Origin of the sequence: Schlesneria paludicola DSM 18645 (genome assembly GCF_000255655.1) — a bacterium.
GTDB classification, from domain to species: domain Bacteria; phylum Planctomycetota; class Planctomycetia; order Planctomycetales; family Planctomycetaceae; genus Schlesneria; species Schlesneria paludicola.
Genome location: NZ_JH636434.1, coordinates 3,225,730 through 3,456,415, shown reverse-complemented (window position 1 = coordinate 3,456,415; position 230,686 = coordinate 3,225,730). Strand labels below are relative to the sequence as shown.

General features: G+C 56.4%; 166 protein-coding genes and 1 tRNA gene (2 of these 167 running past the window's edge). 84 read left to right on the top strand and 83 right to left on the bottom strand.

What is annotated here, in order from left to right; translation table 11 throughout:
- Nucleotides 1-1,246 carry the 5' portion of an efflux RND transporter periplasmic adaptor subunit gene (locus tag OSO_RS0116865; RefSeq protein ID WP_010584404.1) on the bottom strand. Its footprint begins 194 nt before the window's first position, so only the first 1,246 of its 1,440 coding nucleotides appear in the window; it begins with the start codon at nucleotides 1,244-1,246; its stop codon lies beyond the left edge, outside the window.
- A 494-nt stretch (nucleotides 1,247-1,740) separates the two neighbouring features.
- On the opposite strand from OSO_RS0116865, the gene OSO_RS0116855 reads away from it, so the two are divergent.
- Complete coding sequence (locus OSO_RS0116855) at nucleotides 1,741-2,187, top strand: PEGA domain-containing protein (RefSeq protein WP_010584402.1); 447 nt, start codon at nucleotides 1,741-1,743, stop codon at nucleotides 2,185-2,187.
- Between the two features lie 136 nt (nucleotides 2,188-2,323).
- Here OSO_RS0116855 and aroC read toward each other — a convergent pair whose 3' ends face one another.
- From aroC to OSO_RS0116815, 7 genes are all read right to left on the bottom strand, one after another.
- On the bottom strand, nucleotides 2,324-3,451 hold the full coding sequence (aroC, locus tag OSO_RS0116850; RefSeq protein WP_010584401.1) for a chorismate synthase: 1,128 nt from the start codon (nucleotides 3,449-3,451) through the stop codon (nucleotides 2,324-2,326).
- A gap of 310 nt (nucleotides 3,452-3,761) precedes the next feature.
- On the bottom strand, nucleotides 3,762-4,925 hold the full coding sequence (gene solA / locus OSO_RS43865; RefSeq protein WP_010584400.1) for an N-methyl-L-tryptophan oxidase: 1,164 nt from the start codon (nucleotides 4,923-4,925) through the stop codon (nucleotides 3,762-3,764).
- A 29-nt stretch (nucleotides 4,926-4,954) separates the two neighbouring features.
- Nucleotides 4,955-6,226 (bottom strand): diaminopimelate decarboxylase, encoded by a 1,272-nt coding sequence (gene lysA, locus OSO_RS0116840; protein ID WP_010584399.1) that lies wholly within the window; start codon nucleotides 6,224-6,226, stop codon nucleotides 4,955-4,957.
- A 245-nt stretch (nucleotides 6,227-6,471) separates the two neighbouring features.
- Nucleotides 6,472-7,482 (bottom strand): aspartate-semialdehyde dehydrogenase, encoded by a 1,011-nt coding sequence (locus tag OSO_RS0116830; protein ID WP_010584398.1) that lies wholly within the window; start codon nucleotides 7,480-7,482, stop codon nucleotides 6,472-6,474.
- 120 nt (nucleotides 7,483-7,602) lie between these two features.
- Entirely contained in the window at nucleotides 7,603-7,791 is a 189-nt protein-coding gene (locus tag OSO_RS0116825) for a hypothetical protein (RefSeq protein ID WP_010584397.1), read from the bottom strand.
- Between the two features lie 38 nt (nucleotides 7,792-7,829).
- Nucleotides 7,830-8,396 carry a hypothetical protein gene (locus OSO_RS0116820; protein WP_010584396.1) on the bottom strand — a complete coding sequence of 189 codons (567 nt, stop codon included), beginning with the start codon at nucleotides 8,394-8,396 and terminating at the stop codon, nucleotides 7,830-7,832.
- An 8-nt stretch (nucleotides 8,397-8,404) separates the two neighbouring features.
- Nucleotides 8,405-12,388, bottom strand: a complete 3,984-nt coding sequence (locus tag OSO_RS0116815) for an autotransporter outer membrane beta-barrel domain-containing protein (protein WP_010584395.1) — start codon at nucleotides 12,386-12,388, stop codon at nucleotides 8,405-8,407.
- A gap of 362 nt (nucleotides 12,389-12,750) precedes the next feature.
- Between OSO_RS0116815 and murG the strand changes: the two genes are divergently transcribed.
- The gene (gene murG, locus OSO_RS0116810; RefSeq protein ID WP_010584394.1) at nucleotides 12,751-13,932 is read left to right on the top strand and encodes an undecaprenyldiphospho-muramoylpentapeptide beta-N-acetylglucosaminyltransferase; all 1,182 of its coding nucleotides are present in this window, start codon (nucleotides 12,751-12,753) and stop codon (nucleotides 13,930-13,932) included.
- A 91-nt stretch (nucleotides 13,933-14,023) separates the two neighbouring features.
- Here murG and OSO_RS0116805 read toward each other — a convergent pair whose 3' ends face one another.
- Nucleotides 14,024-14,857, bottom strand: coding sequence for an amidohydrolase family protein (locus tag OSO_RS0116805; protein WP_010584393.1), 834 nt, complete (start codon nucleotides 14,855-14,857; stop codon nucleotides 14,024-14,026).
- A gap of 136 nt (nucleotides 14,858-14,993) precedes the next feature.
- Nucleotides 14,994-15,599, bottom strand: coding sequence for a hypothetical protein (locus tag OSO_RS0116800; protein ID WP_010584392.1), 606 nt, complete (start codon nucleotides 15,597-15,599; stop codon nucleotides 14,994-14,996).
- Between the two features lie 156 nt (nucleotides 15,600-15,755).
- On the opposite strand from OSO_RS0116800, the gene eutB reads away from it, so the two are divergent.
- Complete coding sequence (gene eutB, locus OSO_RS0116795; protein WP_010584391.1) at nucleotides 15,756-18,038, top strand: ethanolamine ammonia-lyase subunit EutB; 2,283 nt, start codon at nucleotides 15,756-15,758, stop codon at nucleotides 18,036-18,038.
- A 52-nt stretch (nucleotides 18,039-18,090) separates the two neighbouring features.
- On the opposite strand, the gene OSO_RS43860 is transcribed toward eutB, so the two are convergent.
- The 6 genes from OSO_RS43860 to OSO_RS0116760 all read right to left on the bottom strand — a co-directional run bounded on the left by OSO_RS43860 (nucleotide 18,091) and on the right by OSO_RS0116760 (nucleotide 25,183).
- On the bottom strand, nucleotides 18,091-19,401 hold the full coding sequence (locus OSO_RS43860; RefSeq protein WP_010584390.1) for a prepilin peptidase: 1,311 nt from the start codon (nucleotides 19,399-19,401) through the stop codon (nucleotides 18,091-18,093).
- The gene (locus tag OSO_RS0116785; protein WP_010584389.1) at nucleotides 19,398-19,937 is read right to left on the bottom strand and encodes a shikimate kinase; all 540 of its coding nucleotides are present in this window, start codon (nucleotides 19,935-19,937) and stop codon (nucleotides 19,398-19,400) included. Before OSO_RS0116785 ends, OSO_RS43860 begins: the two co-directional genes overlap by 4 nt.
- A gap of 345 nt (nucleotides 19,938-20,282) precedes the next feature.
- Nucleotides 20,283-21,149 (bottom strand): alpha/beta hydrolase, encoded by an 867-nt coding sequence (locus tag OSO_RS0116780; RefSeq protein ID WP_010584387.1) that lies wholly within the window; start codon nucleotides 21,147-21,149, stop codon nucleotides 20,283-20,285.
- Entirely contained in the window at nucleotides 21,146-21,763 is a 618-nt protein-coding gene (locus OSO_RS48125; RefSeq protein ID WP_237729294.1) for a peptidoglycan recognition protein family protein, read from the bottom strand. The genes OSO_RS0116780 and OSO_RS48125 overlap by 4 nt, the downstream gene beginning before the upstream one ends.
- 642 nt (nucleotides 21,764-22,405) lie before the next feature.
- Nucleotides 22,406-23,857, bottom strand: coding sequence for a DUF1501 domain-containing protein (locus tag OSO_RS0116765; protein ID WP_010584385.1), 1,452 nt, complete (start codon nucleotides 23,855-23,857; stop codon nucleotides 22,406-22,408).
- A 138-nt stretch (nucleotides 23,858-23,995) separates the two neighbouring features.
- A complete protein-coding gene (locus tag OSO_RS0116760) occupies nucleotides 23,996-25,183 on the bottom strand; it encodes a hypothetical protein (RefSeq protein WP_157605222.1) in 1,188 nt (395 codons plus the stop codon).
- Nucleotides 25,184-25,585: 402 nt separating this feature from the next.
- Here OSO_RS0116760 and OSO_RS0116755 point away from each other — a divergent pair, with 402 nt between their 5' ends.
- On the top strand, nucleotides 25,586-27,685 hold the full coding sequence (locus tag OSO_RS0116755; protein ID WP_010584383.1) for an Hsp70 family protein: 2,100 nt from the start codon (nucleotides 25,586-25,588) through the stop codon (nucleotides 27,683-27,685).
- Between the two features lie 116 nt (nucleotides 27,686-27,801).
- On the opposite strand, the gene OSO_RS0116750 is transcribed toward OSO_RS0116755, so the two are convergent.
- Nucleotides 27,802-28,092: a ferredoxin family protein gene (locus OSO_RS0116750; protein ID WP_010584382.1), complete on the bottom strand. Its 291-nt coding sequence runs from the start codon at nucleotides 28,090-28,092 to the stop codon at nucleotides 27,802-27,804.
- A 379-nt stretch (nucleotides 28,093-28,471) separates the two neighbouring features.
- Here OSO_RS0116750 and OSO_RS0116745 point away from each other — a divergent pair, with 379 nt between their 5' ends.
- Nucleotides 28,472-29,056, top strand: a complete 585-nt coding sequence (locus OSO_RS0116745) for an RNA polymerase sigma factor (protein ID WP_029247112.1) — start codon at nucleotides 28,472-28,474, stop codon at nucleotides 29,054-29,056.
- 37 nt (nucleotides 29,057-29,093) lie between these two features.
- Here OSO_RS0116745 and pepT read toward each other — a convergent pair whose 3' ends face one another.
- Nucleotides 29,094-30,332: a peptidase T gene (pepT, locus tag OSO_RS0116740; RefSeq protein ID WP_010584380.1), complete on the bottom strand. Its 1,239-nt coding sequence runs from the start codon at nucleotides 30,330-30,332 to the stop codon at nucleotides 29,094-29,096.
- Between the two features lie 490 nt (nucleotides 30,333-30,822).
- Here pepT and OSO_RS0116730 point away from each other — a divergent pair, with 490 nt between their 5' ends.
- Nucleotides 30,823-31,974, top strand: a complete 1,152-nt coding sequence (locus tag OSO_RS0116730; RefSeq protein ID WP_010584378.1) for a hypothetical protein — start codon at nucleotides 30,823-30,825, stop codon at nucleotides 31,972-31,974.
- Nucleotides 31,975-32,106: 132 nt separating this feature from the next.
- On the opposite strand, the gene OSO_RS0116725 is transcribed toward OSO_RS0116730, so the two are convergent.
- Nucleotides 32,107-32,751, bottom strand: coding sequence for a hypothetical protein (locus OSO_RS0116725; protein WP_010584377.1), 645 nt, complete (start codon nucleotides 32,749-32,751; stop codon nucleotides 32,107-32,109).
- Nucleotides 32,752-32,987: 236 nt separating this feature from the next.
- Between OSO_RS0116725 and OSO_RS0116715 the strand changes: the two genes are divergently transcribed.
- The 3 genes from OSO_RS0116715 (at nucleotide 32,988) to OSO_RS0116705 (ending at nucleotide 35,959) form a co-directional block, all read left to right on the top strand.
- A complete protein-coding gene (locus tag OSO_RS0116715; protein WP_040591708.1) occupies nucleotides 32,988-34,040 on the top strand; it encodes a S1 family peptidase in 1,053 nt (350 codons plus the stop codon).
- Between the two features lie 157 nt (nucleotides 34,041-34,197).
- On the top strand, nucleotides 34,198-34,665 hold the full coding sequence (locus OSO_RS0116710) for a thiol-disulfide oxidoreductase DCC family protein (RefSeq protein ID WP_010584375.1): 468 nt from the start codon (nucleotides 34,198-34,200) through the stop codon (nucleotides 34,663-34,665).
- Nucleotides 34,666-34,678: 13 nt separating this feature from the next.
- Nucleotides 34,679-35,959 carry a valine--pyruvate transaminase gene (locus tag OSO_RS0116705; protein WP_010584374.1) on the top strand — a complete coding sequence of 427 codons (1,281 nt, stop codon included), beginning with the start codon at nucleotides 34,679-34,681 and terminating at the stop codon, nucleotides 35,957-35,959.
- A 60-nt stretch (nucleotides 35,960-36,019) separates the two neighbouring features.
- Here the strand turns inward: OSO_RS0116705 and OSO_RS0116700 are convergent, their stop codons facing one another.
- Together OSO_RS0116700 and OSO_RS0116695 are read right to left on the bottom strand one after the other, a co-directional pair.
- Nucleotides 36,020-38,461, bottom strand: coding sequence for an ArnT family glycosyltransferase (locus OSO_RS0116700; protein ID WP_010584373.1), 2,442 nt, complete (start codon nucleotides 38,459-38,461; stop codon nucleotides 36,020-36,022).
- Between the two features lie 220 nt (nucleotides 38,462-38,681).
- Complete coding sequence (locus OSO_RS0116695; RefSeq protein WP_010584372.1) at nucleotides 38,682-40,727, bottom strand: sigma-54-dependent Fis family transcriptional regulator; 2,046 nt, start codon at nucleotides 40,725-40,727, stop codon at nucleotides 38,682-38,684.
- An 886-nt stretch (nucleotides 40,728-41,613) separates the two neighbouring features.
- Here OSO_RS0116695 and OSO_RS0116685 point away from each other — a divergent pair.
- The 3 genes from OSO_RS0116685 (at nucleotide 41,614) to OSO_RS0116675 (ending at nucleotide 44,451) form a co-directional block, all read left to right on the top strand.
- Nucleotides 41,614-42,507, top strand: a complete 894-nt coding sequence (locus OSO_RS0116685) for a hypothetical protein (RefSeq protein WP_010584370.1) — start codon at nucleotides 41,614-41,616, stop codon at nucleotides 42,505-42,507.
- A gap of 8 nt (nucleotides 42,508-42,515) precedes the next feature.
- Nucleotides 42,516-43,247: an SMC-Scp complex subunit ScpB gene (gene scpB / locus OSO_RS0116680; protein WP_157605221.1), complete on the top strand. Its 732-nt coding sequence runs from the start codon at nucleotides 42,516-42,518 to the stop codon at nucleotides 43,245-43,247.
- Nucleotides 43,248-43,443: 196 nt separating this feature from the next.
- On the top strand, nucleotides 43,444-44,451 hold the full coding sequence (locus OSO_RS0116675; protein WP_010584368.1) for an NAD-dependent epimerase: 1,008 nt from the start codon (nucleotides 43,444-43,446) through the stop codon (nucleotides 44,449-44,451).
- A 1,051-nt stretch (nucleotides 44,452-45,502) separates the two neighbouring features.
- Here the strand turns inward: OSO_RS0116675 and OSO_RS52025 are convergent.
- Nucleotides 45,503-46,072 (bottom strand): hypothetical protein, encoded by a 570-nt coding sequence (locus OSO_RS52025; protein ID WP_162130499.1) that lies wholly within the window; start codon nucleotides 46,070-46,072, stop codon nucleotides 45,503-45,505.
- 106 nt (nucleotides 46,073-46,178) lie between these two features.
- Between OSO_RS52025 and OSO_RS52020 the strand changes: the two genes are divergently transcribed.
- From OSO_RS52020 to argF, 5 genes are all read left to right on the top strand, one after another.
- Nucleotides 46,179-46,568 (top strand): HEAT repeat domain-containing protein, encoded by a 390-nt coding sequence (locus tag OSO_RS52020; RefSeq protein WP_010584365.1) that lies wholly within the window; start codon nucleotides 46,179-46,181, stop codon nucleotides 46,566-46,568.
- 243 nt (nucleotides 46,569-46,811) lie between these two features.
- On the top strand, nucleotides 46,812-48,203 hold the full coding sequence (asnS, locus tag OSO_RS0116645; RefSeq protein WP_010584364.1) for an asparagine--tRNA ligase: 1,392 nt from the start codon (nucleotides 46,812-46,814) through the stop codon (nucleotides 48,201-48,203).
- Between the two features lie 187 nt (nucleotides 48,204-48,390).
- A complete protein-coding gene (argB, locus tag OSO_RS0116640; protein ID WP_010584363.1) occupies nucleotides 48,391-49,278 on the top strand; it encodes an acetylglutamate kinase in 888 nt (295 codons plus the stop codon).
- 20 nt (nucleotides 49,279-49,298) lie between these two features.
- Entirely contained in the window at nucleotides 49,299-50,534 is a 1,236-nt protein-coding gene (locus OSO_RS0116635; protein WP_010584362.1) for an aspartate aminotransferase family protein, read from the top strand.
- Nucleotides 50,535-50,653: 119 nt separating this feature from the next.
- Nucleotides 50,654-51,619 (top strand): ornithine carbamoyltransferase, encoded by a 966-nt coding sequence (argF, locus tag OSO_RS0116630; protein WP_010584361.1) that lies wholly within the window; start codon nucleotides 50,654-50,656, stop codon nucleotides 51,617-51,619.
- Between the two features lie 207 nt (nucleotides 51,620-51,826).
- Here the strand turns inward: argF and OSO_RS0116625 are convergent, their stop codons facing one another.
- The 4 genes from OSO_RS0116625 to OSO_RS0116610 form a co-directional block, all read right to left on the bottom strand.
- Nucleotides 51,827-54,976, bottom strand: a complete 3,150-nt coding sequence (locus OSO_RS0116625; RefSeq protein WP_010584360.1) for an efflux RND transporter permease subunit — start codon at nucleotides 54,974-54,976, stop codon at nucleotides 51,827-51,829.
- Entirely contained in the window at nucleotides 54,973-56,451 is a 1,479-nt protein-coding gene (locus tag OSO_RS43845; protein ID WP_010584359.1) for an efflux RND transporter periplasmic adaptor subunit, read from the bottom strand. Before OSO_RS43845 ends, OSO_RS0116625 begins: the two co-directional genes overlap by 4 nt.
- Nucleotides 56,452-56,693: 242 nt before the next feature.
- Nucleotides 56,694-58,157 carry an efflux RND transporter periplasmic adaptor subunit gene (locus tag OSO_RS0116615; RefSeq protein WP_010584358.1) on the bottom strand — a complete coding sequence of 488 codons (1,464 nt, stop codon included), beginning with the start codon at nucleotides 58,155-58,157 and terminating at the stop codon, nucleotides 56,694-56,696.
- 139 nt (nucleotides 58,158-58,296) lie between these two features.
- The gene (locus OSO_RS0116610; RefSeq protein WP_010584357.1) at nucleotides 58,297-58,776 is read right to left on the bottom strand and encodes a hypothetical protein; all 480 of its coding nucleotides are present in this window, start codon (nucleotides 58,774-58,776) and stop codon (nucleotides 58,297-58,299) included.
- 267 nt (nucleotides 58,777-59,043) lie between these two features.
- Here OSO_RS0116610 and tsaB point away from each other — a divergent pair, with 267 nt between their 5' ends.
- Nucleotides 59,044-59,772: a tRNA (adenosine(37)-N6)-threonylcarbamoyltransferase complex dimerization subunit type 1 TsaB gene (tsaB, locus tag OSO_RS0116605; RefSeq protein ID WP_010584356.1), complete on the top strand. Its 729-nt coding sequence runs from the start codon at nucleotides 59,044-59,046 to the stop codon at nucleotides 59,770-59,772.
- A 222-nt stretch (nucleotides 59,773-59,994) separates the two neighbouring features.
- On the opposite strand, the gene OSO_RS0116600 is transcribed toward tsaB, so the two are convergent.
- The gene (locus tag OSO_RS0116600; protein ID WP_010584355.1) at nucleotides 59,995-60,534 is read right to left on the bottom strand and encodes a GlcG/HbpS family heme-binding protein; all 540 of its coding nucleotides are present in this window, start codon (nucleotides 60,532-60,534) and stop codon (nucleotides 59,995-59,997) included.
- Between the two features lie 300 nt (nucleotides 60,535-60,834).
- On the opposite strand from OSO_RS0116600, the gene OSO_RS48120 reads away from it, so the two are divergent.
- From OSO_RS48120 to OSO_RS0116580, 3 genes are all read left to right on the top strand, one after another.
- Complete coding sequence (locus OSO_RS48120; protein ID WP_010584354.1) at nucleotides 60,835-64,389, top strand: PVC-type heme-binding CxxCH protein; 3,555 nt, start codon at nucleotides 60,835-60,837, stop codon at nucleotides 64,387-64,389.
- Between the two features lie 28 nt (nucleotides 64,390-64,417).
- Nucleotides 64,418-65,449, top strand: coding sequence for an aldo/keto reductase (locus tag OSO_RS0116590; RefSeq protein WP_010584353.1), 1,032 nt, complete (start codon nucleotides 64,418-64,420; stop codon nucleotides 65,447-65,449).
- 374 nt (nucleotides 65,450-65,823) lie between these two features.
- Nucleotides 65,824-66,900 carry a DUF1559 domain-containing protein gene (locus OSO_RS0116580; RefSeq protein WP_010584351.1) on the top strand — a complete coding sequence of 359 codons (1,077 nt, stop codon included), beginning with the start codon at nucleotides 65,824-65,826 and terminating at the stop codon, nucleotides 66,898-66,900.
- 45 nt (nucleotides 66,901-66,945) lie between these two features.
- Here OSO_RS0116580 and OSO_RS43835 read toward each other — a convergent pair whose 3' ends face one another.
- The 5 genes from OSO_RS43835 to OSO_RS43830 form a co-directional block, all read right to left on the bottom strand.
- Entirely contained in the window at nucleotides 66,946-68,058 is a 1,113-nt protein-coding gene (locus tag OSO_RS43835) for an alkaline phosphatase family protein (protein ID WP_010584350.1), read from the bottom strand.
- Nucleotides 68,059-68,252: 194 nt separating this feature from the next.
- On the bottom strand, nucleotides 68,253-69,335 hold the full coding sequence (locus tag OSO_RS0116565) for a prenyltransferase/squalene oxidase repeat-containing protein (protein WP_237729293.1): 1,083 nt from the start codon (nucleotides 69,333-69,335) through the stop codon (nucleotides 68,253-68,255).
- Nucleotides 69,336-69,776: 441 nt separating this feature from the next.
- Nucleotides 69,777-70,583, bottom strand: coding sequence for a DUF1559 family PulG-like putative transporter (locus OSO_RS0116555; protein WP_010584348.1), 807 nt, complete (start codon nucleotides 70,581-70,583; stop codon nucleotides 69,777-69,779).
- Between the two features lie 57 nt (nucleotides 70,584-70,640).
- Nucleotides 70,641-71,630, bottom strand: coding sequence for a hypothetical protein (locus OSO_RS0116550; protein ID WP_010584347.1), 990 nt, complete (start codon nucleotides 71,628-71,630; stop codon nucleotides 70,641-70,643).
- Nucleotides 71,631-71,661: 31 nt separating this feature from the next.
- Nucleotides 71,662-72,276, bottom strand: coding sequence for a HupE/UreJ family protein (locus OSO_RS43830; protein ID WP_010584346.1), 615 nt, complete (start codon nucleotides 72,274-72,276; stop codon nucleotides 71,662-71,664).
- 416 nt (nucleotides 72,277-72,692) lie between these two features.
- On the opposite strand from OSO_RS43830, the gene OSO_RS0116535 reads away from it, so the two are divergent.
- Nucleotides 72,693-73,748: a DUF1559 domain-containing protein gene (locus tag OSO_RS0116535; RefSeq protein WP_050986156.1), complete on the top strand. Its 1,056-nt coding sequence runs from the start codon at nucleotides 72,693-72,695 to the stop codon at nucleotides 73,746-73,748.
- Between the two features lie 196 nt (nucleotides 73,749-73,944).
- Here the strand turns inward: OSO_RS0116535 and OSO_RS0116525 are convergent, their stop codons facing one another.
- The 3 genes from OSO_RS0116525 to OSO_RS0116515 form a co-directional block, all read right to left on the bottom strand.
- Complete coding sequence (locus OSO_RS0116525; protein WP_010584344.1) at nucleotides 73,945-75,009, bottom strand: sialidase family protein; 1,065 nt, start codon at nucleotides 75,007-75,009, stop codon at nucleotides 73,945-73,947.
- A 43-nt stretch (nucleotides 75,010-75,052) separates the two neighbouring features.
- The gene (locus tag OSO_RS0116520; RefSeq protein WP_010584343.1) at nucleotides 75,053-76,576 is read right to left on the bottom strand and encodes a hypothetical protein; all 1,524 of its coding nucleotides are present in this window, start codon (nucleotides 76,574-76,576) and stop codon (nucleotides 75,053-75,055) included.
- 123 nt (nucleotides 76,577-76,699) lie between these two features.
- On the bottom strand, nucleotides 76,700-77,737 hold the full coding sequence (locus OSO_RS0116515; protein WP_010584342.1) for a Gfo/Idh/MocA family protein: 1,038 nt from the start codon (nucleotides 77,735-77,737) through the stop codon (nucleotides 76,700-76,702).
- 275 nt (nucleotides 77,738-78,012) lie between these two features.
- Between OSO_RS0116515 and OSO_RS0116510 the strand changes: the two genes are divergently transcribed.
- The 13 genes from OSO_RS0116510 to OSO_RS0116440 all read left to right on the top strand — a co-directional run bounded on the left by OSO_RS0116510 (nucleotide 78,013) and on the right by OSO_RS0116440 (nucleotide 95,832).
- A complete protein-coding gene (locus OSO_RS0116510) occupies nucleotides 78,013-78,906 on the top strand; it encodes a hypothetical protein (RefSeq protein ID WP_010584341.1) in 894 nt (297 codons plus the stop codon).
- 92 nt (nucleotides 78,907-78,998) lie between these two features.
- Nucleotides 78,999-80,465, top strand: coding sequence for a BamB-related PQQ repeat family beta-propellar protein (locus OSO_RS0116505; RefSeq protein WP_157605219.1), 1,467 nt, complete (start codon nucleotides 78,999-79,001; stop codon nucleotides 80,463-80,465).
- 1,094 nt (nucleotides 80,466-81,559) lie between these two features.
- Nucleotides 81,560-83,743 carry a BamB-related PQQ repeat family beta-propellar protein gene (locus OSO_RS48115; protein ID WP_010584339.1) on the top strand — a complete coding sequence of 728 codons (2,184 nt, stop codon included), beginning with the start codon at nucleotides 81,560-81,562 and terminating at the stop codon, nucleotides 83,741-83,743.
- A gap of 502 nt (nucleotides 83,744-84,245) precedes the next feature.
- Nucleotides 84,246-85,385: a DUF1559 family PulG-like putative transporter gene (locus OSO_RS0116490; RefSeq protein WP_449329009.1), complete on the top strand. Its 1,140-nt coding sequence runs from the start codon at nucleotides 84,246-84,248 to the stop codon at nucleotides 85,383-85,385.
- A gap of 158 nt (nucleotides 85,386-85,543) precedes the next feature.
- A complete protein-coding gene (locus OSO_RS48110; protein WP_010584337.1) occupies nucleotides 85,544-85,978 on the top strand; it encodes a hypothetical protein in 435 nt (144 codons plus the stop codon).
- Nucleotides 85,979-86,266: 288 nt separating this feature from the next.
- Nucleotides 86,267-87,232, top strand: coding sequence for a formylglycine-generating enzyme family protein (locus OSO_RS43815; RefSeq protein WP_157605218.1), 966 nt, complete (start codon nucleotides 86,267-86,269; stop codon nucleotides 87,230-87,232).
- A gap of 395 nt (nucleotides 87,233-87,627) precedes the next feature.
- A complete protein-coding gene (locus OSO_RS0116475; RefSeq protein ID WP_010584335.1) occupies nucleotides 87,628-88,404 on the top strand; it encodes an HpcH/HpaI aldolase family protein in 777 nt (258 codons plus the stop codon).
- On the top strand, nucleotides 88,401-89,219 hold the full coding sequence (locus OSO_RS0116470; protein WP_010584334.1) for an SDR family NAD(P)-dependent oxidoreductase: 819 nt from the start codon (nucleotides 88,401-88,403) through the stop codon (nucleotides 89,217-89,219). The genes OSO_RS0116475 and OSO_RS0116470 overlap by 4 nt, the downstream gene beginning before the upstream one ends.
- Nucleotides 89,216-90,130, top strand: a complete 915-nt coding sequence (locus tag OSO_RS0116465; protein ID WP_010584333.1) for a succinylglutamate desuccinylase/aspartoacylase family protein — start codon at nucleotides 89,216-89,218, stop codon at nucleotides 90,128-90,130. Before OSO_RS0116470 ends, OSO_RS0116465 begins: the two co-directional genes overlap by 4 nt.
- A 77-nt stretch (nucleotides 90,131-90,207) precedes the next feature.
- Nucleotides 90,208-91,134 (top strand): aminotransferase class IV, encoded by a 927-nt coding sequence (locus tag OSO_RS0116460; RefSeq protein ID WP_010584332.1) that lies wholly within the window; start codon nucleotides 90,208-90,210, stop codon nucleotides 91,132-91,134.
- Between the two features lie 58 nt (nucleotides 91,135-91,192).
- The gene (locus tag OSO_RS0116455; RefSeq protein WP_010584331.1) at nucleotides 91,193-91,987 is read left to right on the top strand and encodes an SDR family oxidoreductase; all 795 of its coding nucleotides are present in this window, start codon (nucleotides 91,193-91,195) and stop codon (nucleotides 91,985-91,987) included.
- A 206-nt stretch (nucleotides 91,988-92,193) separates the two neighbouring features.
- Complete coding sequence (locus OSO_RS49920; RefSeq protein ID WP_010584329.1) at nucleotides 92,194-94,215, top strand: HEAT repeat domain-containing protein; 2,022 nt, start codon at nucleotides 92,194-92,196, stop codon at nucleotides 94,213-94,215.
- 258 nt (nucleotides 94,216-94,473) lie between these two features.
- Nucleotides 94,474-95,832 (top strand): MFS transporter, encoded by a 1,359-nt coding sequence (locus tag OSO_RS0116440; protein WP_010584328.1) that lies wholly within the window; start codon nucleotides 94,474-94,476, stop codon nucleotides 95,830-95,832.
- A 33-nt stretch (nucleotides 95,833-95,865) separates the two neighbouring features.
- Here the strand turns inward: OSO_RS0116440 and OSO_RS0116435 are convergent, their stop codons facing one another.
- From OSO_RS0116435 to OSO_RS0116420, 3 genes are all read right to left on the bottom strand, one after another.
- On the bottom strand, nucleotides 95,866-96,957 hold the full coding sequence (locus OSO_RS0116435; RefSeq protein WP_040591704.1) for an alpha/beta hydrolase family protein: 1,092 nt from the start codon (nucleotides 96,955-96,957) through the stop codon (nucleotides 95,866-95,868).
- Nucleotides 96,958-97,017: 60 nt separating this feature from the next.
- The gene (locus tag OSO_RS0116430; protein ID WP_010584326.1) at nucleotides 97,018-97,416 is read right to left on the bottom strand and encodes a VOC family protein; all 399 of its coding nucleotides are present in this window, start codon (nucleotides 97,414-97,416) and stop codon (nucleotides 97,018-97,020) included.
- 171 nt (nucleotides 97,417-97,587) lie between these two features.
- A complete protein-coding gene (locus tag OSO_RS0116420) occupies nucleotides 97,588-98,496 on the bottom strand; it encodes a DUF58 domain-containing protein (protein ID WP_040592474.1) in 909 nt (302 codons plus the stop codon).
- A 423-nt stretch (nucleotides 98,497-98,919) separates the two neighbouring features.
- Between OSO_RS0116420 and ggt the strand changes: the two genes are divergently transcribed.
- Nucleotides 98,920-100,521 (top strand): gamma-glutamyltransferase, encoded by a 1,602-nt coding sequence (gene ggt, locus OSO_RS0116410; protein ID WP_010584324.1) that lies wholly within the window; start codon nucleotides 98,920-98,922, stop codon nucleotides 100,519-100,521.
- 480 nt (nucleotides 100,522-101,001) lie between these two features.
- The gene (locus tag OSO_RS0116405; protein ID WP_010584323.1) at nucleotides 101,002-102,063 is read left to right on the top strand and encodes a metallophosphoesterase; all 1,062 of its coding nucleotides are present in this window, start codon (nucleotides 101,002-101,004) and stop codon (nucleotides 102,061-102,063) included.
- A gap of 98 nt (nucleotides 102,064-102,161) precedes the next feature.
- Here the strand turns inward: OSO_RS0116405 and OSO_RS0116400 are convergent, their stop codons facing one another.
- From OSO_RS0116400 to OSO_RS43800, 6 genes are all read right to left on the bottom strand, one after another.
- On the bottom strand, nucleotides 102,162-103,454 hold the full coding sequence (locus OSO_RS0116400; RefSeq protein WP_010584322.1) for a phenylacetate--CoA ligase family protein: 1,293 nt from the start codon (nucleotides 103,452-103,454) through the stop codon (nucleotides 102,162-102,164).
- A 12-nt stretch (nucleotides 103,455-103,466) separates the two neighbouring features.
- Nucleotides 103,467-103,784 carry an exodeoxyribonuclease VII small subunit gene (locus OSO_RS43805; RefSeq protein ID WP_010584321.1) on the bottom strand — a complete coding sequence of 106 codons (318 nt, stop codon included), beginning with the start codon at nucleotides 103,782-103,784 and terminating at the stop codon, nucleotides 103,467-103,469.
- 199 nt (nucleotides 103,785-103,983) lie between these two features.
- Complete coding sequence (locus OSO_RS0116390) at nucleotides 103,984-105,276, bottom strand: Gfo/Idh/MocA family protein (protein WP_040591703.1); 1,293 nt, start codon at nucleotides 105,274-105,276, stop codon at nucleotides 103,984-103,986.
- Nucleotides 105,277-105,541: 265 nt separating this feature from the next.
- Entirely contained in the window at nucleotides 105,542-107,764 is a 2,223-nt protein-coding gene (locus tag OSO_RS0116380) for a hypothetical protein (protein WP_010584319.1), read from the bottom strand.
- A gap of 45 nt (nucleotides 107,765-107,809) precedes the next feature.
- A complete protein-coding gene (locus OSO_RS0116375) occupies nucleotides 107,810-109,297 on the bottom strand; it encodes a DUF1501 domain-containing protein (RefSeq protein WP_010584318.1) in 1,488 nt (495 codons plus the stop codon).
- A gap of 264 nt (nucleotides 109,298-109,561) precedes the next feature.
- The gene (locus OSO_RS43800; RefSeq protein ID WP_010584317.1) at nucleotides 109,562-110,470 is read right to left on the bottom strand and encodes a TIGR01777 family oxidoreductase; all 909 of its coding nucleotides are present in this window, start codon (nucleotides 110,468-110,470) and stop codon (nucleotides 109,562-109,564) included.
- 313 nt (nucleotides 110,471-110,783) lie between these two features.
- Between OSO_RS43800 and OSO_RS0116355 the strand changes: the two genes are divergently transcribed.
- Nucleotides 110,784-112,076 (top strand): formylmethanofuran dehydrogenase subunit B, encoded by a 1,293-nt coding sequence (locus OSO_RS0116355; RefSeq protein WP_010584316.1) that lies wholly within the window; start codon nucleotides 110,784-110,786, stop codon nucleotides 112,074-112,076.
- Nucleotides 112,077-112,123: 47 nt separating this feature from the next.
- On the top strand, nucleotides 112,124-112,810 hold the full coding sequence (locus OSO_RS0116350) for a class I SAM-dependent methyltransferase (protein WP_010584315.1): 687 nt from the start codon (nucleotides 112,124-112,126) through the stop codon (nucleotides 112,808-112,810).
- A gap of 211 nt (nucleotides 112,811-113,021) precedes the next feature.
- Here OSO_RS0116350 and OSO_RS0116345 read toward each other — a convergent pair whose 3' ends face one another.
- The 3 genes from OSO_RS0116345 to metG form a co-directional block, all read right to left on the bottom strand.
- A complete protein-coding gene (locus OSO_RS0116345; RefSeq protein ID WP_010584314.1) occupies nucleotides 113,022-113,936 on the bottom strand; it encodes a DUF58 domain-containing protein in 915 nt (304 codons plus the stop codon).
- Between the two features lie 157 nt (nucleotides 113,937-114,093).
- On the bottom strand, nucleotides 114,094-114,978 hold the full coding sequence (locus tag OSO_RS0116340) for an RAD55 family ATPase (RefSeq protein WP_040591702.1): 885 nt from the start codon (nucleotides 114,976-114,978) through the stop codon (nucleotides 114,094-114,096).
- A gap of 150 nt (nucleotides 114,979-115,128) precedes the next feature.
- Nucleotides 115,129-117,195, bottom strand: a complete 2,067-nt coding sequence (gene metG / locus OSO_RS0116335) for a methionine--tRNA ligase (protein WP_010584312.1) — start codon at nucleotides 117,193-117,195, stop codon at nucleotides 115,129-115,131.
- 449 nt (nucleotides 117,196-117,644) lie between these two features.
- Between metG and OSO_RS0116325 the strand changes: the two genes are divergently transcribed.
- Nucleotides 117,645-118,907 (top strand): hypothetical protein, encoded by a 1,263-nt coding sequence (locus OSO_RS0116325; RefSeq protein WP_010584310.1) that lies wholly within the window; start codon nucleotides 117,645-117,647, stop codon nucleotides 118,905-118,907.
- Between the two features lie 100 nt (nucleotides 118,908-119,007).
- On the opposite strand, the gene OSO_RS0116320 is transcribed toward OSO_RS0116325, so the two are convergent.
- On the bottom strand, nucleotides 119,008-121,206 hold the full coding sequence (locus tag OSO_RS0116320) for a serine/threonine-protein kinase (RefSeq protein ID WP_010584309.1): 2,199 nt from the start codon (nucleotides 121,204-121,206) through the stop codon (nucleotides 119,008-119,010).
- A 455-nt stretch (nucleotides 121,207-121,661) separates the two neighbouring features.
- On the opposite strand from OSO_RS0116320, the gene OSO_RS0116315 reads away from it, so the two are divergent.
- Nucleotides 121,662-122,264 (top strand): sigma-70 family RNA polymerase sigma factor, encoded by a 603-nt coding sequence (locus OSO_RS0116315; RefSeq protein WP_010584308.1) that lies wholly within the window; start codon nucleotides 121,662-121,664, stop codon nucleotides 122,262-122,264.
- A gap of 46 nt (nucleotides 122,265-122,310) precedes the next feature.
- Here OSO_RS0116315 and OSO_RS0116310 read toward each other — a convergent pair whose 3' ends face one another.
- The gene (locus OSO_RS0116310) at nucleotides 122,311-123,459 is read right to left on the bottom strand and encodes a prenyltransferase/squalene oxidase repeat-containing protein (protein WP_157605216.1); all 1,149 of its coding nucleotides are present in this window, start codon (nucleotides 123,457-123,459) and stop codon (nucleotides 122,311-122,313) included.
- Between the two features lie 499 nt (nucleotides 123,460-123,958).
- On the opposite strand from OSO_RS0116310, the gene OSO_RS0116305 reads away from it, so the two are divergent.
- The 14 genes from OSO_RS0116305 (at nucleotide 123,959) to OSO_RS43795 (ending at nucleotide 146,284) form a co-directional block, all read left to right on the top strand.
- On the top strand, nucleotides 123,959-125,020 hold the full coding sequence (locus OSO_RS0116305; protein ID WP_010584306.1) for an AAA family ATPase: 1,062 nt from the start codon (nucleotides 123,959-123,961) through the stop codon (nucleotides 125,018-125,020).
- A gap of 181 nt (nucleotides 125,021-125,201) precedes the next feature.
- Nucleotides 125,202-126,116: a DUF58 domain-containing protein gene (locus tag OSO_RS0116300; RefSeq protein WP_040591701.1), complete on the top strand. Its 915-nt coding sequence runs from the start codon at nucleotides 125,202-125,204 to the stop codon at nucleotides 126,114-126,116.
- A gap of 132 nt (nucleotides 126,117-126,248) precedes the next feature.
- Nucleotides 126,249-128,486, top strand: a complete 2,238-nt coding sequence (locus OSO_RS0116295) for an N-terminal double-transmembrane domain-containing protein (RefSeq protein ID WP_083842881.1) — start codon at nucleotides 126,249-126,251, stop codon at nucleotides 128,484-128,486.
- Between the two features lie 303 nt (nucleotides 128,487-128,789).
- Nucleotides 128,790-131,648 carry a hypothetical protein gene (locus OSO_RS0116290; RefSeq protein WP_157605215.1) on the top strand — a complete coding sequence of 953 codons (2,859 nt, stop codon included), beginning with the start codon at nucleotides 128,790-128,792 and terminating at the stop codon, nucleotides 131,646-131,648.
- Nucleotides 131,649-131,725: 77 nt separating this feature from the next.
- The gene (locus OSO_RS0116285; protein ID WP_010584302.1) at nucleotides 131,726-135,664 is read left to right on the top strand and encodes a hypothetical protein; all 3,939 of its coding nucleotides are present in this window, start codon (nucleotides 131,726-131,728) and stop codon (nucleotides 135,662-135,664) included.
- A 70-nt stretch (nucleotides 135,665-135,734) separates the two neighbouring features.
- Nucleotides 135,735-136,901, top strand: a complete 1,167-nt coding sequence (locus OSO_RS0116280; RefSeq protein ID WP_010584301.1) for a prenyltransferase/squalene oxidase repeat-containing protein — start codon at nucleotides 135,735-135,737, stop codon at nucleotides 136,899-136,901.
- A gap of 34 nt (nucleotides 136,902-136,935) precedes the next feature.
- Nucleotides 136,936-138,087 carry a prenyltransferase/squalene oxidase repeat-containing protein gene (locus OSO_RS0116275; RefSeq protein ID WP_157605214.1) on the top strand — a complete coding sequence of 384 codons (1,152 nt, stop codon included), beginning with the start codon at nucleotides 136,936-136,938 and terminating at the stop codon, nucleotides 138,085-138,087.
- A 325-nt stretch (nucleotides 138,088-138,412) separates the two neighbouring features.
- Entirely contained in the window at nucleotides 138,413-138,913 is a 501-nt protein-coding gene (purE, locus tag OSO_RS0116260; RefSeq protein ID WP_010584299.1) for a 5-(carboxyamino)imidazole ribonucleotide mutase, read from the top strand.
- The gene (locus OSO_RS0116255) at nucleotides 138,910-140,049 is read left to right on the top strand and encodes a 5-(carboxyamino)imidazole ribonucleotide synthase (protein ID WP_010584298.1); all 1,140 of its coding nucleotides are present in this window, start codon (nucleotides 138,910-138,912) and stop codon (nucleotides 140,047-140,049) included. Before purE ends, OSO_RS0116255 begins: the two co-directional genes overlap by 4 nt.
- A gap of 223 nt (nucleotides 140,050-140,272) precedes the next feature.
- The gene (locus OSO_RS0116250; protein ID WP_237729292.1) at nucleotides 140,273-141,793 is read left to right on the top strand and encodes a glycoside hydrolase family protein; all 1,521 of its coding nucleotides are present in this window, start codon (nucleotides 140,273-140,275) and stop codon (nucleotides 141,791-141,793) included.
- Between the two features lie 28 nt (nucleotides 141,794-141,821).
- Nucleotides 141,822-143,294, top strand: a complete 1,473-nt coding sequence (locus OSO_RS0116245) for an aldehyde dehydrogenase family protein (RefSeq protein ID WP_010584296.1) — start codon at nucleotides 141,822-141,824, stop codon at nucleotides 143,292-143,294.
- Nucleotides 143,282-144,394, top strand: a complete 1,113-nt coding sequence (locus OSO_RS0116240; protein WP_010584295.1) for a DSD1 family PLP-dependent enzyme — start codon at nucleotides 143,282-143,284, stop codon at nucleotides 144,392-144,394. The genes OSO_RS0116245 and OSO_RS0116240 overlap by 13 nt, the downstream gene beginning before the upstream one ends.
- Nucleotides 144,395-144,560: 166 nt before the next feature.
- Complete coding sequence (locus OSO_RS0116235) at nucleotides 144,561-145,499, top strand: aldo/keto reductase (protein ID WP_010584294.1); 939 nt, start codon at nucleotides 144,561-144,563, stop codon at nucleotides 145,497-145,499.
- Nucleotides 145,500-145,531: 32 nt separating this feature from the next.
- Nucleotides 145,532-146,284, top strand: coding sequence for a phytanoyl-CoA dioxygenase family protein (locus OSO_RS43795; RefSeq protein ID WP_063710413.1), 753 nt, complete (start codon nucleotides 145,532-145,534; stop codon nucleotides 146,282-146,284).
- 127 nt (nucleotides 146,285-146,411) lie between these two features.
- On the opposite strand, the gene OSO_RS0116220 is transcribed toward OSO_RS43795, so the two are convergent.
- Nucleotides 146,412-147,662 carry a mandelate racemase/muconate lactonizing enzyme family protein gene (locus OSO_RS0116220; RefSeq protein ID WP_010584292.1) on the bottom strand — a complete coding sequence of 417 codons (1,251 nt, stop codon included), beginning with the start codon at nucleotides 147,660-147,662 and terminating at the stop codon, nucleotides 146,412-146,414.
- Nucleotides 147,663-148,209: 547 nt separating this feature from the next.
- On the opposite strand from OSO_RS0116220, the gene OSO_RS0116210 reads away from it, so the two are divergent.
- The 6 genes from OSO_RS0116210 (at nucleotide 148,210) to OSO_RS49910 (ending at nucleotide 156,777) form a co-directional block, all read left to right on the top strand.
- The gene (locus OSO_RS0116210; RefSeq protein WP_157605213.1) at nucleotides 148,210-149,373 is read left to right on the top strand and encodes a tetratricopeptide repeat protein; all 1,164 of its coding nucleotides are present in this window, start codon (nucleotides 148,210-148,212) and stop codon (nucleotides 149,371-149,373) included.
- 444 nt (nucleotides 149,374-149,817) lie between these two features.
- Nucleotides 149,818-150,576: a FadR/GntR family transcriptional regulator gene (locus tag OSO_RS0116205; RefSeq protein ID WP_010584290.1), complete on the top strand. Its 759-nt coding sequence runs from the start codon at nucleotides 149,818-149,820 to the stop codon at nucleotides 150,574-150,576.
- A 67-nt stretch (nucleotides 150,577-150,643) separates the two neighbouring features.
- Nucleotides 150,644-151,477 (top strand): HpcH/HpaI aldolase family protein, encoded by an 834-nt coding sequence (locus OSO_RS0116200; RefSeq protein ID WP_010584289.1) that lies wholly within the window; start codon nucleotides 150,644-150,646, stop codon nucleotides 151,475-151,477.
- Nucleotides 151,478-151,887: 410 nt separating this feature from the next.
- Nucleotides 151,888-153,438 (top strand): hypothetical protein, encoded by a 1,551-nt coding sequence (locus tag OSO_RS0116190; RefSeq protein WP_157605212.1) that lies wholly within the window; start codon nucleotides 151,888-151,890, stop codon nucleotides 153,436-153,438.
- 20 nt (nucleotides 153,439-153,458) lie between these two features.
- Complete coding sequence (locus OSO_RS0116185) at nucleotides 153,459-154,331, top strand: alpha/beta hydrolase family protein (protein WP_157605211.1); 873 nt, start codon at nucleotides 153,459-153,461, stop codon at nucleotides 154,329-154,331.
- An 85-nt stretch (nucleotides 154,332-154,416) separates the two neighbouring features.
- Nucleotides 154,417-156,777: an aminotransferase class III-fold pyridoxal phosphate-dependent enzyme gene (locus OSO_RS49910; protein ID WP_010584286.1), complete on the top strand. Its 2,361-nt coding sequence runs from the start codon at nucleotides 154,417-154,419 to the stop codon at nucleotides 156,775-156,777.
- A gap of 79 nt (nucleotides 156,778-156,856) precedes the next feature.
- Here the strand turns inward: OSO_RS49910 and OSO_RS0116170 are convergent, their stop codons facing one another.
- On the bottom strand, nucleotides 156,857-158,965 hold the full coding sequence (locus OSO_RS0116170) for a S9 family peptidase (protein ID WP_010584285.1): 2,109 nt from the start codon (nucleotides 158,963-158,965) through the stop codon (nucleotides 156,857-156,859).
- 228 nt (nucleotides 158,966-159,193) lie between these two features.
- On the opposite strand from OSO_RS0116170, the gene OSO_RS48100 reads away from it, so the two are divergent.
- Entirely contained in the window at nucleotides 159,194-159,808 is a 615-nt protein-coding gene (locus OSO_RS48100; protein ID WP_010584283.1) for an HAD-IA family hydrolase, read from the top strand.
- A gap of 97 nt (nucleotides 159,809-159,905) precedes the next feature.
- On the opposite strand, the gene OSO_RS0116155 is transcribed toward OSO_RS48100, so the two are convergent.
- A complete protein-coding gene (locus tag OSO_RS0116155; protein ID WP_010584282.1) occupies nucleotides 159,906-161,060 on the bottom strand; it encodes a sialidase family protein in 1,155 nt (384 codons plus the stop codon).
- Between the two features lie 613 nt (nucleotides 161,061-161,673).
- Nucleotides 161,674-162,129: a hypothetical protein gene (locus tag OSO_RS0116145; RefSeq protein ID WP_010584280.1), complete on the bottom strand. Its 456-nt coding sequence runs from the start codon at nucleotides 162,127-162,129 to the stop codon at nucleotides 161,674-161,676.
- 385 nt (nucleotides 162,130-162,514) lie between these two features.
- On the opposite strand from OSO_RS0116145, the gene OSO_RS0116135 reads away from it, so the two are divergent.
- Genes OSO_RS0116135 through OSO_RS0116120 form a run of 4 tightly spaced genes read left to right on the top strand, consistent with a single transcriptional unit; the run spans nucleotide 162,515 to nucleotide 169,615 of the window.
- The gene (locus OSO_RS0116135) at nucleotides 162,515-162,892 is read left to right on the top strand and encodes a BlaI/MecI/CopY family transcriptional regulator (protein ID WP_010584278.1); all 378 of its coding nucleotides are present in this window, start codon (nucleotides 162,515-162,517) and stop codon (nucleotides 162,890-162,892) included.
- Nucleotides 162,893-162,896: 4 nt separating this feature from the next.
- Complete coding sequence (locus OSO_RS0116130) at nucleotides 162,897-165,812, top strand: M56 family metallopeptidase (protein ID WP_010584277.1); 2,916 nt, start codon at nucleotides 162,897-162,899, stop codon at nucleotides 165,810-165,812.
- A gap of 33 nt (nucleotides 165,813-165,845) precedes the next feature.
- Nucleotides 165,846-168,257: a DUF1549 and DUF1553 domain-containing protein gene (locus OSO_RS0116125; RefSeq protein ID WP_010584276.1), complete on the top strand. Its 2,412-nt coding sequence runs from the start codon at nucleotides 165,846-165,848 to the stop codon at nucleotides 168,255-168,257.
- Between the two features lie 44 nt (nucleotides 168,258-168,301).
- Nucleotides 168,302-169,615, top strand: coding sequence for a DUF1501 domain-containing protein (locus tag OSO_RS0116120; RefSeq protein WP_050986122.1), 1,314 nt, complete (start codon nucleotides 168,302-168,304; stop codon nucleotides 169,613-169,615).
- A 64-nt stretch (nucleotides 169,616-169,679) separates the two neighbouring features.
- Here OSO_RS0116120 and OSO_RS0116115 read toward each other — a convergent pair.
- Nucleotides 169,680-169,750: transfer RNA gene (locus OSO_RS0116115), tRNA-Gly, on the bottom strand.
- Nucleotides 169,751-170,139: 389 nt separating this feature from the next.
- Here OSO_RS0116115 and OSO_RS0116110 point away from each other — a divergent pair.
- The gene (locus OSO_RS0116110; protein ID WP_010584274.1) at nucleotides 170,140-171,633 is read left to right on the top strand and encodes a rhamnulokinase; all 1,494 of its coding nucleotides are present in this window, start codon (nucleotides 170,140-170,142) and stop codon (nucleotides 171,631-171,633) included.
- A 196-nt stretch (nucleotides 171,634-171,829) separates the two neighbouring features.
- Here OSO_RS0116110 and OSO_RS0116105 read toward each other — a convergent pair whose 3' ends face one another.
- Nucleotides 171,830-173,185, bottom strand: a complete 1,356-nt coding sequence (locus OSO_RS0116105; RefSeq protein WP_010584273.1) for a HEAT repeat domain-containing protein — start codon at nucleotides 173,183-173,185, stop codon at nucleotides 171,830-171,832.
- A gap of 479 nt (nucleotides 173,186-173,664) precedes the next feature.
- Between OSO_RS0116105 and OSO_RS0116100 the strand changes: the two genes are divergently transcribed.
- Nucleotides 173,665-174,549, top strand: a complete 885-nt coding sequence (locus OSO_RS0116100; RefSeq protein ID WP_010584271.1) for a 1-phosphofructokinase family hexose kinase — start codon at nucleotides 173,665-173,667, stop codon at nucleotides 174,547-174,549.
- Nucleotides 174,546-175,727, top strand: coding sequence for a radical SAM family heme chaperone HemW (gene hemW / locus OSO_RS0116095; protein ID WP_010584270.1), 1,182 nt, complete (start codon nucleotides 174,546-174,548; stop codon nucleotides 175,725-175,727). The genes OSO_RS0116100 and hemW overlap by 4 nt, the downstream gene beginning before the upstream one ends.
- Nucleotides 175,728-175,770: 43 nt before the next feature.
- Here the strand turns inward: hemW and OSO_RS48095 are convergent, their stop codons facing one another.
- Nucleotides 175,771-176,529 carry a plasmid pRiA4b ORF-3 family protein gene (locus OSO_RS48095; RefSeq protein WP_157605210.1) on the bottom strand — a complete coding sequence of 253 codons (759 nt, stop codon included), beginning with the start codon at nucleotides 176,527-176,529 and terminating at the stop codon, nucleotides 175,771-175,773.
- Between the two features lie 337 nt (nucleotides 176,530-176,866).
- On the bottom strand, nucleotides 176,867-177,916 hold the full coding sequence (locus OSO_RS0116085) for a HEAT repeat domain-containing protein (protein ID WP_010584268.1): 1,050 nt from the start codon (nucleotides 177,914-177,916) through the stop codon (nucleotides 176,867-176,869).
- Nucleotides 177,917-178,189: 273 nt separating this feature from the next.
- On the opposite strand from OSO_RS0116085, the gene OSO_RS0116075 reads away from it, so the two are divergent.
- The 3 genes from OSO_RS0116075 to OSO_RS0116065 all read left to right on the top strand — a co-directional run bounded on the left by OSO_RS0116075 (nucleotide 178,190) and on the right by OSO_RS0116065 (nucleotide 181,115).
- Nucleotides 178,190-179,155, top strand: coding sequence for a 3'-5' exoribonuclease YhaM family protein (locus OSO_RS0116075; RefSeq protein ID WP_010584266.1), 966 nt, complete (start codon nucleotides 178,190-178,192; stop codon nucleotides 179,153-179,155).
- Between the two features lie 5 nt (nucleotides 179,156-179,160).
- Nucleotides 179,161-180,516 (top strand): metal ABC transporter permease, encoded by a 1,356-nt coding sequence (locus tag OSO_RS0116070; protein WP_010584265.1) that lies wholly within the window; start codon nucleotides 179,161-179,163, stop codon nucleotides 180,514-180,516.
- A gap of 86 nt (nucleotides 180,517-180,602) precedes the next feature.
- Nucleotides 180,603-181,115 carry a hypothetical protein gene (locus OSO_RS0116065; protein WP_010584264.1) on the top strand — a complete coding sequence of 171 codons (513 nt, stop codon included), beginning with the start codon at nucleotides 180,603-180,605 and terminating at the stop codon, nucleotides 181,113-181,115.
- Between the two features lie 844 nt (nucleotides 181,116-181,959).
- Here the strand turns inward: OSO_RS0116065 and OSO_RS0116055 are convergent.
- Complete coding sequence (locus OSO_RS0116055; RefSeq protein ID WP_010584262.1) at nucleotides 181,960-183,144, bottom strand: DegT/DnrJ/EryC1/StrS family aminotransferase; 1,185 nt, start codon at nucleotides 183,142-183,144, stop codon at nucleotides 181,960-181,962.
- Nucleotides 183,145-183,484: 340 nt separating this feature from the next.
- A complete protein-coding gene (locus OSO_RS0116045; protein WP_010584261.1) occupies nucleotides 183,485-184,906 on the bottom strand; it encodes a BBP7 family outer membrane beta-barrel protein in 1,422 nt (473 codons plus the stop codon).
- A 660-nt stretch (nucleotides 184,907-185,566) separates the two neighbouring features.
- Here OSO_RS0116045 and OSO_RS0116040 point away from each other — a divergent pair.
- Nucleotides 185,567-186,493, top strand: coding sequence for a sugar nucleotide-binding protein (locus OSO_RS0116040; RefSeq protein WP_010584260.1), 927 nt, complete (start codon nucleotides 185,567-185,569; stop codon nucleotides 186,491-186,493).
- Nucleotides 186,494-186,692: 199 nt separating this feature from the next.
- On the opposite strand, the gene lipA is transcribed toward OSO_RS0116040, so the two are convergent.
- From lipA to OSO_RS0116010, 3 genes are all read right to left on the bottom strand, one after another.
- Nucleotides 186,693-187,601 (bottom strand): lipoyl synthase, encoded by a 909-nt coding sequence (lipA, locus tag OSO_RS0116030; RefSeq protein ID WP_029247079.1) that lies wholly within the window; start codon nucleotides 187,599-187,601, stop codon nucleotides 186,693-186,695.
- A gap of 97 nt (nucleotides 187,602-187,698) precedes the next feature.
- The gene (locus OSO_RS48090; protein WP_157605209.1) at nucleotides 187,699-188,406 is read right to left on the bottom strand and encodes a lipoyl protein ligase domain-containing protein; all 708 of its coding nucleotides are present in this window, start codon (nucleotides 188,404-188,406) and stop codon (nucleotides 187,699-187,701) included.
- Between the two features lie 497 nt (nucleotides 188,407-188,903).
- On the bottom strand, nucleotides 188,904-190,547 hold the full coding sequence (locus OSO_RS0116010; RefSeq protein WP_010584256.1) for a DUF8809 domain-containing protein: 1,644 nt from the start codon (nucleotides 190,545-190,547) through the stop codon (nucleotides 188,904-188,906).
- Nucleotides 190,548-191,065: 518 nt separating this feature from the next.
- Between OSO_RS0116010 and folE the strand changes: the two genes are divergently transcribed.
- A complete protein-coding gene (gene folE / locus OSO_RS0116005) occupies nucleotides 191,066-191,731 on the top strand; it encodes a GTP cyclohydrolase I FolE (RefSeq protein WP_010584255.1) in 666 nt (221 codons plus the stop codon).
- Nucleotides 191,732-191,862: 131 nt separating this feature from the next.
- Here the strand turns inward: folE and OSO_RS0116000 are convergent, their stop codons facing one another.
- From OSO_RS0116000 to OSO_RS0115990, 3 genes are all read right to left on the bottom strand, one after another.
- A complete protein-coding gene (locus OSO_RS0116000; protein WP_010584254.1) occupies nucleotides 191,863-192,288 on the bottom strand; it encodes a DoxX family protein in 426 nt (141 codons plus the stop codon).
- Between the two features lie 162 nt (nucleotides 192,289-192,450).
- Nucleotides 192,451-193,149 (bottom strand): pirin family protein, encoded by a 699-nt coding sequence (locus tag OSO_RS0115995; protein ID WP_010584253.1) that lies wholly within the window; start codon nucleotides 193,147-193,149, stop codon nucleotides 192,451-192,453.
- 143 nt (nucleotides 193,150-193,292) lie between these two features.
- The gene (locus OSO_RS0115990; protein ID WP_010584252.1) at nucleotides 193,293-193,775 is read right to left on the bottom strand and encodes a MarR family winged helix-turn-helix transcriptional regulator; all 483 of its coding nucleotides are present in this window, start codon (nucleotides 193,773-193,775) and stop codon (nucleotides 193,293-193,295) included.
- A gap of 166 nt (nucleotides 193,776-193,941) precedes the next feature.
- Here OSO_RS0115990 and OSO_RS0115985 point away from each other — a divergent pair, with 166 nt between their 5' ends.
- A complete protein-coding gene (locus tag OSO_RS0115985) occupies nucleotides 193,942-194,553 on the top strand; it encodes a DNA-3-methyladenine glycosylase I (protein ID WP_040592461.1) in 612 nt (203 codons plus the stop codon).
- 311 nt (nucleotides 194,554-194,864) lie between these two features.
- Nucleotides 194,865-196,226 carry a diadenylate cyclase gene (locus OSO_RS49905; RefSeq protein WP_010584250.1) on the top strand — a complete coding sequence of 454 codons (1,362 nt, stop codon included), beginning with the start codon at nucleotides 194,865-194,867 and terminating at the stop codon, nucleotides 196,224-196,226.
- A 98-nt stretch (nucleotides 196,227-196,324) separates the two neighbouring features.
- On the opposite strand, the gene OSO_RS0115975 is transcribed toward OSO_RS49905, so the two are convergent.
- On the bottom strand, nucleotides 196,325-197,437 hold the full coding sequence (locus OSO_RS0115975; protein ID WP_010584249.1) for a saccharopine dehydrogenase family protein: 1,113 nt from the start codon (nucleotides 197,435-197,437) through the stop codon (nucleotides 196,325-196,327).
- 469 nt (nucleotides 197,438-197,906) lie between these two features.
- Here OSO_RS0115975 and OSO_RS0115965 point away from each other — a divergent pair, with 469 nt between their 5' ends.
- The 3 genes from OSO_RS0115965 (at nucleotide 197,907) to OSO_RS48080 (ending at nucleotide 201,295) form a co-directional block, all read left to right on the top strand.
- The gene (locus tag OSO_RS0115965; RefSeq protein WP_010584247.1) at nucleotides 197,907-198,965 is read left to right on the top strand and encodes a DUF1559 domain-containing protein; all 1,059 of its coding nucleotides are present in this window, start codon (nucleotides 197,907-197,909) and stop codon (nucleotides 198,963-198,965) included.
- Nucleotides 198,966-199,238: 273 nt separating this feature from the next.
- The gene (locus tag OSO_RS0115955; RefSeq protein ID WP_010584246.1) at nucleotides 199,239-200,378 is read left to right on the top strand and encodes a DUF1559 domain-containing protein; all 1,140 of its coding nucleotides are present in this window, start codon (nucleotides 199,239-199,241) and stop codon (nucleotides 200,376-200,378) included.
- A gap of 137 nt (nucleotides 200,379-200,515) precedes the next feature.
- A complete protein-coding gene (locus OSO_RS48080; protein ID WP_157605208.1) occupies nucleotides 200,516-201,295 on the top strand; it encodes a peptidase associated/transthyretin-like domain-containing protein in 780 nt (259 codons plus the stop codon).
- A gap of 28 nt (nucleotides 201,296-201,323) precedes the next feature.
- Here OSO_RS48080 and OSO_RS0115945 read toward each other — a convergent pair whose 3' ends face one another.
- The 6 genes from OSO_RS0115945 to OSO_RS0115920 all read right to left on the bottom strand — a co-directional run bounded on the left by OSO_RS0115945 (nucleotide 201,324) and on the right by OSO_RS0115920 (nucleotide 209,716).
- Nucleotides 201,324-203,069, bottom strand: a complete 1,746-nt coding sequence (locus tag OSO_RS0115945; RefSeq protein ID WP_010584244.1) for a cyclase family protein — start codon at nucleotides 203,067-203,069, stop codon at nucleotides 201,324-201,326.
- A 245-nt stretch (nucleotides 203,070-203,314) separates the two neighbouring features.
- A complete protein-coding gene (gene moaA / locus OSO_RS0115940; RefSeq protein WP_010584243.1) occupies nucleotides 203,315-204,352 on the bottom strand; it encodes a GTP 3',8-cyclase MoaA in 1,038 nt (345 codons plus the stop codon).
- A gap of 114 nt (nucleotides 204,353-204,466) precedes the next feature.
- Nucleotides 204,467-204,928 (bottom strand): molybdenum cofactor biosynthesis protein MoaE, encoded by a 462-nt coding sequence (locus OSO_RS43755; protein WP_010584242.1) that lies wholly within the window; start codon nucleotides 204,926-204,928, stop codon nucleotides 204,467-204,469.
- A 229-nt stretch (nucleotides 204,929-205,157) separates the two neighbouring features.
- Nucleotides 205,158-205,400 carry a MoaD/ThiS family protein gene (locus OSO_RS0115930; protein ID WP_010584241.1) on the bottom strand — a complete coding sequence of 81 codons (243 nt, stop codon included), beginning with the start codon at nucleotides 205,398-205,400 and terminating at the stop codon, nucleotides 205,158-205,160.
- 106 nt (nucleotides 205,401-205,506) lie between these two features.
- Nucleotides 205,507-208,449 carry an Hsp70 family protein gene (locus tag OSO_RS0115925; protein WP_029247074.1) on the bottom strand — a complete coding sequence of 981 codons (2,943 nt, stop codon included), beginning with the start codon at nucleotides 208,447-208,449 and terminating at the stop codon, nucleotides 205,507-205,509.
- A gap of 142 nt (nucleotides 208,450-208,591) precedes the next feature.
- The gene (locus OSO_RS0115920; protein ID WP_010584239.1) at nucleotides 208,592-209,716 is read right to left on the bottom strand and encodes a mandelate racemase/muconate lactonizing enzyme family protein; all 1,125 of its coding nucleotides are present in this window, start codon (nucleotides 209,714-209,716) and stop codon (nucleotides 208,592-208,594) included.
- A gap of 274 nt (nucleotides 209,717-209,990) precedes the next feature.
- On the opposite strand from OSO_RS0115920, the gene OSO_RS0115910 reads away from it, so the two are divergent.
- Both OSO_RS0115910 and OSO_RS0115905 read left to right on the top strand, forming a co-directional pair.
- Nucleotides 209,991-211,151: a mandelate racemase/muconate lactonizing enzyme family protein gene (locus tag OSO_RS0115910; RefSeq protein WP_010584238.1), complete on the top strand. Its 1,161-nt coding sequence runs from the start codon at nucleotides 209,991-209,993 to the stop codon at nucleotides 211,149-211,151.
- A gap of 78 nt (nucleotides 211,152-211,229) precedes the next feature.
- Nucleotides 211,230-212,387, top strand: coding sequence for a M24 family metallopeptidase (locus OSO_RS0115905; protein ID WP_010584237.1), 1,158 nt, complete (start codon nucleotides 211,230-211,232; stop codon nucleotides 212,385-212,387).
- Between the two features lie 27 nt (nucleotides 212,388-212,414).
- Here the strand turns inward: OSO_RS0115905 and OSO_RS0115900 are convergent, their stop codons facing one another.
- The gene (locus tag OSO_RS0115900) at nucleotides 212,415-213,329 is read right to left on the bottom strand and encodes an alpha/beta hydrolase (RefSeq protein ID WP_010584236.1); all 915 of its coding nucleotides are present in this window, start codon (nucleotides 213,327-213,329) and stop codon (nucleotides 212,415-212,417) included.
- Nucleotides 213,330-213,575: 246 nt separating this feature from the next.
- Between OSO_RS0115900 and OSO_RS0115895 the strand changes: the two genes are divergently transcribed.
- The gene (locus OSO_RS0115895) at nucleotides 213,576-214,445 is read left to right on the top strand and encodes a DUF389 domain-containing protein (RefSeq protein ID WP_040591694.1); all 870 of its coding nucleotides are present in this window, start codon (nucleotides 213,576-213,578) and stop codon (nucleotides 214,443-214,445) included.
- Nucleotides 214,446-214,597: 152 nt separating this feature from the next.
- On the opposite strand, the gene OSO_RS0115890 is transcribed toward OSO_RS0115895, so the two are convergent.
- The 4 genes from OSO_RS0115890 to OSO_RS0115875 form a co-directional block, all read right to left on the bottom strand.
- Nucleotides 214,598-215,995, bottom strand: a complete 1,398-nt coding sequence (locus tag OSO_RS0115890; RefSeq protein ID WP_010584234.1) for a M56 family metallopeptidase — start codon at nucleotides 215,993-215,995, stop codon at nucleotides 214,598-214,600.
- Nucleotides 215,992-216,390 (bottom strand): BlaI/MecI/CopY family transcriptional regulator, encoded by a 399-nt coding sequence (locus tag OSO_RS0115885; RefSeq protein WP_010584233.1) that lies wholly within the window; start codon nucleotides 216,388-216,390, stop codon nucleotides 215,992-215,994. Before OSO_RS0115885 ends, OSO_RS0115890 begins: the two co-directional genes overlap by 4 nt.
- Before the next feature lie 381 nt (nucleotides 216,391-216,771).
- Entirely contained in the window at nucleotides 216,772-217,851 is a 1,080-nt protein-coding gene (gene lpxK, locus OSO_RS43750) for a tetraacyldisaccharide 4'-kinase (protein WP_010584232.1), read from the bottom strand.
- Nucleotides 217,852-217,914: 63 nt separating this feature from the next.
- Nucleotides 217,915-219,087 carry an isocitrate/isopropylmalate dehydrogenase family protein gene (locus OSO_RS0115875; protein ID WP_010584231.1) on the bottom strand — a complete coding sequence of 391 codons (1,173 nt, stop codon included), beginning with the start codon at nucleotides 219,085-219,087 and terminating at the stop codon, nucleotides 217,915-217,917.
- A 452-nt stretch (nucleotides 219,088-219,539) separates the two neighbouring features.
- On the opposite strand from OSO_RS0115875, the gene ccsA reads away from it, so the two are divergent.
- Nucleotides 219,540-220,415: a cytochrome c biogenesis protein CcsA gene (gene ccsA / locus OSO_RS0115870; protein WP_010584230.1), complete on the top strand. Its 876-nt coding sequence runs from the start codon at nucleotides 219,540-219,542 to the stop codon at nucleotides 220,413-220,415.
- 122 nt (nucleotides 220,416-220,537) lie between these two features.
- Nucleotides 220,538-221,815, top strand: coding sequence for a glutamyl-tRNA reductase (gene hemA, locus OSO_RS0115865; RefSeq protein WP_010584229.1), 1,278 nt, complete (start codon nucleotides 220,538-220,540; stop codon nucleotides 221,813-221,815).
- Nucleotides 221,816-221,832: 17 nt separating this feature from the next.
- Here hemA and OSO_RS48075 read toward each other — a convergent pair whose 3' ends face one another.
- From OSO_RS48075 to OSO_RS0115820, 6 genes are all read right to left on the bottom strand, one after another.
- Nucleotides 221,833-223,599: a tetratricopeptide repeat protein gene (locus tag OSO_RS48075; RefSeq protein ID WP_237729291.1), complete on the bottom strand. Its 1,767-nt coding sequence runs from the start codon at nucleotides 223,597-223,599 to the stop codon at nucleotides 221,833-221,835.
- Between the two features lie 98 nt (nucleotides 223,600-223,697).
- Nucleotides 223,698-224,720 carry a YybH family protein gene (locus OSO_RS43740; protein ID WP_010584226.1) on the bottom strand — a complete coding sequence of 341 codons (1,023 nt, stop codon included), beginning with the start codon at nucleotides 224,718-224,720 and terminating at the stop codon, nucleotides 223,698-223,700.
- Between the two features lie 437 nt (nucleotides 224,721-225,157).
- Nucleotides 225,158-226,201: a polysaccharide deacetylase family protein gene (locus OSO_RS0115840; protein WP_010584224.1), complete on the bottom strand. Its 1,044-nt coding sequence runs from the start codon at nucleotides 226,199-226,201 to the stop codon at nucleotides 225,158-225,160.
- Nucleotides 226,198-227,265: an isochorismatase family protein gene (locus tag OSO_RS0115835; protein ID WP_010584223.1), complete on the bottom strand. Its 1,068-nt coding sequence runs from the start codon at nucleotides 227,263-227,265 to the stop codon at nucleotides 226,198-226,200. The genes OSO_RS0115840 and OSO_RS0115835 overlap by 4 nt, the downstream gene beginning before the upstream one ends.
- Nucleotides 227,266-227,394: 129 nt before the next feature.
- Entirely contained in the window at nucleotides 227,395-230,364 is a 2,970-nt protein-coding gene (locus OSO_RS0115825; protein WP_010584222.1) for a PVC-type heme-binding CxxCH protein, read from the bottom strand.
- 16 nt (nucleotides 230,365-230,380) lie between these two features.
- A protein-coding gene (locus OSO_RS0115820; RefSeq protein ID WP_010584221.1) for a type 1 glutamine amidotransferase domain-containing protein crosses the window boundary here: on the bottom strand, nucleotides 230,381-230,686 show its 3' portion. The gene runs 231 nt beyond the window's last position; the window shows 306 of its 537 coding nt (coding positions 232-537); the start codon falls outside the window, past its right edge — the gene reads right to left on this strand; its stop codon occupies nucleotides 230,381-230,383.

The window sequence follows — 230,686 nt, the reverse complement described above, 5'->3', positions numbered from 1 at the left end:
CGTTACGTGCCCGGACATCGCGCATGCTGGCATCGGCAGAAATCAGAACCGTGGCTTTGGTGCCCTCATCAATGACGGCGGAGTTGGGGATCACGACGGCATCCGTGGGGCCAGGAATATCGACTGTCGCCGTGATGAATTGCCCTGTTCGCAGGCGATGCCCAGGGTTTTCGATCCATCCGACGACAGCGGCCGTGTGCACACTGGGATCGACGACGTGACCGATGACTTCAAACCGGCCTTCGATGGGCATCGATTCGGGCTCCGCCTTCAGCCGAACTCTCCACGATCGTTGCTCCGGAAGCAGGTTTGCCACCTTGTGGATATCTTCTTCGTAGATATTGGCCAAGACGCCCATTCGGCTGAGATCGGCGATCGTGAACAGATCCGTCCCAATTGCAATAATTTCCCCCACGGTTCCATTGCGTTCCATCACAGTGCCGCTCAAGGGAGCGCGGATTTCGACGTTCGCCCACGTTTGTCGGACCTTGGAATCCGCATATGTCACTCCACTGACGATTCGCGCGGATTCCGCGTAGACTTCTTTGATTTCCTCGTCAGTCTCACGCCAGGAGCGAAGGGTTCGCTCGGCACGTTCGACCGCGATCACATCGGACTGATATTTTTGCTGTGCCTCTCGAACGACTTGGCCCGAAACGCTGCCCTTTTCGAGCCCTTCGAGACGTTCCACCGTCGCTTTAGTGGCTGCTTTGCGAGACAAGGCTTCCACGAGATCGCTTTTGGTTTCGCCAATTTCTTTGCTCCACACGACGGCGATGAGCTGCCCCTTCGTGACATGGTCACCCGCCCGTAGTTGACGCATGGAAGGGACCCCCTGAGTCATTACGAGGTTTCCATGGGCATCGGTTTCGGGAACCTGTCCCACTTCGACGATCTCGCCAGGAAACCGCGTATGCACAACCGCCAGATGGCTCGAGTCCAGAAAGAGCGACCCGGTAAGCACCAGCGGTTCAGTCAACGGGGCCCGCCGGACCGCCGCCACTCGGACTTTCAGCGACTCGATCACTTTCGGATTCAATCGAAGATGCGCTGAATCGCCTGAGACCGATTCAACACCAGGCATTTTTTCGGGACGATGTTCAAACCTGGCGGTGTTCGTACGTGATCGTTCGTCGAATTCACGCAGCCGTTCGCGCGTCTGACCAATCCACAAGCCAACACCGAATGCGATGCCGAGAGCGACTAAACCCATCAGAACGACTTTGATTGTCGATGTCTTTTGCATATACGATCACGATCAGGAGTAGTTGTGACGAGGCACCGCGACCGGTTCGAGCTTGATCCCGCTTCGCAGACGACCTGTTGAAATCACGATTGCAGGCGCGGCCAGGCAAAAAAACACCAAGGCAATGACCGTCCCTTTGTCGAGGTGTCGCCCCTTCCCGATTTCAACAGGATGTGATTCGGATACCCACAAAAGTACGGGGGAGGTTGCAAGATAGTCATACGTGACGATTCGAGAGACAGCAAAACGCTGACAACTTCGAGAGGTCGCATGAAACTGACGCACCGGCCCTAAGATTCTAACAGAGGAGGCTGCCCCCTCGATTGTGGCGACGAGATTGATTGTAACACAAAACTTTGAAAGCAGTTACATGCCAAATGCAACTGCTCTAGGTGGGTTTTGAAGGGAGATCTATACTGCGGGCGTTCACTCAGAGTGTTTTTGGCAAGACTTCGCTTTGGGTGGCCACGTGAATCGATTCGACAGGTGTCACGATGTCCTCATTTCTCCGATTTCAGACGCAGCCGCGGAAATATCTCCGAAGGGAAATGTTCGCGCTGGTCCTGTTGGTTTTGAGCACTTCAGCCACCGGCTGCGTCAGTCGCCGCATGACATTCGTTTCGAATCCACCGGGAGCGATGGTGTTGCTGGAAGGACGCGAAATTGGCTACTCGCCGGCGTCGGCCGACTTCCTGTACTACGGAACACGACAAGTCACGATGATCAAGGACGGATACGAGACCAAAACGGAACTCGTCACCGTTCCCGCTCCCTGGTACCAGTGGCCGGTCATCGAGTTCTTCGCCGACAACTTCTCACCACGTCGAGTCACTGATCGTCGTGTGTTTTCGTTTGACCTTGCGCCAAAGAAGATCGTTCCCGACGAAGAACTTCGTGCCCGGGCACGGCAACTTCGTAGCGAGAATCAGATCGGTCAGTGACTTTGCTGAATCCCTGTGACGACGATTATGGCTCCCCACACATTGACGCGAGGGGAGGCACGAAGACACAGAGTTCGCGGAGGACTGACGATCTTGGGGCATTTGAGATGCCCAGAGGCACCGACCATGCGTTCTTTCAGCAAATTGTCTGGCTGCGCCAGCGCAGCCAGTGATCGGCGAGAACAATCGCGACCATGGCTTCGGCCATTGGAATGAACCGTGGCAGCAGGCACGGATCGTGACGGCCTTTCGTGCGGATGGTCGTGGCTTCACCTTGATTGGTGACTGTCGGCTGTTCAATCGGCAAGCTGCTGGTCGGTTTTACCGCGGCACGGAGAATGATCGGTTGCCCGGTCGTGATTCCTCCCAGCATTCCGCCGTGCCGATTCGTCTGGGTCGTGATTCCCGGATGTCCGTGGACGGGATGTTCAGGATCGGGCAGGAAGTGATCATTGTGCTCACTACCGCGCATCGCGACACAGCCGAATCCAATCCCGTATTCGACGGCTAGTACGGCCGGCAGACTGAACAGGGCCTTTGCCAGATCGGCTTTGATTTTGTCGAAGACCGGTTCACCCAGCCCGGCGGGAATATTGATCGCAACAATCTCGGCCGCTCCGCCGATCGAATCGCCTTCTTTTCGAATCGTTTCGATCAGTTCGATCATCTTCGCCGCTGCAACAAGATCAGGACAGCGAACGATGTTTGGTTCGCCGCTGGGCAATTTTTCCACTTGATCCAGTGTGACACTCGCAGGATTCGTGACAGTGGCCTTCACGTCGCCCACCTGTGTGACATATCCGACGACCCGACCGTCAAATGCCTGCTGCAGGATCTTTTTGGCGACGACCCCCGCCGCGACGCGTACAGTGGTTTCACGGGCGCTCGAGCGTCCCCCACCGCGATAGTCACGAAAGCCATACTTTGCGTCGAAACTGTAGTCGGCGTGACCGGGGCGATACACGTGCTGAATATTGCCGTAGTCTTTGCTGCGCTGATCCTGATTGCGAATCAGAATGGCGAGACTCGTCCCGGTTGTCCGTCCGTCGAACACACCGGACAGAATCTCGGGCGTGTCGGATTCGTCACGCTGAGTCACGATGTGACTTTGGCCGGGCCGACGGCGATTGAGATCGACCTGTAAATCGTCGACCGTCAGCGGGATGCCGGGGGGAACGCCATCGAGAATAACCACATTCGCGGGCCCGTGGCTTTCGCCCGCCGTCGTGATTCGAAACGCCTGTCCAAATGAATTTCCTGCCATGATGAGAGGATTGTACCGAACTTTTTGGGTTTGGTCAGCCGAGACAGGCGTGTGGGATTACGCCGCGTATCTACCCGCTTTTCTTCCATCTTCTCCGGTTACCAAACGGAAGTTTTTCCCTCGTTTCCAAGCTCCCGCTTGGTAACGCCCCTTGCGATTTCAGTTTCTACTGAGCGGGAATGCGACTTGGAGAATTCCAAGACGCTTGCATCGTTGCCAAGCAGGAGTTTGGTAACCATGCAATATGCCGAGGAGCTTGGTAACGAGGGAAGTCAGAGGAAATCAAAGGCAGGGGAATCCCAAGACGAGGCTATTTCGGGCGAAACTCGAGGCCCGGTCGCGCCAGCGATAAGAACTCGATTGGCAGTGAGGCCCGCCCTTCGGTGACCAGATCGGCCAGAATTTCGCCAATCACCGAGCAGAATTTGAATCCGTGTCCCGAAAAGCCGGCTGCGAATGCGACGTTTTTCCAACGCGGATGCCGGTCGACCACAAAATGCTGATCGGACGTCATCGTGTATAGGCAAGCGGAGTGCTTGACGGGTTTGAGGCCAATTCCCGGTAGTTGTGCACTTAAAAACGACTGCAATCGATCCAGGTCCGCAGGATGGCATTCCCGATCGACTCGGCTCCGATCGGCAACGGGTTCACCACCCGAATGTTCGGCCATCTTGAGAGAAGTACCGTCGAAACTGGGGAAGCCATAGAACGTATGCTGCCCCAACTCGAAGAAATAGGTGGGAGTTCCCGTGGCGGCTGAGTACTCGCCCGCACGTTGAATGGGAAACCAGCCCACGAACTTGCGAAGGACCGTGAGCGCGACCCCGACATCGACAAGGCACTCGTTCGCCCATGCGCCAGCGGTGATCACCAGGTGATTTGCCCGGTATTCACCGACGCTGGTGCGGACTCGAATCGTCTGTCCGTCAGAAGACCAGTTCAGAACCTGTTCCTGCTCATGCAGGACTGCACCATGCCGCACCGCCTCGTCGAGATGCGCACGGACGCATTGTTCGACGAACAGTGTTCCGGCTCCTGGTTCGAAGGCGACGGCGTGGTCCGCGGGAAATTGCATGCCGGGGAAACGCTGGCATGCTTCGGCTGGAGTCAGGTCGATCAGGTCCAGTCCGTGCAGATTCGCGGAATGCCGGGCTCCTTGAATCGTTTCGCCGTCAGGCGGTCCCGACAGGACGAGTCCCGTCGGGCTGAAGAGTTCTTGTCCTGTCGCGTGTTCCAGTGCGTGCCAGCGTTCGTAGGCACGATGCAAGAGCGGCACATAGTCCGGGTGCTCAAAGTACGCTTTTCGGATGATCCGCGATTCGCCGTGGGAACTGCCATGATCATGAACCAGCGAGAACTGCTCCAAGCCCAAGACACGCTGCCCGCGCCGTGCAAGCTCGAAGCAGGCAGCGGAACCCATCCCGCCAACGCCGAGCACGATCGTGTCGAACTCTGACCTGTTCGCTGCCTGCATGCCGGACCTTTTCGTGGAATGGTCTGTGATCAGCCCAGTTCGTGCGCGACCAGATCTTCGTAGGTCTCACGACGGCGAATGACTTTGACCGTCGATCCGTCGACCAGCAATTCCGTCGCACGTGGCCGCGAGTTGTAGTTGCTACTCATCGCCGTTCCATACGCCCCGGCGCTGAACGTTGCTAGCAAGTCGTCCCGCTTCATCGCAGGAAGATACCGGTCCTTGGCAAAGTAATCACTTGATTCACAGATCGGCCCCACGACGTCGGTTTTCTCGCAGCCGGGGATTTCCCCTTCGACGTCATCTGGCATGGCCACGGCCGGCTTGACTGGCCAGACGCGATGGAACGAGTCGTACATTGCCGGACGGATCAGGTCGTTCATGGCACCGTCTTGAATCACGAACAGTTTTCCGCCTTCTCGCTTGGTGTAGACCACGCGGCTGACGAGCACGCACGAGTTCCCGACGACGAATCGGCCGGGTTCCAGCGCCAAGCGGCACTTGGCTTCCTTCACGGACGGAACAATGACTTCGGCATACGCTGACGCTGGCAATCCTTCGTTGCCGCGATAACTGATTCCGAAACCACCGCCGAGGTTGATCCAGTTGATATCGTGTCCATCGCGGCGCAGTGCTTCGACGACTTCGACCGCTTTGCGTCCGGCGGCCGCATAAGGATCCGTCGTGAGGATCGGCGAACCAAGGTGCATATGAATGCCCTTCAGTGCCAGCCGCTTGTCTCGCAAGACTTTCGCGGCCAGTTCGCGGAACCGTTCGATATCCATGCCGAACTTGTTCCCCTTCTTCCCGGTTGTTGTCTTCGAATGCGTCTTGGCATCGATATCCGGGTTCAGTCGCAGCACCACGCGACCGACCAGACCCATGCTGCCGGCGACGGCGGCGATCGCATCGAGTTCCTGTTCGCTTTCGACGTCGAACATCAGAATATCGCTCTCGAGAGCGAATCGAATTTCTTCGTCGGTCTTGCCAACCCCTGCGAAAACGACCTTTGTTGTTTCGGCCCCGGCAGCTTTCACGCGATAGAGTTCGCCGCCCGATACGACGTCAAAACTGCAGCCCGCATCGCGAATCACTTGCAGGATGCCCAGCGTGGAATTCGCTTTGACCGAGTAGCAAATGACCGGGTCCACTTCGGCGAACGCGGTTTGAATCTGCTTCAGTTGTCCGAGGATGAACGCTTTGGAATACACCCAAAGCGGCGTGCCGTATTGTTCGGCCAACTTCGAAACCGAAACATCTTCGCAATAGAGGTCACCGTTGCGATAAGAAAATGACTGCATTGTCGATTCTTCTAGAGTTTCTGCCGAACAAGCTCTTCGGCACTCAGTTGCGGAGGAATGAAATTCGCGCATCCGAGTTGGACAGACGTCGTCTCGGATTTCGCCCCAATGTCATTTCTTGTGTGCCACTGGCAGTGCCAGCGCTCTTCAGGGTTTCAGTATAAATGACGACTTCGATGGTAAACCCGGTCGTCATTCCGTTGTGACTGACACAACACCTGCTTGATTCAGCTCGAACGCCAGAATCAAGCCTTGTGATGCTTGGCCAGCAGTTCCGCGATCTGTACGGCGTTTGTGGCGGCTCCCTTGCGAAGGTTGTCGCTGACACACCAGAAATTCAGCCCGTTAGGATTGGTCAGGTCTTTGCGAATTCGGCCGACATACACCAGATCGCTGCCGGTGCAGGTGTTGGGCATTGGATAGCCGCCCTGCGTTTCGTCATCGACAACCTTTATTCCGGGGAAGGCGGCGAACAGCTTCTTGGCTTCTTCGACCGAGACGGGTCGTTCGGTCTCGACGAGAATCGTTTCGCTGTGGCAGTTGGCGACAGGGATGCGGACGCAGGTCGCCGAGACCAGAATGGATTGATCTCCGAGAATCTTGCGAGTCTCGTAGACCATCTTCATTTCTTCGCTGGTGTAACCCTGTTCCTTGAATCCGCCGATCTGGGGGATGGCATTGAAGGCGATCGGCGACTTGAACACTTTGTGTTCGTAAGCCGTGCCCGCCAGGTTAGCTCGCGTTCCTTCGATCAAGTCTTCCGTCCCTTGCAGGCCAGCGCCGCTGACCGCCTGATAGGTACTGACGATCACGCGTTTGACTTTGGCGGCGTCGTGCAGCGGCTTCAGCGCCATAACCATCTGGGTCGTCGAGCAATTGGGGCTGGCGATGATCCCTTTGGCATTCAGGGCGTCTTGCGGATTGATTTCCGGAATGACCAGAGCGACATCCGGCTTCATACGGAAAAAGCCCGATTCGTCGATGACTTTACATCCGGCGGCAACGGCATGCGGCAGAAACTCGGCCGCAACTTCATCTGGCGTGCTGGCGATGACCAGATCGACGCCTTTGAAGGCGGCTGGTTCGAGCAGCTCGACGGTGTACTCGCGGTCTTTGAATTTCAGTTTGGAACCGGCGCTACGGGATGAAGCGAGAAACCGATACGTTTTGGCGAGCATCGGCCTTTCTTCCAGAAGCTGCAACATGATGCGACCCACCGCGCCGGTCGCTCCCACCATCGCCATTGTTCCAAACACAGTACGTTTTCCTCTCAACCGCCGTTCGAACCTGGAATTTTCTGGCGAGAACCTGCCCAAATCGGGGCAAATCACCAGCCCCGTATGATACTCGCTTCGCTCTGACACCCGCAATCATCGTCAGGTTCTGGGACGCGGCAGATTCGTTGTGATTGGTGCAAAACAGTGGATTTTTCCGGCGGCGAGACGCACGGGATCGGGCCCCGAAAGATTTGGCGGCCCCATCCGCTTGGTTGCCCGGCGAACGGCAGGCAAGCATCCGATTTGCGACAATGTGAAACCGGTAATGAACTTAGATTCGACGGCCATGGGAACTCGACCTTGCCAAATTCACTCTGGCCCGATGTTCATTCGGAATCGCAGGTGTCGCATTTTTCGAGGGACGATTTCGGCGGAACTCGGAATATCAGCCAAAGGGACGTCAGCGCCAGCGGCCAGACGAATATCCAATAGGGTGCAATCCAGACCCGAATTTCGCTGACTTCGAGGGGCGCAGGGGGAGTTGTCCGACATTCCCAAGTCCCGGAGCGAAAGCCAAGGAATTGCGAACCCCAATTGTGCGTCCCATCGCGGTTCCAATTGAATGGACGCACCATGGAGTTGGATGTCAAAGTGAATGAACCTGACTGCAGCGATCGAAATCCAAATGGCGGTACGAAGTCGGAGGCGGACACCGTTTTGTGCAATTTGCTCCAGCCGATTCCGACTCGGCAGGTGTAGATCGCGTGCAGCTTGTCACGATCAGTCACGCAGAGAAGTTCGTCGACAACCCAGGTGCTTCTCATCCAGCCGCACATACACAGGCAGGCCAGGACCAGCGTGACCAGCCCGGTTTTTCGCCGCCAGCCGTGACAAAAGCCGCGCATGATTTCGTTCACAATGAGAATGGCGTTGGTGGCAAACGCCGACGCCATTCATGCGTCTACCACGCGTACTGCACCCCGCCTGATCCGATCACCGCAAAATAATTTGATGCCACCTGCGCATCGACCAGGCCATAGACGCTTAAATTGTCGGTTAAGAACGCGGTTCCGCCCAGCGTGAACAGTCCGAAATCGCGACCCACTTTGGTTCCGGCCGTGGTGAACTGGACGGTCGGTGCACCGGCCAGCGATGACGTGACCAACTGAGTCCCATTGCCCCATTCGTGCTGATAACTGGCCGAGATCGATGGAATCACGAGTGTGTTGCCCCAGGTTGCCTCCTGATACGCCCTGACACCAAAATTGTTTCGGACGCTGCTGATGCTTTGGTGGTCGGTACTCAAGTTCAAGGTCCCGGCGCCTGATTCCGTCATGCCCCCTTGGTCGAGATACATGTACTGGAGGCCGATAAAAGGTTGAATGCGGATTTCGTCGGCCTCAAACGTCATGCCTGCTTCGGTGTAGTGCGACCAGCGGTTTCCGTTCATGCTTCCCGTCGCGGTTTGAGAAACGTTTCCGAAATTGATCGGGCGGGTCACGTCGTACTGATTGTTTCCGAAGGCATCAATGTTCGACAGGTACAGTGATTCGGCTCGGTGCAGTTCATACAGGCCGACCTGGAAGCCGTTGATGTTGGCGTTCGAACTGTCCTGGCGATCGTGGAGCGATGTGTACGAGTATCCTCCCAGCACACCGACCAGGGTCCTCTCGCCGAGCCAGCGTTCGATTCCGAACAAGGTCCCACCCAGGCGATAGTTGACGCCGCTTCCATTGCCATCGCCGTTGAGGCTACCGCCCAAGCCGAAACCTTGTCCCCAGGTGGTCCAGCCCGAGCCCTGTGCGGCCACTCGCCCGTCACCCGGAATGAGGGTGGGGTCACTCTCCATCTGTCGTGAGACTAGTCTTACGTTTGTCGGTCGCTGTGCGACATTCACCGGGGGAATACCGGGACCGGACAATCCCGCCAGACGGTTGCTAAGAAGCTGCATTTCCACGGTTGTCGTCTGACGTTCGATCGTGCCCAAGTTGGGGTAGATCCCGCCGGACAGTTGATTGAGGGCTCCTGTCAGCGCTCCGCCGTTCAGCAAGGTGAGTTGGGTGACAGCATTGGCATAGTCGCCCGTTGCAACGCCACTGCTTTGATCGATGGCCCTCGCGATCGCCAACTGATTGGCGGAAGTGGCCGACCCCGCCAGCGTGGAATTGACCACCAGGGTCAGGTCGTTCTGGCTGTAGACCTGTACGAACTCAATGTGTTGATTGAACGAAGAAAACGCGACCGTCGAATATTTGCCGCTAATTCCATCGCCCGCCGTCAAAATGTCATATTTTTTGCCAACGGTGTAAGTTCCTGAATCGACAACGACGTTGAGGCGGGCGCCATCTTGGATCTCGGCCGCGCCGGTGACCTTAATTTGATCATTCCCCTGGGCACTCAATGCGGTTGTGTAGGTACTGCCTGTCCCCTGAGTAAAGTGACCATCGATCTTCAAACTGTAGGCCGTTGGATCGGAAGTCGTCGGAAGTGGATAACTGATATAGATGGGGGCGAATGTGACTTGAGGTTCGTTCAAAATATTGGGAGCGATCGTCCCACCGGCATGCACGAAGGTACTTCCAACCGCGCCATAACCACGCAGCGTGCCGCCATTATTGACATCGAGTGAACCACTCGTCGTGCCGCCGATGTAAAGGGTCGCGCCATTGTTAATCGATGTGCCGCCAGTGTAGGTGTTGGTCCCAAAGAATCCGACCGTGCCCGATCCATTGATGTCGACATGACCGGTTCCAGTCATGTTTCCCAGATAAGCCCCGCTTGCCGATTGGCTGAAACGAACGGTTCCATTGTTCGTGATCGCACCTTGCAGGCTGTTCGTGGTGCCGATCAAGATGCTGCCGGTGTTGATCGTCGTCCCGCCGCTGTAGCCGTTTGTTCCCGAAAACGTTACCGGTCCTGTTCCGCTGATTTCGACCTTCCCGGCTCCATTCATTGCGCCAGCAAACGTGCCGCTTGTGGTCTGATCGAATCGAACCGTGCCGTCATTCAGAATAGGGCCCTGCAGGCTGTTGGTTGTTCCGATCAACGTCGTCAGGCTGCCGAGCGTCGTGCCGCCGAGATACGTGTTTGTTCCGGACAACGTGAACGTACCACCGCCACCAATCCCCACCCCACCCGTTCCCGACATATTGCCTGCATAAGTTCCATTTGTTCCTTGGCTGATTTCCACCAGGCCGTTGTTGACGATGTTTCCCTGAATGCTATTCGTGTTGCCATACAGGAGTGCGTTGGCATCCACGGTTGTTCCGCCGGTGTAGGTATTCGTCCCGAAGAACGAGTACGGACCGCCCGCCGTCAGGTGGACAGATCCGGTTCCCGACATGTTCCCAGAATAGGTATTGGTGAATGACGTCATGCCCGGAATCACGATGGCCGGCGTGACGACACCTCCGCCGCCACCAGGAATCAACGCGTTCATATTCTGGAAGGTCACCGACCCGTTATTGACGATGTTGCCTTGGACGGCGAGGCTGGTCCCTGTCAGCGATCCTCCCGCGTCGACCGTGGTTCCTCCCAAGTAGGAATTGTGACCCGTCATGGAAATTGCACCATTGATTTCGACGCTGCCGTTCCCGCTAATGTTGCTCGACAACGTACCGCTCGCAACCTGTGAAACTTTCAAGAGACCGTTGACGTCGATGTTCCCTTGAAGACTGCTCGTCGATCCAATCAGCGTCGTGCCGCTACCAATGGACGTGCCTCCGGTGTAACTGTTGACTCCTGTGAATGTGATGGTCCCTCCACCGGTCAGTGTCATTGACCCGGCGCCAGACATGTTTCCTCGGTAGGTCCCTACGGCATTCTGATCGATGGTCACGGAGCCATTGTTCACGAAATTGCCCTGAATACCGTCAGTATTCCCAATCACCGTCGTACCGCTGGTGAGCGTGGTTCCCCCGCTGTAGAAATTCGCTCCGATCAGGTTGACGGTTCCACCACCACCGATCACGACACTTCCCGTCCCGATCACATTGCCGGCAAGTGTGCCTGTGGTGGCCTGATCGATTTTCAACGTTCCGCCGTTTGTGATGACTCCCAACAGGCTGTCGGTCGATCCAATGAGTGTGCTGCCTTGGGAGATCGTTGTTCCGCCGTAATAGTTATTGGCGCCGGTGAATGTGACTGCTCCCGTTCCGGAGATCACGACGCTTCCAGCACCAGAGATCGCACCCGCGTATGTTCCAGCGGTCGACTGATTGAATGTGACAACACCATTGTCGACGATATTTCCTTGGATACTGTCCGTTGTCCCCACCAGGGTCGTATAGGCATCGACCGTTGTGCCGCCGGTGTAGCTGTTCGAGCCATTGAAGGTGATCGTTCCGGTTCCCGTGACAAGCACGCTACCGGTTCCTGACATGTCGCCCGTGTAGGTAAAGCTGTCGGACGTGTTGAACGCGACAGCACCATTGTTGATGACGTCTCCTTGTAGGCTACCCGTTTTATCGACCAGTGTGCCCCCATTGACCATGGTGGGTTGTCCGGTGTTGGTAATGCTTAGGTTTTGCAGTGTGACGGTTCCACTATCGATGATCAGCGGCTGGTAAGATCCTGCCCCATCGATCGTGTTCGTATTGCCCGTCAGCGTGATATTCGAATTGCTGGCGAAGTCGGGGGACTGCTGCCCCATGGTGAATCCGCTCGTCAAGTTGAGCGTGTAGGCCGTCGTCGGATTGCTGTTGATCGTTTGAATGGCGGCATTGAAGTCGACAGAGGTTCCCACATTGATGGACTGCCCCATGGCTGCTGCCGTGGACATCCACGAGAGAATCGCGAGACAGACTGTTCGGGCACAGGCTCGCGCCAGACGTCGCCCTCGAGCGTCTGCAAGGTGTCGCCCCGGCACGATGGCGGATGCGCGATCTGGCTTCAAGAGTGTATTGTGCAACAGGTTCACATGGCTTTTTGCGCGAATGTTGGCCATCTTTGACTCGATTTGAGGGCTGTGCACGACGGGGAGTTTGACGGCGCCGAAGACTGTGGGCCGTAGGTCTGCGGGTTCTACGTGAGATTGCGCAGGTGAATCAATGTGAATATCAATCGATTAAGGCTGATTGTCCTTTTGTGACTTAAGTCGTAAGTTGTTTTAAGTGATTTATATGCATCGCAATTCAATGAGCGATTAAGTCATTTTGGCTGACTCAGCCTGACGCAAAATTCAGGACCACTGCTTGTGATCGGCAAAAACCGCTCAAGAGCGGCTGGCATGTTGCAAAAACTTCGCTCAGACTGAAGGTCTCACGAATTTCGTTTTCAGATTGTGTTGCGAGCCATGATTCTCGTTCGATGAAAACCGTCTCGAGCTCAACCGACGAAAGCCGAGTTCACCAGTCGATGACGTCCGCAGCAACCTATATTTTCGCTGGTGGCGGTACGGGAGGCCATCTGTTCCCAGGCATCGCCGTCGCGCATCAATTGCTTGCGGATGATCCTGGGTCGCGCATTGTCTTTGTGGGGTCCACACGCGCCATTGAATCGATGATTGTCAGCGAACATCACTTTGAGCATCAGGTGCTTCCGGTCGAACCCTCGACCACACTGAAGCGGAACCCGTTTCGTTTCCTCTGGCAGAATGGACGAGCCTGCCGACAGGCCTCGCGTCTGCTATTGGAACTGCAACCGACGGCCGTCATCGGTCTGGGTGGGTTCGCGAGCGCTCCGCTGGTCTGGGCCGCGAGTCGACTTAAAATTCCTGTCGTCCTACTGGAACAAAATGTCATCCCGGGGCGTACGACACGTTGGCTTTGTCGGTTCGCCAATCGAGTTTGTATTTCGTTCGAACAATCCAGATTGCGATTGCGGGCAACCAGTGACGTGGTCATGACGGGAAACGCCGTTCGTGAACAGATCGCTGTGCTCTACGATCGGGCAGCGCCGCTTTCTGCAGACCTGACCAGCCGGACAATCCGACTATTGATTCTTGGCGGCAGTCAGGGGGCCGAATCGCTGAATGACGCAGTCGTATCTGCGATCCGTCAGTTGAAAGGCGATCGCATCCTCTGGAAAATCGCGCACCAATCGGGGCCACGACAGGCCGCTCAGATCGCCGAGGCCTATCGTGAGCTGGGGATCTCCGCCGTCGTCGAGCCATTCTTTCGTGATATGCCAGGTGAATACGCAAACGCTGATTGGATTATCTCACGAGCGGGGGCCACTACTTTGGCCGAACTTGCGTGTGCCGGACTTCCGATGATCCTGCTTCCCTATCCGCAGTCCGCCGACGACCACCAACGGGCGAACGCTCAGGTCTTCGTCGACCAGGGGGCGGCGATGATGGTCGAACATGTCGAGCCGAAAGAAGACACCGCAGCGAATCTGGCTCGAGCCATGGCCGCGTTGGCAGCCGATCCTGATCGACGCCGCAAGATGGGTTGGGCCGCGCGCGCGCTTGCGCGGCCCAAAGCCGCGCGGAACATCGCCGATGCCATTCTTCAGACGGTCAACGACACGCATCGGAGCAAGCGTTGACGGCCTATTGAAACACGCGGGATTGAATGTGACGAGAGTTCTGTCGGCGACGTGAAGCTCGATCCTCGCACAGGGCGAAGCTCAAATACAATTAGCGGAAAAAAACGCGTTCCGCGGTCTTCCTCAATAGAAACTCCAGGTCATTTGGTTTCAGGAAATCGAGAGACGACTGAATCAGATCGATCGACGCTTTATAGGTATGCCCGTTGACGACCTGGAACGGGCTGTCGGACGCCCACATTAAATGATCCGTCCCAAACTCGTGGCACAATCGACGGATGAGCGGCACCAGATCCTGGTAGGGGGACTTCTTGTGTCCTAGCGCATAGAATGCCGACACCTTGACTGAGAGTTGCTTGTGCCTTGCCATATTACACAGTGCCTGAATTTCCTGCGGGTTCAGACGGCCGCTGGCCCCAATCAGGCACATGTGGTCAATGACGACCGGCGTATTGGGAAACTCGTCACACATCTTATCGAGCGCGGGCAGTCCGTCGGGGCCCATCAAGCAGCACATTGCCAGATTCTCTTCGCTGCCACACTTCCACATGGCACGCATTCCGTCCGTAGACAACCATCGATCGATCGCTTGGTCTTTCGGATAAATACGGAATCCCCGCACACCCTTTTTCTTCAGGTCTCGCATCGTCGTGGCCACATTGGGCCGATCCGAATCAATGACCGCCACTCCGCGGTATCGTGCGGGTTGTTTGGCGATGGCATCCAGCATGTAGGAATTGTCGACACCGTAAAACGACATCTGGATCAGCACGACGCGATCGACTCCGACAGGAACGGCCTGCTCACTCAATTCCTCCGTGGTGAAACTGGGGGGATCCATGTTTTCAATTCGAAACCCGGCTGCCAGTGGATAGCGTTCGGTGTCGGGTGTCCAAACATGCACATGGGCATCAATGAAGTTCATGGTGGACCCTAATCCAGAGAAGGAGTCGTGACACGGTTCATTCAAGTCACGGAGGGCGTGACAACCTTTAAGTCCTTGCGATCGTCGTCGTGACGTTGCGGTGTCTGCGAAGCACTGGACCACCATCTCAACGATGTCAGGAGGCTCCATTTCCTGCGTGGGGGAGTGCGCCCTCGCCACGGTGCATGGAAGTGATTCTCGCGGGCCAATTCAAGAGCAGCACGGCGACGAAACCGAATGTCAGGCCGACCAGATTGATCTTTTTCGAGGCGTCGTGATAGCGGGCGAAGCTGGATGGTTTCGTTTGGCCCGGTGGCTCGACCAGTTGCAACAGTGGTTGATAGATCCAAAGATAGTCGACCACCATCAGCAGCAGAACCGCCGCCAACAGCAGCAGGGCCACTCGTCGGCGACCGGCTGGCAATTCCTTGTTTCCGGTGACCAATGTTCCCAGCCAGCCCAGGCCAATCAGGCTTGAACCGAACAGGTAGAACATGGGGAATCGCAGTGCGACGAGCATGTCTTTTGTCGTCGCGTCAAATCCCGGATTGGTGACTTCCAAGATGCTCACCACGACGAACAGCGATGCGGCGCCGATCCAAGCGGATGTCGAAAACCGCGCAACACAAAGCGCCAATTGACTTACAAAACCAGGAGAACTTTCGTTCGCGGAAACCTCCATCTGCCATCTCTCCAACTCGCGCCCGATTTCGCCGTCGCGCTGCGTTCCAGGTTGATTCATCGTTTCCAAAGATCGAATTTGGTTCGATCTGCATTCCGCCCTGCGAGCATACCCGATCTTTCTTCGGATTTCGCAGTTCTCCAAACCCGCGCTGGTCGAAGATCGTCGTTTTCAGGTATCATTTCGGAACTTCTCTACTGGGGATCCGACCAGATCATGTTCAACCGGCGTCAATTCCTCGCGGCTGTTTCAGTTCCACTCGCATTCGGGCGCGGGCTAGTTCCCACTCTCGCTTGGGCCGAACCGCCCAGCCAGGGGGTGGACATTGCCACCATTCGTTTCGAGGAAGACATTTTCTCGTATCTCCAGCGACAGTGCGGTAAGTTCGAGATTCGCGATTATCAGCAGATCCTGGGGGCCGCAAACGAGTTCAAAGAAGGCGATGCCTTGATCGGTGTGGCAGCCGCAAATGATGTCGGCCGCAGCCGGGCACGCGAGCTTTTGGCAAACACGGTTGTCTCGGATCTTATGGCTCATCCACCTTGGAAAGACCAACTTTCCCAATGGAACGACAGTTTCGCGTCGCGCGATGCACTCGGAATCTGGGCCCAGCGGACGGTTGGGGCGTTGAAGCAGTGCTTGCTGACATCCAGCGCCGCCGAACTGAAGTCGATCCTGCCAGGATTGACGAGCGACGTCATTGCGTGCCTCGTGCGGTTGATGAGCAACGACGAGCTGATCGCAATCGGCCGGACGATCTTCCATCCGCTGCACGGTTCGAATATTGGAAGTCAAGGATATCTGGGCGCGCGTGTGCAACCAAATTCGCCGACGGACAATGTCGACGATATCCGTTTTCAAGTCTTCGATGCCTTCGCGTACGCTGTCGGCGATGTCCTGCTCGGAACCAATCCTGTCTCGAGTGACCCCCGTTCCGTCGCGGCGGTGGAACTGGCCCTGCAGGACGTGCTCAAGACCTTTCAGATTGACCACGTGATTCCCCATTGCGTGCTCGCCCATATCGACGTGCAGGCGGAAGTCGAACGCGTACATCCAGGTTCAACGGAGTTCTGGTTTCAGAGTATCGCAGGCAACGACGATGCCAATGCGACGTTCGACATCAGTCTCGAGAAGATGGCCCAGTACGCCCGAAGTCGAACGGGGCGGTTTGGATTGTATTTAGAATCGGGGCAAGGGGCCGATTTCACGAATGGCCACGGGCATGGCTGCGACATGGTGTTGCTCGAATCTCGCAAGTATGGATTTGCACGCGGGATGGCTCACGAAATTGCGAAGGCCAAGAATATTCCCGTCAATCAGGCTTGGCTGCACATCAATGACGTTGCTGGATTCATCGGCCCCGAGGTGTTTCGCACGCGCGAACAACTCGTCCGTTGCTGTCTGGAAGATATCGTGATGGGCAAGCTGCACGGCCTAACCATCGGACTTGATGTCTGCTCGACTCTCCACATGGATATTTCTCTCGATGACTTGGACTGGTGCCTGGAACATATTGCTCCCGCGAACCCGGCATACTTGATGGCGCTTCCGACCAAGATTGATCCGATGCTGGGGTATCTGACAACCGGGTTTCAGGACCATGTTCGTCTTCGAGAAAAATTCGGATATCGTGTCGACGATCGCATGTGGTCCTTCTTCCAGCAGATTGGCGTCATCAGCGCGGACGGAAAACCGACAGAGCACTTTGGCGATCCGACCTGGGTCTACTTGCAGTACTGCCGCCGAAAAAACGACGTTCGTACCGACGCCGAAATTGTGGCCGAGTCCAATCGGATCATCGCCGAAATCCGGCAACGCGGCGTCTTTCTCGCACAAGGCTTTGGTGAGCGTCCGTCGGAATTGGCGCCAAAGATTCGAGCTGAAATTCAAACCGTTTACGAAGACGCGAAACGCTGTATTTGGAAAGAGTGGGACCCCACTTTCGTCAAACGCATCCCGAATGCCATCCCCCTTGCGACACGTTCGTCCAATCGCAACGACTACATCCTGCATCCAACCTCGGGTGAGCATCTTTCTGACGAATCATGTCGGTTGTTGGAGCAGTGGAAGGTCGCACAGACACAGCGGTGGGATACGGTCATCGTCGTTTCGGAAGGTCTGAATGCGCTGGCGATGATGGACGAAGGAAACCTGTTACCATTGCTCGACGAACTTCGCCCGTTGCTGACACAGTCAGGCTTGCGCGTTGCTCCTCAGATCTTCGTCGTGAATAGTGGACGCGTTCGTGCGGGTTACAGAATCGGCGAGATTCTGTTCGGCGGACTTCCTGATTCGCGGACGATCATTCATCTGATCGGCGAACGCCCTGGAAGCGGGCATCATACGCTGTCTGCCTATCTGACGGCCGCCAATGGGACCGCGTGGAAAGTGCCGGATCAGGTTGATCACAATATCACTCGCGTCGTTTCGGGAATTGCGGACACGGCGCTGGTTCCAACGAGGGCCGCGCGAGACATCCTGACCGCATTGGCGCGATAGCCGGCGTCAAAGATTCAACAGACTCTTGAGCAAGTCCACGCAGAATTCGTTGTCACCGAATTCCACGCCAACGATTTGAGTACGACGTCGCTTGTCCCGCGGAAGATCCAGGCCACCAGGTCTTGGGGGTCAGTGACTCTTGAGTCGTTCGCTCGTCCTTGTTGGCATAGAACGCCAACTGATCACCGGACGTCCATTCGCCCTCTTGATACGTGCCCTCGCCAAAATCGTCCTTGAACCCCAGCCATTGCTTGATACCACGAATGAGGACCAGCAATGGGAAAAAGATCATCCCCATCAGCGCAAAGATGATAAGCAGAAACGGTCCGCGCCCGAAGAAGACTTCCAAGCCAGAAAAATAGGATCGCCACAGGAACACGATCAGCAGGGCCCCCGCACTCAGGTAGGGGCCAAACGGGATTTCGCGGTTGAAACGCAACGAGAATGTGATGGCGACTGCCGCCAATGCGGTAAGAGGCGCCAGCATGAAAAAGACGATGAGTGACGGTTGCCAGCCGATAAAGCTGCCAATCATCGCCATCAGCGTCACATCACCCAGTCCCATCGCCTCACGGCCGAACGCCCAGTTCCCCATGATCCGGACCATCCAGACCGTTCCCGCGCCCACGATCATTCCCAAGAGGCTGTTGACGAATCCGTGCCAGTGCGGATGCGCATTGAACCAGACGATCTGTTCGGGAATGGTCAACATCCACTGCAATGCGTCGGGCAAGACGGTTTGCAGGCCGTTGAGTTCACGCTGTGCAAAAAACCAGGTCGGCCAGAGTGTCGGAGTTCCCAAAATGGTTCCCCCAATCAGGCCCAGAATCGTTCCCGGTACGGTCACGCCGTCCGGAATGATCATCAAGTCGAAGTCAATAAACGTCGCAACCAGAAGAGCTTCGGCCAGAATGAGGTAGTAGATGAACTCCGCATTCACGAGCCAGATCAGTTGTGGATAACCGATGCCCGGCTGTCCCAAGGCCCCGAGTGTGGAATAGAGCGAGCTCGTTTCGACCTTCGCATGAAAGCCCGCCGGTACGATGGCGACATAGAGCGCCACCCACAGCAAGCCGTTAAAGAACTCGATCAAAGCATATCGAATCGGGATCGAATGTCGGCAGAAGCGACAGCGACCGCGTAGCCACAGCCAGCCGAAGATCGGAATATTGTCGATGGCCAGAATTCGCTTCTTGCAAAACGGGCACGTTGATGGTGGATGATTCAATCCGCTCAACTGATCCCACAACCGATCGTGTTGTGGAATCCGGTAGATGCAAACGTTGAGAAAGCTTCCCACGACCGATCCAAACACGAACAGCCAGAACAGGACGATCGGCTGAGGGATATCACCAGGAATCACGCGTTCGTCTCCTGGCGATAGTTCGCAGGCAGTTGATTCAGAATCTGCTCGACGACCGAATCAATCGGCAGGCTGTCCGTCGGCACCGAGATTGTTGCACATTCTTGATAGAGTGGCTCGCGCTGAGCGACCAGAGTACGAATCTCGTCGATTCCGCCCCCCGTCGTCAGATTGGGTCGATTTGCAAAAGCTCCGCCGTCGACCAAGATCCGTTTGGAAATCGCTTCCACGCTTGCTTTCAGCCAGACCACGGGCCCTGCCCCTCGAAGATCGAGGCGGGTCGCGTCGTTCAAGATCGCTCCCCCGCCTGTTGCGAGTACGAGTCGATTCCGCTTTAGCAGCCGAACAAGGTTCTCGCGTTCGAGTCGTCGAAACTCGGGCTCACCATCCGTCGCGAAAATGTCGCGAATCGAACGGCCTGCAATCCGTTCGAGTTCGATGTCTGCATCGATCCAGTCGAACTTCAGTCGCTGCGCAAGGCGGGGCGCTATAGTTGTCTTCCCCGTGCCGCGATAACCGATCAAGGTGATGAGCATGAATCAGTGAAATGATGACGGAAGTCGGGTTCTTCGCATCCTTGGCGCGAAGACAGAGTTCTCACAACGAGTCCTGTCGTGAGATTAAAGACCATCAGCGGGGGCGATGGAAGTGGCCATGCGAAGAATTGAAGGGGGATTTCTCGAATCCACGATCCATGGCAAGCCAGATCCGTGGAATGCCGCCACTCGCTTGAGGCGACGCTCAACGCCCTAATCGATTTTTCGCAGGACTGGAGGTGCTGCGACTTGCCAGTACGCCCTTCGACGGAAGGCCCTGGCGGCGAAGCCGGCGCCAGGGGAGTCATGAAACTTGACTGAACTCTCGATTCACATGGTTGCCACTTAGGGCGTCATCGAGCAAACATCGTCCATGAACCACAGATTCAGGTCTTGCAGCATCTTCTTAGTCGGGCTTGTTCCGGCGTCTTGATAAACTCGAGTACCGATCTGCATGCCAGACGCATAGAGCATTTGGCCAACTGTCACGACATCGCGAACGCCACTCAGTCGATCGCAGACCGACGTCGCCAGCATCATTCGCTTGTTTTGCAGTTCGCCGTACTGAGATTCTGGAACCTGCAGGTCCGTGTACTTCCCGCACAGGCAGGCGGCACCACCGAACCATTCGGGCCGGTGAAGCATCAGCGACATCGCGGCCGACGCTCCGCTGCCATAGCCCGCCAGAAAGATTCGCTCGCTATGAATGTGGTACGTACGGCGCAAACCCCGAACCAGCGATTCCACGTCGTCCGATAGTGTCTCGAGTTGTCCGGCAGAGATTGACCAGCCGAATTTCGAGTCACAGTTCACGTTACCGCGAATTGCCAAACCGATGAAATTGCGTTCGCTGATCCCCGACATGATCGAATGGATTTCGGCTTCCGAGCTTCCCTCACCGTGAAACCAGACGACCAACGGGTAGGCGTAGCGTGCTTCGTAGTGTTCGGGCAGATGGACCTGGTGAGCTCGCTCGGTCGCCGCGCGTTCGATGAACGGGCTCGATTCGCCCGCATGCATGGTTTCAATCAATTCGATGATTTCGCCATGGGTCGGTAGAGTGTCTTCATCGAAAGTCGCTTCGATCACGTTCTCGTCGACCGAATCGACCGAGCCCGCCAGATCCTGAAAGCGCATCACCCAGGGCGCCGACTCAAGTCGCTCAAAATCGCCTGATCGCGAACCGAAATCGAAAAAGGAGCGTTCGGTCATTTCCGTGATTCTCCAGACAGGTTGATCAATCTAATGGCGTCGCGGTGTGTGGTTCCATTTGTGGCATGTTCATCCCTGAATGCGATGGTGTCTCGCACTTCGCTCAGAGGAAACAACTTGCCCGGACATTCCGTGGCTTTGACGTCGCCGTGTCCCATGACCTTGCCACTCGCGATGCCGAATTCTCGTTTTAGAACCCCGACCAATTGTTTCACGGCATTCATTTGTGCCGTGCTGGGCGCGGTGTTCTCAAAATTTCCAATCAGGACGATCCCAATCCCGTGCTGGTTGTAGTCTGCGATGCCGGCATGAGCCCCTTGAAGTTGCTGCCGCCAGCGGAACGTTGGTTCGATTGAACCGTCGTCCATTCCATCTCCGTTTCCGATCACGAAGTGGTAACCAATTCCTAACCAATGCACGCCATTCTTGTCCTTTCGCTTCAAATGCTCTTCGTGAATACTTTCCACATTTCCACGTTCAGATGCCGTGTGATGCAGAACGATATAATTCCATTCACGCAGATCCGCTTCGGGTTTCCAGGGATTGGTCGATCGAATCGGATCAATCGGGTAAGAACTGGGGGGATTGACCGGCTCGGTTGGGCCGGGAATCATCGGTTGTGGTTCGGGGTTCGATTTTATGGGTGGCGTGATTGACGTCATGGGCGGAACAACTGTGGATTGATAACATCCAGAACAGCCGATCCCACAAACGATCAAATGCACCAACAGAACGACATGCCAGGCTAGACCTTCTACGTGTCGGGAGTTTCGATAACGCGATTCCTGCGTCCTGCGAAGCATCATGCCCAGTCCATTGGGTCTTGGTTGGCTTGTCCTGACCGGGGGTCAAGACGGCCAGGACTGTAATTTTGCTCTAAATTTGTGTCAACGTAGATCGTTTTGGGGATGGGGTTTCAGGCGGCGGAAGGCCACGCGAAGCTGTTAAACTTGCGCGAGATTGACGGCTTTAGGCCCTGTTTTTGCGCCCCGAAAGTCTACGCAGTCTTCGTGAACTTCGCAGTTATTGCCGTGAACGCGAATTTCAGTCGTTTTCACAACAACCTCAAGTTTCGGTTCAGAATTGGCGGAGTTTGCCGAGAGAGGGCCGTGCAGCTCGTGTGGAATGTGGATTCAAAAACGGCGCATTGCGGCAGAAACGTTTGCCCGATTGAGTATCGAAGCGACTTGAGAGTGGAAGATCGATCGGAGGAATTTGCTAGATCTGGCCGCAGCTGTGCGATCAGGTTCGTCGGATTAGAACAGACCAGCGATCGGAGCACCTTCGAAGATGTGGTGCGGGCGCTGGGTGTCGTCGTGCCACGCGGCCGTCTCGGGAAGTCCCAACGCCGAGTAGATTGTGGCGGCGAGGTTCTCGGGGCGTTGCGCATCGGTGGCCGGATAGCCACCGGTCTTGTCTGTCGAACCGACGACTCGCCCCCCCTGAGTACCGCCGCCGGCGAAGAAAACTGACTGCACCGGGCCCCAGTGGTCACGTCCCGGCAGCTTATAGTGCTGGGGCAGATGAGAGACCTTTGGCGTCCGACCAAACTCGCCCGCCATCACGATCAGCGTGTCATCGAGCATTCCGCGGCTGACCAGATCGTCGAGAAGTGCGGACAGGGCCTGATCCGTCGGAGGAAGCAACTGGTTCTTCAGGTGTGGGAACATCTCTCCGTGAGTGTCCCAGGTCTCGTTATTGCCGAGATTTACCTGGACCAGATTCACACCGGCCTCAACGAGGTTCAGAGCCATCAGCAGCGACCAGCCAAACGAGTTTCGTCCGTATCGGTCGAGCGTTTCTGCGGGCTCACCCGTGACATCCAGGCATCGCTTGATTTTGGGATCGGTCAGCAGCGAGATGGCACGTTGCCGTGATCGGTCGAACGGTTCAGTGATCGCGGCGCGATCCAGGTCGATTCGCTGCTGTTCGATCGAATTCAACAGTGACAGGCGCCGGTCGAATCGATCGACCGAAAAACCTTGGGGCAATGATAGATCGGGAATTTGGAACTTACGATTCGGGTCAACCGTAATCGGTTTGTCCTGATGGTCGAACGCATACTGCGGATACGCGCCATATACGTTTGGATCAAAGGATGAGGCCTCGATGAACCAGGGATCGCGATGCGAGCCCATCAGTCCGCCAAATTGGCCCGGGATCACTCGTCGGCTGCGGTGAATCAGCTTTTCCGGGATGACCGCGGCGGGGGGGAGATTATTTCGCGGTTTGGTGACAGCCCGGGCGACAGACGCGATCGACGGCCAGTCAGAGGGCATGGGCTTCGTCGCGTCGAACCCCGGCGGCATGATCGACTTGCCGCTGAGCATCACCAGATGGCCAAAGGAATGGTCGTTCGTTGAGTGTGTCAACGAACGGCAGAGTGACCACAGGTGGCTACGCTGTGCAAGCAGCGGCAGATGTTCGCAAATGTTCAAACCGGGGGTGCTGGTTGCAATCGGCTGAAAGTCGCCGCGGATGTCGGCCGGCGCATCGGGCTTCATGTCGAAGCTCTCGTGCTGTGCCAGACCGCCCGAAAGGAAGATGTAAATCACCGACTTCGCGGTCGATTTTCCTTTGAACGTCGCCATGTCGGCGGCCTGCAGCGCGCTGACGTGGTTCATTCCCAGCCCCAACAACCCGATCCCTCCCGCCTGCAAGGCGGTGCGTCGAGCAAAGGTCGGATGGAGGAAAGGCGAACCCGACATGACTTGTCGCTCCCGTACTGAACCGGCCGCACCTGTCGCAAGCAGATCAAACTGCCGAACGGATCAAAATTCACTTGTTAGTCATATCGGAATGCGCGATCTGTCGCAACAGTTTTGATCCGATTGAATCGATGGGGTTTACTTTTGCGGCTCGTTCTTCGGAGGACGGGAAGATTGTGGTTTGAGTTTGACGGTTCTGCGGTCTAGCTCAAAATCGACTCGGGCCGGTTCGAAGACCTTTCGAAAAAAGAGTTCGGCCGAGGCGTTCACGACGTTGACGTCGACCAACTGCTGTAGATCGATTCCGGCTGCTGCAAAGGCATCAGGATCGTATTCAAACCGAATGTCCGATTCTTCCAGCTTTTGCATCACCACGGCGAGAGGCACCGGTTGCGGGACGCTGAATGTGAACAATCGCTGTTTGACATCTTTGAGCGGTTCCTTCTTCACCCGGCGCGCTTGCTGAGGATTTCCAACCAACCATTTGGAAATCGCCTCGTGCTCTTCGACAGTGCCTGTTACGACGAGTTCTGAGTTTGCCGGACTGATCGTGGCGTTTGGAAACTGCTGTCGCAATTGTTCCATTGCGTCGAGTGGCGACTGGTGCGGCCGGATTTTTCGTTGAATTGAGACAACGTCCGGGACGGGGATTAGTTCGATAGAGTTTGCCTTGTCGAGCCAGCGAAACGTCAGGTCGAATTGAATCAGGACCAGTGACAACGCCTCGATGAGGGTGGCATTGGGTAGGATCCCGGCGGCCCACAAGTCGTGCGGGATCAAATCGGGATTCCGGATCTTCAAATCCGCATGTTTCGTGAGGGACGTCAGGATCTCACGCGGCGTGTCGAGATTGCTCCAGGTGATGTCACTTCGTCGCTTTAGCTCTTTGCGGCGACGTTCAGCAACTGCCGGATTGGTCGACTGCAGTTCGCTCATCCGCAATTCGATCAAAGTTCGGAGTTTTCGGGTAGCTGGTTCAGGTCCGAGGAAAACGGCGTTCTCAAGAAGTGTTACCTTCGCACGGGCGGATGCGGCGATCTGGCGGAGTGCGTCATCCAAGGAAACGTCGTTGACCTCGAACTGATGCTCTGCAGACGGATCAAGTCGTCGGTCGAGCAGGATCGCGATTTGTCGGGTTTCCGAGATCTGCGATGTAATCAATCGCAGGTCGGCCTGGTCGAGCTTTGCCCCAAACGGTTTGGCCAGCTCCTGGCGAAACTGATCGGCAGTCACCCAGCGAGTTTGCGCACGGAGATTTGGCTCGGCCGAGGTTGCCAGACCATGACAGGCGAGAGTGATCGACAGCATTGTTGCAACGATTCGCACTGGGGGCCCATCCTCCAAGGGTTGCAGTTCAATCGCGAGAAGTGCCTTGCCCACGATGAGATGTTTTATTGCGCACACTGTCGAACACAAAGCGGCGGGGCAACGATCCAGTTGGTCTCAGGGTGGCAAAGAGCGGTCGGGCAACTTCAACCGCTGCAAAAAGGATGGTATCCGATTGTCGCGCAGGTACAATGTTTTTGCGTCAATTGATGGAGTGTCCGAGAGAATTGCGCGGCTGTCGGTCACCTGAAATCTTCTAAATCTGTTTAAATCCCCCTCGTTCCTACGTATTGTCAATCAGAACGAATCGTGTTCGCGAACGTCGGCATTGCGTTCCGCCAATTCTACACGAGTTGGGGACGCAAGATTGGCATCACATCACCTCCATGAGCCCGCACCACTATGCTTCCGACTCACGCCGTCGGCATCGACCTGGGAACGACCTACTCGTGTATTGCCTATCTGAATGAGCATGGCGAGCCGATTACCATTCCGAATAAAGACGGTGAGCTGTCGACGCCCTCGGTCGTCTTGTTCGAGGGGGGCGAGGTCATTGTCGGAACGGAAGCGATGCGAAACTCGATTCGCTCGCCGGATCGCGTGGTCGTGCATGCCAAGCGATATATGGGGAATCTGGGGCATCGCTGGAAGATTGCGGGGAAAAGCTATTCACCCGTAGAAATCAGTACATTCATCCTTAAATCGCTTCTCGACAGCGCTCGTGAGCGAATTGGCGTTGTGGAACGGGCGGTGATTACCGTTCCTGCCCAGTTTAGCGACAGCCAGAGGCAAGCCACCGCCGAAGCTGGCAAACGCGCTGGGTTGAAGCAGGTCGATATCATCAATGAACCTGTGGCGGCGGCGCTTTGTTTTGTATTGGGAACCGAGGGGATCTGGTTCTCGGAACTGGCCACTGCCCAGACGGTCATGGTTGTCGATCTTGGGGGCGGGACGTTCGATCTGTCTCTGGTGAAGTACCAGAAGAACGAAGTCAGTGTGATCGCGACAGGCGGTGATTTGCATCTGGGGGGGCTTGATTGGAACAACGCTCTGGAAACCGCCATTGGGAAGCAATTTCAGAAAGAATTTGACGTTGATCCAACGCGGGATCGCGAAAGTTCTCAGGCCCTGGCACTTGAGGCGGAGCAAACCAAGCGGAGTTTGTCCGTGAGGCCGCGTGCGGCCATGACGGTCGCCTCGGGTGGGCACCGCAAGACGTATCAGATCGAGCTGGAACAGTTCGAGCGACTGACCAAGCCCCTGGTCGACCGCGTGGAAAAACTTACAGTGGGGCTGCTGGCCGAACGCAAGATGGGCTGGGCAAAGGTCGACGTTGTGTTGACCACGGGTGGCTCGTCACGGATGCCGATGATTCGCTCGATGCTCAAGCGGTTGAGCGGACGGACGTTGAATACGTCGCTGTCTCCCGATCAGTCGATCGCCCATGGTGCGACTTACTATGCCGGGATGCTCCTGACGAATAACGCATTCGCGAAATCGATTCTGAGTTCCGATGCGTCGTCGCGGTTGTCGCAGTTCAAGCAGAAAAGCGTGAACGCGCGTGCGTTGGGGGTTCTGGTTCGCGATACAGAATTGCAGCAGCGTGTGCCGCACTACCTGTTGCCCGCGAATACCCCGCTGCCCGCATCGGTTTCGCACATTTACGGAACGGTGAGCGACGATCAGCGCCGCGTGGGGCTCAGAATTGTTGAAAGCGGTACCGCGGCGGACTCCAGCTTTGTCGAATTGGGGCTGTGTCAGATCGAGCCGCTTCCCGAGAATCTGCCCGCGGAAACGGAAATCGAAGTCACAATCACCTATGACGAGCAGGCACGTGTGCATGTTTCGGCGAAAGTGCTGGCGACGGGGCAAGAAGCTCGAACCGAGATCATTCGGACGGAAAATCTGATCGTGAGCGCGATCCAGGACGCCGAAGAGTCGAGGGCGGTCGAAGTCCCCGTTGCAGACGCAATGGACGAAATCAGTCACTCGCGAGCCCAGATGCCCGTCGTGGCGAGCGAGGTCTCGTCGCGTCCCGTCGAACCGAATCTTCAGGCCAAGCCGATCTTGAAGCCGACGCTCGCCGCCAAACGCGGTGATACGCCTGGGCGAAAGCTCGCATCGCCCATTCTGCTTTGTGATGACTGTGGCAAGATTCTTGATGCCGCTGGGCAGTGTCCTGCCTGTTTGTCCAAGTCCGCTCCAGCCGTTCCGCCGAAACCGACGGGAAAATCTCCGGAATCGATCTCGGCAAAGCCCAAAATCAGCCCACGGCCGATCGATAAGCCCAACCCGTTGAAGTTACCGGCGGTTCCCAAGCCCAAAGCCCATGCCGCAGCAGGGCATGACATGTTGGACGAAGATCCATCGGAGAAGAGTCGGCTGATGGAAATGATGTTGTCGGACGATTCGATGCCAGAGATTCCGATCAAACCCACAGGGAAATCTTCGAAATCGCGAGAACTCGACGACAGCGAATTCTGGCGGAATCTGGGCCAGTGACTCGTGGCACGATGAAGATAATCTGTCATGACAGATTCGCGAGCAGGCTCGTTGGCCTGCTCGCGGCGAGTTCTTCAATGCGTCAATTCAGACCGGAAATGCGACGGAGCGGACGATTAGTGCTTTTCAATGGGCGGGCCCATTGGGTCTTTTCGTTCCGTGATGACCGGACAGTTGGGCGACATCTCAGCATTCAGCGCCGTGTAATCGGCCCATTCTGCCGGAAGATTATCTTGGTGGAAAATCGCGGCAGGAGGACATTCTGGGACGCATGCTTCGCAATCGATGCATTCTTCCGGATGAATAAAAAGCATCGCTTCGCCTTCGTAGAAACATTCTACGGGGCAAACGGTCACACAATCGGTGTACTTGCAGTTGAAACAGGGTTCTGCCACCACGTGTGTCATCGAGAGCTCACTTTCCCTGAAAATTTGATGCGGTGTAAGGTCGGACGACGAATTCCCGGTCGGGGGTCCAGAGCGTCGAAATGGATTATCGGATCGCAGGAACCACCATCTGAAACTCATCTTAGGGCGGCTAAAATTCACCGTCAAGAATCGCATTTGGCGAATTCTCTCACTCAGGAATACGGCACCTGATATCGAGAGATCCTGGTTGCCAATGCCCTTTCATCGCCGTGGAGTGCAGAGAATTCGCTTGCAGCACCCCTGTTCTTCGCAGTAGATTGAGCTACGATCTTCCTAGGGCCGTTCTGTTCAATTATTGACCGTCCTCACGATCCGATTTCCCGCGACCTTGGATTCGGTCGACACGATTGGGTGCAACGTGGCGCTGACTGAACTAGACCGTAGCCTGCTCGAACGCTGTCTGAAACGCGACGGTAGCGCCTGGCGTGATTTCGTCGATCGGTTCGCGGGTTTATTTGTCCATGTGATCCAGCACACAGCACAAGCACGCAGCGTCAAATTGACGGCGGCAGACATTGACGATCTGTCAGCCGAGATTTTTCTGGCGATTCTGGCCGATCAATTTGCGGTCTTGAAACATTTTCGCGGCGAATGCTCGCTGGCGACGTATTTGACGGTGATTGCCCGCCGCGTTGTCGTGCGAGAGATCATCCACCGTCGCCTGTCCGAAGCATTGGGGCATGTGAAATCGCAAAACTCCAATTTGCCGATGACGAAAGGCGAGAATCAGGAAATCGTTCGGATCGAGAATCAGGAACTGATCCAACAGATGCTGGCCGGCTTGTCAGAGCAAGACGCCCGCATCGTGCGACAGTTTCATCTCGAGGGCAAAACCTACCGCGAAATTGGTGACGAGTTGGGTGTGCCTGAGAACTCGATTGGGCCGACGCTCACCCGGGCTCGCGAAAAACTGCGACAATCGTTGTCCGCGAGCATGGGTTGATCGTCACGTCCTCGCATGCCGACGGCGTGACGGTTGATCAAACACTCTGCTTTGCCCATTCCGCGGCGAGTTGTACAAGCACGGCGACTGCGGCCTGCATTTCTTCGACACTGGTCCATTCCAGCGGCGAATGCGGGTTGTGTTCCCCGGTTGACAGGTTCGGGGTTGGCAGCCCCTTTGCCGTCAACAACGATCCATCCGTGCCGCCGCGAATGATGGAAAGATTGGGTTCTCGGCCCAGGGCTTTGTGAGCATCCACGGCTTTTGAAACGGCTCGTGGTTCTTTCACCAGGCCTTCCCGCATGTTGCGATACTGCGAGCGAACTTCGACTGTGATCTGGGCCCGCGGATGTTCGGCGCGCAATGTTTCGGCAATCGATTCCAGAAGTTTGGCTTGATCGTTTAATCGCGTGGTTTCAAAGTCACGCAGAATGAGCCGAGCCGACGCTTCGGCGACTCCCCCTTCCACATGATAGGGATGGATAAAGCCCTCACGTCCGTCCGTTGTTTCAGGGGCGAGGGTGGCGGTCGGAAGCCGTGACAAGAAGGAGGCCAGAATGCGGATCGCGTTCACCATCGCGCCTTTGCCCACCGAGGGATGCGTATTAATCCCTTTCACGGTCACTTTGGCACCGTCGGCAGAGAATGTTTCGGCATCAATGTCGTTTTGTCCCGATCCGTCGAGGGTGTAGGCGACATGGGCCCCCAGTTGCGTCAGGTCCAGCTTGTCGGTACCACGGCCGATTTCTTCGTCGCAGGTAAAGCAAAGCCGTATCGGGCCGTGCTTCACATCCTTGCCGCGCTTCAGCAGTTCAGCTGCGGCCGTCATGATCACCGCCACGCCGGATTTGTCGTCCGCACCCAGCAACGTTGTTCCATCGGATGTTACTAGCGTGTGGCTGAGGCATTTCAGCAGATCAGGGTTTTCCGCAACCCTGATGACTTTCTCGGCATCACCAGGAAGAGCGACGTCGCCTCCCTGATAGTTGCGATGCACGAGGGGATTCACATTCGTTGAAGTGTATTCTGGCGACGTGTCAACATGGGCGACATACGCGATGGCCGGTACCTGATGGTCCACGGTTGAGGGAATCGTTGCCATCACGATTCCAAATTCGTCGCACGTCACGTCGGCAAGTCCCAAGGCACGGCATTCTTCGGCCAGTAATCGGCTCAGTGTGAGCTGTTTCAGAGTGCTGGGAGAGCTCGAACTGGTTTCGTCGGCTTGCGTGTCGATGCGAACATATCGAAGAAAACGATCAAGGAGCGAATCCATGCGATGACTTTCGAGTGAGTGGCGATTGATGATGCGCGAGATTCTGGCGCACCGTGATAGCAGAACTGGTCTCGATGTTTTTTGGAAGTCAATCAGGGTGTTAGCGCAACGCCCTGATTGATTTATTGGGATCGCTTTTGTGTGCCGTCAGTGCCCAATCACGATTGATCCTTAACAGGACTAAGGCGGTTGTTGAGAGACCATTTGGCACGGACCTCGACTGAAAAATGATTGCCGTCCAACTCCCAATCAAAGGTGTTCTTTATTCTCTCATTGACTGGCACTGGCAAAGCCATTGGCACACAAAAAACAGTGAAGGAATTGTTCACGGCGTTAAGTCAAGTGGGGGATGGGCATGTACCGCAGATGGTGCGATCCAACGACGACGTGATGCTTTCCGGCCCGAACATTGGTACTCGGTCTCACACGCTGATACTCTGACGGGACGCTTTATTGATGCGATTGCCCCAGCCAGATCCGAGGATGAGTCATGACGGATGCTCTGTTTGCCGAGCTTCAAAATCAACGCCAAGCGGGGGGAGGCTCCGCGGTATTCGATCGACTTGCGTCTGCACTTCGCGAGAAACACGACTATCACCGACTGTTCGACGCGCTCTGTCTCAAAAAGAAATACGAGTTGGGGGCCCCTCTGCACCGTCCGACATCGATGGATGACATCCCGGCGGAAAAGCGGGACGAATTCGAAGCGGCGTATGTGGCCGCTGCTCGCGAAGTGGGACAGTTGTTGTTGGCCGAGAAGCAACTCAGTCAGTCTTTCGTATACCTGAATGCTGTTCGCGACACGCAATCGCTGCGTGACGCGATCGATGCCGTGCCGGTGCCGCGCGAGTCGACTCAAGAATCGGAAGAACTGATTGACCTGGCGTTCTACAAGCTGGTGCACCCGGTCAAGGGGATGCAGATCCTGCTCAAGACGCATGGAACCTGTAGCACGATCACCGCACTGGATCAGGCGTTCATGAGCCTCAGTTCCGAGCAGCGGTCAGCGTGCGCGGCAATCATGGTCCAGACGCTGCATGGCGATCTGCTGCAATCGGTCGATCGCGAAGTGAAGCAGCGGATTCCGTTTGCCGAGCCGGTCAAGACGTTACGCGAACTGACCGCTGGGCGTGAGTGGTTGTTTGCGGACAATAACTACCACATCGACGTTTCCCATCTGCATTCGATCGTCCGATTTGCACGATCGTTGTCACCCAATCAGCCCGAAGTGGCGTTGGCGCGGGACTTGGCCGTCTATGGTTCACAATTGTCATCGCAGTTTCGCTATCCGGCCGAACCGCCATTCAGTGATTTTTACGTCGCTCACATTCATTTTTTCAACTTCCTGTTGAACGACAACCGTGAGGGGGCCCTCGCCTATTTCCAAGAGCAGCTCGACAATGACTCTGATCCGCGTGATCAGGCGATGATTGCGTATGTCATGGTCGACCTGTTAGCACGTACCGAGCAATTGGAAGCGGCGTTACCTCTGGCGGAAAAGTACCTGGTCTCGGCCGATCAGGATTTTGGTGCCGCGTTTGCGGAGCTTTGTGAAAAGGCCGGTCGCTTTGACGTCTTGTTGCGAAGTGCCGAAGCACGGAACGACCTTGTGACCTACGCGGCGGCACTCGTTCGACAGTAATCTCGATTCGAAATGTGCGGCTGCTGAACTCGAAAACCCGCCTGTCGCGAGCACAGTTCGCGACAGGCGGGTTACATTCAAGGAAGTCTGATCGACAAGGCTTTGAAGCTCTGATCGGTTGCGGGATTCACCTCAACGAATTTTGTTCGCGAGGACCGGTCGCGAACGGCCCGCGGCGGCTTCGAGTTCTTGGGCCTGACCCCAGAAATAAAGGATCAGTCCAACGAAGGCTCCGACCACAGTTGCTGAAATCACCGCTGCGGCACTTTGCGTGAATGTTGAGTTTTCCGCCGCGGCCTGCGTCGTGAGGACCAGGCCGACGATACTGATGGCCAGTCCGACGGCGTCCGAGGCGATTTCCTTAAGACTGAACCCCATTCGCATCAGTACGACCAGTTTTCCCAAGACAAGCTGTAATGCGAAGCTGAAGACTCCCGCGGACATCAGTGCAAAGGCCAGCCAGTGGAACGCAGGGAAGGATAAGGCTTCGGCAACCGTGTAGATTGGTTGCAAAATCCCCGCTGCGGCTTTTTTGGCGGTTGGATCTTCGTCCACTTTCTTCGCAATTTCTTTGACCTGTTCTTCTGTCTTCTTGACCAGTTCTTCGGTCGTGTCTTTGATCTTATCGGTGGTTGATGGCTCGGATGTCGTGCCGGGGGCTACTTCTTCTTTGACGGGCGGTTCTGTCGCCGAATCCTGCTGGGCTTGTGCAAGCCCGCCAAAGCTGAAGATGAGCACGAGAGCGAGAGCGAATCGTTTTGCGGTCGTGGACAACATGGCGCTTCCTGTTTCGTTACGATGGTGCAAGTCACGATTTCAGGATAACTACCCCGTGAAGATTTAGATACATTTCTCTCGTGGTCGACAGGAATCGCTAAATACGCCCCGACGGAACGTCAACGCGGCCGACTTTGGCCACGCCGCAAGGTGGAATCCCAACGCTTCCAGTCAACCACGAGCGACAGCGGGGGCTGCCGAACAAATCGCCGATCATGGATGTTCGAGGGTCAATCATGAAGTACTTGGCAATGGCCTTGGTCTGCATCGTTCTCGGAATCGTCGTTTCGATCAATTTGAGAATGGATCGCGATTTCCGGATGGTGAGTGCTCAGGAAGCACGCGAACAAAATCCTCAACCTGGTCCGTTAAGGATGGTGGATTCGCGAGCCGGAATGCTTGGGCAGAGTGAAGGCCGATCGTATCCGGCTTACCTGATCGATGAGATCGTATTGCGACTGACGACGTCCGCCGAAGAAATGATTCAGCAAAAGCGAACCAAAAATTCGGAAGAGTTGCGAAAGAATCTGGATCGGACGGGGCACACGGTCAAATTGGCCCCTGCGTCGTCAACAGAGTTACCCACGGACGAGCTTTATCGCCAGGCCTCTCAGTGTGTTTACCTGGTTGCCGGTTTGACCCGTCCGAAGGACGAGATGTCCGACTGGAAGACCGCATTCTCGACGGCATTCGCGCTGCACTCAGATGGGATTCTCTCCACGAGTGCTCACGTCTTCGATCACAACGATCATGATGATGTCGTGGTCGTGATGGATATTCGTGGAAATGTCTATCCCGTGACGGAGATCCTGGCGATGAACAAGCTTGCCGATACGGCACTATTTCGGATCGAAGCCAAAGGGCTGAAGACATTGGCGCTTGGTAAAGATCTGGCGCCGGGGTCGCCGGTTCGCGTGATTGGCCATCCGGGCGACAGTTTCTTCTTTTTTTCCGCCGGACATCTGGCGAACTACGAACGCGATGACGAGGGCGCATTCTGGTTAAATATCACCGCCGATTTCGGTCAGGGATCAAGCGGAGGTCCTGTGATGGATGTCGCAGGCAATGTCGTTGGACAGGTGAGCCGAACGTACACCTTGTACGCCTCGGGCGATACCTCGAATCGTCCGCGTCGCATTCGATCGCAGAACCCACCGGATGCGAACGTGGCGGATGCCGCGCAAGTCGAAGCGACGGAGGTTGTGGTCGAAGTGAAAAAGAAATCTGATCCGCAAATGGTCTTCAAGGCGTGCACGCCGGTTTCCGCGATTCGTGCCCTGGTGAAATAATTCCACATTTCTGATGGTTCGTCGACGGCTTCCAAGTTGCAATACGTTTGGTGTTGTGGGGGCCAACGTCTGTCTGTCGCTAAAAAGCTAGGAATTGTGGGTATTCGTGCGGTACGATAACGGGCAGAGTCTGTTACTTGATAGAAACGAGACGACAATGAGTACCGTACCCGCCGCGATCACGACGACACCTGACGTGGCGCTGGCAGTCGACCAGCGGGAGGTGGATGCGATTCGTCGAATCCTCTTCTTTGATGGCGTTTGTGGGCTGTGCAATTGGTCTGTGGATTTTGTGCTCAGGCGGGACGTCAATTGCGACTTCCAGTTCGCGCCTCTGCAAGGCGATACGGCGAAAGCATTGTTAACGCCGGAAGACGTCAATGATCTCAACACGGTAGTTCTGCTCGTTGGTGACCGGACCTACCGAAAATCGGCCGCGGTCGTCCGAATTCTGTGGCAACTGGGGCCTGCCTGGCGCTGCCTGGGAGCGTTGCTTTGGCTGATCCCACTTCCCCTGCGAAACTTGGGGTATTCGATCATTGCCAGGAACCGTTATCACTTGTTCGGCAAGAAAGAATCGTGTCGCATACCGACTGCCGAAGAGCGTGTGCGATTTCTGCCTTGAATGTGGATGCTTCATGAAACTCGATTTTTCCGCGGTTGGCCAGAAGCTGACGGCTCGTAGTGGTATCCTCGAACTGATGGATGATCTCGGGCGGGCGATGACCGAACAACCGGATATGCGAATGCTGGGTGGCGGAAATCCGGCCGCCGTTCCTTCCGTTCAGTTGTTATGGCGCGAGCGGATGGCGACTTTGATTGCGGACGGCCAGTCGTTCGATCGAATGCTTGGCAATTATGATCCGCCGCAGGGGAATCCCCGTTTTGTTCGGTCTCTGGCTGACCTGCTGCGACGGACGTTCCGATGGGACGTTCACCCGGAAAACATCGCGGTCACGAATGGCGGGCAGAGCGCCTTCTTTTTCCTATTCAATCTCCTGGCTGGTCGCTTCAAGCAAGGAACGTTCGGCAAGATTCTGCTGCCGCTTGCGCCGGAATACATCGGGTACGCCGATCAGGGGATCGACGAAGGAATGTTTGTTGCGTGCCGACCTGAGATTACCTGGCCCAATGGACCGGAATCGCGTGTCTTCAAATATCGAATCAATTTTGATGAGGTTGCGAAGACGCTGGAGTCGGAAGACATTCGAGCGATCGCCGTTTCTCGGCCGACAAATCCGACGGGTAACGTCCTGACGGATGACGAAGTTCAAAAGCTTTCGGACCTGGCCGCCCGTCAGAAGATCCCACTGATTCTCGACAACGCATACGGGGCTCCTTTCCCCAATGTCATCTTCACCGAAGCAAAGCCCTTTTGGACGCCAGATGTCATCATGACTCTTAGCCTGTCCAAGCTGGGGCTGCCGGGGACAAGGACGGCGGTGGTGATCGGACCACCGGACGTGGCATCTGCGGTGACCGCCATGACGGCCATTGCAGGGCTGGCAAATGGCACAATCGGCCAGCAGCTCGTGCTACCACTTGTCGAGTCGGGAGAGATTCTCGAACTCGGTCCGCGTCATTTGCGACCCTTCTATGCGGAAAAGTCGCATCAAGCGCAGGCCTGGATTCGCGAGTACTTCACGGCAGCGGGCGTAGATTGGGCCGTTCATGCCAGCGAGGGCGCCTTCTTTCATTGGCTGTGGTTGCGTGGTTTGAAGATTTCGACCAAAGAACTTTATGAGCGCCTGAAAGCTCGAAAAGTGTTGGTCGTTCCGGGCGAGTACTTCTTTTTTGGGATGCCCGATGACTGGTCACATCGGCATGAATGCCTGCGACTCAATTTTTCGCAGCCGGCAGAGGTCGTTCGTGAGGCGCTGCAAATCATTGCCGAAGAAGCGGCCAGCGTCATGTTGTAAGAATCGGCAGGCGTGCCTTGCGAGTTCCCAACTGGCGAACGGAGGCATGCGCGAACGAGTTCAATCGCGGAGTTGCGCGGGCGTATCCGAATTCGGGCCACGAAGGACTGGAAACAACTGTGCCGTCCGATATCGGGTTTCCCCTGCGACGATCGTAATCAGGCCGGGAGCCCAATCTGCGATCAGTTTCTGTCGGTCTGAGGACGCTTTCTCAAGGGGGGCCGTCGTCAGTTCCAATGGAACGGCAACGGGTTGCCCCAGGACACCCATCCGCTGCAATTCGGCAAAGCGATCTGGGTGAACAAACTCGGTGTAGCCATAGCTGCCGGGCTCACGGTATCGGAGAATTTCTGTCCAACTGACTTCGACATGCGTGATGCCTACCCGCTGTAACTCCGCGAGAATTTCCGCGGCCGGTCGCAGTTGTTCATGGGGCGAATGTGGATCTGCACAGATCTGTTGAAACAAGGAGTGATCGAAGACCGTATTGTAGAGATACGGATAGTGAGCATGAAATAACGCCGCTTCGCCAACACAAAGCACTTTGAAATCGGCCGGAAGCCGTCCCGATGCATACCCCTCATTGATCCACTTCTGGCGGGGGACGGTGTAGGCGATTGCAGTGTCGCGGGCGGATGTCAAATCAGTCCGGCCGGCGTTGAAGCCACCGACAAGTTGCATGATGTCGATGTTGTAAAGCGCGCCTGCGATCAAGACCGGCCACACAATCCAGGTCCAGACGCGGGGCGATTTTTGGTCAAGCCGCTGAGGTTGTTCGTACCAGCAGGCTCCGACGCCTGCGAGTAAGGACACGCCCGAAAATATGGGCACATAGAAGCGATCGATATGGTGCGTGAACAGCCACCAATTGGCGAATTGCCACCCTGCATAGAACCAGACGATCCCAATGATTGTTCGGTTTGGTTGAGAGTGAAGTTGCGGCGACTCATTGTCGCTGATGGGGCGACGACGACGTCCGTAAAGCAGGGACAATGGTGCCAGGCAGAACAAGAGCGGCGAGTGCCAGTCATTCTTGGAAACGACATCCGTCAGTTTGACGGGAAGGTCGCGCAGCGCAACGCCCCAGTTTGGATATGGTGAGTCGTGCCCGCGAGCCCATTTCAGATTCAATGCCTCGTCGCGATCGGCACCGCCGAAAATCCGAGTGGCCAAGGGGAAGACGGGATTACCCGTTTCGGCCGTGTTTTTTAACAGCCAAGGGCCGATCGTGCATGCGACGCCGGTTCCATAAACCACGACTGCGACGGCGATTTGAGGGACGCTTACTTGAGTTAATCTGCGTGCCGTCATCCAAGCCAACAGAATGCAGAGTGGGATCACAACAAGGACCAGGCCGGTGTATTTGCATGCCATCGCGCTCCCAGCCAGCATCCCGCTAAGTAAGACCCAGTTCAGGTCCATCGCGTGTTTGGGGCGTTCCGCTTCATTGTCGGGAAACCCATATCTCAGTGCGGCGAACATGGCGGCAAACAGATAGTACGAGAGTCCACCTTCGGCATACGCAATCAGGGAAACTCGATACATCCAAGGCGAGGTTAAATAAATCACCGCGGCCAGTTGACCCGTGGCCTTTGAAAACCAGCGACGTCCGGCTGCGTACAGTCCGATCGCCGTCAGCGGGATAAATCCGGCGATGACGGACTGTCCAGCCAGTGCACCCCAGTCCCAATCCCCGTAAAGCACCATGCTCGAGAGGATCAACATCTCGGTCAGGAACGGAAAACTGGTGTAGACATTGTGTGGCAGTCGCTGGATCCGACCAAGTTGAAACCATTCCTTGGGGCCACCGAGATGGTATTCCAGCACATCGAAGTCGGATTGTGGTGTCATTGCCCCCAATTGCTGGCCGAGCACGAACAACATCAAGATCGCGAGGATGATTCCGCCGAACTTCCGATTGCGCGCCGCCGTAGGGGGCGAAGATTGCGGGAGCGAGGGCGTGCTCGAGACCCGGAACTCGCGGCGTCGACAGACAATCTCGGCAAGCACCGCGGAGGTGAGAATCAATAGCAGTGGCCAGCGTGACATCCATCCGATGAGACCCAGCAACATCATCGACAGCGAAAAAAACGAGAGTCCCAGACCGATGGAAAAACACAACCGCTCCGATCCCTTCGCACGGATCGACAGGGCTCGAAGCAGCAGTGATCCCAGAGCCCCCGCGCCAATCCAGGTGATCAAGGCAATCAAAAAGAATGGGATGCGTTGTCCGAGATACAGCCAACTCCAGGGAGCGTTGGGCGTGGATGGGGGATCAAACAGATCCAGCATCCGATATGGCATGCCTTCCCAAAGCATCCAGCGGTCGACGTGATTGTTCGGAAGGTCAAACGATTGGAACCAGACAAAGAATCCAACGAGCCAGACACAGGCCAGCCCGACGTGGACCGTGGGAATCGACGCCGGAAGCCGCGACACCTGATCCTGGCGCGGGCTTTCGTTCGAAGTGTTTGCCTTCGACGATCCGTCTGGGCGTCTCATTCCGTTCGTTACTCGTTGATGGCACTGAGGTGGCGTCAGGATCCTGATTTACGGCGAAGTCTAACAGAAGCGTACGTGGCGACGTAACGATGTGATGGCGCCCGAGGTCTCAATTCGCACGTTCCAGGTTTGCTTGACGCAAAGAACGCCATCAGCCATGGGCTCGAAAGACCATGGCTGACAAGCGGGCATCAGCGTTAGCGAATTGGGTCAAGGTCTCTCAGCGGCGGCTGGGGCGTTCGACTTCGTACTTTTTCAGCTTGCGGTCCAGCGTCGATCGTTCGATTTCGAGGATATGCGCGGCCTGCGACTTATTCCACTTCGTCCATTCCAGCGTTGCCAGAATGTGTTCCTGTTCGATGATGTCGATTGACACCGGACGATACCCGGCAGAGGAGCTGGAGGTGAGCGATGGCGATTCGCTACGACCCAGCGCCGACAACTGGACATCGTTCGGGCCAATCGTGTCACCTGAGCACAGGATGACGGCACGTTCGATGGTATTTTGCAGTTCACGGACGTTACCGGGCCAGCCGTAGTTGGTCAGGGTCGACAAGGCCGCAGGAAGAATCGCGGTGACCGAACGTCCACATTTTTTCGAAAAACGTTGCATGAAATGCTTGGCCAGGATGGCGATATCGGTGCGTCGCTCACGCAGCGGCTCGACCAACAACTCCATGACCTGCAGGCGGAAGTACAAGTCCTTGCGGAAGCGACCCTGATCAACGGAGTCTTCGAGGTCTCGGTTTGTCGCAGCGACGACGCGGACGTCGACGCGGACTTCCGTACCACCACCGACTCGTTCATACGGATGGCCTTCCAGGACTCGCAGGAACTTGGCCTGAATTGCAGGGCTCATCTCGCCGACTTCGTCCAGGAAGATCGTTCCTGAGTGCGCTTGTTCGAATTTACCGATCTTGCGGCCAACTGCTCCGGTGAACGAACCTTTCTCGTGCCCGAACAACTCGCTTTCGAGCAGGCTCTCGCTCAGTGCGGCACAGTTCATGGTTACAAATGGGCCATCTGCGCGATTACTGTGCTGATGAATGGCCCGCGCGACCAGTTCTTTACCAACACCGCTCTCGCCACGGATCAGTACAGTGGCACCAGTTGGAGCGATTCGCAGGATCTTTTCGCGCAAGCGGCGAATTGATTCGCTGTCGCCAACCAGCTCCGTTTCGATCAGGAGCTGTTCGCGAAGCGTTTTGTTTTCCGTTTCGACGCGTGCCAAACCTGCGGCCAATCGGCTGCGTTCTTTCAGGTTCTCGAGTGCACCGGCGAGTTGATCGGCGACTGCGAGTGCAAATTCTGCATCGTCGGGTTCGAGCCGATTGTCGGGATTTGTGGAATAGAGTTGGATCAAGCCCAGCAGGCGATCCGCCGTACGGATGGGTGCACAAATAATGCTCTCGGCACGCATCGCCCGTAAACTATCGCTCGATTTAAACTTGTCGTCCGAGCTGACATCGTGAGCGACGACCGCTGCTCGCGATTCCAGCACGACACTTGAGACGTAGTCAGACACCCGCTCAAACGGACGCGAATCCAGCGACTTGTAGGCGACAACATCGAGTTTGCGGTGATCTTGAAGTGCGATGTCCGCTTCTTTGAACAGAAGCACGGCACCCAGGTCGGCGGATGTCACCCCGAACAATCCGTCGAGGACGATCTCTGACAGGCGGCGAATATCGGTTTCTGCACCCATCTTAAGGCCAAGCTTCACCAGCCGTTGTGCCTCTTGTCCGGCACGGTCGCGAGCTGACAACGCATCTGAATCGGCGGACATATAGCGGGTCTTATCCGTCAAATGCACAATTTCCGGGCGAGGTTCAGCGCTGCTGCCTCGGTTCTCATTCCGCACCGTATCGCTGGCCAAGGCCCGCACGGTGTCGTTGGTCGCCTCGTCTTCACTGCCCGAACGGCTGCGAGGATCGCGCGTAAAGCTGACGACGGTGTTCCCAATCTGAAACTGACGGCTTTCAGTCAGTTGCAGGTCGCCAGTGATTGGTTCGCCGTTGACGCGCGTACCGTTTCGGCTCCCCAAATCGCGAAGTTTCCACACACCACCGTCGAAGAACACTTCACAATGGTTGCGGCTGCAAATTTCGTCGGGGATCACGAGCCGATTGGTCGTCGCGCGACCGATCGTCGTCACCTGGCCTGAGTGTAATGGAACAATGGTTCCTTCGAGCAACCCACTTCGAACGACCAGGTGCGCCGTTGTTTTGATGATCGCCGTGTCGGAATCGCGTGTCTGCATTGTCATCGGCCAAACCTACCTGTAAAGCACTTGAGAACTTTTCGCTATTCACTTCTGCGATTAGCTACAATCATACGCTCAGAAAACATCCACCCGCAAGTCTCGAACCAAACTGCATGAAGTTTTTGGGATAATTCCCAGAAGGTCAATCATGTGTCGCTGACAATTTGTCTGTAACCTTAAAACTGATGGGGTGTTAATGCGCAATTGCTGGTGTTGCACTGCTGTTTATAGGGGCGGCAGACCGATCGCGAGCTCGGATCTTCCGGGATTTGAAATCTTGCACTCTGGATTGTCACGAAGCAGTCCGCCTAGAATTTATGCTGCAAAAGAGTCCAGTTGTGTTCGTGCCGCTTTCATTTTTCTGTCGCTTTTTGGCCCTTCGGTGCGCGTCTGTATATTTTTGGCTCCGCAATCACCTTGAACAGGTCAAAAATTGGCCCCATTGGATGAAATCCGACAAAAAGGTCCGGAGCATGGTGAGCTTGAGCAGCCTAATATTGCCTTGGTGTGCGAGCCAGGCGCCAAGTTCTCTTGAATCCGTCGAAATTCTCGCAGAGACCCTGACGCTTAAGGCGACCATTTGTGTTAGTGCTGTGACGCGTGCCTGGAATGGACTGTCAGTTGATTGGAGTTCACGGATTTCAGGTGATTACCCAGTGTTGGCGTCGGTCATCGGCAGTTTCGGCCACTTGCGACGAGAATTCGTCTGGGGAGCAAGCGTGGACCAATGCCGATCAGAAAGTGTGCCAGATGCGGCGGAAATTCGGCTTGGTTGGAGAAATGACAATTTCCGATTGCCAGGTTTGATGTCATCTTCTACGATCCAATTCCGAATGCGCCGGATCATGTGAGTCCGCTGCGAGAGGATAATCCCACAAGGAGGTGGGCGATGAGATCCAATGGACTGGCCACAATTCTGCTGATGATTCCGGTGCTGACCGTTCCTGCGTTGGCGATATTCGGAATTCCGCAATTCGCGCCCGTTGTGGCATCTCCCTTGGATGAAGGGCGAGATCACGACCGAGAAGCGCGTGTGGGGAATTCGGCCAGTTTGTCTCGCGATGAGTTATTCGGCGACGTTGAAGGTTTCGGGTCAGAACCAGATGGCTCGGACGAGATCTTTGAAGACCGACGCAACAAGTTGAATCGTCCGGGCCCTGCGGCTCGAATCGGAACCAAATCCTCGAAGGACGTCGCGAAATCAAGTTGGGGCGATGACCTCAACGAAGATACGGGCTTCACGACTTCGAATATTCCTCGGTCCAATGCCGCTGGGTCGCGACCAGCCGAGATCCGACCCGTTTTGTCGCAAGGGAGAAATCCGAAGCGATTCGCGATTGGCGATACACCCACGCAGAATCCGCGTCGAGCCATGCCGACCACGAAACGGAGCAATGGCGTCCAGTTGGCCTCGGCGACAGATGAAAATGAGTCTGTCGCACCGGCCAACTTTTTCGATGACGGGGATGCTGATCGCGGACAGGCGATGGCGCCGTACCAGAAAAAGTCGTCACGATCCGAGGAGTCGCGTCCGTCGAAGCGGCGCGAGCTTGCCTCCGAACCGTTGACCTGGCAGTCGGCGGTCGAGAAGTTGAATGAATTCGAAATTCGCAGTTTTCGGCTAGAGCCGGGGCATCAGCTCGGGCACTTTGTGTTCATCTGCTCGTACACGCCACCAGACACCCCTCGTGTCTCACATCGTTTCGAAGCCGATGCCGACGAACCTCTGAAGGCCGTTGAGAAAGTTCTGGAACAAATCGTCGAGTGGCAGAAACGCCGATGATGTCGCCCATGTCGTCTTTAGGCTCCGGCTGGGGTCGCGCGTCGACGGGATGGAAAGTCATCCCCTACGATGGCCATCGCTGGGCATTCTTTTCCCGTGGGGGTGACGACGCGGCCGCGATCATCGTCATCAGCGGTACCCACCCGGCCTGCGTACGGACGCCAAAAATGGCGCGTGTCGAAGCCGTTCTCTTCGTTGCGGATGTTGCCATTTCTGCAAAACGGCTTTCGCAACTGGCGACACTGGCCGACACCCAGGAAGCGAATCGGCTGATTGAACAACTGAATGCGGCATACGACCTTGACGATTCCGCCTATCGAATTGAGCGGGTGGCTAGCGGTTACCGCATGCTGACGAAGCCCGCGTTTGCGTTCTGGCTGGGCAAGCTGCATCAGCGTCAAGCAGAATTGAAGCTGACGCCTCCGGCACTCGAAACGCTTGCGATTGTCGCCTACCGTCAGCCGGTAACGCGAGCCGACGTTGAGGCGATTCGACGAGTTCAATGTGCGGATCTGCTCAAATATCTGATGGAGCGTGGTCTCGTTCGAATTGCGGGCGAGCATGACTCGCTCGGACGACCTTTCCTGTACGAAACCACGCGTCAATTTCTGGAGCTCTTCGGTCTGAGGGGCCTGGATGCCTTGCCGATGGCCGACGCCTTGCGTCCGCGTGATCAAGTGGCCGCAGCCCGCATCGACGCGGATGAGGGGGATGCCGAATCCAGCGAGTCGGCAGCATAGGAGTCTCGGTCAATCGGGGGGGTATCCCCGCTGCCGAAGCTTCTGTCTGAAGGTTGCACTGCGCGGTCTGCCACGCGACAGTGCCGTTCAGCACCAACGATCAGGCTTCCGGTACGCGGTGAAAATTGACCGCGGTTGAAACGAGTGCTGATTGCCAGGAATGACGTGAACACAGAGGCGTGCAGGAGACTGGTCCATGAAATACCTTGTGACGGGAGCGGCCGGGTTTATCGGAATGCATGTCAGTGCCGCGTTGCTGGACCGAGGTGATCAGGTCGTCGGTTTCGACAACTTGAACCCGTATTACGCGGTCCAATTGAAACGCGACCGTCTCGAACGGCTGATGCCGCGGGCTGGCTTTCGATTCGAGCAAGGTGACTTGGCGGATCTTTCCCGTCTGTCAAAGTTGTTCGACGCCGAACAGTTTGATGTCGTGATCAACCTGGCAGCCCAGGCCGGCGTGAGGTACTCGCTGACCAATCCACACGCGTACGTCGAAAGCAATCTCGTCGGTGTCGTCAATATTCTCGAGGCCTGTCGACACCATCAGGTCGGCCATCTCGTCTACGCGTCCTCCAGTTCCGTCTACGGCTCCAATACCGAGATGCCGTTCTCGATTCATCACAACGTCGATCATCCTCTCAGTCTTTACGCCGCCACGAAAAAATCGAACGAACTGATGGCTCATACATATAGTCATCTGTTCCAGCTTCCCACGACCGGTCTGCGTTTTTTCACGGTTTATGGGCCGTGGGGCCGTCCAGATATGGCAATGTGGCTGTTTACGAAGGCGATTCTTGCAGGCGAGCCGATCGATGTCTTTAACAATGGCCTGATGCGTCGCGATTTCACGTACATCGACGACATCGTTCAAGGTGTGATCCGGGTCGCGGATCGGATTCCCGAAGCAAATCCAGACTGGAGCAGCGACCATCCCGATCCCGGTACCAGCCGCGGTCCCTTCAAAATCTACAACATTGGAAACAATCAGCCCGTCGAATTGATGGCGTTAATTGAATCGTTGGAGCGTGAGCTTGGGCAATCCGCCGTCAAAAACTTTCTGCCCATGCAGGCAGGAGACGTGCCTGCCACCTACGCCGACATCGATGATTTGATTCGCGATGTCGGTTTTCAGCCAACGACGGCGATTACGGAGGGGGTCAGACGCTTTGTGGAATGGTATCGAGCATACCATCACGTCTGAGAAGCGATGACGGGCCGCGGCCGCGATGATGCCGTCGACGATTGCGCGTGTACGCCGCATTTGCGAAAAGGCTGTTCATGGTGCTGCCTCGTTTTTCCTAGTGCGTCATACAAATCGCGAGAGGCGATTGCGGCGATCGACACCGCCATGGATTCTGCCTCCGCATGAGCGAGAATGTGATCGCGTGTTGCGACCCGTATTCGCGGAATAATCGTTGTCGTTGATGAGGCGGGCGAGTGTTCGCAGCGTCGCTCGATTGTCGTCACGGCCCGCAATTTCGGACGTGCCGAGTGGCTCGATGGTAGTCTGACCTCGTTAAAGGGGGAGTGACCCATTCTCGCGATAAAGTCGCTTGTATCTTTCCTGTTCATCTCTGTTGCCCCCATTTTGACAGGCGATAGGTCAAATTCGCTGGTGGAGGTGGCCGTAGAGTCGTACTCAGTTTAACTGATCGGCATAGGGCTCATTTTCGACACGCGAATCGACGTAAAGTGCCTGCAAAATAACGTGTTGTGCGGTTCAAGGAATCAGAAGCCTCGCGCCGATCCATTGACCAGACCCGCAGAGAGCGACTTCATTGCGACTGAATGAAATCAACGCAGCGCGGGCTGTGAGGGGGGCAGCAGTCAACCCCGGACTGCTGCATAGGGATCAGGTTTCAGAGGAAAAGTCGAGCGGTAACGAAGAGTGCAGGAATTGGTTTTGAATTCAGCCGCACACGAACCGCGACGCGCGTCGCGGGCGGAGTGCGTCCCGAGAGGGTAGGGACAGTGCCGCCTGGGGTTCCGCGGCGAACCAATCCGGCCTCAAAAGTGGGTCACTGATGACTCACTCGTTTTGAAATTCCCAAGGGAAGGAGACGTTGTTTCATGCGATGGATCAAGTTCTGTAGTGCTGTGCTCGCCGCCATGAGCATCGCCAGTGTTTCAGACGCCGCACAATGCACGACGAGCTGCGGTGCCGCAAAGAGCTGTGGCTGTGCTGCGACCACGCAGCCAGCTTGCTGTAAACCCGTAATCGTTCGACCTTGCTGTCCAACGGTTCACACGTATCAAAGACGCTGCTCGGACATCAAGCCGCCATGCTGCGATAGCTGCTGCCACAATGGAGGTTGTGCTCCATCTGGTTGCGGTAACAGCGGTGGGGCCCCATCGGGTTGTGGCAACGCTGGTGCTCCAGCCTGTGCGGCTCCTGCCGCAGCTTGTGCTCCCGCTTGTGCAGCGCCTGCTGCCGCGTGTGCACCAGCTTGTGCTGCTCCTGCAGCCAACTGTGCTCCAGCCTGTGCGGCTCCTGCGGCCGCTTGTGCTCCTGCTTGTGCCGCTCCCGCTGCTGCATGTGCACCAGCTTGTGCTCCCGCCTGTGCAGCACCTGCTGCAACGGCTTGTGCACCAGGCTGTGCCGCTCCTGCCGCGGCTTGCGGTCCTGCAACATCCTGCACACCTGCTTGTGCTCCCGCTTGCGGCGGTGGCCTTTGCGGTGGTGGATTCCTGAAAGGCTTGTTCGCCAAGCACAACTGTGCTTCGACCTGTGCCTCGACTTGTGCTGCTCCAGCTGCTGCTTGTGCTCCTAGCTGTGCCGCTCCAGTCGAAACACGCTGCTGCAATGCAAATCCTTGCGACATTGCGAAGCTGATCTATATCTCGCAAACGGCCTGCTATGCTCGTCAACGACGCGCTGCTCTCCGTAAGCTTGGCAACCGATATGACTGCATCTGCAATCCAGAAATCATGACGGCTTTCGTCTATGGTTTGAACGATGCTGATGAACGAGTCCGTCGCACAGCCGCTGATAAGATCGGTGATCAAATCCGCAAGAACTGCTGCTGCTGCCCAGAAATCGTGGCCGCCCTGACCTGTGCGTTGGGCGATTGCGATCGCGGTGTTCGCCGTCAAGCTGAACAGGCTCTCCGCCTGTGTGGATATGACATCGTCGATGGCTGCTGCGGAACGACTTGCAGCACGACCGCTTGCGGTGCCGGTGGATGTGCACCAGCCGCTGGTGCTCCTTCGGTTTCTCCTGCTGTCGAACCATCGTCACCAGCTCCAGTTCCCCCACAAGAGAAGACCGGATCGCACCGCAAGGGCAACCTGTCGACCCTGTTGGGAATGCGGATCTGATCCTGACGAGTACTATGTGATAGACCCGTCTCAGACTCCCTGAGACGACGTACTATAACGAACAGCGGCCTTCGGATTCGTCCGAAGGCCGTCTTCGTTCTTTGGGGAGCCATCGCACATAATTGCGATCGACGGAAACGCCCCGCGAAATGCCAACACGAATTCATTGAGATTCGAGCCGACTTGGCGATACATTTCATGACGTGAACCGCTAACAAATGATCCTGCGACGGATTGGGAACTATGACACGCGCACGCATTGCTCAGATTCTGAAGTCCGGTGAGCCGGGAACGACCGTCGATGTCAGGGGATGGGTTCGCACCAAGCGTGAATCGAAGCAAGACTTTGCGTTCCTGGAAGTCAACGACGGCAGTTGCATGGCGAACGTGCAGATTGTCGTCGATGCGAATTTGCCGGACTATGCCTCATTGATCAAGCAGATTCACACCGGCGCTAGCGTTGCCGTTGTGGGCGAAATCAAGGCTTCGCTTGGGAAAGGGCAGCGGATTGAAGTCCATGCGCACAGTCTGAAGGTTTTAGGGACTGCCGATCCCGCGACCTATCCGCTGCAGAAGAAGGGGCATAGCTTCGAATTCCTGCGCGAGAAGGCGCATCTTCGTCCTCGGACGAATACATTCGGGGCCATCGCCCGTGTTCGCAATGCACTCTGTGCGGCAATTCACGCGTTTTTCCAGGCGCGCGACTTCCTCTATGTGCAGACGCCGATCATCACCACCAGCGACTGCGAAGGTGCGGGGCAGGTGTTCCAGGTCACGACGCTCGATCTTGCCCGGCTTCAGCAAAGCAAATCTCCGCTGGACTATTCGCACGATTTCTTCGGCAAGAAGGCAGGTCTGACGGTCAGTGGCCAGTTGGAAGGGGAGATCTTTGCGACCGCGGTCGGCGACGTCTACACCTTCGGTCCGACGTTCCGCGCAGAGAATTCGAACACGACACGCCACCTGGCCGAGTTCTGGATGGTGGAACCCGAGATGGCATTCTACGAACTCGAAGACAATATGGATCTTGCCGAATCGTTCGTGCGGACGATTGTCAAAGACGTCCTCGAACGTTGTCCTGAAGATCTCGCGTTTTTCAACGAACGCATCGAGCCAAACTTGATTGCGTCGCTCGAAAATATCGTCAATCACGATTTCATTCGTCTGACGTATACCGAGGCCGTTGAGATCCTGTTGAAGTCCGGACACACCTTCGAATTCCCCATCGAATGGGGCAAGGATATGCAGTCGGAGCATGAACGATTCCTGACGGAACAGCACTTCAAGCAGCCGGTGATCCTGACCGATTATCCGCGCGAGATCAAATCGTTCTACATGCGATGCAATGAAGACGGAAAAACGGTCCGCGCGATGGATGTTCTGGTTCCGCGGATTGGGGAAATCATCGGTGGCAGCCAGCGCGAAGAACGGCATTCGGTGCTGATCGACCGCATGAAAGAGTGCGGGCTGGTTCCCGAGGATTACTGGTGGTATCTGGAATTGCGGCAATATGGGACCGTTCCGCACAGCGGTTTCGGCCTGGGTCTGGAACGAACGGTTCAGCTCGTCACGGGGATGACGAACATTCGTGACTGCATTCCGTTCCCGCGAACCCCGAAAAGTGCCGATTTCTAGTCACAAGGTCCTCGTGTTTCCAGGGGATGATTGCGTTGTAGCGATTGACGCAAAATGGCTGATGCGAGCCATTTCGTCATCCTATTCGCCTGTCTGAACCACATGGGCGAATTGACACCTTTCGTCGCGTCGCCATAAAATCCACGGTTTTTCCCCGCACTGTCTTTTTTGCATCAACTGAAGTCGTATGTCACACCAATTTGATGAAGCCGTTCGCAAGGCCGACGTTCTGCTCGAAGCGCTGGGCTGGATTCGGCAGTTCCGCGGCCGTCATGTTGTCATCAAGCTGGGTGGCAGCACGATGGAAGAGACGGCCGCCGTTAAGCATTTTCTGACGGATGTGATTTTCATGTCGTCGGTGGGAATGCGGCCAATCCTTGTGCATGGGGGCGGAAAAGCGATTAATGCGGCGATGTCCAAAGCCGGAATCGCGCCGCGTTTCGTTCAGGGACGCCGCTATACCGATGACGAGACCCTCGAGATTGTCGCACAAGTTCTCGCGGGGGAAATCTGCCAGGGGCTGGTCGATGAAATCATTCGCCAGGGTGGCGACGCGCGGGGCCTCAGCTATCAAACCGTCAACTGTCTGCTCGGCAAACGGCTGACTCTACCGGGCGAAAATGGTGAACCAATCGATTTGGGGCGTGTCGGAGAAGTGATCGACATTGATCGCGATTTATTGCTGATGACATGTCGCGAACAACAGATTCCCGTATTACCCTCGGTCGCACTGGATGAACAAGGTGGCAAGCTTAACGTTAACGCGGATACGGCGGCGGCGGCCGTCGCGCGATTGATCCAAGCCGAAAAGCTCGTCTTCCTCAGTGATGTTCCCGGAATTTACCTCGACCGTAAAGATCCTTCGACGCTGCAATCGCATTTGAATGCGGCACGCTGTCGAGAGTTGATCAAAGAGGGAATCATTGATGCCGGGATGGTGCCCAAAGTGGAAGCGGCCTTGGAAGCTCTCGAGGCGGGCGTGAAGAAAGTTCACATAATCGACGCTCGGATTCCTCACTCGGTCCTACTTGAAATCTATTCGAACGAGGGTATCGGGACGGAAATCGTCCTTTAAGCTCAACCCAGGAAACTCTCATGCATCCGGCCGCAACTCGCACCAGTCAGCAGACGATCGATCAGTTTGGGCAGTACGTGATCCCGAACTACAAGCGCTATCCCGTTTCGCTCGTGCATGGCGAAGGGAATTACGTCTGGGATGCTGAAGGAAAACGCTATCTCGACCTGTTTCCCGGTTGGGGCTGCAATATCCTCGGGCATTGTCCGCCGCGCGTCGTCAAGGCGATTCAGCAGCAGGTAGAACATCTGATTCACATTCCGAATACCTGGTTTACCGAAGCGCAGGGCGACTTCGCCGAGGCACTGGTGCGGCACAGCTTCGGTAAGGTGTTCTTCGCAAACAGCGGCACCGAAGCAAACGAAGGCGCGATCAAGCTGGCACGCCTTCACTATGCGACAAAAGACGGCGCGACCAAGGCGGGGGGAACGTCGAAGTACCGCGTGATTTCGTTCACGAATGGTTTTCATGGACGAACTTTCGGCTCGGTGACGGCGACGGCGCAGCCAAAGTATCATGAAGGCCTGGGGCCGCTGCTGCCTGGGTTTCGTTACGCCCCCTACAACGATTTTCAGGCCGTCGAATCACTGGTCGACGACGAAACCTGCGCCATCCTGCTGGAACCCGTCCAGGGTGAAGGTGGCGTCAATATCGCCACCGATCATTTCTTACGCAGCCTGCGAGAATTGTGTGATCAGCGGGATATGCTGCTGATTTTCGACGAAGTTCAAACAGGCATGGGCCGCACGGGCGAATGGTTCGGTTACCAGCAATCCCAGGTCCAACCCGACATCATGACACTGGCCAAGGGTGTCGCGGCGGGGGTTGCCTGCGGGGCATTCATCTGTCAGGACCATATTGCTCCCAGTTTGCGGCCCGGCATGCATGCGAGCACGTTTGGCGGCAATCCGCTGGCAATGGCGGCGGGCATTGCGACGATGAAGACCATTGAAGAAGACGGTTTGCTGGAAAACTGTCGAAGTATGTCCGATCGTTTTCGGCAGCATTTTGAAGCGTTGAAGACGAAATTGCCGATTATCAAGGAAGTTCGGACGCGCGGCATGATGATCGGAGTCGAGTTGAACATCCCTGCCACACCGGCTGTGGCGAAGTGTATGGAACGGGGTGTACTGATCAATGCGACACACGATACAGTCGTTCGGCTCCTTCCTGCGCTCAATATCACCCCGGCTCAAGTAGACGAAGGCTGTCAGGTGATTGCCGAGACGCTCGAATTGATGGCGTCGGAAGCTTAGTATAAAGGAAATCCCCCACGGGCTCGGAAGTCCCCCTTTCGGTCTCGTTTGTCCAAATTAGAAATCAACTTGTCAGCCATTCGTGTTCTGTCGTCACTTGAGGTGACGGTAGAACGCTGATGGCTGACAACTGTTTTGCACCACTCGCTGGAAACCTGGGTGTCATGCGTCATCTGAACTCGCTCCTCGATCTGACTCCAACGGATGTAGAAACCATTTTCGGGTTGGCGCGTTCGTTAAAACAGCGGATGCAGCGGGGCGAACGGCCGCAGGTGCTGTCGGGCCATGTGATGTCTCAGGTTTTTGAAAAACCGTCATTGCGGACACGGCTTAGTTTTGATGCCGCGATGATGCAGCTTGGCGGAAACAGCATTTTTCTAAATGCGAAAGATGCCGGGCTGGGTGGCCGTGAATCGGTGGAAGACGTTGCACGGGTCATCGGCGGCTATAGCGATGTCATCACGCTGCGGACTTTCTCGCAGAAGTTGATTGATACCTTTATCGAGCACTCGGGTGTGGCCGTAATTAACGGTCTGTCCGACGAACGCCATCCCTGCCAGGCGTTAACGGATGTCTTCACGATGCAGGAAGTGTTTGGTGACTTGCGAGGCAAACGGTGCGTCTTCGTGGGCGACGGCAACAACGTTGCCAGTTCCCTGGCGATTGCCGCCGCGCTGTGTGGGATGCATCTGACGGTATGTGCGCCGGATGGCTACCGGCTGGAAGAGAAATTTCTTGGTGCCCTTGCGAAGAAATTCTCAACGGCCCAAGTGATCCAGACGGACGATTTCAAGACGGCACTGCAAGATGCCGCGATCGTTTACACGGATGTCTGGACCAGCATGGGACAGGAGGCTGAAGCCGAAGAGCGTCAGCTTGTATTCGGCCCCTACCAGGTGAACGAGACGCTCATGAAAATGGCTCCCAAAGACTGCCGTTTCATGCACTGTCTGCCCGCGAAACGCGGCCTGGAAGTGACGGACGGTGTGATCGACGGACCTCAAAGTATCGTCTTTCAACAGGCGCAGAATCGGATGCATCTTGCGAAGGGCCTGCTGCTGTGGGTCTTGGAAAAGACGATTTGATCGTGTCGCCGTATCAGTCACCATTTCATTGCTGGTCGCAGGATATGTGACCCCATTGATGCGTCCTCGCTGCCAGTTCCCGCTTGGCAACGCTTCCTCGTCAGCGGAAGTGTTGTGAGGGGCGCGACCACTTTCCTGTTCGACAGAGTTCAAGATCGTATGAGACGTTACCAAACAGGAGCTTGGTAACGAGGACCATTAATGAAATTAACGGTGACCCTCAAGTGGAAGCTTGGGAACGAGGGGATCTCGAACCGAATCACGTGAGGTTTGATGGAAACGTTTGACGACTCGGCCCACCCACTGAACGAAACTGTCGATCACGGCGTACGTCACGGGGGTCACCAGAAGTGCCAGCAGCAGGCTTAGAGATTGACCACCAATAATGACTTTGGCCATGCTCGCTCGAGCGCCAGCACCCGGGCCGCGACCGAGCGCGATCGGGATCATGGCGGCAATCAGCATCACCGTCGTCATCAGGATCGGGCGAAGCCGCGTATGATTGGCTTCGAGAATCGCCGCCGTTCGTTCCAGCCCGTGTGCCCTTAGTTCGTTTGTCTTGTCGATCTGCAAGATCCCGTTTTTCTTGACGATCCCAATCAACATGAACAGACCGAACATGGCATACAGATCCATGGGAGTCCGAAACATTAGCAACGACAACAGGCCGAACGGAATTGTCACCGGCAGCGCGGCCAGAATGCTGACGGGATGGAACCAGCTCTCGAACTGAGCGGCCAGGATCAGGTACATGAATAAAATACTCAGGATGAGCGCGACCATGAAGTAATAGCCTGTTTCACCAAGCGTCTTCGCCTGGCCCCCAAAAGTGACTTCATAGTCCGGCGGCAGCTTCAGTTCTTTCAGGATCGCCCGCGCCTGTTGCACGGCGTCATTCAATGAAATTCCATCGGGATGAGCGAGCAGGGTCACGGTTCGCTGACGATTGAAGCGATCGATCTGACTGGGACCACGTGCTTCGATCAGGCTCGCCAGACTCGACAATTGAACCTGTCCCGCCGTCGGAGAAGGAAGCGTCAAGCTTTCAAGGCTTTGCGGTGTCGCTCGAAACGGTTTATCGGCGCGCAACCAGACGTCGTATTGCTCGGTGCCTTCTTTGTAGCGGGAAACGATCTGGCCGCCGACCAAGACGTTCAAGCTGTTGGCGATCGTCTGAACGGGAATTCCCAGATCGCTGGCCCGATCCCGATCGATCATGACCTGGACCTCGGGTTTACGCAGTGAGAGAGTCGAGTCGACATCGACCAGGCCCTGGATCTTGCGCAGTCGCGTCATAAAGTCGGCCGAATACATCGCCAATTTGTCGATGTCGGGCCCCTGGATACTGATCTGAAACGTTCGGCTGTCCTGGCCTGACACACCAATCGCCGAAACGTCCGACACGGCCGTTCGAAGATCCGGATAGTCTTTCAAAATGGCGCGGGCGAGCCCCATCACCTCGAACTGGCTGTACTGACGCTCTTCAAGTTCCTTGATGCGGAAATAGATCGAACCGCGGGTCACATCCCCCTGCCCTTTTCCCGCCGCGCCCGAGTTCTGGCCGATAATCGTGAATCGATGCACGACGCCCGGCAACTGTGCGAGTCGTCCTTCGATTTCAGTCAGGACCTGGTTTGATCGTTCCAGCGTGTACCCTTCAGGAGTGATATACGTCACCTGGAATTCGCTTTGATCATCGCGCGGGACAAGGTTCACTCCCAGTCGCGACGCGATCGGAATCGTCGAGAAGAACACCAGTACGCAAATCGTCAGGGTGATGAATCGGTGTCGCAAAGACCAGGCAAGAGCCCAGCCATACAACCTATCGACGGCGCTGTAGATCGCCCCATTCTTGGATTGAGCGTGGCCGGACTCTTGCGGTTCGAGCTTCAAGAAATGGGCGCACAGCATGGGAGTGAGCGTGAATGATACGAACAGACTCATCACAATCGCGAAAGCGACGGTCAGCCCGAAGCTACTGAAAAAGCGGCCGACGATCCCACCCATGAACGCGACTGGTACGAAGATCACGACCAGCGACAGACTTGTCGCCAGCACGGCCAATGCGATTTCGCGAGTCCCATCGCGCGACGCGGTGAATGCATCTTTGCCGAACTCTTCCATATGCCGAAAGATGTTCTCATGCACCACGACCGCATCATCGATCACGATTCCGATCGCAAGGATCAGCGCCAGCATCGTGATGTTGTTCAGGGTGAAGCCCATGTAGTGCATGAACAGAAACGTCGGGATAATCGATGTCGGGATGGCCATCGTGGCGATCACCGTCGTTCGCCAGTCGCGAATGAACAGCAGAATCGTGAGCGAAACCAGCACCGCGGCCAGCAGCAGGTGAAAATTGACTTCGGCCATCGATTCGCGAATGAATCGAGACTGATCCTGGATGATTTCAACCTTCACGTCGTCGGGAAGTGCTTCTTTGATCCGGGCCAGCCGAATTTGAACGGCGTCAGAAATCGCCACAGTGTTCGTTCCCGACTGCCGCTGAACAAACAAACTGACGGCGTTCTGACCGTCGAGGCGGCTGAGACCCCGAGGTTCTTCCACTGAATCGACGGCCGTACCGATATCTTTGATGCGAATCGTGTAGCCCGCGCGATTCGCGACGATCAGGTCGTTGAACTGAGCCGCCGATTGCATCCGCCCCAGCGTTCGCAGCACGAGTTCCCGTGAGCTTTGATTGACGATTCCACCTGGAACTTCAAGATTTTGAGTGATCAGCGCCTGACGGACGTCTTCGATCGACAAACCATATGACGACAGTCGTTCGGTATTGACGATCACGTTGACGGCCCGGGTTCGTCCGCCGGACATAAATACCGCACCGACACCTTGTACGGTTTGCAGTTGTTCCTGAATCTGATGTTTGGCGATTTCCGTGACTTCGCGGACATCACGCCGACCGGAAACGCCAATCGTCATGATCGGGGCTGCGTCCAGGTCGAATCGATTGATCACGGGCGGTTCCATCCCCTGCGGCAACTGATTCAGAATTGACGAAATCTTGTCGCGAACTTCCTGGGCGGCAACATCACCGTCTTTGTCGAGCCGAAACTGGATGGCGACCGTCACCATGCCCTCACGGGTGGTTGATCGCAGCTCGTCGATTCCCGAGACCTGGTTGACGGCCTCTTCGATCACTTTCGTAACCGTCGTTTCAATTTCTTCCGCACTCGCCCCGGCCAGATGAGCCGAGATGGAAACGGCGGAAAGATCGACCTTGGGAAACAGATCGACCCCCAGGCTCTTATAGGCAACCATCCCCAAAACGACGGGGATTGCAACCAGAACCCAGGTGAAAACCGGTCGGCGAATACAGATCTCGGAAATGTTCATTCGCGAGTCCCTGCAGCCGATTGTTTCGAGACCGCCCCATCGTGTTTGGTGGCGGGGGGCGCCGCGTGATCGCGGCGATTGTCGATGTCTGCCGATCGAACGGTGACGGGCGTTTCATTGGCGATCGCCGTTTGACCGCTGGTGATCACCAGGGTGTCGGGAGGTAACTCTGGTTTGAGAATCTCGACCCATTCGGTGGTCTGGGTGCCCAAGGTGACGGGAACCTCGCGAGCCCGTTCGTGATCAATGACAAAGATTTTGATGATGCCAGCGAACTGCATCAGACCGGCCAGTGGAATTGTGGCGGCTTGCGAATCGACGTGCGTCAAGATCGAAGCCTTGGCAAACCCGCCCGGTTTGAGCTCACCTGTTGGATTGGGGACGAGGATCTCGACCTGAAAGGTGCGAGTGGTCGTATCGACGGTAGGATAGATTCGGGTTACGGTTCCCGCATACGGCTTTGCGCTGGATGCCGTGAAGACCTGTACGGTTTGTCCATTCTGAATCTCGGCACCGAATCGTTCCGGTACGGGCGCTCGTAATTTCAGCGTCTGGCTGATGACTATCCGGAATAGCTCTGTCCCGGGTTGCACCACGGTTCCTTCGGCGACGGAACGCTGCGAAACCACATAAGTCACCTGATCTACGCCCGGAATCGCCATCGTCGGAGAAGGAGCGTTCAGTTTAGTGTTGATGAGTTTTTCGCGTGCGACCATCAGGTCAACTTGCTTCAACTGAATTGTGGCAAGTCCCGCTTCGGCCTGAATCACCTGATTGTCGTACTCGGCTTGAGCCGTGCGGTAGTCACTGGAAGCGTTGTCCAGGTCTTCGGCTGATGCGTTTTTTGACTGGGCAAGGCGGCTGAGTCGATCGACGCGTGTTTTTGCATGTTCCATGAGCGACTTGGCTTTGACCACAATCGGCACGTTCACGAGATCCTGCTTCGATTTCGGGGGCTCATTCAGTCCCAGCTTGGCCAGTTCCACTTGAATCGCCTTGTCCGATTGCTGGACCGCCAGGTCGTAGTCGGTGGGATCGATTTCCAGCAGCAGTTCACCCGGTTGGACTCGATCCGCGACATCGTGCAGCACACGTCGAACGCGTCCTTCGACGCGGGCAATGATTGGGACTTCTTCGAAGCCATAGAGTGTTCCCAACGCATCGACCGTGCGTTGAACCGAACGATGCGTTACCTGTTCCGCGGTGACGACCACGTTCGGGGAACGCTCTTTTGTCGCTGCGCTTTCCGCAGGCAGCTTCTCTTTTTCATGCTGTTCATGCCGTGCATTGGCAAAATACCAGCCTGTTCCGAAAGCCCCCGCGATCAGCACGGCGTTGACGATCCATCGGCCCCAGCCTGTCGACTGAGAAGGTGGACTCGATGCGGGATCGTGAGGCTTTGAGATGGGTGTCGTTGAAGTGGACCGCAACGACGCGGACTTTGACAATTCGGCCGCGGGCAATTCGTTATCCATAACGTTTTCTATCGGTGCGGCGACCAACAGGACTGGGCATCACAAATGTGACGTCTGTTGCGAAGGCTTCCGAGGAAATCCGACTCGGGTCGACCCCATGTCGACCCGAGTTGGAATCTTCGTCAAAAGCGTGTGCGCCGACAAGGTCTTTCCTCAGATGAGGCTTCAAACCTGGATTGGCACGTCGATGATTTCGCTACGAATCGGGCGGCGGGGCAGTCAGGACAAAAATGGCGGTGCCGCTAATCTTCGGGCTCCAACAAGAGCTCCGCTTTCAGAATCGCCGTTCCCTTTGTGACGACTTTCTCGCCCGCCTCCAGTCCCGACACAATCTCGATCCAGGGTTCGACGCTTAGTCCTGTTTTGACATCGCGGGGGTGGTATTCACGCTCGCCAGTTTCGACGAAGACAAACGTCCGTCCTTCGTTGGCGGTGATTGCCGATTGAGGAACCGCCAGGCATTTCCGTGGTTTCCCGTCTGGTAACAGTACTCGGACGAACATTCCCGGTCGCAATAAACCTGCCTGATTGTCGATGTCTGCGGTTAACGGAACGGCTCGCGTTTCGGGGGCAACGGTACGTCCGACGAACGCGACAGTCGCATCCAATGTTTCCCCTTTAAGGGCTGGAGTTTGCACCGAGATTTGCTGACCCGGCGTGATCGACAGTGCCGACCAGTCTTTTTCACGGATATCGGCGTGAACCCATAGCCGCGACGCGTCGGCGATTTGCAGCAGGCCTTCGCCCATTTGAATTCGTTCACGCGGGGCAAACAGAACCTCTTCGACCGTTGCCGTGAAAGGGGCTTTCACGGGCCAGGTACTGAGCATCGCTTCGCTTGTCGAATCGACAGGTTCATCATGGGTCTGACCAACGAACAGGTCGAGTCGCTGCCGTGCGACGGCCAATCGCCGTTCGGCATCTTTCATCGCGGACTCGGCTTTGATATGAGTCTGTTTGACATCAAAGGTGGCTTGTTCACATACCGCCAGGAATTTGGCCCGCGAGGTATCACGTGCGGTATCGAGTTCCAGTTTTGCGCGTCCGGCAACGGCACCGGATGCTGCAGCCGATTTGATATTTGTACTGAGCTGTGCGTCCAGGCACATCCGGGAATACGCGCCAAGTACCTGCTGGCGGTAGTCGCCCAGCGGTTTGTCGGCGAAATCCTTCTCAATCTTCTCGGCTTCGTCCTTGTCGGCTGGCAGTGATTCTTGAGATTCCTTCAAGCGTGCCACCAGTTCGTCGACATTCGCTTGGATCGAATGCCACCAATCATGTTCATTCGTGGCCTGCTGCAAGTCGGTGACGCGCTGAAACACATCCGCACGTCGTTCGCCGAGGTCGGGGCTGTCAACGACGGCCATCACTTGTCCCTCGGTGACGCGATCACCGACTTTGACGTCGATTCGTCGAATCAGGCCATTGAAAGGCGACTTCACCTGAACGTGGCGCGTGGCGTTGTAGTCCAGTCGCCCAGGGACCATTCGCTGCGGCCGTAGCTCTTTTGTTACAACCGGTTCGGTGTGGATTCCAGCGGCTTCAGATTTCTCGGGTGACAACGTGACGGATTCGCGTGCTCCGGTGATTTCGGCTTCAGCTGGCAAACTTCCTGTATGAACCGCCGATTCTAGAAAATGGAAGCCGGCATACCCGGCGACGACCACCACGGCGGCGAGAGGGATGATGATCCAACGTCGCTTCATAATGAAACCTGTCTCTTAAGAAAGAACCCGCCTTCGACGTTCAATTTTCAGATGCTGAAACGTGACAGGACGAGTCGCAGTGATACAGAAAAACAACCTCTTGGAATCGTTGGATTCCACGCGTCATTTTCAGTCCGTATCAACAGCGCAGGACGCAGCAGGAACCCTGCTGCGAAAATTCTCCGAATCGTTCATGGCAGAGTCGCGGCCACAGCCCGGCAACGTGGATCTGTGCCAGAGTCAGCGGACAGTACGAGGCCACCACATCCGGTGCCGGTACCGGCACGGCCGACGAAACGGTCGCTTGATCAAAGGTCATGACCTCCGTTGCGGGCGATTCGTCATCAGGAGTGTCGTCCAGGGCGTGTCCCCAGCACGGAAGAATCCAGTGCAGATGCCAGCCCAATTCCTTGGCGGCCTCGGCATTGACTGCCGGGTGGAACAGGGCCAGATGATGGACCAGGTCTTGCGTGGCACTCACGCGGGCCACCGTGACGGGTTCCGTTCCGTGAGAATGAATCCAGGGGACCGGTGCCTGCCAGAGAGACACGATCAGACAGGCTCGCAGGACGAATTGTCCCACGTGACTGCGTCGGTTCGTGGTGTTGTTCCGGTTCATACCCCAATTCCACACAAAGATTCGGTTGTGACCGCGCCGTCACAACCGAACTCTATCATCGCCGTCCAACCCGCCACCGTCCAGAGCATCCCGCCCACGAGGGCCAATTTCCCTCAAGAGATCCCTTTGGGAACCGCAGTTATGGCGAACACCCCTCATTCCGCGATCGCGTCGCAGCCAAACGCCATCAAACGCCGTGATTCCGCGTGACGAACTCGTTATGGTGTGGGCTGATGTCGAATTTTGTGACTTCTTTGAAATTATGCGATGTTTGTTCTTGGAATTGAAACCAGTGGCCTTGATGGTTCGATTGCGTTGTTGCGTGGTCACGAATGTCTTGGCGAGCGGGCGTTGAACCAGACGGGGCGACGTCACGCGCAGGCGCTGGTGCTGGATATTGGCGAACTCTTGACCGCGCAGGGGCTGACCGCCCGCGACCTCGCATCTGTTGCAGTCAGCCGGGGCCCGGGAAGCTTCACGGGGCTGCGCGTTGGAATGGTCTGCGCCAAAACACTGGCCTATGCCACCGGATGTCAGTTCATCTCGGTCGATACGTTCCAGGCGATTGCCGAGAATGTTCCGCGGCAGATTGAACGAGTCACAGTTGTCGAAGACGCCCAGCGAGACGATCTGTTTGCCGGTGATTATCAACGTCTTCCGACGGGCGAATGGCAAATGGTATCGCCTATTCAAATCGTTTCAGTTGAGGATTTTCTTCGCGATCATGCACAACGCGTTGTGGTTGGGCCGGGATTGAAGAAACTCGATGCCGACCAAATCGCCTCACACTGGCTGACGGCACCTGAGATGTCTCAGCCACGAGCTGCGGTCATCGCATCGCTGGGACATCACCTGCTGACATCTGCAAGCGATGCGGGCCGGGCGCACGATAGCGACTTCTGGAAGGCGTCACCGTTCTATTTGCGAATGAGTGCTGCGGAAGAAAAACGAGCCATCGATGACGCAGCGAAAGCCACGAGTGGCCTGGCGAAATGAGGAGTCGACGAAGCCATATCCCGCGTCGCGCCTCGACACGGGCCCTTCGTTGAACGCTGAAGCTAACGGCGACCTTCAATGATCACGAAAGTCGCAATACGAACCGGCCCATCAGCCTCGGTTGTGTGCCATTGTCACATGCGAATACGAATAGAGGAGCGGGCGAGGTATTGTTCGTCCGACAAGTGCTCGTTCGCCGAACACCTTGATTGTGGCGTTGTTCTATGGGGCTTTGCTGTCGGCAGCGAGGGCTTTCAGGAGCATATTGATTCCTGCCTGAGCGACTTCGGCGTCTTGCTCACCCGACCCACCGCCAACCCCGACGGCACCGATCACTTGTCCGTCGACAACGATCGGCACTCCCCCCTTGAGTGTTGTCATTTTCCCGCCGCTCGCCGCGGCCGCCGCGGGGACACCCAGGCTGAGCAGCAAGTTGGGTTCTCCATTCGCAGGCAGCGGCCCAGTCGGTTGGCGGAATGTCGCGGCGGCGGTGGCTTTGGTAAGGGCTGTGGGAACACTGGCCGGGCGGGCTCCGTCCATCCGCGCGAATGTGATCAAATGACCTCCATCGTCGACGACGGCGATGTTCATCGCGACCTTCATGTCCGTCGCCTTGGCTTGGGCTGCAGACAGAATCAGCTCGGCGCCTTTCAGATTCAGTTTGGTTTGCTGACGAGTTACCAGCGGGCTGTTTGTTTTGTCGTCCGCCATGACGGAACAGATCAGTACCAGAACAACGGAGACGAAACAGAAATGGCGCATCGGTGATGCCTTAATCAAATTCAGTGGTGGCTACGGATACGGAGGTCACCAAATCGTAACTTTGCCTCAATCGGATTCCCAACCCACAGCGTTCCTGATTCCTCAATCTCACTGACCTCCGTGGCTTAGTGGTAGACATCTATTCAGAGTCGAGTTTTCACCACTGAGTCACGGAGGGCACTGAGAAGGCTCTCTTTTGATTTCTTGAAATCACCCTGCTCTTGTGATCGTGCACAGGCAGGAGAAAGATCGGTCGAGACGCTATACTCGCGGTCCCTCGTTTTGATGGAGAGAATCGCAGTGAAGAAGATCGTAAAGAACCTTGTTTGTGATCGTCGCTGGGTTGCGACGTTTGTCGTGTTGGTGTGCAGTACTTGCCGTGTTTTCGCGGGCCCCCCTGTCGTGGAGGCTGATCCGCTGACACCTGACGAGCAACGAGCCAGATTCAAACTGCCGCCAGGGTTTGAAATTCAACTGGTCGCCTCAGAACCCGACATCCAAAAGCCGATGAATCTGGCGTTCGATGCCAAGGGGCGGTTATGGGTGACCCACTCGGTCGAGTACCCGTTTGCTGCGGCCGATTCCGAAAAATCGCGAGACGGGCTGACCATTCTGGATGGAATTGGAAAAGACGGTCGCGCGACAAAAGTCTCGAAATTTGCCGACAAACTGAATATCCCCATTGGCATCCTACCGATGCCGAACGGTCGTGAAGCGATCGTCTGGTCGATCCCAAACATCTGGAAGCTGACGGACACCGATGGTGATGGCACGGCCGACAAGCGAGAAGTGCTGTACGGTCCTTTTGATTTCGCCGATACGCACGGCAACCAGAATGCATTTCGTTTGGGCCTCGACGGCTGGGTCTATGCCTGCCACGGGTTCCGCAACGATTCGAAGATCAAATTGAAGGGCGAAGGGCCGGTTGTCCTTCAGATGAATTCGGGAAACACTTACCGGTTTCGTCCCGATGGTTCCGCGATCGAGCAACTGACCTGGGGCCAGGTGAATCCGTTCGGAATGTGCGTCGATGCACGTGGCGATCTGTTCAATGCCGATTGTCACTCGAAGCCGATCACGATGCTGTTGCGCGGCGGATACTACGACAGTTTCGGCAAACCGCATGACGGCCTGGGGTTTGCCCCCATTACGACCTCAGATGATCACGGCTCCACTGGAATTGCCGGGATTGTGGCGTATGCGTCGAATCATTTCCCAGCTCAATATGCAGGTTCGATGTTTGTGGGAAATGTCGTCACTAACATCGTTCATCGTGACAAGCCCCAATGGCGCGGTTCATCCCCATGGATCGAGAAGCCCGAAGACTTTCTGACAACTGACGACTGGTGGTTTCATCCCGTCGACCTGCAACTGGGACCGGATGGTGCACTGTATGTGTGCGACTTCTACAATTCGATCATTGGTCACTACGAAGTTGATCTACTGCACCCCAAACGCGACCGACATCGCGGTCGTATCTGGCGAATCATTTACACGGGTGACAAGAAGTCTGAACCGCCAGTGCCGCCAAACCTGACCGAGGTCGCACTCGATGGTTTGATTGAACGCCTGTCGGATGAAAACACCGCCGTTCGCAATTTCGCGGGCAATGAAATTGAACGGCGATTTAAGGCCGAAGGTCTGGCAAAGACACGAGCTCGCCTGGAGCGACCAGCCGTGACGGATGCCAATGAAGAGGCTCGTCGTGCGGAAGAACGCGTCCAAACACTGTGGTTGCTCGCGCGAAACGGGCAGCTTGATGATTCGCTGATTCAACGATTTTCCAAGGACCGCGCTGGTCTCGTGCGAGTTCACCTGATTCGCGCGTTGGCCGAACTGCCCAAATGGAATGATCAACTCTCCAGTCTTGTTCGAGCCGCCACGGCGGATGCTGATCCCTTCGTGAAGCGGGCCGCCGCCGAAGCGTTGGGGCGACATACCGGCGCTGTCAATGTTCAGCCGCTGGTACAATTGTGGAAGTCGACTCCCGCGGAAGACATGCAATTGATTCAGGCAGCACGGATCGCCTTGCGGAATCAAATTCGGACGGCCACCTCCGTTGATCAGATTGCCAAGATTCCGCTGAACAAAGCGGAGCTGGCAAGCGTGGCTGAGATTGCGCTGGCTGTTCCCAATGAAACCGCCGCCTGGTTCACGTTCGACTACCTGCGTCAGAACGATGTACCGACGCCGGTTGTCGAAAAGAGCTTGCAGCACGTGGCGCGCAACGTCAGTCCGCAGCGATTGGATGAGGTTGCCGTCTATATCCAGCAAAAGTTCCCCAATGATCTGGTGCGACAGACATCGCTGTTTCAGTCGCTGTTCAACGGCTTAATTCAACGAGGAAACAAGTTGAGCCGTGACAGCGAACTTGGGAAATGGGCCGAACAACTCGCAATCAAGTTGCTCGACCCGAGCCAGCCGCGTCCCGCTCATTGGGAGAATGTTCCACTGGCCACCGCACCGACTGCCAGCCCATGGGGTGTGCGTCCGCGTAACTCAACGGATGGAACCGCCGATGCGCTCTTCTTCGATAGCATTGTCAAAGGCGAGCATCTGACGGGAACGCTCCGTTCGGCTCCGTTTGTCCTGCCCGAGAAGCTGACGTTCTGGCTCTGCGGACACAATGGGAATCCAGGCACCGAAGGGGCACCTCTGAATCAAGTTCGATTAAAACTTGTGGATTCTGGAGAAGTGATTGCGAAAGAACTTCCTCCCCGAAATGACGTGGCCCATCAGGTTGCATGGGATCTAAAACGCTGGGCGGGCCAACGTGCTGTGTTCGAAGCCATTGATGCCGACACGGGAGGCGGCTATGCGTGGCTTGCCGTGGGGCGTTTCGAGCCTTCTGTCGTTGCCGCACCGACGGCCGGTTTTGCCTTTACGGATGTCGCATTGGCGACGGCCGTGCAGGTGGCCGATCAACTAAAGCTCGAAAAGTTCGGCCCCACGATTGTGGGGATGGTGACGGACGACAGCATCGACACGCCGGTTCGTCTGGCGGCCGCGAAGTCGGCTCTCAATCTTTCGCGGAATGCCGCAGTGGGGGCTCTGTCGACTCTCGTCCAAAATCCGAACGAATCCTCCACATTGCGGACACAATCCGCCCAATTGCTCGGTTCAGTGAATTCACCAGAGTCGCGTGATGCCTTGGCGGCCGCGCTGCGAGCAGCTCCTGGTCCCCTGCAGCAGCCGATTGCACTGGCACTCGCAGGGACCCCCGAAGGTGGCGAGCAACTGTTCACGCTGATTGCGACCGGACGAGCGTCGGCTCGGTTGCTGCAGGACAAGCCGGTTCTTGATCGGCTGGCATCAGTTCCCATTGCTGATCGCGATGAGAAAATCAAGGACCTAACCCATGGTCTTCCTGCCGCGGACGACCGTTTGAAGGCAACAATCACAAAGCTTTCCAGCAGCTTTGTGAGTTCCGATGCTAGTATCGAAGCAGGAGCGGCGCTCTTTAAGAAGTCGTGTACTGCATGTCACCGGATCAGCGATCAAGGTGGTAAAGTTGGGCCACAACTCGACGGCGTCGGAATCCGTGGAATCGACCGCTTGCTGGAGGATGTGCTCGATCCAAATCGCAACGTCGACGGTGCATTCCGAGCAACCGTGATTGAGACGAAAGATGGTCTGGTCGTGACAGGATTGAAGCTGCGCGAGGAAGGCAAGACCGTGATTCTTGGCGACAATCAAGGTAAAGAAGTTCGCGTCCGTAGCGAAGATATCGAAGAGCAGCGACTGTCGAACCTGTCGCCCATGCCCTCGAACTTTGCCGAACAACTGAACGAGACTGAGCTTCGTTCGCTGATGGCATTCCTGCTTTCGCAGCGTCAACCTGTGAAGGCGCCATGACGAACTCATAAAGGAGGTACGAAACATCATGGAATATCGACAACTTGGCGGATCGGGTTTCAAGGTTCCGGTGCTCAGCTTGGGGACAGGGACGTTCGGGGGCGGGGGCCCACTCTTTAAAGCGTGGGGCGCGACCGATGTCGCGGAAGCGACGCGACTGGTCGACATCTGCCTGGAAGCGGGGTTGAATATGTTCGACACCGCCGACGTCTATTCGCAGGGGATGGCAGAAGAGATCCTGGGCGAAGCGATCAAGAAGCGACGCGGGAAGGTTTTGATCTCGACGAAAGGCACGTTCCGCACGGGGGCAGGTCCGAATGATGTCGGGTCGTCGAGGCAATATTTGATTCGGGCAGTCGAAGCGAGTTTGAAGCGGCTGGGGACGGACTACATCGACCTCTATCAGTTGCACGGATTCGACGCGATTACGCCGATTGAGGAAGTGCTCGAGACGCTCGACGGATTGGTGCGTGCCGGGAAAATTCGATACATCGGCTGTTCCAACTTCTCGGGATGGCACCTAATGAAGTCGCTGGCGATTTCGGAGCGGTACGGCTGGGCACGCTATGTCGCTCATCAGGCGTACTACTCGCTTGTCGGTCGCGATTACGAGTGGGAATTGATGCCGCTGGCACTCGACCAAAAGGTCGGGGCGGTGGTGTGGAGTCCGCTGGGTTGGGGGCGACTGACCGGGAAGATTCGTCGCGGTCAACCGTTGCCGAAGGATAGCCGATTGCAGAGCAAAGTGGCGCTCGACGCCGGTCCGCAGATTCCCGACGAACTGTTGTACAACGCCGTCGATGCGTTGGAACAGGTGGCGGCGGAATCGGGAAAGACCATCCCGCAAGTCGCGCTCAACTGGCTTCTGCAACGTCCCACGGTTGCCACGATCATTGTGGGGGCACGCAATGAAGAGCAACTGCGAGAGAACCTGGGCTCGGTCGGTTGGAATTTGACGAAGGAACAGGTCGCGCGACTGGATGCGGCCAGCACGACTCCGCTCTGTTATCCGTATTGGCATCAGCGTGGATTTGCCGAGCGAAATCCTCCTCCAGTTTAAGGCGTGCCAGCGTCTGACGGAATGTTGACAGAGACAGCCACGTGGAACCAAGTTGTTCCACGTGGCTGTCTCGCTTTAACTCGGCGTCAAATCGGTGTGCTGCAAGTTGTTGGGAAGCTCGAACGATCAATCGTGGCTGGCTGGATTCCGTTGCTGCCGTTGACGGGGCAGCCGCGATCGCCGTCCTCCTCTCGAAAAACGAAGCGATGATCGTCTGGAGCTGCCGATGTTGTTGTGCGATATCAGTCGTTGGGTATTCTTGATGTCAAGATCGTGACATGTGTATGATCGAATAATGACTATTGTGGCGTTCGTCGCGAAGTTGTTGGTCGTGATCAACGTGCCGTCATTTTGGTTCGATGAAGGAAGTCTCGATGCCCGCTCGCAATCCCAGACGGGGCTTTACACTGATTGAACTGCTCGTTGTGATCGCCATCATTGCAGTGCTGATTGCGCTGCTCTTGCCTGCCGTTCAACAGGCCCGCGAGGCCGCTCGACGAACGCAGTGTAAGAACAACCTGAAGCAGTTGGGGCTGGCGATGCATAACTACGTCGATGCGTTCGGCGGGTTTCCGCCAGGGCGGATCGTGTATGTGTCGCCGACGGACGATTTGACGGCGTCGGCGAATGGAAATGCCACAACGGGACGCGGGGATTGCTTCTCGGCGTTCGCGCAGCTACTGCCGCAGCTTGATCAAGGCGTGATCTACAACCAGATCGATTTCAACAACGGTCCTGACACGAGCGCGAATGATGGGATGAGCATCATTCAGCCACCCGTGTTTCTCTGCCCGTCCGATTCCGGGGCAAAATCGCTCGCGCAGGGGGCAGGGTTCGCTGGCGTCACCAATTATGTCATGAATACCGGAACGACGTTTTCGGTTTCGCCCCGGAACCCCTCGGGGAATCCAGTGACCGGCATCTTCTTTGAGAACTCGTTTGTGAAGTTCGCGTCGATCAGTGATGGAACCAGTCAAACCGTTTGCCTTAGCGAACAGATCCTTTCGAATCTCAGCGATCCAACGAATGCCTCAGGCAATTGGAACGGTGTGTCGCCCTCCACCGGCTTTGTGCTCACCACGGGAAACAACAACACGAACGCGGGGCCCGAACTTTTGAACTATCCGAGCGACTGTGCCTCGGGCGGAAAATTGCAGCTTACGAGAGGGAATCGAATTCTGTACGGAGCCCCCGGGCACACGATGTACAATCATATTCGTGGACCGAACGATACGCAGATTGATTGCCGGGGCGGTTTACCGCACAGTCCTCGAAACTTTTACTGGTGGAGTCGTCTCAGTCATAACGTTGCGGCTCACAGCAAACATCTGGGTGGAGTCCACTCACTGTTCGCGGATGGTCACGCGCAGTTCGTCTCCAGCTCGATCAATCTGGCCACGTGGCAAGGTCTCGGCAGCCGCGGCAATGCCGAAGTTCTGGGCGAGTTCTAAGCGGATAGAGATTGTTTCCTTCACGATTCGGTGGCGACGCCGGCATCAATGTTGGATCGCCCCAGGGAGCGGCTTCGCGACTTTGGGATTGCTGGCCGTGAAATCTTCGCCGACAGCCGATGCGAGCGTTGCTGCAATCTGACTGAGTGTGACTTCGACGTCGCTTCTGACGCCGATCGCGGGGGTATCGGGGCCGAGGACGGCCATCCAGATATATTCTGCACCTTCGATCTTCGCACCGTGGTCTGTCCAGTCTCGGATCGACGAGCCACGTCCGTGATCTGGCGCAATGCAGATCGTCGTTTGATCGCGATAGTCTGGCAGCGATTGTACGAGTTCCCAAAAGCGACGCACGAAGTCATCCGCCCGATGGGCTGCGTGCAGGTAGCGGTCGTATCGCCGGGCATGTCCCCATTCATCGGTTTCTCCCAGTCCGATGAATAGCACGCGCGGCTTATCTTTCAGCAGGTGCTCGCGGGCGGCCTGCATAGTCAGTGTGTCAAGTTGATTGTCATGCCAGAGAATCACGGCATCGGAAATCAACTCGTTCAGCATTCGCTCACGATCCGTGGGAGCGGTCGTGGGGACGGGAACCAGCCCTGCATGGACATAGATTTTCGAGCGTTCCACATTGAAGATTGACGGAAAGACATCCCACGTGGCGACGGCACTCACTTTGCCAGTCAGGCCTGGTCTGCCGTTCAAGAATTCCAGTACGGTGATGTTGGGATTTGGAACCTTCTGGTTCGAGTTGATTCGTTCATCGTCCGGGTATCCCGAGAACATTTCGCTGTAGCCGGGGTACGAGAACTTGTGTTTGTTCTCGATGCGGGCCGGGGCATGTTGCGTTTGATCGCCGAAGATCTGCCCCTGCTTCGCGATCGTGTTCCAGACGAACGGCAATAACGCCTCACGTCGTTCGCTCTCCGTTTCGCGCCAGTACTTGGTGGTGACGAGTTCGACCTTATCGACACCAGCGTCCTTCGAGAGATAGGTTTGCTGGGCTCCGCCGAAGAATTCTTGCCAGCGGAATCCGTCCCAGGTGATGTAAATCACATTGCGTCGCGGATGACTTGCAGACGCTTCATCCGCCTGCAATAGACCGCCGGACAGGCCGAGCCAGATGATTATCAGGGCGTACAGAGGTCGAATTGTCATCAATCGTTCCCCAATTCAAAACGGATTTTCGCGGCGATGTTGGTTGTGTCCGGGAGTATGAAACCGGAATTGCGACCAATGATCAACCGCGAAGATCCGGAGGGGAAACAGGCGTTGGAGGTGTCTCGATTTCAGCAGGCTGCGAACGTGCATCGGAATCGGTGCTGCTTGGCATCGAGCGCTCGCTTGTAGGCTTATTTGGCCGATTTTGGTGCTGTCGGTTCGCAGTTTTTCAGGGCCACCAGCACATAGGCGGTTGCCAGTTCCGGATTCCCTTCCATCCAGCGATCATTCTTGTTCAACCAGGCGCCGCTATCCTGCTGTTGTTGGAAGATCACTTCGGCGAGTTCTTTCCGCCAATCGTGGGACTTTCCTTGACTGTCAACGACGTGATCGAGTTCGAGTGCGCTATAGGTTTTGGCGAACATCAGATAATAGTAGTAAAGGCCTTGCTTCCCCATGCCCGGGTTTTCGTCGATCGAATAGAACTTGGTGATCCATTGATTTGCGGCTTTGACGCGGGGGTCATCGGGTGACAAGCCGGCATATACCATACTTTTGAGCCCTGCATAGGTCATGCTTCCGTAGGATCGAAGCCCACCTTCAGGTGTCGTGCCAGCGGGTGAACTGCCGCCTGCGGCCGGCGTATAGTAGAAGCCACCATCGTTGATCTTTGCCGCGAAGGCGGTTGTGTTGTGTTCTGATTCCAGGTTCTGACAGCGCGACAGGAACACGACGGCATTTTGCACGGCCGGGTCGTCCTTCTTGGCGCCGGCCGCTTGCAGGGCATCAAGAAAGAAAACCGTATTGGAAAGGTCGGGGCGGTCGCCTGTTCTGCCATATCCAGCCCCGCCGAATTTCACATCTGAGCGTGGCGTTGACTCGGATTCATCCCATTGGACCTTGCGAATGTACTGCTCAGCTTTTTTCAGCGTGTCGTTGTACTTTCCGTCCTTATTGATGACTTCCAGAGCCAGCATGCAGATTGACGTTTCGTAATTTCCATGGTTGCTTTTGGGAAGGTAGATTCCGCCGTCAGGCTGGATATGTGAGGTCAGGTATTTCAGGGCCGCTTCCATTTGCGGGTCCGAGGTGGGGACTCCGCTCAGCAGCAACGAGTAGGTGATCAGTCCCGAAACACCCAAGGCATCGGGCGAGGTCCAGTACCCTTCTTTCGCCTGGCTGGCTTTGAGAAAATTGACGGCGCGTTCGCGAGATTTCAGGAGAGTCTCACGATTCGGTCCCACTGCAGAAGTGGTCGCGGTTTGAGCCAACAAAGGAGTATCCGCAAAAAGCGCGCATGTGATGAGCGCGATCATCGAAATTCGCGAGACCGAAACGAGCATGGTTCACCTGATTGCATTCGTGGGGAATTGGAGCTGGGCATCGCACCCAGTCTGACACCGCCCCAAAACGCAAATCCTATGCCCTCATTGTTCTACGTAGCGAACCCCGACCGCACTGTGGGCGAGATCTGACGTAACAATCGCGATGACTGTCGGTTTCAGACGAATCGACTTTTCCTCGCTCGCCTTTGACGTCGGGCCTGACGCAGATCCGGGGCGGTGTGCTGGTGAATTCTTCTCATGTTCTGGTGAAGAATTCACCGTTGTCATCCCGAGGAGAGCGACACCGCGATTTCATGAACCGTCACCGAACAGACATAGTACAGATTCTGATCACTCCGCGACTGCAATGGCCGTGAATGGATTCGTCACTCAGTTCGGATAGCTGCCGTCTTCGATCAAGACCTGTTTATCGGGATACATGTCGATGATGGCAGCGTCGAACCGCAACGTCGATACGTGCCCGTCCATGTAAAGATAGTTGGCCGCGCCGTTGTGGCGTTTGTAGGCCATCCAGGGCTGAATGATCTTGGTGCCCAGCCAGATGTCATAGTCGTCCTGTCGCGGGTCATTGTCCGAGGTCGGGCTGAACGCCGTTGCATTACGTTCGGCAAAGCAGACGAAATTGGAGAGTCCAATCTCTACCTGGAAACGCGTAAAATTCCAGAACCCATAGCGACGAGACTTGTGGCTCAAAAGGGAATTCATGAGATAGCTGGTGCGATGCTGCAATCCTTCGACGGTCCCAGTGTCGGGATCGACGTAAGGGGCGGGGATCGACGTGTCGGACAGGCATCGATAAATCACGTTCGTCGCGACATTCGTCCCCTGCTTCGCGAGACCTTCTTCCGATTCGGCGGCGCTGCCGATAAACGGCATGATCTTGTCTTCCCAATAGACTTCCGCGAACGAATCGGCAGCATGACCATTCGCGATCACGTCGGCGTCAAACGGATGGTGCAGGAAGAACTGGCTATTATTGGTTTCGTAGTATTGGTGCACCGCCATCGCGATTTGTCGAAGGTGTGACTGGCAGTCCATTTTACGGGCGGCCTCACGCACCTGTTGAACCGCAGGCAACAGCAGTGAAACCAGTGCCGCAATAATCGCGATGACGACCAGCAGTTCAATCAGCGTAAATCCATGCCGTCGTTGCAAACGAACGGATTGCGATTGCATGGGGAAGTCTCCTCGATATTGTCTGGGTAAACAGGGTAGCAAGTTGCAACCGGCCTTTCAGGGGGTGCTATCGATCTCACAATTCGGCAGCAGTCGCCGCAGTTCCTCCAGCGCGGATTCGTGGTCTCCGTGGGAGTAAATTTTCAGGGTTCGCATCTTGCTGAGAGATCCCAGCTGCAACAAGTCAGTGCCCTGGAGTTTTTTGGCATTCAACACGAGTTTGGTCAGTTGCCGTATCTCGGCGATGGCGGCGAGATCACGGTGGCAGAGGGGGGCTGACAGTTCGAGCGTGGTGAGGGATGGACAGGACTGCAGTGCCTGAAGCCCGGGGCTAAGGCTGAATTGGCTGCGAATCAACACGATTTCGAGATGTGGCCAGTCATGGCACTGTTCCAGTAACCGCGCCCAATCGTCGGCCGTCGAATCAAGAGCTTCGAATTCGAGCTGGCGTAAGACGGGGTGTCGCCCCAGTTCGGCGAAATCGCGGGCGATGCCGCGCGGGTTTACGATCTGAAGTTGTTCCAGGTGCGGCAGAGTTAACAAGTTCCGAAACAGTGTTTGTTCGTCGGGGCCGTGCACTTTCAGTTGGCGAAAATTGGGGAGACGGCCGAGTTGGGCCAGTTCAGGTCCGATCTGCCGAGCGTCGAGCGCCAAAAACTCCAGCGATGGCATGCTCGCCATGCGGGGTAGACATTCCTGGCCGACAGCGGCGTGTGACAGGTTGACGCCAAAAACACAATCGTCTGGGGGAAACCACCCGTTTCGAACATCCTCGAACAGTTCCGAAATGGTCGGATTGAGGTCGCCGGAGGTGGCGTTCGAAACACCGTATTTCAGACTGTCGGCGCGACGAATCGAAGATACGGTTCCCCCTGCCATGACGACGGACCAGACGCCTCGTCGCTGAAACCAGTCGGCTGCCATGACTGCGACGACGATCAGAAAAAGCGTCACTCCGGCTCGGAATAAAAGCTTGACGGGAACCCCAAACCGGCGAGCCGAAGGAGCGATCGGTGCTTGAGTGAGACGGATCGCATTGTTGGACATGAGACTACCGATTCCAATTCTGATCCGCCCGCTACAGTCCGACTGCGAAGACCAGCCCTGCAACGGTGATTGCGGCTCCTGAAAGCTGGAACGCATTCGCTCCAACCCAGGTTTGTCGATTCTTCATAGCGATTCCACACACAATACCGGCGAAATGCAGGATGATCGAGCTGACCATGAATCCAAGCATGTACGCCACGGGCTGGCGAAGCAGCGGAGCTTCGATTCCGTGAGTGTACCCATGCACGGCTCCAAACAGCACAAATGCCGCGAGTACCAGCGTCACAGGCGGTAATTTTCGAAAGATGAGACTGAGTCCCAGCATCATGATCGTCAGCGGAATCAGACCCGAAATGCCCGAAAATTCGGATACGGACAGGCCAAGAATGCCTCCTCCGCCAATTCCTGTCAAAAAAGCAAGGGGTCCGGCCCATACGCAACGCCCACCCAATTGGATCGAAAGAATGCCGACGGCCACCATCGCGAGCAGGTGATCCAGTCCCGTCCAGGGGTGTGAAAAACCGGCCGAGAGCCCCGTCATCGCCGCGACGTTTTGCTGTTGTGAGTGATGGGGATGCGCCAGGAGGGACGAGGCCAGCGATGTCACTACAATCAGGGTGAACGTGCACTTCTTTATTTGTCTCATGTTCCATCCTTTGAATGGTTTGTGATCATTTTTGCGTTTGCGGTGAACTCCGTCGGCGAATCATTATGCGTTCGTGCCTTTGTGGAAGTAAAGCTTCGTCGGATCGTGATGACGATATGTCTGCCTCGTCTCGCCAGGAGCTTTGTGGTGTGGCATTCGCGAAGAGGGGGATGTCTCTGGTTGATCGCCGAGACGCATCGACATGCTGCTGATCGCACTCGAGCTGTTGCAACTCTTCAGGTCTGACGGTATCGTCTTGATCGATTGTGTTGAGACTGAGTCTCAGTGTTAACTTAATCGGTTTGAGTGTGCTGGAATGCTCTTCCACGGCGTGGGGCGTTCGCGGAATCGTGCAGGTTTCAGCCGCGGCAAGCCATCAGGCGTGGAAATACGAAGGTCTTTCAGAAAGGCTGTTGATGTCTGCTCCGCATAACTCCGTGCAAGCGCGGTCGAACGTTCGACGCGGGTTTACCTTAATCGAACTGCTCGTCGTCATCGCGATCATTGCAATCTTGATTGCCTTGTTGCTTCCCGCCGTCCAACAGGCCCGTGAAGCGGCTCGACGAACGCAGTGCAAGAACAATCTGAAGCAGATCGGTTTGGCACTACACAACTATCTGGATGCCAACTCGGTTTTCCCGCCCAGCTATTGCATCGGCACGTCCAAAGGGGGCACCTGGTCCATCCATGCCCGCATTCTGCCGTATGTCGATCAAGCCAATGCGTACAACTTGGCGGATCTCACCAAGGGCTACGGTGACGCACCGAACTCCACCAATGGGATCACGTCGCAAACGCTTCCTTTCTTGCGCTGCCCCAGTGAACCAAACGGGATCTTGAGCGCCACTTCGCCCAGTTATTTTCCGCCCAATTACGCCTTCAATCTTGGCACCTGGAAGGTCTTCACGCCCAACTCAGCCGATTTCGCCACGGGCGGAACTCCGGGCGACGGGGCGTTTGCTCCCAACACCCGATTCACCACCGCGAATTTCTCGGATGGGACGAGCAACACGATGTGTGCGTCGGAAGTGAAATGCTATACGAACAACATCGGGAATGACGCGGCCGCGACGGACACCTTGCCGACTTTGGCGACGATTCTGAGTTTCAGCAGTGGAACGTTGACTCAGGGGGTTCCCGGCTCGACGGGGGGGCATCGTGAATGGACCGACGGTAAAATTCACGAAACGGGGTACACGGCCACATTTCCACCAAATGCGAAAGTGATGATTCAAAGCGGTGTCACGACCGTCGTCGGTGACTACATTTCTTGCAAAGAACGCCCTTCAGCAACGGGGGCCTGCGCGGGCCGGCCCACTTACGCCGCCGTGACCGCACGTAGTTTCCATACGGGGATCGTCACGACGTTGATGATGGACGGTTCGGTGCGGGCCGTTTCCGACAACATCGATCTGACAACGTGGCGAAGCTTGAGCACGCGCGGAAGTGGCGAAGTCGTTGGCGAATTTTAGTGGCACAGCCACTTTGTGCTGAACAGGTTCGCGTGCATTGATTCGCAGTGAGTTCATCCGCGAATCAATGCCGATTTGAAGCTCCACTCGTTTCGTACGGGTAAAATGAAATCGACCGTCTTTCCGTTAGATCGTGTGCCAGGGAATTGGTCCTGGCACACGATCTTTTTTTGCGTCATGCGGGTGCCGAAACGATTCACCATTCCACCGCGATCTTCGTCCAGCGAATTCCACAGACGCCGTTTTCGACGCACCAGTGTGTGGCCAGGCAGGTGCCATCACGAAGAGCAATCGCGGTGGGGAAGCCGAATTGAAAGCTGGCCAGTTCGTCAACGCCGGTCGCGCCCGCTTCCGGTCGACTCCGAACTCCTTGAGCGTCGTACATCAGGCCGCCTTCGTGTACCACAGTCCATTCCGTTTCCGTGAACGTGACGAGAGTCATCACGACACCCTGTTGGCCGTAGCGACGGTTATAGAGAACCAGCAATCGATCCCCGCCCAGTGGCAGCGTCGACATGGTTTGTCCGCGCAGCCCGGTGGAACGGTAAGGGCCCCAGGTCAGACCGTCATCGTGTGACAGGCAGAAGCTGTTGGTTTGGTCCTGGTAGTCACCCAGTGTGACGGTCCAGGCGGTCGCGAGAACCGTCCGTGGGCTGACTTCGATAAATTTCTGTTCCCAGAATCCGAGCTTTCCCGCAGGATCACGAAACACGGTGGAACGTGATGGCCACGTAACACCGCCATCGTCGGATGTCGCGACGAACACTTCTTCGCCGAGCCGTTCTTTTTCGGCGAGCAGTGCCCCTGGAGCAAGCAGGCGACCCGATGTGAGCGGGCGGATCGAGTGCGATACTTCGATGGGACAATCCGGCATCGGGACGGATTGTGGAGATGACCAGGTTCGCCCCTGATCAAGTGATTTGCAAAACACCGATTCGCCCTGACGTTCGCCGAATCGATCCTGCTGATTAGCCCAATAGCGGGTGCCGTAGGCGTAGACGATCTTGCCGTCGGCGGACAGGCTGAGCTTCAGGGCGTTGGCCGACGGAGGGTTTTCCGATCCGGCAAGTAGCTGGCCTTCACGCCGCCAGGTTAGCCCTCCATCGGTTGATCGCGACCAGTCGGTTCCACCTCGCACGTATTGCCCGCCGCCGACGCTGTAGGAACACAGCAGATCGCCGTTTGCCAGCTGTACCGCTTGAGGAAACGCAGAGTCGCTCTCGTCGATTCGACCCGAGGCGATGATTTTCAGTGAAGGCAATTGGATGCTCCTTAATCTGGTCTGTGACGAACGGGCTTCGCCGTCACGACAGTTGTACGTTGGGTTTGGGTCTGGCGGGCAGAAATGCGACGGCCAACAGAATGCCGGACAGGATGAGCAGGCCACAAACCAGGAAACTCAAGCGAAATCCCAGCGAAACACTGCTCAGTCCGAAGGCGGTCCACCCGGACTGTTTGACTCCGTCGACAATCGCGCCATACAGATAACCTGCGGGGGCGGCCGGTACCATCAGCATCGTCACGAAAGCCATGTTTCGCCGCAGTTCATCGCGTCTCGACGCGGAGACAATGTAGTTGGGGGCATAAACGCCAACCAGTTCGCCGGCACCATGGATGCCAAAGGCAATCAGGTACCATGGGCCGGTCACGAGCATCGCCCAGATCATCGCGATGAGAAAAATAGACGATGTCGCCACGATCCCTGCGCGGGGGTTGGTCCGTGTCAGCAGCCAGCCCAGCGACACGCCCGCAACCACTTTGAAGCCAAAACGCAGCATATTTTGCACGCCGGCGTATTTCTCAGGCAGGTTGCCGAGGGCTTCTGTGGAATAGAGGTTCATGTTCGACGGAATCACATTACCTGCGTAAACAAGAATTGTGACGATCGTGGCAATCAGCAGAGTTCGCTGCTGAAAGACATGGCGAAAATGATGCACAAACGCGAGCGCCGCTCCGATCGTGCAAACGAGCCCCGCCGACTTGGCTAGCGCTGGACTCACAGATGTCGCAGACGGTGGCGTCGCTTCGATTGCATCAGTCGCGCTTTCGATCGGCACCGCGGCGAACTGAACCAATCCAATTGCGGCCATGCTCAAAGCGATTCCGATCAATAAGCCGATCACGGCGGAAACCGGCTCACGCGGTTGTTCCTGTTCGACCGGCGTAATGACGAAGAACTGGGAGAGCACTGCGGCGGTAGCCATCACCGGTGCGCCGGCCGAAAATAAGATGATGAAATTTGTCGGGTATTCGAGACCATCGAAATGCAGGCCGAAGAGGTCCCCGCCGAGAAGTGCGGTCTGGCCAAACGATCCCGCGACGGCGAGTAGCGGGCCGAGGCCGAATGCCAGACTGAGTGCCAAGCCGCGGCGCGATTCATCAGACCCACGGCCGATGACCTCCCACAAGAGCGCGATTGCCGCGGGCATCACGGCCCCGGAAACGCCTCCCTGCAGGACGACCATCGCGAGCTTCAAATTGGTCGAGACAGGCAGCGCGAGGATCACTCCAAGTGTGGCCAGCATCACGGCCGAAATTCCGTACAACAGACACAGGTTCCGTTTCAGTGACGAGACGCGTGGCGACATCCAGGCGATGACCGCGGGCATCGCCGTCATCGCGAAATACAGTGTTCCCGGCAGATTGGATGTTCGCGCGTCGGCCCCCAAATGATCGCACAGTGAGGCCTGTGTGATGCCGACATAGAGAACGGGTGCTGCCAGGTACTGCATTCCCGTGCAGGCGGCGAACAAGAGTAAGTTCCATCGCTGCGCGGGCCATGTGAGTGAACAGGTCTGTAACGGATCCGCTGCTGGCGATGGGCTCATGAATGTTCCTTCAATCTCGCCATATCAGGGAGGAATGCCATGAGGGCGCTGACTCAGGGGCCGAATCTGGGACGTGTCGATGCATCGTAGTAGCACGCGATCTGGCGAAGTGTGTGTGCACTGTCAGAGTGGAAGATTCACGGCCTGGCCCGTTCGAGCTGAGATCAGGCAGGCTTCGCAGATTTCGACAGCGGCTCGTCCTTCGGCACCGCCGACATGTGGCGGACGCTGTTCGCGAATGCTATCGATGAAGTCTTGAATGACCCCCCGGTGTGGAAAGAGTCGGATGGGGGACTTCGGCTCTTTCAAGTAGTCGAATCGTTCGGGCGTATAGATCCGTTCCCACTTTCCGGATCGGCTGACATCCAGATATTCAAAGTTTTCGAGATCCAGCATGGCATCGCGTCCAAAGACCTGGAAACGAACTTCACTGCTGGGCAGACTGGGATCGGGTAGCTCACTGGTGATCCACATGTCCGCCATGATCTGATCTTCGAAAACGATGTTGGCCATGACCGAAAGCGGCGGGCCAGGAAGGTCGCTATAGGTTGTGGCCTGGGCGAAGACCCGTAGCGCGTTGCGTCCGGTCAGCCATCGCAGAAAATCGGTGTTGTGCGACGCCATTCCCATGAACAGGCCACCCCCTCGCGGGTCGGTCATCCAGGCACGCTCATCGAAGAGTTGTTTGGCCAGCGATTGCGGAAATGCCGAGACCGTCCGGAGCATTCGCACGGGGCCCATTTCACCATTGTCGATGAACTCTTTTGCTTTCCGCGTGATCTTTCGGTATCGCTCGGTCTTGACGACACCCAGATTGACGCCAGCCGCCTTGCAAACGGCGATCATCTCGTCGCATTCCGCGACGGTGGGGGCCATCGGCTTTTCCGCCAGCACGTGCTTTCCCGCTGCGGCGGCTTGCCGGGTCAGTTCCAGTCGATCGAGGTCGGGAGTCGCCAGAACGACGGCGTCGATGTCTTTTCTCGCCAGCAATGACTCGACTGATGCTTCCGCGGTCACGCCATAGTCTGCTGCAAGAGTCGCCGCGCGACGGCCCCCCGTGATCGCCACCAATCGACAGCCCTCGGCATGCTTTGCGACGACCTCACTATAGGTAAGGCCCATGAAGCCGCTGCCAATCATCCCAACACCGATCGTTTGCATTCGACCTCCGCAGTTTCGTGGACGGTTCAGAACGGGCCCGGTTCTCGGGCGGGGTGAGCGCGACAGATTGTAATGTGATCGATTAGGGACTACACGCGAATGCGAGTCTCTTCTCACTGTTAAAATATTCTCGGCCCGTGCGCTGGCTAGCAATGTTTCGCGGTGCTGCGCGTCGCGATACGCTGACGACTACGACGTTCGCGTCGGTTGCTTGCCGGTTTGACATGCGGGTGGCTTCGACCCGTCGCCCCTGAGTTTTAGCGGGATTTCGGACGATGTGGCGCGCAGTATTAGAGCTGGATTCAACGCGGCGGACTGTCTCGGGTAGCACGGCCGAGTTGGCTGTCGCCATCGACCGTGCGGCCGATTTGCGGATTTATACCGAGTTTCGGCATTGCGAACATATTAATACTCGGTCGAGTAGTCGTGAATTGATCCGGGAGGTCGCGGAGTTTGGTGTGACCTATCTGATGGAGGACAAGTGGTCTGCCGGGATCATGAGTCTCCGTCAGCCCATCGAGTTGCCGCATGGCTTCGGGCCGCGATCTTCCATGTCGTTTTTTCTTTACAATCAGGATGGAACACAAGCGATTGCCCGTCCCTATCTGGACGGTGCGCCGGTTGAACCATCATGGGGGCCGTCACCCGTGGCGGCTCCTCTGGACATGCCCAAGTATCACGCGTTCGATAACTGGGATGCGACGAGCAATGCGCCCTCACACAACTTCGTTTATGACTTTGACGTGTTCCGATACTGCGTGGACGACTCGTGGCAAGAGGTGCTGAGTCACTCCTCGAATGGCGCGGTCTTATCGGGATCGCTGTCCGCGTTGGTTGAGGCGTTTTCATCGGGATGTGCGATCAAGCTGGGAATCGAGGGGCTTTGCCTGGATCTGGTTTCCTCGGATCGGCCGACGATTGGGCATCGAGTTTATGTTCGCGGGGGTTCTGCGTATTACTACACCGAGCAGCAACTTTTTATCATCGGGTCTCATCCATTGGTGCGCGTCTGTCCGAATGTTCCTTTGCAATATTCCAGTCGCAACTGGGATTTCGGCTGGTTGATGGTGCGCAGTGATGGGCAAGTCGTGTATCGCCGCTGCGATCCTTACACCCTGCGGTTTTCCGATCATCCCGGCCGTCACGGCGTGCGGTGGTTCGTTCGCTGAGCGGGATTTCGCGTCGAGACTGTATTCATCCGCTCCCGCGTGGCAGAATGATGAACGCTCATATTCCGTCTCAAGCCAAACGGAGCGATCTGATGATGCGAATGGTGACTGCCGGTCTGTTGGTTTTCATGGGAGCCGCATTGCAGGCCGACGACTGGCCGCAGTTTCGGGGCATCAATTGCTCTGGAGTGTCCGATACCACGGCTCCCCTGCCCGCTCAGTTTTCGGATACGGATCATGTCAAATGGTCGGTGAAGCTGGGTGATGGGATCGGCAGTCCGGTGATTGCATCGGGGCGGGTCGTGACGACAACCATGTTTGATGAAAAGACGGTCGGTCTGGCGGCGTTCGATGTCGCCACCGGGAAAGAGCTTTGGAAGCGTTCGTGGCCGATTGGCGATGCCGACGAAATTCACGCGACCAATAGTCATGCCGGGACGACTCCCGCAGTCGATGCGGATCGTGTCTATTTTTACTTCAGCACTTTGGGAATGATTTGCGTCGATGCCAAGTCGGGAGATGACATCTGGCGTCACCCCTTGCCGGTTCCCTATTTCATCTTTAAGTGGGGTGCAGGGATGTCGCCCGTGCTCTACAAAGATTTGGTGCTATTTTGCCAGGACGATGACCTGCACCCGGCACTGTATGCATTCGACAAACGAACGGGTGAGCTGCGATGGCAAGACGACCGCAATGACATGGCGGTGAACTACTCGCATCCTGTGATTTGCGAAACTCCCACCGGCGATGAGATCGTCGTGGCGGGGACGGGAATGCTGATTGGTTATGACCCCGCTACCGGAAAGCGGCTTTGGTTTGCGCGTACGCTCTTGCGAAACATCAAAACCACGCCTGTCAGTCGCGATGGGGTTGTTTATGTTTCACTGCAAAGCAAAGGGATCGCGAGTCAATGGCTGGCGTCGATTGATCGCGCCGATACGGGAAACAGCGACAATAAAGTGACGAAGGACGAAGTGCAGAAGTTCTTCGGCAAACGTCCGGTCCCAGAAGCGTTCTATAAGAAGACCTTTGATCGCGGCGATCTGAATGGCGACGGCGTGCTCGAGGGGCGCGAGCTGGATATTGCATTCCTGCCACCGGGAAATGAAGCGGGGGCGGCCTACGACGCGGAGGTCGCGGAGGACGAGTTTGTCCTGGCGGTCAAAGGCGGCGGACGCGGCGACGTGACCAAGACGCACGTCTTATGGAAGCATCCGACCAAGCATACCGATCACATCGTGTCGCCGCTGGTTGTGAATCACCGGATGTTCCTGGTCAAGTCAGGTGGAATCGCGACCTGTTTTGAGACCGAAAAGGGCAAGCAACTTTTTGGGCCCGCTCGGATCAACAATGCTGGCGACTACTTTGCGTCGCCGGTCTACGGAGACGGCAAGATTTATGTTGCCGGCGAAAACGGTCATATTGTCGTTCTGCGCGATGCACCCAAGCTGGAGATCCTTGCCGTGAACGACATGGGAGATTCGGTGTTGGGGACTCCCGCCATTGCGGACGGGGCACTTTTCGTTCGCACGCGAAAGTCACTTCTGAGAATCGAGTAACGCGGCTGCGTTTGGAATGGTCAATGCGATCACCTGGAGATGTTGGCTCGGAAAACTGACAATCCAGAGAGTTCCTGTGCGGGGACTCGATATTGAGGGCGATGGTGACCCGCGAAAGTCACGCGGCGCAGGAGATTTATGGCCAGGGGCACCTGAATCGGTTCCCGTAAGAACTTCGTCAGTTGACTTTCGTTAAGTCGAGTCGTATACAAGTCGATGGATTTGTTAAGCATTGGCGAATATCAATTCGCGTTGAGTCGGCTCTACAATCGGCCTGTTGGGTGGTGGCCCGCAGTTGAAAGCTCGAGCGTTGTCAGCTTGAACTTTTCGACGTTACGTCGCGTCATTTCCTCTCAGCTTGTGGTTCGTATCGCCTGATTCTCTGCCGGATGATGATTGCCGGGTCAGCACAAGTTTGCAGTTCATTTCGAATCGAAATTCAAGTCGAGCCGTTTTCTGTTTGAGTTCTATTTCACTTGAGCCGTTGTCAGGTTGAATCGTCTTTGGGTTGAATCAGTTCCTGATTTCATCAGCGCTGGAGATTCTCGATTCGGTCAATTTCTTTTCTGGTCAATTTCTTCTCTGATGGCCTTCTTAAGGATCGCCCTTTGGTGCGAATGTCCCAAGTAGGAGGCTGGATGAGGAGCGGAAGTTGTTAGAGAAGCTGAATCCGTTTTGCATTCACCAAGAGATCTCGGATTTCGTTCGGATCAGATTTTTCGCCTCAGATCGTACATCGCAAACGCAGTTCGCAGTTAACGTCGTTGTTCAGTGATTGCAGTTCTTAGATCGTGTTGTTTCGTTCGTGTTTTCTCACGGACTTACCGTAAGGTCGCATTCTTTATCGTCGGGTCGTATTCCGGTCCCGGTAGCTCGATCGTCAGGGTTCTTGTCGCTCTCGCAAGTCGGTCTTCAATCGCACCGCATCATGTTGACGCATGGTCGTGGGAGGTTTTGTACGGCCATGCGTTCTGCGATTTGCGTCATTGCTATTTCTAAGTGTTGTTGTTCGCAGTTGTCTTACGCACGTTTTGTCTGAGTTGTTGATTCATTGCATCATTTAATACTTCATTGTTTGTGCTGAGGATTCAAAAATGAATTTTCGCCTCGTCGTCTCTGCCATCCTGGTGGCAGCTCTCAATAGCCCTATGGTGTCGGCGGAGATGTGGACGGGGTTTCGCGGCAATGCCGGATTGTCAGTCTCGACGGAACAGGGCCTGCCAGTTGAGTGGTCAGAGTCCCGCGGCGTGCTTTGGTCGACTCCAATTCCTGGTGCGGGAAACTCGTCACCTGCTGTCACCAATAACCGGGTCTATGTGACGACGTTTGATCCCAGTGATGCGTCGACGCATGTCGTTGCGATTGATCGCCGTAACGGGAAGATCTTGTGGCAAAAGCCCGTTGGGTTTGGGCATTTCATCGCATACGGCCCGCCCGAGCTCTACCGCCATCGACACAATCCCGCCACGCCGTCACCCACGGCAGATGCCGAAGACAACGTGTACGCCTTCTTCGGGACGGGGGATCTCATCAGCTTGGATCGCGACGGAAATCTTCGCTGGCGAAGAAACCTGGCGGATGATTATGGGCCGTATGATTTGAAGTTTGGGATGGGCTCGTCGCCACGCTATTGGCAAGGGCGGTTATATGTGGCCTGTATCCACAAAGGTCCGTCCTATGTTCTGGCACTGAATGCCACGACGGGTCAAGAGGTCTGGTTGGCCGATCGGAACTATGTCTGCCTGGGTGATGCGACGGACGCGTATACCTCACCAATTATTCTGGAGGCGCCAGGACGTTCACCGATGGTCGTGACGAGCGGTGCCGATCACGTCGATGCCTATGATCTCGAGACTGGTAAGCGAGTTTGGGAAAATGGTGGTCTGGTTCTTGAGGGCGAAGAGTACGGTCGGACCATCGCATCACCGGCTGTCGGCGATGGGATGGTGGTGGCCCCTTCCGCGAAGGCGAAGCTTGCGATCGCCGTCAGTGCCGACAGTGAAGGGGACGTCACGAAAAGTCCCAACTCCCGCCCGATTCCCGTGCTGACCGATTGTCCGACTCCCACGATCTATGACGGATTGATTTACTCCGTGAAGGATGATGGGGTTGGGACGTGCGTCGACCTGAAGACCGGCAAAGAGCTTTGGAAGGCTCGGATCGGTGGGGAACGCTATCAGGCGTCGCCCGTCGCAGGTGACGGTAAGATTTATTTCCTGAGCCTCGAAGGCAAGTGCACTGTTGTGAAGGCGGGGCCAAAGCTCGAAAAACTTGCCGAGAATGAAACTCCAGGTGAGTTCTATGCCACGCCAGCAGTAAGTAACGGTGTGGTTTTCTTGCGAGATCGCGGTCGAGTGATTGCGATCGGTGGTGAGGCGACTCTGACAGTAGCGGCGGCGGGTGCTGTGGATTCGGCATTCGACTACGTCCCCGATCCGTCGTTCCCTCAGTGGCCCACTGGTGTGAATAAAGGTGCGGTCTCGGGGGTAGGAGCTGACAGCAAGGGCCGCGTCATCGTTCTGCAGCGTGTGAATCCACCTGTTCTGTGCTTCGAGCCTGATGGAAAGTTTGTTAATTCATTTGGTGACGATGTGATCGGCGTGGCGCACGGTCTAACAATTGATGATCAAGACAATATCTGGGTAACTGATACAAAGCACCATGTTGTGTTTCAGTTCTCGCCACAAGGGAAACTGTTAAACGCGCTGGGGAAGATGGACCAGGCGGGTGAAGATGTCGATCAATTTAATAAGCCCACTTATATCGTTTTCGGTCCCAAGTCGGACTGGTACGTCATGGACGGCTATGGAAATGCTCGAATTGTTCACTATCGAGAGAATGGTAAACATCCGGAGATCTGGGGTAAGCCAGGCGCAGGGCCTTTGGAGTTCAGTGCGCCGCATGCGGGTGTGCTTGATAAGCAAGGTCGCCTGATCATCTGTGATCGCGATAATCTTCGGATTCAAGTTCTTGATCCGCAAACGGGCAAACTTTTGGAAACATGGACAGGAATGAAACCGTTTGGGGTTGCGATCGATGCGCAGGGGGTTGTCTTCGTATCAGATGGCGCTCGCAATCAGATTCTGCAGCTCGACGCACAGGGAAAAGAGGTTCGGGCCTGGGGTAAAGAGGGAACTGGCCCTGGTGAGTTCAAGACGCCTCATTTGATCGCTACGGATCGGAGCGGGAACTTGTATGCGGCCGAGGTTGGTGGACAGCGTGTCCAGCGCCTGAAGCGAGTTCCGAGGGCGGCAGCTCAGAAGCCTGTTGGCTTTTGAGAAGTTGAAATTCTTTTGTGGTCGGGGCTGATGTCGTATGTCCGGTGGGTGATTTCTGAATTCAAAGATTGTGATCGCGTGATTCGCGTTGTTGGGGAATAGCGATCAATAGGTCACCTGGAAGCTAACGTATTTGTAATGAATTAGCGTTCTGATATTAGTCGCGATTGTTGGTCGTAGTCGTGGTATCAGGTATTGCGATTATCTCAGGATGCTGTGTAATGTATGGAAAAATGTCTTTTTATGATAAAGAACATTTGACAAATCTTTTAAATGTATTCCATAATTTGAACGATAGGGTGTCTCTATAGCCTTTGCCTCTCGCGTTTTTCTTCAACGCGGCTTTGCGTCGTCTCGTTCGTGGTTCTCTCCGCATCAACGTCAGTGAATTCTCTTCGGTTCCGTTTCCGCGAGTGTTTTTCAGGCTCGGGTGTTTTATTCCATCTGAAACTGATTTGGTTGCGTTGGTTGTATTTTTTCTTTATCCAAAAAGGGAGAAATGATGAAGTCGCCTCGTCGAAGACTCGGGTTCACGCTGATTGAATTGTTAGTTGTGATCGCGATTATCGCGGTCCTGATTGCGCTCTTGCTTCCCGCCGTTCAGCAAGCCCGCGAAGCGGCTCGTCGAACACAATGTAAGAACAATCTGAAGCAGATTGGCTTGGCATTCCACAACTATCACGACGCCTTTCTGTTGTTCCCACCATCGATGTCGTATGACGGTGCGGCGGATGCCAACACCGGTGGCAACACCTGTGCTCCTTGCGGTACGAATGGCAACAGCGGAGTTTTCTCGCGTGCTCCCTGGACGGTGTTGATTCTTCCGTTCATGGATCAGGCAAATCTGTTCAACCAGTTCGTCATGACCGCTCCATTCTTCGGTCGCAACGATTACCAGACCCCGGCCGGCTCCGCGAACTATCTACTTCAGTTGGGGAACAGCCCGGTCGTCTATCGCTGTCCATCGAATCCCAAAGTGAACTCGGACAAGTACATCAATTGCTACAACGCCTGTTCGGGCGGTGGCGGTCCTGCCTGGAAGACTGACCCTGTGACAGGGGCTGCTGCGATCGACGGTACGATGCCGCAGAACGCCTCGACGGACAATCAACCGTTCTCGAACAATCCGATGATGCCTTGCTACAATTCATCGCCATCTTCGGTGCTGGTTGCTGGCACCTCGGATGTCTTGAACTACAACTTCCGTCCTCAGTTCAATAACGGCCCGATTCACTTGAACTCGGCCAAGAGTGTGGCGTCGATCAAGGACGGTACCTCGAATCAAGTTCTCGCCGGTGAAACGATGTACGTCGGTTTGACGCAGAACTACAGCACCGCTTACTGGACCTGGGCTTCGTCGACGCGCGTCAGTGGATCCTTGCCAGTTCAGTTCAATACGACGGCAATCGTCTGCGGCATGAACCGTCCACTGGACGATTTCACGTGGGTCCAAGCGCGGAACCGTGAAGGTTCAGCGAACGGCCACAGCATGATGCAGGTTGGTTACAGTAGCTGGCACGAAGGTGGTGGGCACTTGTTGATGGCAGACGGCGCTGTCCGCTTCCTGTCAGAAAATGCCGACCTGTTGACTCAACAGAAGTTGGGTAGTGCTCGCGACGGTAATCCGATCGGCGAATTCTAAGAAAAGCAGACGGCAAGCGCTCTTGTCTTCTCCAAAATCCACGGCCGCAGTTCTCACTGCGGCCGTGGATTCTCATTGAAAACTGTGGCCTGACGCTTGTGTCGCACGGGTTCGGCCATGATCGGTTCGTTTTGAAATTAATTAGGTGAGGTTCGCAAATGCTTGATTCTGTGGCGAAGTATCGATCGATGATTCGCATTTCGGTCTCGGTTTGTTGTGTGTCGATGATCGCCATTGGTTGCGGCGGCGGTGGTGGGAACTCAAAGGTCGTTGCGAAGCCCCGAGTGAGCGCTTCGGGCAAAATTACGATTGATGGCAAGCCTGTCGCTGCGGGGTCGATCAGTTTCGTGAACAATGAAACTGGAAATTCGGGTAGCGGTGCCATCGTTGATGGGACCTACACAGTCAAAGCGGCTGATGGTCCTAATCCAGGCCCCAGCGCTGTTGTCGTGATCGCGAAAGAGAAGGCCGGCGAAGACGATAAATGGCAGTGGAGTGATAAGGTTGATGTACCCGCCGCGGGTTATACAGGCGACTTTACGATTACTCAAAAACAGACGAAGCCCGCCAGAAAGAAGATGATCGACAACTAGTAGCCCTGATCAGCGGATCGCGGCAGCGTGACCATTGAAAAAACTGCGTCGCGCCGCCGCCTTGTTTTATTGCGGTACTTTCGACGGGTGGGTGAGTCCAAGGTCTTGATTGCTGATACGAGGACGTGAAGATCTCGGATTGGGGATCGCTTCCTTATGAAATCTCTCCTCGTTCTTGCACGTGTTCCCTCTCCACTATTAAGTCGCCGTGAGTCATTGGTCTGTGTTGATTCTGGATGGGTTCGTTGTGTGACCATCGACGGTCCGCGAGATGTGGAACTAGCGATTATGATTCTACGGAGCTTGCCAAGCATGCTGCTGATGTCGCCGGGAAAGTCGCGCCCAGATTCCGTGGGCGGACGTCAAGCCAGCGGACTGACGATTGCCGCATTGACTGTGTTCGTGCTGAACGCTGGGGCTGTCTTGCGGGCAGACGAACCGAAGTGTGTGGCGACGCCGCATGTCGTCACTAACTCGATTGGCATGAAGTTTGTCGCGGTTCCCGCCGGGACATTCCAAATGGGGTCGCCCGAAACCGAAGCGGGCTCTCGCGTCGATGAGCGCCCGGTTCACGAAGTCGAGATCAGCCGCCCCTTTTTGATGGGCGTCTATGAGGTGACTCAAGGCGAGTACCAGAAGGTGATCGGCGCGAACCCAAGTTACTTCTCCGCGGACGGTCCCGGTGCGAAGAAGGTCGCTGGATTGACCACCGATCGATTTCCCGTCGAACAAGTTTCGTGGATCGAGGCTGACGACTATTGTAAGAAGCTGTCCGAACTGCCCGAAGAAATCGCGGCGCATCGAAGGTATCGCCTGCCGACGGAAGCTGAATGGCAGTACGCCTGCCGTGCGGGGAACAGCGCTCCCTTCCAATTCGGTGCCGCACTCGGTTCGAAAGATGCCAACATCAACGGGAATTTTCCTTATGGTGGGGCGTCGCGTGGGCCGTTTCTCGCACGCACCACACAGGTTGGCAGTTACGCCCCGAACGCATTTGGTCTTTACGATATGCACGGGAACGTCGCGGAGATGGTCGGTGACTGGTACGGCCGGTTTTACTATCAGACCTCTCCCAAGGTTGATCCGAAGGGGCCCGAACAAGGGGCAGATCGCGTTGTGTTGGGCGGGAGTTGGGGAACCGATGCCGCTCGTTGTCGCGCCGGTTTTCGTCGTAGCAATGCCACCTCGGGAAAAGCGTATTTCTTCGGCTTCAGGGTCATTTGCGAACAGCAGCCGATTGAGGCCGCAAAGTGACCGTGTCCTGAAGTCCACGCGGCGGGCGAGCTTCGCAGAGATCTTGTTGATGTCGTCTGGATGTTTCCCCGGCGCGACCGCGTGTTGACGCATGGGTGGATTGATCGCCCGAACTTCATTCATCAATGACGAAGTGAGTCTGAAGCGGATGCATCCGCTTCGTCTAAACTTGCCTGTCGTACATCGCGATGGCAGATGTGGTCAGGGACGCGCCGCACGCGTTCTGCTCGGACGTCGCTTGCGCGGTTTGAAGGGACGTGCTGCGTTCACTTCCCTTTCTGACGCGAAATGGTCATTTTGTCCGAGACCTTTTGATGTGCCGACGTCTTTGACAGGTACTCTCACGCTGGTAGTTAAGACGACGGCGAGAATCCTTTTCAGGGCTGTTCAACGTTATGAGAAAAAGTAAGACGCTCGCGCGGATTCGCAGTGGCAAGACCGTTCGCATGTGTTGCCTCGGCCACTACATGCCATTCTATGTTGCCCATGCTGCAAAGAGTGGATTTGACTGTATCTGGCTGGATCTTGAGCATCGTAGTTTCTCGGACCGCGACGTGCAGGCATTGCTCGTCCAATCGCATCTACATGACATTGACATCATGGTTCGTCCGGCGACGATCGAAAAGACCGGGCTCTATCGTTACCTAGAAGATGGTGCGGCCGGGCTGATGATTCCGCACGTGAATACGGCCGAGCGAGCCAAGCAACTTGTTGATGCCGTCAAGTATCCTCCGATTGGCGACCGTGGACTGGATGGGGCCGGTTTGGACGCAGACTACTATCTGGGGGATACCGACGCCTTCGTCAAGCACGCCAATCAAGAGACCTTCTTGGTCGTCCAGATTGAGACTCCACAGGCGATTCAGAATGTGGATGCGATTGCCGCGGTCACGGGCGTCGACGGGATCTTCGTCGGCCCCGGCGACATGGGGTTGCGATTGAAAATCGGTACAGGCAACATCACGCTCGATTCGACCTACGAAATCGTGGCGGCGGCCTGTCAGCGGCACGGAAAAGCCTGGGGCGCACCCACGGGAACTCTCGAAGCACTGAAGCTTCGACAAAGTCAGGGTGGTCAATTGTTGAATCATGGCGGCGACTTTGGGGCCATCATGAAAATGTTGAAGGACTGTGCGGCTGTCTTTGCCAGCACAGAAGGTGGTTCGCCGTGATTAATTTACGTGGCAAGTTCGCACTCGTCACCGGCGCAGGACGAGGTATCGGGAAAGGCTGTGCTTTGCAGCTCGCGCAGCAGGGCGCGAATCTCGTCCTCAACGATCGTCCCGGAAGTACCGAACTGAAAGCGACCGTCGAAGAAATTCGGGGCATGGGACATACCTGCCACGCGTTCGAAGCCGACGTGTTTTCACGCGCTGGATGCGAGTGGCTTGTCCATCAGGCGATTGAAGCCACGGGGCGAATCGACATTCTCATCAGTAACCCGGCGTATAGTCGTCGCGGCGCTTTTTTGGACTATGCGCCCGAAGAGTTTGAAAGAACGATTAGTGGGACGCTGATCAGTGGATTTCACCTCAGCCAACTGGTGGCCCGTCATATGGTCGCTCGTGGTGGTCGGGGGAAGATCGTCTTTATCTCGAGCGTTCAGGCCGAAATGCCCATCAGCTTGTGTGCGCCTTACGGTGCGGCCAAAGCGGGCCTCAATCACATGATGCGATCGATTGCGGTGGAACTCGCACCCTATCGCATCAATGTGAATTCGATCGAACCTGGTTGGATCGATACCCCCGGGGAACATCTGAGTTTTTCGAGCGAAACGATGGCCCAAGAGGGGGCCCGGTTGCCTTGGGGGCGGCTCGGACTGCCGGAAGACATCGGTCATGCCGCAGCATTTCTGTCGTCAGATGAAGCCGACTACATCACCGGAACCGTGCTACCTGTTGACGGTTGCTTCCGTTTTAAAGATTGCGGGCCCGAGGCCATCATCGCACCACCGGAATCCAAGAAGCCACCGGAACCGAAGTCATGAGCGCACCGCTGAAACAGTTTGAATTCTCAGGGGCCGAGCCTGGACCGCGTCTGCTGATTACGGGGGCGGTACACGGTGATGAGTTCGAGCCGATTTTCGCGATTCGTCGATTGATTTCGTACTTTCAAGATCAGGCAACGCCGCCACTGGCTCGGGGTGGCGTCACATTGATTCCGGTGGTCAACGAGGCCGCGTTCTTGCGGGGACATCGATGTGCCGAGGATGGGCTGGATCTGGCTCGGACCTGTCCCGGCAGCGAAGTGGGAAGTATTACCGAGCAAACCGCATGGCGGCTGAGTGCGGCGATTCGTCAGGCTGACTTTTATATCGACTTACACACCGGGGGAACCGAATTGGCGGTTCAGCCTCTCGCCGGATATATGCTGCATCCCAACCCGCACGTCCTGGCGCACCAAAGGCGGATGGCCCGTGCGTTCAATCTGCCGATCATTTGGGGAACGTCTTCCGAGCTTGAAGGACGTTCACTCTCTGTTGCACGCGATGCGCAGGTTCCCGCGATCTATTGCGAGTATCTTGGTTCGGCGGTTTGCGATCCTGTCGGAATTGATGCCTACTTCAACGGTTGTTTGAATGTGATGGCCGAACTGGGCATGCTCGAGCGGACACGGGCGGCCAATCTCGTCGAGCATGTGGTCGAGAATCCCCGACCCAATTCCGGGCATATGCAGGTCTGTAATCCTTCTCCGGTAACAGGCTACTTTGAATCACACGTCACGTTGGGGCAACCGATCTCTCGCGGTGAATCGCTTGGGTTTGTATTCCCGCTGGACGGCGGTTCGCCCGTGCCGATCACCGCGACGGAAAGTGGTCTGGTGATCGTGCTACGAACATTCCCACGCATCCGCGAAGGCGAATCGGTTGGCGTGATTCTCGAACTGACTGAAGGATGAGAGCGTACGACGATTCCACCCGGCATAGCCACGGTTCATCAAAGTTCTGTTGAATTGAGAGGAGACTGCTTCGATTCATGAGTACCACGTCGTCCGAACGCCACGTCTATCTCACGGGAAAACTCGTCCCCGAATCCGAAGCCAAGATTTCGATCTTTGACAGCGCGGTGATGCTCGGCGACTGTCTGACCGAATCGACGCGCACGTTTCGCCACCTACCGTTCCGGTTGGACGAGCATATCACTCGGCTTTACAAGTCGCTGAAAGTTTGCCGCGTCAATCCTGGGCTGACCGTCGCCGAGATGACGCGGGCGACGCTCGAGACACTTGAGGCGAATCGCGGATTGATGGGGCCAGATGACGATTGCTGGATCGTGCACAATATCTCGCGTGGCTTGATGAAGCCGGGCCCCAGCCCCTCACAGTCAAATCCCGCGACCATCATGATCTTTACCAGCCCCATGGATCTGCGAGGCTGGGCTCGCTACTACACCGAAGGCTGCCATGCCGTCACGTCGATCAGTCGCGCGATCCCGGCCCAGTCGCTTGATGCCCGGGTGAAGAACCGCAGTCGCCTGTTCTACACCCTGGCCGACACCGAAGCGCGCATGATCGATCCCGATGGACAAGTCGTGATCCTGGATCAGGATGGGTACGTCTCCGAGAATAAAGGCGGCAACATCTTCGCCGTCATCGATGGTGTGGTGCAGACGCCGACGACAGAAAACTGTTTGGCTGGAATCAGCCGACAGACAGTCTTGGAGTTGGCCGTCCAACTGGGGATTCCCGTGCGCGAGTCGCGTCTGCAGCCCTATGACTTCTATACCGCCGACGAAGTGTTCTTTACGAGTACGCCCTACTGCATCATGCCGGCGACGCGCTTTAACGGCCTGACGGTCGGCGACGGAAAGGTGGGCGCGATCACCAGATGGCTGCTCGCGGCGTGGAGCGAACGAGTCGGAGTCGATATCGTCGCACAGGGGCAGCGGCAACTTTCGCAGTAGACGCGGCGACGAATAACAGCTGCCGCAATTGACCTCAATGAACTTGGCAGGGTGACCGATGAGTGAACCGACGATTCAGGAACTGTTCAGTCTCAAGGGACGAGTCGCTCTGATCACTGGGGGATCAGGATACTTGGGACAATCCCTTTCACGAGCACTTGCCGAAGCCGGCGCCACGGTGGTGGTGGGTAGCCGTGACTTGGACCGCGCCAAGCAGGTGGTGGACCACTTGCCGTCGAGCGGTGGAGCCAAGCATCGTGCTGTCGTGCTCGATCAGATGGAAGAATCGTCGCTGAATTCTGGATTCGATGCGGCCGTGGCCGAGGCTGGCCAGGTGGATATCCTGATCAACAATGGGCAGCAGGGACACGCACTCGATCTGACGAATGTGACGGCCGAGGCGTTCAACAAAGACCTGCAGAACGCAACGGGCTATTTCCTGTTGGCGCGCCGGATGCGAGACCATGTTGTCAGTCGCGGAACGTCGGGCTCGATCGTGATGATCGGTTCGATGTATGGCGTGGTTGGATCATACCCCGATGCCTACGACGGGATCTGCGTGGCCAGCCCGGTACAGTATCACGCTCTGAAGGGCGGGATTGTGCACATGACACGGCACCTGGCCGTCTATTGGGCGAAAGACAACGTGCGTGTGAACTGCCTCAGCCCCGGGCCGTTTCCGTCCGAGAAGGCGCCGCAGGCGATGGTGGAACGACTGAAACAAAAAAATCCCATGGGACGCATGGGGGTGCCGCACGAACTGAAGGGGCCGCTGCTGATGCTGGTCAGCGACGCTGGAAGCTATGTGACCGGTCAGAATCTGCTGGTGGATGGGGGGTGGACCGCCTGGTGATCTGACCTCGCAACGAACCTTCCTGACGAGGACGATCGGTGTCCCGCTCTTTCCATTCCATCATGGCCAGTCGCCCAATTACTCTGGCCTGACGTGTTCGCGAACATCGCGATCCGTTCGCGGGCCTGCGTGCAACACGTTCATCGACATGCCAATTCCGGTTTGAAGCTCCACTTTGTGCTCGTTCCCTGACCCAGGAATCCAAGATGAAGTCTGCCGTTTTGATGCTCGTCGGAATGACATTCCTCATTGGCGCGGTGGATGTGCTGCCTGGTGCGGAGCCGGTCCCACGGATGACGCTCGATGCGCAGACTCGCGAAAAATGTGCTGACGTGTTGCGGCAAGGCTTGAAGGGGGATGAGTTCTGGCCGGCGATTCACGCGGCGGAAGGGTTGACGCTTGGCGGCTATGCGGCGGAAGTGCTCGAGTTTCTGAAGCCGAAATTGTCGACCGAACGCGATGCACAAAAGCGATGCGGAATCGCCCGAGAGATTGTGCGGGCCGGCGATCATTCCGCCGCCTCCGTGATGCTCGAGATTCTGGCGTCACCCGATCCGCATGGACATGTCCATGCGGCTGAAAGTCTCTTCAAAGTCTTCGAGTGTGGTGATAGGAAATCGCTGCAGCAGGCATTCGCCCAGAACGATCAATTGACGCTCAAGTTGATGGCGGCCGCTGCACTGGCGCGTGCTGGCGATCCGTCGGCCCTGCAGGCCGTACGCGAACTGTTGGGGCATTCCGATCCGAAGCACTATGGGATTGCCGCCTGGATACTGGGACAAATCGGTGATGCTTCTGACATTGCACGTTTGAAGGCGCAGTTGTCGCGGGTGACTGACGTCGTTCCCCGTGCGAACTTCGAGCATGCCCTCGCCATTCTGGGAGACGACGAGGGGCGGCAGGCCCTCGAACGAAATCTTTCCAGCAGCGATAATCTGATTCGAACTTATGCGGCGACGTTCGCCAGTGATGCCCGTGATCTCGGAGCCATACCGAAGCTGAAAGAGTTACTCAACGACGGGTTCGCGGATGCCCGCATCCGGGCCGCTCAATCGCTGCTGATGCTGGCCGGTCCGGTGACAATCCCGTTCCAAGCGAGCTTCTCACCCGCGTATCAGGAACTCAGCCCCGCCTATTGTTGGTTTCACCCCCGTGTCGCGGCCGTTCCCGGTCAGGGAGCGGACGGAAATCCCGCGGTGATCATGACCATCCAGAAGCATCTGGCCGCTGACGACCACTATTCAGGTCTGTACTTCATGAGGACCAATGATCAGGGAAAGACCTGGACTGGCCCGACGGTAATTCCGGAGTTGGCCTGGAAGACGGGTGACAACAATGAAACCATCGCCGTCTGTGATGTGACACCCGGCTGGCTGGCGCACACCGGAAAGCTGCTGCTGATCGGAATCAAGCTTCGATACAGTTCCAAGGGAGCGCAACTGGTCGATCAGCCTCGGTCACATGAGTGTGCGTATGCCACGTTTGAACCTCGCACAAACAAGTGGTCACCCTGGAAAATGCTCCAGATGCCTCAGACCGACAGCAAGTTCTTTCTCGTGGCACCTGGTTGTGTGCAATGGTTAGAAAAGCCAGACGGAACGTTGCTCATTCCGACCTATTTTCAACGGGCTGGTGGGGGCCAGTACGCGACGACGGTCCTGCACTGCTCGTTCGACGGGAATGAGTTGAAGCTTCTGGAGACCGGCAGCGAACACACGGTGTCCGAGGGCCGTGGCTTGTACGAACCTTCATTGGCGCTCTTCGACGGAAAGTACTATCTCACGCTACGAAACGATTCCGCGGCGTATGTCACCACCAGCGATGATGGTCTGCATTTCGCTCCTCCTCAGAAATGGACGTTCGACGATGGGAAGGATCTCGGCAGCTACAACACACAGGCGCACTGGCTGTCACACAGTGACGGACTGTTCCTGAGCTACACGCGACGAGGCGCGAACAACGATCACATCGCGCGAAATCGGGCTCCCATCTTCGTAGCCCAGGTTGATCCACAGAATCTTCAGGTCCTTCGACGAACTGAGCAAGCATTGTTGCCTGAACGAGGTGTCATGCTGGGGAATTTCGGTGCAGCGGCGATTACCTCACGTGAGTCTTGGGTGACAGACGCAGAATTCCTGGTGGGCACGCAACCGCATCCCCGAGGAGCCGATGGCTCGGTCTGGGTCGGACGAGTTCGCTGGTCGGTGCCCAACAATCAATTGAAGTAGGGATTGCCTTTCGATTCCAGTCGGAACGAATACGGTTCCCCGCAGTGGGAATGAACGGGCAGAATGGGAGTGTCGCGGAACGTCCTGGATCGCCGTACGATAATAATCCCGTGATGTTGCGGCGGGGAGAATTCGATCAAGTCGGGAAATCGCATCAGGACGGGGATGATCGTGTGGGACTGAGGCCGAGGAATTGTTGTCGTGTCGGCAACGTCTGGCCGTGGAATCGAGACTCATTCCAGTGTGTAGAGGGTGGCCATGTCCGAAACGACGACCAATCGGTCTAGCACTCATGTTCGTTGGCTGATCGTGGCGATGCTGATGGGGTTCACATTCCTCGGTCACTTCAATCGGCTCAGCATCTCGGTGGCGGGCGGGCAGTTCATTAAATCGGGAGAAATCAGCACTCAGCGAATGGGCTGGGTGTATACGGCATTCCTGGTGATCTACACGTCGTGCATGCTTCCCGGAGGATGGCTCATCGATCGAGTCGGACCGCGAGTGGCATTGGCGGCCATGGGACTCGGGTTGGGTTTTTGTGTCGTATTGACTGGCGCGCTCGGTTGGACGGGCCTATCCATCGCGATTTTCTGGATACCTTTGATTTTGATTCGGGGGGTAGCAGGCGGGTTGAGTGTTCCACTGCATCCCGCGGCGGCACGCACGGTGTCGCAATGGGTGCCACTTGTCAGCCGGGCGACGGCCAATGGGCTGGTGACAGCCGGTGCGCTGATCGGGGTCGCGTTGACGTTTCCCGCGTTCGGTGGCCTGATGGATCTTGTCGGTTGGCCCCTTGCCTTCGTCATTTGTGGTGCGGTGATGATGGTGTTTGCCATCGTCTGGTACTTCCTGTCGACGGACGATTTAGGCAGCCATCCTTGGGCGAATTCGGCCGAGAAAAACTTGCTCAGCGGCCAGGCTCCGCCCAGCTTGCGAAACAAGTTTGATCTGAATGACTTCCTGGGTCTCTTCCGCAATCGCATGCTGGTCCTGCTGACGCTCAGCTATGCCGCGCTCAGCTATTTTCAGTACCTCTTCTTCTACTGGATCGCCTTCTATTTCGAGAAGGAGTTGAATCTGCCCGAGAACGCCAGTCGTTCGGCCACATTTACCGTGACGATTGCGATGGCCGGCGGAATGGCGATGGGTGGAGTGATCACCGATGCCCTGTGTCAGCGTCTGGGACGCCGGTGGGGTTCTCGTCTGATGGCCATGTTCGGGATGAGTTTGAGCGCGGTCTTTGCGTGGTGGGGAGCCGGTGTCAAAGATCCATCCCAGGTCGTTTGGCTGTTCTCGATCGCGCTCGGATCGTTGGGGCTTGTCGAGGGGATCTTCTGGACTGCCGCTCCATTGCTCAACCCGCGAAACGGGGGGCTGTCGGGTGCGTTCTTGAATACGGTGGGAAATGCTGGCGGTCTGATCGCGCCGATACTGACTCCCTGGATTGGCAAGCACTATAACTGGCCGACTTCGATTGCCGTGGCTTGCCTCATCTGTGGGGTCGGCGCTGTGTTCTGGCTATGGATCGACCTTGACCCCACCAGTCCCAAGCGTGCCACCGATGAGGCGACGTCGCCCCTGAACGGTCTTGGGATGCCGACTTTGATCGAGCCTTGAGTTCCTCGCTCCATGTACGGCCGCCGGCTTCTACTACTTCAATTGCTGCTTCAGCCAGTCATAGGCTTCGAGACGTTGCGCTTCGGGAAAATCATGTGGTGCGTCGGGAGTGACCAACTTCAAACGATCTTTCGCACCGAACAGGTCATAGACCGCACTGGCTTTGGCGAACGCCTTGTGAACACCTGCGACGTCGAAGTTGCTGTCACGGACGGGTGAGTTTGAGTAAAAGCCGCGCGGTGCCAAGGCGCCAAGAATTTCGTAGAAATCGAATGGAACCTTGTCTGGATCGTTCTGGTAGATTTCGCGGATTCGCGGCATGTAACGGTCGCTCGTCCAGCCCATCAACTTGCCCTGATAGTAGTCATGGAATGGTGTAAATCCACAACTCGATACAACGGCCTTCAATCGTTCGTCGAACGCGGCGGTGAAGAGCGCATTGTGACCGCCAAGTGAATGGCCAATCACGCCGATCCGAGTCTTGTCCACCTGCGGAATCGATTCAAGCAAATCCACGGCGCGCAGATTGTTCCAAATGGCCTTCATCGTACCGCTGGCAAAATGAGCATCCTTGGTTTTGAAGTCGTAGGTGTATTCGCCGAATGACGGATAATCCGGCACCAGGCAGATGAACCCCCGGTCTGCCAGTTCGTGAGCGTAGTGAAGGCTGGGAAGCCCACCCAGTCCGGCTGGTTCATCCTTGCCGACGTTGTTCGTCTGATGCAGACAAAGCATGGCGGGGGCACGACCACTCGCGGGAAGTTGACGTGGAATCAACAACCATGCGGGAACACGATCACCAGGCTCGGGCGTAAATTTCACTTTACGACGAATATAATTCTTTGACGCCTCGTCCGGACCCTGCTCAACGTCCAGTGCCACACGCTGGCTGGCATCTGGAACGGGTCCCATGACCAGTTCCATGTTCGCGCGGACATGAACAAGACGAGCGGCCCAATCGTCCTTCGTTTTGACGGGCCGTTCGGTTCCCTGCGCGTCACGGACGACGAGCAACTTGGAGTGATCTGGATATGGAACGGCGTCTGGATGGGGTTGATCGCTCCAGGCCGGTGCGACGAACACAAAGAATCCGCAAAGCGTTGGGACGAAGGAGCACTGACGCATGAGAAACCTCGGACGCTGAAAGAGGGTTTGCGACGTCTCAAGCATGGAGGGATTTTCCGTTTAATTTGAACACAGTTCGACCAGATGTCCATCGGGGTCGTTGATAAACAATTGAATGGCCCCGTCAGGACGCTGCTTCGGAGGCGAGACGAACGGCACACCCATTTGTTCGATGCGCTTTGCGGAGGCACGGCAATCGTCGACCAGAAACGCGAAGTGATGTCCGCGTAAGTTCGCGCAGGCCGTGAAACCGGCCGGGGACGAACCTTCGAATTCTAGAATCGTATGGATCAGTGTTGCGCCCGCTTGAAACCATTGTCCTTGGAAACTGAAGTTGGGACGAGCGACTTCCTCCATTCCCAGCACATCGACATAAAAGCGTCGCGTGGCATTCAAGTCTTTCACGACAATCGTGACATGATCGATCGACTTTACGCGAATAGGGGGCTGGTCACTCATCGAATGCTCACTCAGGTGGGAATCGTTGTGCGGGGCATTGTTTTGAAGAAATGGTGGAGCTTCAAGGTCGATTTGTCAAAGGCCTTGCCCATCGTCAACAGGATCGGCCCGATCCGAAGCGGGCTGGCAGTAAGGTCCGGATGAATCACCGGCGCGTCTGGCCCAGGCATGTTATCGTCGGGCAGCGCGCATCATGCGGCGAGAGAGAAATTCGTGCAGCGAGACCTCAAGCGGTTGATCTGTTCGCATCAACATATAACCCATATGCAAATCGCGGGCAGCAGACCGAATCGATCTGGTAAAGGCTTCGAATTCCCGCTGATAGGCCTTGCGCAGCGCCTTCGGTTCTGTCAGTTGCTCGCCCAGATTCTCAAGCCCCTTGAAGAGCGTCGGATCGACAAAGCTGAAGTCCTGTTCCGCAGGATCGATGACTTGCAGCAGCACCACGTCGTGTCGCCGGTGCCAGAAATGTTTCAGTCCCAAAATCAGGGATTCGGGGTCATCAAAAAAATCGCTCAAAATCACCACCACACCGCGGCGATTGATTCGTTCCGCCAACTCGTGAAAAATCGGACCGATTGTCGATTCGCCCGACGTGGTGCTTGTCTCCAGAACATGGCAAAGCTGACGCAGTTGAGCGCCTGTGCTACCCGGCCGAATAAACTGCCTGACCGACGTATCGAACGTCGCCAAACCTACGGCGTCCTGCTGGTGGATAATCAGGTGTGCTAACGCGGCGGACAGATACTGGGCATACTCCCACTTTGAGAATGCCGCAGCCTTCGATTTGTAGAGCATTGATTCGCTGGTATCGACCAGCAGATGGCACACGAAGTTCGTCTCTTCGTCATACTGCTTCAGATAAATGCGATCTGACTTGCCGAAGACTTTCCAATCCACATATCGCAAGTCGTCGCCGGGAACATACTCCCGATGCTCGGCGAATTCGACAGAGAACCCGTGGTAGGGACTTTTGTGCATCCCTGAGACATACCCCTCAACGATCATCCTCGCTTTGAATTCAAGCCCCTTGAGCTTGCTCAAGGTTTGCGGGTCGAGAAATCGTTGAATGGAACTCATCTGACGGATGTCTTTCGTCACAATCTGAAATTGGCGCCACACGACATTCACGGGTGCGATGCCATCCTATCGGTCGCGGAATAACGGCGGCAACCTCGATCCAGGAATCTGATCGAGCCCTGGTGGAATTCCGGTTGATCAACTAACGCCGGTGATTGCATTCGAGAATCGCCTGCGGCACACTCGCCACCGCAAGTTGCTCCAAAAACGTTCGCACATCTGACGCACCCCGGCTTCGATCAAGTTGAATCGGAATCCAAGAACATGGCGGTTTCGAACGATAGACATTTGAAATCCAGGCGGCAGGCAATCGGCCTTGTCTTTTTCTTCCTTGGAGTGGTCTTCGCTTCGAGCTTGTGTGGTCGCGGCGGATGCGCGGGAGAGTTCGATCGCCCTGCCGGAATGCCAGGTCAAAGTCGGTCGATGGTGCTCGCGCGGAACGGGATCGTGGCGACAAGCCACCCTGCGGCCGCTCAAGCGGGTCTGGATGTTCTGCGGCAAGGTGGCAACGCCATTGATGCCGCAATCGCGGCGAATGCCATGCTGGGCGTCGTCGAACCAATGAGTTGCGGAATCGGCGGAGACTTATTCGCCATCGTTTGGGATGCCAAAACAAAGAAACTGTATGGCCTTAACGCCTCCGGTCGCAGTCCGCAGACGCTCACTCGGCAAGTTTTCCGCGACAAGAATCTCAACGAGATTCCGTCCGAGGGGCCGCTGAGCTGGTCAGTCCCGGGGTGCGTCGATGGCTGGCATGAGCTCAACGCACGTTTCGGAACCCAGTCTCTCGCGGAATTGCTGGGCCCAGCCATCGCGACCGCCGAATCGGGATACCCCGCCGCAGAAATCATTGCGGCGGGATGGAATGCGTCGCGCAAGACTCTGGCAAAGTGGCCGGACACAGCCCGTGTCTATCTGCCAGGTGGCAAGCCACCCGCGATGGGCGAGCTTGTGCGCCTTCCCGAATTGGCGACCAGCTATCGCATGATCGCCGAACGTGGACGCGATGCCTTTTATCGGGGGCCAATCGCCGCCGAAATTGATCAATTCAGCAAGGCGAATGGTGGCTTTCTGACCGCCGACGATCTGGCCGCGCATACCAGCAGTTGGGTCGAGCCGATCTCAACCTCTTATCGCGGCTACTCCGTTTGGGAATTACCGCCGAACGGACAGGGGATTGCCGCGTTGCAAATGCTGAATCTGCTCGAAGCTTTCGATCTGAAATCGATGGGGCCGAAAAGTCCTGAGTACGTCCATCTGTTCGTTGAGGCGAAAAAACTGGCATTCGCCGATCGCGCCAAGTTTTATGCGGACCCTGCGTTTGTCTCGGTTCCCACGGCCGATCTGATTTCCAAATCCTATGCCGATGGTCGTCGGTCATTGATCAATCGAGATCAAGCCGCCGCCGACTTTCCGGCTGGCGACCCGAAATTCGAACGGACTGACACGGTCTACCTGACGGTCGTCGACAAAGATCGCAACTGCTGCTCTTTGATCCAGAGTCTGTTTGGCGGCTTTGGATCGTTCGTCGTGCCGGGCAATGTGGGATTCGTGTTACAGAACCGGGGCCAATCGTTCTCGTTGTCTGACGAGCATGCAAACCGTCTCGAACCTGGCAAACGACCATTTCACACGATCATTCCAGCGATGGTCACCAAGGATCAGCGACCTTGCTTCTGCTTTGGGGTGATGGGCGGCGATATGCAAGCCCAAGGACACGTTGGTGTTCTGGTGAACATCATCGATTTCGGGATGAACGTGCAGGCCGCTGGCGACGCAGCGCGGATCAGGCACGGCGGCGGCCCCTCACCAAAAGGAGGGGTGGGTGCCAAAGACGGCGGAACGGTGTATCTCGAAAGTGGATTTCCAGAAGCGACTCGAATCCGACTGCAGGCGATGGGCCATAGACTTGGGGAAGACCGAACCGGTTTCGGCGGTTACCAGGGGATCTGGATCGACTGGGACAATAGCGTTTTGCAGGGAGCATCTGACCCGCGAAAAGACGGTGCCGCCGTCGGCTATTGAGACGTTGCAATTCTTCCGAAACGTCCTCGTCGCACTGCGATGAAGACCCAAAACAGGACGGAAACGTTGGTTGCAAGCGTACGTGGCTGAAGCCCGGGGCGAAGACTTGCCGCTCGCCAAGTGAGGTGATTGCGCGGACTCGTCATCCGGGACCAAACCACCATTCGGCAGCGCGTGCCAGAAGTGAATCAAAAGTCTGCACACCACTGAAGCAATGCGAGAATTCGGTGCGGATTTAACCTGAAAACCGTTTTGCCATTGCCGAAATTGGATTGTCATCATTCGATTGCGCATTTAGCATGCGGTGATATCAGTCGGTGAATCCGTGTGGGGTCGATTCTCTTTTATCTCTCCGCGAAGCGTTTTGGGTTTCGCGATTTTGTCCGTCGCCCTCGCTGCCATTAATCATATCGCGTTGTTTTCCACATCTTCGGTCGGTCATTGCAGGCGTTCTGCCTTCAAGCCATTCGGAACAATTCCATGTCTGGAGTCTCGCGTCGCACGGCGATGAAAGCGGGTGCCGCTTTCATGGTTTCTGCTCTATTTGAATCAACATCATACGGCTGTCAGGCATATCGCGACGCCAAGCTGCGGCGCGGTGAGCCGCCTCAGCCTGACCCGGGGGCCTTCACCCTGGTCGTGCTTCCCGATACCCAGCACTACAGCGACGGATATCCAGAAACGTTCGCGGCACAGACGAACTGGATCGTCGAGAATCGTGCTGCTCGAAATATTGTCGGTGTCATCCATCTGGGCGACATCACCGATCACAATTCCCCCCGCGAATGGAAGAATGCGTCGCGGGCCTTGGGGCGACTCGATGGAGTGGTTCCGTACTTCCTGACCTGCGGAAATCACGACTACGGTCAGGACGGAAAGTGCCATGACCGAACCACGCTGCTCAGCGATTACTTCCCGGTCAGTCGCTTCCGTGATCTTTGCACGTTCGGTGGTGTCTATGACCACGAACCGGCACAGCTCGAAAATAGCTACCACCTGCTCGATGTTGGCGACCGGAAACTCATGATCTTGTCACTTGAGTTCGGACCTCGACACGATGTCGTGCGCTGGGCAAACGAAGTCGTGGCGAATCACCCAGATCGTTCCGTAATTCTTGCCACACATTCGTACACGTATATCGATAACTCTCGACACAATTGGGACGAACGGGGCTTACGCCAGGAGTGGAATCCCCATGCCTATCCAATCGCCCGTGCGTCGGACGACGACGTGATGGACGGCGAAGAGTTGTGGACAAATCTAGTCAGCCGTCACTCGAATTTCATTATGACGCTCAATGGTCATTGCCTGGGTGATGGACTCGGGCGCCTTTCAACCGAAACCGCGACCGGGCGTAGCGTCGAACAGATGCTGGTCAACTTCCAGATGCGGCCACGTGGTGGCGACGGCTGGCTGCGACTTCTGGAATTTCGCGAAGACCAGTCCGTTCAGGTTTATGACTACTCACCAACCCGGCGGCAACGCAACGAATCGCCGAAAAATCAGTTCTCCGTCAACCTCTCGCCGCCCGCGATGACCTGAGAATTTGTGCCCACGCCCTTGGTTGCAAATGTCATGGTGGCGTCAGCAAACTCGAAAGCCTTTCCCCGAGTGAAAATGATCGGGGAAAGATAATGGCATTACGATTCGCGGACCAACCGTTTTGCTTTCATCTCAAATCGAGGCAGCGAGCCGCTGGGAACGAGCAGTACTTCGGCCTGGAATTGTAACTGTTCCTTGATTGCCACGGTGACGCTTGAAACCAGCGTGCTGGTGTCGGCGGTCGGATGAGGTTCCAATTCCAGTCTCACGTGCGGCATCTCACGATGCTGCGTCACCACGATGCGGAATTCGGCGACGGTCGTGAATCCGCGCACGATTGCTTCGATACTCGACGGAAATACATTATTTCCCCGGATGATCAGCATGTCATCAGTTCGGCCGAGGATGCCGCCTCGAAGGCGCAACCATGTCCGCCCCGAGGGATGTGGTGACAAGTCGGCTTCCACCAGATCTCCGGTCCGATAGCGGAAGACGGGTGAACCTGTTCGGCCAAGGTTTGTGATCACCAATTCACCACGGCCATCGGCAGAGGGCTGCAGGGTCTGGGGATCGATGATTTCGGCGATGCAGGCCGATTCATTGACGGTCAGAACGTGCGGATCGTCTTCGCATTCCGTTGCCAGTGGCCCTACTTCTGTCATGCCCCAATGGTCGAAGACGCGTGCTCCCCACGCGGATGTAATTCGTTCTCGCACGGACGGAATCGCCCCGCCGGGTTCGCCCGCCACCAGCACGGCCCGCACAGAACTGGTCGCCACGTCAATATCTTGCGCCGCCGCAACTTCCGCGAGTCGTAAGGCATAAGTTGGAGTGCAACACAGCCAGGTGACCTGATTTTCGAAAATCATTTTGAGCCGCGCTTCGCTGCTCATCCCGCCAGCCGTCAGGCACAGGTTTCCCTGCCGCGACGCACCATCAAATCCGGCCCAAAATCCAAGGAATGGTCCGAACGAAAACGGAAAGCAGAAGCGGTCTTCCGGCAGCAGTCCCGCCAGTCGGTAGATCGTCGACCAGCATTCAATCATCCAGTTCCAGCTGCTGGGTGTATCCAACCAGCGCAGCGGCCGACCAGTGGTCGTTCCTGACGTTTGATGCAGGCGAGAATAGTTCGCCACTGGAAACGTCAAGTTTGTCCCATATGGCGGATGCGCCTGCTGGTCTTCGGCCAATTCGGCTTTAGTGGTAAAGGGAAGCCGGCGAAGATTTTCCAGCGAGCGAATAGAGCTGGGGTCGACTCCGGCCTCGGCGAATTTTCGGGTCCAGAACGGATTCGCGGGAATGACCGCCGTCAGCAGTTCCGACAGTCGTTCGGATTGCCATTTCGAAAGTTCGGACCGGCTAAGCGTATCAACAATTGCACCACGGATCACGGGAATGCCTTGTCAGAAAAGTGTCTTTGGATCAGTCGTTCCCGCCGTCGGTGTGGCGTCGAATGGGGCGGTTGTGACGTCACCATTCTCTTTCAAGCTGACCAGAATTTCGATCTTCTGTTCGGCCTGCTCCAGGAAGGTATGACACTTTCGCAGCAGTCCGATGCCGCGTTCGAACTGTGTCAATGAGGCTTCTAGTCCGAGCGCATTGTCTTCCAGATCGGCGACGATCTGCTGCAGATCCGACATCGCCTCTTCAAAGGTCTGGCCGGGTTCGGACGGGTTATCGGGTTCGGCCGGCGACTTACGATTCGCAGCGGGCTTGGGCATTGTTGCTCTCCTGTGATGATGTCATCATTCTGGACGGTTGCCCCCTCCGCGTCGAGTGCCCGCTGGGAAAGTTTTTGCCAGGAGTACCGACGTCAGATCGGCAGTCCGAAGTTCTTGTGAAACATCGTTGTGGCAAAAAAAACAGGGCGCGAGTCCAGATGTCCCCGCGCCCTTGAGATTCTGCAAAGAGAGTCACCGATCAGGACTCTTCTGGCTCATGGCTTTGTTTCAAGGTATTTGCAGGAACCATCTTCTGATTCTGCTTATCCCATCCCATCATCTGGCTCGAGCGCCAGCTTTCGTTCGCCATGTTCACTGCCACCACGCCGGCCATCCCCAACTCAATCGGACAGTTCAGGGCTTCACCATTTCGCAAATGGTTGTGAAGGTTGGTGTGGTGCAGATTCTGATCTTCGCCACCCGTCTTCGTGTGCTCTTCCAACACTTTGCCATCTTTGTCCTTTGCCACCCATCCCGTCGAAGTGAAGAAAAGAGTCCCGCGGTAGCCGCGGATCAGGTGATCAACGCCGACACGATTACTCATCGTGCCCAGCACATACACGGTCATTCCACGCGGATACTCGCAGATCATTTCGATGTTGTCGGGCAGATCGCGTCCATCCGGCCATTGCCAGATTCCGCCCATCCCGGCGACACGCCGTGGGTACAGGAGGTCGCATGCGCGCATGATGCGCGTAATGCGGTGAATGAACAGATCGGTACAGATTCCGCCTGAATAGGCTGAATAGCAGCGCCATTCAAAGTAGTGATGCGGATCCCACTCGCGGCTTTCTGCAGAACCAAGCCACGCCTTCCAATCCAGGTCGGCAGGTTTCGTTTGATTTGCCGCCACTTCTGTGGGGACGCGCCATGGACCGGCTTTCGCATCGTACCGACGTACGTACTCGATCTGGGCCTGGACCACCTTGCCAATGACCCCTCGACGAATGGCATCGCGGGCGGTGATGTAACTGTCGTCTGACATCGCCTGAACCCCGACCTGCAGCGGCCGGTTGGTCTCTTTCTGCTTCTTCATGACGGCTTGCGCTTCGGGAATCGTGTGCGTCAACGGTTTTTCGCAGTAGACCGCCTTTCCCGCATCCATCGCGTCGATTGTCATCGTCCAGTGCCAGTGCTCCGGTACGGCAACGACGGCATAGTCGACTTCCTTCATGTCGAGCAGCTTGCGATAGTCCATCAGGGAGTGTTCGGCCCCAACCAACTCTTTCCCTTTGTCGGCTCGCGTCTTCCAGCAATCGGCGACGGCGACCGGCAGTAAGTTGTTCTTTTCCTTCAGATTCTTGATCACATTCAGGTGCGCCGTCCCGATGACACCGGCACCGATAATTCCGACACCAATCCGATCGTTTGCGCCGAGCACTCGGGCATAGCTCTTGGCCGTCATCGATGTCGCCGAAGTGGCCAGGGTCGCAGCGATCGTTGCCTTTCCCGCCGTCGTCATAAAAGTTCGTCGAGTGACATGGTTGGTCATAAATACAGTTCCGGTCAAAGGGTAAGGCGAGATCCGACATTCGAGAGCCATTAACGAAACGTCATCGTAATCATCGATTTAGATGCGTTCAATCAAACGAATCCGGTCGGAGACTCATCGCGACCGGGTCGGAAAGTCCAGCCGTGAAGTCATCACTGACACTTTGTATGTATCGCGTCGTGATGTTTGCCTCCCGTTGCGGCATGCGTCAACGGACGGTCCCTGTTACTCGGATCGAACCGCATGTCGCCATCAAAACGTGGGCTTACGGCGAGGGAACAGGGGCCGGCGGCGCTGGACGAGCGGGGACCGGTGCCGGAGCGAGTGGCCTTCCCTGGCGACGGAGTTGACGGCGTTCCTCTCGCTTGCGACGTGCTTCGTCACGTCGTTCGAGTGCTTCTTTTGTTGGACCTTCTTCGATCTTCCGAAGGGCGGAGTCGGGAATCAACTGCTGCATGTTGTCTGGCACGAGTGCCTTGATGAACAGCGGGGCCAGTTTGCGATAGGGTGAAGGATCGTCGGGTTTCGCCGGAGGTTCAGGTGCTGGCTTTGACTCTGCGACCGCGGGCACAACTTCGCCTTCCGCGGGGCCCAGTTGAACTGGATCCGGTTCAACGCGCCGACGTCGCCGCGCCTCGTTGATGTCAAAGGTCTCTGATCGCCAGTCTTTCACGGCAGAGACCAGCTCCATCGCGACCAGCACGGGTGGTGCGTTTCGAGTCTCGATGAAAATTCCATCGGGTTGCCGGGATACGACTGCGGACGAATCCCCAAAATAAGGAGCAATCGCGGCGGCGGACGGAATCGAAAACGGTTCGACTGCGATCCCTTCAATTTCAAGACGATTGATCACTGTCTGGCCGAGGAACGGTAAGACCGCGCCGAAGATTTCACTGGAGCGCGGGCCATCCAAATAGGCGTATGTCAGCAATGTTCCAGCAGGAATAGGGAGCTTACGATCTGCGACTTTGTCGAAACTGGGTTTGCCCGACTTGAGATGACGAAGTTGAGCCTTCAATGCCTGTGGATGGATGGCGAACAATAGGTGCCGCTCCGTCAAGCAAAACGAAGGCGAAATGGTTGCGTTTGCTCCATAACCACGTCCCATCGAATTGACGTAGAAGATTGTGTGGTCAAGGAATGGCTGCTGACGCAGGGACACGCTTTCGTCATACGTTCCATCAGCATGTTCGGCCGCCAGCGATTGCTCGACCAGTTTCATCAATCGTCCGAAAACACGATTCGCTTTTGCGGCGTCGCGCACTTCCAGGCTGACGATTAAACTTGTCGCGATCATGCCCCCACCCGAAGGAGAATCGAATGCGGTGACGAAGTCGCCAAAGGCCGGCAGAACGTCATCGACGATTTTTAGTTCCAGTTCCGACTCCAACTGCTTGACCGCTTCATCGAACAGACGGACGGACAAAGGCTGTGCCGTGGCCAGTAGCTTTCGCACTTCGAGATAGACATTTTTCAGACTGATGCTGCTCACAATCACCATATCCGCGTCGGCGGGGATGTGTGCGAACTGCGCGGGCTGAATTGGCGGCCCTGCCGCCAGCACCATAATCCCGTCGCTACGTGCGCCCGTGGAAATGAACGATCGCTGCACCATCGTACCCTGCTCGACTCCGGCGACATGTATGGCATGGTCCAGAGCGTCAATGCCCAGAATCGTCATGATGGGCCGAACGATCAGGCCGATGGGACCGAGCGCGGCAGTCGTGCTGCTGATCAAGCCTTGCCCGTCGATCCAGCCGACGGTTGAGACGCGCGGGGTGTTGACCCGTTGCAAGGAATTCTGAAAACGTGGATTGGTTTCCAGGCCCGGTAACCGCCCCGACAACCCTTCGATGATGCGTGGCAATGTTCCTTCGCCCAGTGCGAATAAAATTCGCTGACCCTCGCGATGCAGCAGCAGTTTATATCCGGGGATGGGAACGGGAATGAGTTGCGTTGGCTTCGATTCGTCGAACGTAAAGTCTGGTACGTCGGCCAGCATTCGATTGAGAGTCCGCCAGACGGCATCCGTGTCCTGTCCCGTACTGAAAACGACGCCACCATGAACGCCAGAAAGCAAGTTGGCCCAGTTCCCAATTCTCGATTGCGGGTCAGCCGGTGGCGGCTCGAATCCCAGGAACACACATCCCGAGTGCGCCGTCAACTGTTTGGTGAGCTGTGGCAGCTGCTTGCGTGCGTCTTGCAACGAATCCTCGTCGCCCTCACTGCCCTTGATTGGGTTGAGTGCCGCGTCGAGCATGTCAAAAAACTGTTGGATTTCAGGATCGGCCGCAAAGCCGTCGATCCCCTTTGCGCCAGCTTGGCCCGTTCCGCGCGCTGCCCATTCAAAGTAAACCAGAGTCTGCGGTGGAACAGACTTGAGCAGTGCCGGATCACGGTCGCCCGGGGGGAGCCCAACCAACCCGCTGCCCGTGAAGATCCAGAATAAGACGAATTCCCATATCGCAAAGCCAGATTGAGCCTGCATGGGTGTTACTCCCTTTCAATCGTGAAATCTGCCGAAGATCACGGGTCACGCCAACAGGTCGTGCAGGACATGCCCGTGAACGTCCGTCAGACGACGTTCAATTCCATTGTGGTAAACAGACAACCGTTCATGATCCAAGCCTAACAGATGCAGGATCGTTGCGTGCAAGTCGTAGATCGAAGTAGGACGATCCACTGCGGTGTGACCGAAATCATCGGTTCCACCATAGCTGAAACCACGCTTGACACCTGCCCCCGCCATCCAGGTGGTGAACCCTTTGGGGTTGTGGTCGCGACCACTCGCGCCTTTCTGAAAGGTGGGCATTCGACCAAATTCCGTCACCCAAACGACCAGTGTGTCTTCCAGCAACCCTGTTCGCTTCAAATCCTTGAAGAGGGCTGCCGCCGGTTGATCGAGGATTGGGGCATGGACTTCGTACTGTGATTTCAGCGCGCGGTGGCCATCCCAGTTTCCAACGCCTTCCCCCATCGCGTACGAGCCATTGAAGAGTTGAACGAACCGAACTCCACGTTCAAGCAGACGCCGTGCCAACAAACAGTTTCGAGCGAAGCCCGCCTTATTCGAATTGGCGTCAGTGATCCCATACAGCGACTGCGTCTCGGCACTTTCGTCCGAGAAATCGGCGACTTCTGCGGCGCGTAACTGCAATCGAGCAGCCAGTTCGTAGCTGGCAATGCGCGCGGCGAGATCCGATTCTGCGGGGTGCTGACGCCGATGTTGTTCGTTCAAGCTGCGAAGAAATTTCAGCGTCGCGGCTTCGGTTCCCGCCGAGATTTCCGCCGGACGCGTCAGATTTGCGATCGGCTTGTCCGAATTGAACGAGGTTCCTTGAAACACCGCCGGCAGGAACGCGCTGTTCCAGTTATTGGATGCCGCTTGTGGAACCCCGCGCGGATCGGGAATCGCCACAAAGCTTGGTAGATCTGCCGATTCACTCCCCAGCGCGTAACTGACCCAACTTCCGATGCTGGGGAAGCCGTCCAAAGTGAATCCGGTACTCATCTGGTTTTCAGCTGGACCATGCGTATTGCTTTTCGCGGTCATCGAATGAATGAAGCAAAGTTCATCGGCCAATTCCGCCAGATTCGGCAATAGGTCTGAAACCATCTTGCCCGATTCGCCCCGCGGTCTGAATTGCCATTGCGGTGCAACGAGGTTCCCCTGCTCACCTTGAAAGGTGACAAGTTTGTCGGCCCCTGGCATTGGTTGGCCATTTCGCTTGATCAGTTCAGGCTTGTAATCAAACGTGTCGACATGACTGACCGCTCCCGAGCAGAAAATCATCACCACCCGTGAGGCGCGGGGCGTGAAATGGGCCGCACGGGGTGCCAGCGGTGCTTCAGGTTGAATCAGGGGGCGAATGGGGGGACCGTGATCCTCTGTGGCATGCAATCGACGCTCGCTCGCGAGCATCGAAGCGAGCGCGACACCACCCAGTCCCGTGGCCGCATCCAACAAGAATTCCCGGCGTCCCAGCAGTGTTTGAAGAGGTTGGCTTGCACCCGATTGCATCGTGTCTGCTTTCCTGATTCACGGGCCTGAACCCAATTCGCATGATATCGTCCGTGCGATGCCGTTTTGCGATCACCAAGTCATGGCGCTGAATGCCATGAACCGACGATCGATGAAACGCCACCGTCCACCTCAATCGTTGATCTGAGGTCACGATCCGTCAAGCATAACCGAGCTTACGGGCCATCGGTTGCAAGAAATTCAGCGGCGCCGCGGCATACGATTGTCGTCGAGGCTCTGACGAAATGCGGCGTAAAATGGGCGTTAGTGCCCCGTATTCGTGTGAAGCAAATATTGCAAAGCTGGCTCAAGGGCGGGATGACGGAATGGATAGCCCGTTTCGCTGAGGCGATTCGGCATGACGCGGGCACTTGCGAGAAGCAAATTATCCGCCATTTCACCCAGGGCCAGACGGGCCGCAAAGGCGGGCATCGGGATAAACGTCGGCCGACCGACCACCGCGCCCAGCGCTTTCGTGAATTCGTAGTTCGTGACGGGACACGGGGCCGTCGTGTTGACCGGGCCAGAAATCTTTTCGTTGGCGAGGCAATGCTGAATCACCCCCACCACATCATCAATGCTAATCCAGCTCCAATATTGATTTCCGCTGCCCATGATGCCCCCGACACCCATTTTGAATGGTGGAAGCATTTTGGCCAACGCCCCGCCTTTGGGGGTCAGAATTACGCCAATTCGAATGTTGACGACGCGAATCCCCTTGACGCGGGCAGGCTCGCAGGCTGCTTCCCAATCTTTGCACAGGTCGGCCAGAAATCCTGTTCCTGGCGCGGAGGTTTCGTTGAGTAGTTCGCTGCCCCGATTTCCGTAATAGCCGATCGCCGACGCGCAGATCAGCGTTTTCGGCGGTGCTTGCATCGAGGCGATCGTTTCACAAAGCAGCTTCGTTCCGTCCAGGCGGCTGCGTCGAAGCTCCTCTTTCACCTTCGGGTTCCAGCGTTTGCCGGCGATATTTTCACCCGCCAGATGCACGATGGCTTCGGTTCCCTCGATCCGAGCCTTGGGCAATTGGTTGTGTGCCGGGTCCCAGACAATGTCATTCGCTTCTTTGGGTTTGGAATGCGTCAGCCGATACACGTCGTTGCCTTGTCGGGTCAGGAATGGAACCAGTTCCGAACCGACCAAACCCGTGGCTCCTGTCACCAGAATTTTCATAGTCCGTATTCCTGTCTGTTGTCCCATCAATGGAGACATTGGGCGAACAACTGATTGCTGGGTGGATGAATCATGAGATGCGATTTGAGATTCTAGCCGAACCGTCCAATCGGCGAACTGTTCCGAGCGGGAAAGATCGTGTCCAAGCCGTTTTTTCGCGAGCCTTTCGTTGAAATCAGGTCCGACTCGGCGATCTGGCGAATTTGCTATGACTTTTGAACTTTGTCCTCTCGAGTCCCCGTTCATTCGAGAGACTGATAGAATAGAGGCCGCCAGGATTTGATTTTTCCCACCGAAGAAGGTGTGCGACCGAGTGACTGAACAAATCTTTGAAGACGTGGCCTGCACTGTCTGTGCCTGTGTGTGCGACGATTTGCGTGTCACGGTTCGTGATAATCGGATTGTCGACTATCAGCCGTTCTGTTCGCGGATTGGTGACTGGTTCGCCCAACAGAATTCGCGTTCCGTTCCGTTGGCGACGGAATCAGGCGTCGAAGTACCGTATCAACAGGCCATCACTCGCGCGGCAGAGATCCTGCGTCGCGCCCGGGCACCGCTCTTTTACGGCTTGTCCCACAGCAGCACCGACGGTCAACGTGCCGCGGTGGCGCTGGCGGACGCACTCGGAGCGACCATTGATACGACGGCGTCAGAAGGACACGCACCGTCAATCCTTGCCTTGCAGCAAATCGGTGAATCAACCTGTTCACTGGGCGAAATCCGCAACCGGGCCGATCTGATCATCTATTGGGGGTCTGACCCAGTCCAATGGCAACCGCGACACATGGAACGGTACTCGTTCAAGCCAGGGATGCTCACGCCGAACGGACGTGCCGATCGAACTGTGATCGTCATCGATTCCGAGCGAACGCAAACGGCCGAGTTGGCGGATCAGTTCCTGCAGATCGAGCCAAATCGTGACTTCGAGGCTCTGTGGACGCTCCGCGGGCTGCTGAAAGGCCTCGAACCCAATCCCGGCGCTTGCACGGGCCTGCCGCTGGAACAGTTGCGAGCGCTCGCCGAGCAGATGCGAAACTGCCGCTGCGGGATCGTGTTTTTTGGCTATGGGCTGGTCCTGCCCCCGATGGGAAATGTCCAGGTTGAAGCGCTGCTGCAACTGGTCACTGATCTCAATGAATTCACGCGCTTCTACGCACGCCGCATGCGAATGGCCGGCGATGTTTCGGGCGCGGACAGCGTCCTCTGCTGGCAAACCGGATACCCCTTCAGCGTCAATCTGGCACGGGGATACCCACGCTATAGTCCCGATGAATTCTCGGCGGCAGACGTCTTGGAGCGTCACGAAACAGATGCCGTCGTGTTAGTCGGCTCGTCTCGGTTGGATGTGATGCCAGACGCCGCACGTCGTCACCTTGAACGAGTTCCCACAATTCTGCTGGAGCATCCGTTCGGGGAAACGTCATTTGAACCGACGGTCCGCATCACGACGGCGATTTACGGAATTCACCGCCCCGGCACTGCGTATCGCATGGATGAAGTTCCCATTCCCCTGCGTCCCTTGTTGAGTTCCCATTACCCAAGCGATGGGGAAACTCTTCGGGCGATTCATGCCGAACTTGCAGCTCAGTCATCAACGAACGTCTGAATTCAGAAGGTGGGCATCCGACACCGATCGAACATGGAGCAAGCACGATGTTGAAGCGCGTCTTGGAACCTGAAGTCATGGACACCGTGGACGAGGCGAACGACTACAACCAGATGGATCACAGTCAGGTGAACCGCCAGTTCGCTGACGACTTCTTGTCGGCAATCCAAGACTTGGTGAGAAATGCGAACGGTCCCTTGCGCGTGTTTGATGCCGGCACCGGCACCGCCTTGATTCCGATCGAACTGTTGCAGCGCGGTTTCCCCGGCACCATTACCGCCAGCGATCTGGCTGAGCAGATGCTTGTCGTGGCAAAGAAGAACGTCGCCGCGAAACAGTTGGAATCCTCCATCGAACTTGTGCTGCGCGACTGTAAAAAGTTGCCGGACGCGGATGATGCCTACGATGCCGCAATGTCCAATAGCATCATTCACCACATTCCAGAGCCAAGGCACGTACTGGCCGAACTTTGGCGAATTATCAAACCGGGCGGGGTTCTGTTCGTACGGGATCTGCTGCGTCCTCAGGACCTGCAAACTCTTGGACGTCTCGTGCAGACCTATGCCGGTGACTCGAACGCGCATCAGCAGCAGATGTTTCGCGAATCGCTGCATGCCGCGCTGACGATCGAAGATGTCCGCCAATTCATCGTTCCACTCGCCATTCCATTGGAAGCGGTCCGGGCCACCAGTGATCGGCATTGGACGCTTATCGCTCGCAAACCCGGCGAGTGACACTGCCACTCTGTTTCTTCTTTTCCTTGCGCCTTTGAGCCGTGGCGCCTTTGCGTTCCTTTTCTTCTTGAAATCACTCCATGCCATAAGAAATGAACGCCAAGGCGCCACGGCGCGGAGACGCAAAGGACGACGATACCAGAAGGGTCGAGTACCACTTTGACGCATCCTTCAGGAGGACTGCATCATGAGCGTCGCCCGCATGACCACCTTAGCGGCGAGAGATTCGTGTTCGGCTGTTGCCGCGAGTCTGCATGCGCAGCCGAATCACCTCGGGCAAGGAGGTTTCTAATGGCGTATCGGTGGCGAGTCGGTGATAGACCAGACCCAACCGCGCACAGATGCTTTCAATCGCCGCAAGATGCTCACTAAACCGCTCCAGATATTCGCGGCGAACGGCTGCGGGATCGACGTACAATCGACGATTCGTTTCCAGGTCGACAAACATTTCTGGCGTATCGAATTGAAACTGCAATTCGGCCGGGTCAAGCACATGGAACACGATCACGTCCTGACCACGCACCGTGAGACTTCCCAGACTTTGCTCCAGCGTTTCAATCGGGGCCAGCAGGTCCGAGATCAACACGAGCATCCCGCGTTTGTTCAGTCGTTCGGCAATCTGAATGAGCGGACCCGCCAGATGCGTCGACGTTCCATCCGCCACCTTTTCGAGCGAAACCATCAACCGTCGCAGGTGTCCGCTGCGATACCGCGGGGGGATAAAGTCGTCGATATTCTCAGAGAATGTGGCGAGCCCCACCGCATCGCGTTGAGTCGACAAAAAATAGGCGAGTGTGGCCGCCAGTGTGCGAGCGTATTCCGATTTGGTGTATCCCATTGAACCAAAGTTCATTGATCGGCTGGCATCGAGCAGCAACAGGCAGCGCAGATTGGTCTCGTCTTCGAATCGCTTGATGTAGTAGCGGTCAGTGCGTGCGAAGAGTCGCCAGTCAAGATGCCGAGGGTCGTCGCCTTGCGAATACTGTCGGTACTCTGTGAACTCGACCGAGAAGCCATGGTAAGGGCTGCGGTTCAGCCCCGTCATAAATCCCTGCACCACGTGCCGTGCACGCAGTTCCAGCGACCGAAGCTGCATCAATGTGGCTGGATCAATGTACTGATCCATTCTCGCAGTATCCGACGCCATTCCAGCCCCCAATGTGGCTCACTTGAACTCACGATCTCAGAATTGCCAACTGGTGTATTGAGCTGGTCTCAGACACACATGCTGCTTTCTCGCCGCGCTGCCATACTTTGCATCAAATCAGGGTATCAAATGCAATTCACTCGAACACCAGTCCCGTCTCTGTGATCTCGAACGGGACGATTCTGTCATCGACGGCGCTTCCCCGGTGCTTTGGGATGTGTAGCGCGCGAAGCATCCGATTTCCTTCACGAACCTTGCCCATCAGAATGATCGTATTGGCATTGCTCAGCTCGTCGCCGCTCTCAATCGGACGATCGATCAGATCGTCGAGACGAACTTCGTGCGAAGTATACAGCAACACAGTCGCGAGTTTCTTGTGATCATACGAGTGCTGGGCGACGGTCGCTTCATGTGCCCGAAAGTGGACACGGAATAAGTCACGCGCCACCCAGTCGTGATCCTTGTGCAGAATCTGGTGATAGATGTAATCAAACAGATGGAACTGGAACGAATCACTCGCGCGATCCACCGGCTCCACCCCATCGATCACGACGCGACGCGCGCCATGGACGAAGTTCCCGTAAAAATAGGCGATGGCTTGATCGAGCTTTCGGTTCAGCTCGGCACGCCATTCCTGCCACTGATCGTGATCCAGATCTTTCATGGTCACGCGGCGACCAGTTCGATCAAAGATGTGAAAGTAGTCCGTACGGATAGCGTCTCGATTCCAGACGTCGTCGGCTGCAAACGCGAGATCGAGGACCCGTTGCTTGATCGTCCAGTCGAACATCCGCTTCGCGTAGTCGGCGTGATTCTGTGCGTCACCGCGGGATGTCATGTCAAACAGAATGCCGCGTTCGCCCTCTTGTTGCTGCCCCGCATTGGCGAATTGCAAACCCAGTTGCGTCTTCCCAATCCCGGTGGCCCCCATCACCACCGTCAATGTTCCGGGAATCAGCCCGCCACCCAGCATTTCATCAAGTTTGGGTATTCCTGTAGAGAATCGTTCCGAGTTCGACATATCGATCCAATGGCTGCTGTATTCAACGAAATGAGGGCCAGTCCTGCGCGACTGGCATGGTTCCGAAGAGCCAGCAAGGGAGCTTGAAAGCGTCCCCTTGCTGGTATCATCGTCGACGCAAAGACATTTCCGTGCGCCCGTTGGCCGTTCTCAGTGCACGCGTTGGCCGGGCTTGGCTCCGCTATCGGGACTCAAGAGATACACTTCTTGTCCACCCACACCGGCTGCCATCACCATGCCTTCACTCACACCAAACTTCATCTTGCGCGGTGCCAGGTTGGCACAGAAGATGACCAGCCGACCGACCAGATCTTCCGGGTTGTACGCGCTCTTGATACCGGCGAACACATTCCGAGTTCCCTCGCCACCCATGCTGAGCGTCAGTTGTAGCAGCTTGTCGGCCCCGACCACTGCGTTGGCCGCGAGTACGCGCGCGACCCGCAGATCGACTTTCGTAAAATCGTCGATCGTGCAGTATTCTGCCACCAACGGTTCGTGGGCTAACGCCTCTGGACCGTCATTCCATGGCGAAGCGGGAGCCGCCGCGGCAGGCTCGGTCGCTGGAGTGGCTTCGGGAGAGGGTTGCTTACCTTCTTCAATCATGGCTTGAACCTGTGCGAGTTCCACTCGCTTCATAAGATGTTCGAACTTGGAAACGCGCGTTCCCACGAGCGGCGTTTGAGCTTCATCCCAATGCGTGATCGGTTTCTGAAGCAATTCACCCACCTGTTTCGCCAGGCGGGGAAGTACGGGAGACAGATAAATGACAATCTGGCGGAACAGATTCAAGGTGACGCTGCATGCCGCCTGCAATTCGGCGGCCTTGGCAGGGTCCTTCTTCAGGGTCCAGGGTGCCGTCTGCTCGACGTATTGATTCGCCCGGTCGGCAAGACTCATCACAATCCGCATAGCGCCGTTGTAATCGCAGGCTTCGTACGCTGCGGCAATCGCCTCGGACTGACCCGCCGCGGCGGCAAACAGCCCGCCGTCTTGGGGATATTCCGCTGACAATCCGACGGATTCGATGAACCGCGCCGTCCGACTGGCCAGGTTCACAACTTTGCCGACAAGGTCCGAATTCACCTTGTTGACGAACTCTTCGACGTTCAAATCGAGGTCGTCCAGTCGCGATCCCAGTTTCGAAGCATAGTAATAGCGTAAGTACGATGGATCGAGATGTTTCAGGTACGTCGCGGCTTGAACGAACGTCCCGCGCGACTTGGACATTTTTTCGCCGTCGACGGTCAAAAAGCCATGGATGTGAACCTTCTCGGGCAGAGTCAGCCCTGCCGTCTTGAGCATTGCGGGCCAGAACAGCGTGTGGAAATAGGTAATGTCTTTGCCGATGAAATGATGAATTTCGGTCGACGAACTTTTCCACCAGTCGTCGATTGATTCCCCATGTCGCTCGCACCACTCGGCCGTCGATCCGATGTAGCCGATCGGGGCATCGAACCAGACATACCAGTAGTTTCCAGGGCTGTCCGGAATTTCGAAACCAAAGTAAGGTGCCGGCCGGGAAACGTCCCAGTTACGCAGTGGTTCAACCAGGAAGTGGCCCTTCAAGTAGTTCGCCACTTCCTCTTGCAGGTGACCACCCGACTGAGTCCATTCCGTCAGCCAGTCGTGCAGACGTTCGATCTCGACGAACAGGTGCTTGGCCGTTCGAAGCTCTGGCGTCGCCCCCGACAGTGTGCTGACCGGATTGATCAGGTCGGCGGGGGTATACGTTGATCCGCATTTCTCGCAGTTGTCGCCGTATTGGTCGGCCGAACCGCATTTGGGACAGGTGCCCTTAACGAATCGATCCGCCAGAAACGTATTTTGGACTGGATCAAACAGCTGCGTCACGTCGTGTTCGACGATCAGTCCTGCGGCGCGTAGCGATTTCCAGATTTCGTGGCAGAACTGGCGCGTCTGCGAACTATGCGTACTACCGTAGTTGTCAAATCCGATGTCAAATCCGCCGAAGTCCTGCAGATGCGATTCCCTCATCGCCGAAATCAAGGCCTCTTCGGATCGCCCTTCCTGACGAGCCCGAATCATGATCGCGGTGCCGTGAGTATCGTCGGCGCAGAGATAGATGCACCGATTGCCACGCGCCTTCTGAAAACGAACCCAGATATCCGTCTGGATGTACTCAACCAGATGGCCGAGGTGAATGTGGCCATTGGCGTATGGCAACGCCGAGGTCACTAGAATGCGTCGTGCGGTCATGCCCTGTCCAAACGAGGAAGGAATTGTGGCGGTGAAATCGGAAACTCGTTTCCAATCACCGCATTGCGGCGACCAGAACCGTCGTTGTAAATCCTGACGCGGAAAACGATTCTGGCCCTAAACCGGCGATGGAACCCATTCCGAAACAGACACTCGATTCTAAGATCAGGTTCGGCGAACTGATAGGCATCGCCGCGAAACGTTCTGAGCCCCATTTTTTGATTCGGCGGTGATCAGATCGACTCCCCGACAGGCTGCGAGATGATTGCGGCTCGCGAACCACAGCGTTCGGTCGAGGTTCTGACAGATTCTCGTCGACTTTTGAGATTTTAAGAAACTTTCTGCGCAATCCTCTGAAAATTGTGTAACGCGGTCTGAAATCCTTCGCTTCGATCTTCAGACAACCACACCACACAATTAATTGGCTGGTCTCGCCAAGGAGAATAATCATGCTGATCCGACGCAACCTATTGCAGGTCTCGCTGTTCGTGCTGTGTTCAGTGGCCGGACAAGATTTCGTCCTGGCGGGGGGACATCACGGTGGCGGTGGTGGTGGAAATTCGCACCGCGGCAACTCGGGTCAGGGCAACTCTGGCCAGACGCAGGGGCAGATGAATCGGCCCGTAACGAATGTTCCTCAGCAAAACCGCCCTCAGAACAACCCGATCCAGAATCATCAGGGCCAGAAAGGCCAGGCGACAAACGGGGGCCAGACGAATGGACACCGTCCCCCGGTCGTTTCCATGCCGCAGAATAAGCTTCCGCTCGGAACGCATCAGGGGGGAATGCAACAGACTGGATCGCACCAGAGCGGCACGAATAAATCCGTTCCGCAACAAAACGGCACGAAGGTCGTGACGAACGGACAACCGGTCCACAATCATCATCCCGCGAACACTCACAAGCCAAGCTCAAGCGGTGTTGGTCCGTTCGGTCACAACAAACCGATCGACCTGCACAAGACGGATAGTTTTCTGCAACATCACAAGTCGGGTTCGCAGCCTTCCGGGTTGGGTCAACTCACAAAACTCGGCGGACTTCATGGCAACCATGGGATCCAAGAGCATCACAATGGGAATCACGGGCATAATGGGAAGGGTTCAGTCGTTCCGACCAACATGCATTCTGTTCTGCATCAGCACCATTCCGCACATTCGCTAGGCTCTGTGTTTGGGTACAATTCCAATAACTTTGTCGGCAATCACCACCAACATCACCACAACCACAACCACGGCTGGAACTCGGGTGGCTATGGTTATGGGAATCGTTGGTTCGGCAACTGGTACTATCCCGTGATCGTGAGCGGCTTGGGGTACGGATCCTACGGTTACCCTTACGGATTTACCTACTCGGGTTGCGGTGCCAGCTACGGGGGATACGGATACTGCAGCACTGCGTACACTCCTGGCTGCTACGGTGGAGTCGGCGTCGCAACCATCCAGCCGTGTTCTGTCACGGCAAGTTCAACAAATTACATGGCCATGGCGTCCGTCGCTCCTGAGCCTCTGGTTCCCGCACCCACCGATCTCGCTGACGGCACGAACCCCACGGATGCCTCAATCATTCAAGTGGCACAAACAACGCCTGATGCACCACTTCCTCCTTTGAATGACCTCCCCTCGTTCTCGACGACGGCCCAAGACGATTCCCTGGAACTGATTCCTCCTTCACCCGCTCCTCCGCTCGTGCCTCAAGTCGTCACGCTCGAATGAGCAGTCGACGGACCAGCGAAGTCCGGTAATGATAGAAGCCGCTCCGACCATCGATCTGATGACTCGGAGCGGCTTCCTTGTTTTCGTTCGAAGCTTGAGGTCAGTTCTCGTCTCGCCAGATCGCTCGAACCAGGGTGTTGAGATCGGCGTGAACCATGCGAAAGGCGGTGACGGCGATTCCGTATCCCAACACACCGCCGCAGGCCAGAACCATCAGCGCCCCACGCAGACTCGGCTGCGTCACCACGAGAATCGCGATCGAAACCATTGGAACAGACGCCGCGAGAATCAGGTAGATCCACGTTTGATGTGTCAGTCGTTTCAAACTGGCGCGATCCGCGTCACTCATCGATTCCCAATCGATCAGCGAAGGGTAAAAACAACGGACGACAACCAGTGAGACGCCGAAGAACGGGTACGCGGCGGCGATCAATCCGCAGATGGTCAACGAGCTCACAAAATGTCCATAGATTTCGATCGGAACTGCCCCCAGCATTGCATGCAGCGCAATGGGATATGCAGGGGCCGCTAGCAGCCACAGGGTCAGCCCTACCGCCGCTGCCACATTTCCGAGCTTCAGGCACCGTCGCCGTTGCTCTGCCAGTTCTACTGCCGGCAGTCGGCCCTGTCTGCCGATGTAGGTTGCCTTGGCGACCGAACCTGCCAGCCAGCCGGCGCTCAAAATGCCTACCGGAAACACGATCGAATTGATGATCGCCTGGATTCGCATGAATGTCGGTTCGGCATCGGGCAGCCGGTCGAGAATGATTCCGCGGTTGTACATGAAGTTAAATACGGCCCCAACCAGATTGGGGATCAGGGTCAGCATGGTGACCGTCACCAAGGGGAATCGACGGACCCATGCTTTCCAGCCGTTCACCGCGGGGGTGAGCAACTCCTTGGCGTCGGGCTGCAGGCACAGTTCCATTTCGCGTGCGAATTCCAGTCCTGATTGAAAGCGATTCTCGATGTCGGGCATCAGACACTGCCGTAACGCGTGATGGACGGCGCGTGCCTGGCGTGGCTCAGCCTCTGTGCCTCCAATCACGCCTCGTTGTCGGCGTGCGACCATCTTTTTCAGCGCGGGGAATTGCCCTGAACGATCCAGGTCATCCGGAAACGGCAGGTTGCCCGTCCATAGTTCCCAGACGAGGACCCCCAGAGAATACAGATCACTACGGCCATCGAGACTGTCTGCCGTTCGGGAATGCCGCGGATCGATTGCTTCCAACTGCTCCGGCGACATATACGACAGACTTCCGCCAAAATGGGCCGTCGCCGACGATCCTTCCACGTTCTTGCTGAAGCTGATGTTGAAGTCCGCCAGCTTGGGAATTCCTTCGGATGTCAGGAGCACATTGGCGGGCTTCAGGTCTCGATGGAGGACGCCTTGGCGATGTGCATAGTCCAGGGCCCGTCCCAATTGGGCGCCGATCCAGCAAACCACCTGCGGCCAGTTCATTCCAGCCACTTTCCGCCGGACACTCGATTCAGGTGACGCGGATTCGCCGCGTGCGTCGAGTGCCTGATCGATGGCCCGCAAAAATTGTTGTCCGTTCCATTCTGACTTGGGAATCGAACTCAAGGTTCGAATGATGCTGGCGAGCGTTCCGCCTGAGGCATATTGCATATACAGCAACCTCAGGCCACGTTCGGGCAAGGACCGTTGATCATAGACTCGCACAATATTGTTGTGATCGAGTTGCGCCAGCGTCTGCGGTTCATCCCCTTGTTCGGCCGAGACCTTGACTGCGACGATTCGCTGCATGGAGCGCTGTCGGGCGAGATACACCGTCGCAAACGCACCTGTCCCCAGCGTCAATAACAGATCAAAGTCATCGATGGCTTGACCGGGCCGCAGATCCAGTTCGACCGCGACCTTCGCATTCGTCGGGACCGTAGATTGCATCAGCGGGTTGTCGATCAGCATTCGATCGATCAATGTCGCCTGATCCGGAAATCGCTCTTTAAACTCATGCTGACTGACATCATCTCCCGCGAGCTTCCGTGCGTGAAACTCTTCCATCAGCAGTTGCGGGGTAATTTGTCCCTTCAGCAAGGGAATTTCGCGGACATAGTCTTCGATCAACTTGCGAAGACCCCGCTGCCAGCGTTGCTCGATATCGATCTTAATCAGTTCGACGGCGAGTGAATTTCGCAGTGGCGCATCGCACAGTTCGAGATATTCGTGAAGTTCAGGGGGCGTCGATGATTCGTCCCACGCCCGCGCGAACGCTTCAATCGCCGCTTCGAGCAGCGAATCGTCTTCGTCGGTGAACTGAGATTCCGCAAAGGGCACGATCGTTCAGAACTTTCTGGGTTGTTCTCGACTTTGGGGGCCACAAATGGAGCGATCTCCCTCGCCTGAATCTCTCGTGCGAAGCCCCGTGTGTAACCGTTCACAGGCCGGGGACTGGCTCATTTTCCCGCGGTTGAGGGAAGGCTTACCCTAGTGCATGCACTGTGGATTCCAATTGAACCGGGAAAATGTGCCTGTCCCCCTCTCTTTGGGCTGTGAACGGTTACGCCCGCGGCCCGTCGAAACTCTCGACGCACACAAGCCCCCCCCCCATTCAAATCGATCCAGGGCTCACAGGCAAACCCAATTCTCTGATGATGTTTCCGGGCGACGCGCGACTCTCTTTTTTGGTTGATCGGGCCCACAGGTGAACGGCCGCCAGTGAGCCGGGCTCGGTCGTTTGAACTATACTCGTACACTCGTCGAATCAATCCGCGAGTGAATGGGAGTATGAGATGAGTGATTCAGAAGACATCCCCTGTTGTTCAAACCGCGATGAACTTGCGCGATTCATTGAGTCGCGTCGACCACAGCTATTGGCTTACATCCAGCACAATCTTGGACCAGCACTACGAAAGAAACTGGAGGTCGAAGACATTCTGCAGGAAGTGGTCCTGGCTGCGCTCAACTCTCTACAGGCGTTTGCTGTTCAAGGACGCGATCCGTTCAAGTTGCTGTGCCAGATGGCCGAGCAACGCATCATTGATGCACATCGGCATCATGTGGCCGCACAAAAACGGGCCGTCGATCGCGAAGTGTCGATCGACGGGGCGGTTGGAGACGGTGAACCGGTCGGGCTGATCAAGATGCTGGTGGCCAGTATGACGTCGCCGAGCCAGGCATTCTCACGCGCTCAGAAGGAACTGCGGTTGCAAGAAGTCTTGAGCCTTCTGCCGGACGAGCAGCGAGAAGTGCTGCGACTGCGGTATGTGGAAGGTCTGCCGACCAAAAGTGTTGCGGAACAACTGGGGAAATCGGATGGGGCCATTCGCGTCCTGCTCACGCGTACGCTTGCGAAGTTGCAGCGAATGCTGGGGGACGAAAGTTCGGTCGAGTGATCACTCGGTGAACGGTGACGACGCGATGTACTTTTGATGTCGTTTGTCAACGCTGGTAGATCGGCAGGATCTGATAGGGGGGCGTCAATGACAGCACACTGAGTGCCGTCGTGTAGACGTTGCCGTATTGCCCGTCACGATTCGATTCCGCCGACCATGATCCGTCTGGTTGCTGGTTGTCCAACTGGGTCGTCATCAACGTTGGAAAAAAACCGGCCCAGTATTCGCCACCCAGTTGAAACATGGCCTGGCTGCAGTAATAGGCGCTATAGTGATATCGCTCGGAATTGTGGACAAAGCGGTTATATCGATCGAATGGACGCTCCAGCAGCCATCTTCCGCCGGATCTGGCCATTTCACTGTCATGTTCGCCGCTAAGCGAGAGCAACAGGATTCCTCCACCGACCATGGCTCGCGTGATTTGATCCCGGACGTTGCGATGCCCATAAGAGAATGATCCATCCGATGGCACGTAGGCGCGACGGACATACTCCATCGCGTCTTGGATGTATTCGACCGGCACATCGAATTCGGCATTCCGGGCGGATCGAAGAAACATGACCTGCCACGCGGTCACCGACAAATCGGAATCGTTCTGGCTGACGGAATCCATGACCAGATAACGCCAGCCACCCTTGTCGTGTTTGTTCATTTTCCGCCGGGTTTGCTGCTGACGAGTAAACTTCAGGGCGGAGCGGATCGTCTCCGCCATCGGCTCGGAGTCATTTCCTTGGGTCATGCCGTAAACCTCCGTCAGCATCAATCCGGAAATGGCGTGATTGTAGATACTGGTCTTGTGTCGCTCGTCGGCCCATGTCCGATTTTCGATCGGCAGGTCGAAGATCAGGCCGTTCTCTTGTTGCTGACTGAGTACGAACTGAATGGCGCGATTGAGCGCTTTTCCGTAGGGACCCTCGTTGGGCAGGTGCCCGCGCGAGAGGAATGCCAGCACGCATAATGAGGTAATTCCCGGTTGCCCGGTCGGCGGCCCTGTAAACGAGCCATCGCGGCCCTGCTGCGTCGCCAGAAAGTCCAACCCGCGATCGACGGATTGATCCAACTGCCGCCATTGTTCACGAGTCAGCAATTCACTCGAAAGTGTTCGATCCTCACCGACACACAACCGCGAAAAGCCTGCTGCCACGAGAAGCGGCAGCAGGAACCATTCACGGGTTGGGGACTGTCGCATTTTCATCGCAGAAGTCGTATGCCACCGTGTGAGGTATTCGCAGCCAAGACACAAGTTGCCGATGAGGACGGGGCTGTCCCCCGCACTTCGAAGCGTGAACGGCTGCCGCAGAGACGGATCGTAAACAGTCTTTTGTGACAAATCCACTTGAGTCTGACAATCCGTCTCAGTCGCTGGATGTTTACTGGACACAACGCTAGGCTAACAAGGTGTTGATGTGATGCAGGGCGATTTCGTCACTTGCGGAATCGTTCATTGAGATACCTCGAATGTGCCTGCCTCGTGCACGTTTCACAGATGGCGTACCTTTTCACAGTTGGCGTACAAAGCGATGGCATCGCTGGACACACAAACAAGGACGTTTGTCTCGTGGGAACCCTGACCAGAAGGTATCTGCCTTTGGTGAGAGTCCACCTCGAGCGATCGTGGCGAGCGATCAACTCCGTCTGATGTTGTGCCAGTCAATCGACGTCGTGCTTTCCCGTACTTTTTACGGAACATTGGCATGTCGGATGAAGAACTCAGTAACGCGGCAGATATTCAGGCCATTGATGATCTGCACAAAAAGTACCAGGCGCTTCGCCAGCAGCTGGGCGGCGTCATCGTTGGGTTGGACGAGGTGATCGAACAGATGTTCGTGGCCATCTTGTGCCGCGGTCACTGTATTCTGGAAGGCATGCCTGGACTTGCGAAAACGTTGCTCGTTTCGACGTTGTCGTCGGTCCTGCAACTGCAATTCAAACGCATCCAGTTCACTCCCGATTTGATGCCCGCTGACATCACGGGGACGGATGTTCTGGAAGAAGACCGGACGACAGGCAAACGCGTGTTTCGCTTCGTCCAGGGACCGCTGTTCGGAAACATTATTCTGGCGGATGAAATCAATCGAACGCCGCCCAAAACGCAAAGCGCACTTCTTGAAGCGATGCAGGAACACCAACTGACGATTGGGGGGCAAACCTATGCCCTGCCGGAACCATTCTTCGTCCTGGCGACGCAGAATCCGATCGAACAGGAAGGAACATACCCGCTGCCCGAAGCGCAGCTCGATCGATTCCTGCTCAAGCTGAAACTGGGGTATCCAACGGTCGAGCAGGAAATCGAGATCTGCAAGCGTGCAACAACCGAATATCAGTTTCCGTTGCAGCCCCAATTGACTGCCAGTGACCTGTTGAAGCTGCAATCGCTGGTGCGCAAAGTACCCGTGGCGGACTCGGTCTATCAATACGCCACACAGTTCGTTCGCATGACGCGCCCTGAAGAAGGGAGCCTGCCGGAATCTATCCAGGACCATGTGCAGTGGGGGGCCGGGCCGCGGGCGTCAATTTGTTTGATTCTAGCGGCCAAGGCGCGTGCCATCCTGCATAAGCGGTATCACGCCACGACCGCCGATGTGAACGCGATGCTGATCCCCGTACTTCGTCATCGAATCATTCCGACGTTCAACGCCGAAGCGGCGGGACGCACTACGGACGACATCATTCGTGAAATTGACCTGCGTGTTCGCGGTAAGACGCAGAAAGTGTCACCCATCGCCAAAACATTCCTGGGGAAAAGTCGCGGATAGCCAGCCTGTGGCAATCCAGGGAGCGGGCTCTGCCCAGAGTTGAAAATGCCGTGACTTCGTGAACACCAAGTTGACTGTCCCTCTGGCGTATTCCCAACTCGTTCTTCCATCGGCTGCGCTGAGGATCACTGCGTCTCGGACCTTGAACAATTGAGATTCGAATCTTCCAAAGGGCGCTGACGTGATAACCCCGATTCCCTTTGACTCGAGCCTGCTTGATTCTCGCGTGTTGTCGCGGATCGGTCATCTCGAACTTGTGTCGCAGCGACTGGTCGACGGCGTCATCACGGGCCGACATCGCTCCAAGCATCAAGGGGGAGTCTGCGAGTTCGCCGAGCATCGCGACTATTCAGCGGGCGACGAAGTACGACTGATCGATTGGAAACTCGTTGCGAAAAGTGACCGCTATTACATCAAGCGTTATGAAGAAGAGACCAATCTTCAGGTCATGATGATTCTGGATACCAGTGGCTCGATGGGCTTCGGGTTGTCCACGCTTTCCAAGTTTGATTTCGCACGTGTTGCGTGCGCCTGTCTGTCACGTCTCATCCTTCGTCAACGCGATTCCGTGGGGTTGGCTCTCATTGACCAGACCGTCGCGCGCTTCGTACCACCGCGTGCCAATGCGGGGCATCTGCAGGCGCTGTGCGATGCATTGCGTCATGGTTCACCTGGAGAAACAACGTCGCTGGCCGACGGACTCTTGCAGGTCGCCCGCAGAATCCGCCGCCGCGGAATCTTCATGGTCTGGACCGACGCATTTACCGAACGCGGGGCACTCATGAAGTCGATTCAGCATCTGCGCCAGCGAGGTCACGAAGTCGTCTTGATGCATGTCCTCGCTCCGGAAGAAACCTCGTTTCAGTTCGATGAATGGTCGCAGTTCGAGTGTCTTGAAACCGAATCGGTTCGCATCAAAGTTGATCCGGCTTCCGTTCGTAAACGTTATCTCGAGCAGTTCGGGCAGTTCTTGAAAGAGATCAAACAGGACTGCCTGCGTTTAGGGTGTGAATATCGCTGTCTACAAACGGACGAACCGCTCGGTGAAGTCCTGGCCGAATTTCTCCATCGCCGCATGGCTTTGTCGAAGTCGTAGCGCAATGGTCGTCGTTCAATGGTCTCGTGTCGGGCCTTCAAGTTCGTGATCGTTTCGAAATCGTGTCCACCGCATCGTGTCCACCGCATCGTGTCCACCGCATCGTCATGACAAATCCAGAATGGTCCGGAAATGACCTTTTTAAGCATGATGTTCGTTTCGGCTTTACCGCTGGTCGCGGCACCGATCGTGATTCATTTGCTGTTTCGACGTCAGAAGAAGGTGATCCGATGGGGCGCGATGCAGTTTTTGCTCGACGCTCAACGCCGCCGTCGCCGCATCTCGAGAATCGACGATTGGTTTCTAATGCTCTTACGGTGTGCGGCCCTTTTGTTTCTCGTACTGGCTTTGGCACGACCAATGGTTCGTGCGGCATGGGTAGGAAAGGCACCGCACCGCGACGTGATTCTCGTTCTCGACGTTTCCCTGACAATGGGTCGGGATTCCGGCCCAACAACGCCGTTTGAACGATTGCATCGAAAGCTGACCGAGATCGCGAAACATCTCACCAGCACTGACGCGGTGCATATCGTGCTTGCGGCCAGTACGCCGCAGTGGCAAACAACCGAACCACTGGCTGGCGACTCGGCGGCATTCGGCCAATTGTGCCAACGCGTGCAGCGCATGAGTCCCAGCCTGGGGCCCGCCGACTTGATGGGGACGATCGAACAGGCGCTGGCCGTCGAAACCGGCCGACAGTCACGCTCGCGGATCGTGACGGTCGTTACCGATTGCCGTCAACATGGTTGGCCTGCCGATTGCCGGATTGCTGCGGCTCGCTTGCAGCAGCAGATCGCCGGATCGAGATTTCCCACCGTCATCAACGTCGTCGATGTGGGTGAGAGCGCGGATCGTGCCATCAATATTGGGCTCGAAGGTCTCGAGACCGATCGCGTTCTCGCGGGAATCGGAGAGACCATTGAATTTCGAGCCCGCCTCAAAAACTATGGAGCGATCCGGGTCGAGTCGTGTTCGCTGCAATGGAGCTGTGACGGAGATTCCTTCAACGTCTCCTTTGCGGAAGCCCTGGACCCTGGGCAGACAACCACCGTCCAGATTCAGCATGCGTTTGATCAATCGGGAGAATACGCGGTCAATTGTCATGTGGATTACCGAGACGAACTTCTGTCGGACAATGACGCAAAGGTCATCCTTGAAATACGAGATAAGGTCCCCGTCTTGATCGTGGGGCCCTCTGAGCGCTCAGACCCTGTGTGGGACGAGTCTCAGTACGTATTGGCCGCGTTGGGGAATCGGCAACAGGCAGGGAACTCCAGTCAAGACAGCCGCTTCTTTGAGGCGAAACTGGTCGACATCACAGAATTTCAATCGACGGCGCTCTCAGGCTACGCCGTAATTGTGTTCACCGTCACGCCCCCATTTACCGATGCGCTTGCTGAACGAGTGACACAGTTCGTGGCGAGCGGTGGCGGACTTTGGCTGGCGCTCGGGATGGACTCGGATGCTGACGCATTCAATCAGCATTTTGCCGCGAGCGAAGAAGGTCTCTCGCCCGTGCTTGTCGGTGCTGTCCTTGGCAAAGACGACCATGAAGAGACGTTCGTCACGGTCCATCCTCCTGCTGTCACGCATCCTGCTACGGGATTGCTGGGCGACACGGTGCGACTCGATATTCGTGATGCAAAGATCTTTCGCCGGTATGAACTGAAAGCCAACTCGGCGACAAAACCCTCAATCTTGCTTGAGACCGGTGATGGACAAATCCTGGCGGTCGAACGATTTCATGGTGCAGGACGAGTGATCATCCAGGCGTTTCCCCTGACGCGGTCATGGAGCAACATGACCCTCTGCAAATTGTTCGTCCCCTATGTTCAGGAGTGGCTGCGTTATCTATCGCAGCCATCGGCCGTCTTTCGGAATCTCTCGATGAACTCACCCCTTGTCCTTAAGCAAGGATTGCTGAAACAAGGACGCGATGCGACCGAAGGCAAGGCCCTGCTCAAAGCGCCATATCAAGAGCCGCTGTCGATCATGCCCGATGTCGAAGCCGAGGAATTGATCTATCGGTATTTTGGTACCGCGTTCCCAGGCGATTACTCCATCAACCTTGGAGGTGACACAAATCGTGTTGCGAGATTCTACGTCAATCGAGACCCTGATGAATCGGACCTCACGGAATTGACGGCGACTCAGCGAACGGAACTTACCAGTGTGCCCAACTTGCACTTCGTCACGAACCCATTGGAATGGCCATCCACCGTCACGACCTCGTCCGCGCAAGCACCTGTGTGGAGCTGGTTCTTGCTCGGCTTGATCCTGTTGATCCTGACCGAATTGTTTTCTGTCTGCTGGTTCGCCTGGCGTAAACATTTGATTGCCCAGTTCCCCGCAGCCGTCGCCAGTTCATAACGCATCGATGTTCCTCGTTGCCGAGCCCCCGCCTGGCATCGCTTTCTACACCCCAGAAATGTGTTCGACGGTTCCTGGCTGCCTTCCTGCCTGACAGAAAACAAGATCGGAAGAGGCGTCACCAAGCGGGAGCTTGGTAACGAGGAAAAGATGGGTTAGCAAGCGGGTGCCTGGTAACGAGGAAACATCCACCAACCTGACGCTTCTCGGGGTTTCCAACGCCAAACAGCCCAACGAGACTCCAAACGCTTCCGACAGATTTGCCACGATTCCACCCGCGTTCACGACAGATCGATGTGATCCATGAATTGGTCTCCCCTACATTCCATGCTGACGTCTGTTACGACTGCGGCCAACGCGACCGGCCCCGAAACGTCCCAGCGGCTGACGTTTCAGGGGCTCCTCACCATCGGGTCCGCGATCGCACTTGGCGTCGTACTAGCGGCCATTTGTGCCATCACGCTTTGGTTGGAAGCTCGTTTTAGTGGAAAGCGGTGGGTCCAATGGTTCTTGCCCTTGCGCATTGTCGTGCTGGGAATGACGCTCTGGATGTGCCTGGAACCGACGCAGACGACGGTGACGCGCCGTTCTGAACGCAAGACGCTGGCGATCGTCGCTGACATCAGCGGCAGTATGGAGACCGTGGATTCATCCGACCCCGCCAAGGATCGTCGTTGGGCCATCGCGAGCCATCCCGCCGACACCATCCGGCTTGTCTCGTTGTGTGATCGGCTGCTGGTTTCGACGACCGAAGCCAGGAGATGCCTGCAGCAGGCGCAAAAACTGAGTGAGTCACATCGGGCGTTCGAAGCACTGCGTGAACAGGTGAACTTGGCATTGAAAGCCGCGGAAAACTCGCAATTGCTGTACGGCTCAATCTTGAATTCGTCAGAACCGCTACTGCTGTCCGAGAAAGCTTCGATCGAAAAGAATCTCGCAACCCTGCGTGACGAGATCATTCCCTCGTTTCAGCAATTGTCACAACAGGCTCGGTCAGGCGCTTCGTCACAACAAGTCCAATCGACAATGATTCGAACATTGCTCACACAACTTGACCACGAAATCAAATTCGATCGAAAACTAGCGGGGCTCGCCATCGATAACGACTTGGCAAATGGAGGCGCGGCATCCTTCGCGACAGCCTCGAAACCTCGCAGCCGTCGCGAATGGATTAACAACGTTTTAGACTGTGCGGAATCCAGTTGGCTGAGCCGCGTTGAACGAGAGACGCACATTCAACGCTGGGCCTTTGACCATCAAATTGGTCCTATTGTCGACAAGGATTGGAAGCGACTTGGGGCGGCCTCACCGCAGGTTCCTTTGGATGGACCACCCATGACAAATCTCAGTTCCGTGCTGGAATTGATTGGACGAACTGCGGCGACTGATCGCATTGAGGCCGTTGTGCTGCTCTCTGACGGGCGGCATACCGACACCTCTGGACGCAACCCGCAAGACGTCGCCGCCAGCCTTGGTCACGTACCATTCTATGTCATCGCGGTCGGCGATGATCGCCTGATGCGAGACATCGAACTTCATCGAATTGACGCTCCGCGTGCCGTGGCCAAAAACGACAAGATCGTCATTGAATCTTTGGTGACCGCGTCCGACTGTCTCGGTGAAACGATTCAGATCGAGCTCGTTGCCAAGGATGCTTCGCGGAATGAAGAAGTTCTTGACCGTCAGCAGTTCACACCGCAAACGACGCGTGCCGACCACCCTGTCTCGTTCACGACCACACGTAGCGAACTCGGCCGTTATGAGTACACAGTGCGCGTGGTTCCGGTCGCCGACGAAGTCTCCGAGAACAACAATGAAGAATCGATCACTGTCGACGTGATCGAAGACGTGATCAATGTGCTTTTGGCCGACAACAGTCCACGCTGGGAATTTCGCTTTCTGTCGAACCTGTTTGAACGTGATCCGCACATCAAACACCATCAATTGATCTTTCATCCCACTCCGGCCGGGACCGGAGAATTCGTCGACAATGTGCAATTGCCCGTCGAACTGGATGGATGGAGCCGCTACCGCGTGGTGATTCTTGGGGATCTGCTCGCCTCGCAATTGTCCGATGCAAGTCAACGTTCACTGCGAGAATATGTTTCGCAGCGCGGGGGGACTCTCGTCCTGATCGCCGGGCCCGAATCGATGCCACAGGCTTTTGCGAGTGCACCTCTCGCCGAACTCTTGCCTGTCGTTGCGACATCGGCATCCGAAAGCGACGCGGCCTACTCTGTCGTCCCGACTGCCGAAGGCAGAATGTCGTCCGCGGTTCAGGTCTCGGATGATCTCTCGACAACCGAACGGGTGTGGAGCGAGGCATTCCAGTTCAATCCATTGAACTGGCTCTCTGCGTACCGCATCCCCAAGCCGTCGGCGCACACCCTCTTGCGAGTCGTGCCGCTGAAGAATCCCGATCAACAAGAGAAGCCAGACGCGTTCCTCTGCTGGCAGAACGTTGGACGAGGCAAAGTTGCGATGATCTCGGCCCCGGCGACGTACCGCTTGCGTGCCCGCCATGGCGATCGGTTTCATCACGCGTTCTGGGGCCAATTTTTGCGATGGGCGATGGCCTCGGAATTGGCGGGTGGTTCCAAGACCGTGAGAATCAGTGCGGACAAAGAGCACTATGATTCGGGCGAGCCTGTTCAGATTACCGCGCAGTTACACGACACCGATGGTGAACCTCTTCGACTGGCCAAGATCCAGGCCGTCGCCCGAATCAAAGACACCGAGATTGCCAAGGTCGACCTGGAACGTGACGAAAAGATTCCAGGCCGCTATCTCGGTCGTTTCGATCGCCTCATCGATGGACAGATTCTAATTCAACCCGTTGGTGAGGACGTGAAATCACTGCTCAGTCGCGAAGGATTTCAGGGCGTCGTTTCCGCAACGATCACAGTCGCTCGAGATGTGAATGCCGAAACGCATGATTTGCGAAGCGATCCGGTGCTGCTGGCGCGCATTGCGGAATTGACCGGTGGCCAGATCATTCCGCCCACGGTCTTGTGCGACCTTCCCAACCTGGTCTCACTTGCGCCACGAATCATCGAAAGCGAAACGCACCAGCCTATGTGGAACCGTTGGTGGTGTCTGTGGCTGATCAGCGGCTGCCTCATTCTGGAATGGATTGTCAGAAAACAGACAAATCTGCTTTAGTTGGGGTTCCACTTCCTGTTACGATCATTGCCGATCGAAAAAGCGTCAAGCGTTCCGCCGGATCTGAAAGGGCAACCATGTCCACCTCACCAATTGTCGTGCCGCGCTTGATCGATCGAAAACTGAATGCCGTTCGTGGACGCGAACAAGCCATGCGCGTGCTCTCGGGAGCCCTCGTCTCCACGACGCTCTTTTGCGTGTTGCTGCTGGGGGCGATGGCTGTGGACTGGCTGTCGACGCCGTTCTCTCTCATGATTCGCGTGCTGATCACTTTGACCGCATTGATCTGCGGTACGTTGGGTGCCGCCGCATACGTGTTGCGGCCGTTGCTGATTCGGCCGTCGATGCCGCACGTTGCCGGAATGGTCGAAGCCTCGGTTCCGCAACTGGAAGAACGCTGGACCACAATCACGGATCTTTCCAACAGTCACGATCCCCCTGAGGTCCGCGGATCGTCGATTCTGATCGGACAGGTCGCACACGAGGCCGAGCACCTTGGTCACCTCGTCGATCCTCTGCAGGTCGTTTCACCTCGACGACTGAAGTCCAACGCGAACTGGTTGGTGGGCGCACTCGCCGTCATGCTTTGTGCATGGCTCGTCGATGCATCGCAGATGTCGGTGTTGTGGCAACGCTTCTGGCGACCGACCAGCGAGATCAGTCTGACGAAGGTCACGACACCTGACATGAAGTCGACGGTTCCCAAGTTTGAATCCACCACGATCATTGCGCGGCTTGAAAATCGAATCCGGCGTGAGGCGACGATCTGGATTCGGGACGATGCCGGACATGTTTCAAAGTTGCCGATGGTTCCCGTTGCGAATCAGCCGGAAAACTTCGCGTTCCATCTGAGTTCGGTCGAGCGACCATTCGAATTTCGCGTTCGCGCCGGTGACGGACAATCGCCCTGGCAGCAGGTCGCGATCGCAGAACGTCCGCGCATCGAGAGCGTCGATTTTCAGATCATTCCTCCTGCCTATAGCCGGCTTCCGATCGTTCAGCAAAATGGATTGCCACGTCGATCACGCGCTCTCGCTGAAAGCCGCCTGCGTCTCAGCATTCAGGCCAGCGAGCCACTGAAGGAATTGCGCCTAGTCCTTTCGGACCAGACCTCGATTCCTGTCGTGGCCGATGTGAACGGAGTGTTTCACTTTGAACAAGAGCTCAAGGACGACCTTTCGTTCACCGTTCAGATGGTCAGTCAACACGGGCTGAAGAATGAAAAGCCACCCACGTGCCAGATCGTGACGTACGCCGATCAATTTCCGACCGTCAATCTGACCAGTCCGCTTGATGATGTCGTTGTGCGTCCTGACGACAAGATCGCCATCGAGTTCACGGCCAAGGATGACTTTGGGATCGCCAAGGCGGAACTTGTCGTTAAAGACGAGACCAATCCCGATGCCGAGCCACTACAGGTGATCGAGATCCCGTTGGGAAATCAGCAGGGCGAACCCGAGGTACAGGGGAAGATGCAGCTCGATCTAAAGGACCTGAAACTCAAACGCGGCGCACAGCTCAGCTATTCCGTTCGCGTCTTCGATACCAAGGACAGTTCCGCGGTCGGGGATCAGATGGCTTCGAAAGATCGCAAGCCCGCATCGAATCACAATTCCGATCCGAAAGAATCACACGACGCCACTGCCAAGGCGAGTCCACCATCATCGTCCGCTTCCTCTGCCGACACGTCGAATCAAGACCCTGCCCAGAAGTCGGAGACAGAGAACGCGACTGCCGAAAGTGCGCCGGCCGAGACCCGTGAATCTGACCAGATCGCAAAGGCCGACGACACCAACCCGGCGCAGGATCAGAATCCAGGGCAACCAAAGTCCGACCAATCATCGCAGTCTTCGGCCTCATCTCCATCGCAGTCGACTGCCTCGACCAAGCCGAACGAATCCAAGGACGAAGAAACGCCACAAGTTCGTCAAGAAATTGCACCACGTCCTGCCGATTCGATGACGCGTCGAAATGCCCTGGGGCAATGTTCCAGTTGTCGCCCCAAAAGTTTGAAGATCGATGAATGGGCCGGTTCCTTCGAAGGTCAGATGCGTGAAAAACTAGAGATTGCAATCGAAGACTTTCTGCAGCGATTGGACGCGGCACTAAGCAACGGCGAACTCGAAAATCGAACTCTGATCGATCAGTTCGCGAAGAACTCGGCCTGGGACCAGTCGCTAGATCAGTCCGTTCGAAAGGCCGTTGGACACTTGACGAAAGCAAGCGAAGTCGCAGTTGAACTGGCCTCGAAGAGTTCCGCGACACCGTACGCTTTTATGGCCCTGCAACTGGCCGAGATCGACGAACGTCACATGTCCCGGGCGACAACGGTCCTGCGTGAGGTCGCAAAGGCCGAACCTGATCGACAGGCGCAAGACCTGCAGGTCTCATTCACCCACATTCGTCGCGCTCGCGAGATGCTGGCCAAACTCACTCGCACTTATGAAGGCGTGAAAGTCAATCACCAGCTCGCCGATGCGATGGAGCATATCAAGAAGATGCATCAGGTTTTTCTGGAAGATTCGTTCAAGCTGCTGGGGAACTCACGTCCGACGATCAATCCACAGAATCGCAAATTCTTGGAACTTGATCTGGATGACGAGTTCCGTCGAAAGTTGAAGGAACTGCTCGAGAAAAAACGCGACATCCAGGCCCAGCTTGCAAAACTGCTTGCGGAAGATCCAAACCTGCTGCGGCGGTTTATGGCCCAAACCCGCCTCGATGCGGACTCGCTTCGCGATCAGATGACGATCAACGCACGTAAACAAGACCAATTGCAACAAGAACACCGGGCCTTCGCGGCCGCGAAAGAGAACCCCGCCGATGCGGATATCGGTCAAATCTGGAAGACGCGCTTGGTCGAAGAAGCCGATGAAATTCGGCAGGCGACTGCAACAATGTCCGAAAACTTCGAGACGTGGCTGCCGAAGGATCTGAATCAGGACGAGAAATTCGTCCGCTCCTTACGACAGCAGCTAGAGCAGCTGACTGTGGCGACACAGCAATTGGAAGCCAAGGCTGCGACCAACGAGGAAGCGACCGCCGAAGCGAAGCAGGTCTATGACTTGCTGCAAACGCTTGAAGCCGATTTGTCCAGTCTCGCAGATGAACATCCTGACTTGCCGAAGCTGATGACGCATGTCACGAATCGACTGGTAGAAGCGGCAAAACTGACCACACTGGTTTCTGGTTGGATCACCAAAGCAAAAGCGTTTCAAGACAAACAATGGGATACACTGGCCCTGGTGGACCAATCCCGGCTGACAAACGACACCGCCGAAATGACTAACAAGATTGGAAACTTGCGATCATGGATGTCTGGCTTGAGCCCCGATATTGCGCAAATGGCCAAAGAGATGAGCGAGACGCTCGAGAACGAACTGCTTGTCGAGCAGGTTGCGGTGGAAGAACTTTTGGCCGAGCATCAATTAAATGAAGCAATCGAGCACCAGGGAAAAGCGATCGAACGATTCGCGACGGCCGAGCAGCAGTTTGACGTGCTGTTGAAAGCCATCATCGCCCATCTCGACGCACAACCCGTCAACACGAAGCCAAGCCTTGATGGTGTCGAACCAGAATCGATCGAGGAATTGCTCGCGATGTTGGAAGACGAAAAGCTGGCCGCCGAAGGATTGGGGATCCCCTGCTGTCGCCCCAATAATCTTTCCATCGTGAAGGATTGGATGTCGCCCTCGAAAGGCAATATGGGCGGGATGATGGCCTCGGGAGCTCAAGCACAGGCACAGAACGCACAGCGGATGGCGGGTCAGTTCCAAAAAGCCGCGGTTGTTCGCAAGAAAAGACTGACCGATGCCGCGGTCGCGGCAGGCGCCGAAGCCCAGAATGCCGGTCGTGGTCGCCATGTCAATCCACGTTGGAACACCCTGGCTTCCAAGCTGGACGATGGCCTGAAACAAGTGCGCGGGCAGTCACCGCCTGAAAAATACCGATCGGCCATCGAGCACTATTTTGAAATGATTTCGGGTGGTGAGACCACGCCTGCACCGAAAAAGTGAGTCTTCGCTGGTTGGGTCGCCCATCGGATAAAACTCAGAAATAAAGGGCCGCCTCGCGCGGAATAACCGTATGAGCCGTGACTGGGCAACATGGTCGCTGCGCATCGTCATCGCGTCCGTGATGATTCTGCTGTTGCCGTTCGGACACCTGGCTGATGTGCGGGCCGGGGAACGTGTTCGTACCCGAGCGCAACGGGATCTGCTGAGCTCAACCGAATGGAAACGTCTGGATGATGCCATTGATCGCGCGCTCTCCTATCTGGCCTCGCGACAGTCACCGGATGGGGCATTCACGACCGCACCCGTGGGGCAACCGGCCATTACCAGTCTTTGCATTCTGGCGTTCCTGTCCCGCGGACATGCACCGCGCGAAGGCCAATATGGAGCCCAGCTCGATCGGGCCATTGAATATGTGCTGGCTCAGCAGCAGGACAACGGTTTGATTTTTGCGATGCCGATCGAACCCGTTTGGCAAGGGAGCAAGCCATCACATACGGGAATTTACAATCATGCCATCGCGGGTTTGATGCTCGGCGACGTGTACGGCATGACGGAATCCACTCAGCACGAGCGAATCGCGCAAGCCATCAAGTCGGCAGTCCGATTCACGCGCGAGCAGCAAGAACGTCCCAAGCGGACGGAGTTCGACAAAGGTGGCTGGCGATATCTTGCCGGAAGCCCTCATCTACCGAACGACTCCGATCTGACGGTGACGGCCTGGCAGTTGATGTTTCTGCGGTCTGCCCGGAATGCGGAATTCGATGTGCCGAAAGAGTACATGGACGAGGCGATGGCCTATATCCGGCGATCATTCAATCCGAGTACGGGCACATTCCACTACGCTCAGCTTGCACCTGAAACGCACCACTCGCGTGCTGTCGCGGGGTGCGGGATCCTGGCGCTATCGCTGGGGGGCGAGCATGAATCCGAGATGGCCCGGGCGTCGGGTGAATGGATCTTGAAACGTCCGCTCGATCAGTACAACCGCACGGAAAACCACCACGAACGCTATCACTACAGCGCGTATCACTGTAGTCAGGGAATGTTTCAATTGGGGGGAGACTATTGGACTCGCTTTTATCCCCCGATGATGCGGACGCTGCTCGACAATCAACTCGGCGATGGATCGTGGCCCGCGGAACTTCGCGAGGACTATCTGGGCAGCGTCTATTCGACGTCCCTCGCCGTTCTGACGTTGACGCCGCCCTATCAACTATTGCCGATTTTCCAACGTTGAACGCCAAGCTTTTCAGATGAACGGGGTCGTTCCAGTGAAACTGAATGAGCGAATCAACTTTCGCAGCACGTTTATCATCACGGGTTGCCTGCTTGCGATCTCGGGAGTTGCCGCCGAGCCCGTGCCCGCCGAGCCGACGTCCGATCTGATGACGTCCGTCGAATGGAATCGACTCGACGCCTCCGTCGATCGTGCTCTGGCGTTCCTGGCGACGACGCAAATGTCCGATGGGTCGTTCCAGGCTCCTGATTTGGGTCAGCCGGGCATCACCAGCCTCTGCGTCATGGCATTTCTGGCTCGCGGACATGTCCCAAGCGAGGGACGGTACGGGATTCAACTCGAGCGAGCCATTGATTTTGTCCTCAGCCAGCAGCAGGAAAATGGTCTGCTATTCAGCCTGCCGATTGGACAGATCTGGCAGTATGGCACACCGTCACACACCGGGTTGTACAACCATGCCATCGCCGGACTGATGCTTAGCGAAGTCTACGGGATGACCCAGCACGAACAGCAGACGCGGATCAAACAGGCGATTCACTTGGCGCTGGCGTTGACGCGTGAACATCAATTGCGACCCAAGCGGAATGCAGGCGATCGCGGAGGATGGCGGTACCTGGGCGCCTACACAACGCTGAAAAGCGATGCCGATTTGTCGATGAGTTCGTGGCAATTGATGTTCCTACGATCCGCACGGAATGCCGAATTCGACGTCAGTAAAGAGTGGATCGATGACGCGATGGGCTATGTCCGCCGCTCATTCAATCCCAACCTGAAATCGTTTCTGTACTGTCGGCTGCCGCCCGGCGATAACACGACACGCGCGATCGTGGGCAGCGGAATTCTGTCACTCTCGTTGGGGGGCGAGCATCAAACTGAGATGGCCAAGGCCGCGGGAGAATGGGTTTTGGAACATCCTTTCGACGACTACAACCGCGTGCAGTCGGATCAGGAACGCTATCATTACAGTGTCTACTACTGCAGTCAGGGCATGTTTCAATTGGGCGGTAACTACTGGGCTCGTTTCTACCCGCCTTTGATGCGGGTCCTGCTCAAGAATCAACTCGCGGACGGATCATGGCCTGCGGAATCGCATCGCGACCAAATGTTCGGCAACACCTACACAACCTCACTCGTCGTTCTGTCGCTCACGCCCCCATATCAACTGCTGCCCATCTACCAGCGGTGACGTCGGCCTTTAGCGGCACAGAAGCAAGGCATCGGCTACACGCGATATCCGACGAGCAGTGAGACCGACAAGTGAAGACCGCGCTCCGCGACAAGTCGCGGTTCGTCGAAGAATTTTGAGGCGACGAAGAATCGCGGTCTAACGAATTCTTCAATCGCTTCCATTCATGACGAAATGGACAGAAAACGTCGATCCGGTCTGCTTGATCCTGAACTTTCGCCGATGGCCGCTTGAACTTACGGACAGAATCGCCAACATGACGTTGCAAAAGCTTGTCATTCGGGCAAGTTGACGACCTCTGTTTTTCGCGCCGACAGGACGATTGATGACCGATTCCAGCCCGCCCGCCCCCCTTGTCGGGGTGATTATGGGTAGCCGATCCGATTGGGAAACGATGCGACATGCATCCGAAATGCTGACGGAATTCGGCGTGCCGCACGAGTGCCGGATCGTTTCTGCGCATCGGACCCCGGAACTGATGTGTGAATACTCGGCGGCCGCCGAAACGCGAGGATTGGAAGTCATTATCGCTGGGGCCGGTGGTGCGGCGCACTTGCCGGGCATGGTGGCGTCGCAAACCGTCCTGCCGGTCCTGGGTGTCCCCGTTCAAAGCAAAGCCCTCAACGGATTAGACTCGTTGCTTTCCATCGTGCAGATGCCCGGGGGGATTCCCGTCGGCACCCTGGCGATTGGCGAAGCCGGTGCGAAAAACGCCGGTCTGCTGGCAGTACGTGTGCTGGCCGCATCACGGCCAGAGCTACGAACCAAACTTCACGAATTCCAAACACGACAACGAGATCGCGTATTGGGAGATACGCTCCCATGACAAAACCAATTCTTCCCGGCGCCACCCTGGGTGTGCTCGGCAGCGGTCAACTCGGTCGCATGTTCACGATCGCCGCGCGACGCCTGGGCTATCGCGTTCACGTGTTGTCGCCCGATCACGAGACTCCCACGGGGCAGGTGGCGGATCTTGAAATTCAAGCCGACTACCACGACCTGGATCGCGTGGCGGAATTCGCCAAAGGCGTTTCGGTCGTCACATTTGAATTTGAAAATGTGCCAGCGGAAACCACCGAAGTTTGTAATCGGTTCGGCCCCGTTCGCCCGGCCGGCAGTGTGCTCTACACGTCACAAAATCGTCTACGAGAAAAAACGTTTCTGCGTGATGCGGGATTGCCCGTCACCCCGTTTGTCTCTGTGACATCGGTCGACGAACTCCTCGCTGGACTCAAAAAGCAGGGAATCCCATCCGTTCTGAAGACCGCCGACTGGGGCTACGACGGCAAAGGCCAGGTCGTCATTCGATCGGTCGATGCCGCCGCCACCGCTTGGGCATCACTGAACGTCCCGAAAGCCATTCTGGAATCGTTCATCGATTTCGATTGCGAAATCTCCGTCGTCGCCGCACGCGGACTCGATGGCCAGTTCGTTAGCTACGGTCCAATCGGGAACGCACACCACAATCACATCCTGGATGTGTCCGTCTGTCCGGCGAGGGTTCCTGCATCGGTCGCGAAGCAAGCAATCGAAATCGCCCGCGCGGTGGTCGAATCGCTTAACGTCGTCGGGGTCCTGTGCGTCGAATTCTTCGTCACACGCTCGGGCGAACTGCTGATCAATGAAACGGCACCGCGACCCCACAATTCAGGCCATCTGACGATCGACGCCCACGTGACCTGCCAATTCGAGCAGCAAGTGCGCGCGATTTGTGGTTTGCCGCTCGGTTCGTCAGAGCTTCGCTCGCCATCTGCCATGGCGAATCTGCTGGGCGATGTCTGGGAGCCTGGTGAGCCGAATTGGCCCGCTGCGCTCGCGCATCCGAATTTGAAGTTGCATCTGTACGGCAAGCAGGCCGCACGAATCGGTCGAAAAATGGGCCACCTGACCGTGTTGTCTGACAACGTCGATGAGGCCGAGCAGACCGCTCGCGCCGCCCGTGATGCCCTGATGTGGCGGTAACGGCATCGCCACCTGCAGTGTTTCGAACGGTGCGGTGTTCCGAACAGGGTGAGGTTTCGCGGCGAATTGCATCTCGCTGCCGGGGACTTCATACTGCACGGGCCATTGCCGCGGCGAACATTTCCTCGATTGAAAGGGTGGGTTCTGTGCCATCGTTCAATTGACGCGTTCGCCTGGCGACGTCGTAGCGATGATCGACCGATTCATTGAGGGGCGACAGCAGATGCGTTCGACCGGATCTTTCGCGGTGATGTTTCGGCGCTGGGCGGTCATGGCCGTTCTCAGCGCTGTTTCAGGTTCGTCGCTCGTGTGGGCGCAGGCCAGCAACACAGAGTCGGGCACCTTTATTGGATCACGGCGAGAACTGTTCGTCGATCGACTTCTGATCGACACTTTGACGAACGCGGAACTCCGACTGCACGAACCGCGCGACGAAGGTTCCGTGTTGCGATTTGACCATCCGTGGGAAGGACCGCACGGGGGTTACGTCACGATCTTGAAGGATCATGATCGCTTCCGGATGTTCTACCGGGGTATCTCCAAATTGGGGCCGGATGGTAGTCCGCATGAACGGACCTGCACGGCCGAATCGCGTGACGGTATCAAGTGGACGAAGCCGGAACTGGGCCTGTTTGAGTTTGAAGGAAGCCGCGCGAATAACATTGTCCTGGCCGACGCAGCACCGGTCACGCACAACTTTTGTCCGACGATCGATCCTCGTCCAGGCGTTGCCGCCGATGAACGATATAAGGCGATCGGGGGGACCGGGAAGGCGCTGTTTGCTTATGTCTCGGCCGATGGAATTCATTGGAAGAAACTGCGTGAGGAACCCATTCTGGGGCCGAAGCAGATGACGTTCCCTTTCTCACACCTGTTCGATTCCCAGAATCTCGCATTCTGGTCTGAGCACGAACGGACATTTGTCTGTTACTTTCGCGTGTGGGACGGACTTCGCCGGATCGCTCGTTCGACCAGTCCTGATTTTGTGAACTGGGCGCCTGCCGAGATGATGGAACAACAGCACGACGACGGATCAGGCGCGCGACCTGCCCCTGCCGAGCACCTTTATACGAACCAGACTTCGCCTTACTTCCGGGCGCCGCACATCTATCTGGCCATTGCCGCAAGATTCTTTCCCGATCGGCAAGTTCTGACGGCCGAGCAAGCACAGGCGATTCATGTGAATCCCGACTATTTCAAAGATACGTCTGATGCGATCCTGATGAGTACCCGTGGCGGTCATATCTACGATCGCACGTTTCTGGAAGGATTCATCAAACCCGGAATCGGACCACAAAACTGGGTTTCGCGAACCAACTATCCTGCATTGAATCTAATTCAAACCAGCCCGACCGAACTGTCTCTTTACGTCAGTCAGGATTACGCCCAGCCGACCGCCCATGTTCGCCGATATTCCCTGCGACTCGACGGATTCGCCTCGGTGCGGGCGGGTGTGAAAGAGGGCGAATTGGTGACAAAGCCGGTAGTGTTCTCGGGCAAGAGTCTGCGAATCAACTTTGCCACGTCCGCGGGCGGTGGAGTGCGGTTTGAATTGCAGGACGCCGGCGGAAAGCCGTTCCCAGGCTTCACTCTGGCGGATTGCCGTGAGCAAATCGGCAACGAAATCGATCGAGAAGTGGCATGGAAGGCCGGCGCCGATGTCAGTGCGCTGGCTGGCCAAGCCATCCGGTTGCGAATCGCCCTCAAAGACGCAGATCTCTACTCGTTTCATTTCCTTCCCTGATTGTTCTGAATTCCAGCGAGGTCTCCTGATGAAAGCCTGGCCCAATCAACTGTTCATCGATGGAAAGTGGGTCGACGGATCGGCTGGCCGAACGTGGGATGTCATGAATCCCGCCACCGGCAAAGTGCTGGCCGCCGTCGCCATCGCGGAAGCGGAGGATGTCGATCGAGCTGTCCTTGCCGCGCGTCGGGCGTTCGACGAAGGCCCCTGGCCGCGACTTGATGCTCTCGTTCGTGGACGGATGCTCTATCAGCTCGCACAAAAGATTCGCGAACGGCTCGACGACTTCGCGATGACCGATACGCTGAATGTGGGGAAGCCGATTCGCGATACTCGGGGGTTTGACGTTCCCTGCGCAGCCGATCTGTTCGAGAGCTACGCCGGATTGCCGGACAAAATCGCGGGGAAGTGTTACGGGACGTTGCCCGATAACGTCACCATGCAGTTTCGCGAGCCAATGGGTGTCATCGCGGCGATTGTTCCTTGGAACTTTCCGCTCACCAATCTGGCGATCAAGTTGGCGCCGATTCTGGCATGTGGAAACACGGTGGTTCTTAAGCCGTCGGAAGTCTCGCCACTGTCGGCTTTGATGGTCGCCGAACTCGCCCAGGAAGTCGGCTTCCCCGAAGGCGTGATCAACGTCATTCACGGGACCGGGGCCGAAACCGGTACGCCGCTGATCCGGCATCGTGGGATCGACAAGATCACCTTCACAGGTCGGCATCAGACGGGCGTGCAGATGCTCGAAGCGGCCAAAATCGGTATGAAAGGCGTGATGCTCGAACTGGGGGGGAAGACCCCCAGTCTGGTCTTCCCGGATGCCCCGATTGAGAACGTCGTCAATGGTGTGATCACGGGAATCTTCTTCAACCTGGGACAAGTCTGTGTCGCCGGGTCGCGATTGCTGGTCCATGAAAGTCAGCATGCCGACCTGCTCGAACGCATCGTCGCCAAAGTGAAGTCATTGCGACAGGGCGATCCCACCGATCCCAATATTCAACTGGGGTGCCTCGCCAATCCCCAGCATCTCGCCACCGTCAAACGCTATGTCGACGTGGCGAAAAGCGAAGGGGCGCGATGCGTGTTGACCGGGCCCGTGCCGACGACCACGGAGAATTGCTTTTTTCCCCCGACGATCTTCGACGGCGTCAAAGCTCCCATGACGATCGCCCGCGAAGAGGTATTCGGACCGGTCCTGAGCGTCTTGACGTACCGTGACGAAGCTGAGGCTGTCCGGATCGCCAACGATTGCGACTTTGGCCTGATGGCGAATATCTGGTCGACCGACGGCACCCGCGCCTTGCGAGTGGCTCGTCAATTGAAAGCTGGCCGCATCACCATCAACGGTGGTGGTGCACTGCGTCCAAACGTCCCCGTGTTTGGATATAAGCTCAGCGGAATCGGCGCGGAATTGGGTTACGAAGAAACCGTCCACGAGTACACCAGTTCCAAAGCCGTAATCTATTCACTCTCAACGGAGAAGTCTCCATGGCCGGAATAGCAGCTCCCTCCACGCCCGATCCGCGAATTGGGCTGACCGTGGACGAGCTTGATACGCCTACGCTGCTCTTGGATCGACAGATCTCGGATCGAAACTTGGCTCGGATGGCGGATTTCTTCAAAAACCGTCCTGCCAAGCTGCGGCCGCATTTCAAGAATCATAAGTGCGTGACCTTGGCCAGACGGCAGATGGCGGCCGGTGCGGTGGGGATGACGTGTGCCAAATTGGGCGAGGCTGAAATTCTGGTCGCGCACGAATTCACCAACGTCCTAGTGGCGAATCAGGTGGTGGGTGAACCGAAAATCGCCCGACTGGTCCGACTGGCAAAGCAGGCTCGCGTGGCGGTTGCAATCGATCATGTTGAACAAGCACTCGCCATCTCGAAGGCCGCCGCAGCAGCCGGTGTCAACGTCGATCTGCTGATCGAGGTCGATATCGGAATGGGCCGCTGTGGCATCCCCTGCGGAGATCCGGCTCTTGAGTTGGCGCGTCGAATCGTTGATCTGCCGGGGATCCGATTTGCAGGTCTGCAGGCGTTTGAAGGACATCTTGTCAATGTCGTGGATCGCGCCGAGCGAACAGCAAAGGCCCGCGCGGCCATGCAATTGGCTGTGGACACCCGGCGCTTGATCGAAGCGGCTGGAATTCCCGTCGGCTGCATCAGTGGCTGTTCCAGCGCGACTTACGACATCACCGGTGTGATGGACGGTGTTGATGAGGTGCAGGCTGGAACCTATGCGACGATGGACCGCCAGTATCATCGCCTGATTCCTGAGTTCGAAATTGCCCTGTCGGTCTTGGTTCGCGTGATCAGCCGCCCTGCCCCGCAGAAGGCGGTACTTGATATCGGCGTCAAAGGTGCAGGGGGGGAATTCGGTGTCCCGGCCATTCGTGGTTTTCCAGACATCGAAGTCCCGTTCTTTTTGGCCGAAGAACATGTGGTGATTCAAAAGGCTCCCGATTGGAAGATTGGACAAGTGCTCCATCTGATCCCCAGCCATGCCTGCACGACCTGCAATCTCTATCGCGAGATCGTCGTGCATGAAAACGGCCGTGTGGTGGAGGTCTGGCCCATCGAAGCGTCGGGACAGTTGTCATGACCCATTGGTACAGTCTTCGTCACATGACAGTTCTTCTTGCGTTTCGTTTAGTCGCGACTCGTAGAGGATCGCGTTCCTCCCAAGGCCTGCCGCCAGAGCACACGCGTTCGCTCTGCACAATGCGCATGATCACTCTGCCGATTTCCATCAACGGGAGTCGTACGGCATGCTGACCAAAGCCTGGAAAGAGTTCCACCTCTCCCGCCTGATGCTGGGGACTGTCCAATTCGGACTGCCTTATGGAGTGGCCAATCGAACAGGGCAACCCGACTTTCGCCATGTCGTCGACATGCTGTCGGCGGCGATCGAAGGCGGTGTCAATTGCTTCGACACCGCCGCGGCCTATGGAACGAGTGAAGACGTTCTGGGGCGCGCCCTCGACGAGCTGGGCGCGGCCAACCGCGTCACCATTGTCACGAAAGTCCGCGCTCTCACGCCTGCGGAACTCGCCGATCCACAGGCGGCACGAATCGCCATTGAAAAATCGGTCAGTGAATCGCGACAACGCCTCAGGCTCGATTGCCTGCCGGTGGTTCTCTTTCATCGTGAGGCCGACGCCACGTATCAAAACGTGCTCGCGGAACTGAAAGCCAAAGGCTGGTTGCGGTACTACGGTGTTTCCTGCGACAACCGGCCCGGCCCCGCTGCCAGGTTTGTGGCGGACGAACATTTCTCGGCCCTCCAAATCCCCGCGAACATTCTCGATCCTCGGCATCCCCGAAGCGGTGTCTTCCAAGCGGCCGGTCAGCGAGACGTGGCGATTTTCATTCGCAGCGTGTATCTGCAAGGGCTCCTGGTGATGCCGGACGAAGACATTCCGCCGGCACTGTGCGACGTACTGCCCGCTCGACACCGCCTGGCATTGCTCGCGGCGGACGCAGGAATGGATCTGGCCGAACTGGCCTTACGCTATATGCTGTCGTTCGATGATGTCACCTGCGTGCTGGCTGGCGTGGAAACCGTGGCGCAAGTTGAACACAATCTGGCGATGGTGAACCGGGGGCCGTTACCGACAGACTTGCTGTCGAGGATCGCCCCCGCCATTCCGGAACTTCCCGAGACGATCGTAAACCCTGGCTTATGGCCACCGCGAAAAGTGGATTGATCAAACGTCCGTTTCTCCAAGGAGCTGTTCTGATGGACTGGGCGAGTTTGAAGGATGAATACGATACGAATGGTTTCGTCGTCATTCGGGGTTTTCTGCCCCCCGATGAATTGAAGAAACTGAAGGACAATCTTGATCGCTATGTGCGCGAAGTGGTTCCCACCTTGCCGGACGGCGATGCCTTTTACGAGGACAAGTCGCGTCCTGAAACTCTGAAGCAGATGAATCGGATTCAGCAAGATCCATTCTTTGCCCAGTATTTGAAGCACCCGCTCTGGACTGCTGCCGCCGAAAACTTGCTGGGCGAGTCGGCCTGGGTGCACGGTGCGGAATGGTTCAACAAACCCCCTAGCACCCAGCATCCCACTCCGCCGCATCAAGACAATTACTATTTCTGCCTCGAACCACCCCAGGTTCTGACGATGTGGCTGGCGCTGGACGATGTCGATGAAGAGAACGGCTGCCTGAGGTACATCGAAGGCTCACACCTCGAAGGGATTCGTCCGCACAATCGCACGAAGACGCTGGGGTTCTCGCAAGGGGTCTCCGACTACAGCGATCTGGATCGAGCCCGCGAAACACCGGTGCCCGCAAAGCCGGGCGACGTGTTGATCCACCACGGCAATACGATTCACCGCGCGAATGCGAACCAGTCCACGACGCGGCATCGTCGTAGCTTCGGAATGGTTTTCCAAGGAGTCAGCGCGGTTCGCAACGAAGCCGCCTTCGAGCGATATACCGCCTCGTCGAAGTCACAACATCAGGAACTCGGTCTGAAAACCTGAAAATCGGCCCTGTCATCTGACGATGATCAAATTGCAACGAGTCCCCGTTCGACGATCAACACGTCGAACGGGGCTTGTTTCGAGAACTTCGTGCCCTCCGTATTCACTCATCGATCGGACTTAGCGGTCATTTCTTCACGTACTTCCGCACCAGATCTTCGTTAATTTCGATTCCTAGTCCTGGGCCGGTCGGGACATCGAAGTAACCGTTCTTCAGTTCAAACTTCTTGGTGACGATCTCTTCACGGAAGGGATTCTCGTAGACATCGAATTCCATCATTGGTTCGTCGCCGCCGGCAAATCCTTGGAAATGTGGCGGTAAGAGCGAGTTCACGTGCAGGCTGGCGGCGATCACAATCGCCCCGGCATAGCAGTGTGGCAACGCCTGAATCCCCAATAGTCTTGCCATTTCCGAGATGAACAGCACTTCGGCAATTCCGCCGCAAAGCGAGACGTCGGCTTGAATGATGTCGAACGAACGTTTGAGAAGATGTTCCCTTGCAGTGGCGCGAGAATCGAGGACTTCGCCCCCCGCGATGGCAATGTCGAGCGATCGCGTGAGTTCGTCGTAGCCGGCATAGTTGGGCGATTGGGGCAACGGTTCTTCGAAGCAGTAAAAGTCCAGTTTTTCCAGCTCTTTGCCGAACTTGACCGCTTGTGGCAGCGTGAAAGCTCCATTGCCATCGGTCAAAAGTCGCACGTCTGGACCGACGGCTTCACGAATCTTTTGCATGACTGCGAGATCGCGTTTGAATCCGTCGCGGCCCGTGCGAATCTTCATCGCCAGGAAACCGCGTTTGGCAAGTGCTGCCGCCTCGGCCGGATGCTGTTCTTCAGGAGGGATCCCCACGGTGTAGTTCATCGCGGCCGCGTAACCCATCACTTTGTCGCGCTGACGTCCCCCATACATGTCGCTGATTGAGAGGCCCAGTGCCTTTCCTCGCAGGTCATGCAGTGCCAGATCGCAACAGGCGACCGCCCGGCCATCGCCAAAATTCGCGCCCCACATCGCCCGCCACAACTTGCGATGTTCGAGCGGATTCTTGCCCAGCAGCACCTGTTTCAGATGTTCTTCAATGATTCCATGCGTCCCGCCGACGTCGGCTGTTTCTCCCCAACCAACAAGGCCGCTGTCCGTGCTGATTTTGATCAGCAACGCATCGCGGACATTCGACTGCGCGACCGAAGGCCCGACCGACTTGCTGAGTTTATGCTCAAGTGGAAACGTTTCGATCTTCGTGATCGTGAGTGAACTCGGTTTGCCACGCACTTCGTCCGCAAGAGCCAGTTGCTGCAGCGGTGACCAGGCGGCGAGTGCACCGACAGTGGACAAACTCGATCGCATCCAATCGCGCCGCGACAATCGCTGACCAGACATATTCGGCTCCTAGAGACAAACCAATGGACCACGAAGTATTGCTGTGATGATCTGAGTCGGGTTCTCATCGAGATATGAAATGCGACCAACGCCAGATCTTCGAAACCGCGCTCTAAGGATTCTGCCAAAGGTTGGGACAGAATGACACCGTCCGCCTAGCCGACTGCTTCTCAATCAAATGTGACGTCCTCGCGCTTCAGAGACTCGTTTGGTCGCGATCGAGAATTCCGATTGAAATCACCACCATCAAGGTTTCTTCATTGAATTCGTGCCCCTTTTTTGCACGATCTAACATCCGCTAGACTGTGGCTCGTTGAACGGCGACCCGTTGAACTGCAGGGCAGTGTACGCACATCGCCCGACGTTTAAATTTCAATCCCGATAGCGTTTCGTCACTTCCTCACCAGGGATGTCCGCGATGATTGTTGTTCTCAATCAGTGGCGAATGGCCAGAAGTTCGCAACAGTCTCTGCGGATCTCACGGCGGCCAATTTGGTCTCGGCTGTTGCTGGCAACTATGATGTTGTGCCTCACCTCGAGCCGCACTGTGAGGGCCGCCGTTGACCAGAACCTTGCTGATCCGCAGGCCGCCCCCATTCAGGAAGAATTGACGGAATCCGATCAATTGGCGTTTGCGACGGCGCTCGAACAAGCTGCCATCGACGGCGATAGCGAGGCGTGGCACAAGTTGATCGATTGGGAACGAATGCTCGAAACGGTCGTGGCGGGCGAAAAGTCTCCGTCCCTCGACAAGGCGCGCGCCGACTTTCGAACGGGCTTCCTGGCGACACAGAGCAAACCGTCCAAGGATCGGCTTGCTGAACAGGTGGTTTCATATTGCGAGGATGGCGGTTCGTTCAAATTTCTGCGACTGGGCCGCGTCGACAATCAGCCGATTGCGGTGTTCCGAATTCTGCTGCCGAATCAGGGCGGGGTGAACTATCACCAGTATTTCTTGAAGCGTTCCGACGACGGGCAGGTACGGGCCGAAGATATCTATGTGTTTCTCTCGGCCGAACGCATGACCGAGACCTTGCGCGTCTTTTGGCGGACGGTTGCTGCCGAGGTTTCCAAGACGTTCATTGACCGTCTGTTCAAGCCTGCGGATCCGCTGGTCAAGTCGATTCGCTCCATTGCAGAAATGCGAGCGATGATCAAAGACGGTCAGTATGAAAAGGCGATCGAGATTTACGAAACGCTGCCAGAAAAGGTTCAAAACGAAAAGATCTTCAATCTGATCCGAATGCAAGCGGCGATCCAGGTCTCGGATGAAGCCTATGCCTCCTCGATTGATGACTACCGGCAGCGGTTTCCCGGTGATGCCGCACTCGATTTCCTGCTCATCGACGGCTACTTCTTCAAGAAGGATTACGAGAAGATGCTCGAGTGCATCGATCGAACGTCTGAACATGTGGGCGGCGATGCGTGGCTACTCTCCATGCGAGCCCAGGCCTTGGCCTACCTGGAACGATTCGAGCAGGCTCGCGAAGTCGCCAATGACGCGATCCGCCTGGAACCGGACTTGCAAGACGCGTACTGGCGTGCGATCACGGTGTCACTGATGGCCAAGGATTTCGACGAGACCGTCAAGCTCTTGAACATGGTCGAACAAGACTTGGGTCTGGAACTGGCCGACCTGACGGAGATTCCGGACTATGCCGAATTCGTCGATTCCCCTCAGTACAAGACGTGGATGGAATCCCGCGAATGACGCGTGCCGCATACGCATGCGAGAATCGCCGTCGCCGCTGGCTTCTGGTTGAACGATGAAGGCTCAAGAGTCGTTGATCCATCGTTCGTCTTACCGCAATTCGTTGAACCGCGACTCGTCTAGACTCGCGGCCTTTTCGGCCGTGTCTGCAGCCCCAATCGCTTCTCCCCAAAAGTCGACTTCGCGCTCTCGCGGGCAGCAGAGCTCGCTTGCATGCACCCGGCGAAATAAAATACCATAATAATGAAGAGTCACAAGCAGTGCTGGGAAGACGGTTCTTAGTCGCTGACTGTGATTGGTTCGTGACAATTCTGTTCAAGAGCACCACAATCACGGAAGAATCAATCAAATCGGAGCGGCCTTCGTGGTGGCACACTGCGTCAGAACCGAACTCAGACTGAAACCTTGTCGGTCTGCCAGTTTAAAAAAATAGGTTTTTTATTGATGCCGAAAGAACTTCGCCAGAACCGCTCGCAGCAACTCGCTGACCGCATTCGGCAACAGATTGAACAAGACAAGTTGCCTGATGGTGAACTCTTCATGACCGAAGCTGAGGTTGCTGAGAAGTTCGAAGTCTCGCGGACCGTGGCTCGTGAAGCTGTTGGACGATTGCGTGCCATCGGTCTGCTCGAAGGACGACAGCGGAAAGGCCTGATCGTTCGCCATCCTGATCCCGTGCGATTGTTTTCGGCCAGCCTGCCCAGCCTGGCTCGGTCCGAAGAGAACATGGTGGAACTAGCGCGATTCCGATATGTCCTGGAGGTCGGTGCGATCGAATTGGCCGTCAAAAATGCGACCGACGAACAAGTTGACCGCCTGCTTGTCATCGCGGGCGAGATCAAAAACACCGTCAATGATCGATCGGGCATGAAGAAGCAAACCAAGCTCGACATTGCCTTTCACTCTCTGTTGCTTGAAATGACCGGCTCGCCGTTCATTGCGGGAATGCAGCGGGTGCTCATCGACTTCTTTCGGTCTATTGCCGTCAATAGTCCACCCGATGCCGCCAACGCCGAGCGAATTGGCTGGGAGCATACCGAACTGGCGGCTGCGATTCGTGATGGTGATGTCGAACGCGCCCGGGCGATGATTCGCGTTCAGGTGCGACGCTATCTACCCGAAGCCGAACTGGGAAATACACGCGGGCGACAAGCGGCAGTCAGGTCGTCCGGACAAAATCCCCCGCCCAAGCGAACCGGGTGAGCGGGCTTCATCACCCTTCCAATACCGTGTCCTCTGTCGGTTCGTTACTCGTACAGGAGATTGTTGAATGAGACGCAGTCGTGTCAAAGCGAAGCTCAAACGGGGCGAACCGGTGCTGGTGACTTGCTGTCACTTCATCGATCCAACCGTGTACGAACTGGTCAGCATGCAGGGGTTCGACGGCATCTGGCTCGATTTGGAACATCATTCGACCAGTGACGAAACCGCATCAAACTTGATGCGTGCGGCCCGCGTCGGTGTGTCGGACATCATCGCCCGCCCGGCGAAGGGCGAATTCATGCGGATGGGCCGACTGCTTGAAGCCGGTGCCCAGGGGATCATGTATCCGCGTTGTGAATCAGGCGAGGAGGCCGCCGAACTCGTTCGCTGGGCGAAGTTCGCCCCGCAGGGTGAACGCGGCGTCGATGGTGCCAACGGTGACAATCCCTACTGCACGATGCCGATGCCGCCCTATTTGAAGAACGCCAACGAACACACGCTGCTGATCGCGCAGTTGGAATCACCCAATGCCCTCGATCACGCCGAAGCCATTGCGAATGTACCTGGCATTGATGTGCTGATGCTGGGGCCAGGCGATCTCAGCGTCGTCGCCGGAATTCCTTATCAGTTCGATCATCCCCTGATTGTCGATGCTTACCGTCGCGTGGCCGATGCGGCGAAGCGCGCGGGGAAATGGTGGGGAACCGTCAGCGGCAGCCCCGAACATACGCAAAAATTGTTTGACCAGGGGGCGAAGTTCATTTGCCATGGTTGCGACCTGCTGATGGTCAAGCAGGGGATGGAACTGATTCAGCAGCGATATGCCCCACTTGGATTCACCTTTGAAAATCGCATTGCTGCCGAAGCCGCAGAACTGTTGAAAGAGTCAGCCTCGAAGTAAAGATTTCTCAAGCTTCCTCGAGTCCACGCTCCCGCTTTTGATATTGCGCTCGTTGCATGCCTTCCCCTCGTTTTCTCGTTGTCAAGCTCCCGATTGGCAACGCTCGTACACAGCAGGAAAGCGTCGGAGGCCACTTTCCTGCTCGACTGAAAATCAAATCGCAAGAGACGTTACCAAGCGGGAGCTTGATAACGAGAAAACCTGGCTGCGAGGAAAGCAGGAGCTTGGTAACGAGAAAAATGAGAAAACTTGGTAACGAGAAGTTCGGTCGATATCGATCTCATTGACTCTGATGAAAGTGAGGTTTGATCGTGAGTCTTTCCCTCAATCGTCGCGACTGGCTGAAGGTCGCATCATCGGGCGCAGCAGTCGGGTGCTGGCCTGGAATCTTGAGATCTGGACCAACGGCAATGCCATTGCCCATGGGAAACCAATTACTGCTGGCGATCGATGATCAGGCGTTGCCCTTTCGAAAGAATGTGGGGCTGTACCTCAGTAAGCCGACCGTGCGGCCAGAGCCGGTTCTGAAGCCCAGCGATTTCGAGAGCCAGGCACCGGACAATCTGGCGGCACATTTCTACGGAACGGTGCTGCACGATGCGGGCAAGTTTCGGATGTGGTACTACGCCTGCCACTGGGGTAAGAATCCTGACTGGTCGGTATCGCTGGCGCAGCAACTGGCCAAACCGAACGCCGATCCGCTGTTTCAGGGGCCGCTCTGCTACGCCGAAAGCAATGACGGAATCACCTGGACCAAACCCGCACTGGGGCAAGTTCTGTTCAAAGGCAGCCGCCAGAACAACGCTCTGGAGTTACCTCATTCCGTGGTCAGCGGTGCCATTGTCATCAAGGATGACGATGATCCCGATCCAGCATGCCGGTACAAGATGACGTACCAGTTCTTTCCCAACTTCACTCAGCCCGTCATCGGTGACTATGGGACACAGCCCTCGGTCGCACTGGCCGTTTCGCCTGATGGGTTGAAATGGACCGTCATCGGAATTCCGTTCGTCAATCAATTTGTGGAGCCGTCCAGTTTCCTGAAGCACGGCGGACAGTATGTCATTCACTATCAGGCCGCAGGAAACATGGGTGGATACTTTGCCGAAGGGGGGACGCCCAGTGGGCGGACCGGTGTGGCCCGCGTCACAACCGACTTCGCCCGATGGCCGGATCTCCTCGCAGAATCGTTTGCACTGGCGGAGCCCGAAGACCGGACTTTGCGCGGACTGAGCGGTGCCTACGATCAGGTTCATCTGGGTGTGGGGGCGGCCAGCTTTGGAAATGTCTGCGTCGGCCTGTACGGCCTTTGGCACAATGCCGAATTCCACAAGAAGTTCGATCAGATCTCGTGTGACTTCGGATTGCTTGTTTCGAATGACGGTGTTCGATTTCGAGAACCTGTCAAAGGCCATCGCTTTCTCCGTCGTGAGGAATCATTGGCAACGGCCGTCCCCGGACATCAGTTCAATACGATCCTGTGTCAGGCAAACGGAATCCTGAATGTCGGCGACGAGACCCGGATCTACCACGGTCGGTGGCGCAACGCGAACGGACGCGGCGGTGAGGACTTGCTGAAGTACTATTCCGGTGAAGTCGCTTTGGCGACACTGCCCCGGGATCGCTGGGGCGCGTTTGGACTCGACCCCGACGCACAATCAGGCAGCATCACGTCATCAGCCATCGAATTGCCGCGTCAGGACGTGCAGATTAGTGTGAATGCCGAGGGAACGCAGTCGATGCGCCTTGAGCTGTTAGACGAACAGTTCCATCCGATCCCCGAATTTTCAGGGGTCAACGCCGGGGTCTTGGAGGGGAGTGGCGGTTTGGACTGTGCCGTGACGTGGCGCAATGGTGCGCTTGCCGCGATCCATGGACAGCGTGTGCGGATTCAACTGCAGCTCGCCCGTCAGGGCGGGAAATCACCTCAGCTATTCGCAATAAATCTTCGATCCAAATGATCCAATTCAGGGAAGCGACGATGTTGTGTGATCGAGTGAATGCATCCAAAATGATTTCAAAAGCGCTGCTGGCGGTGCTCGTAAGTGCGGCGTTTGTCACGGCGGCCCACGCCGAACCCCCGCGCGAGTTTCAGGTGCGTCGGACCGCGAAAAACGTTCCCTATGGGGTGATTGGCGATCCGGCGAAACTCAAGGGCCCCGCTCCCACATTACTCATTTTCGCGCACGGTCTGGACGTGATGCGGCAGCAACCGGTGTATACGGAAGTCGCGACTCTGCTGGAATCCAAAGGATGGATCAGCATCATCGTCGAGCCGCCCTGTCACGGTGAGGACGCGCGTGCCGATGAACCCGCGCAGCTTGCAGGTTGGCGTCATCGCGCGGAACAGAACGAGCCGTTCATCGCCGCATTCTGTGCCAAAGCGAGCGAAGTTCTGGATACGTTGGTTGACGAGAAGATCACCGATCCGGATCGGGTCGCCGTGTGCGGGACGTCGCGCGGTGGCTTTCTGGCCTATCACTTCGCGGCGTCAGACCCACGGATCAAAGCGACGGCAGGAATCTCGCCCGTCACGCGATTGCGAGCGCTGCGTGAGTTCACCACGATCGAACCCGCCGACAAAGCCGATCAACTGGATGTGGCCAAGGTCGCTTCGAAACTCGTCGGCCGTGGTGTCTGGTTGAGCATCGGCAATCACGACCTACGGGTCAGCACCGACGACGCGATCGCGTTCACGCGGGCCGTTGTCGAGGCTTCCGCCCGCGTGGATCAGCCCGACGCTGTGATCCCCGTGGAATTGATTGTGGCGGCGGCGCCCGGCCATTCCAAAATAGATCAGGCGCATCAGCGGCTTGCCGACTGGTTGGTCGCCCAGCTCGCACCCGCGAAGTAAGCTGGTCTCGCAGAATCGGACGTCGCTTTCGAATTACAACGTGCCCCAGTCCGTTTGAAGATCCGCAGATCGAGAGGAATACTCCATGCCCGCTTCGCTCAATGATTTCTCGTCGCACGATCAACAAATCTGGGATGAAGAACTTCAGGACTTTGTTCCGGATCGTGTCTTCGATGCACATATCCATCTCTTCAATCGGGCACATCTCAAGGCCGGTGCGGCCGACGAAGTTCCCTGGACGAATGTCGATTTGCGATCGATCCAGAACTGGGCGGCCCGGCTCTATCCAGGCCGCGAGACCCATTTTCTGGTACTCGGGACACCCACGCGTGATCTGGATGTTATGGCGCACAATCGCTGGTGCATCGAACAAGTTCGACAAGATCCCCAGTCGCGCATGAACCGGCTGGTGACGCCGAGCTGCCAGGTCAAAGAAATCGAACGCGACGTGCGTGAACTCGGGTACGTCGGCCTGAAGCCCTATCGCCTGTATTCCGTGACAGGTGACATCGCACAGTGTCGCATCCACGAATTCCTGACGCACGAGCAATTGGAACTGGCCAACGAACTCGGGCTGTGGGTCACGATGCATCTTTCGCGGTTTCACGGCTGCGCAGATGAATCCAACCTAAGTGACCTGCGAGAGTTCACCCAACAACGATATCCCAACGTGAAGTGGATCCTCGCTCATTGTGCGCGTAGCTTCACCTATTGGCCCATTCGGCAAGCGATTGAACAACTGCGAGATCTGCCGAACATCTGGTATGACGTTTCCGCCGTCACCGATATTCGGCCATTGATCACGCTGTTCACTCGCGAGAATATTGGCCGCATCTTTTATGGGTCTGACGGAGTGGATGCGACGTACTTCCATGGGCAATACGCCGCCCTGGGCCGTGCCTGGCAGTATGTCGACATCGACCGCTTTCAACTGCAGTTTCCACATTGTGACGGCCGTCCGATTCTGGCGATTTACGAACAACTGCTGTCGATGAAGCAGGCGGCCGACATCGCCCAATTGTCGTCACAGGATGTCGAACGAATCTTCTGGAAGAACGCGGCCACGGCCTTCGATGTCCGATTTGCCGGACAGGAAGCACCCGTGTCCGAGCCCAAGGGGACGCTCACCCAAGCGATGTACGCTCGAGCCAAGGCACGCATTCCCGGTGGAACGCAATTGCTTTCGAAGCGTCCCGAAATGTTCGCACCGGGTGTCTGGCCTGCCTACTATCAGGATGCCCGCGGTTGCGAAGTGATCGATCTCGATGGGCGACGATTTACCGACATGACGACGTCGGGAATTGGTTCGTGTCTGCTGGGCTATGCCGATCCCGATGTGACGAAGGCCGTCCAGCGGAAGATCTCTCGGGGTTCGATGTCGACACTCAATGCTCCTGAAGAAGTGGAGTTGGCGGAGCTCTTGGTCGAGATCCATCCCTGGGCCGAACAAGCACGTTTTGCACGCTGTGGTGGCGAAGCGATGTCGGTCGCCGTTCGAATTGCGCGTGCCGCGACCGGACGTGATCCGGTGGCATTCTGCGGGTATCACGGTTGGTCCGACTGGTACCTGGCGGCCAACCTGAGCGCTGACGGGGCGCCCGATCAGTTGCAAGGGCATTTGCTTCCCGGTCTTGATCCGGCCGGCGTTCCGCGCGGATTGTCCGGAACCGCATTGCCGTTCACCTACAACAAGCTGCACGAACTCGAGCAGCACTTTGATCGGCACAATGGAAAACTGGCGGCGGTCATCATGGAGCCCACTCGCTCAAGCGATCCTGATCCTGGATTCCTGGAAGGCGTTCGAAAGCTTTGCGACCGTCATGGTGCCGTGATGGTGTTCGACGAGATTTCATCCGGGTGGAGAATGCATCTGGGCGGCATGCACCTCAAGTATGGCATCGCGCCCGATATGGCCGTGTTTGCCAAGGCGATCAGCAACGGGCATCCGATGGCGGCGATCATCGGCCGGCGGCGCGTCATGGATGCCGCACAGACGTCGTTTATTTCGAGTACGTATTGGACCGAAGCGGTCGGCCCGACGGCGGCTGTGGCCACGATTCGCAAGTTGCAGCGGGTTGGCATCGCAGCACATACCCAACGAATTGGCAATCTGATGCGCGATGTTTGGACCAGTCTGGGACAGCAATCCGGCGTGCCGTTGAAAGTCACCGGGCATCCGGCTCTATTGCATCTCGGTATCCATCATGAACAGGCCCCGGCCCTGGGAACGCTGTTCACCGTACGGATGCTCGATCACGGCATTCTGGCGGGTAGCGGGTTCTATCCCACGTACGCCCACGGGGAAGCACAGATCGCCAAGTATCGCGCTGCGGCGGAAGTCGTTTTTCGTGAATTGGCCGATGCGATTCGTGCAGGAGACGTTCTCAAGCGTCTGGACGCGGCCGGTGCCTCGGTGCGTCATACGGGATTCGCCCGATTGACGTAGTGTTCGTATTCGTCACGAAGAACCCCATTCGAGGCGGCGAATGAGGCCGGACGATTTGAACCTGCGAAAAGCGAAGACGTCATTTTTTCGCGGAGCCGACATACTGATCAAACCACTCCAGATTGCGGTTCATTCCATCAAGCAGCAGTCGAGGTTCTTCGATGCTATGGGGTGACCGTGGATAAATCACGAGTTTCGTGACGCAGCCTTGGCGTTTCAGAGCGTTGTACAGTTCAAGGCCCTGCGACAGAGGAACGCGTTCGTCGCGCTCGCCATGCTGAATCAGGGTCGGAGTCGTGACACCTTTGATACGCATCATCGCCGAATGCAGGGGATAGATCTCAGGGTTGTTCCAGTACTCGCCTCCAAAGTAGTCGGGCAGAAAACTGGGGATATCAGTCGTGCCTGTAAAGCTGACCAAATTCGTGACACCCGCTCCGACAGAGGCTGCACGGAATCGTTTCGTTTGTGTAATCGCCCATGAGGTCATGAAGCCGCCGTAGCTCCAGCCCATGATTCCCATCCGATCGGCATCGACGATTCCCAATGAAATCACATGATTCACTCCCGACATGACGTCGCGAAAGTCGCCTCCACCCCAATCTTGAGTGTTGGCGAAACGAAACGCTTTGCCGTAGCCACTGCTTCCGCGGGGATTGGGCCGAAGTACGAGATATCTCTTGGCGGCGAACGCTGCCGTGGGATAGACACTCGGGCTGCCATCGAACAGGTTCGTGAAAACCCCCATGGGGCCGCCGTGAACGACCAGCAGCAGCGGGTAGCGTTCGCCGGATTTGAACTGAGCCGGGTAGGTCAGTAGTCCTTCGACGGTCATTCCCTCGGTGGATTTCCAGCGGACCAGCTCCGTACGTCCCAGCGGCGGTAAAAGCAGGCTCCCGTGAACGTTGCTGACTCGAGTCGGCTCGAATGGACTCACCGGGCTGACAAACGCTTCAACGGGCGTATCGAGTTTCTCCCACGAGAATCCAAAATGGGATCGAGTCGAATTCAGCGACACACCCGTGAAGGACATCCCCGCCGATGACAATCCCGCACCGCGACTGATCTCGACGGGCACACCTTGCAGTGGCAACGACAAGAGTTTCAGACTGGTTCCTTGCGCCTCGGTGTAGAACAGTTGGCGACCGTCTTTCGACCAGCCGACCAGTTCCGAGTATCGACCAAATTGATCGAACGTCTCGGCCAGCCTGGTTGTCGTGCCTCCTTTGGCGGGAAGGATGCAAACGGTGCGTGCTCCGGCCCACGTTGGCGGATCATCGCTCGCCGTGAACGCGATCGATTTTCCATCCGGTGAAAATAACGGTGACGATTCCGCAGCGCGGGTACTGGCAAGCGGCTTCGTGCTGCCATCCGCGACATTCAGCAGCAGCAGATCGGCTGTCGGCCAATCGTCGGCGCGAGGTGTGGTCGTATGCGAGATCACAATCTGAGATTCGTCGGGCGACCAGTCGAATCCGTAGCGCCCCGATCGCGAGTCAACCATGACGTTGATCGTGTCTTTCGTCAGTTGTCTGGTGGGCCCCGGCTTGTCTGAAAGCGGCACGAAATCAACCGCATACAATCGATTGAGCTTCACCTGTTCGTCGACGACCTTGGCGTCATTCTTCGATCGCATTCTTCGTTCGTCGTCCGGCGTGATCGGATCGAGCGCGGTAAACGCGATGACACCCCCTCGCGGTGACCACTTGAAGCCGCTGACGTCCGTTTTCAGATCCGTCAGTTGATGGGCCTCACCACCATCGGGCCTGATCGCCCAAAGATTTCGTCGGCCACCTCGTGCGGACATGAAGGCAATCCACTGACCGTCTGGAGACCACTGGGGATCGTCACAGGACTTCTCACCCTGCGTCAGTTGCCGAGACTTGGTGCCATCGAGATTTGCCAGAAAGAGATGCGATCGGTACTCGCTCTGGTCGTCGTCGAGAAGGGTGCGTCGCACGGAATAGATGACGCGGCTTCCATCAGGCGAAACCTGGACGCTGGTCACACGTTTGATCTGCATCATGAATTCTGGCGACCACCACGTCGCGGGAACGACGTCGGTGGAATACGCTGTTCGACATCCCGTCTTGTTCCAGAGAACCGTGATGGTCAACACGAGAAGTGTGCTCGCCAATCGAAATGAAGTCATGCGATTCGTGACCGCACGCAGGACAGTCAGCGCCATAATTCGAAGCTCCAACGATTCATGGAATGACGATTCTCGAAAGGCCCTTGTCCGATAGACTGATGATCGTACGAGGAATCGCTGTCGACGAACAACGTTTCAATCGATGGCATGGCGGATCGATGAATTCGAATCCTGGCAATTCAGGCGACGTCGCTGGCGGAGATTGCCATTCGATGATAGGGATGCGATCTGCAAAAGACTCATAAAAGATCGGATCGAATTCCTATGAGCACACCAAAACTCGATCTGATTTTCGATGTGGACGGAGTGCTGGTCTATCCTGCGATGCGGTTCCGGGATTACCTGAACAACACGCATGGAATCAGTCCAGAAATGACGGCTCCATTCTTCCACGGACGATTCCGGGACTGCGTCACAGGACGTTCCGACTTGCGTAATGAGCTGGAGGTCAACCTCACTCGATGGGGATGGCCAGGCACTGCGGAAACCTTCATCGAAACCTGGATGCATGTGGACAGCACGCCCGACCCCACACTGTTGGAATTGGTCGGGAGTCTGAGACGGCAAGGATTCAAATGCCATGTTGCATCCGTGCAGGAACGAAATCGCGCCAATTACCTTCGGGACATCGTGGGTTTCAAATACGCATTCGATGAGACATTCTTTTCTTGTGACGTCGGCGCCGCGAAACCCGATCCTGCGTTCTATCAGGCCGTGCAACAGCGGCTTGGAAAATTGCCAAACCAACTCATGCTGATCGACGATTCGCCCGCATGTATCGAAGCCGCGCGTCGAATGGGTTGGCAGACGTTTCATTACCAACAACCGACGGACCAGGCCCATATGATTGCGGCCATTGCGGAATTCGAACGACGATAACCGATAACTGTCGTTGCGGGATCGCGGTCTTGTGTCGACATCACACGATGGATCGCAAACCTCAACGCGAACTCATTGGGTGTTCGCGTGAAACTGCTCACGTAACACTGGCCTTGTGCAGACGAATCCGGGCCCAGTGCAGACTCATGCAATCCGGGGTACCCGCGTACCACGCGAGCAAAACTCGATCGTCACCCAGGGGGCGAATGGCAGGATGCCCGAAGCTCCATTTGCCCATATCTTCCCAATACTGTTTAAAATCGATGTTGTCGCGTCCTTGTGAAGTCGCGGCCCGTTCGTCATGTGTATGGACGATCAGTCGAGACTCTTTCGGCCAGGTGTGGCCATTGTCGGAGGAATGCCACAGCGTCATGGTTCCGGGGCGATCGCGGTCGACGACAAAGGCGATCAGGTGTTGACGATCGAGCCGCAAGGGGGCGGCGATCTGACCGGGAATTCCCGTGCGGACCAGCGGACTGACGACCAGATCGCGTCCTGCCAAGCGCGCGTGACGCAGATGCACGTCCAGGTCGTGCTTTGCCACCAGATCATGCGTCCAAAACAATGCCGTGCACTCACCGCGTTCGGGACCGGCACACAGTCGCTGATCCCAGTAATAGATGCGATGATCGGGATGCTGCGCCACGAGCTGCGGTGGCAGGAACGTCTCGCCGCCATCCTCGGAAATCAGCAGCCAGGCGGCATGTCGTCCCGGATTGGGATCATCGAATTCCTTGAAGCTTTCAAACGGAAACGCAATGGTGCCATCGTCCCATTGTATGACGGGGCCCGTGAGTGCGCAGCCTTTCAAATCACCCGTTGATATCTCGCGCCAAGAACTCCAGGTCGTGCCTTCATCGGTCGAAACGGCCAGCAATTGTTTCGACTTCAGAATCCCTTCCGTGACGGGATCAAACAGTGGGCGGTCGGGCTCGCTTCGATCGAACCAGGTGGCAAACAGCAACACCCGTCCCGGGGCCGCCTCCACCATTTCCGCGGCACCAAACGAGCCCGGACGATTGTCGATTCGGGACTCGAATTCGACGGGCAGCGGTTCCCAGGTACGTCCCCGATCTCGCGAACGGCTCAGGCGAATCGTGCTGGTCGTCGCATGTTTTCCTGGTCCATTCTGGCAACCACACAGAATGGTGCCCGAGCGTAGTGGGCACAACGAAGTGAAGAATGAGATTCGGCCCTGTGCTGGTTGCTGTGCCGCGTCGAGAATGATTCCGCGGTCTTCCAGATGGAACATCGAAGTCGCTCCTGTCGCGTGTATCACAAGGCAGAGACACAAGATGATCGTCCGCTGAGTCCGAAGACGTCATCACGTGGGGACCAATCAATACAGAGACTATGGCGACGGCGATCAAAAGTCGACGAAGCCGTGGGCGGAGAAACGAGCCATCACTTTTCGAGAGAAGCAGCCGTCTTCGGTTTGCGGAACAGCAGATACGCAGAAAGACAGGTCAGCGGAATGACGATTGAACGATACCGGACATAACATTCGGTGTGTCGTGGGTCTTGCTGCCACCTGATGTCTATACCCAGAAACTTCCACACCCAGCTTGTCCGGCGAGCACGACCGATTTCGAATTGTTCCCCTGGATCGATTGGTGTCTGTGTTCGCTCGAATCGCCATTGGTGTCTACGTGGAATGATTCGCCCGTGGTCTGAACTTTCCCAACCAAGCGTTCCATTGAATGAAGTCCACTGGTGATGTGCGAAGGAACCCGGATAGATCTCGGCCCGGTCTTCGTTCGCGTGACTCCTCACCCATCCGATCGCGAATTGACATGCCACGGCCAGCGTGAAGATGCCAAGTGTACGTTTCCAACTCCAGACGATGTCACTCATGCCTTTCGTCCTCAGTTCGGTGGTGTGATCTGCGGCTCGCGATGCTTGGCAAATCGCGGCTTCGAAAGCAATAACCAGGCAGAGAGCGCGGTGAGAGGAAGGACAATGACGGGATAAGGAATGATCAGGTGCGTGTTTGGTCGAGCCGTACTTTTGGTGAAGCTACCGCCTGTTCTTGCGCTGCCGTTGTCTTTCCACCAAATCGTATAGACCGCTGAAAATGGGGACTTCGCCCAAGGCTCCCAGCGTGTTTTGACGGTTTCTGGAAACGCGTCTTCGGAATGAACCTGAATCCAACCGAGGACATGGGATCCAGAGATGATCCAGTAGACGGTGTGGTCATCCACTCGAATCGTCAACTGATCTGTGTTGACACTGCTCCTGAACCAGCCCCCCATGAACAGACACGCCAACAGCAACGTCACGACGCCAAGTTTTCGTTTCCATCCTCCAAAGAACTTTCGCATGGTTCACGCTCGCCTGGAACTCGTGACAGATCGTCTATAGTCTTGTGGCGCGAGGGGTGCAGTGCAAGTATTGCCGATCATCGATTCACGGAGTGCCCAATTCAGCCTTGAGGCGCAACGGCATTCGATGAGTCGTAGCGACCGAAGATCCGAGAGCGAACCAGCCTTTTCCCTCGCTCCGAAGCTGCTTGGAAGAAATCAAGGGGACTGGCTTCGCCAGGTGCCTGTCCCCTTGATTTCTTCTTTCTTCTGAACCGGCAGGTGTGACCAACTTCTGAAAATTTCTCGGGGCCACCCAAAAACAGTTGACGAATTGTCTTTTCTTGCTCATCATTCAACTAAATTTATAGTTTAGTTGTCAGCGTGTTGAGTACGAGGAGGCGAAATGACCGACACTGGTCCTACCGAACGCGAACTGGACGTGCTGAAAGTTCTCTGGGAGTTGGGGGAAGCGCGGGTTCGTGACGTGCACGAGGCGATGAATCGTCAGGAGGAATGCGCCTTCACCACCGTGCAGACGTTGCTCCGAATCATGGCGAAGAAGGGATTGGTGACGCAGCGGCTTGAGGATCGCACGTTGTTCTTTACGCCCGTGCATACCCGCGAGCAGGTCAGCAGCCGATTTCTTACCCGTGTGTTCGATGGTGCGCTCAGCAAGCTGGTGCTGAATATGCTTCAAGCCGAGAAAGTCTCGGTCGACGAAATGCGAGAACTCGAGCGACTCGTTGCCAAGGCCCGTCGCCAAAAGCAGAAGGAGGACTGAGAACATGACATGGTCACAGACAATCGTCGTTTCCTGGCTTCAGTTCATGGTGACCGCGGCCCTGTTGCTGCAAATCGGACGCCTGTCGCTTCGATGGTTGCACCAGCCCGTCGATCGCATCCGATTGATCCTTTGCTCAATGATCGCCGTCACGGCAATTCCTCTCTTCATCGCCGTGGCTCCGTGGCCCATCTGGCACTTGCGACTCATCACGCCTGTCGATGCAGAGTCAGTACCTTCACGGCCAGCCACGATTCAATCGAACTCTATGCCGATTGCGAATTCGCCCAATCGAGAACTCGCGGAAGGAATTCCCTCGGAAGAGTCCTTGTCGCGCGGCGCAGTTGACTCAAGCACACGCACTATCGATTCCCACGAGGCACGTCCTACTGTTTCGACGGCGGCCACAATGAGCCTGCCCAGTCCCTCGATTCCTCCTCGAAGTGACGCCAGCATTTGGAGTCGGTTGGCGGTCGCGATCGGCATCGTTCACGGCCTCGGCATCGTCTACTTTCTGCTTGAGTGGAGCTTGGGTTTCTATTGGATTCGGAGACTGTCTCGAAATTCGTCCCCAGCGCCGGCCGACGTCCAACAAACATGGGGCCGGATGACCGAGGGTGGTGGACGTCACGTCAGACTGCTGATGTCACCCGCGATTGACGCACCATTGACCTATGGCAGCCTGCGCCCGGTGGTCATGTTGCCGTTGGCGTTTACCGACGCCAGTGCCACGACACTGGCGTTCTGCCTGGCGCATGAGTGGTCGCACATCCGACGTCAAGACATGGTGGCCTGGAGCTTCATCCGATCCTGTCAGTACCTGTTCTGGCTGCAGCCGTCGTACTGGGCACTGCGAGCCGAATTGCGGCTGCAGCAGGACATGCTGGCGGACGACCACGCGACGCGTGCGAAGAATGATGCGATCGAGTACTCGGAACTGTTGATTGGATTTGCCAAGAGTCGAATGTCGGCTCCCGTCGCGGGGGCACTGACGTTTCTCGATCATCCCACGCAACTGATGAAGAGGATCAAAATGCTGCTCGAAAACCCGATGCCTGTTCGTGCTCGAAGCTCGTGGACGTTCTCATTGACTTCGGCCACGTTGGCCGCGCTGGCCGTCGCCTTGATCACGGGGATTCGGCTCGATTCCACCATCGCCGCCGACGCTGCAAAAGGCACCTCACAAGCGACCGCAACGGACGTTCCGACGCCTTCAACCGCAAAAAGCGAATCGCCGAAGACCGAGTCGAAAGCGGTCGAAGCAGCAACGCCTGCCGAGAAAGCCACGGCCGCCAAGGAGGCTCCCATTCCACCGACTCCGCCCGTAACCGAGCAGAACGGCCCCTTGCATTACACCTGTCGCGTCGTCAACAAAGAAACAATGGAAGGAATTCCCAATGCGCGGATCGTCTTCCGAAGATCCGTCCTGACTTCGCAAGAAAATCGAATCATCGAGGAAACCAAGCACACGACGGATAAGGAGGGAAAGTACGAAGTCGAGATTCCCGCCGATCAAGTGGCGATTGGGTCACTCTATATCGAACTGGACGTGGAACACGATGATTACACCTCGAAAGTCGGGCACGGATATGCCTTGGGAATGATTCGAAAGAACGAAAAACTGGGCGAGCGGCCCTTCTTCGAAACGACTGAGATTTATCCGGCAGGAACGGTCACGGGAACGATCGTCGCGCCGGATGGAACGCCGCTGCCGGGAGTCAAGGTTCAGGGGTTTTCGCGAGCAAAACGGATGGACTGGAACTCGGGGTCATTCAGCGACACTCTGTCCGACACGAATGGAAAATTTCGCCTGAATCTTCACAAAGATATCGAAGGGGTGATCTGGATTCTTCCAAAGGACTATGCCCCTGTCGAGAAGTATCTTGCGAAACAACGAGGTGAACTGGGAACCTTCAAACTGACACCGGGCGTTCGCCTTAAGGGGCGTGTCACCGATGCCGCCGGTAGCCCGCTTTCAGGCATTGCCGTGAATATTGACTACACAGGTGCGAATGAGTTTGGAGAATTGGCTGTGGCGACGAGTATTCGTCGTGGCTCTCTCTCGGATGCTGAAGGCCGCTTTTCATTCGATCCGCTTTCCACCGGCGACTATCGCGTGGCGCCCTCTGAGCACCTGAGCAATCCACTCGTCCGAGATCGAACTGTCTATGCGGTTCCCGGAGTTTTCGTGTCCACGACAGTGTCACTCAAAGAAGGAAGCGAGGCGAACGACATTGAAGTCCAAGCCGTACCACACGTCGTTTTGAATGGTCAGCTTTACGATAGCAAAGGAAAAAAACGAGGAGGGCATCCGATCAGCATCTTCGGTCAGTTCGATGGCACCTGGTGGCACACGATGGGACGGCCTGAAAAAGATGGGTTGCTTGCCGTTCGAATTCCCCACGGGTTGCAGCAGGTGAAAGTGCAGTTGAGCAGCAACGAACATCAGGCCTTGCGCTACAGGCGCGGCAAAGACCAGCCTCTCGAAAATCTCGGTTCGCCGCAGGGAATCGAATTCGGAACACTCAACGACGACATCGATGGCTTTGAAATCATTTATTACAAGGCGCCAATCGTGTTGGTCTCGATTGTCGACGACGAACAAAAGCCGATCCCTGACGCTCGCGTCTCGGGTGCCTACACCTGGGGAACACAAAGCTACGTCCTGAAAGGGGAAACGCGATCGGACATCAGCTTCGATCATCAGGAAGACGGCCGTTTTCGCACGTCACAAATGGTGCCGGATGAGGATCTCACGTTCACCGCAACGGCTCCCGGTTATGAAGCGGTTTCCGAAAAGGTCAAACTGCAAGAAGGGGAAACCAAAGATCTCGTCCTGACATTGAAGAAGGCCGCGAAGGACACGACGGAAGAAGCGAAGGCCCCCGCCGTGGATGCGGTGAAAGCGTCGAATCCTTGAGATGGTCATGACCTGACTCCGAAGGGATCTTGCATGAGGCTTTCAGTACTGAACCTGCTGTGGGCGATGGCCCTGATCACGATGCTTCGGCCCTGTGTCGTGAGGGCCGAGACAGAACCAGCCGATGCGCGTGTCATCAGACTTCCCGATGGCACGGAACTCGTCGATGTCGATTTTGAGCGGCATGTCGCGGGGCTGTTTGGCCGATTGGGGTGCAACGCCGCAGCCTGCCACGGGGCGTTTCAAGGTAAAGGTGGGTTTCGACTCAGCTTGTTCGGTCAGTCGCCCGCCATGGATCATGCCGCGGTTCTGGCTGGCGATGGTTTAAGTCGAGTCGATCTGAAGTCACCCGAGGAAAGCCTGTTGCTCGCCAAGCCTTCAGGCCGCGAGCCGCATGAGGGAGGACTGCGGTTGCCGCACAATTCGTGGGAATATCGCTTGATTCGCAATTGGATTGCATCCGGTGCGCGTCGAGTCGTGGATCAGGGTGTGGTCACGAGACTAAGCGTCGAGCCCGCCGAACTTCCCCCATTCGAAATCGGTCAGAGAATCGGCCTGCGTGTCGTGGCCGAGTTTGCGAATGGGGATCTCCAGGACGTCACGGCATTCTCGGAGTTTCGTTGCCGTGATGACGCCATCGTCGAAATCGATGCAACAGGTCACATTGTCGCCAAGTCGTCGGGTGATACTGCGGTCATCGTCGCGTACCGCGGATCATTCCTGGGTGTTCCGATCCTCGTCCCCTACCCCAAAATCGACGCGCTCGCGGAATCCTCAATCGTGCACAATTGGATCGACGAAGAAGTCGGCGGGCGACTGAGTGCTCTGAATCTCAGGCCTTCACCACCTGCTGACGATGCCGAGTTTTTGCGTCGCGTGACCATCGACGTGATTGGGTTACCGCCGACGCCAGCAGAAATTATTCGCTTTCTTTCCGACTCGAATCCGAACAAGCGATCGGCGCGCATCGACGAGTTATTATCACATCCCCGCCGGGCGGCTTACTGGGCGACACGATTGTGCGACATCACGGCGTGCAATGTCGATCAACTGGGGGGGCTCGAAGAACTGCGTCCGAAACGCGCGAAGATGTGGCATGATTGGTTTCGTAAGCGCTTCGCCGAGAATCAGCCTTACGATCAAATCGTATATGGAGTGCTCTGCGCGAGCAGTCGCAAAGATCAACCGATCAATGATTGGATCGACGCCGAAGTGGCCCTCGAGAAAGCTGCCCAAACAGGCTTCGAGACGAACTATCAAGACCGGCCCATGCTGGACTACTTTTGGCGGCGTCTCGGACCCAATGGACCGCTTCCTGTCGAGGACCTGGCGGAACTGACCGCAACGGCGTTTCTTGGCGTGCGCCTGCATTGCGCGCGATGCCATCAGCATCCGTACGATCATTGGACGCAACACGATTTCGCAGGGTACGCCAACGTGTTCGCCCGCGTGGAATTCGGCAGCTCGACACCGCTACGCACAGCGATCAATGGTCGTCTGGATCACCGCCGTAAGGCCAGGCAGGAAGGACAAAGCCTGCCCGACTTTCCTCGAGTACAAGAGGTGTTCCTCAGCCCAATTCCACGCCCCCTGATCGATTCGTTGACGTCGGTACCAAGTGTTCCCAAAGCGCCGGGAGGGCCGAACCTGTCCGATGATGAGGACGCTCGTGAATCGCTTTTTCGCTGGCTCAAGCAGCCAGACAATCCGTACTTCGCACCAAACTTCGTGAACCGAGTTTGGGCACGGTACTTTGGGATAGGACTGGTGGAACCCGTCGACGCATTCTCGTCGGCCAACCCGGCGACAGATCCTCGCCTGCTCAAACGGCTATCCCAAGAGTTTATTCAGAGCGGTTACGACATCCGTCATCTCGAGCGTCTGATCCTGACGTCGGCAACCTATCAACGTTCCGCGCGACCGACGGAACAGAACGCAAAAGATCATCGAAATTTTGCACACGCGATCGTCCGACCGCTTTTGGCAGAGGTTCTGATTGACGCCTTGAATGCGGCCCTGGAGTCGACGGATAACTTCGGCAAGGATGTTCCCGCAGGCAGTCAGGCGATCGAACTGGCTCCGAATCGATTCTCCGATTCCAGCGTCAATGAGTTGTTCCGTGTGCTCGGTCGCGGTGACCGAAAAGCACTCTGCGAATGCAATCGGGCTCCCAGCCCCTCGATTCGTCAACCGCTGTTCCTGATGAGCGACGCCAAAGTTATCGAGAAGATCAAGAACGGCAGACTCTCTCGACTTCTTGAGCAACAAGAAAATGACGACAGCATTGTGACGGAATTCTACCTGGCGACGCTATCGCGGAATCCCGACGCGGACGAACTCGAGTTTGCACGACAGCATGTTTCGGCAAGCAGCACTCGTGAGGATGGACTGGCCGATGTTGTCTGGGCCTTGATCAACGCGCGTGAGTTTTCGACCAATCATTAGAGGCGCGATTTCCACAGGCCAGTTCTGTCCTAAAGTGAGGACGCATGATGAACGCTCAACCTTCGCCACGCCGACGTCCACAGCTGCATCGCCGCGATTTCTTGCATGTCGGCTCAGCCGGTTTGCTGGGGCTGTCGCTGGCCAATGGATTGCGGCAAGAGGCCTGCGCAGATTCGGAAGCTGTTTCGCCAAAAGTAAAAAATGTCATCATGATTTTTCTGACCGGCGGACCGGCCACAATCGACATGTGGGACATGAAGCCGGCGGCTTCCGAAAGTGTTCGCGGGGAATTTCAACCGCGAACGACGTCCGTGCCAGGGATTCAGATTTGCGAACACCTGCCGAATCTAGCCAGCCAAATGCATCGAGTGTCTCTGGTTCGCTCGGTCACACACTCGATTCCTGAGCATACTCAGGGCGCGGCCTATGTCATGACCGGCAATCGCCCGAGTCCCGCGTTTGAATACCCGTCGCTCGGATCGCTATCGGCCAGCCTGCTGAAGTCGAACCAGGGGGTTCCGGCTTATATGTCTGTCGGATCACCGCCGTCACTCGGGGCGGGTGAGTTGGGGACATCACTGAATCCATTCGAGTTTTCGATGTCCGATCCCCAGGCGGGGACGGCTGCGACAAGCGGGATCGGGCTTCCGGCAGGATTCAGTGTTGCGGATCTCGAACGAAGGCAGCGTGTTCTCGAACGCATCGATCGCCCGATGCGCGCGTTCGACGCGTCGCCGTTGCCCCGGCAGTTGGGGCGGTTCCAGGGGGAGGCTCTTGATGTCTTACGCTCGGACCGGATCAACAAGGCGCTTCAGCTTGAGGACGAATCCGACGAGCAGCGTAAGAAATACGGTGGTGGATTCTTCGGACGCAGCACCTTGGCCGCGCGCCGGTTGATTGAAGCCGGTGCCCGATTTGTCACGATCGGTTTTGGAGACTGGGACACACACCTCAATAATTTCACGCGACTAAGGACCAGCCTGTTGCCTCAGCTCGATCTGGCGCTGGGCTCGCTCATCGATGACCTGCACGATCGAGGGTTGCTCGATGAAACGATCGTCTACTGCACGGGCGAATTCGGTCGGACACCAGATGTGAACGCGGCGGCGGGACGTGATCACTGGTCGCGAACGATGACGGCGCTCTTGGCCGGGGGCGGATTTCGCCAAGGATTCGTCTATGGTGCGACCGATCCGAGTGGAAGCGATCCGGTGGAATCCCCCTGCTCACCCGACGATCTCGGGGCCTCGATCTTCCATCAGTTGGGGTTTCTGCCAACGCAGACGGTACTGACGCAGTCCGGACGCCCGGTACCGCTCTTTCGAAACGGACAGGCACTGCACGAGCTGATCGGATAAATGGCGGCGTCGGATTCTTTCGACGTCATGCCAGCGCAAGCCGCTTGGCAACAGAGAGACGCAAAGCGGGTGAAGGGAATCGAACCCTCGCCTAAAGCTTGGGAAGCTTTCATTCTACCATTGAACTACACCCGCGGTGGATGCGAAACACCGTAACAATTGGCACGGGAAGGGTCAAGCACCATTCCCGCGTCATTCGATCCTCGCACGGCAGCATTGATTCTGGCGGTCGGCCAGTCGTAGATGCCTGTTCAGTATTCTTTCGGTCGAAGGCGGTGTTCCAATCCTGTTGTTCTGACCGATACAGCGACTCGATCGAAGTTGCTCCCCGTCGGTGTCACCCACCGCTATGATGTGTCCCCCGAACGGGAAGTTGACTTCCAAACTCGAATCGCGTGCAGGTGGGGGCTGGTGAGACGTCTTTGTGGCGTAGATGCTGGGCGGATATGCGGCCCATTGGCCTCGGCCGAACGGACTTGCCTGAGAAAGACCTCACAAACAGACATTGATGAAAGCGAAATGACATGGCCGAGCAGGTTTATCTGGCAATCGATCTGGGCGCCGAAAGCGGTCGCGTGATGGCGGGGATGTTCGATGGCCAGAAGATTCGTCTCGAAGAACTTCACCGCTTTTCGAATGGGCCGGTGAATGTTGGTGACACCATGCGCTGGGACGTGTTGCGATTGTGGTCGCAGATTCAGGTTGGCCTGCAAAAGGCCGCCGCGCGATTTGGTCAGAACATCGTTTCGGTGGGCGTCGATACCTGGGGCGTCGATTTCGTACTGCTCTCGAAAACGGGCGAAATGCTGGGCCAGCCGTACCACTACCGTGATGCCCGGACGCGCGGCGTGATGGACCTGGCCTTTCAACGGGTTCCCCGGGCCGAAGTCTTCGCCAATACCGGCCTGCAGTTCATGGAAATCAATTCGTTGTATCAACTGATTGTCATGAATCAGACGAATCCGGAACTTATGGGGCTGGCCGACAAGTTTCTGATGATGCCCGACTTCTTCCATTGGCTGCTTTCAGGAAGTCGAGTTGTCGAGTTCACCAACGCCACGACGTCGCAGATGTATCACCCGACACAGCGCAACTGGTCCGTGGAGATGCTCAGGAAACTGGGGCTACCGACGCATATGCTGCCCGAGGTCGTCGGACCGGGAACTCGCTTGGGACGGTTGCGAGAAGATGTGGCGCGACGCGCGGGGCTGCCCCGATTGGACGTCGTCGCCCCGGCGACCCACGACACCGGGGCTGCTATCGCCGCCGTACCGACGGACCGCACGGGGTCAGGCAACTGGGCTTATATCAGTTCTGGGACCTGGTCGCTGATGGGGCTCGAACTGCCGCATGCCGTTCTGACGCCGCGCGCCTTGGAACTGAACGTCACCAACGAAGGCGGCATTGATGGAACGTACCGGCTGCTGAAGAACATCATGGGATTGTGGCTGGTTCAGGAATGCCGCAAATCCTTCGAACGAAATGGCTCGCCCTACGACTACGGATTGCTGGCTCAGGTCGCTCGCGATGCGCGTCCGTTTCGCGCGTTCGTCAATCCGGATGCTCCCGAGTTCCTGGCGCCGCATGATATGCCCGAAGCGATGCGGGACTGGTGCCGAGCCACCAATCAGGAAATTCCAGACACGGACGGCGGCTTGGTTCGCTGTGCGCTCGAAAGCCTGGCGTTGAAGTACCGCATGGTTCTGGGTTGGCTGGAAGAGTTGTCCGGTCACAAAGTGGAAGTGATTCACATTGTCGGTGGCGGAACCCAGAATGAGCTCTTGAACCAGTTCACCGCCAACGCCACGGGCCGACCGGTCATCACCGGTCCTGTGGAAGCGACTGCTCTGGGGAACGTGCTTGTCCAGGCACGAACCAGTGGTTCGGTGGGTTCGCTGTCGCAGATTCGTGAGATCGTGCGGGCGTCATGCACGATGCAACGCTACGAGCCACAGAATACCGCTCAATGGAACGATGCCTACGTCCGCTTCTGCGAGCTTCTCAAGCAGCCGAGGTAGCATCGACTCCGTCGTCATGACGACGGAGTCGGATTGCGCGCCACGACAGGCGTGTCGTTGGAAATGCCGCGACGGCTGCGGTGTTTTCTTTGGGTGCAGGCTGTCCAGAAGAGTCTGGACAGGTCCAATTGCCGCTGCGAGCAGGTCTCTTCTCATGCGCCCCTTGCACAGTGTGCGAGAGACGGACAAGCCGGGGTTACTTGTTGGTCCCGGCCTGGACGGCATCGGTTTGTCTTGAGCGAGCGAACTGGGTCAGCTTCTGAAGGCTTCCGGCGTCGGGGGCCTTACCGGAAAGGATGTCCGCGACGATCGGCACGATGACCGCATACGCAGGTTGGGCGGCGACTTTGAAGCGGACCAGCAAGCCACCTGCCCCCTTCTTCTCTGTATCCAGATCTTTATCTTTTTCCTTGTCCTTGCCGTCGACGGTGTGGAATGCCGCATACAGATTGTAAAAGCAGTACTTCCAATCCATATGGTTTGGGTTGGCTGCGGCCGCATTTGAAATCTGCAGGGCACATTCCGTAATGGCCGTGATGACATCTTCGACCTTGACCGACTTTGGAAATGGAACGCGACCCAGCGCGTAACAGGCCCGCGTTCGCACCTTCCATGTTCGATTGGCATCGTTGACGACGGATATCAGGCATTCGACCACAAACGGTCGATCTTTGTCGCCGGGATCGAATCCCGCGATTTCGCAATAGCGCAATGCCTCGATCAGTCGCAGTTGATACCAGAAATGGGTCTGCGGATCTTTGAGTGCCTCGATGATCCCAGTGGCCATTGCCGTTCGCTCTTTGACGGACGGTGACGCAAACCGAAGAATTCGAACCAAACCCATGGCAGCAACGATCTTGAGCGTCTCGGGCTGGCCATTCTCTTCATCTTTACGAATGTCCGGAGCACGCATCACCTGCAGCAGCAGCTCATACGCCGGAGCGTAGTTGATTTCGCACAGGATATAGACGGCATTTAAGCGGACGTAGGAGTTGTTCTTGAGTAGCTCTGGGATCTGTTTGACGATCTCTTGCCCAACAAGAGCCGTCATCGCATCGATTTCTCCTTTACGACGAGCTCCGTCGCCAATTGTCGTAAATTCTTGAACAAACGTCTTGCGCAGGCCTGGCAAATCACTCAGTCTGTCTCTGACGGTCATTTCCGCCAGTTTGTAGTGAATTGCCCCTTCGATGATTTTTCGCCCGTTGGCGCTCACATCGCAGGTCTTCAGGGTCTGGCGATAGGCCGACCCGAACTCTCGCTTGAGTTTTGCCAGTTCCTCTTTCGTCGCCAGAGGAAGATCCAGGTCCTTGATCGCCAGTGGTTCTGGTGGGGCGTGGTACCAATCCGGCAATTTATCAGGATCGATTTTCAACTCATCAGTTTTCGGAACCGATGGTTTCGCCGGGGCGACGGCGGGTTTCGCTGGAGCGGCCGGCTGTGCCGCAACTGGGAAACCCACGCAAAAGACGGTCGTCACGAAAGCGATAAGCACCACGAACTTCGCGGCGCAGGTCGATTGGAATCCGGCGGCCCGGTTGAGGCTTTGCACGTAGCCATCCTTCACATCAGAATGGTGTCGCGTTGAGAGATGGCAATGTCGGTTCATGGACATGAGGGTCTCAGCACCAAGCCCGGATTGATTGGTCGCGACAAATTACCCACATCGGGCTCGTTTTGCCACCCGAAGGGCTTGTTCATCACGTGAAAAAGTCGACCGCAGGCCAGCCAAATAAGAATGAGACCTTCATCCTGTGAGCGGAACCAGTTTGCGAAAACGAACAAATATGGTCAAAACCAATGCCGAGAACTGAAGGAGATCATGGAATGATGAGCGGAAAAGAAATTCATTGAACAAACAATAACCTATCAGCGTCTTCATGGACTCGTCAAGAAGATACTTCGCAACCCAAGTCAGCCACCGCCTTTTGGACTCGCCCACGACTGCCAACCCGGTCGTACTCATTAACGGGCTTTTTCATAGGGTATGAGTTATTCCAACTGAACGATTTGTACTAAGGATGATCCTCCGTGATTTTGTCCACTGGTCTGACTCCCGCCTGGCAGCAGATTCTCGTGTTTTCCGAATTTGCCGTGGGGCAGGTCAATCGAGCGACGGCGGCGCTCGCCTGCGCGTCGGGTAAGGTCTTGAATGTGGGCAGTGCCTTACACCAATTGGGCGTGCATTCGAAGACGCTGTCGCTGGCCGGTGGAAAGGTCGGTGAACTTCTTCGTGCGGATTTCGAGAGGCTGGGCGCTCCTGTGCGATGGGTGCCATCACAAATCCCGACACGTACCTGTACCACGATCCTGGATCAGAAAACAAATCTCACGACGGAACTCGTTGAAAACTCGCACGCAGTTCCGCACGACGAGCTTGAGACCTTTTTCCACGCGTTTGTCGAAGAAGTTCGCGCGGCACAAACTGTCGTAATCACGGGGTCACTGCCCGATGGGTGCCCCAAAAATTACTTTCGTCGACTGCTGGAGAAGTCACACGCCCGATCGATCCTGGACATTCGGGGGGCTGAATTGGATGAGGCGCTGGCGACGAGGCCCTTTATCGTCAAGCCGAATTGCGAAGAACTCGCGCGGACGGTCGGCAGAGACCTGGATTCCAGCGAAGATATTTTTGCCGCAATGGCCGAGCTGCGAGCTCGAGGGGCGGAATGGGTCGTCATCAGCCAGGGTGCCGACCCTTTACTGGCTCTTGGACCGGATGGTCGCCTGCAGATCGACGTTCCACAGGTGGATGTTCGCAATCCGATCGGCTGCGGTGATTGTCTTGCCGCCGGAATCGCCGTTGGGCTGGACAAAGGTTTGTCGATGCCAGACTCTCTTCGCTGTGGTGTTCGTGCCGCGGGAGAAAATGCCTCGCACCTGTTGCCCGCGCGGGGATTGTCGAGGCTTTCATGACGTCATCCAATCGTTCACCCTTGGCTGATCGCGATACGTCGTCTGATTCGATCCGTCCGCGCGCCGCCTACATCCACGTTCCCTTTTGTGCGCATCGCTGCGGCTATTGCGATTTCACGCTGATTGCCGGTCGCGACGATCTGGTTGGAGACTACCTGCGAGCGCTAAAGCAAGAAATCGAACGGCTGGGCCCCCGGCACATCGCGCCGCTGGATTCACTCTTTTTCGGGGGTGGTACACCGACCCATCCCGCCCCGGCGGAACTGCGCGAACTTTTCCGAATCGTAGGGCAGCATTTTCAAACGTCCTCTGCAACGGAAATCAGCGTCGAAGCGAACCCACTGGACTTAACCGATGAGAAGATCGAGATCCTGGCCAGCGCGGGGGTCAATCGAATCAGCTTGGGTGTGCAGTCGTTCTCGCGTGATGCCCTGAAATTGATGGAACGGGATCATACGCCTGAGGCAATCGTCGATGTCATGCATCGCCTGCGGCGGGCCATATCAAACATCTCGTTGGATCTGATCTTCGGAATCCCTGGCCAGACGCTTGAAGATTGGGAGTCAACCCTGCGACAGGCGATTGCCCTGGAACCTCAGCATCTTTCGACGTATGGGCTGACGTTCGAGCAGGGAACCGCATTCTGGACGCGACGCGAGCGTGGGCAGCTCATGAACGTTGACGAAGAGCTCGAGCGTGAGCAGTACGCATTGGCGATGGAACTGCTGAAGAGGGAGGGGTTCGAACAATACGAGATCTCGAACTTCGCGCGGCCCGGGTATCAGTGCCGGCACAATCATGTCTACTGGAGCGGCAGCGAGTACTGGGCGTTTGGTCCTGGGGCCGCGCGCTATCAAGATGGACGGCGCGAAACGAATCTTCGGAGTGTTCTCGGATGGTTGGGCCGAATTGAACGTGGCGAATCTCCAGTTGCCGACACGGAAGAACTCGCTCCCGAACATCGCGCCCGAGAACTGATCTACCTGAGCCTTCGCCGAAACGCGGGCCTTGATCGTCTAGAGTTTCACAAGCGGACGGGCTTCGATCTGGACACGATGTGTGCCGAGGCGTTGCGGCGGCAAATCGAACTCGGGATGCTCGAAGATGATGGCCAGGCAATTCGCCTCTCCGCCGCGGGGCGCTTCGTCGCAGATCGTGTGGTGCTCGAATTCTTGTAAGGAATGCCAACCTGGCGGCGCCGTGGCTCGTTTGAGCCGATCGCTATTTCTTCTTTCTGCCGCGCGATTGCCGATGAAAAATCCGTTGCAGACGTGTATTCGTTTGCGGCAGATCGAATTCGGACAGTACGAACTCGTCCCCGAGTCGCATCATCAAAGCCCGTGTTTCGTCGCACTGTTCTCGCTGGGGATATCGAATGGCACTGAGCAGCTTCGACCAGATCTGAATCCCGCCGATATCTTCCAGCGGCGGTGCACCTTGTCCGGCCACGCACTGGGGATAGGATACGTCTTTGACGGTCGGCATCGACTCTTCGATCGAGATCGTCAGTCGCCAGTTGTCGCCGAAATCATAGGTGTAGCTCAGGCGTTTGATCTTCGCGGCAAACAATTGAGCAATCGAGATGGATTGCTCGTCGACATCCGCGCCATCATCGGGCAGCGGAACTCGACGCTTACGTATTTCGTATCCATGCAAATGCGAGTCGTTCCATCCCATCAGCAACTGGATGATGCTATGCAGGATCTCGAGCGAGACCGACTTGGTCGTCAGTCGCCTCCAGATTCTCGGCTTCGAATCCGCAATGGTGATTCGCAACGAGTAAACAATCGAATCGTCGTAGGGCACCGAGGGAAGTTGGGACAAGAATCCAGGCTCGTCATCCGACCAATCCACTGGCTCGGGAAATGCGAAGGAATGCGTTGGCTGCGGCTGTGTGAACCGTGACCAGAATTTCATTGCCGCCACGCGCGACCTGACCGGATCAAGGTGCGAATCCGCAAGTTTTTCTTTTTTTGACATCGCCCAACCATCTTCCGAATGACAGAAACCGAGCACGATGATCAATGGAGAGTGTCCATCTTCGTACGCCCGGAAGACACCTTGTGAACGAGCCCGACGAATCCGTTCCGGGTCAACTGATTCAAGCTAACTGGGCTGTCGGATGAAACGCAACCAGAATCGGAGGGTTTTCCCGCTCGCCCGGAAATCGCTGACGGGAGATCCCGGTCAAGGTTTCGATCCGAACGACATTCGTTCGGGCTCAAGTGACGGTACCGTTCAAGTCGTCGTCGGAATGTTTATGAACGGGTTGCGTCTTAAATGGATCTCCTCGCCAGCGGTAGGATCATGTGATCTTTCATCGAGATACGCGCTTCATCGTTTGCAACGCGTCGGTGGCGTCAACTCTGATCCGGATCTCGGGATGTTTCGACGACAACGATTCCAGTAGCGGCGTCAGCTCTTGTCGCTGTGAATCATCCAACTTGCCTGCCAACTCTTTCACCGCCTTCAGGACATTTTTGACGACCAGAAACTGCTCACCCTCGAGCCGCAGTCGATCCCCTTCGCTTGTTGTCCCTGTTGCCGAGGCATTCTGCGCGGCCGGTTCACCGACTGGTTGATGCAGTGCTTCGCGAATGACGGCAAAACCCGCGGTCGATTTCTGGCGAGCCAGCCCGATGGCGGCATTTACGCGAGTTTTTTCATCGCCATCGCCAAGCAAGACTTCCAGCTGATGCGTCGCGGCCGGCGAATGGAACAGGCCCAGCGCAAATGCCGACGACTGACGCAGAATCGGCAGCGGGTCCGATGACAATTGAATCAGCGCGTCAATACTTTCAGGGTTGGAAAGCGGCTGTTGTCGTTCGAGGGCGCGTCCCGCAATAAATGACAGCGACACCACCGCACTCTTGCGGATATCCAGATCGCGTTGTGGTTCCATCGCCATCTGCAGGGCGGGGGCGGTGATGTCGAGGGGGTCCAGCATTCCGAGCGCGCGGGTCAGATACTCTTGAATCGCCACCCCCTCTTTCGAGCTGGAGTTCTTGCGGAGTTCAATGATCAACTGATCGGTCAGCCCCTGCGTGATTTCACGATTGGCTCGCAGGTTCTGGCCCTGGTCACCACGGCGCGAATCCTGATCAAGGACTTGTGCCAGGCCGTACATTGAACGGTTGCGAATATGCAGGTTCTGGCTTTGCAGTTCCTGAAGCAGCTTCCGCCAATCCTGCTCGCCAGCCGCGATCCAGCCAAACATCCACCAGACGGCCACGACCGCCATGACAATCAGTGCAGGGAAGACAAACAGTTGCAAAATGAATCCGGCCGAGGGCGGCTGCACGGGTGGCAAGTCGTCCATCAAGGGAGATTCGGGAATCGAGGCAGATTCCTGTGGGGATTCGGTCATGTCGGTTCCGATGCGCGCGTCAGTCGAAGTCCGCAAAATTGCGTCGTTGTCCACCTCTGTCCAGTATAACCAGGGTTCAGAAGAGTTCGATTCGATCGCCAGAGATTTCGCATTCCATGGTCTTCCTTCACGACGATCAAAATCTGAATCAACACCACCAGAAACCCGTCATGAACCGTGCGAGTCGCAAAACCTTCCTTGTGACCCAACGCCAATCGACCTAGAATCTGGCCAACTCACCGATAAATGCCTGCCACGAATGGATTTTCGCTTATGCCTCGCCGATTCGTTACTGATCTGAAAGACGGCGAAATCGTTGACGATGTCTTTTTGGTCTCCGACAAACAACTTCGTGCCAATCGAAATGCGGCATTGTATCTGTCTGTCGACCTGCGCGACAAAACCGGCATGATGAACGGTCGGATGTGGAATGTCTCGGAAGACTCCTGCTCGGGGGTCCAAAGTGGCGGCTACGTTCGCGCACGCGGGAAAGTGCAATTGTTCCAGGGAACATTGCAACTGATTCTGACACATTGCGACCCGGTTTCGGCCGCGACTGTCGATCCCGTCGACTTTGAGCAGATGACGTCCGCAAAGATTGACCAGTTGCTGGATGAGTTGCGAAAGATCCTGCTGGGTTTTGAAAACTCGTCGCTTCGCACGCTGATGGAATGTTTCTTCGTCGACGAAACGCTGATGCACGCCCTGACGGAAACGCCAGCCGGAGTGAAAGCACATCATGCCTATCCGGGCGGGCTGATCGAGCATGTCGTCACCCTGCTGCACGTCGCGGAAAAAATGTGCGAAGTTTACACCGACGTCGACGTCGAATTGCTTCAAACGGGCGTCTTCCTGCATGACATCGGCAAAACGCGAGAACTCTCGTGCGAATCGGGTTTCAACTACACGGACGAAGGGCAACTGCTCGGGCACCTGAACATCGGTGTCGAGATGCTAACCGAAAAAATTCGTCGCGTGGAAGAGCTGACGCAAGAACCGTTTCCGCAAGAATTGCAGTTGCGATTGAAGCATATGATTCTGAGCCATCATGGCACATACGAGTTTGGAAGTCCGCGGCTACCGATGACGCCGGAAGCCATGATCCTGCACATGATCGACAATCTCGACGCCAAGCTGCATGAGTTCACACGCGCCATTCAAGACGATCCGAATAGCGGTTCGCACTGGACGTTGTTCATCCCTCGTCTAGACCGAAAGATCTTCAAAGGCATCAAGTAACGAACATGTCTGACACGCTGCTGTTGGCCAGCTCGATCGCCTACAACACGCGGATCGTTCTGTTGGGAACGATGCTTTTGGGCATGTGTGGGGGTATCGTCGGAGCGTTTATGCTGCTCCGAAAGAAGGCCCTTGTCGGTGATGTGGCCAGCCATGCGGCGTTGCCGGGTGTGGGAATCGCCTACCTGGTCGGGGAAGCGATCACACCCGGAAGTGGCAAGTCGCTGCCCTGGCTGCTGGTCGGGGCCTCGATCACGGCGGGACTGGGCGTCGTCACGGCCAATTTGATTCAGCGTACGCGGCTCATCAAAGAAGATGCGGCACTGGGCATCGTCCTCAGCCTCTTTTTTGGTGCGGGGATCGTGCTGCTCACGATCATTCAAAGCCTGAGCACCGGAAGTGCGGCGGGTTTGAGCGATTTTATTTTCGGCAAGACGGCCGCAATGACGCTGATGGACGTCAATCTGATTGCGAGTGCCAGTGCGATCGTCCTGGTGATCTGCTGTGCGTTGTTCAAGGAATTCTCGCTGATCTGCTTCGATGAAGAGTATGCGGCTGTGCTGGGCTGGCCCGCCAAACGGTTGGACCTATTGCTGACCGTGCTGGTCGTCGGTGTGACGGTGATTGGGATGCAGAGCGTGGGGCTGCTGCTGGTCGTTGCGTTGCTGGTGATTCCTCCCAGCGCCGCCCGGTTCTGGAGCGATCGGCTGGGCCCCATGGTGATCATCGCGAGTGCCATCGGCGGGATCAGTGCCTCCATCGGGGTGATGTTGAGCGCCAGTTTCGAGAATCTTGCGGCGGGACCGATCATCGTGCTGACCGGGACGGTGATCTTTTCGATCAGCCTGCTTTTCGGGATTCGCCGCGGGACCGTCTGGAATGTGTGGCGTCGCCGCATTGCCAGTCGTCGCAAGGGGCAGCTTGATCTTTTGCGTGCGTGCTACGAACAACTCGAACAGCAGATTGCGGCGAGCGGAACTCTCGGTTTACCGATCGACCGTAGCACGATTGACTTGACCCCATATCCCATTTCACGCGACTCACTGATCGCTGCACGAAGCTGGTCGACACGACGCGTCGATGCACTGTTACGATCGAGCGTGCAAGAAGGCTGGCTGCGGCACGATTCGGAAGGACAATTTCGACTGACGCAGGAAGGGGCTCGTCTGGCTGCAAAGGCAGTCCGCAACCATCGGTTGTGGGAGCTGTATCTGATCCACTATGCGGACGTCGCGCTGGGGCGAGTTGATCGTGAGGCGGATCTGATCGAACATGTGCTTGAGCCTGTCATCGTCGAACAGCTCGAAACGTTGCTGAAACATGATCGATCCAGTTCCATCCCGACCAGCCCGCACGATTGAGCGGGCTGCGAATTCTGTCCTTTGCGGAGCAACCCTGTATGTGAGGCGGGTGTCGCTCGGCCAATTCCGAAGTAAGAGCTCGACCCATGATTCCCGATGAACACGGCCGCGAAGACGTGATGCGCGAAGCGGTCTCTTTGACGCAGCGAGTGGAGCTCCGTTTTCCAGGCCGAGAAGATCCGGTGGTATTGGGTTTCAACGACCTGGGTTGGCTGTTTGTCTATCCGGGCCGCGATGCGATGTATCGTTTCGACGACCAGGGGCGGCTTCGTCGCGCTTACGTCGAAGGTTTGCTGTACCGAACATCGGGACAAACCTTGGCCGAACTGACGCGGCAGCACGAGCCGATCACATCGGACAGTGACATTCGCTCCCAAACGATACTTGTGCGACGGGATCTTACGGTCGACGAGCTCGATGTCTTCCGAATGCACACGTTGGAATTGATCGAGGCCTTACATCGAAGTGTGCACGATGCCACGGTCATCCGGCAAGTCCCGGACGACAGGTCGACGGGGAGGGAACAATTCGCACAAGGACTGAAACGCGTCCTCGACGCGAAATCGTTTCTGGCCCCCGCGATCGTCCGCCGAAAGTGAATTCGAGAAGTGCCAAACAATCCGCTGCCGGGGCGCGACTGAAGCTGTCGCCAGGACATGTGACGATTGTCGCCACGACATGACGCGTGGCATTTGACTCAAATTGCAAAAGATCAGCCGTCAGCTTGCCAAAAAATGATCGCCTTGATTTTCTTGATCAATTTGCTGTGTAACTTCCGTTTTGGATAGGGGTTAGATGTGCTCAACGCTCCAGATGATGTTGAGCGACTTGAGCAACATCATTTCGGTGTCCCCCTTTGAAGAGGTGGTGTTTTGCCCATCGCGCGAGGGTCGCTTACTCAAGGAATGCTTGAAGCAAGCCATGCCATCCCTCATGCGGCGAGTGTTGAAAACGGCCATTTGGGGTGCCCTTCTGCTGCTGTCTCGGTTGCTGTCTCGAATGCAGACGATGATACGATCTCGGCCAATTGTGTCAGCACCAACTTGCCCCAATCTTCCAATCATTTGGAAAGCTTGTTTGGTGGCATCGAGTGTGTCGGGGAATTTCGCTCGTTAGCAAGCTCCCGCTTGGTAACGCCGCTTCACACGCATATTCCCATCGCGGCCGGACCTGGCGCGGACCTTCTGTGGATTGCGGATCTCGAGGAAACGTGTGTGAGGGTTCCAGGGCACTTTCCGGCTCGGCAAAAAATGAGAGTGCACGAAGCGTTACCAAGCGGGAGCTTGGTAACGAGGAAACGAGGAAAGAGACGGGATTGCAGGAGGCGTTACCAAGCAGAGCTTGGTAACGAGGGCGAACGAGGAAAACGAAAGGAGCGCGTCTTTTGCAGACGCGCTCCTTGGTGATTCGTCGATGGACCGATGATGCAAACGTTTCCGCAAATCAAGCGGCTCGTCGTTGTTGTCGGTTGCCGCGGAGTTCGCGACAGACTTCGGAGACCACGCTGACCACTCGTTCCTGATCGGCGAGTGGAAGTTCCGGATAGCTGGGCAGTGCCAGAATATCGCGCGATGCGGCTTCGGCTTCGGGGAACTGACCTGGGCGGCAGCCCAAACCTTTGAAGCACGTTTGAAGATGCAGTGGTTTTGGATAATAGACGGCGCAGCCAATCTTCTTGGCTTTCAGTTCCTGCATGAGCTGGTCGCGATGGCCATGTCGGACGCGAACGCAGTACTGATTGTAGACGTGTCGGCGATGCGGTCCGGTTTTCGGCAGACAGATCGTGTCTAGAACGCCTTCGTTTCGGAACATTTCACCATAGCGTCGGGCGTTTTCCTGTCGCGCGATGGTCCAGGATTCAAGCTGTCGCAGCTTCACGCGCAGGACAGCGGCCTGTAAGGAATCCAGGCGGCTGTTCATCCCGACTTCCAAATGTTCGTATTGCCCGATGTCACCGTGGACGCGAAGTCGTTTCAGGCGTTGCGCCACTTCGGGGTCATCGGTTGTCATCATGCCGCCATCGCCGGCACCACCCAGGTTCTTCGTCGGGAAGAAACTGAAGCAACCGACGGAGCCCAGAACACCCGCACGTCGACCCTGATATTCTGAACCGATCGCCTGACAGGCGTCTTCGACGATGTGCAGGTCATGCTTCTGTGCAAGACGCCAGATCGACTCCATGTCGCAGCACTGTCCGAACAGATGCACCGGCATGATGGCGCGTGTGCGGGGCGTGATCGCCTCTTCGATGGCGCGGGGATCGATATTGAAGCTGTCGGGTTCGATATCCACGAAAACCGGGGTCGCTCCCGCACGGCAGATCGAACTGGCCGTGGCGAAGAACGAGAACGGCGTGGTGATGACCTCATCACCTTCACCGATTCCCAGTGCCTGCAAGGCAATAATCAGTGCGTCGGTTCCCGAGTTGCAGCCGATGGCGTGCCGGGCGTCGCAGTATTGTGCGATTTCCGTTTCCAGGTTGGCGACCTCGTCGCCCAGAATAAACTTCTGCTCGGTGAAGACCTTTTCGACGACCGACATGATCTCTGCCGACATGGCATTGAACTGCGGGACCAGATCGATAAAGGGGACTGGACGATCATTCGAGAGAGAGAGGGTGATTGTCATCTGCGAGTCCTTTCGCATCCGACAGGCATGAGCGGCCCGATGGACGAAGCGGCTGTCTCTGACATGCCGTTCCGGCCGAAAAACCTTTCCGCATGCTTGTCAATCAATGTTGTCTGGCGGCCCGTCCACCCAGGCCATTCTTTCCACGATCAGCTTGCGACAGTCGACTGTGGAACGTTGATCCCCTGACGATCCTTCGTCGGGAGCTTCAAAACCCGAAGGACTCTAGGTCCGAACAGGAATGACGTCAATATGAAGCCGTTGTGGTGTGTGAAATTTGTCATGGATCGCCAAGAGTCTTGATTTCCCGGCATTTGACTGGATTTCAGCAATCCCACCGTTAGTACCGGAAGTCGAAACCGAGCGACATCCCTTGCAGGGTCGTCTGCTGAAACGTTTTTGTCAGCTGGAAATCCGCGTTACCCGCAGTGTTCTGATTGTAGTTGAAGTTGTTGTAGCTGCGGTTTGTGCTGCCCACCCAGATGAAGTTGTAGGCGACATAGAATGACAGGTTCTTCGAGATGGCGATGTTCGAATACCCCTTCAAATCCACCAACGGGGTAAACGTCGTGTTTCGCAGCAGCAGGCTTTGTCCTGGATCGGTCGAGCCGAACACGTTCGAGTTATCGAGCGTTGACTGCCAGGTGTTCAGACCCATCATCAACTTGGGCTCGAATCCGATCAGGAACTGCGAGTTGCCCAATTCGGCCCGCACACCAATCTGAGGTCCGTAGATGTTGTTGTTGGCCGAGGAATTGATCTGGCGATTCACCACCGTATTGACGGTCGCATCGGCCGCACTGGGTTCGTTGTACTGACCGCTTTGATTCAGTCGATCGATCAAATTCAGGTAGCGGAAACCGAATGTCGGACGAAATTGGAAGAAGGAATTCGGATCAGGGCTGTCCATCACGAAGTTGCCTTCCGTGCCCCAGGCCGACGTGCTAAGTCGTGCCTGATAGCTGACGTCGTAATTGATGTAGGCCAGATCCGATACCGACCCATTGATCCGTGCCGACTGTGTAATGAATCGGGCCGTCTGATCATTGGTCGCGGGGTTACCGTCGGCACCGACGGTGCTTCCCGGAGTCACCGCCGGGTTACCGACGATTTGCGGTTGAATCAGGCTGCCCGGAATTCCAACTCCGTCGATCCGTGTCTGATTGTGATTCACCAGCAGGAAGCCGCCTAATTCCAAGGTCCCGACTGGAGTGGGCAACCCAAAGGTCCCACGAAATCCGTTGAGATCCCGGGTCGAAAACCGTCCCAAACCGGGGATTTGCGTCGTTCCCGAAACACCATTCACGGTGTGGTCGTAATCGAGATTCTCGATACCGGGGCGAATCGGCCCTTCACCGGTAAAATCTGAACCGGTGTGAATTGTACTGACGCCTTCGCTGAGCATCTTGCCGTCTGGACCGGAAATGTCCCAAAGCAAATACTCGGCCCGGAACCACGCGTGTCGGAACCGTTCTGTGAACCAGTTTCCAAGTGGCGTATCGCGATCGCCGAATCCCAAATCATCGGGAAGTTCTTCGTACGTCATGCGCGGTGAAGGACCAACGGGTCCGGGAACCTGCCCCATTTGATAGGCGGCGGGCGGCATGGGACGGTATTGTCCCGGCACGTCGTGATACGCTTCGAATCCGGCTGGCTGCACTCCATACCCGGGAGGTGCTCCCATTGGGCCCTGAGCCTGTACTGGTACACAGACCAATGCAGTCAGTAATGTCAGCAAGCCGAATGGAATCCGTCCGGTCATGATGCTTCCCTGGCAAGTGTAGCCCTGAGGGTCCTCAGTGCGTACGGTCCCATCCGTCAAGGACGCGACGCACCGACACTAACGGCTATGCCACCTGTATCGGATGTAGCGATTCCGAATCTTCTGGAAAACCTATACCGCAGAGTCAATTTGTGGCGAACAACTCGACTTTTCCTGAAATGCTGCCTGTGATGTCGGGGTGGCCTGAGATGCGTTACCAAGCGGGAGCTTGGTAACGAGGGAGAGCGAGAAAGCCATTATGAAGTGCGGAGTGCGTTTTGACCTCGTGGCCAGGCTCCCGCTTGGCGACACGTCTTAAACATGACATGGCGATTTAAACAAGATACGGCGGAAATGGGGTAAGGCGGCAGCCTGCCTGTCTGCTTGACGGAAAGTCAGGGTGCAAAAGGCGTTACCAAGCGGGGGCTTGGTAACGAGTGGGGGCGAGGGGGGGAAAGGTGAAACAAGCGAGAGACTGGTCGCGAGGAAGCCAATAAGAGGTACGAGGGTGTGTCAGGCAGACTTGCGTCAGGCACACCCAAATTGCGGCACGATCTGCCGCAGATTGGGGTTGGCCCAAATTGCGAGGGTTCGTATAGTTCGCTGCCGTATGAAGCGGCCTTTCTTTGAACATGACACGCACGAGCATGGAGGCACCGCGTGGACCAGATTCTTGTTGCTGGAGTGAACACAGTTGTTGGGGCGAACCTTGCGGAAGCCCTATCGGACCATTGCCCAGTCGTCGGTGTTTCATTCACCTCCGGAGTTTCGCTGCCCACCTGCAACGTCGAAACGGAAATCCCACGCAAAGCGTCGGCTGTCCTTGAGCTGGTGCGACGAATTCAACCGAGCCGCATCGTCCTGTGCGGAATCGGCGCGGATTCATGCTGGGACGAAAGCCGTCGTCCGCAAGCAGCCGATGTCACCTACGCCAAAAGCTGGATTGATGCCGCACAGTCCGTCGGCAGCCATCTGACTTTGATTTCATCCGATGCCGTATTTACCGGCCCTTGGATGTTTCACGCCGAAAACAGTCACTCGATCTGCCCGAGTCCCGAGGCGGAACTGCTACGACAGATCGAAGCACACGCATCCGCCTCGTCGGCCGATGCGTTGATCGTCCGTACGCACGCCATCGGCTGGCAAGCCGGTCCAAACGCTGGCTGGCTCGAGACGCTGCTGGCGGATCTCGAACGCGGCACGATTGGATCAGTCGACTTCGCGCGCCACGGAACGCCAATGCTCGCCACGGAACTGGCCGACGTGCTGAAGAAAAGCTGGGAGTCGGGTCTGGTCGGACTTCACCATATTGCCGGTGCCGAACGGATCAGCCCGCGCGAGTTTGCCACTCGTCTGGCCGCACATTTCCGTCTGGCACGCCCCGCGACTCCCATTGCCGGGTCGCTTGTGGATCGAACCGTCGGCTTTGGTTGCGGCGAAACGTCGCTGCAAACGCGTAAGATCCGCCGAGCCCTGGGGATTCCACTGCCGCTGCTCGACGAAAGCCTCGAAAAGCTTTACCAGCAGCATTTGAATGGCTATCGAGAACAACTCCGAGGCAGCCAATTGGCCAGCCGCGTCGCCTGAGTGACTGGTCTCACATCGGAAGAATCGCCTCCTGACGTGCACAGGAGGCGACAATCTCGTAAGCCCCACCTTCCCGCTCAAGCGCCTCTGCCACGATGGGCCGCTGCATTCTGTGTTGGGTCACCCAGTCGCTGCAGGGCAGTGCCTGGGTGATGACCACCGACCGAGCCACGCTGTCATATTTCGTCTGCATGACCCATCAGACGCGCAGCACGTCGGCCATCTCGCCTGCGTGGTAACTCGATCGGACAAACGGTCCGCTGGCAACCATGCTGAAACCGAGTCGCCGCATCTGGTCGCCGATTTCATCGAACTCTTCAGGGCTGACATAGCGTTCGACTGGCAAATGCTCGGACGTCGGTTGCAAATACTGCCCCAACGTCAGCATGTCCACGCCGACAGTTCGCAGGTCTGAGCAGACTTCGAACAGTTCGTCGAGTGTTTCACCGAGCCCCAACATCAGGCCGCTTTTCGTGAGCATCTCGGGAACTTCGTCCTTGATTTGCTTCAGCAAGTCGAGCGTTCGCTGGTATTCCGCATTGCGGCGTACGCGATGGTACAGTCGAGGAACGGTCTCGGTATTGTGATTGAAGACATCAGGGCGCGATTCAATCACACGGTGAATGGCGTCCCGGTTGCCACGAAAATCGGGAGTCAGGACTTCGACCTTCGCCCCGGTTCGTTCACGTACCGCCAGCACGCAGTCATGAAAGTGGCCTGCCCCGCCATCGGGCAGATCATCACGGGTGACCGACGTGATGACGACGTATTTGAGCCCCAGTCGCTCTGCAGCTTCCGCCACGCGCGCGGGTTCGTCGAGTTGGACCGTTTCGGTCTTTCCCTTCAAGACGGAGCAGAATCCACAGGGACGCGTGCAGACGTTTCCCAGAATCATGAACGTGGCCGTTTGCTGCGACCAGCATTCCGTTCGGTTAGGACATTTGGCGCTTTCGCAAACCGTTTCCAACTTCAAGTCGGCAATCACGTCCGACGTAAACTGCATTCCGGCCTGAGGCAACGGTCGCTTCAACCACTTCGGCAGTCGCTGGCGAACGGGTTCTGGAGCAGTCTGGTCATCAGGAAGGATATTCAGTTGATTCGTCAGCATGAGTGAAGCCATTTTTCGAGAACTTGCGATTGATTCCTGGAATCATCGCAGACAACAACGAGCAGCCATGGAGCGAATCGTGATTCCCAACCACAGCTTACGCATAAACGTAGACCTTTCGCGTGGTCCGATGCAACAGCGGGTGGCCCGTAAACAGATGGTAGCTGTCGTAACCCATCGCTTGGGAAAGGTTACGGATCAAACTCTCGCGTACGGTCGAAACGGCCGTCGGTCGCGTGCGCTGCGCTGACAGCGACGTGACACGCACATCCGTATCCGTCCAACGGACAAGATCAAGTATTTCTTGTGGCAGCGAAACGTTGACCAGCATTCCACCGTAGGAAACCCAGTCTCGCACGCCCGCACCGATGAACGCAAACTGACCGCAGCGACAGACGGCACCGGGTGCGGCGGTGGATCGTTCCGCCGGGACTTTAAGATCCCCTGCCATCGCAATCAGGCTGGCTTCGAACGCCGACCGCAAACCGGTCAAACCAAGCGCGAGGCGTTCGAGCGGCACAATTGCATTAATCGCAAGTTGCCCCGGCAAATGTAAGAACGTACCGCCACCTCGATTGACCCAGCGCACATCGATCCGGCGCGAAACCAGTTCATCCCGGTCAATCAGCACATCGGCAAAGCGGCCTTCACGCCCAATCGTGATCGCCGGAGGATGTTCACAGACCAAGAGGACGCCGTGCCGGTCATTGCGTCCAGCAATCTCGTCCCGCATCCGCTCTTGCAACTCGATCGCAGAATCCAGCTCCAATGCGCCGAGCAGAAAGACATCGAGCGATGATGACATCGACGATTGGGCTCGGTAATCAGGGGTGGAGCGGTTCATGAACACAAATCGAATCGATGGCGGCAAATTCCGGCGGGCACTCGTGACAATTTTACTGTGGATAGTCTACAGGAGGTGTCCCATCGGCAGCAACAAGCCGTCCCCCATGGCCATCGGCAAGCCGAAGCAAAAGGGCGTAAGACCGGTTTTAGAAATGGTTTATGTTTAAATGCTTCGTTCGCGTCTCAGAGCGAAGGATGCGAGAATCGCTTCAAAGACAGTCGATGCGGGTCGGTGGCCGCCAAACACTCGAATCGTGTTGGTTTCGTGCCTGATGAGCGTTTTCTCCCAGTGTCAAGCTCCCGTTGGCAACGCTTCCTCGACATAGGACGGGTGCCGGAGGGGCTTTTTCTGCTCGATGGACGACGAGAGTGCATGGAGGCGTTACCAAGCGGGAGCTTGGTAACGAGGGAAAAACGGTCCGCGGGAAGTGGCACCAAAGATCGCGTGCGAAAGGCTTACTTGGACTTCGACTCTTTGTTCTTTTCGAGCGAATCGAAGTAGCTTTTGATGCTTTCGTGGTAGCCGGGGGGGATTTGCTCGGTGTTCATGGCTTCCATCGCACCCTGCTTCACGGATTTGAGCAGTTGCTTGTAGTCCCGGACGACTTCGCCCTTTTCTGCTTCGCCCTTGGTCTGCATGGAAAGCAGCATCTTCCCGGCCACGACCGCGGATTTGGATTGTTCGCTCTTGAAGCCGGTTTCGACGGAATCATCTTCGGGCATGGCGCCGCCTTTGCCGAATCCACCGGGCCCGCCGCCTTCGCCTTCCTCTTCACCGGCTTCCTCGCCTGCTTCGCCCTGGGCGAGCATCTCGGCATACAACGCTTCGTATTCGGCCAGAGTTTTGCATTTCTCTGTCTGAGCCCCGTCGAGCTTTTCCTGGTCGTTCAGCTTTTTGGCCTGTTGAATTGTCCGCAACGCCTCTTCCAGCTCTTTCATGTCTTTGACCGCCTGCTGGACTTGCTCGAGTTCCTTTTCGCTGAGCTCCAGCGACTGCATGGCGGATTCCATCGCGTCCTGCTGCATGTCCTTGTTTTCAGACAACTCCATCTGCTGCATGGCACGTTCCAGGGCGGATGCCAGCTGTTCGTTGTTCAGCTTCTCATGAGCCATCTTTTCCAGATTCTGCAGCCGCTCTTTCAGCTCCTGCATGAGCTCACTTCGCTTCAAGGGGTCTTTTGTCGCGGCGAGTTGCTGAAGTTGTTCTTTGAGCTCTTGCAGTTCGTTCTGCACGCCGCCTGCGTCACCTTCTTGCAGTTCTTTCACCCACTTCTTCAGCTTTTCATCCTGATTGGCACCGAACTGCTGATCGCTGGATGCTGACGACTTCATCAAATCTTTCAGCTTTTCACTGCTGATCTGCCGCCAGAGTTTTCCGATGTCCTTTTGGTCGCTCGACAGCATCTTCAGATTTTCATTCTTCTTGTCAGCCTTCATCTTGTTGAAGGTCAGTTTCAATTCTTCGATCGCGGAGTCGGTCGGATTGCTCTCTTCATGTTCTTCCAGCTGACGCTTCACTTCTTCCAGACGAAGCTCGGTCGCCTTCTTCTGCTCGGCCAGTCGGTCATTGCGACGCTCGTTCAACTTCGCCGCCGCGACTTTCCCAAACGGATCGAATTGGGGCAGGAAGAAGATTCCCAGGGCCACCAGACCTGGAACCCAGACCGCATGCCAGAAACGCTTCTGCCATGTGAAAGGTAGTACCACTTCGGGCTTCACATTCGCCGCGCGTGATTCCGCGGACTGGACAACCAAAGGCTGGTAGGCGCCCGCGGAAGTTCCCAGCATCGAAACGGTGAGGTACAAGTCTTTTGCCCCTGTCGAGCGATCGACCAGACGCGCCGCGTCGGGCAGGGACGGGCGACGATGCAGCAGCCACGCGAAAAGCCCTGAGACCAAGGGAACGGCGGAAAATGCCAACCAGGTCGACTCGGCCGCAGGCAAGGCAATCAGTCCCGAAAACCGGGCGGCCAGCAGCACCGCCGCGAATACGCCGCAACAGACCAGGAACGTCGTGAAGAACCGACGACCAATTGCCGCCAGTTGCATCCGCTTCAAAACCTGAGCCAAAAGTCGCGCGGTAAGGGAATTCTCGGCCATGTGACAACCTCGCGTGTAGACGGTATGTCTCTAATCGTCAGCAAAAGCTTATCTCGCGAGAAAATCTGATTCAAGCCGGAAATTCACCATTCGTGCGATTCCCCCGGAAAATCGCGTTTGCCATTGCGTTCATGGAGTGTCTTCCCTGGTTGCCAAGTGCCCGCCTGACGACGAGGGAAATGTCAGCCGTGTGCACGAGGGTTCCTGGGCTTTTTTGCGCGACGGAACACAAAATTGCAAGAAGCGTTACCAAGCAGGAGCTTGGTAACGAGGTAGGCGAGGGGCGGGTGAGGCGAGGGGCGAGGTAGGCGAGGGGCGAGGTAGGCGAGGGGCGAGGTAGGCGAGGGGCGAGGTAGGCGAGGGGCGAGGTAGGCGAGGGGCGAGGTAGGCGAGGGGCGGGTGAGCCTGGTCGCGAGGGACGAGGGATTCTGGCGGGGTTTGACGCATCGCTTGGCCACCTTCTAGGATACCCTGACGAAACCTCTGGACGTTTTCATAACAAGCTGACGGAAGCCATTTTGGACACGAACGCGACGCCCGACAATGACGATTGTATCCATGGTTCGACACCGCCCGGCGCAGCTGCGGCCTCGGTGGAGCCACAACAGCCACCGCGCGTCGATTTACCGCGGATGCAGCGTGCCGTTCGCGAGATTCTGGCGGCGGTTGGTGAAGATCCGGACCGCGAAGGATTGCTCGAGACCCCGGCTCGCGTTGCCCGGATGTACGCCGAGCTATTTTCCGGACTGCACCTCGACCCGGGCCGGCATCTGAAAAAGGTCTTCGTCGAACAATATGACGAACTGGTCCTGGTGCGGGACATCAGCTTCAACAGCATGTGCGAACATCATCTGTTGCCCTTTATCGGCATGGCTCACGTTGGCTATTTGCCTCGCGGAAAAGTCGTGGGGCTGTCGAAGCTGGCCCGCGTTGTGGAAGAAGTGTCGCATCGTCCCCAGGTCCAGGAGCGGATGACGCACCAGATCGCCGACCTGCTGCAACTGGAACTCGATCCGAAAGGCGTCGTTGTCGTCATCGAAGCGGCACACTCTTGTATGACGATCCGTGGAATCCGAAAACCAGGCAGCCTGACGATCACGAGCGCCGTCCGCGGTTTGTTCAAGACGAACCAATCCAGCCGCGCCGAAGTCATGGCGTTCATTCAAGGCAAACGCAACCTGTAACCTCAATCACGTCGTGACCGCGAAACGTGTCGCAGTCACTTAGTTGTGACAGGTTTATGAACATCGCCACAAATGCTTTGGTCTATTTGTGGCGATGTTCATCGAAGTGTTGACGAGGCTTCGAAGCACCACTAACGATGAACAGGCACCGGGCGGCGATTGTCGAGACTCATTGGGCCTGATCCGTTTGCCATCAGGAATACCATCGCTCCCATCATCGACAGATTCTTCATGAATTGGATCATCTGTTGTTGCTGTTCCTGGCCTTGCATGGTCCAGAAATCGTGGAAGAAATACGTCGCCAGGATGAGAAAGGCGAGCAGCAAGCTGGCTCCCACGCGCGCCCGGTAACCCAGCACGATTGAGACGCTTCCGGCGATCAGGAACACGATGGCACCGGCCAGCATGACCTGCGGTTGGGGAACTCCTTCCGACGCCATATAGTCCGACACGCCCTTGAAGTTTGGGATCTTGTTGCCCACGGCACTCAGAACAAAGATCGTGGAAATCATGACTCGGCCCAACACCGTGGCCAATCCTTGAATGGTCGTTTGCATGATCGTCGCTCGCTTTCAGATTCTGTCGTTTTGATTTTGAAGAGAGAAGTCGATTTAGTGATGCGTGGTCATTTCAACGGAACCACTTTGCAGCGGGATATTCGGCTGTGAGAGCGAACTGGAATTCCCCCTGACAGCCGAACAGCGTTGCGGCAGGATCCCTTAAGCGAGGTCAAACAGCATGACTTCGGCATCATCACTGGCCCGGATCGCCAGGGTTGTGATCTCGCTGACGGCCGCACCGTCACTGGTTTGTAATTCACGTCCATTCAGCTCGACCGATCCTCGCAGGACCTGCAGCCAGGCATGGCGATTCGGCAGCAATTGATGGACGACTTCGTGTCCTTTGGTCAGTTGGGACAGGAAAATCTGCGCGTCCTGATGGATCTGCAAGGACCCGTCTGCCCCCGTTGGCGAGGCGACCAATCGCAGCCGATTGGACTGTTCTGCGACAGGAAAACGCTTTTGTTCATAGCTCGGCTCGATCCCGCGTTTTTCGGGGTACAACCAGATCTGATACAGATGCACAGGTTCCGTGTCAGACGGGTTGAACTCACTATGGGTGATTCCCGTCCCGGCCGACATTCGCTGGAATTCTCCGGGCCGCAGGACTTCGCCGTTGCCCATCGAGTCGCGATGCTCCAATGCACCTTCCAAGACATAGGTCACGATTTCCATATCCTGATGGGGATGCGTGCCAAATCCCTGACCAGGTGCGACGCGATCTTCATTCATGACGCGAAGTGATCGAAATCCCATGAATTGCGGATCGCGATATGAGGCGAACGAGAATGTGTGGTAGGCATTGAGCCAGCCGTGATCGGCATGTCCGCGATCATTGGCTTTGCGAATTTGGATCATCATTTTTCCTTTCGTGACGTCGGCGGCAGAGGTCTGGGGTTCGCCGCGGCTTGGTTTGGATTGACTGACGTGTGTCCCCTGTCAGGATTACATGTGACATGTCAATATCTTACATGTCATGTATTTTCTTAAAAAAGAGATGCTCAAACCGCATCGCCATTTAAACTCTGTCGGCATTTTTCCAACAAACGGCTGAGTTCCTTGAGTTCCGAAACGGTGAGGTGTCCCATCAAACGCTGATGGAGTTCATTCACGGGTTTGTCCATTTCCCCGAGCAGTTCGAGTCCCTTGGAGGTGATTTCGACATAAATCACGCGGCGGTCTTCGACGCTGCGCTCGCGCACGACCAGTTCCTGCTTTTCGAGTCGATCGATCAGGCCGGTCATGGCCGGGACGACTTGAATCATCCGTTCGGCCACATCCAGGCAGGGCATCGGCCGGCCTTCGCCCCGTAGAATCCGCAAGACATTGTACTGCGAGGGCGTAAGGCCATATTGCCGAAACAGTCGGCCGAAGCGATTCTGGAACTGATCGCTGGTCCGCACGATGTTCAGGTTTGCCTCTTGAACGGGCGATTCGAACGGGTTTCGTTTCTTGAGTTCTCGCTGCAGTTGATTGTTGGTCATTGCGTTCTCCTTGCGGCAGGATTTCGTTTCTACATAAATAGATTACATGTGAACTATTGTCACGTCAATGAAAAATGGCGAGTTTTTCCTGGCGTCAACCGCTAGATTCGACGCACGACCGTGCGTCGAATACGGACTCTTTTTTGATCTGACGGACTTGAATCCCATGCCAAAACTCCCGCCCGCCGCAGAAGTCAGCCGTTGCTCGTGGGCCAAGAACGAGCTGAGTATCGCGTACCATGACGAGGAATGGGGTGTTCCGGTGCACGACGACCGACTGCTGTTCGAGTTCTTGATTTTGGAAGGGGCTCAGGCAGGGCTCAGTTGGGACACAATTTTGAAAAAACGCGATCACTATCGTGAAGCCTTTGACGGGTTCGATGCCCACCGGATCGTGAAATACGACGCGGATCGTGAAGCGAGCCTGATGCAGAATCCGGGGATTGTCAGAAACCGCTTGAAAATTGCGTCGGTCGTTTTGAACGCCAGGGCGTTTCTCGCTGTCCAAGACGAGTTCGGTTCGTTCGATCAGTACATTTGGAGCTTTGTCGACGGGACGACGAAGCAGAATAGCCGGCGATCGATTGGCGAAGTTCCCGCATTGACGGCCGAGTCGGACGCGATGAGCAAAAGTTTGAAGAAGCGTGGATTCAAATTCGTCGGAACGACGATCTGTTATGCCTTCATGCAGGCCACAGGCATGGTGAACGACCATCTGGTGACCTGTTTTCGCTATTCGGAGCTGACGACCAAGGGCCGGTCGAATTCGAGGTCCTGAACTTCTGTTCCGGCTTAAGAGTTCTTCCAACAATCGCGAGCAAGCCTGCGTAAGGCCGTTCGCGAGAAGGATGGTCGACGTGTCATCAAGGCGATGTCTGGTTGATTCGTTTTTTTGATGCGCTTGCGTCTTGCATCCCGGCTACGGCGGAATCAATCCATTTTCCCTGTGAAAATTGAGTCAACTCGTGTTAGACGGCGGTTGCGAGTGGAATCGGTCTTGGATTATAAACCGCCACACTTCGTCAACTATCGAAAAATTTGCGGACAGCGGATTGGCAATATTGCGGCAAATCAAACGGAGACGCCTCATTGGACTTCGGTGAGCTGGTCAGTGCGATTCGGATCCTTGAGCTGAGCGTAAAACAACGTCCGGCCGCCATTCGAGCGCTCGTTCAAGCGGCGAATTGGGAAGATGAAGGAATCGCTCCCGATACGGTTCTCGAAGCGATCGAGGAACGTGAAGCGGCCGCTCAGACTCTGGTTTCGAGCGATTTTGCATTACCCCACGCCTTTGTGGATTGGGAAGGCGACTTTCGAGTCGTCCTGGGCCGTAGCCGGGCAGGCATCGATTATGGGGTCCCCAGCGGCCAGAGCGTCAAGCTGATTGTGCTGCTGGTGATTGGCCGTAAGCTGCAGCAGACGCATGTGGAAGTGCTCGCCGGTCTGGCCGAGTTGCTGAAGCTGCCGGAGTTCCGACAACAACTGATCGAGGCCAAAGACACCCGCACGATCGATTCGTTGCTACTGGCGAAAGCGGGAATTCAGCCCGACCAGCGGCCTGCGCGTGCTCCGGGGATTCCCCGCCTGACGCAGGTGATCGTCAGGCAGGCGATTCAGCTGGTTGAGTCACTCGGTGCCCAGGCGCTGCTTGTGGCGATCGACCGACTCGAAAGTGTTCCCTGGGAGCCATTGTCTCAATGGAAGGGACGCTTGCTGTTGGTCACCACCGAGCATAGCGACGATTTTCACATTGATCGTGAAGATACACATGTATTCGAGGGGCTTCACGCTTCGCTGTCGCGAATGGATCGTGCCAATCTGGGGCAATTGCTGGCGTCTTCGCAGAATCTGTTGCACGAGAAGACGAGCGTGGTCTGCGTGACGGGACCGGACGGTCGCCGCCTCGACAGCATTACGGTGACCAAGCCTGAAGCGCACTTGCGGGCGATGCTCTCTGAGAAGAATCGGCGCGGCGTCGATGTGGTCAGGCCCGCGGTGATGCTGCGCGTCTTGTCGTTGGCGGTTGAAATTGCGGCGGAAGGTCGAGAGGCGCACCCGGTCGGGGCGATGTTCGTGGTGGGGGATGCCCGGAACGTTCTGCGGAACTCACAGCAGCTTGTCTTGAATCCATTCCACGGCTACTCCCGGCAGTTGCGGAACGTTCTCGACCCCAGTCTGACGGAAACGATGAAGGAATTCGCGCTGATCGATGGCGCGTTCATTATTCAAGGCGACGGGACGGTTTTGAGTGCCGGAACCTATCTGATGCCGAAGTCGCTGCCACCTGGCTTGCCACAGGGATTGGGGGCCCGCCATTCGACGGCTGCGGCAATCTCCGCCCACACGCTCGCGATGGCGATTACCGTCAGTCAATCGACGGGGACAGTCACGCTCTTTCGTAACGGCACGGCCGTTTTCACCCTGGAACGTGCCGCCGCGACGAAGTGGTAGCGATTTCGCGGCAGGAAGTCGGTATCAGGCGGTGGCTTTTTCCGGTGGCGGGTGGAAGGCGTTAGTTCAGCCACCGTGATCGTTGCACTTGTGTCAGCTCAGCGGGACGGGGCGTCTCGCGTTGATCCCGACGAGACGTAGTGGCTGCCAAATCGATTCGCGAGGAACGCGTCGAACGACACTTGCTCTTGTCTGACGAATCCCGTTTCGGGCAGCTGGCCCGTCAGATGCAGATCCAGCACGGCACAAATTGCAGACGCCGTCGTGATTTGGATCGCACTCCAGACTTCATCACCATGTGTCTGATGATAGACCTTTCGGGCATCCCACAGCTGTACCATTTGTCCGTCACGCTGTCCCGTGGCTGTGCAGAAGACCACAACGACATCCTGCAGCGTACGCGGGAGGGCGTTCTCGAGGATCTCTTTCAGCAGGGTTCGGCGTTCGCGCAGTCGAAGTTCGTCCAATAGAAACAGCATGCGGTCGCGATGCCCGATGTAGCGGACCGTTTTGTAGTTGAGCTCGCGGACTTTTCCCTGAAACGTTTCGCAGAGCGTGCCGAGCCCCCCCGATGTCGAGAACGCTTCGTACTCAACGCCATCGATCGAGAGATGTTCGAGCCCTTCCAGCGGCCAAACGTTCTGGCGTTCATTCTGGTGAATGACGTCGCAAGGATTGCAGTACTCGTTGATCAGGCCATCGGTGGACCAGGTCAGATTGTATTTCAGCGAGTTCGTCGGGAATTCGGGCAATGCACCCACGCGTAGCAGCAATGAATCGAGCGACTCAAATTTCTGGGCCAAATGATTGGCGACGATTCCGACAAATCCCGGGGCCAGTCCGCATTGCGGCATGAAGATCTGTCCCGGCTTGGCAGCCGACGCCAATGCGCGGACCGCAGCGGTCGTGGCCACATCTTCGGTCAGGTCAAAATAGCTGACACCCGCTCGGAGCGCAACTCGAGCAACTGTGGGGTTCAGACTGAAGGTGAGTGCCGAGATCACTGCCTTCATGCCATTCATGGCCGAGAACAGTTGTTCTTCCGACGAGGCATCCAGAACGACGGTTTCGACACCGAATTTCACCTGCAGCCGCCTGAGGGCTTCGGCATCCGTATCCGCAATTCGGACGGTGTAGTCACCGGATCGAATCAGGAGCGCGGCGATCATACGCCCAATTGTGCCCGCGCCCAGCAGCAACACGTTCGTCATGAGGCTACCTCGTCGAAATTGACGGTCGAGTACACCTACACATCCTGCGGTTCAAGTCTACGAGGTGAGTCAATAGGGTGGCGCTGCGAATGCTTGGGGTACGGAGTGGCCACGCTGGTCCGCACGATTTTCTCCAGCATTCGGCGACAAGCTCACCCTTGTTCCATTTCACATAAAATGCTCGATTCGAATTCATGGGGAATTGTTCAGTTTGAGCGAATGTTGCGATTCGATGTCATATTTTGCAATATTGTCTTCAGTGTCGCCGAGATTTTTGCAAGTCGAAAAACAATTTTTGGCCAGATTTACATTAAATATTTGTAATTTTAAATTTACGTTCTACGGATTAGTGAAGGTTGATCTTTTGATGTGTGAGCTGCTATGAAAGAGTTCGTCGATTTTTTTTCGCATTTCCACATGCGTGTGTTCTAACTTGCATCATGTATTTTTTCGTGCCTTGGAGTCAGTTATGAAACGAATGTCTGGGTTTACGCTGATCGAATTGTTGGTCGTAATTGCAATTATTGCTGTATTAATTTCGCTGTTGCTTCCAGCCGTTCAGGCCGCACGCGAAGCGGCCCGTAGAACGCAGTGCAAGAACAACCTCAAGCAGTTGGGGCTTGGGTTACACAACTACCACGACAATTACCTCACCTTCCCACCTGGTTGGATCGATGCGCCGACTCGCGCCACGGCCAATAATCCGTACGCGAGTTGGGGCTGGAACGCCTTCATCCTTCCCTATTTGGATCAGGGAAATCTCTATAATCAGCTGAATTTCGTTGCGGGACATGATGGGACGTCACCTGCTGGAAACAGCTATGCCGCCGTGATCAAGCCATTGGATGCACTGCGCTGTCCATCGGATGACCCATTCAACGTGGTCGTCGTCAATAAAAACGGGCCCTTTTTTGGTGGCTGGTCTTCGTATCCAGGGGTGGCTGGCTACCCGGGCTTCACGACTCCGGCCGTCGCAAACACTCTGCAGAACGGCTCACCAACTCCCGCGCTTTCTCCGAATACATTCCAGTTCTTGGGCGGCACATTCACCGCCAATAGCAAGATCGGAATTCAGACAATGTCAGATGGAACAAGCAACACCACGATGGTCGGAGAACGATGCTTCGTCCAGTTTAATGCCAACGGGAATTTCGGATCGTCGGCAACTTGGTGTGGAACGCATGCCAACGGCAATGCGGACGCTACTCTTTCCAATGCATATGCAGCTCCAACGATGGAAACAGCCAACGGCGTTGCACTTGCGGTTGGGGTTTGCAACGCGTTTGTTGATCCACTGGTTGCGATTAATGCAGCGGTAAAAAAGGGAGGCGCTTATATCACGGGAGCTCCTGCACTCGGTAGTGCGACAATCCTGCAGTACTTTCACGGCTTCGGTAGCCGTCACTCGGGAGGGACTCATTTTCTGATGGGCGATGGTTCCGTGCGTTTCCTTAATGAAAACTTGGATGCGCAGACGTATGGCCGCTTGTCAACCATCAGTGATGGTGCCGTTGTTGGCGAATTCTGATCGATTTTGAGGGGTCAGCAACAGCGAAAGGCCCCGAGGTATTCAAGCTGTCGTCGTGTATTTGAATCCCCTCTGGGCCAGTCCCCGGTTTCAACCGGCAGCGAGTGGAATTGCCGCTTGGCCCAGCCGTTTCGCTAAGTTCGTTGGCCTGCTCGTTGCGAATTCGTCAACGATTCATTTCAGGTTTGAATCTTCACGAGAGTTGATTCATTTTGCTTTTTACTCTTCGTCAATTCATGACGAACCGTCATTCATTTCATCCAGGAACAAGACATGACTTCGCGTAGGAAGACAGGTTTTACTCTGATCGAATTGCTGGTGGTCATCGCCATCATCGCCGTTTTGATCGCTCTGTTGTTGCCAGCGGTTCAACAGGCTCGAGAGGCCGCTCGCCGCACCCAGTGTCGCAATAATTTGCACCAAATTGGACTCGCATTCCATAATTACCACAGCACCTTTAACGCGTGGCCTCGAGGCATGACGGCGGGCTATGTTGATAGCTCGCATACTCTTCAAAACTGGCAGGGATGGACGCCTGGCCTCTTGCCGTCACTCGATCAGGCCAACGTGTACAACTCATACAATCAGAATGTTCCGTTTTTTGATCCGATCAATGCTGCAGCGGTCGCGACCGTGATCCCAGCATTCAAATGTCCTTCGAGTCCAGGGGCGGCGAAGGTAACGCAGACGTATGACTCGAACATTATGACACAGATCTACACGAATCCTACGGCGGGAAATGGCAATCCGAATGCACTGACAGGACCTTATACCGCACCGATTACGTACGTTGGCGGCGCGTGCGACTACACGACGTGGGACAAACTGTCAGGAGCAGTGTGGAGTAACTTTGCCGCCGGGTTGACGCCACCTGCAGCGACCAGCGTTGGTCGCCAAGAAGGTGCCATCGGAGAATGCACCGCCTCCACGTTCTCGATGGATGCAATCAATTTTGGTGGTGGAGTGTTCCTGAAATTTGGTATCAAAGAAGTTCAGGATGGAACGTCGAACACGATCCTGCTCGCGGAGCTCGCTGGGCGCGACAACCTCTACCAGAAGCGAAATAACCTTGGAAATGGTAGTGGCCAATCGTCGACGAGTAGTGCCGCATATTTGGCAACCAACTGGAGTGGTGGAACATGGGCTGATGGATTCAATTGGGTTCGCACCCAGGGAACCGATACGACAGGTCAGACTGTAGGGGGGCCATGTGCAATTAATTGTACGAATGCCCGTATTATGAAATCCAATGATCGCGCGTCTGGAGGTAGTTTCTACAGCTTCCACACCGGAGGAATCACAATATTGCTGTGCGACGGATCTGCACGGTTCCTCAACGAAAATATCAGCAATGTCACACTTGCCTGCTTGTTAACTCGTGCCCGCGCTGACTCGCCATTAGGCGAATTCTAGACCTGACACAGGCGAAAAATAACCCAGAAAAAAGCTCAGTAAATGGACTGTTCATTTGCTGAGCTTTTTTCATTGATCGACTAAATCTCCGTTATTCGGCCTGCTTCGTATTGAGCGTGCTCAAGCCCAAGATTGTCGTGATTGATTTGGCGTGCCAGTCGATCGGTAGTACATTCGATCATGACAATACGATCTGCGACGATGTATCGTTCCGTTTCGTTCGGCAGTCCGTGGAGTGGAATCTCACTCAATACCCGATCCTGCTTTTCTCAGGTGATTCGCTGCATCGAGTCGATCAAAGTCGTTCGAGTGCTTCAGATGGCGATTTGCTGATAAAAGCTCCCCTTCTGTCAAAACAAATTAGAGGATCTCAGATGTTGATGCGAAGCCGAGGTGATGGCTTGATTTTGGTTTTTGTGATGTCATTGGTGGCATTGGGATGTGGTGCTTCTGGGAAGCCTCAGGACAATTCCGGGCCGAACGCAAAAACTCCTGATGGAGCTGTTCAGATCAAAGGAACGGTCACGATCGATGGTAATCCGGCTGAAGGGGTGAAAATCATTCTGATTGATCCCGAGCAATTAAAAAAAGTAGTTGCGGCGCGCGGTTTTGCAAGTGGGCCAAGCGGAACGACGGATGAGAAAGGTGCATTTGAAATCTCAACCGTGAAAAAGGGAGATGGTGTAGTGCCCGGGGCTTATAAAATTGTCTTTGAGTGGTTCCCCGGCGGAACGTCAAGTTTCTTCGACGATCCTGCTGCTCCCGTACCGCCTGCGATTGCTGCGAAGCTTCCGCCTGGCGTGATGGCGTTTCACAACAAGTACAAGGCCGGTGGAAGCGGAAACGCAGACCTTAAGGTCGAGGCTGGCAAATCCGAAACGGACGTCAAGTTTGCTTTGACGACGAAAGGGAAATAGTCCTTCTCAACAAGCGTGGTCCGAGATTCTACTGAAACACGATCGCTCGGCCTGGCCCCGCGTGGCAGTCTCGAATCTTGAGTGCCGCAAACAGCAAGTAGTTGCCGTTGTTTACGTGGTGGACGTTGTACAGGAACTCGATGCCGACCATTTCTCGGCTGCCAAGTGCCCAATAGGTCATCAGCGCGTTGCGGGGGTCGACGCCGCCCAGATCGGGGGCGTCGGTCGCCACGCAACGAATTCCTTTGCTCTTTAAATAGACGACCGCGTCGACTCCCAGTGCCGGCCAGCCTTCACTCTTTCCCGCGAGCGGGTCGGACCAGACGCCCGACTCGTTTGGAGAGGGCTTCAAATGCTGGTCGAGGTGGCCCGTGTGCAACACGACGATTTCACCTGGACGAAGTCCGCCGGAGCGTTGTTCTTCCGCTTGGATCAGCTCGGGTGTCACAATCGGTGAGGCGGGCCAGGACTTCTGATCGGTTGATCCGACCAGCGTTTGGACGTTGATGATGCGAATCGGGCCGCACGTCCAGTCGAGCGGTACTTTCTCGGTCGTGAGCGAACTGGTGCCGCGGGGGCCGTACTTTTGCTCATAGTCCGCCAGCCAACCGCGAACTTCCGGTGAATACTCGGGCTTGGTTCCCTCGGGCGGCAGTGCATATGACGGAGGGACGAGATGTGTTCCTGCGGAGGCGTCCATCAGGTGTCCGTGGTGCCAAAGATCCAGGTATTCCGCATACAGGAAGTCGATCTTTAAATAGGTCTGGCGATGTTGACCTGTACGGTGACCGGGTGAAGTCAGCGGCAGGTTTGGAGCCAGCACCGGCGAAAGGTCGACGGCGCGCTTGGCCGTCGCTGACGCGATCAACCGCTTTGGCAAGTCGCCTCCCACAACAGAGATCGCCCGGCATTCGCTGTAGGGGCCGCCTTGATGGCGTGGGGCCAGCATGCAGTAGAAGGCACCCGTTGCGGGCAAAGAGCCAAGATTCGTGGCACCTTCCGTCCAGATCATTCCGTGTCGCAAGCCAGCGTAGTGCGTCGGTTCGGCCAGATTGGGCATCGGTCCCATGCTAGCGCTGTCGGTGCCCACGGTCATCACGCCTCGCTCGGCCAGATATTCCATGCAATGGGGATCAGGGTCTGGATAGCCCGGCGACCTGCGGTCCACAACGTCGGCGATGAATCGAGATCCTTCGGGAAGCGGTTTGTAATATTTGTCGGAATAGTCGCTTCGAAAGAGTGCCACATCGCCGAATTTCAGTGACCGGTACTTTGATTCGAACCGTTTGACATGCGCCGGGGTGACAAGGGGGCTGACGCCTTTGGGAGCCTGATCCAACAGATCCCTGACATCAATCACACACGCTTCTCCGCCAAACTGCCAGGGTTCGATCGTTTCCGTGAACGCCAGGCCAAGTGGTCCGGACTTCGGTCGTTTCAAATCGGGGCGTGCGACCGAATGAGGCGGCACGTCCAATTGCGTCCCGGTATTGCCATCGATCAGCAAGACATCCACATTGTAGGGCGAATCGGGCCCGATTGTTCGTTCGTGCGTCAATTGAAATCGCGGAAACGGATGGGCCGGCCAGGTACAAGGGTATTCGGGGGCCACGAGTAGCGAGTGATCGACGAATCGCGTCACGCTGGGCGATGCCTGATCCGTTTGAGCGGTCACAAATCCCGCGGCCCCGAAAATCTGAAGTGCGACCAATACCGCAGGTCGGCGCATCAGTTCACGAAGTAGGTTGCGGAGATTGTTTGAGCGCAGACCCATGGTTTGTTCCTGAGGAAGTGAACGTTCAAAACGACAGCACGATCGCGTCGTCACAGGGAGACCGAAAACGTCGTCAGCATGCAAATCGGGAAGAGAATTGAAATTCAGACCGCGGGAGACGCGATTCGAACGCTATGGTGCCGTTCAGCGTGTCTGACAGCAACCGTGCGCACGATTCCTGATGCGGGCTTCTCGGTCATCAGGCGCAGGCGGCTCGCTCAGAACGTGAGGATAAAGTCCGCTGATCATCCGCCGATCGAATGCATGGGGCGCGATGGTTGGATGAAACGTGCCGTGTTGATTTCGTGTCCTTCGCTCTTGGCGAGGACGCTTGCACGAATGGCCGCGGCAATATCGGCGTTCGTTCCTTGGCCGCGAACCAGGCCGCGAAGGTCGGTCTCGTCCAGGCTGAACAGGCAGTTACGAAGTTTTCCATCGGCCGTCAGTCGAATGCGGTTGCAACTGAGGCAAAACGGCTGGCTGACCGACGCAATAAAGCCGATTCGTCCAACTCCGTCCTGGAAGACCATGTTCTCGGCCGGACCTGCGTTGTCGTCGGGGTCTGGCGATGTCTTCGGAGTGGATGGATGGCCGTGCGGGACTTGAACCAATGGCATGATGGATGCGGAAAGGATGTCGATGATTTCCTGTGCGAACAGCACTTTGTCGCGTTCCCACAGGTTGTCAGCGTCAAGTGGCATGTATTCGATGAATCGTACGTCCACCCCGGTTTCTCGGGCGAAATGACCAAACGGAACGATTTCTTCTTCGGTCAAGCCTCGGACGGAAACGGCATTGATTTTGACCGGTTGGAATCCGGCTCGTTGCGCCGCCTGAATTCCTTCGATCACTCGTTCGAAGCCATCGCGGCGAGTGAACTTTTTAAACTTCTCGGGAGTCAGCGCATCCAGGCTGACATTGATGCGTCGTAGTCCTGCGTCGTACAGGTCTTGCGCGTGTTCCGCGAGCAAAATCCCGTTGGTCGTCAGTCCGACGTCCTTGATTCCCGGAATGGCGGCCAGTTTCTCGACCAGGCGGGGCAGTTCCCGGCGGACCAGCGGTTCACCACCAGTCAGTCGCAGCTTGTCGATTCCCAAGGGAACGGCGACACGGACGATCCGTTCGATCTCTTCGAACGACAGCAGCTCCGACTTCTCCATGAACTGCACATCTTCGGCTGGCATGCAGTAGAAACAGCGGATGTTACAACGATCCGTCACGCTGATCCGCAGGTTGTTGTGCAGTCGGCCGAAGGTATCGAGAAGCGGCAGTTGCGGGAGCATCGGGATCAGCAGCCGGTAATCAGTTTGCAGAATACGTTTACGGATTGCGTCCGAAAGGCCTGGTCTCGACCTTCCATATGGCGGGAATCCGACCGTTTCATTCTACACGGTCTGTCAGCAATGTCGTGGGCTATTGTCGGGCGACGGCGGAGGTTGTGAGGAATCCGCCGTAGGATCGACCCATTCCGTTGAGCCATCGTCCCAGTTTTCCTGCTTCCAGATGGGAACCGACACCTTCAATTCATCGATCAGGAACTGACCCGCTTCGAACGCCTGCTTCCGATGCGGACAACTGACCGCCACCGCGACGCTGATTTCTCCCAATTCCAGGTGTCCCAGGCGGTGCACGATTCCAACCTGGTCAATCGGCCAGCGCGCCCTTGCGGCTGTTTCCAGTTCCCCCAACTTTCGTTCGGCCATCGTCGGGTACGCTTCGTAGTTCAAGGCAACGGTCCGGCGCTGGCCCGTCATTTCGCGAACCGTGCCCAGAAACAGGACCACCGCACCGGATTGCGGCGAGCGGACCGATTCTGTCAACGCGTGATAGTCGATTGGTGAATGCGTCAGTGAAATCATGCGATCGCTGTCAAAAATTAGGAACAGAACTCAGGTTCATTTCGTCTGTAACCGTTCACCGCCAGAAGGCCGGGGGGCACGCACATTTTTCCGGACCATTGGAATCCACAGTGTTTCGACCATCGCAACGATGTCCGTACTCGCGGGAAAATGAGCCAGCCCCCCGGCCTGTGAACGGTTACATTTCGTCTCGAGTACGAGAGACGCCGCGAATCGCCGAACCGACCGGTTACCCACCGCTCACTGGAGGAAAGCATGCCACTTCGTCGCTGCTTTGGACTGGACTGTCGTCATTCGCGTAGTCGTTGTTGACGGCAATCAACAGCTTCGGAATCAAGGGTTGAAGCTGCGGGTAGAGCTGCGTGAGATTAGCTTTTAGTGTCGACACGGTGCCGCCGTTTGGCCAAGGAATCTCGACGGGCGAAGCTCCGACCAATTCACGAGCCTTCGCAAAGAATTGGACCTGCAACATCTGAACCTCGCTTCATTGCAAATGACAGAACACGCCCGGACTTGTTGAACGTTTGATTCTGGTCGAGAATCGAAAGGCTCAACAAGACATTCTTGCCCAGCCGACGTTACAGGATTCTCAGGCCCTTCGGCAAAGCTTCTCCAAAGATCAATGACTGATCCGCTGTTTCGAGAGTCTTCACTTCAGTGACGAGATCCCGGTAATGATCTGAGCCTGCAAATCGATCCATCATTCGCAGTGCCTCGCGACGAGCCACGTCATCAAGGTCGCGATACCGGTCCCCGGTCTTCCGTGCTAGTTGCATCGTCGTGAAGGGAACCATGTTGTCTTTGAGTTTGAATTCGGCGAGTTTCGTCAGCCAGCGAGCGACTGATTCGGCGGGGACGACCGAATTGAGTGGTCCGTAGACAGGTTGACGCGCGCCCACTCGACCGATCGCCCACAGTGTCGCGGTCGACAGCGCAGTGAAACGCGGACGCCCCAGGATCTCGAGCAGTAGATCTCCCAATTCGTGCTTGACGGAAATCGGCAACAGTTCGCAAGACCCCAAAAGGCGCAGTAACTCAGACGATTCGTGCGTGTTGCCGCCGAAATCAATTCCTTTGCCTTTTGCGCCGAGCTGTCGCACCGCCTGTTTGAGCTGACTGATGAGGGGCGCGGCCAAGGCCAGTTGTTGCCCGGCCGTTAGACCACCCGCAATCCGCCGCCACAGGATGTACCACTCGGCGCGGCATGCGGTCGTCGCAAAGGCCAACTTTCCTTGCAATCGCTTCCATGTTTCGCTGCAACGCCAATCATCGAGTGCCAGCCCATATCCTGGCCGCAACGAAAATCCTGTCAGGTTCAGCCAGCGTGATTCATGCTGTGCACTGGCCCAGCGACCCGATTCGCATTCAATCAATTCATCCCACAGTTGTCGCAGCAGCGAGGTCGGCCAATCGCCACGATCGATCGATAGGGCTTGTTCGAGCCGCTTGACCACCGAAGCCGTTTTCTCTTGTGATTCGGATGGCAAGGGTTTGGAGATGTGCGTCGTCTGTTTCGATTTTGAATCGACTGTGCCAGGGATGGGACTGTGCCGCTCCGGTGCAAAGGTTTCGACAATGACGCCGCGTGCGGCCTGCACGATTTCATTTTCAAACAGGCCTTGGCCTTCGGCGGCGGATTGATGGGCACTCAGTTCCGTCCGCGTTGCCGAACGAACGTCAAACAGCAGTTGCCAGGACCGCTTTCCGCCGACTTCGCTGCACCAGAGGTCCAGCGTTCCAATCTCGGTCAGGCGAGCCTTGAGAATGACGGCGACGGTTGTCGCATCTTTCGATTTGCCAGTTTTTAGAACCGTACGAATTGGGGGCAATTCCTTGATCTGTTCGGGATCAACCGCGATCAGGTCACCGGCACGATCGGTCAGCCGGGTGCTTGAGACGAAGAGCGGAAACTCAATCGGCTCTGACACCCGCAATTGGAACTGATGCTGCGAGAGATCGACTTCCTGACCCGGTTCAATTCCGGCGGGAACCAGACACAGTGCCGAAACATTCGAGGTTGGTGCGGCACCGGATTCGTCAGTGGTCGGTGCGGCCGTTTCCACTCCGATGTAGTACGTGCGCGCGAGTCCGGCTGCAATCCGGACGCCTTCACCACGGCGCACCATCCCGTAGTACGCCGCACCCCGCGCCACGGCAAGATCGAGCCGTTCGTTCTCCAGGATCGTCGGAGTCCAGGTCGAGTCTTCTGACCTGAACCATGTTTCCAGGGCGTGGATCAAGCGGTCACGCAGCAGTGGCGAGGCGAACACACCACCGTTAAACAGGACGATATCCGGCCGGACCGCCGCAACAGGAAATGAAGGGCTTGCATTGGGGGGCACCGCGTCGTCCGTCGCCACTGATCCGTGTGCGGTCAAAAACGCGGCCAGGTACTTTGTGATGGCCGCATCCGCCGCGTACGGCAACCCAAATTCTTGAAAACCGGACTTCGATGCGAGTGGTTTCGCATCGAGCGAGATCTCGGGAAAGAAGCCTTCGGCGACAACCGATTCAGTCTCTTGTCTCGTCACGGGAATCTGAATCGAACCACCGATCAATTTGGAACCGCTGCCAGGCAGCGTGAGTGTCCATTTTTCCGGCGGATCTTCACCGAGCAGAACTTCTTTCAGGGCACGGCAGCTTCGAACGAGAACACCCCACCGCCGCGGATCGAGTTGGCCGCCCGGCTGGACTCGGCTCTCCAAATGATGCGCCAGGGCGAGGTCGATATTGTCACCACCAAGGATCAGATGGTCGCCAACGGCCACTCGGTGAAATTGAATGGTCTCGTCTTTTCCCTTGCGGACGCGGATCAGTGTAAAGTCGGTTGTTCCGCCACCCACATCGCAGACAAGGATGGTCTGGCCAGGCGAAACGAGTTGCTCCCAGCGATCGGTGTGCTTGTCGATCCAGGCGTAGAATGCGGCTTGCGGTTCTTCGATCAGGACAATCTTTTGAAGCCCCGCCTGTTTCGCGGCCTTGATCGTCAGTTCGCGAGCGACCTCGTCGAACGACGCTGGCAGCGTCAGCACGAAATCCTGTTCGGCGAGTGGATGGTCTGGAAAGCGATGGTCCCAAGCGGCACGAAAGTGCTCAAGGTAGCGTGCGCTGGCCGTCACCGGCGACAAGCGTGTCACATCTTCGGCACCCTGCCACGGCAAAAGGTCGGCTGTTCGATCGACGCCGTTGTGGCACAGCCAGGATTTGGCCGAACCGATGAGCCTTCCGGGAACCACGGTTCCATGATCGCGTGCAAAGTGCCCTACGAGGTATTCGGTGGATGTCTGCCATGGCAAACGCATGGAGTCGGGTGGGAACTCTCCCGGTGCGGGCTGATAGTGAAACGAAGGAAGTGTCTCGCGTGCTTCAATTTGTCCAGGCGCGACAATTTGAGGAGTCACAAACGTGTGAATCCGGCGCGGAGTTTCGTTGGTGTCGACGTAGGCCATCGCCGAATTGGTGGTGCCCAGGTCCAGGCCCACTACGAAACGACTCGGGGCAGATGTGTCAGCAGCGGTCACTCAGGAGCTCATCGCAAGGAAAGAAACGCTGTTTGGATGCAGGTTGACGTTCGCCGTCCCACACCGCCGGATCTCACCGCGGACGTTCCATCGTTGCACGATGAAACGCCCTTGGCGAGTCAGCTCGTAAGGGCTTCAGCGATTATACGCGTCCTGATTCGGCAATCAGATACGACGAGACAAAATCTTCGTTGAGCGTCACTCCAAGCCCCGGCCCATCTGGCGGAGTGATCCATCCGTCAACGGCTTGAACGCGCTCGTGTGTCAGTTCGTGACGCAGCGGCGAATCATCGACGCAGTCCTCGAAGACGAAGGCGTCGCGGCAGGTGGTGAGCCAGTGCAAGCTGGCGGCGACGGTTACAGGGCTGGTGTAACAGTGGTTACAGAGTCGTGCGCCAATCTCTTGAACTCGCTGCTTGACGTAGTCTGCTTCCGTGAATCCGTTTCGTGCCAGGTCGACTTGATAGATGTCGAGTGCGCGGGCTTCGATCAGAGGTCGCCATGCTTCGCGTCCGCACTCTTCTTCCCCGCCAGCGATCGGGATTGGCGAGCGGTCTCGCAACCAGCGGTACCCTTCGACGTCATCCGGTCGTAGTGGTTCTTCGAGCCAGCCCAGTCGATATTCCTTGAATGCCTCGGCGCGTTGCAGGGCGGTTCGGGCATCCCAGACACAACCCGCATCGATCAGCAGGATGCCATCGCCAATCCCTTGTCGTGCACCTTGGACCAGTTCAATATCGAGTGCCTCGCTCTGCCCCATCGGTTCCCAGCCGAACTTGATCGCTCGGTAACCGGCCGCTCGCCATCGTTCGGCGATCGCTTTCGTTTCGGCACCATCGCGGCCGAACAGGATCGACGCATACGCTTTGATTCGATCATGTTGCTTGCCGCCCAGCAGGCGGTGGATCGGTTGGTCGTAGAGCTTTCCTTTCAGGTCCCACAGGGCCATGTCGATTGCGGCCATCGCCGTGATGGTGACGGACGAGCGGCCGAAGTACATCGTACGACGATACATCTTCTGCCACAGCCGTTCGGTTTCGAGCGGATTCTCGCCGATCAGCAGTTGTCGCAAGCCGCAGGCGATGTTGTGGCTGAATGGGGCGTCAATGATCGCTTTCACGACTTCGGGTTGTGAATCTGCCTCGCCGATTCCTTCCAGGCCGGTGTCGGTTCGGATTCGTACCAGGACCGCGTCCTGACTGCTGGCGGTTTTTTGTTCGACGCTGGGAACACGCAGCAACTGGCAAATAACTTCGGTGATTTTCACGAGTGACGGTCCTGTCGGTTTGGCTTAATCAACATCACATGACACGATGGCACGTTGCGTCGATCCGCAGTTCCAAGCAGGGTGACACTTTTCGACAAAGGATTCCTGGCCAGGTGGAATCATTCTCGGTCGTTGGTCGGTGCCTTGTTTGAGCCTTCGGATCTATGATCGGATACGCGGAATTCGGGGTGGCTCGAATCTCGAGAACCAGCCTGATCTGCGCCCGCACGCTACGCAAGCTTGTCACACTTTAGCGACATTGGTGAGGTATTCCATGCAGATTGCGCGATTCGAGGTCTTCGTCATTGGTGACGGCCCCGAGATTGATCCCGATCAAGGTGGAGTGGAACCATTGGCGTGCATTCGCGTCCACACTGATGAAGGTCTAACAGGGCTTTCCGAAGTTTTTCGCGTCCCTCCGAAAGTCGTTCAGGGAACTGTCGGTGGCCGCGATTCACATTTTGGCCGCATTCTGATTGGCCAGGAAATCACGCACCCCGAGCGACTTTGGCAACGGATGTGGGATGCCCTGATGCATACCAATCGTCGTGGCTGGGAAATTATCATTCTTGGCGCACTCGACGTTGCGATCTGGGATCTCTATGGCCAGATGCTGAATCAACCGGTCTGGACGCTTTTGGGCGGCACACAGCGCGGCCCCTTTCAAACTCCGATCGGGCACGAGGTTGAGATCGTTCCTTATTGCACGCTTGTTTCAGACATCTGGGGCGGCGAAGCAATGTTCTCGCAGCAGGTCGAGCGTGCAGAGGCGCTGGCGGCACTGGGCTATCGGGCATTCAAAGTCGAACCGATGATGTCCACGCCCGAAGATGTCGTCGAATTGGCTCGCCGGTTTCGTCGCGCCCTGGGTGACACGCCGGCGCTGATGGTCGACGTCGGGTATCTGTTCAACGATGTCCCGACCGCGGTCCGGGTCTGTCGACAACTGGAAGAATTCGACCTGCGATTCTTTGAAACGCCGTTTCCCGTGGACACCCCCGAACCGTACGCGAAACTTGCGAAGCAGACCTCGATTCCACTCGCGATGGGCGAACATGGCGTCACGCGGTGGGAATTCCTCGACATGATGGATCGTGGGCAGGTGACTGTCGTACAGCCCTATGTCACGACCTGCGGAGGATTCACCGAGGCAAAGCGCATCGTCGAATTGGCTGTTCCTCGCGGTGCACAAGTTTGTCCTGGTAACTGGTCGACTCAGATTTTGGGTGCGTCATCCGTTCATCTGGCGGCGTACTCGCCTGTCACGCCGTTCATTGAATTCGCCCCGGCCGAAGTCTTTAGTTCGCCCCTGCGACGTGCGTTGCAAGAGGCGGGATTTCCGGTTCGTGGCGGAACGATCGCGCTGCCCGACTGCGCGGGTGTGGGTTACGTGTTGCCGGATGACATCGTCAAGCATTTTTCGCTGGATGGATGAGGGTTGATTCTGTCCATGGCAGTGATCAATCTACGAAACCATTGCTCCGTTTGTTCCTGATGAGATGGACTTTCCACCATGTCGAAGCATGATTTTTCCCTCGAAGAATTTTCCTCCCGCCGAGCGCGCGTACGGGAAGCCATCTCGCAGGCGGGACTTGACTGGTTTATTGCCTTCCATCCCGTGTCGATTCATTGGTTGACTGGCTCGGATGCCAAGAGCTACCAGGAATTTCAATGCCTGCTGATCTCGGCCGACGAAGGACCCGTGGTGGTTCTGACACGGGAGGGCGAACGGAACGAGTTTCAGGATGATGCGCACGTCGATCAGCTCTGGACATTCGGGGGTGCGGAGCCTGAGGATCCGCTGCAGGTATTCGAACGAGTGATCCGGTCGCTGGGGCTTGAGAGTGCTCGCGTCGGCATCGAGGTTCCTGCGTACTATCTGCACCCCCACCACTATTTGAGTATCAAGTCGGTGCTGGGGGCAGCGTTGGTGGCCGAGCCCTCGAATTTGATACACGATTTGAAGCTGGTGAAATCGGCGACCGAGCAGAAGTACATTCGTGAAGCCGCCAAGATCAACGATCGTGCGATGCAGGTGTTTGCCAATTCGTTGCGAGCAGGCGTCAGCGAACTGGAACTTGCTGGGGACGTTTACCAGACGCTGTTGAAGGCCGGTAGCGGTTTAGCGGCAAGTCCGATCAATCTTGTTTCGGGGGAACGAGCCGGGTTCAGCCATGGTCCGCCGACGCAACGAGTGCTCAAGCAGGGTGAGACCGGCAGTATCGAGTATGGGGCAACCTTCAAGCGGTATACCTCGACGATTGGCCGACACTTCTGCATCGGCAAACCGACGTCCCGTGTTGCTGAGATCTATCAAATCGTTCGCGAGGCCTGTGATGCGTTTGTCGCGGAAGTGCGCGCCGGGGTCCCGGCCGTCGTTCCGCATGAAGCGGCCAAAAGAATCATTGCGAAGGCGGGACTGGATCGATATCGCGTGCACACGTCTGGCTACGGGCTGGCCCCTGGTTTTCCGCCGACCTGGGGCGAACCGATGCACCTGTTCGGTGGTAGTGACTACACGCTTCGAGCCGGAATGGTGGTCACCGTTGAGCCGCCCATTTTCATCGGCGAGGAGTTTCTCGGAGTCCGAATCATCGACAATCTACTGGTGACCGATCAGGGCGCAGAACGTCTGTCGCAATTCAGCCGGGACATCATCATTGTGGACTGACGCTTTCGAAGCGGTATCGCCGCGCCGCTATTTTTTTGGCAGTAGATGTTGATCGAACCAGTTTGCAAAGGCTTCGATGTCTTCAGCCGATTTCCAGAAGTCGCCCCATCCATGTCCTTTTCCAGGTCTGACGATCAATTGCACGAATGGAGCCTGCTCACTTCGTGCTTTCGCCACAAAGATCTCGGCCTGCTGCAAGGGGACGACTTCGTCCTTGTCGCCATGGATGATCAGTGTCGGTGGCAGGCTTTTTGTTACGTAATAGATCGGTGAAATCGCACGACCCAGTTGTTCGCGGCCTTCGCTGGTGAGAGCAGATGGGCCAAATGCCACCTGCAGAGGCGCCATCGGACCGGCACCCACGCCCATTGCACCCGGGCTTCCATAGTTCAAGAAGTCTGTCGGTGGAAAGAAACAGGCGGCCGCGTGGACGGCGCTGCTTGTGCGATCGATGGGATCAGCGGCTTCCGCGTTGCCTGGTCCGCCGCGTGTTGCGAGCGACAGTGTCAGGTGACCGCCGGAACTCGACCCCATGACGCCCAGCCGTTCGGGGTCAACTCCGTATTTGGCCGCATTGAATCGAACAAATCGTGCGGCACGCAACACGTCATCGATTTCATCAGAGATGACAAACTTGGGTTGGGAACTGGTCACGATCGCGAAGACGGTGTAACCCCGTTCGAGGAAAACTCGATAGTCGTCGGGACGAACCGTCACCATCAAGGGCGTCGATTTGCTGGACAGCCAACCGCCATTGACGAGAAACAGCAGCCCCGCTCCATTGGGTTTGGCGGGCTGAAACAGATCCAGAGTCAGGGCCATGCCAAATTTCCGGCCGTAGACGACGTCTTCCGTCCTTCGCACGGCGTCATCGCATTTTGAGGCGTGCCAGGGGAGGAGGATCAAGCCACACAAGACGGCGGCGCAGATCGATTTCGGCATTTCGTCGTTCCTTGAAGGCCAAAACGTATGAATTTAGAGCCTGAAAATGTCTTGGGGCCGGTTTCGCAATATCGGATCAAGGTGTGCGTGAGACTCCTCTCGCCCTGATTTCCGCTTCTCTATTACACTCTGCCGTGTCTCACGACCAGTCTGTTCCGTTCGAGAGCTGTATTCCGATTCTCGCTGGCAGTCTGGTCTTGTCGGAGACCGGTGATTCCATCGGTGATTCTGGTCAACAGGTTTGCAATGAGTTTTCTCGATTCACTTTCCTCGAAACGATCGCTGGCAGTCGCCCTTTGGGTATTGACCGCTGGGTGGCTGGCGCTTGCGTCGTCGAGTCTGCCGGAGAATTCTTCGTTTTCACTCGTGCTCCTGGTCGCGACAGCCTGTTCGCTGGGGCTTCTGTTGGCGATCGACGGAAGTCTTGCGGGGGCTCAACCTCAGAATACGAACCGTTGGGTCTCGCTGATGGCCTCGCTGGGCGTTGCTCTGTTTGGCGGGATTATCGCTGGTCAGAGTTCCTCAACGGCCGAAATGGCTGTTTTAGTGGCTGTGGCCATTCTGCCGGTTGTGGTCACTTGGATTGTGGCGACGTGGAGACGATCTCACGGGGTTCAAGCGGCCCCAAGTCAAGTGTCGGGAGAATCGACTGTGAATCTCCGGCCGCCGCGAGCTGCAGCACACATGGATGGGAACGACCACTTGTTCGATCAAAGCGAGTCGGTTCTGGAGGAAGAATCGGAATCGATTCTGGGGTTTGAGCCCATCGACTTCGATTCGCCCTCGGCGGCGGAGATGACACAGTGGCACACTCGGTCACGTCGTGAAACGGGTGAAACCATCGAAGGGGGAATTCGGATTGAGTTTGCCGAGGGGCAGCGCGAGGTGACGGTACACATTTCGTTCTGCCCGCCGCTCGCCCGGTGCCCGGAACTCATGGCGGAAGATCTTGATGGAGCCGATCTCGAAATTCGCGTCGCAGCAAGCTATCCGTTTGGAGCAAGGCTCACGGTCCGGCGACCGTTGCGATCGAGTCAGCGAGCGCAACGATCGCCATCAGAGAGCTGTCGTATTGGATTCGTGGCGATCTCGGAATCCATTCAAAGGGCCGCGTAAGGTCTGCGTCCGCTCGTGTGATAGGGCTTCATTGAAGCAAAGCGCTTTCCTCGTTCCAATGCGGGTGCTTGGGAACGAGAGGACAGGGTCTGCGTGTGGCCATGGAATTGAATTGCCATGGCCCAATCCTAGGCGATTTTGCACGGGGCGACTTAGCGATTCGATGGCACTGCAGACACTGCGACTTCGACTTTCAGGCCTTCGCCATTCGCGTCCAAATCTTGAACAATGGCATTGGAACCATCGAACAAGGTGACTCGCGGCGCGAAGAGGCGCTTCGGTGTTTCGCTTTGCGGGTTCTCAATAAACGTCACTCGGACACTATGCGTCAGGGGAGATTCCTGCCGGTTTGTTTCCACGGCCACTTGAATGGAATGTTCGTTGTCGATGGGCAGAGTCACTTCGCTATCGCCCGAAAACTCCACAGTGGGTTTCGAAAGTGGGGAGTCTTGTTGACCTGAACATCGTGAGATGCGAATTTCGGCCGTCGTACGCTGGGCGGCGTCGCGATCGTTCGTCACGCTCAGCAAAGGAATGGCGGGCGGCTGTTGCGAGCCAAAGGGTGTGACCAATCGCCAAGGGACAATTCCTATCGCAGCGATCAAAGCCACGCACGCTGCCGAACTATAGACGGCCCGACCCGAAACACGATTCATGAATCTCATGGCTGCCAACCTCCTTGTAAGCATCCCGACGGAACCTGCTGCTCCCACGGCCATCGTGGAAGGAAATTCAGCGGTTCCAGATTGATGGACGATCGATAGCAGCAACTTGCCATAGTCCACCGCGTCACAGCCTTGCGTCCGAATGGCCAGTTCATCGGCTGACATCTCATGCGATGTTCTCAATTCTCGCTCGGCCCACCAGGCGAGTGGATGAAAGAACAAGAAGGACCTGACCAGAGCGGCCAACAGATTCCAAACCAGATCGCCGTGCCTGAGATGCGCCAGTTCATGACGGAGTGCCATCTGTCGCTCGGCGGTCGACAGCTGCTGCCAGGTTTCTTGTGGCAGCACAACCGCAGGGTGCCGTATTCCGATGACGAAGGGGCTTCCGGTCCCCGCACACACCAGCAATTGTGGGAACCTGCTAAATCGTAGCGAACGGACGCAGTCGGCGAATTCATTCGCTAACAGTGGGTGATCGATCGGGTGACATTGACATCGAAACTGAACCAGCTCTCGATACGAGTTCACAATCTGCAACAGGAAGTTGCCTGCGCCAATTCCCCAAAGCACAGAGATGCCGATTTTCCAGCCTGACGACGTCGGCGTTCTTTCAACTAAGGCGGCAACGATCGAATGTGATGATTCGATTGTTGCCGTCGCCGCGTGGTGTGGCGGAAGGACCGGGAGCTCGACGGGAGTTGACCATACCAAGACGACGATCAGCTTGATGATGGCCAATCGCCACAGCCAGGAGCGCATCCGACCTGGCATGGCGGGAATCAGGCAACAAATCAATTGAACCAGTACGATGGTCAGGCTGGCGTGCCAGCAGACGCGCCAGATCACACTTTCGCCTGCGGCGGGAAACAGAGATGGGATCATTCGCGAATTCCTTTTCGCTGTTGTTCCAGATCGCGCACGAGCTTTTTCAGCTGCTCAAGATCGTCTTCCGAGACGGAGCCATTGTCCGACAGATAGGCCACGAAAGGTGAGACCGAACCGCCCAGGGTTTGATCAACGAAGGTCTTCACCAGACCCCGCAGCAAATCATGAGACGAGACCTTCGGGGCATAGCGATAGACCCCTTTTACTGACTTACGAGTCAGGTACCCCTTCTTCCGCAGACGTTCCATGATCGTCAGGATTGTCGTTCGTGCCTGACCGGATGTTTGGGCGAAATGATCGGCGACCTCGCCGACACTCTGCGGATGATGTTCACCCAGGTGTCGCAAAACTTCGATTTCTGTCGCACCGAGCGCGGCGGCAGAGCGCTTCATGTCAGGTCTCGTCGGGGATGGCTGAGTGACTATTCGTGTAGTCACACTCTAGTGATTGACTACCGTTGTAGTCAATAGATTCGAATGCGAAACGCGGCCTGATGAACGGTTGGCGTTGCAGGCCCTCATGGTCTTGGGGTGGCGTCTGAGCCAGCCCGTCGATGCCCTGCGGTCTCTCTTGGACTGCGCTGGTGGAATGGCTGGGCCTTTTGACCCGCAGGAAATGGCACCAGCAACTTGTCAATGATTTTGCGTCTGAACATCCATCACGGCGTTGCCCTTCGCAGCCTGTTGAAGTGAGGGGGAGGGAAGGCTGCTCAGGGTTCAGGATGTCGTGGCTTTAATCTGGCCGGAGCCAGTCGCCGTTAGGTCAACAGGCTGTTAGGCGCGTGATGCTTCGATCACTCGCCGCAGTTGTTGCTCCAGCAACTCTGCACCGCTGATTAGGTCTGCGCCGATTTCGATGGCGAAAAGGGGGGGGCCGTTCCAGTCAGACGCAGAAAGTTTGACGATGTCTTTTTGCGTCACCAGGACCGCATCGACTGCGAGTGATTTTGCACGCTCAGCCAGCGCCATCAGGTCCGCTGGGGTGTAGTGATGGTGGTCGGGAAACGTTTGCAGTTGTTGACATCGTACATGCAATCCATCGACGGTTTGGCCGAATCCAACGGGGTTGCCGATTCCACAAAACGCGAATACCGATTTTCCTATCAAGGAATCAATCGGATGTCGCGTGCCCGCGAAGTCGACGAACCACTGCGGTGTGAAGGCCACCTCGACGCATTCGTCCGTTCCACGGCAGCGATGAAGCTGAGTGCGAATCCGATCGAGTTCGGCGATGGGCGATTGATTGGCGCGCGTGATCAGAATCGTGTCGGCACGTCGAAGCGATCGTAGAGATTCGCGGAGCAATCCGCGTGGTAACAACTGGCCATAGCCCCAAGGACGCAGAGAATCGATCAGGACAAGATCCAGGTCACGATGCAGTCGGCGGTGCTGAAAGCCATCGTCGAGCACGAGGACATCACAGCCGAGGTCCTGCGTAGCATGGGTTCCAGAGCGGACTCGGTCGCGCTGCTGGAGATGCGGTACGCCAGGGCAAAGGCGGTCGAGCACACGCTTTTCATCATTTTCAGAAATGGACTGACCCGATGAGTCGACGGCCAGCGCATGGTAGCCGCGGCTGAGAATTCCCGGATGGCATCCCGCTTGCAAGAGTCGGTTGACGAGCCAGGCCACTACCGGTGTCTTGCCAGTTCCGCCGGTGGTGACATTCCCTACGGAAATCACCGGCGCGCTGGCGCGATGTGTGGGCAACCACTGCTGATCGTACGCCCCGTTGCGTGCGGACGTCGCGGCGGCATAGAGCACAGACGCGACCGAGAGTCCGCTGCGCAGCAGTCGGGCCGCAACGTCTTGTCGTCGGCCCGAAAGCAGGTCATGCAGAGCCGCTTCATCCATGTCGCATGCTCTCAAATCCATCCGCGCGGACCAACTGTCCGCGCGGTGAGTTCCAAAGTGGGACTATCCCAGTTCGGCAATTCGCTTGCAGATCGCATCGGCCATCTGGCTGGTGCCGACGGCGGTTGGGTCGGTGCGGTTTGGCTTGAGGTCGTAGGTGACGTTTTTGCCCTCGGCGATCACGTCGGCCACGGCCTGTTCCAGCTTCGCGGCCGCCTTGGCCTCGCCCAGGTGATCCAGCATCAGCTTCGCAGACAGAATCAAAGCGGTCGGATTGACCTTGTTCTGGCCTTTGTACTTCGGAGCACTGCCGTGCGTGGCTTCGAAGATGGCGGAATCCGCACCATAGTTGGCGCCAGGAGCCACGCCGAGGCCACCGACAAGACCTGCGCACAGGTCGCTCAGGATGTCCCCGTACAGGTTGGGCAGCAGGATGACGTCGTACAGTTCTGGCTTTTGAACCAACTGCATACACATGTTGTCGATCAGGCGTTCCATGTAGGTCAGCTTGCTGCCGTCTGGAACTTTTCCGTCGAGGGTTGGATCGGATTTGGACTTCAGTTCGGGCTGTTCAAACTTGGCTCCAAACGATGCGGCCACCGCGCGGGACTCGTCGTACCACAGGCCATCGGTGAACTTCATGATGTTCGCCTTGCAGACCGACGTCACCGACTTACGGCCGTGCGTGACGGCGTAGTCGAACGCGAACTTGGCGATGTTTCGAGTTCCTTCGACCGAGATCGGCTTGATGCTGATCCCGGTTGTGTCCAAACCGGTGCTGATCTTCTTGCCGGTCGCGGCCTTGTTGATCGCCTGGATCAATTCGGTTGTGGCGGGCAGACCAGCCTGGAATTCGACACCGGCGTAAAGGTCTTCGGTGTTTTCGCGAACCACGACAAGGTTGACGTTTGAGTCACTGAAATAGGTACGAACGCCTGGGAAGCTCTTGCAGGGGCGGACGCAGGCGTACAGGCCCAGTTCCTGCCGCAAGAAGACGTTCACCGAACGAAAACCCTTGCCGATGGGGGTGGTGATCGGAGCCTTCAGGGCGACTTTGTTCTTGCGAACCGAGGCCAGAACTGAATCGGGAACCTTCCCGACCTTTTCGATCACTTCAATGCCGCATTCCTGGACATCCCAACTGATTTTGACGCCCGTTGCTTCGACGCACTTGCGGGTTGCTTCGGCAATTTCCGGGCCGACTCCATCGCCAGGAATGAGGGTGACATTGTGCATATCGACTGTTGACTCTCTCTGAAAACTGACGGAACCGGGACTTACGGGGCGGCGCGATAGAGAAAGCACCCGCCCACGACACAACCATTTGACGCTATCACAATCGGTTGTCACGATGCAAGGCAACGATCGTCTGCTGGAAGGGCGCCTTGGCAGTCTGTTGAGAGAAGCGGGGCAAGTACTGTGATCTTCATGACGTTCTGGGATTTTTGAATCTGTACGGAGCCGGTCCCGGTTACTTGAACGGGCGGCTTCGAATGCGATGTTGGCAACCGGCTACGCACCGGTTGCCCTCTGTTGTAGACTTAGTGGAATGGCCCATCTGTCATAGTCTGTTCGCGAGCTTTGCCCGCGAGCTTGCCTGCAGCGGGTTCATCGACGTGTCAGTTCAAGATTTGAAGATCCACTGGTGGATTCGTCGTGGTCCGCAGCCGGGATGAGGTGACGAGAGGATGTTGAAAACAAGCGTCATCTGTTTTTTAGCCAGCTACAGTTGCGCTTTTGCTTGCGAACTGCTGCAGCTTCGGCGGCGGCACATCCTGTTGCGGATTGGTTCGTGGTTACTGGCGGCGGCGGGACTGCTCGCCCAAACGTTCTACTTGGTCAATTCGTCCCGCCACCTCGGACTTCCCCCACTTCTTAGCTCGCCACACGACTGGCTGCTGGTTCTGGCACTGATCGTTGTCGCGGTGCATTTATTCGTGTCCCTGGCGGACAGCGACTTGGCAACGGGACTGGTTGTCTGGCCGATTGTACTCGCACTGGTCACGGCCGCTCAGTTCGTTCCGCTACTTCCGGGCCAGGAATCGAACTCGTACCGGAACTGGAAGATGTTGCATGCCTCCATGTTGGTGCTGGGAACGGCCGGGGTGTTGCAAGGGTTTGTGCTCAGTCTCTTGTACCTTTGGCAGTATCGCCGACTGAAACATCGGCAGGCGGCGGGGAGCGGGGTCAAGCTTCCCAGCCTGGAACTGATCGAGCGGTTGAATCGCTGGTCGATCTTGATCTCCGTTCCGTTGCTGACGATTGGGATCGTGACTGGATTCGGTCTGACGATTGCCCATGTTGGCCACGATTTTTCGTTTACCTTGCTTGATCCGCTGGTCATTGGCGGTGCGCTCACTTGGACATTGCTGGTCGTTTTGTTCTTCTGGTTGCTGACTCAGAAGAAGCGTTCCCCTGGGAAACAAGTCGCCTTGTTGACCTTGTGGTCCTGCGGATTCCTGATTGTTGCACTCGTGGGATTGGAGATGATTGTCGCGGCCATGGGAAAACGAGGATTTCACGTACCAACAACCGAACGCGTTGTCGTTCCCGAAAAAACCTGATGAATGACGATCCGATGTGCGAATGGACGACGTCTCCCACTTCGCCCCTGAAAGACTAAATCCGTCCGCCGAACTATCCCGCCTGAACGTCCCACCGCGAAAATTGAATCAAGGATCGCTTCGTGAATTTGCTCGCCCTGTATTGCACGCACCAAACGACTCCGCTGGCGATTCGCGAGCGGTTGGCGTTCGCTTCGGGCGAGCAACTGGCCGCCGCGTATGCGGCGATGCGCGAGCGTTTTCCAGAAACCGAAGCGGTGATGCTGTCGACATGCAACCGAGTCGAACTGTATCTGGCTCGTCCGACGGATGCGGAACCCTTGACGCCCCCTCAACTGGCGCAGTTTTTGTCCGAGTTCCACAAGGTTCCTCTGGATGAATTCGTCGGAGAATTGCGGGCCGCGACGGGGACGGAAGCGGTTCGGCATCTGTTCGAGGTCATTTCCTCACTCGACAGCATGGTGCTGGGCGAACCCCAAATCGTGAATCAAGTGCGTGAAGCCTATCGTCTTGCGGAAGAGCAAGGGGCCTGTGGGCCGATCACCCATGCGCTCTTCCAGGGGGCAATACGCACCTCAAGCCGAGTGCGCACCGAAACCCGACTCGCGGAAGGAAAAGTTTCCATCGCCAGTGTCGCGGTCGGCGACTTTGCCAAAAGCATCTTCGATCACTTCAGCGATAAGCTGGTCCTGGTGATTGGGGCTGGTGAAATGGCCGAGGAAACACTGCGATACCTTAAGGATGAGGGCGTTCGTGATATTGTTGTGGTCAATCGTAGCCCCGAACGAGCCCAGCGACTGGCTGCGGAATGGGGCGGACAGGCAAAGCCCTGGGCCGAGCTGAATCAATGGTTGGGCCGCGCGGACGTCATCGTCAGTACGACGGGAGCCGATAAACCGATCGTGGACGCGGAGCTGTTTAAGACGGTTCGGGCCGCATCCTCTGGACGCACGGCCTTTATTCTTGATCTGGGTGCACCCCGCGATTTCAGCACCAGCGTGGGGGAACTCGATGGCGTCTTTCTGTACGACATTGATAGCTTGAAACAAACGTGCGAAAAGAACCGCAAAGCGCGCGTGCGTGAAGTCGACAAGGCTCGCCAGGTCATCGAAGACGAATCGGCGAAGTTCATGGCCGAGTTCTACCGGCGTGCGGGCGGCGATGTCGTGACGCGACTCATGCAGGACTGGCATGGGGTCAGCAAGGAAGAATTGGATCGCCTGTTTAACAAGCTGCCCCATCTGGGCGACAGGGATCGAGAGCAGATCGAACGAACGGTGGAGCGGATTGTGAACAAACTGTTGCATCCTCCGCTCGAAGCGTTGAAAGACGAAGCCCGCGAGGGAACTCCTCACGGGCTCATCAATGCCTTGAAGCGATTGTTCGGCTTGAACGACTGACGTCCCCCAAGGGGGTCTTATTTCGCGAAGTTCAGCCCGGGGTCTTCAGGGGGAGCCCCCACCATCTTGAAGTTGAATCCGGAACCATTGATCGAGGTGATTTCCGCGACCAGTGAACCGCCACCTTCTCGTTCGAGCGCAATCACATTTCCATCGAGCGAATAAGTTCCATTGAACGATTGGGGCTGTTGCTGTTTTGGCGTGAACGTCCATGTAAACGTTTTGTCGTTCGCCAGCATGAGGGCGAACCTTGAACCGTCGCCTTTGGCGGCGTTCCAACTGCCGATAATGGTTGCAGGATCGACCGGCGTGGCTTGGGATGATCCTGGCGGCGGGATATCGACGGGAGGCTGCGGTGTCGGTAGTGCAGCGGGATCACTGTTGGGCGTCTCTTGAGGAGCCGATGTCATTTTTAGCAAACTGGCGGCAACCTGATCGTTGGGGAGCAGCATGACCACTTGTTGCAGTTGACGAACAGCGGCATCGGGATACCCGTCACTCAAATAGTGATAGGCGAGAAGGAACCGCGTGGCGGCATCCATGGGGTTCTGTTTGACGGTCGCTTCGAGTTGGCGAAGTTGCGTCGTATAGAGTCCGATGTCGGCGTACAAGCCGCTCAGTGTCGTCCAGTCCCAGCCTGGGCCCACTGCCAGGACCGAATGGACTGTGGCGGCGGCCTGTTGATAGTCGCCTTTCGCGAACAAGACCAGTCCGCGGAACTCGTGTAGAACCGCATCATCTGGATGCTGTGTGATTCCTTGATTGACGAGGTCGAGTGCGGCGTCGTAGTTATTCTGCTTGAACGCAGCAATCGCCGAATTCAGGATTGCATCAGACGAGTTTGCAGTGGGGGTGTTCGGATCGGCAACCACGGTTGGCTGGTTGTAGTAAACTGGAATTGGCTGCGCATAGTTGTACCCCACTCCTGAATAAGTGGTGTAGTAAGGGTTGTAGTACCCCATGTATCCACTGCCATAAATTAACGATCCCAGACCCCAGCCGCCCAATCCCCAGAAATAGGGACGGTAGCCATAGCCGCCATAACGATAACCGGGGCCCCAGCCGTAACCTCCATAGCCACGACTGCCGTTCCAATAGCCATGGTAGTAGCCGGCATGGTTGTAGTACGACGGGCGATAGGCCGCGTTGCTCAGTTGAATTGGCCGATTTCCGAAATGCACCGAGTTTCCAACGAAGTTGTTCCCGTTGAAGTGCTGATGCCCCGGGCCGCCGGGCTGGTTCCAGTTTGCAGGTTGATGGTGGCCACCAGGCTGATTCACCGGCATCACGGAGTGACCTCCCGGGTTGCCTCCACCTGGATGTTGATTGATGAAATTGCCTTGTGGATTTCCGCCGAAACCGCCGTTTGGGATGGGATGGTGCCCAATCTGTGGCGAACCGGTCACAACGGGCGAGCCACCAGTGCGGCCTGGGATACTGGTGTTTCCGATCGGGCCGTGATTCACGCCACCGAGGTTCCCATTGCCGTGCTGCTGCGGTGTGCCGCCTCCGGGATTTCCACCACCTGGATGTCCTCCCCCAGGATTCGCGCCACCCGGATGGCTACCACCGCCGGGATTTCCCACACCGGGGTTGCCACCTCCAGGACGACTCCCGCCCCCGCCAGGATGCCCCCCTCCACCACCACCTCCATGGCCTGCTTGACCGCCGCCCCCCCCACCTCCTCCTCCTCCGCCGTGTCCACCCCGTGCGAAGAGTGAATTGGTTACGAGTGACACGGCCAGGCCGCAAACGATGGCTGTTTTCCAGAATGTTCGATTCATGATCGTGTGCCCTTGCATGTGGTCGAGGTCGAACGAAGTCGAAGTGGCATTCGTTCGCCTTTAAAATTCAAATCGCATGAAAGCAATTGACGTACCGGTCACTCCGGGCGAGGGGGATGGCGAACGATTTTGACTTTCGGACTGTCTGGAAATTCTTCACCGGCGATTTCGTGATCCACGACCTGAAAGGTAATGGTATGTGGATTGGTGAAGGTGTAGATGCTGGTGTTCGAAGCGCTCTGACCCGTTGCCGTGACACCCGCCGCTTTTAAGACCCAACTGTCACCATCTCGATGCCAGTAGCCATCAGAATGACCGCCGTCAGAATCGAACGTCCAGGCGCGGAACTTCTTGGCCTGCGCATCCCATCCGATCCGTTGCGAACCGCTGATCGCGTCTTGGCCGGAGATTCGAATCGTAAAATTCCGTACCAGAAAGTTTCCGTTGTCGGAGGGGTGGCAGTTAAACACGACGACCGCGTCGCTTCCCTCGTGGACCCATTCTCCCAACATCCAGTCCAGTTGTTTCAAGTAGTCACGGTGTGCAGGTGGTTGATTTGTGGAAAAGTCCCTGACGCTGGCGAGTTGCCATCGTGCTCCCGTCTTCTGGCTGACGGCGGTATAGCGAGAAATTGTCGGTGCCGCGCCGTTCGAAAGAGTGAGCGTGGCCGTTCCATCTTCAATCGCCATTCCCGCGCCGACGATCCGAATCGACGCGATGTTCAGATCCAGGGTACATCCCGGATGTTCGGACAAATAGGTTTTCAGCGATTCTTCGATGGCAGTCCGACCGCGCACAAGGACGCCCCGTTCATCAATGTACTCCGCGTTCGTTGTGTAGTGATCGGCTAATCCCTTTGCGTTTCCTTCGTTGAAGAGTTTGATGTAGGCCTGTGCCGCCGCGCGGACGGCATTTTCGTCATCAGCGGTCGCCGTCGTAGCGAGCACAGTCGTTTGGACTGTTTCGACAGAATCGGGTTTCGCGGTTTTCGCCGCAGGCGTCGAGGGGGTCGCCTTACTGGGCAAGACTGGTACGGCCTTGGTAGGGATTTTCGTCTTCGTGTCCTGCGCACTTGCGGCATCATGGGCCAGCAAGGCGACTGAAAAGAGAATCGTCGACATCGGCAATCGTTGCATGTGTGCCTCGCTGAGGGGTAGTCGGCATCGTCGCCGTGACTGAGATCAAAAGGTGTGATTGGGATGGGTTGAAGGGGTGTCCCGCGGTGAAGCGTCGTCGGTCAGCGGGCTTTTCGCGATTGAATTGGAGGGCCGGAACATCGCTGCAAGTAATTGTTGCCGCTTGAAAACACAGCGGCAATTTCTCGACTTTCCGATCTGCGCGACCGTAGATGAAAATACGCCGATTCGGGTTGGAGATCCATTCGCTTTGCCTGTCGGATTCGACAGGTTCGCTTTGAGTCGAATCGCGAGAGGATGAATGCCGATTGCTGAGCGGCGTGTTGTCAGAACGGGGACAGGCACCTTGCGGAGCCAGTCCCCGTTCTGACAACACGCCTGACGCAGCGCGGATCGCCAAGGTCTCTTATTTGACTTCCGTTTTACTTTCTGGATTTGACGCGTGCGGCGACGGTGGTCAGGTCGACGATTGACGCGCGTTTGCCCGCCTTGCGGACCGTCTCACAGATGAGCTGAATCGATTTGAATTCCGGGTCGACGACATAGAGACAGCTCGGGTGTGCGAGGAAATCGAAGACTGCGTGGTTGTCGATCGCCCATTCCAACGACTGTCGAATCGATTTGAGAAACCAATCGAGCTTCCATTGGCCCGTGCGAAAGGCACCAATGTCGCTGATGGGGCTCATCGGAATTTCAATCAGCCCGTCGGGGTACACAAATGGTTGCGCATTCACTTGTGCGGCGACGATCGAGTCCAAGACGGTGGCGGAGGGCTCTTGCATCGGCTCGGTGTTCAAGTGCGGCGGATAAAGGCTGCTGACCCAATCGAATCCCAGATCTTGCAGCATCGCTCGAATCTGTGGCTGTTCACGCAGCCCATTGGCAAATCCACCAGGCGTGCGGAAGCCGACCGGGGGGACACCCATTCGCGACGTCATCGCCTTCGACATCAACAGAATGTTGTCGCGAATTGCATCCGCAACCGTCAGGTCGCGCAGTAGCCAGGGAGCACGTTGAAACCGGAATTGCAAATCTTTGACGGTCGTTGCGGTGACATTGATGTGATCGTACGTGTGGTTCCCGACGGGATGGCCTTCCTGCAGGATTTCTTTCAGCCAATCCACGCTCGGATGTTCGAACACGCGTCCCACCGCGAAGAAATGCAGCAGCCCACCAGCCGCTTTCACGCGACGTGCGGCTTCGACGGAGTACTGCTTCGTTTCGTCGTTGAGATTCCCTTTCTCGAAATTCCAGTGCGTCGTTTCTCGCGTGGGGAAATTGGCGCTCATTTCGAGATCGAGCGTAATGGCAATCAGGGCCTGGTCCGACTCGGCGGCCGTCAACCGCTGTCGGTTCAGTGCCAGGGCGGCTCCACCGCTCATCCCTGTGGCGATGGCGGTGCGCAGCCATTCGCGGCGGGAACAGGTCCACATGTTTGCGGCATTGCCACGGGATTGAATGTTCACGGCTTTACCCCATCTAACTTCACCCACGAGACCTGGGTCACAAGCTGATTTAGTGCGGCGAATGAGATTGCCGCGTTCACTGCGAATCGGGGTGACGTATTCGACGGAAATGTTGCCAGCGAAGCATCCCCCACCAAGAAGACGTTGAAGTCTTTCGAAAGATTGTCATAACCCGCCGTCGTCTTGCAGTAGCACATATCCGTCGCGTAGCCGGTTAACAAGACGTGTCGTACGCCGATCGATTTCAGGAACAACTTGAGTGGTTCGTATCCTTCCGCGTCGTAGATCACCACGTCATCGGGATGCACGTCAACGTCCGTCGTGACGGGAATCGGCAGTTGCCAGAATCCCGCGTTGTTGAACCTGGCACTCGCGTCCAAACCTTGAAACTGCTTGAAATAGTCGATGACGGGTAGGTCTTTTGACAACGTCAACGTGGGCGGAAGGGGTTCACCGACATACTTGAACGCCGCCAGCTTCGCGGTCAATTCACGGGCTCCTTCACGGCGATCGGTTTCTGTCGGACGGTGGGTGTACGAGCGATAGAGCTTCTGGCGGATGGGGTCCTTGTTTCCGGGGACGCTATACAGCACGCCGGCGACGTTTTCGCGAAGCGAATTGATAAACGGCTTGACGATTTCTCGGGTATGTCGTGCGGCGAGATGATTTTTCTCTGGCGTACAGAAATCGGCGACCCCCGCTGGTTCAGGTGTATTCCAGCCCTGCCCATCATCGATCCCCCAGGGGTGGACCATGATCACAGCAGTCTCTGATGCTTTCAGATGATTGGGCATCTCGATAATGCCGCGTGCGTTGTACGAGAATCGCCAGGCTCGCACATGGAGATCTGCGGCCTCGTCCACCACGACGGCCGGCGCTTCAAAATGGGATTGCTCGATGATCGGTTCGAAGAACTCTGGATAATCTGCCAGAAGCGGCTTGGGGTTTTCGATCCGCGTCAACCGGTTCGTATACGTCCGCTTTGTCGTTGAGGGTTCGTCCGCGTTGGCATGAATGCTCAGCAGGCTGAGCGAGAACAGCATGATCCAGCAACTCAAGCGCATCGATCACTCCTCGGCTGTCAGTGGATGGTATGTTGAAATCGCGGGGACAGGCAGCTTGGTGTTCGCGACGTCATGGCGTTCTTGAATCTCGGAGCCAGTTCCCGTTGTTTTCACAGGCGATTGACCGGCTCATCGCGCGTTGGACTCAAGATACGAGAATAAATCGCGTAGTTCTTGCGGTTTCAATTGGCGGTACAGATCGTCTGGCATCAATGAGATCGGTGATTCGCGAAGCTCGTCAATGTCGTTCGCGGCGATCATCGTCTTTTCGCTCTTGGCGTTTACAAGGGTGATTCCCGAGTTGTCCCGCGAAATGGCCAGCCCGGTCAGAATCCGGCCATCGCGGGTTTGCACGATGAAGCTGGTGTATTCCTTGCGGATCGCGCTGCTCGGATCGACGAGACTGATCAACATGAAGTCCCGATCTTTTCGATTGGCCGTCGTCAGGTCTGGCCCCAGTTTTGTCCCTTCGCCGAACAATTGATGGCATGTCGCACAGTGCTTTTTGAACACCGCTTGCCCCACTGTCAGGTTGCCAGACGATGCGCGGATGTCGTTGCTCAGGCGTCTGGCCTCTGCCAGTTTTTCGCCGCGATTGACTCCCAATTGTCCCCAATGTTTTTTGATCAATTCATCCATTGCAGGGTCTTCGAACAACGCGATGCGCTGCAACTGTTCTTGTGGCGTCTCTTTGGCGGCAATGTCACCTTGATCGACGGCCGTCAGCCAGGCACGTGCGGAAGTCTTCCTTCCCAGGAGTGCATCCCGAATCTGCGGTTTCAAACCTTCCGAGGCGTGGGATTGATAAGCGGCAATCAAGGCGGACGCGACACGTGGATCTTCGATTCTCGCGACGGTTTTCAGGGCGGCTTGTCGAGCGAGCAGGGGCTGATCGGAATTGATCAATGTAAGAAGTGGTTCCACCAATGAAGGTTCGGCCACATCCGCCAGAATTCCGAGAAGTATGATGCGAGCCGAGGTCTCGGTTTTTGAATCAAACGTTTCGCGGACGATGCGTTCGAATGGGGTACGATCGCCCAATGCCAATGCGAGCTGGGTGAGCGTGATATCGTCGGGTCGGGCCTGCCATCGTGCGAGAACGAGTTTTGTGAGTTCATGTTCACGCAGCATTGTCTGTCGTTCGGCGCTACCCGTCTCGCGGGGAATTTCACGACAACCCAGCAAGATGGGCTGCCACAACGTGTCTCGCGAGGCATCGTCAGGAGCGGCCTTCACGAGCTGCGCCACGCAATCCAAACCTTCAGAAGTCCCTTCGGCCGTGTAGCGACGGATCAGTCTGGGCAGCAGCGTTTCACGACCGAGCCGCGATTTCCAAAGCGAAGGTCGCAAGAACCGTCGCATGACTTCCTGTCGGCCGCTGACACTGTGATGCTCAATCGACCACCACCACAGCAGTGGGATGAACGGATCATCGTTGTCGATATCGCGATTGATGTTGGCATTGATCATCGGCAATGCCTGTGCGGCGGGGAAACGCGCCGTCGTTGCGGCCAACTGTTGCCTGACCTGCACCGACGGTTCCGTTTCGGCAAACTTGTCCAGGCGGTGAGCCATTTCGGCTGAAATCGATTTCGTGTCCCCCAGCAGGCGCACCGTCCAGCCTCGCACTGCGGCATGGACACTCTTCAGCAACCCTTCGGCCACGTGTTCGTTGAATCCACCGATCGCATTCAAGGCCCACAGTGATTCGAGTGCAACCAGCTCATCAGGGCTCGCCAACGATGTGGTGAGCGATTCATGTCCCTCACCGCGATTGGTCAATTCCATTCGTGCCCGTCGGACGTACCACTGATTGCGATGGGTGAGTCGCTTCAGCAGTTCGGTCGTTGACAGCTTGGCGAAATCGATCGAGGGGAGTTGAGGCGTTCCTTTGGCGGAGATTCGATAGATCCGCCCGTTCGAACGATCCCAATCGGCATCGGGGTCGGGATGAGCCGTGCGGGCGTCGTGCCAGTCTGAGACATACACCGCACCATCGGGGCCCATCGTCACATCCGTCGGTGCAAACCAGTTGTCGTTCGAGACCAGCAATTCACCGCCGTGCGATGTGCCGACCGTGGAACCGCGGGGTGTGATCTTGTGCCAGTAGACGCCGTGTCCCAGCAGGTCGCCGGAAATGTATTGACCGCGGAAGGAGTCTGGAAACGAATCGCCCTGGTAGATGATGCCCCCGACCGTCACGTGGCCGCCGCGGAAGTTTTGATGCGGGGCATGGTCGAAGTATCCGTATGCAAACGGATTGTGCAGCGCGCCGTGTTTGGCGAAGGATTTCACAAAATAGCCGCCTTGAACTCCATGCAGCAGGACGTGTCCGCCATAGTTTGTGCTGTAGTAGAGTTGACCGACGCGATCAAAGTCGAGTCCCCATGAATTGCCGCCTCCTTCGCAGAACAACTCGAATTCACGAGTCTGGGGATGATAGCGCCAGACGCCCTGCTGGAATTCAATTCCGCGAATGTTCGCCGTGACCGTGCTGCCCTGGCAGCCATACAACCAACCATCCGGCCCCCATGTCAGGGAATTCGCCACGCTATGGGCGTCTTCCATGCCGAAACCCGTCAGCAAGACTTCTGGATCGCTGTCCGGAACGTCGTCACGATTGCGGTCTGGATAGAACAAAAGGTAGGGGACATTCAGGACAAAAACCCCGCCGTGACCGAACGCCAGACCCGTCGCCAGATTCAGTCCGTTGATGAAGTCACGGCCTTCGTCAAAACGTCCATCGCCGTTGGTGTCCGAAAGAATCGTGATCCGGTCGGCACCGCGAGGACCATGCGGGGGTGGTTCCGGAACACGGTCGTACTTCGTGCGCGAGTAGCGATCGACCTGAATTCGTTTCAGGCCTTCCGGGTTCGGGTATTGCAAGTATTGAATGACCCACAGTCGGCCACGATCATCAAACTCGATACACACCGGTTGTCGCACGAGGGGCTCGCTGGCGACGGCCCTGACTTCGAACCCGTCAGGCACCGTCATCCGGCTTGCCGCTTCCTCTGGCGATAGCCCTTCAGCCCAGGTGGGGTCACTTGTTCCGATCAACCACGCCGACACGAGGAGGACAATCGCATTCTTCGTCATCAGTGAGTGTTCCTGATCATGAGCGGCTGAGAACTTGCAGGATTCCCTGGCAGAACGCCGGCAAGTCATCGGGTTTACGGCTGCTGACAAAATGTCGATCAACAACGACGGGTGCGTCTTCGAACAGGCAACCTGCGTTGATCAGGTCGTCCTTGATTCCAGGTGAGCCCGTCACACGCACACCACGATAAACATTCGCGGAGATCGGAATCCACCCACCGTGGCAGATCGCGGCGACCAGTTTCCCCGCTTCGGCGAATTCGCGTGTCAATTTCAGGACGGTTGCGTCACGACGCAGTTTGTCCGGCATCCACCCACCCGC

Excerpts from the sequence above, each read along its gene's own strand:
- OSO_RS0116855 (WP_010584402.1), top strand. The coding sequence starts at position 1,741 with ATGTCCTCATTTCTCCGATTTCAGACGCAGCCGCGGAAATATCTCCGA.
- aroC (WP_010584401.1), bottom strand. The coding sequence starts at position 3,451 with ATGGCAGGAAATTCATTTGGACAGGCGTTTCGAATCACGACGGCGGGC.
- solA (WP_010584400.1), bottom strand. The coding sequence starts at position 4,925 with ATGCAGGCAGCGAACAGGTCAGAGTTCGACACGATCGTGCTCGGCGTT.
- lysA (WP_010584399.1), bottom strand. The coding sequence starts at position 6,226 with ATGCAGTCATTTTCTTATCGCAACGGTGACCTCTATTGCGAAGATGTT.
- OSO_RS0116825 (WP_010584397.1), bottom strand. The coding sequence starts at position 7,791 with ATGGCCGTCGAATCTAAGTTCATTACCGGTTTCACATTGTCGCAAATC.
- OSO_RS0116820 (WP_010584396.1), bottom strand. The coding sequence starts at position 8,396 with ATGGCGTCGGCGTTTGCCACCAACGCCATTCTCATTGTGAACGAAATC.
- OSO_RS0116815 (WP_010584395.1), bottom strand. The coding sequence starts at position 12,388 with ATGGCCAACATTCGCGCAAAAAGCCATGTGAACCTGTTGCACAATACA.
- murG (WP_010584394.1), top strand. The coding sequence starts at position 12,751 with ATGAAAACCGTCTCGAGCTCAACCGACGAAAGCCGAGTTCACCAGTCG.
- OSO_RS0116805 (WP_010584393.1), bottom strand. The coding sequence starts at position 14,857 with ATGAACTTCATTGATGCCCATGTGCATGTTTGGACACCCGACACCGAA.
- OSO_RS0116800 (WP_010584392.1), bottom strand. The coding sequence starts at position 15,599 with ATGAATCAACCTGGAACGCAGCGCGACGGCGAAATCGGGCGCGAGTTG.
- eutB (WP_010584391.1), top strand. The coding sequence starts at position 15,756 with ATGTTCAACCGGCGTCAATTCCTCGCGGCTGTTTCAGTTCCACTCGCA.
- OSO_RS0116785 (WP_010584389.1), bottom strand. The coding sequence starts at position 19,937 with ATGCTCATCACCTTGATCGGTTATCGCGGCACGGGGAAGACAACTATA.
- OSO_RS0116780 (WP_010584387.1), bottom strand. The coding sequence starts at position 21,149 with ATGACCGAACGCTCCTTTTTCGATTTCGGTTCGCGATCAGGCGATTTT.
- OSO_RS48125 (WP_237729294.1), bottom strand. The coding sequence starts at position 21,763 with ATGATTCCCGGCCCAACCGAGCCGGTCAATCCCCCCAGTTCTTACCCG.
- OSO_RS0116765 (WP_010584385.1), bottom strand. The coding sequence starts at position 23,857 with ATGTCGGGTTCGCCTTTCCTCCATCCGACCTTTGCTCGACGCACCGCC.
- OSO_RS0116755 (WP_010584383.1), top strand. The coding sequence starts at position 25,586 with ATGCTTCCGACTCACGCCGTCGGCATCGACCTGGGAACGACCTACTCG.
- OSO_RS0116750 (WP_010584382.1), bottom strand. The coding sequence starts at position 28,092 with ATGACACACGTGGTGGCAGAACCCTGTTTCAACTGCAAGTACACCGAT.
- pepT (WP_010584380.1), bottom strand. The coding sequence starts at position 30,332 with ATGGATTCGCTCCTTGATCGTTTTCTTCGATATGTTCGCATCGACACG.
- OSO_RS0116730 (WP_010584378.1), top strand. The coding sequence starts at position 30,823 with ATGACGGATGCTCTGTTTGCCGAGCTTCAAAATCAACGCCAAGCGGGG.
- OSO_RS0116725 (WP_010584377.1), bottom strand. The coding sequence starts at position 32,751 with ATGTTGTCCACGACCGCAAAACGATTCGCTCTCGCTCTCGTGCTCATC.
- OSO_RS0116715 (WP_040591708.1), top strand. The coding sequence starts at position 32,988 with ATGAAGTACTTGGCAATGGCCTTGGTCTGCATCGTTCTCGGAATCGTC.
- OSO_RS0116710 (WP_010584375.1), top strand. The coding sequence starts at position 34,198 with ATGAGTACCGTACCCGCCGCGATCACGACGACACCTGACGTGGCGCTG.
- OSO_RS0116705 (WP_010584374.1), top strand. The coding sequence starts at position 34,679 with ATGAAACTCGATTTTTCCGCGGTTGGCCAGAAGCTGACGGCTCGTAGT.
- OSO_RS0116700 (WP_010584373.1), bottom strand. The coding sequence starts at position 38,461 with ATGAGACGCCCAGACGGATCGTCGAAGGCAAACACTTCGAACGAAAGC.
- OSO_RS0116695 (WP_010584372.1), bottom strand. The coding sequence starts at position 40,727 with ATGACAATGCAGACACGCGATTCCGACACGGCGATCATCAAAACAACG.
- OSO_RS0116685 (WP_010584370.1), top strand. The coding sequence starts at position 41,614 with ATGAGATCCAATGGACTGGCCACAATTCTGCTGATGATTCCGGTGCTG.
- scpB (WP_157605221.1), top strand. The coding sequence starts at position 42,516 with ATGTCGTCTTTAGGCTCCGGCTGGGGTCGCGCGTCGACGGGATGGAAA.
- OSO_RS0116675 (WP_010584368.1), top strand. The coding sequence starts at position 43,444 with ATGAAATACCTTGTGACGGGAGCGGCCGGGTTTATCGGAATGCATGTC.
- OSO_RS52025 (WP_162130499.1), bottom strand. The coding sequence starts at position 46,072 with ATGTCGCAAGGATTTGCATTGCAGCAGCGTGTTTCGACTGGAGCGGCA.
- OSO_RS52020 (WP_010584365.1), top strand. The coding sequence starts at position 46,179 with ATGACGGCTTTCGTCTATGGTTTGAACGATGCTGATGAACGAGTCCGT.
- asnS (WP_010584364.1), top strand. The coding sequence starts at position 46,812 with ATGACACGCGCACGCATTGCTCAGATTCTGAAGTCCGGTGAGCCGGGA.
- argB (WP_010584363.1), top strand. The coding sequence starts at position 48,391 with ATGTCACACCAATTTGATGAAGCCGTTCGCAAGGCCGACGTTCTGCTC.
- OSO_RS0116635 (WP_010584362.1), top strand. The coding sequence starts at position 49,299 with ATGCATCCGGCCGCAACTCGCACCAGTCAGCAGACGATCGATCAGTTT.
- argF (WP_010584361.1), top strand. The coding sequence starts at position 50,654 with ATGGCTGACAACTGTTTTGCACCACTCGCTGGAAACCTGGGTGTCATG.
- OSO_RS0116625 (WP_010584360.1), bottom strand. The coding sequence starts at position 54,976 with ATGAACATTTCCGAGATCTGTATTCGCCGACCGGTTTTCACCTGGGTT.
- OSO_RS43845 (WP_010584359.1), bottom strand. The coding sequence starts at position 56,451 with ATGGATAACGAATTGCCCGCGGCCGAATTGTCAAAGTCCGCGTCGTTG.
- OSO_RS0116615 (WP_010584358.1), bottom strand. The coding sequence starts at position 58,157 with ATGAAGCGACGTTGGATCATCATCCCTCTCGCCGCCGTGGTGGTCGTC.
- OSO_RS0116610 (WP_010584357.1), bottom strand. The coding sequence starts at position 58,776 with ATGAACCGGAACAACACCACGAACCGACGCAGTCACGTGGGACAATTC.
- tsaB (WP_010584356.1), top strand. The coding sequence starts at position 59,044 with ATGTTTGTTCTTGGAATTGAAACCAGTGGCCTTGATGGTTCGATTGCG.
- OSO_RS0116600 (WP_010584355.1), bottom strand. The coding sequence starts at position 60,534 with ATGCGCCATTTCTGTTTCGTCTCCGTTGTTCTGGTACTGATCTGTTCC.
- OSO_RS0116590 (WP_010584353.1), top strand. The coding sequence starts at position 64,418 with ATGGAATATCGACAACTTGGCGGATCGGGTTTCAAGGTTCCGGTGCTC.
- OSO_RS0116580 (WP_010584351.1), top strand. The coding sequence starts at position 65,824 with ATGCCCGCTCGCAATCCCAGACGGGGCTTTACACTGATTGAACTGCTC.
- OSO_RS43835 (WP_010584350.1), bottom strand. The coding sequence starts at position 68,058 with ATGACAATTCGACCTCTGTACGCCCTGATAATCATCTGGCTCGGCCTG.
- OSO_RS0116555 (WP_010584348.1), bottom strand. The coding sequence starts at position 70,583 with ATGCAATCGCAATCCGTTCGTTTGCAACGACGGCATGGATTTACGCTG.
- OSO_RS0116550 (WP_010584347.1), bottom strand. The coding sequence starts at position 71,630 with ATGTCCAACAATGCGATCCGTCTCACTCAAGCACCGATCGCTCCTTCG.
- OSO_RS43830 (WP_010584346.1), bottom strand. The coding sequence starts at position 72,276 with ATGAGACAAATAAAGAAGTGCACGTTCACCCTGATTGTAGTGACATCG.
- OSO_RS0116535 (WP_050986156.1), top strand. The coding sequence starts at position 72,693 with ATGTCTGCTCCGCATAACTCCGTGCAAGCGCGGTCGAACGTTCGACGC.
- OSO_RS0116520 (WP_010584343.1), bottom strand. The coding sequence starts at position 76,576 with ATGAGCCCATCGCCAGCAGCGGATCCGTTACAGACCTGTTCACTCACA.
- OSO_RS0116515 (WP_010584342.1), bottom strand. The coding sequence starts at position 77,737 with ATGCAAACGATCGGTGTTGGGATGATTGGCAGCGGCTTCATGGGCCTT.
- OSO_RS0116510 (WP_010584341.1), top strand. The coding sequence starts at position 78,013 with ATGTGGCGCGCAGTATTAGAGCTGGATTCAACGCGGCGGACTGTCTCG.
- OSO_RS0116505 (WP_157605219.1), top strand. The coding sequence starts at position 78,999 with ATGATGCGAATGGTGACTGCCGGTCTGTTGGTTTTCATGGGAGCCGCA.
- OSO_RS48115 (WP_010584339.1), top strand. The coding sequence starts at position 81,560 with ATGAATTTTCGCCTCGTCGTCTCTGCCATCCTGGTGGCAGCTCTCAAT.
- OSO_RS0116490 (WP_449329009.1), top strand. The coding sequence starts at position 84,246 with ATGAAGTCGCCTCGTCGAAGACTCGGGTTCACGCTGATTGAATTGTTA.
- OSO_RS48110 (WP_010584337.1), top strand. The coding sequence starts at position 85,544 with ATGCTTGATTCTGTGGCGAAGTATCGATCGATGATTCGCATTTCGGTC.
- OSO_RS43815 (WP_157605218.1), top strand. The coding sequence starts at position 86,267 with ATGATTCTACGGAGCTTGCCAAGCATGCTGCTGATGTCGCCGGGAAAG.
- OSO_RS0116475 (WP_010584335.1), top strand. The coding sequence starts at position 87,628 with ATGAGAAAAAGTAAGACGCTCGCGCGGATTCGCAGTGGCAAGACCGTT.
- OSO_RS0116465 (WP_010584333.1), top strand. The coding sequence starts at position 89,216 with ATGAGCGCACCGCTGAAACAGTTTGAATTCTCAGGGGCCGAGCCTGGA.
- OSO_RS0116460 (WP_010584332.1), top strand. The coding sequence starts at position 90,208 with ATGAGTACCACGTCGTCCGAACGCCACGTCTATCTCACGGGAAAACTC.
- OSO_RS0116455 (WP_010584331.1), top strand. The coding sequence starts at position 91,193 with ATGAGTGAACCGACGATTCAGGAACTGTTCAGTCTCAAGGGACGAGTC.
- OSO_RS49920 (WP_010584329.1), top strand. The coding sequence starts at position 92,194 with ATGAAGTCTGCCGTTTTGATGCTCGTCGGAATGACATTCCTCATTGGC.
- OSO_RS0116440 (WP_010584328.1), top strand. The coding sequence starts at position 94,474 with ATGTCCGAAACGACGACCAATCGGTCTAGCACTCATGTTCGTTGGCTG.
- OSO_RS0116435 (WP_040591704.1), bottom strand. The coding sequence starts at position 96,957 with ATGCGTCAGTGCTCCTTCGTCCCAACGCTTTGCGGATTCTTTGTGTTC.
- OSO_RS0116430 (WP_010584326.1), bottom strand. The coding sequence starts at position 97,416 with ATGAGTGACCAGCCCCCTATTCGCGTAAAGTCGATCGATCATGTCACG.
- OSO_RS0116420 (WP_040592474.1), bottom strand. The coding sequence starts at position 98,496 with ATGAGTTCCATTCAACGATTTCTCGACCCGCAAACCTTGAGCAAGCTC.
- ggt (WP_010584324.1), top strand. The coding sequence starts at position 98,920 with ATGGTGCTCGCGCGGAACGGGATCGTGGCGACAAGCCACCCTGCGGCC.
- OSO_RS0116405 (WP_010584323.1), top strand. The coding sequence starts at position 101,002 with ATGTCTGGAGTCTCGCGTCGCACGGCGATGAAAGCGGGTGCCGCTTTC.
- OSO_RS43805 (WP_010584321.1), bottom strand. The coding sequence starts at position 103,784 with ATGCCCAAGCCCGCTGCGAATCGTAAGTCGCCGGCCGAACCCGATAAC.
- OSO_RS0116390 (WP_040591703.1), bottom strand. The coding sequence starts at position 105,276 with ATGACCAACCATGTCACTCGACGAACTTTTATGACGACGGCGGGAAAG.
- OSO_RS0116380 (WP_010584319.1), bottom strand. The coding sequence starts at position 107,764 with ATGCAGGCTCAATCTGGCTTTGCGATATGGGAATTCGTCTTATTCTGG.
- OSO_RS0116375 (WP_010584318.1), bottom strand. The coding sequence starts at position 109,297 with ATGCAATCGGGTGCAAGCCAACCTCTTCAAACACTGCTGGGACGCCGG.
- OSO_RS43800 (WP_010584317.1), bottom strand. The coding sequence starts at position 110,470 with ATGAAAATTCTGGTGACAGGAGCCACGGGTTTGGTCGGTTCGGAACTG.
- OSO_RS0116350 (WP_010584315.1), top strand. The coding sequence starts at position 112,124 with ATGTTGAAGCGCGTCTTGGAACCTGAAGTCATGGACACCGTGGACGAG.
- OSO_RS0116345 (WP_010584314.1), bottom strand. The coding sequence starts at position 113,936 with ATGGATCAGTACATTGATCCAGCCACATTGATGCAGCTTCGGTCGCTG.
- OSO_RS0116340 (WP_040591702.1), bottom strand. The coding sequence starts at position 114,978 with ATGTCGAACTCGGAACGATTCTCTACAGGAATACCCAAACTTGATGAA.
- metG (WP_010584312.1), bottom strand. The coding sequence starts at position 117,195 with ATGACCGCACGACGCATTCTAGTGACCTCGGCGTTGCCATACGCCAAT.
- OSO_RS0116325 (WP_010584310.1), top strand. The coding sequence starts at position 117,645 with ATGCTGATCCGACGCAACCTATTGCAGGTCTCGCTGTTCGTGCTGTGT.
- OSO_RS0116315 (WP_010584308.1), top strand. The coding sequence starts at position 121,662 with ATGAGTGATTCAGAAGACATCCCCTGTTGTTCAAACCGCGATGAACTT.
- OSO_RS0116310 (WP_157605216.1), bottom strand. The coding sequence starts at position 123,459 with ATGAAAATGCGACAGTCCCCAACCCGTGAATGGTTCCTGCTGCCGCTT.
- OSO_RS0116305 (WP_010584306.1), top strand. The coding sequence starts at position 123,959 with ATGTCGGATGAAGAACTCAGTAACGCGGCAGATATTCAGGCCATTGAT.
- OSO_RS0116295 (WP_083842881.1), top strand. The coding sequence starts at position 126,249 with ATGACCTTTTTAAGCATGATGTTCGTTTCGGCTTTACCGCTGGTCGCG.
- OSO_RS0116290 (WP_157605215.1), top strand. The coding sequence starts at position 128,790 with ATGAATTGGTCTCCCCTACATTCCATGCTGACGTCTGTTACGACTGCG.
- OSO_RS0116285 (WP_010584302.1), top strand. The coding sequence starts at position 131,726 with ATGTCCACCTCACCAATTGTCGTGCCGCGCTTGATCGATCGAAAACTG.
- OSO_RS0116280 (WP_010584301.1), top strand. The coding sequence starts at position 135,735 with ATGAGCCGTGACTGGGCAACATGGTCGCTGCGCATCGTCATCGCGTCC.
- purE (WP_010584299.1), top strand. The coding sequence starts at position 138,413 with ATGACCGATTCCAGCCCGCCCGCCCCCCTTGTCGGGGTGATTATGGGT.
- OSO_RS0116255 (WP_010584298.1), top strand. The coding sequence starts at position 138,910 with ATGACAAAACCAATTCTTCCCGGCGCCACCCTGGGTGTGCTCGGCAGC.
- OSO_RS0116250 (WP_237729292.1), top strand. The coding sequence starts at position 140,273 with ATGCGTTCGACCGGATCTTTCGCGGTGATGTTTCGGCGCTGGGCGGTC.
- OSO_RS0116245 (WP_010584296.1), top strand. The coding sequence starts at position 141,822 with ATGAAAGCCTGGCCCAATCAACTGTTCATCGATGGAAAGTGGGTCGAC.
- OSO_RS0116240 (WP_010584295.1), top strand. The coding sequence starts at position 143,282 with ATGGCCGGAATAGCAGCTCCCTCCACGCCCGATCCGCGAATTGGGCTG.
- OSO_RS0116235 (WP_010584294.1), top strand. The coding sequence starts at position 144,561 with ATGCTGACCAAAGCCTGGAAAGAGTTCCACCTCTCCCGCCTGATGCTG.
- OSO_RS43795 (WP_063710413.1), top strand. The coding sequence starts at position 145,532 with ATGGACTGGGCGAGTTTGAAGGATGAATACGATACGAATGGTTTCGTC.
- OSO_RS0116220 (WP_010584292.1), bottom strand. The coding sequence starts at position 147,662 with ATGTCTGGTCAGCGATTGTCGCGGCGCGATTGGATGCGATCGAGTTTG.
- OSO_RS0116205 (WP_010584290.1), top strand. The coding sequence starts at position 149,818 with ATGCCGAAAGAACTTCGCCAGAACCGCTCGCAGCAACTCGCTGACCGC.
- OSO_RS0116200 (WP_010584289.1), top strand. The coding sequence starts at position 150,644 with ATGAGACGCAGTCGTGTCAAAGCGAAGCTCAAACGGGGCGAACCGGTG.
- OSO_RS0116190 (WP_157605212.1), top strand. The coding sequence starts at position 151,888 with ATGCCATTGCCCATGGGAAACCAATTACTGCTGGCGATCGATGATCAG.
- OSO_RS0116185 (WP_157605211.1), top strand. The coding sequence starts at position 153,459 with ATGTTGTGTGATCGAGTGAATGCATCCAAAATGATTTCAAAAGCGCTG.
- OSO_RS49910 (WP_010584286.1), top strand. The coding sequence starts at position 154,417 with ATGCCCGCTTCGCTCAATGATTTCTCGTCGCACGATCAACAAATCTGG.
- OSO_RS0116170 (WP_010584285.1), bottom strand. The coding sequence starts at position 158,965 with ATGGCGCTGACTGTCCTGCGTGCGGTCACGAATCGCATGACTTCATTT.
- OSO_RS48100 (WP_010584283.1), top strand. The coding sequence starts at position 159,194 with ATGAGCACACCAAAACTCGATCTGATTTTCGATGTGGACGGAGTGCTG.
- OSO_RS0116155 (WP_010584282.1), bottom strand. The coding sequence starts at position 161,060 with ATGTTCCATCTGGAAGACCGCGGAATCATTCTCGACGCGGCACAGCAA.
- OSO_RS0116145 (WP_010584280.1), bottom strand. The coding sequence starts at position 162,129 with ATGCGAAAGTTCTTTGGAGGATGGAAACGAAAACTTGGCGTCGTGACG.
- OSO_RS0116135 (WP_010584278.1), top strand. The coding sequence starts at position 162,515 with ATGACCGACACTGGTCCTACCGAACGCGAACTGGACGTGCTGAAAGTT.
- OSO_RS0116130 (WP_010584277.1), top strand. The coding sequence starts at position 162,897 with ATGACATGGTCACAGACAATCGTCGTTTCCTGGCTTCAGTTCATGGTG.
- OSO_RS0116125 (WP_010584276.1), top strand. The coding sequence starts at position 165,846 with ATGAGGCTTTCAGTACTGAACCTGCTGTGGGCGATGGCCCTGATCACG.
- OSO_RS0116120 (WP_050986122.1), top strand. The coding sequence starts at position 168,302 with ATGATGAACGCTCAACCTTCGCCACGCCGACGTCCACAGCTGCATCGC.
- OSO_RS0116110 (WP_010584274.1), top strand. The coding sequence starts at position 170,140 with ATGGCCGAGCAGGTTTATCTGGCAATCGATCTGGGCGCCGAAAGCGGT.
- hemW (WP_010584270.1), top strand. The coding sequence starts at position 174,546 with ATGACGTCATCCAATCGTTCACCCTTGGCTGATCGCGATACGTCGTCT.
- OSO_RS48095 (WP_157605210.1), bottom strand. The coding sequence starts at position 176,529 with ATGTCAAAAAAAGAAAAACTTGCGGATTCGCACCTTGATCCGGTCAGG.
- OSO_RS0116085 (WP_010584268.1), bottom strand. The coding sequence starts at position 177,916 with ATGACCGAATCCCCACAGGAATCTGCCTCGATTCCCGAATCTCCCTTG.
- OSO_RS0116075 (WP_010584266.1), top strand. The coding sequence starts at position 178,190 with ATGCCTCGCCGATTCGTTACTGATCTGAAAGACGGCGAAATCGTTGAC.
- OSO_RS0116070 (WP_010584265.1), top strand. The coding sequence starts at position 179,161 with ATGTCTGACACGCTGCTGTTGGCCAGCTCGATCGCCTACAACACGCGG.
- OSO_RS0116065 (WP_010584264.1), top strand. The coding sequence starts at position 180,603 with ATGATTCCCGATGAACACGGCCGCGAAGACGTGATGCGCGAAGCGGTC.
- OSO_RS0116055 (WP_010584262.1), bottom strand. The coding sequence starts at position 183,144 with ATGACAATCACCCTCTCTCTCTCGAATGATCGTCCAGTCCCCTTTATC.
- OSO_RS0116045 (WP_010584261.1), bottom strand. The coding sequence starts at position 184,906 with ATGACCGGACGGATTCCATTCGGCTTGCTGACATTACTGACTGCATTG.
- lipA (WP_029247079.1), bottom strand. The coding sequence starts at position 187,601 with ATGCTGACGAATCAACTGAATATCCTTCCTGATGACCAGACTGCTCCA.
- OSO_RS48090 (WP_157605209.1), bottom strand. The coding sequence starts at position 188,406 with ATGTCATCATCGCTCGATGTCTTTCTGCTCGGCGCATTGGAGCTGGAT.
- OSO_RS0116010 (WP_010584256.1), bottom strand. The coding sequence starts at position 190,547 with ATGGCCGAGAATTCCCTTACCGCGCGACTTTTGGCTCAGGTTTTGAAG.
- OSO_RS0116000 (WP_010584254.1), bottom strand. The coding sequence starts at position 192,288 with ATGCAAACGACCATTCAAGGATTGGCCACGGTGTTGGGCCGAGTCATG.
- OSO_RS0115995 (WP_010584253.1), bottom strand. The coding sequence starts at position 193,149 with ATGATCCAAATTCGCAAAGCCAATGATCGCGGACATGCCGATCACGGC.
- OSO_RS0115990 (WP_010584252.1), bottom strand. The coding sequence starts at position 193,775 with ATGACCAACAATCAACTGCAGCGAGAACTCAAGAAACGAAACCCGTTC.
- OSO_RS0115985 (WP_040592461.1), top strand. The coding sequence starts at position 193,942 with ATGCCAAAACTCCCGCCCGCCGCAGAAGTCAGCCGTTGCTCGTGGGCC.
- OSO_RS0115975 (WP_010584249.1), bottom strand. The coding sequence starts at position 197,437 with ATGACGAACGTGTTGCTGCTGGGCGCGGGCACAATTGGGCGTATGATC.
- OSO_RS0115965 (WP_010584247.1), top strand. The coding sequence starts at position 197,907 with ATGAAACGAATGTCTGGGTTTACGCTGATCGAATTGTTGGTCGTAATT.
- OSO_RS0115955 (WP_010584246.1), top strand. The coding sequence starts at position 199,239 with ATGACTTCGCGTAGGAAGACAGGTTTTACTCTGATCGAATTGCTGGTG.
- OSO_RS0115945 (WP_010584244.1), bottom strand. The coding sequence starts at position 203,069 with ATGGGTCTGCGCTCAAACAATCTCCGCAACCTACTTCGTGAACTGATG.
- moaA (WP_010584243.1), bottom strand. The coding sequence starts at position 204,352 with ATGCTCCCGCAACTGCCGCTTCTCGATACCTTCGGCCGACTGCACAAC.
- OSO_RS43755 (WP_010584242.1), bottom strand. The coding sequence starts at position 204,928 with ATGATTTCACTGACGCATTCACCAATCGACTATCACGCGTTGACAGAA.
- OSO_RS0115930 (WP_010584241.1), bottom strand. The coding sequence starts at position 205,400 with ATGTTGCAGGTCCAATTCTTTGCGAAGGCTCGTGAATTGGTCGGAGCT.
- OSO_RS0115910 (WP_010584238.1), top strand. The coding sequence starts at position 209,991 with ATGCAGATTGCGCGATTCGAGGTCTTCGTCATTGGTGACGGCCCCGAG.
- OSO_RS0115905 (WP_010584237.1), top strand. The coding sequence starts at position 211,230 with ATGTCGAAGCATGATTTTTCCCTCGAAGAATTTTCCTCCCGCCGAGCG.
- OSO_RS0115900 (WP_010584236.1), bottom strand. The coding sequence starts at position 213,329 with ATGCCGAAATCGATCTGCGCCGCCGTCTTGTGTGGCTTGATCCTCCTC.
- OSO_RS0115895 (WP_040591694.1), top strand. The coding sequence starts at position 213,576 with ATGAGTTTTCTCGATTCACTTTCCTCGAAACGATCGCTGGCAGTCGCC.
- OSO_RS0115890 (WP_010584234.1), bottom strand. The coding sequence starts at position 215,995 with ATGATCCCATCTCTGTTTCCCGCCGCAGGCGAAAGTGTGATCTGGCGC.
- OSO_RS0115885 (WP_010584233.1), bottom strand. The coding sequence starts at position 216,390 with ATGAAGCGCTCTGCCGCCGCGCTCGGTGCGACAGAAATCGAAGTTTTG.
- lpxK (WP_010584232.1), bottom strand. The coding sequence starts at position 217,851 with ATGGATGAAGCGGCTCTGCATGACCTGCTTTCGGGCCGACGACAAGAC.
- OSO_RS0115875 (WP_010584231.1), bottom strand. The coding sequence starts at position 219,087 with ATGCACAATGTCACCCTCATTCCTGGCGATGGAGTCGGCCCGGAAATT.
- ccsA (WP_010584230.1), top strand. The coding sequence starts at position 219,540 with ATGTTGAAAACAAGCGTCATCTGTTTTTTAGCCAGCTACAGTTGCGCT.
- OSO_RS48075 (WP_237729291.1), bottom strand. The coding sequence starts at position 223,599 with ATGAATCGAACATTCTGGAAAACAGCCATCGTTTGCGGCCTGGCCGTG.
- OSO_RS43740 (WP_010584226.1), bottom strand. The coding sequence starts at position 224,720 with ATGTCGACGATTCTCTTTTCAGTCGCCTTGCTGGCCCATGATGCCGCA.
- OSO_RS0115835 (WP_010584223.1), bottom strand. The coding sequence starts at position 227,265 with ATGCGCTTGAGTTGCTGGATCATGCTGTTCTCGCTCAGCCTGCTGAGC.
- OSO_RS0115825 (WP_010584222.1), bottom strand. The coding sequence starts at position 230,364 with ATGACGAAGAATGCGATTGTCCTCCTCGTGTCGGCGTGGTTGATCGGA.